This window comes from Mycobacterium sp. URHB0044, from assembly GCF_000620625.1.
Classification (GTDB): domain Bacteria; phylum Actinomycetota; class Actinomycetes; order Mycobacteriales; family Mycobacteriaceae; genus Mycobacterium.
Window position 1 is genome coordinate 113851 of record NZ_JIAW01000003.1, and the last position, 229781, is coordinate 343631.

Below are 229781 nucleotides of genomic sequence, written 5' to 3' on the forward strand. Positions count from 1 at the left end.
GCAGGCCCTTTTGGCCATAACTCAGGGGCGTGAGCTGCTGATCTTCGTCCATGTGGTGGTCACTCCTACTTTCAGTCATTATTCGTCGGGCCTCGCATCGGCGGCAGCTCGGGTGGGTTCTCCGGGTCGATGCCCAATGATTCGTTGACGCTGGCGCGGCTTCGCGTGGCGCTCGCGATGATGGCTCGGTAGATCTCGTCGCCGACCCTTCCCTTGGCCCGTTGCCGCGCGACGAGGTCTTCGAAGGTCGGATTGGGTTCGTTGGCAGTGAGGTAGTCCGCGGTCTCACGGTCGGCCATCAGTGCCCGCGTCCAGGTTCGGATGGAGGCGCGCAGTTCGTAGAGTGTCCTCGCTTGTTCTTCTAGGCCGACGTCGTCTCGGACGAGTTGCTCGCTGACCTCCCGCATCCGCAGCTCGAATGTCGTGTAGACCGTGCGGGTTTCGGCGTTCGATAGCGTCCCCGTCGCGTAGTGGCTGTGGGTGGCCGCGTCGATGATGGCTTCGTAGACCGCGTCACCGGTCAATCCCTTCGTCTGGTACCTGGCGACCAGGTCCTCGAAGCTGGGGTTGCTTTCGTTGGCAGCAAGCCAATCCGCGGCGGCCCTGTTGCTCATCAGCTCGCGCGTCCAGCCGCGAAGGGAACTCCGCAGGTCCGACAGTAGCCGCGCTCGTTCGTCGACGGGCATGCCGTCACGCACCAGCTGCTCATTCAACTCGCGCAACCGAAGTTCGAAATCGGAGTACACCAGGGTGGTTTCGACGTCGGACAGGCTTCCCGGCGCAAATCGACCATGCGTTGCGGTATCGATGATCGCGTCGAATACCGCGTCGCCGCTTAGGCCCTTCGCCTCGTTTCTGGCGACGAGCTCGTCGAAGGTGAGAGTGCTTTCGTTGGCGGCGAGAACTTCGGCGGCCGTGCGGTTGCTCATCAGGTCGCGCGTCCAGGCTCGAAGCGAGTTCTTTTGTTCGAAAAGGATTCTCGCGCGCTCTTCGGCGCCCATGCCCTCGCGCTGGAGTTGTTCGTCGAGCTCGCGCATCCGCTGCTCGCCGTGGCTGTACACCGTCGTGGCCTCGACATCCGACAGGGTGCCCGGGGCGTAGTCCGGCAGGCCTAGCGGGCCAACGGGCTCGTGCGGCGCTCCCTGCACGTCGCCGATGGCGTCTGCGGCGACCAACTCGTCGGCGTTGTCTCCAAGGGCTCGCACCGGTTGGCCGCTCGCATCCAGGAATCCTGCCGCCGTCTGTGCCACGGCGCGCTCACCCCAGTGCGGCGGCCACCCCGAACGCCCTCCGGTGCGAGCATCCACGAGATAGAGCTCGCCACCGTCATTGACCGCGAGATAGGCATGCCCCCCATGACGTGTGCCGGCCCAGCGCGACGCCAGCACCGCCGACGAACCCGAGCCCAGCTGTACCAGCCTGTCAGCCACCTCGGCGTAGGGAGCGAACTCCGCGCGGGACCCAACGGCTTCGAAGAGCCCCCGTGCCGCCACCCCGGTCGGTGAGGTTCGCGCTTCGATTCGAACGTCATGCCCGTATCTCGTCGACAACGTCTCGGCGACGGCGTGGGCGCAGTTCTCGGCCGGCTCGACAACGGGCGGTCGATGATCCTCGACGGCCGGGCGCACGGAGGCAGGATCGTAGATTTGCGTCTGGTCGGGCAGTTTGGCGGCGCGCTGTTCCTCGAGTGCGACGCGCTCGACATGCCCAGACGCGATGCGACCGAAGTTCGCGAGCGATTCCGTTCGTAGACCGGTGCTCTTGTCGTCGAACTTGTAGTAGAAGTTGTGCATGTCGTAGTCGCCGGCCGCGGCCATCCGAAGCAGCGGGAACTCGGCCGTGATCCTCTGCGCGCCAAAGAAATCCATCGCCGGGTCGACCCCGAAACCGTCCAGGAATGTTCCTCTCGAGCCCGGCGTGTGACCCGCCTCCCAGGTGAAGGAATCAGTCGACGAGGCGGCGACGTAGACGTCGACGCCTTGACCGAACTCGCGCGCGTGGTTGATCGGGCCGGCGCCCGGCGAGCCGAACAGAATTACCGTACGGACGGTTCGGTCAAGGCGTCCGCCCGCGCCGGCATGGCCGACGACGGTCGATCCCTGGCAATGCCCGTACACGTGGTTGTTGCCGAAGTGGCTGCCGTCGGTCACCCACGCGTCGCGGCCGGTGTTGAACGCACGGATGTCGGCATACAGGGTTTCGCCGCCGATTCTTGCCGCATCGTTGGCCACCGTGTCGTAGCCAATCCAGGTGACCGAGGCCGCTGACGCCGTCGGGTCCTCGTGCAGGACGGAGGACAGGTGGTTGAGCGCGGAGCCCATGCCTGCACCGAGCTGTTCGATCGTCATACCCCGGCCCGGAATGTGCCAGGACACCGAGTCCGCCAGGTATGGATCAACGCCGAAGCCGACAACGGCAATTCCATTGCCATCAAACGCAGACGGGTCGAACTTGAGCAGACGTGGGCCATCCACGCCCGCCGTCCGCGCGGCGTCGGCACCCCTGCGCAACGCATCGTCGACGCTGTTGAGGAAGTCGAGCTCCTTCTGCTTGTCGAATCCCAAGCGGAACCCGCTATCGCGCCTGAACTGCAGCTGGTCGCGGTGGCGCAGCCAGTCCGCAAGCGCGCGGGCGTTGGCGTCGTGACGGTAAGAGGGCGGGATGCCCTCGGCGTTGCCGATCTGCACGGGATGGTTCTCGACCATGGCCTGCCGCAGGTCCTCACTCAACCCCTGCCACCACGTGGCGTTCGCTTGCGCGCGCTCTACGGCCAGCTCGGCATCGCCATTCGGATGCACCAATTCCGTGACCCCCGCCGGCGGAATCCGCTGCGCCAATGCATCATTGGCTAGTTGCGCCGAGGATGGCGAAACGTCGCCATGCAGATGCTTGACGGCGAACCACCTGGTGCCGTCCATGAGCCGACGGCCGAGGTCCGGGACGTCGCGCGTGGCGATCTCCGTTAGTTGCCTGGGCTCTGGCAGATCGGACCGCTGCGGGTCCAACCGCGCGACGATGTCATCCAGTACGGCGCGAGCTCCGTCCGTCACCTCGTCTCGTAGTCGCAGTGCCGATGACTTGACGCTGTCGAGTGACAGTTGCAGCCGCTGCGGGTCCCGATCCCAGGTAAAGCCGAGCCGCGCCCACACGACGCCGCCGTTGTCCTGCGTCGCCAGGCTCATCCGATCGACACCGGATCTCTGGCAGTACTGCTCCAGTTCACCGATGAGCGACTGTGTGAAACCCTTTCGCTGCAGTGTGTCGTCCGAGATGGCGATCCATCCGATGCTGGCGATGAGATCGCCCGTGTGGTCGCGGAAGAAGTCCAGCTCGACTGTACCGATTGCCCTGTCTCCCCGCATGATCACACCGGCGAGGAAGACGTCTCCGTCGCCTTCACCCCGGAAGTTCACGCGATACGGCCCATACCCGCCGGACAGATCCGTTGCGAGTCGATCGATGTTCGTTCCGTCCCCGGCGTTGTCCAACACGTCGGGCAGCGGTTCGGCGAAACGGGTGTCGACGTTGCGCGTGGTTCGATCCTGGGCGCGATAGTCGCGTTGTTCCCGGAGAAAGACGGGGTTTTCGGCCGGTGCCGGTTGGCGAGGGCGCGGAATGTCGTCGATAGGAGTCTCGGGCGCACGTCTGGGGTCGCCGAAGTCCTTGCGCCCGAACATCCGCGCCTCGGCGGTTTGCACGACGCCTTCGGCATCGCGGGATGTCGTGATGTCCGCATACCCGAAGCGCAGGTGGACCCCGCGCCGTTCAGCGTTTGACGGATTCGCGATGTCCGACAAGCCTTCGCGTCGGGTGTACATGCCGATCTCTTCGTGGATCGCGGTGATCGCGGCGTCCACGGTGGCCGCCTCGATCCTGCCGACCACGACGGCGTCGAATCGGTCGCCGCTGGTACGCATCGGAACGACCGTCGCCCCCGTCGCCTCGATCTCGGTGCGGAAGATCTCTGTGACGGCACGGTAATGAGCGTTGGCGACTTCGGCGCGGTTCTGGACGTGCTGATTGAGTCCGGACAGATTGACCAGCTGGGCCGACACGAAGAATCCGGATCCGCCGGTTTCGGTGGTCCACCGGCGGGCCCGGTCCACTTCGCCGGTCTTGAATGCCGCACCACGCCCGTCGTAGAAGTCGGAGACCTCGTCCCTGCGAAGCGGTTCGTGCAAGGCCAGGACCGCCCCCGGATCCGCATCACGGATTCGGGCCGCCTGATCGATGAACGCGGCGCGCCTTACGTCCTCGGGCTGCGGATACCGGACGCGGTGGCTCAGCGCGTGTCCGGGTTCGCCTTCCGTACTCGCGCGGCCCGCAACTTCGCCTTCGCTGCCCGTTGTTTCTCGGCCAGTTCGCGTTCCAGCTGCTCGATACGCCGTTGCCGCTCCTCCGGGTTCAACCCCGTCAGCCCTAGTCGCTCGTCCCTGTCCTCCTGCGACATCTGTGCTCCTTGTCTTACTTTGGTCCACGCCGAGGTCCGCGAGGTTGAAGATGTCGCGGACGTCGAGGTCGGGCAGAACCTCGGCGTAGCCCAAATGTAGTCCGACACCGTTGTATTCCGGTTGCCCTGGATGTTTCGGATGGGGGATGTCGGCCAGGTTGTGCTCTTGAGCGTATTCCTTGACCCGAGTGCGGATCGTCGCCAGTGCCGAGTCGATGACCTCGTCGTCGATGTCCCCGACGACAACCGCGCCCAATTCGTCTCCGCCGACGCGCATCGGCACCACGTCGGCCCCCGATTCCGTCAATCCCGCACGGAAGATATCCGCCATGGCGGAGAAGTGGGCGTTGGATTCGGTTCTATCGGCCGACGCCTGATTGAGGCCACGGAGGTTGGCAATGTCGGCCGATACGAAGAAGGCGTTGTCCATGGTTTCGGCAAGATGCTGCTGCGCGCGAACCACCTCACCCGTCTTGAATCCCGAGACCCGGCCCTCATAGAGATTGGTGACGTCGTCCAGCGGCACCGGCTGATAGACGGCTTCGGCGATCGCCTCGGGCGTCGAAGCCGTCAGATCCAACTGTCCGATCCGGTCCCAGAACCCGGCGAGCTCCACGTCGTCCGGAGACGGATACCCACCCCCCAACGTGTCGGTACTCGCCTCCAGCTGCGCACGTGAGCCGTCCAACGGACCATCACCGTCATCCGGGTGCCCCTTGACGTCGCCGACGGTCTCGGCGGCGTACAGGTGGAGCGGACGATCAACGCCAAGCGGATGAACGGCATCGCCGTTGGCGTCGAGATATCCGACGGCAGTGCGGTACACCGCATGCTGGCCCCACGCTGGCGGCCAGCCCGTCCGCTCCCCCGTGAACGGGTCAACCAGATGGATCAAGCCGCCATCGTTGACCGCCAGGTAGGCATGTCCGCCGTACCGCCCGCCCCCATGCGCCCATCCCGACGCCAGCACCGCAGCCGAGCGCTCGCCAAGTTCGCGCAGATTCTGCGCAACGTCGTCATAGGTGGCGAACCGGGAACTCGACCCGACCGCCTCGAACAACGCCCGCGCCGGCACCCCACTGCGTGAGGGCGCGATGCCGAGACGGACGTCGCGGCCGTACCGTGCCGACAGTTCGTCGGTGACCATCTGGGCGCAGTTGTGGCTGCTCGTTTCCGCAGCGGGATCGCCACGCAGATACTTGACGGCGTTCCACTGGGCGCCGTCCATCAGTCGACGGCCCAGGTCGGGTTCGTCTGGTGTGGCGAGTGCGGCCAGATCAATGGGATCCGGTAGATCGGACCGCTCAGGATGCAAGCGCGCCATGACGTCGTCGAGCACCCTGGCCGCCTCGGCGCTGACCGTGCGGCGCAGGTGGTAGGCCGATGCCCTGATGTTGCGGAGCGAGGGCTCCAACCGCGCTGGATCGGGATTCCAGGTGAAGCCGCGGCGGGCCCATGCGTAGCCGCCATTCTGCGACGTCGCCAACTGGATCCGATCGAATCCCGAGCGCTGGTAGTAGCGTTCGAACTCCGACGTGAGCGCCTTGGAGAAGCCGTTGCCGCGGAAATGCTCGTCGTCTATTGAGACCAGGATGTGGTGAGCGACGAGATTGCCATCGCCGTCACGCGCGAACCTCCGCATCATGGTGCCGATTTCCTGCGTTCCGCTGAAGATCACACCGTCGAAGAAGACCGCATCAGCGGAGTTCTGGGGGTAGAACTCCACCCGGTACGGCCCGTACATCCCGGAAAGATCCTCGGCGAGCTGCTGCACTCTGGCTCGGTCCCAACAGTCGTCGACCACGTCGCCCAACGGCTCGGCGTAGCGGGTGTCGACCTGCCGGCTGGTTGGGTCTTGAGCGCGGTAATCCTCCTGTGCCCGTTGAAACTCCAAGCCTTCGCGCGGTCCCGCGACATCGCCGATCTCGTCTGCGGCACTCAGCTGCAGGACGCGGTCGTGCAACGGGTGCGTCGGATTCCCGTCCGGATCGAGGTAGCCGACGGCGGTGCGCGCGACGGCGCCCTCGCCCCAGTAGGGCGGCCAGCCCTGTTGCCGTCCGCTGTGGGACTCGACGAGAAAGATCTCGTCGTCCACGTTGATCGCGAGGTAGGCGTGACCGCCCTGGCGCCCGCCCGCCCACCGGGACGCGAGTACGGCCGACGAGCCGGGGCCGAGCCGTCTCAGCTCGTCGGCAACCTCGTCGTAGGTGGCGAACCGCGCATGGGACCCGATGGCTTCGAACAGGGCGCGGGCTGGCACTCCGCTCGAGGTAATGGGTTCTTCGATGCGGATTTCGCGTCCGTACATCTCCCATACTTCGTTCGCGACGAGGTGCGCGCAGTTGAGGCCGCGGAAGTGATCGGTCAGCCCACGTGCGGGCGAGGCGGCGAAGTCGCTGGGCGTCAACGCAGTCGATGCAACGGTCGGCTCGCCTAGGAGATGCTTGACCCCGAACCACTTCGTGCCGTACATCAGTTGTCGGCCCAAGTCGGGTTCGTCCGGCGTCGCCAGACTTGCCAACTCGATGGGCTCGGGCAGCCTAGGGTGGTCGGATTCCAATCGCTGCACGGTGTCCAGAAGAACCGCTTGGGCGTCCTCGCTCACCCAGTTCATCAGCCGTTGGGCTGCATCCCGCACGCTCTGCAAGGAGTGTTCGAGCTTGTCCGTGTCGGCATTCCAGGTGAAACCGCGCCGGGCCCATACGTAGCCGCCGTCTTGCTCCGTGCTCAACTCGATGCGATCGACGCCAGAGCGCGCGTAATACGGCTCGAGTTGAGAAGACAGCGAGCGGGAGAACCCCTTGAACTTGAATCGCTCTTGGTCGATCTCCACCGAATCGTGGCGGGCGACGAGGTTGCCGTCGGCGCCACGGACGAAGGTCCGCTGCATGAAGCCGATTCCCTCATCACCGCTGAAGATGTAGCCGGCGACGATGACCTCACCTGCCCGCGATATTTCTGCCCGCCACATCTCGACGCGATAGGGGCCGTAGATGCCCGACAGGTCGTCGGCAAGTTGACGGACTTGCTGCTGATCGAGGTTGCGGACGACGTCGGCCAGCGGCTCGGCGTAACGGGTATTGACCTCGCGGGTGGATACGTCCTGGGCGCGGTATTCCGCTTGTGCCCGTTGGAAATCAGGGTCTTTCGCGTGGCCCTTGACGTCGCCGACGAGGTCTGCGGCATCGAGCTGCAGCTGAAGCGGAACGTCGTTGACCGGTTGGACGGGGTTGCCATCCGCGTCGAGGTAGCCGACCGCCGTGTGGGCGACTGCACCCTGACCCCAGTGCGGGGGCCAACCGGAGCGCTGGCGGGTATGGGGGTCATAGAGCCGTATCTCGCCATCCTCATTGACCGCGAGATAGGCATGCCCGCCACGGTGCCCGCCGGCCCAACGCGACGCGAGGACCGCCGATGCGCCGTCGCCCAGTCGATGGAGCCTGCCGGCCACGTCGTCGTACGTCGCGAACTCGGCCCTGGTGCCGACGGCTTCGAACAAGGCCCAGGCCGGCGTCCCCATCGGTGTGCGGGCGGTCGCGACACGGATGTCTCGCCCTTCGTACATCGCCGACAACTCATCGGCCACGGTGCGCGCGCAATCCTGATCGGATCGCGACCCTCCGCCAATGCCGAACAGGCGTTTCAGCCGAGCCCCGAAACCGTTGTGTGCCTGTGGAGTCGAGGTAGTCACGTCACTCGGCAGGTACCTGACGAAGTTCACCTTGACGCCGTCGACCAGCCGCTCACCCAGATTAGGTACGCCGGGTGCGGCGAGGTCCACGATGTCGATCAGTTCGGGCAGCCGGGGGTGATCGGGGTGCAGCCGCTGCACCAACTCGTCGAGTACGGTCCTGGCCTCGGCGCTGAGCTGTGGCGACAGGTGGAGTGCGGCGTCCCTGATCCGGTCCAGCGACTGTTGCAGTCGCGCCGGATCCGGATCCCAGGTGAATCCTCGACGGGCCCACGCGCGGGTGCCCTTGTCGTGGGATTGCAACTCGATGCGGTCAACGCCCGAGTGCACGTAGAAGCGTTCCATTTCGGCGGTGAGCGCCTTGGAGAACCCCTGTCCACGCTGGTGGGTGAACTCGTCCTTGATCACCAAGCCGTTGTGGTAGGCGACGAGGTTGCCCTGGGAATCGCGTGCGAAACCCCGTTGTACCGTGCCGATTTCCGTGTCGCCGTGCAGGATCTTCCCGGTGAGCAGGACCTCGTTCCCGAATCGATCTACTTCATCGAATCGAATCCGGTGCGGCCCATACATCCCGGACAAGTCGTCGGCGAGCTGATTGACGCTGGCCTGTGACGGGTCATCGATGACGTCGGCCAGGGACTGCGCATAGCGGGTATCCACGTGGCGGGTGGCGGGATCCTGCGCTCGGTATTCCTCTTGCCGCCGAACGAAGTCCGGGTCGGCGGGAAGGCCTCGTACGTGTCCGACGGCGTCCGCCGCACCCAACTGCAGTGCAGTGTCGACGGTGAGAGGACTTACCGGATTGCCGTGCGCACCGAGGTACCCGACCGCGGTGCGCGACACCGCATTCTCACCCCAGTGCGGTGGCCAGGCGGATCGCTGCCGGGTATGTGGGTCGTAGAGCTGGATCTCGCCACCGTCGTTGATCGCGAGGTAGGCGTGACCGCCGTTGCGCCCGCCCGCCCAGCGTGACGCCAGCACCGCGCTCGATCCGTCACCGAGCTGGATCAGCCGGTGCGCCACGTCGTCGTACGTGGCGAACTCGGCTCTGGTTCCCGCGGCTTCGAAGAGTGAACGGGCAGGTGTACCAGAGCGACTGGGCGTGCCCGCGATGCGGATGTCACGCCCGTACATCGAGGACAGTTCATCGGCGACGACGTGCGCGCAGTCGCGGTCCGAACGCCACGGCGGATTCCAGATCCGGTGATCGGACCGGTTGGCGGCGGGTTCGAGGGTGCGCCGGCCGTCGACCGTGCGGTGGGCTTCGGTGGTGACTTGATCGTGGCGGCCTGCTGCGATGCGACCGAGGTTCGCCAGCGATTCGGTGCGGACGTGTGTGCCGGTGCCGGTATCGAGGTAGTAGGCGTGATGGGTGCCGCCGGTCAGGAGTTGGTTTCTTCCCCCGGTGAATTCAGCGGCGATGCGTTGGGCGCCAAAGTAATCCATCGCCGGGTCGACTCCGAGGCCGATCCCGAGGATGCGACCAGACGAGCCTGGGGTTCGCCCGCCCAGCGCGGTGACCAGGTCCCGCGACGACGATGCGACGAAGACGTGGTCGGCGCCGATGCCGAAATCCCCGGCGTGCCGCATCGGTCCGACACCCGGTGAGCCGACCAACGACACCGTGCTGATCTGGCCGGCCAGCCGACCCCCCTGCCCGGCATAGCCGGTGGTGGTCGAGCCGTACGAGTAGCCGAAGACGTGATTGCCGGTGAAATGGCTGCCGTCGCCTGCCAGGGTGTCGCGCGCGGCGTTGAATGCGGTGATGTCGCTGTAGAGGAGGTCGCCACCGGTGCGCGCCAGCTGGTGACCGGCCGCGCGGAAGATGCCCATGCCACTCGGCGTGTCATAGCCAATCCAGGCGATCGATGCGGCCGACGTCGTCGGGTTCTCACTCCGCGTGGACTGCAGATGATTGAGTGCGGATTCCGTGTAGAACCCGAACAGTGAGTGGACCGTGGTCGCGACGCCGGGCACATGCCAGGACACCGAGTCCGCCGTGTAGGGATCGTCTCCAAAGCTGAGGACGGCACGTCCGTCTCCGCCGAACTCCGCTGGATCGAAGGCCAGCAAGACCGGCCCGTCCACGCCGACTCGGGCCGCATCGGCACCCGCCTTGCGCAATGCGAGGTCGAGTCGGTTCACCTGCTGCAGGAACTTGCGGTCGGCTCGGCTCGGCCGCGCACCGTCGTCGATCCTGGCTTGCACCTGATCGGCTCGGTCTCGAAGCTGCTGCAGCACGCGATGATTGGCCGTGTGCCGATCGGCGGCTGGTATGCCCTCGGCGTTGCCGATGTGCTGCGGATGGGTCTCGATCAGGGCTGTGCGCTGCTCGGACGTCAGCGCGTTCCACCAGGTGGCGTTGTTGCGCGCCCGCGCACGCGCCTCCTCCATCGGCCCCAGCGGATTGCGCAACTCGTCGGGCCGCACGGGCGGTATCCGCTGCGCCAAGGCGGATTCCGCCACCTGTGCGGTATCGGCAGCGGTAACCTCGACCGGTACATCAGTAGTGGGCGCGGTCTTTTCACGAGCGGGCACATGCTCGCCGTGCACCATGTCGCCGGTTCGGCCCGGATGATCGGTGGCGATCCAACCCACTCCGAGATCACGGGCGAATTGGACGTCGCTCTCGTCGTTGACGGTCCAGCAGTAGGTGGTAAGTCCTTGGCGCGCTGCGATGTCGACGAGTTCGGGTTGCGCGCGCAAGGTCTTGATCGACGGGCCGATGGCGGTGGCGCCGACGGTGGCGGCGAGGTGGTGGGCCGTCGACCCCAGCAGCACGGTCGGCAGGTCCGGCGCAGCGCGGTGCACCCGCCAGATGGCATCCGGGTAGAACGAGATCACCGCCACCCGAGATTGGTCCGGTGTCGTCGGAGTGGCGAGACCGTGGCGGTCCAGCAGCGCCACCAATTCGCGTTCCAGTCGGCCGCCGTGCTCCTTGGCCTCGATGAACAGGGTGACCGGCCTGTCGTGTTCGGTGACCAGTTGCAGCAGTTGATCGAGCGTCAGTATCCCGGTGTCGCCCTCGGCATCTCCGAGCTCGTGGCTGGGGTGCTGGCTGCCGAAGTCGTACTGCTGCAGCTCCGCCAGTGTCATGTCGCCGACACGTCCGGTGCCGTTCGACGTCCGATCGATCCGCTTGTCGTGGATGCAGACCAGGTGGCCGTCCTTGGTGAGCCGGATGTCGGTCTCTAGACCGTCGGCGCCCTGCCGCAGTGCTTCCCGGTATGCGGCCAATGTCTGCTCGGGGAATTCGTGCGAGGCGCCGCGGTGTGCCACCACCATGCTGCCCGCTTCGCGGGGCACCCAGAGAGGACGACTGGTTTCTGCGGTGGACGAGGACGCATCGGTGTGTACCCGGTTGCCGGTGAAGGGTCTGCCGTCAGTGGCGGGACTGAGGGCGTCACGGGCGGCATGGAAGGCCGCGAGATCGCTGTGCAGGGCGAGCCGGGGCTTCGACGTTTCGTCGCCAACCCAGACGACTGCGGATGCGGACGACGTGTGCTGCAGCGTGGACTGGAGTTGGTCGAGCGCGGGACGGACGACGGTCCCCAATCGGTCGACCGACTGGCGTGCCGTGTGCCATGACACGTTGTCCGCGTGGTATGGGTCGGCTCCGAAGCTGAGAACGGCGCGGCCGTTGCCGCCGAACTCGGATGGATCGAGGGCCAACAACAGCGGCGGGTCGAGTCCTGCCCTGGCGGCGTCTGCTTCTGCCATGCGGACCGCCAGGTCGACGTCGTTCACGCGGGCCAGGAGCTTGCGTTCGGTACCGTTCGCGTGCCCGAATTCGTCGATCTTGGTCTGCACCTTGTCGGCACGGTCCCGGAGTTCCTGTAGGAAGGCACGATTCGCGGTGTCGCGATCGACGGCCGGAATACCCTCGGCGTTGCCAATCCGGTAGGCGTGGACCTCGATGAGGGCCTGCCGTTGCTCGGCTGACAACCCGGCCCACCACGTCGCGTTGGCCCGTGCTCGCTCCGCTGCGAGCTCGGAGGAACCTATGGGATTGACCAACCCCTCGGCCGGTATTCCCCTGTGCCCCAACGCCGCATCGGCGACCACGCCGGATTCCGGAAGGCCCTGCACGTGGCCGATTCGACTGGCGGCGGCGAACCGGCGACCACCGCCATCATGGGGGACGACGGGGTCACCGGTGGCATCGAGGTAGCCGACGGCGGTGCGGGTGACGGCGTCCTGGCCCCAATGCGGAGGCCACCCCGACCGCAGGCCGCTGTGGGCATCGATGAGGTAAATCTCGCCACCGTCGTTGACCGCAAGGTAGGCGTGGCCGCCCGAACGCCACCCGCGCCATTGCGACGCAAGCAGGGCCGACGACCCGGGACCGAGTTCCCGAAGCCTCTCTTCGATCTGCGCGTAGGTCGAGAATTCAGAGCTCGACCGGACCGCCGCGAAGAGCCGGAAGGCCTGCACACCGTTGGGCGACGGGACGGCCACCAGACGGAACTCGTGCCCGGGATACCTCGCCGACAACTCGTCGATGACTGCCGGCCCACAGCCGTTGGTCCGTTCGAAGTTCGGATTCCAGTAGTTGCGGCCGTGGACGGAATGGTGGGCCGTGGGGTCGTCGGGCAGTCGTAGGTGGCGACCGATCGCGGGTTCGACGGTGACGTCGCGGGACCCGGACCCCAACCAGCGGGGGCGTTGGTCGAGTCTGCGGTGACCTTCGGTGTCGACGTCGGTGCTCTGCCCGGCAGCGATACGGCCGAAATTGGTCAACGATTCGCTGCGCACACGAGGGCTGGCCCCCGGGTCCATGTACGCCCAGTAGAGACTGTGGGTCATCCGCGAGCCCGGGCCGAGATGGTCCACGGCGGCGGGGAATTCGGCGGTAACGCGTCGCGCGCCGAAGGAATCCATGGCCGGGTCGATGCCTTGGCCGACGCGTGCAGGCGTGAGGTTCCGGCCGCGGTGGTTGGGGCGATCGCCACCGAGACCGGTGGTCCTGTCGCGAGAGGAAGACGCGACGAAGACGTTGTCTGCTCCGATGCCGAAATCACTGGCATGACGTAGGGGGCCCGCGCCCGGCGAACCGATCAACGTGACGGTCTGCATCTCGCCGGCCAACCGGCCGCCCTGCCCGGCATGGCTGACTGTGCTCGACCCGTACGAATGGGCGAAGACGTGGTTGCCGCGGAAGTGGCTGCCGTCGCCTGCGAACACGTCGCGGCCGGCGTTGAACGACGAGATGTCGCTGGCGAAGATGTTGCCGCCCTGGCGCGCCAACCGTTGGAAGACGACGTTCGGGTCCCAGCTGCCCGGCGCCCGGTAGCCGATGTACGTGATCGACGCCGCCGACAGGTCGGGGTTCTGCTGCAGAGTGGACTGCAGCTGATTGAACGCCCGCATCATCATCGGGTGCATCTTGTCGATCGTCGTGGTCATGCCGGGCACGTACCAGGACACCGACTTCGCGGTGTAGGGATCCTCGCCGAAGCTGACGATGGCGCGCCCAGCACCACCGAACGCCCACGGGTCCAACGCGAGCAGATACGGGCCGCCCACACCCGCACGGTGCGCGTTCGCAACCCCCTTGCGCATCGCGTCCTCGATCTCCTCCATCAAGTCGACGAACTGCGCTTGCTTGTTGTTGAGGGCCACACCGTTACTGCGTCGCGACACCAGAACATCGCGATGCGCCAAGTACCGCTGCAGCATCCGGGAATTGGCCTCGTGACGATCCATCGGCGGGATGCCCTCGGCATTGCCGACCTCGTGCGGATACGCTTCGATCAGGGCCCGCCGCTGGTTGTCGGTCAACCCCTTCCACCACTTGCCGTTGGCCTCCGCGCGTGCCACGGCGCGGTTCGTCGGAACCCGATGATCGACCGGACTCATCAAGTCGCGAGCCCGTATCCCCCTGTCCTGCAATGCCGCATCCGCCACCACCTTGACCGGTGCTGGGACCTGCTGCACTTCGCCGACCTCGGCCGCCGTCAACTCGGCCACCGGGCTGGGCTGCCCGACGGGACTGGTCGCCACCGAATCGAGCGGAACGTTGCGGAAAGGCGGGTTCCACAGATGGCGTCGCCTGACGGAATGGTCGGCCGCTGGATCGTCGGCGAGTCGCAGCGGCCGTCCGATCGCGGGTTCGACTGTGTGCTCGGTCGTTCCACCACGCAGCCGCCGGGGATGCTCGCCGACCCTGCGGTGACCTTCGCTGTCGATGTCGCCGGCCCGCCCCGCGGCGATGCGCCCGAAGTTGGTCAGCGACTCGCTGCGGACGTGGGGGTTTGCCCCGGGGTCCAGGTATGCCCAGTAGAGGCTGTGGGTCATCCGCGAGCCCCCGCCCGCACGGTCGATCGCGGCGGGGAATTCGGCGGTGATCCGCCTCGCGCCAAAGGTATCCATCGACGGATCCACACCCTGGCCCAATCGTTCGGGCGAGTGGTTGCGTCCGAAGCGCCCGGGCCGGTCGCCTCCCAGCGCGGTGGTCAGATCACGCGACGACGACGCAACGAACACGTTGTCGCCGATACCGAACTCGCTGGCGTGCCGGAGATTCCCGGCGCCCGGTGACCCGATCAGCGTGATGGTCCTAACCTCGTCCGCCAACCGTCCGTCCTGTCCGGCGTGACTGACGGTGGACGAGCCGTATGAATGGGCGAAGACGTGGTTGCCGCTGAAGTGGCTGCCGTCGCCCGCGAAGATGTCGCGGCCGGCGTTGAACGACAGGATGTCGCTTGCGAAGATCTGGCCGCCGTCGATCGCCATCTGCCGACTGAGAACGTTCCTGTCCCAGCTGCCAGGCGGCTTGTAGCCGAGATAGGTGATGGAGGCCGCCGACAGTTCGGGATTCTCCCGCAGGGTGGACTGCAGCTGGTGGAACCCCCGCTGCATCATCGTGTTCAATTTCTCGATCGTGGTCGACATTCCGGGCACGTACCAGGACACCGACTCCGCGGTGTAGGGGTCGTGACCCACGCTGACGATGGCCCGACCGACGCCGTCGAAGGCAAACGGGTCGAGCGCCAACAGATACGGGCCGCCGACTCCCGCCCGTTGAGTGTTCCTCTCCCCCGTGCGTATCGCACGCTCGATCTGGTCCATCAGATCGACGAACTGCTGCTCCTTCTTGTTGATCGCGACGCCGTTCTGCCGCCGCGACACCAATACGTCACGATCCGCCAGATGCTGCTGCAACATAAGGGAATTCGCCTCATGCCGAGCCATCGGCGGAATACCCTCGGCGTTGCCGACCTGATGGGGATAGGTCTCGATCAACGCCCTCCGTTGAGCCTCGGTCAACCCTCTCCACCAATGACCATTGGCCTCCGCGCGCGCCACGGCACTTCGAACCGGCACCCGGTGATCGGCGGGGCTCATCAGATCGCCGGCGGATATTCCCCTGTCCGCCAATGCCAGATCCGCCCGCTCTTGGGACGACATCGGCGGCTCGAGCTGCGAGACGGCGCCGTCAACGGCGTGGCTCGGCTCGATCTCGGCAGGATGCGCACGCCACCGTGGATTCCAGAGCCGCCGGCTTTCGCGGTCGACCGACTGCTCGGTGTCGCCGTCGAGGCGGAGCGGCCTGTCGGCCGCGGGTTCAACGGTGCCGTCGCGGGTTCCCCCGAACAGTCGCCGCGGGCGCTCGCCGACGGTGCGATGGCCTTCGGTGTCCACCCGGCCGGCGTGCCCGGAGGCGATCCTCCCGAAGTTGGCCAGCGACTCGCTGCGCAGCGGAGGGTCGGCGCCCCTGTCGGCGAATCGGTAGTACGCGTTGTGGGTACCGCGGTTTCCCCGCTGATCCATGGCCGAGGAGAACTCCGCCGTGATGCGCTGGGCGCCAAAGGATTGCATCGCGGGATCGACGCCGAGACCGAAGCCGAAGAGGCGACCCGTCGCGCCGGGTATTCGACCGCCGAGCGCGGTGAACGGATCCCTCGACGACGAGGCGACGTAGACGTTGTCTGCGCCGATGCCGAAGTCGCCGGCGTGCCGAAGTGGTCCCGCTCCCGACGAACCCGCCAGCGTGACCGTGCGAATATCGTTGGCGAGCCGACCGTCCCGGCCGGCGTAACTAGTGGTCGTGGCTCCGTAGGAGTGCGCGAAGACGTTGTTGGCGCTGAAGTGACTGCCGTCATCGGCCAACGTGTCGCGCGCCGCGTTGAACGCCCGGATGTCGCTGTAGAGCATCTTGGCGCCCTCGCGGGCGTAGGTGTGGCCCGCGGCGCGCCAGCTGTGCCGACCGCTTGGCGTGTCGTAACCGATCCACGCGATCGATGACGCCGACACCGACGAGTCCTCGGCGAGCGTGGATTGCAGGTGGTTGAGCGCATCACCCATGCAGTAGCCGAGCTGATCGATCGTCATGCCCTGGCCCGGCACGTGCCAGGCCACCATGTCCGCCTTGTACGGGTCTTCGCCGAAGCTGACCACCGCGCGCCCGCCACCGTTGAACGCCCCTGAATCGAACGCCAGCAACAGCGGCCCGCCCACACTTGCCTCGGTCGCCAGATCACCTGCCCTGTCCAGCGCCTCCTGAATCCGATCGAGGCGTGCCAGCTCCTTGCGCTGGAAGCGGGTGAGCCGCTCGCCGCGATCACGCCACGCCTGAAGTTCCCTGCGCTGCTGATCCAGTGCGTGGGTGTTGGCGGCGTGACGCGCGCCGGCGGGGATGCCTTCCGCATTGCCGATGTGGTGCGGATAGGCGTCGATCAGTGCGCGTTGCTCGTCGCCCGTGAGCCCGTGCCACCACGTGGCGTTGTCCCGGGCCCGTTCACTTGCAGCCTCCATCAGGCCCAGGGGGTTGCGCAGCCCGTCCGCGTTCTGCACACCGCGCCTGCTCAACGCGTCGTCGGCCAACTGGTCCTGCGGCGTGACGTCACGCCACCGCTCCCCCGGATCGCCGTCCGGGTGCCCCTTCACGTCACCAACCGCGTCCGCGGCGGCCAGCTCGTTGCGGCTCCCGTCCATCGGGTGCACGGCCATGCCGCGGCTGTCGAGGTAACCAACGGCTGTGCGCGACACCGCATGCTGGCCCCAATGAGGTGGCCAACCCGTCCGTTCCCCGGTTCGCGAGTCGATGACGTGGATCTCGCCGCCGTCATTCACCGCCAGGTAGGCGTGCCCGCCCTGGCGATGGCCGTCACCGGCCCACGCGGACGTCAGGATCGCCGACGAGCCGGGGCCCAGCTGTCGTAGCCTGTCCGCCACGTCGGCATAGGACGCGAAGTCGGGACGCGACCCGGCGCCCTCGAACAGCGCCCGGGCGGGGACGCCGGTGGCCGTCGACGCGGCCTGCACGCGGAAGTCTCGGCCGTACCTGGTCGACAACGCGTCGGCGACGTGGTTCGCGCAGTTGTCGTGCGGGTCGGCCCGCCGGTCGGCGGTGGGCCCGGTTGCCTCTGTCGTGGTGGTCGGCTCGGCACCTTGCACAGCGGTGTCGGCGACCCGGGCAGCCGGCGCGCCAGTCGTTTCGGAAGCGGACGCGGTCTTGGTCGGAGACGCCGAAACATTCTCTTGCACAGGCCGTGTCGGTGTCGGCGCGGGACTTGCGGTCGCGGGCTGGGTGGTGGGTGTCGCAGCAGCTGGATGGGAGGCCGGGGGTTGCGGTGCCGTCGTCGGTGGAACGGCGGCATTGGCAGCGGGAGCGACGGGCGCGACGGACGCCGCGGATGGCTCCGGGGCGCTGACGGTCGCCTGGGTGGCGGGTGCCGGGTCGGTTGGCCCTACGCTGGCCTGGTCGGCGGTCGGCTGGACGCTGGATTCGGGACCGGTTTGCGGGACGGAGAGTGAGCCGTCCTGCGTGGGCGCCGGATGTGGCTGGTCCACAACGGAATTAGCCGGTGCATCGTTGTGAGCCGGGAGGTCGGCGGTGTGCGCGTCGGGGGTATGAGCGTTGGCAGTGTGGGTGTCCGCGGTGTGGCTGTCGTCGGTGTGAACGTCGGCAGCGGGCGCGTCGGCGGCTGCTCTTTCCTCCGGTGCATGCGTGGTCGGATCGTCTGCGTCCGCGGGACGTGTCGAAGGTGCCTCCTCGTCCACTGCGACGCCGGCCTTGGCGGGCCGGCTGTTGGGAGTATCAGTCGACGATCGTGCCGCCGGATCACTGCGCGCGGCAGCGGTATTGAGCTGCCCGTTGCCCGATTCGCCGGCGACGCGTGCACCACCGGCCTTGGGCGGCGCCTGACCGTTGACGGATGGTTCGTCGGTCTTCGGCTCGGTGTCCGGCTCGGCGTTCGTCGCATCGTCGTCGTCGAACAGCGGGCCGCCGGGGAGCGGCTCACGCAACGGAGGTTCCCCTGTGCGATCCGGGAGACCCGTCCGCGCCTCGGTGTCCGGGTGGCCCGCGTGCCCGCCGAGACCCTTCACACCGCCGATGCTGGATCCGGCCGAACTGCCGATCACCGCCAACGTGTCGAATTCGCCTCCGACGGCTGCGGTGCCTGCCACGTTGCCCGCGATCCCTGCGGTGAACATCGTCGTCATGCCCTTGGCCGCGCGCCCCAGCTTGCTCGCGCCGGGACCAAGTCCGTGGCTCACGGGCAGGGCCGTGCCACCGCCGGCTGCGCCGCCGATGAAGGAGGCGACCGCGTTCTGCCGAATGAGGTCCGGCCGCCACGTCGAGTTTCCCTGACCTACCTGGATGCCCTGGACGATGCCCTCTTGGGCCAGCCCTTGGCCCAGCTCCTGGAAGGCTTCCCTCACCCCGTGGTGGACAAGGTCTTTGATCGTCGTTTGTTCGAGCATTTGACCGAGCTTGGTGGAGATTCGCTCGAATACCGTTGCCATGAGCCGGCGAATCGACGTCATCGTCGCCCACTCGATGGTGGGAATCCACGCCGTGGATGCGCCGAAAGTCTCGACCGAGTTGGCCAGGCACCAACTGATCTCCACCGCTGCCAGTGCCAGGCCGACGATGATCGAGAGCTTGCTGTACTCGATCTCGACGCCGAGACTGTGCGCCCCATCGCCAAGCGCCGAAGCCCCCTGCGCGAGCTTGTCGACTGAGTAGTCGCCGCCGAACAGCATCTCGAACTGATCGTCTGCCGCCATCGCGGTGTCGCCGAACAACACCGACAGCGTCTCGCTGCGGACCCGGTTCAGATCCGGGATGAGGTCCTGCAGTTCAGCAGCGGCACTGGCGAAGTGCTCGTTGATGCTCCACATGCGGGTTTCGCTGCCCTGCGGCCACGCCCCGCCAGCCAGATACGACACCCACTGCAGTTCCGGCGGAAATGTGATGTCCATGGGAAACCGGTGCGGCGACGCGCCGCACCAAGGCGTCGAGCCTAGGCCTGGTCGTTACGCTCGAAGGAGTCCGCGGCGCCCTTCAGCGCGCGCGAATAGTAGTCGAGCAGCTCGGTTTTGGCGGCGACCGACCCATCCACCCAGTTGAGCTGAGCCAGATAGCCGCCCGATCCGTTGGCGAACTGATCGCCCATCTCGTCGTCCCCCCACGCAACGCCTTCGGCACTCAGCCGGTTCTGCAGCGTCGCCAGAACCTCCTTCATCCTACTGCTGACGTCATGGAGGTGTTCGGACGTTCCACGCAGTTCGGGCGGCGTCACTCCAAGGTAGTCGGCCATCGATTCATCTCCTCACCGTGGGAAACGTGTTCTCTTCCCTGCCATCGCCATCAACATGATCGGGCCGCGGACCGGGCTCGTTGACGGGTCCGAACCCGGGTGGCACCAGATCCCGCAGATCGGGCGCGCCGTCGATGAACTCGGACAGCGACGGAAACCGTTTCCTGCGTTCACTGATCGGCACCATCAACTCGGCGATCCGTCGGGACACCTCCCGGACCGCCGCCTGCGCTGCTTCGGTGACGTGATCGGCGAGTTCTTCGAACTCGTGCTCGTCGAGGTACGACTCGTCGATGATCGTCTCGACGAGATGGCCGTGGGCGTCCACGGTCACCTCGACCATGCCGTCCGCCACCGTCGCCTTCGCCGTGATCTCCGCCTGTCGCTTCTGCATGGCCGCGATGTCCGCCATCTGTTCCTGGACGAGAGCCAGCACCTCGGTCATCTCGTGACGAAGCCCGTCATTGCTCACTTCGACTCATCCTTCATCAGATCACTGCCCCGGCACCTGCATCGGCCGATCGGGACGGGGCGAGCTACCAGGAATCCGCCGCGTGTTGGGGCTCGTGCGGTCGGTTTGTTCGGCGCGCTCGGATTGATCGACGTGCACTCCTTCGGACTGGCCCTGGTTCTCGGCAGCACCGACGACGGCGACCACCGCTTCGGCATCGCCGATGACATCTTTCCCATTCTTCTTGCGCCGCAGCGCTTTATTGACCTGGTGACCCTTGCCGTTCTGCTCACCGCCGCGCTGACCTGCAGCCGGAGCGCCCGCACCGGGGGTGCCCGCGCCGTTGCCCAAACCGGCCCCGGTTGCAGGTGCGGGCACCTTCGCCGCGGCCGCCGCGGGTGTGTCCACTGCCTTGCCGCTCGCGAGGCCGCGCGGCATCGCTGCTCCGCCACCGACTCCCGCGGCGCCCTTGCCGGCGCCGGCGCCGGCGCCGCCAAGACCTTGCGGGCCGAGGCCAAGGACGCCCTCGGGCGGTCCCTGCATTCCCGCCGGGTTCATGCCTTGCGCACCTTGCGCGGCGTTCTTCACGGCATCGGCAATCTGGCCTGCCGCATCCTTCGCGGCTCCCGTGGCGGTATCCATGGCGGACTTGACGGGATCGGTCAACCCGCTGGTTCCCGGGGGCGTGGTGGGAACGATGGGTTTGGAATCCGGCAGTTTCGTGTCAGTGAGCTCCGGCGGACCGATGGGCTTGATTCCCTTGGTGTCCAACGGCTTTATGCCATTGGTGTCAAACGGCTTCACACCGTTGGTGTTGAACGGTTTCGTCCCGCCACCACCGCCGCCGCCACCACCGCCGCCCAGCCCCGGGCCCGACGGACCCGGGCCGGGGCCTTGCTGCCCGAACTTCATGTCGGGCGCAGGGGGCAGATTCGGGAAATTGGTTGCCACGGCTTGTATGGCGGGCTGGTAGGTGTCGCGGAACAGCTGAACGGCGAGCTGAAAGTCCGCGATGGACCGGTTGATCCGGTTCATCTCGTCGATCGCATCCTGTGCGGATACGTAGCCGTCGCTGTTGTTTCGAAGGTGACCGCTGCCGTCGAGGTGATACTTGTTGTTGAAATCGTTTATTGCCGCGTTGAGTCCGCCCTTGTCGAAGACGCTGTTGTCGATCAAGTCGCCGAGCGCGTGGTTGGGGAATCTCGCCTGGACGCTCTCAAATGCCGTCGCCAGTACCGTCAACCGGTCCGAGAGCTCGTCGGACGACGCGGTGAAGTCGTAGATCGATGTCTTGGTGACCTGCTGGGACGCAGCGTCGGCGGCACTTGCGCTCGCACCGGACCACTTCCCGCTGATCGCCTTGGAAACGGCGTCCTTGAAGGTTTCGGATACCTTCTTGAGCGTTTCACCGTGCTTCTTCCAGGCACCGGCCAGGGTACGGATGTCGGCTGGCTTCAGCGCGTCCTTTTCGTCGCGCAGAGCCTTGAAGTTCCACGCTTCCCAGTTCTCTGCGTGGGACCCGGAGAGCGCGTCGTCGACCTGTTGCCGAACCGATTGGTCGGATGCCAGGTTGTCGATCTCGCCGAGACTGCTGGTGTTCAGCGGGAGCTTGTTCGGGGAGTCGTCCTCGCCCGGTGTCTGGTAGTGGAGATCCTTGAGTTCGTCGCCGTCGAGCAGGGCTTGACGCTCGGGATAGTACGTATTGGTCACGAAGGATTCGTCGTACGACCCACCCATGGTGGCGCCGACGTAGTTTCCGAAACTTCCCATGTTCTACGGCTTTCCGTTCACCTCGGCCGACTAGTCGCCCTCGGCGGCCAGCTGAGCATTGGCGGCGTCGCGGGCCGTCTTCACGAAGGCACTCGCCTGGGACTGCTGCTGCTTGAGATAGTCGGTCAACATCTTGCCTCGCGCGTTGAAGGCCTTCCCCATGGCGTCGGCCAGCGAGTTCGTCCCGAAGTACCCCGCGGTGTCGTCGAGCCCATCGTCGATGAGGTCTTGCAGGGCCGCCTCGTACGGCCCGTAGACGCGGTTCACCTCCGAAACCACCGTCGGATCAAGGTAGAGCTTCTTGGCGCCGGTAGCGGCGTCGAGTGCATTCCACGGATTCGTCATGATTCTCCACTTCGATGATGGGTACTACGTCGATCGGTACTACGTCTTCGATCGGTACTACGTCACGGTCGCGTTGAATGGCAGCGTCACCTCTTTCTCGATGCGAATCAGCACGGCTGCCGAATTGACGAAGTTTCCTGCCGCGAACAACATGACCAAATCGCCTACCTTCGCAATCTTCTCGTTCATCAGGTAGACGAGGTTCACGCAGAAGTCCGAGACCGTCAGGTGCCCGAATCGTGCCGCGAACGAGTGCAGGCCGGGAGTCGGCCGGAGACCGGCGTGCTTGGCCAGCATGTTCGTGACCTGGCTCGGCTCGATGAATGACGGCGCAAACCAATCGATGTCGTCCGGGGTGAGCCCGACGCGTTGATAGCACTCCGTCACTGCGGTGACGGCGCTCTGGAAGCTTGCCATCGCGTTGTGTTCGGTCGACCCCGGATGGCGTCGGGCATAGTCTTCGAACCTGGCCACCCAATCGGGCAACGCCGGAAACGACGGATCGTCGAGACCGCGATCTGCCCTGGCGCGCATCATGTCTGCCGAAGGGTTGTGTGATCGGGCCGCGACGGACAGTACGCGGGCGAAGCCTTCGTGGCGGTTCAACACTGCGCAGAAGGCGCTGTCCCCCATCAGCGAGCCCTCGGTCGCGGGGCTGGCCGCATACTCGTATCGATCGAAGAAGAAGTTGCTGTCGCCGCCCGTCACCATCGCGTAGTCACCGGCCCAGCCCGCATCGAGCAACGCATCGGCCAGCATGACGCCGTACAGACCACCGGAGCAGAACTGTCGGATTTCGGTGGCGCCGCCGGCCGACCCCCTGCCGAGGATCGCCTGTTGCAGCGAATTCTGGATGGGCCAGAAGTGTTCGCCTTGATACAGCGAACCGCAGTGGAATGAAGCCGCCATGCTCTCCGCAGCCTCCGCCAACGTCGTGGGGTCGATCTGTCGTGCGGCGAGCTCCACCATTTCGTGAACGGACAGCATTTCCGACGGCGCGCTCGAAAGGTGCTTCGGGCGTCCTTCCGTATCCGTACCGTCCGGCACGTAGGCCGACACCGCCCTAAGGTAGGCCATCGAGATCCCGGTCCGATGAGGCCGCCGAAATGCGTTCCGCCGTCTTGAGTTGCAGCTCTTCGACCTTGCGGAAGACGCCCATGAGGTTGGGGACGGTGGCGGGGATGATCTGAAACTCGTCTGCGCCCTCGTTGACCAGGTATGCGCCATCGTCCGCAACGTTGAACAACGTGACGTAACTGGCGTTCCGCAGTTCGTAGTCGAGCGTGAAGTCGGCGGAGCCGCCCAGGAGGATCGACCCGGTGATCGTCGAGTCGCGAAAGAACTCCGCCGGCGTCTCGTCCTCGAGCCGCGCTTCCTTGCGCGGTTTCGTGCCAGGCTTGTAGTCCGGTAGCGCTTCCAGAACGACTTGCGGGAAGTCGACGTTCACGCATCCGATGATCTGGATGTCTTCGCCAAATATGGTCTGCTGTCCGGGATCCTGCGTGATGACGGCACAGTATCCGCCCGTGCCGATAATGCCGAACAGCCGATAGAGCTGTTCGCTGGCACCGTACCCGATCCGGCCGAATCCCAACACGACGAACGCGGGCGAACGGAACGCCTCGAGGATGCGGACGCGATCATCCGTGAGTTCCGCGCGCTGACGAGCGAGGGCAGTCCGCCTGTCGGCCTCGACCTCCGACATGTACTTCTGCCGGTTGCGATAGGCGAGCGGGAACGGGAGGTTGTCGAGGCCCTGCGCTTCCCATATGCATCGGAAGTCGAAGCCGCTCATGAACCACGGCTCGACGCCATAGCGCAGCGGCGCTACGTCATCCGTGATCATGTGTCGCGTAGGAGCGCGCGACCGTTGCAAGACTTCGTGATCAGCGCCAAGTAGTCCGTCCTTCCCATCAGATCCGCCGAGGGAACTTGCAACACCAAACGTCGCAATTCGTTCACGCTTCCGCTCTTGCGGAGGCGATTGATTGCACGTCCTAGTGTCAACCATCGCACGGGGCTTGGCGCAGGTCAACGGCAATTGTCCGCAACCGCTGCGCGGTCTATTTCGTTGGGCCACAAGCACTCCGGCGACCAGAGCACCAGCTTTGCCCGCAAACCGATCGGCAAATTGACTGTCGCGAGCGTCAGTACACCCGCGCCGCGTCAGCGTTGCCGGCGACCGCCATTCAACCGGGGGAATTTCTCAGCGACCGCACCGGCCAGTTCGAGATAGGCCTGCGAGGTCTGCGGATTCAGCAAACTGAAGTCGACGTCGGCTCCCTCGGCCAGATGCGGATCGAACGGAATCAGGTGTATCGAGCGGCACCGTGCTTCGAAGTGTTCGAAGACCTTGTCCAGTTTCAAGGCCGCCGATCCAGGGCGGGACGCACTGATCACGACGTGCGCCTCGCGGACCAGCGCCGAATAGCCGTGCTGCATCAACCAGTCCAGCGTCGCCGATGCGCTGCGCGCGGCGTCGATCGCCGGTGAGCTGACCAGGACGATCGCATGCGCGAGGTCGAGGACGCCTGCCATCGCCGAATGCATGATGCCGGTGCCACAGTCGGTCAGGATGACGTTGTAGTAGTGCCCGAGGATGTCGACGGTGCGCCGGTAGTCCGGCTCGCCGAACACCTCCGACACCGCCGGCTCCTGCTCGCTGGCCAGAACCTCGAGGCGACTGGTCGCCATTCGGGTGTGGCTGCGGACGTCAGCGTAGCGATTGACGTGGGGGTCGGACAGAAGGTCACGAACGGTGGAGTGTGTCGACGTGTCGCCGACGCGCTCGGCGAGCGTGCCACGGTCCGGGTTGGCGTCGACGGCGATGACGCGGTCGCTGCGCACCAGCGCCAGGGTGGATCCCAAACCCAGCGTCGTAGTGGTCTTTCCGACGCCGCCCTTGATCGAGAGCACCGCGATCCGGAAGTCGCCGACGATGGGCTGGCGGATCTGGGCGATCAGATCCTCCTTCTCCCGCTCCTTGCGTGATTCGCCGGGGTTGATGCGTCCGCCGCTGGCGCGATGCAGGGCGCGGCGCCAGCCCGATTGCGGTGCGTTGCGAAAGCCTCCGACCGACGTCGCCTCGTCGAGGGATGGCGGAGGCACGCGGAAACCCTCCGCCGGCGGCCCGGGCACCGGTGGCGGCGGCAGCCAACCCGGTGGTGGCGGCGGTAACCAGCCAGGTGGTGGCGGCCAGCCCTGCGCCGGGGGCGGCGGGGGCACCGGGGGTGGCGGGGCCTGCCAATCCTCTTGCGGCAATGCCGTTTCGGCGGGCTCGACGGGGGGCGGCGGTGGGGTTTCCGGCTCGAACCGCTGGCCGATGTCCCTCGACACCGCCCCGTTGGGCAGCTGCCACGGGGGCAGCGGCAGGCGGCGCGGTGCGGCGCCTTCGACGCGTTGATCGGCGTCATCGGTCACGGACGACTCGGACGTGTCAGCGGCTGAGGCGCGCAGCGCAGCGATCTGCTCCTGCAGAGCCGCGGCCCTCGCCTCGATGTCGTCGATGCCGTTCGAAGGTGTGTCCTGCGGCATCGTTCTCCCTCGCGATCGTGCGCTGAGTTCCGTGTCCGATCGTACGTAGTCGCTCATCGGACGCGTCGCCGTGCCGCCGCGATGGCAGCGACCGCCGCCATCAGCGCAAGGCTGGCGCCGGTGACGGCGAGGACGATCTTGCGGGCGCGCACGTTGCCGGGATCCGGGCGGGGTGGTCCGCTGATCGGAGTCCCCGCATCGACGGGTTGGCCACTCTCGACCGGCGCCAATTGGTAGGTCAGCGCCGCGACCGGATCCACCACCCCGTATCCCGTGGCCTGATTGGGTCCCGCCCCCGGGGTCCGTGCGGTTCGCTTGATCAGATCGATGACCTGCCCTGCGGTCAGCGCGGGGAAGCGCGATCTGACGAGGGCGGCGACGCCGGAGACGAGTGGTGCCGCGAAGCTGGTCCCGTTGAGCGGAGCCAGACCCTGCTGGGTGAGTTGACCGTTGATCAGACCGGGGCCGTTGGCGTCCAGCGACGTGACCCGCTCGCCTGGGGCCGCGACGCCGACCCACGGCCCGTGCAGGCTGAATTCGGCGGGCGCCGCCGACGTGGTCACCGCGCCGACGGTCAGCACGTAGTCGTCGAACCATGCCGGGCTGGCGATGGTGCGCACGGTGCTCCAGCCGGCGTCGAGCGGCTGGTTGGGGTCGGTCATCGCGTTCTGGGTGTTGCACATGTTCTGCTTGTTGAAGTTGCCGGCCGCCGCGACCACGACGACGTTGCGGTCGAACGCATATCGCACGGCGCGCCCCAGCGCCGCGTCGTCCATCCCGGCTGCCACCGGAGCGCAGGCAACCTCCGACAGGTTGATCACGGTCGCCCCGAGATCGACTGCCCTGGTGATCGCGAGTGCCAGGGTTTCGGTGCTGCCGTAACCGGGCGAGGTCGCGTTGGGATCGTCGTCCTGGCCGCCACCGGCGCCACGGATCCCGAAGACCCCGCTGTTCTGCCGAATCGACAAGATCGTCGCGTCAGGAGCCACCCCGGCGAAGCCGTCCGCGTCCGACGGCGCGCCCGCGATCAGCCCGGCCACCAGCGTGCCGTGCGCGTCGCAGTCCGCCAATCCGTCGGTGTCCGAGACGTAGTCGCCACCGCCCTCCAACGCGCGCAACCGGGGATGCCGGTTGACGCCCGTATCGATCACCGCGACCTTCTGTCCCCCGCCGCGCGAGAACCGCCACGCCGAGCGGTACTCGAGCATCGCGTCGGCGCTGGTCTGTTTCGCGAAGTCGGTTGCGGGCAGCACTCCGGTCGGTATTCCGCAGATCGCCTTCAGTTCAGTCGGTTCCGGCGGGCCGACGGCACCGCTGGGTGGCGGGCCAGGGTCGACCACCGGTTTCGTGATCGCAGCGGCGGGCGGCGGCGCTCCGACGGTGACGGCGGCCAACAGCACCGTGCCCGCCAGCGCTGCAAGACGCCGCGCACCGATCATCAGAAGCCCAACCGGTCGTAGAGCCCGAGTGGCCAGAATGCCAAGGGCAGCAGCGCCGCTACCGTCACGTAGTCCAGATACGCCGCGGCGATCGACACCCACCGGAGCTGACGGCCACCGGTGACGATGAGCCCGGCCGCCGAGGCAGCCACGGCGATCGCCGCCAGCACACCGACTCCTGCCAGCGGCAACGGCGCGGCGCCGGATTGCACTCGTAGACAGGCGATCACCGCCAGCGCCGTCGCCGGTGCTGCGAGGGCGGCACGCTCGGCCACGGTGGGGGCCCGGCGGCTGCGCAGGGCCAGGATCCCCGCGCACAGCAGGGCGAACGTCAGCGCAGGCCACCCAGGGCTGGTGTGCACGAGCATCACCGCACCAACCACGACCACTGCAGCCAACCCCGTCAGCATGCCTGCCCGGACCAGTGCGGCCGAACGCACCCGGGCCCAGACCTGTTCGGCGCTCGGCATTGCGGCACCGGGCATGGTCTCGGCCCCCGCGGCGGTGAACGGGTCCTCGAGAGCGCGGTCTCGCAGCACGGCGCCGGACTCGGCGGTCGGCGTCGGAGATCGGCCCAGCCGTGCGGTCAGAGTGGGAACGGCCAAGCAGCCCAGTGCCGCAACGGTGGCCGCGGACGTGGCCAGGACCCCGACGTCCTGGCCAAGTGCACGGCCAAGGAACGCGAGACCACCGAACGCGAACGCGACGGCGGCAGCGGCGGATACCCACTGCGCGGAGCCGATCATCCGGTGGTACGTCACGGCCAGCACGAGCAAAATCGCGCAAGCGACGGTGACACCGTAGGCGCCGTATGGGGCCGCCAGCACCCAACCGAGCCCCGCGCTCAGCACGATCGTCGGGAGACCGATCGCGGTGCCGATTCCGGGTATCTCGCGCTCTACGGTCGGGCGAACGAACCGGTGCACGAGCACCGCGCCACCGAACAACGCAACCGCCGTGAATGCCGCACCGGCGACGACCGCAAACCGGTGTTCGGACAACGCGTCGGCCAGGAGGACGAACACCCACGCCGCCGCACACAGCCACAACCCGGCGATGGCCATCACGCCGGCCGCGGTCGCGTTCCAGGCCGCATACGCCGCCCTGTTGAGCCGAGCGGTGGCGTCGACCACGTCGTCGTAGAGCGGTGGTGGTGACAACGCGCGTCGCGGCGACAGGCGCAGCACGTCGCCGTCGACGATGCCCGCGGCGCGCAGTGTCTCGTCGGGCGCCAGCTCGGCATCGCCGTCGACCCGGCCGAGCACCCAGAAGGAGCGGCGTTCATCGCGGTCGGTCGCGTTGCCGTCGGGTTGCCTTTCGCGCGAATCGATCAACCGCGCGAGCTCCGGCACGAAGGCGGCGACCGGGACGTCGGCGGGCAGCGCGACGTCGAGCTGGGTGCGTCCGCCGAGCACCGACACCCGTATCCGATCGGGTGCGGCCGACACCACCCGAACCTGTCGGAGCTCCTCCACACCGGTCACAGGTCGGGCATCCTCGACAGCTGGATGACGCCGCTCTTCACGGTGCGCGAGATCAGCATCCCGCGTCCCGGCGGCATCGCGCTGGCCTTGTAGCCACCGAAGAGGCCGCCTTCCTCCTTGCTGCCGCTCATCACCAAACCGTTGCAGGACAAGTCCTTCAGGCGGCCGATGATCGGATCCATCATCGCTCTACCCGCGCCACCGCTGCGCCGGGTGACGATGACGCGCAGGCCGATGTCGCGCGCCTGAGGCAGATACTCGACGAGCGGGCCCAGCGGATGGTTGAGGGAGCCGCCGCCGATGAGGTCGTAGTCGTCGATCATGACGAACAACTCCGGACCCGACCACCACGACCGCTCCTTGAGTTGCTGCTGGGTGATGTCGTTGGACGGCAGCCGCTCCTTGAGCGCCCCTGCCAATGCCGACATCAGGTCGCCGCACGACTGGGGCGTGGTGGCGTAACCGCCGAGGTATTCGTCGTCGACGACGCCCAACATCGACCGGCGGAAGTCGACCAGGATGATCTTGGCTTCTGCGGGCGTGGCGGTCTCCATCACGCCCGCGGCGATGTTGCGCAGCAGTCCGGTCTTGCCACATTCACCGTCGGCGAACGCGACGAGGTGCGGTTGAGCGTCGAAATCCAGTACGACGGGCGCCAATTCGTCCTCGTTGATGCCGATCGCGATGCGCGACTTGGTCAGCATCCCGGCGTCCCGTGCCGCACTGACCACCGCGGCACGGTCCACCTCGTGCGGCAGCATCCGCACCCGCGGCGCCTCCCGTTCGCCGTAGTGGGCCCGCACCGCCTCGACCGCGTTCGCCACCCCGGCCGGTAGGTCCTCGACGGCGGAGCTGGAGTCCAGCCGCGGCAACGCGATGAGGATGTGCAGCTTCTCGGAGTTGATGCCCCGACCTGGCCGGCCGATGGGGACCATCTCCGCGGACCGACGACCCACCTCGCTGTCGATCGGATCGCCGAGCCGCAGCTCGATCCGGGTGCCGAGCATGTCCTTGACGGCCGGACGGATCTCCATCCACCGAGAAGCCGAGATCGCCAGGTGTATCCCGTAGGACAGGCCCTGAATCGCCAGCGACTGCAGCACCGGGTCGAGGATCTCGAAGTCGCTCCTGATCGAGGCCCACCCGTCGACGACGAGAACGACGTCGCCAAAGTTGTCCCGGCTCAACGGATCCTGCGCGGCCACCTCGGGGGCAAGCGTGGCCAGATGTGCCTTGCGCTGCCTGAAGTCGCGCATCGATTCGATACCGAGGTCACGGAAGCGCTGCTCGCGGGCGCGCAGCACCCCCGCCACTTCGGCAACGGTGCGCCGGATGGCGTCGGAATCCATCCGACCGGCCACGCCACCCACGTGCGGCAGCTTCGCGAGACTGGCCAAGGTGCCGCCGCCGAAGTCCAGGCAGTAGAACTGCAGCTGCTCCGGCGTGTGAGTGGCGGCAGCCGCCAGGATCAGTGAGCGCAACGTCGTCGACTTGCCCGATTGCGGTCCACCGACGACCGCCACATTGCCTTGCGCGCCAGCCAGATCCACCACCAGCATGTCGCGGCGCTGGTCGTAGGGCCGGTCCACCACGCCCATCGGCATCCACAACTGGCCGTTGACGTTCTGCGGCGCCGCCCAATCCGGGTCTGGCAACAGGTCGTTGATGGCGGGACTCTCGTCCAACGGCGGCAGCCACACCTCGTGTGCGGGCCGCCCGTGCCCACGCAAGCGGCTCAGCACGACGTCGAGCAACGTGGTCTTGGTGGACTTGGGCGCTGCGGGAGCCGCCTCCGGCTCACTTACCGGCAGGGCGGCGGGAGATGCCGGTGCGACGTCCTTCTTGACCGGCGTGGCGGTGAAGAGCTTGGGCGCCAGCGCACCCAGCGCCGTGGACCGCCCGGCCCGCACCGCCGCCCTCGGTTTGACGTACTCGCCGGAGACGTAGCTGGTATTGAACCGAATCGGTTCCGAGGCATCGCATTTCAAGAATGCGGAGCCGGGAACGCTGGGCAGGTGGTAGGCGTCGGGCACACCGAGCACGCTGCGCGACTCGCCCGCCGAGAACGTCTTGAGACCGATCCGGTAGGACAGGTGCGAATCCAGGCCGCGCAGCTTGCCTTCCTCGAGCCGCTGCGAGGCCAGCAGCAAGTGGATGTGCAGGGATCGGCCAAGACGACCGATCATCACGAACAGCTCCGCGAAATCCGGCTTCTGCGAGAGCAACTCGGAAAACTCGTCGACGACGATGAACAGCGCAGGCAGTGGATCGAGGTCGGCACCCCCGGCGCGGGCGCGCTCGTACTCGGTGACGTTCGGGAAGTTGCCCGCGGAGCGCAGCAGTTCCTGGCGCCGGTTCATCTCGCCGGCGAGCGCGTCGCGCATCCGGTCGACCATGGTGAGTTCGTCTTCGAGATTGGTGATGATGGCCGCGATGTGCGCGGCACCGTCGAGCCCGAGAAACGTCGCACCGCCCTTGAAGTCCACCAGCACCAGGTTGAGCGCCTCCGGCGAATGGGAGGTGATCATCGACAGGACCAACGTGCGGAGGAATTCCGACTTCCCCGATCCCGTTGCGCCGATGCACAATCCGTGCGGACCCATGCCGCCCTCAGCGGACTCCTTGATGTCGAGTTCGAGCGGCTGACCGTTGGGTGTGGTGCCGATCGGCACCCTGAGCCGTTCGCGCGGTGTCCGCGGCCGCCACACCCGCGCCGGGTCGATTTCCGCGGCGTCGGGAATCTTCAGCAGCGCCATCAAGCCGGGGTCGACGGGTCGCGAGTCGGCTTCCAGGCTGACGATGTGGGCGGCATTGGCGGGCCGGAACCGTCCGATGCGGCGCGCGGTGGCGCTCGCCTCCGCGATCGTGATCGCGTCGGGGGTGGCGAACCGTTCGACGCCCGCAGCGGTGCGGGCGGCGACGTCGTCGCGGTCCACCACCAGTTGCAGACTCCGCCGTGCCGTCGCGCCGTCGCGCGGGCCGTTGAGGTCGAGCAGCGTCACGCCGTCCAGGCCGGCGTCGGTCACCAGGCGCTCGTCACCGGTGACGTGCCCGTCGTCGAGCACCACGACCAGTTGCTTCTGGCCCTGATTCGGCTGGGCGTTGCGGCTGAAGCGGCCCCGCTCGGCGAGCTCGGGACCCAGCGACGTCTCCATCAGTTCCAGCGTCGGGAACAGCAGCCGCATCGACCCCATCCCGTCGCGGACCGCGGCGTGCTGGGCATGCGGCAGCCACTTGACCCAACTCCAGTTCTCACCATCGGGGTTGGCCGTCACGACCGCGACCTGCACGTGGTCGGGTCCGTGGAAGGTGCACAGCTCCAGCACCATCGATCGGACCAACTGCTGCACCAGCTTTCGCTCGCCATCGAACGTGATGGTCGGAAACGCCCGCAGCGATACGCCGGTGGGCAGCGCGTGCACCACCGAGTGGGTGTTGACGAACCGGCGCAGCGCAACCGTCGACACCGGTTCCAGGTCCTCGGGTGGACCGGTCTCGGGGGCGAGCAGCCGTGTCGCGAGCCGATGGGTGCCGATGCCGACGCGGACGTGGCAGTAGTCGGCGTCCGTCGGCCGTCGTTCCCACATGCGGCGGGTGCCCACCACGTCGGCCAGCGCCCGCGGGTCGGGGTGACTCCACTCCAGGGCGGTGCGCTGCTGCGCGCCCGTCTCGTCGGCCTCGTCGCGCAGGTTCGCCAGGTAACTGAAGTAGTCCTTGCGTTCCTCGTTGAGTTCGGCGGCGGCCTTGCCGGTCCGCCCGGCGCCGCCGGCGAACATGCCGGCCATCGACATGACCATCATCATCGGGAAGATCAGGAACATCGGATTCTTCGCCATGTCCCGGCCACCGACGGTGACCATCAGCGCGATCATGCCGACGACCGCGACGATCATGACGAACGGCATCAGCCGCATCAGCATGTTGCCGGGGATGGCCCGCGGAACCTCGGGCGGCGCTTGGAGGTTGACTTCGCCACCAGGCATCCGCGGCGGCACTATTCGCAGGCGGCGCACGAATCCCTGAGTGCTCACCGGTTAGCTCCTCGACGCCGTGAACCAACGCCTCGGCCGCACTGGGTATTGACTAGGTATGGTCAATGCCGGGCAATCCCTTTGCGCAGGAGGCTGACTCGGTTTGACTGTACCGCGGTCGGTTCCGGACCTCGATCCCGATGCCGAGTCCGAACACGAGCTGAGCCGTCTGACCCTGGTGGTCGGCGGTCTCAGCATCGACGTCGGTCTGCCCGCGAACGTTGGCATCGAAGAGTTCGTCGACGACGTCATCGACATCGCGAACGAGCAGATCGCTGCGCGGGGCCTCGCCACCGATGAGCAGTTCGACGACACCGTCGGCAAGTGGACCCTGGCCCGATTGGGGGGCGACCCGATCGACCCGCACCGCTCGCTGAGCGAAGCGGGTATCTACGACGGCGACCTGTTGATGATCCAGGAGGCCGCCAGGCCAGTCAGCCCGCTGCTGTTCGACGACGTCGACGACGCCAGCGCAGGCAGGCGCCCCACCCGCGATGCAGCCGAACTGACGTGTTTCGGTGTCGGGTTGGCCGCCACGATCACCCTGGCCGGGCTGCTGCCGCGCTGGGCAGGCGATCCGTTGGTGCCCGCCGCGGTGCTCGCCCTTGGGGTTCTCGGCGTGGCGTTCGCCTGCGTCGTGGCCTACCGGCCCACCACCGCGGCGCGGTCGGCGTGGGTCGCCGCCGTGGCCACGCCCCTGCTGTTCGCCGGTGCTCTCTACGTGGTGCCCGACGGGTTCGGCGCGACGTCACTGCCGATGGCATTCGCGCTCACCGCGCTGAGCTCCCTGCTGGTGCTGCTCATTTCGGGGGCTGGCCGGGCGCTGCACACCGGGGTGATCGCGGTGTGCACGCTCGGCGGCACCGCCGCATTGGCGACTTTGCTGTGGCAACTTCCGCCGCGGACGGTGGGGGCGGTCCTGGCCACGGTGTCGATCATCGTCGTCTACCTGGCGCCGCGCGTGACGATCCTGTTGTCGAAGCTCCCGATCCCGCGGGTGCCCACCGCGGGCGAGCCGCTCGACGACATCGAAACGCAGGGCGGGACCACCGTCGAGGGCGTCAACGCGGTCGGCAAGCAGATCATCCCGACCGAGGAAGGCCTGACCAGACGGGTCCGGCGCGCCAATGAGTACCTCACCGGGATACTCGTCGCGGCTGCCTTGTCCGCCGTCGTCGGCAGTTATCTGGCCGTCGACGTCGACAACGGATTCTTCTGGCAAGGCACGGTTTTCGCGGTCGCTGTGGCGACCGTGTTGTGCCTGCGCGGGCGCGGCCATCACGACCTGGTGCAGTCGGCGACCCTCATCGGCAGTGGGTTGGTGATCGCCGTTGCCGTCATCGTGAAGACCGCGGTCCACGTCGACGATTGGCAGATCCGCTCCGTGGTGGCGCTGGTCCTGCTGATGGCGCTCGTCGTCGCTTGCGGACTGGTCGCCCCGCGGCGGGAGTTCTCTCCGGTCATGCGGCGCCGGGTCGAGATCCTCGAGTACATCGCGGTCGCGTCACTGTTCCCGCTGTGCTTCTGGATCATTCGGCTCTTCGCGTTCTTCCGCGAACTGCGAATCTAACGCTGCGGAACGACACTCGTGCAGAACTCGAGAGGATTGCGCCGACTTCTGCGTCAGCGTCGCGTAACGGCCCGCCGGCACGACGGGTGTGCAGATATCGGCGCAATCCTGCCGAGATCTCTAACGCTGCGGCGGCTGCACGCCGACGCTGTCGGGGTCCGCGGCCACACCGTCGTGCGCGACCAGCGCCGCCTCCTGCGACAGCTCCGGCCCGGCGGGTAGCAACGACAGCACCGGCCACGGCGCCCGCTGCGGAGCGCTCGTCGGCCCGTCGGACGTCTTCACCCCCGTCACGCCGAGCGCGTCGGCGGTCGGGTAATCCTTGACGTGATAACGCAATCCGGTATCGGAGACATAGAACAGCTGGCCCGTCGACTGGCTGTCGGGTTCGACACCGGTGGCTTCGACGTACTCCCCGCTGCCCGGCGTCAGATACACCGAGTCCAACCTGGGGCCGCTGCCGTCGGCGTTCGCGAGCGGCACCGACTGGGATCCGTCGGGCACGGGCAACCGGTGCCCGACGAGCAACCGGACACCCGCCTGCGCCGCGGTGTTGGGGCGCTGCCAGCCCATGCACGCCACCCGGTCCGGATTGGTGGGCACGATCTGCGGCGAAACCGTCGGATAGTGATCGACCGACAGCCGGTGCACGATCGGCGTTCCCGCCACGACAGCGGGGGCGATGTCACGTGCCGACATGCGGAGGGCGTCCGATGCGCCGTACATGATGATGTCGGCGGTGGCCGGCGAGATGGGTTGCAAGCCGTCACGCAGGACGACGTAGAGCTGCTCCCCTCGGGAGTCGGTAGTCTTGACGATCGATCCGGTCGGGTAGTCCGCCCCGACCACCGGGCTGGGCTCCCCCACCCCGTCGATGACCACCGGCGTGATCGGGTTGACAAGCGGCAACGCATTGAGGAACCCCAGCGAGACGGGCCGCAGCGGCGCACCCTGGAGGTGAAGTCCGTTGACCACCACGACATCTGACAGATCGATGGGCGCGCGGACGCCGTCGTAGATGAGATAGGTGGTGCCGCTGACCTCGGCGAGGATCGCTTGCGCCGGGTCGGCGGCCCGGATGTCGCCGGACAGCACGGGGTCGTTGGCGAGCACCGTGGTTTGCAGACTGGTCCCGCCGGTGGTCTGCGTGGCATCGGGTATTTCGAGGGTGTCGCAGACCGTCCACGACGACGTCGCGATGTCGTCTGGACCCTGGATGCTGGTCGGCGCGCCGACGATGCCCACCATCGGGCCACGCGGTAGCGCGTTGAGGAACTTCTCGTCGACTGCCTTGGGGCTGTCGTTCTTGCCGACGATGAGCCGCGCCGAGGCGAGGTTGAGCACGGGGTGCACGCGATCGCCGATGCGGACGAACGGCGCGCCACTGGACTTGCTCAGCACGATTTGCGCGTCGCCGAGGTTGGGTGCGGGTTTGAAGAACGCGAGCACACCGCACGCGCCGGTGATGAGAACCGCGATCACCAGGCCAACCATCAACGCCCGCATCTGCCCGCGCATGGGGTCGTGGATCATCCGCGAGTCACCGCGGATGAGCGCGTGCTCGAGGCGCCGGATCAGAAACCGGTAGCCGTTGACCTGCGCGCGCGTGGTGACTTGCGCCGGCATGGCCGCTCCCATCGACGTCGGGCAGAGGCGGTGCACCGTAGGGTATAGCACGTCAAGTGAATCACGCTGTGCCAGTGTTCTTCCCAGCAAATACTATGTCGACTCCTTCTCGCAGCAGACGTCGCCCGTCACGGGCATTGCGAAGCGTGCCTCGAGAGTCCGGCCAGCTACGTACGACCACGGCCATCGGCCCGCAGCGGTTCCTGCCGTTGACCGATTTGCTGGTGCTCGAAGTCGTGGTGGCAGTAGGCGTGGGCCTGGCGCTCTACCTCGGCGCGCCTGGCTGGCATGGCGGCGTCGCCGGCCTTGCCGCGGCCCTGCTTCTCGTCACACGGGCGCGCGGCACGACGCTGCCGGGGCTGGTCGGCCTGCGGGTGGGCTATCTGTGGGACAGGCGCCGACGGGGCGGTACGCCCGCGCCTGCCGATCCGTTCGACGCAGCGGCGTCCGACGGAGAGCAGATCGGATTCCGCTGGGACGGCACCACACTGCTGTCGCTGATCCAGATCGATGAGAACCCGCAGGCGATGACGGTCATGGAACCGGGCACGACGGTGTCGGGCGACATGGTGCCCGTGGCGGCGCTGATCGAGTGCCTTCGGCAGTTCGACATCACGCTCGACTCCATCGACATCATCAGCCAGGGCGCCCGATCACACGGCCGGACCGACGTCGCCGCCGTGTACGACGCCGTCCTCGGACCGCTGCCTGCCATCGCGCAGCGCACCGTGTGGATCGCGGTGCGTTTCGATCCCTCGCAGTGCGCCGAGGCGGTTCGGCGGCGCGGCGGCGGACGCGAGGGCATCCTGCGCGCCGCCACCACCGCCACCCGGCGGGTCGCCAACCGGCTGACCGAGGCGGGCCTTCGGCCGCGGATTCTCACCGCGAGCGGCATCGCCCATGCCACCAACCAGCTCAGCGACGGTGTCGCCCTCGGTGCCGTCGAGGAGACGTGGGAAACGTGCCGGGAGGGTCACTTCCGGCTGTGCAGCTTCGCAATTGAGCCCGAGATGCTCACCACGGCGGGACTCGGCGTGCTGTGGACCATTCCCAGTTATTCGACGACGGTGTGCCTGTCGCTGCGCGAAGATGGTCGAGACGACCTGATCAAGATCCGCGGCCTCGCCCGTTTCGACAGCGATGTCAATGTTCCGGTTCGTCTGCCCGGCCTCATCCACTTGCGGGGACTTCAGTTCTCGGCGCTGGCGTGCACGTTGCCCATTCCGCGGCCCACTCGCCCCGTCGGGTTCTGGGCCTACCGTGGGCGCGAGTCCGATCGGCACGAGCTGGCCGTGCCCGCATCGGGGTGCGGGCAGGTGGTCGGCGCCGACGACGAGGGCCGGGCGGTCGCGGTGCCGCTGTTCGGCCCGCACGTCGGACGCGTCGAGATCTGCGGCACACTGCATCTGGCTCAGCAGGCGGTGTTGCGCTCGCTGGCGCTCGGGGCGCGGGTGCTGGTGCACACCCGGCGTCCGGCGGTGTGGCGCGACATGGTCGAACAGGTCGGCCGCCAGGATCTGCTGTGGGTGGCGGAGTTCAATCGCGGCGCCATCCAGGCGAGCGCGGACCGCGACTATTCGGTGGAGGTGTTCGACGGCGTGGTCGAGTCAACGGTCCGCGCGGGAGTCACCAGCATCGTGGTTTCGCCGCCGAATACCGCGGTGACGCCGAACGCCGACGTCGCCCTCGAATTGATCTCGCTGGAGAACGCCATCGTCAACGTCAGCACGCGGGCGGGGTCGGCGACCGTCACCATGGTCGCCACCGACGAGGAGATGCGCTACATCAGAGCCTCTGCCCGCAGCACCGACTGATGGGCGCCGGCGGTGCGCTAGCGTGGACCGTCGTGCCCCCTCGGGGGATCTGCGAAGCGCAGGAGTGATCGTGGTCTACACACCGGGAAATCACGTCTACCGCTCGACGCCGACCGAGCGCTCGGCACGGTCGGACGCCGAGAATCGGTTGCCCCGACGCCTATTCATCGCGGTCGCCGTGCTGGGTCTGGCCGCGTACGGGGCCAGCTTCGGTCCGGTCGCCGACGGCGGCGGCACCGGATGGAGCGTCCGCTTCGCCGCGCTGGCCGCGCTGTGCGCCGCGTTCAGCCTGCTGCCCAGACAGCATCCCCAGACCCTCGTGACTGCGGCGTTGGCCGCGATGGGCTTCCTGGACGCCTTGTCGGACGTCGTCCTGACGGCGCAAGCGGAGTGGCCGCTGACGGTGATCGCGGCGCTCAACGCCGTGCAAGCCGCGGCGGCGATCGCGGCGCTGGTGTTCTGGCGGCAAGCGGCCGCGGGAAACCCCGAGATGTCCGGCTACGACGCCTACGTCGACTACTACAACCAGGCCGTCCGGCAGTACTACGGCCAGCAGGCGCAGGCGTCGACGCCGCAGGCAACTGCGGAGCACGGCTACGGGCACGCGTCCCGCGGGGCGCAAGCAGCGGCGACGGGGAGCCACGCGCCGCGCGCATCCCAGTCCGGCGACTACGCCGATTTCCTTGCCCAGCAAGGCCAATACGACCAGTCCGCCGCGGCGCAGAACTCCCCCACTCAGCCCGTGCCGCCACCCGGTCTGCCCGAATTCCGGCCGGGCCAGACCCACGCCGGTCAGCGGGAGGAACGCACCGAGCGGACCGAGCGTCGGTCCTGGCCGCAGTGAGTCCCCCTCGTCGCGTTTCTCACATCCGGTGTTCGGCCGGCGTCTACGAAGTGTGACGACGACATCCAACGACACAGCGGGCGTCCTGCGCTCGATGTATGCCGCCGAGCGTGACTACCTCGCAGCCGGAGGTCCTGGCACTGCCAGCTTCGCGACTCTCGCGCCATACTTCGCGCCCGACGTCGTGCTGCATCAGGCCGTCGGGTTGCCCTACGGCGGAACCTGGCGGGGCCACGACGGAATGGAACGGTTCTTCATCGCGATGAGCCGGACGTGGGCGGAGTTCGAGATGGTCGAACAAGAATTTCTGTCGACGACGGACACCGCCGTGGTTCGGACCCAGGTCCACGCGCGTGCCCGCGCCACCGGGAAGGAACTCGACTTCCCGATCCTGCAGACGATTCGGGTCGTGGACGACCGTATCGTCGACGTCCGCCCGTTCTACTGGGACACGGCGGCAATCAGCGCCGCGTGCGGTTAGACCGTCGCGCCGGGGATGTAGGTCTCCAACAGTCCGGTAGGCAACCCGTTCGCCGTCGTGATCGCGCTGATGGCCGCGATGCTCGCCGGCTTGGGCGTGCGCTCCAGTTCCGGCGTCGTCGGGTCGGACCCGTAGAGGCCGAATCGAAGGTGGTAGCCGTCGGCCCATTCCAGGTTGTCGACGAACGACCAGTAGGTGTAGCCGCGGATGTCCATGTTGTCGTGCCTGATCAGGTCTTGCACGACCGCAATGTGGTTGACGATGTACGACGGCCGCTTGGAATCATCGGCATCGGCGATGCCATTCTCGGTGACCCACAACGGCTTTCCGTACGACGCTGCGACTTCGAGGACCTCGCGGAAGCCGCCGGGGTCGGTGGGCTGGTTGAAGTCGCTACACGTGGGCGACGGCGTGCACCGGCCGGGCAGGCCTTGAAACCACGGGAACCCCGGAATCGGCGCGACGCCGAGACCCTGCATCTCTGCTGACCCGTAGTACTGCACGCCGAGGAAGTCGGCCTTGTCGACGAAGTCCAGGTGGATCTCGTCGGCCGTCTTGACGCCGTCCAGGTTGGCGTCCACCCAGCCGTCGATCACCGCGTTCGGGAACCAGCGGTTGTAGAAGTCGTTCCACGCGTCGGCCGCCTGAACGTCCAGCGGGTTGACCGGGTTGGCGGGGCGTGCCGGAATCATGTTGTTGGCGAATCCGACGAACGCGGCGGGTTGGCCTGGCGTGGCGATCTTGTTGTCCCACAGGTGAATTGCGTCGTAGGCGGCAACGTAGCCCTTGGCCTCGTTGACCAGGAACGTCGAGGCGAGGTCGGGCCGGATGAGGCCGGGTGGCCAGTTCGGGACGAGGGTGGGCACGGCCAAGAACTGGGTGAGGACCGGCGGGACGGGCTCGTTGAGCACCGTCCAGTTGTCCACCTGGTCGCCGTACGTGTGGGCCAGATAGGCGGCGTACTTCTCGAATTCGACGGGGGTGTTCGGCGACAGCCATCCCGCGGCGGGGGCGGGCAACCCGAGCTGAGCCAGCACCCGCGTCGTGGTCGGGTCGTTCACCCACGCGGGCAGGGTGAAGTGGTTCACCGTGACCAGCGGTTCCAGGTGATGATCTCGCAGGGACTGGAACACGGCTCGGTAGTGCGCCACCTCGTCCTGGTCGGCCAGCGCGTTCAGCGCATCCAGATCGGCCTGGCTGACGACACCGCCCTCATCCGTAGTGTCCACCGAAGCGGTCGAATTGGGGAAGATGCGGCTCCACTCGATGCTCATCCGGAACGTGTTCATGCCGAGCTCGGTTTCCGCGAGCGCCGCATCACCGTCATACGAGACGTACGTGCCCGGACCGTTCTCCGGCACGCCGTGGGTCAGTCCGAGGAGCTGGTTGATCGGGTCGTGGACCCACTTGTACCAATCGGAGTTGGGATCCACGGGCGAACCGGGACCACCCTCGGCCTGGAAGCCGGCATGCGCCACGCCCCAGTGGAAGCTGCTCGGGAAGGACAGGTCGACGCCGGCCACCGGGTCGACGTTGACGATGACCGTCTGCGCCACCGCGTCACCGGCGCCCGGGTTGATGAAGTTGCCGAGGATCGGGACGAACTTCAGCAGTCCGAGCGGGCCGTGGACGTGCAGGCCGGCGCTCTCGTCGCTGACCACGACCGTGAACTGGTCGACGCCACCCACCGCGGCCATCGCGTTCGTGGGCCGGTAGGTGAAGTTGCCGTCATCGTCGATCTCGACGGTTCCACCGTTGTGCGGTCTGCCGATGACGGTGTAGGTCAGCGGGTCGCCGTCCGGGTCGACCGCGCCGATGTTGCCCGTGATCAGCCCGTTCAGCTGTTGGTTGACCACCGGGGTGATGGTGGGTGACTCGTTGAACAGCTCGCGACGCACCCACGCCAGGAGCGCCCATGGCGACGGATCGGTGGGCAGTGCGGGCAGGCCCGCGGCGAACGGGCTCAGCACGGCGTTGACGAAGCTCGACACGAGGCCGGTCACATAGGTCACCACGGTGAGCGGGTCGAACGCCGTCGGCCATGGCCGCAACGACGGGACCGTGGGTGTTGAAGTGAGAGCAGACACCGCTGCGGTCGATGACATTGTCTGTGCGGCAAGGGAACTGACGCGTACCACTTCCGGCGCCGACGTGGCGGCGGTCGTCGGATCCGTCTCGACCTTGACCTCGGCGGCGTCGACCTTGGCGGTGAGAGTCGGAGCGTCGTCCGCCTCGACCGTCTTGTTCTTGTTGACGGTGTCGGACTTCGGGACGGGCTTGGCGGGCACCTCGGCGCTTGCGGTCGGCGCCTGGGTCCCCTCGGGCTCTGCGGGCTCTTCGGGCTCTGGCTCTTTGTTCGGTTCCGCTTCTTTGGGCGCTTCGGAGTGGGCGCCGCCCGTACTGACCACGACTCCGGGTGCGGCCGCGGTGGTCGTTCCGCCGGTGGACGTCGATACGGTGCTCGACGGGCTGGCGGCGGTAGTCGGATTGTTCTGCGGCGCAACGCCATCCGTGGTGACGGAGGGTGTGGTGTCCGTTTCCGGCGGGGTCGCATTCGAAGGGACTGATCCCGCGTCGGACTCCGTGGACGTCCCCGACGATGGCGTGTCCGCTATCGCCAGGCCCGCCCCGTTGACGACGGCCACGCCGATCCCCAACGCGACCGCCAACGTGCCGACCCGACCCACGTACGCCGCAGCTCCCATCAGACCTGCATACGCGAGCAGCAGGGCGAGCCGCGTCGATTTCACGAAAGTGGTGCCTGAGGACGAGCCCCAGGGCGCAGCCGTCTAGCGGAACAACCCCGCGAGCAGGCGGCGCCCCAATGCAGGCGTGGGTGCGGTGGCCGCGACGGCGAGCATGTCGTCGACCGCGGTGAACTTGTTGCGCGGCCGGTCGTCGCCCCCGCGCGAGATCTCCGCCTCGTCGATCGCCTTCCACCCCGCGGCGTCGACCACCTCGGGCCGACGGTCGCGGACCAGCCGGTCCAGCGCGGCCGGCTTCTCGGCCGGGTCCGGCAACCGGCCGTCGTTGTAGTCGGCCACCAGCTCGTGCACGGTCTGCGCGGCGCACGACTTGTTGGTGCCGATGAAACCGGTCGGCCCGCGCTTGATCCAGCCCGCGACGTAGGCGCCGCGCACGGGGCTGCCCGACACTGGGTCGACGACGCGGCCGCCGTCGTTGGGCACCACGCAGGCGTCGTCGTCGAACGGCAGATCTTGAATCGGCTTGCCGCGGTAGCCGATCGACGTCAGCAACAGCCCAGCCTCCAGGTGCAGCGTCGCGTCGGTGCCGGTCACCGTAAACGCGACGCCCTCAACGTGACCCGCACCGAGCACGCGCTGCGGAGTCAGGTTGTACGCCAGCCGAATTCGCGGCCGGCCGGTCTGGGCGGACGCGTCGTCGAGTTTGGCGAGGATCTCGAGTTTGTTGCGGGTCAACGGATCCGACTCGACGGCGAGGTCGCGTCGGACGAGTTCGTGATCGTCAGCGCCGAGCACCACGTCGCGGTTCGCGGTCAGGCCGATCAACTCCGGCAGCGTGAACGCCGAATGGGCCGGGCCACGGCGCGCCGCGATCACGACCTCCCGCACGCGCGATCCGCGCAGTGCGGCCAGCGCGTGGTCGGCGATGTCGGTGCGGGCCAGATCATCTGGGTCGCTGGTGAGGACGCGCGCCACGTCGAGGGCGACGTTCCCGTTGCCGATTATGACTACCCGGTCGTGGCTCAGGTCGACGGGAAGGTCGGTGAAGTCGGGATGGCCGTTGATCCATGCCACCAGCTCGGTGGCCGTGCCGCTGCCGGGCAGGCCGATGCCTTCGAGGTCGAGCCTGCGGTCGTTCGGTGCGCCGACGGCATAGAGCACCGCGTGGTGATGCGCCAGCAGTTCGGCGTGGCTGACGTCCCGACCGACGTCGACGTTGAGGTAGAACGTAAAGCCGGGTAGCCGCGTCACCTTGTCGAACAGCCGGGTGACGCGCTTGGTGCTCTGGTGGTCGGGCGCGACGCCCGCGCGCACCAGGCCGTAGGGCGTCGGCAACTTCTCGAAGACATTCACTCTTACGCCCCGCTGCGTCAGCAGCTCGTCGGCCGCGTACATGGCGGCCGGTCCGGATCCCACGATGGCCACGGTCAGGGGACCCGAGCGCGGCCGGATCATCGGCGCGTCGCTCACCGCTGCCAGCTTCGAGATCGGCGGCACCTTCTCGTCGGCCCGCCGCTCCGGATAGAAGGATGCGTTGAGTTCGATGAACGGCAGTTGCTTGGCATCCAGCTTCGAGACGGTCGTGATGGCGCCGACCGGGCAGGCCGACACACAGGCGCCGCAATCCACGCAGGCGGCCGGATCGATGTAGAGCATCTCCGCCGTCGCGAAGCCGGGCTCGTCCGGCGTGGGGTGGATGCAGTTCACCGGGCAGGCGAAGACGCAGGACCCGTCGCTACAGCACGACTGGGTGATCACGTGCGGCATGAAGTCGGCCGATCCCCGTTACGCGGCGGCGACGACGTGTTGACGCTGCGGTTCGCTGCGGAACCGGCTGGGCTTGCCGTCGATCTTGCAGATCCGCCAGATCAGCTTGGCGACCGGATTCATCAAACCCGTGTCGTGGCACAGCATCCGGACGTCGCCGAACATGTCGCGCAGCATCTGCCGTGACTCTGGCGAGCGGAAGAACACTTCCTTGCGCACCGAGCGGGGGATGTCGAATTCCTTCCAGAACGCGCGTGGCGGAACGATGATCGCCGAACACAGGATCCGCATCGTCAGCGGAACGTAGAGCGACAACCAGAACCGCTTGCGTCGCGGCAGGTGCGGAATCCGCTTGCGCAGGTACTCGTGCGCGAACGAGATGTGGCGAGCCTCCTCGGCGACGTGGATGGCCATCACCCGTTCCATGATCGGATGCAGCGACTTGCCCTCGCGCAGCACGTTCTTCTGCGTGTGGTCGATCGGTTCCTCGCCCGCGAGGATGCCGAACCAGAACGGGATCGGCAGCGGACCGGCGACCAGCGGGATCAACGGCTGCACCCACTTCAGCAGCCGCGGCATGCCCGGCACGTCGACGCCGATGCGGTTCACCATCTCCTGGAACATCATGGTGTGGTTGCACTCTTCGACCGCCTCGTGCAGGCAGTACCGATACTCCGGCGAGCCGTTCGGCGTCCAGAAGGAGTACTCCATCAGGCCGCGGATCAGGATCGACTCGAAGTGCAAACCGACCTTGGCGACGTTGGCTTGGCGCCACATGCCGATCTCGATCTGACGATCGACCGGCTGCGACTGATACCACGGATGACGACCCAGCGGATCGGTCGCGGGCAGGATCCACCGCTCGTCTCCGTCGGTCACGGCGAACTCCGGCGAATCCCAGTCGATGTCGGTGTACGGATTGAAGTTGCGCCGCACAGACCCCTCGGACAGTGTGGTCAGCGTGTCCACGTACCCGGCATCGTCCAGCACGTCCATGTTGCGACGCCAACGCCTAATCATCTTCGTGCGAGCCATTCGAACCCTCCCATGAGGTTTACATTGACCGGCTTGATGTACAACGGTACCGCAGGTATCGCATAAATGCCAGGCTGGATTTCTCCGTTTGCCAGAAGGGCTTCCGAATGGTCGAGTTGAAGAGCGAATCCGAGATCGAAGCCATGGCTGCCGCTGGCGCTGTAGTGGCCGAAGCCCTGCGCGCCATCATCGAGCACGCCCAGCCGGGGCGCACCACAGCCGAGCTCGACGAGGTTGCTGCGGCCGTGCTCGCCAAGCACGGCGCCACGTCACCCTTCCTCAACTACCACCCGGACTGGGCGCCGTCGCCCTTCCCCGCGGTGCTCTGCACGAGCGTCAACGACGCCGTCGTCCACGGCGTCCCGACGGGCGAAATCCTGGCCGACGGCGACCTGGTCTCGGTGGACTTCGGCGCCGTCCTGCGCGGCTGGTGTGGTGACGCCGCCCGCAGCTTCATCGTCGGCACGCCGCGCCCCGAGGACGCCGCGCTGATCGCGGCGACCGACGCGGCGCTCGCTGCCGGCATCGCCGCGGTCCGTGTCGGCAACACCCTCGGCGACGTCGGCCATGCCATCGAGAAGGTGGCGAGGGGCGCGGGCTACGGCATGCTCTCCCACCACGGCGGTCACGGCATCGGGCGCACCATGCACGAGGATCCGCACGTGCCCAACGAAGGCGCGCCGGGCAAGGGCATGAAGCTGCGGCCCGGTCTGGTCATCGCGATCGAGCCGATGCTGATCGCCGACGGGACCGACGACTACAAGCACGACAGGGACGGCTGGACGCTGCGGACGGCCACCGGCGCGCGCGCCGCCCACAGCGAGCACACCGTCGCGCTCACCCGCGACGGCGCCCGCATCCTGACCAACTGATCTGCACGATTTCGCGGGTCATTACGCTGGGCGGCATGTCGCTCACGATTCCCGCCGACCTCAAGCCGAAGGACGGCCGCTTCGGCTCCGGCCCGTCGAAGGTGCGACCCGAGCAGCTGCAGGCCCTGGCCGCCGCAGGCCACCTGTTCGGCACGTCGCACCGGCAGGCGCCGATCAAGGACCTCGTCGGCCGCGTGCGTGACGGCGTCCGGCAGCTGTTCTCCCCACCCGACGGCTACGAGGTCATCCTCGGCAACGGCGGCTCGACCGCGTTCTGGGACGCCGCCGCATTCGGGCTGATCGACAAGCGCTCGCTGCACCTGACCTTCGGCGAGTTCAGCGCCAAGTTCGCCTCGGCGGTGGCGGCCAACCCGTTCGTCGGCGATCCGATCATCGTGAAGGCCGATCCCGGTAGCGCGCCGCAGCCGCAATCCGATCCGTCCGTCGACGTGGTCGCCTGGGCGCACAACGAGACGTCGACCGGCGTCGCGGTGCCCGTGCAACGGCCGGACGGCGACGCACTGGTGGTCATCGATGCCACGTCGGCAGCGGGTGGGCTGCCGGTCGACGTCGCCGACACCGACGTCTACTACTTCGCGCCGCAGAAGAACTTCGCCGCCGACGGCGGGCTGTGGTTGGCGCTCATGAGCCCGGCAGCGCTGGCGCGGGTCGACGCGATCGCCGCGTCCGGCCGCTGGGTGCCCGACTTCCTGTCGCTGCCCATCGCGATCGACAACAGCCTGAAGAATCAGACGTACAACACACCGGCCATCGGGACCCTGGTGCTGCTCGCCGAGCAGCTCGACTGGTTGCTCGGCAACGGCGGGCTGGACTGGGCCGTCAAGCGGACCGCCGACTCGTCGCAGCGGCTGTATTCGTGGGCCGAGGCGACGTCGTACACCACGCCGTTCGTCACCGATCCCGCGCTGCGGTCGCAGGTGGTCGGCACCATCGACTTCGCCGACTCCGTCGATGCGGCCGCGGTGGCCAAGGAACTGCGGGCCAACGGCATCGTCGACACCGAGCCGTACCGCAAACTCGGCCGCAACCAACTCCGGGTCGCCATGTTCCCCGCGGTCGACCCGGACGACGTCAGCGCCCTGACCGCGTGCGTCGATTGGGTGGTCGAGCACCTCGAGGGATAGCCCGCGTGTCAGCCGGGTTACGGGTCGATAACGCAGTAGGGTGACGCGTTGAGCCGTGCTACGTCCGGCGGCCGGGAGGAGGTCGTAATGCGGGAACTCAAGGTCGTCGGCTTGGACGTCGACGGCAAACGCATCATCTGCGAAACGGCCGACTCCGGTGACAAGTTCGTTCTGCGTCCCGACGAACGATTGCACGCTGCGTTGCGCGGTGACAGTGCAGGACCCAGCAAAATCCAGATCGAGGACGAGGTTCCAACTGTGCTGCGCCCCAAGGACATTCAAGCCCGTATCCGCGCGGGTGCTTCCGTCGAGCAGGTAGCCTCTGCGGCCGGGGTCGACCTGGCCCGCGTCGAACGCTTTGCCCACCCCGTGCTGTTGGAGCGGTCGCGTGCCGCAGAGCTCGCGACCGCCGCACATCCCGTGCTGGCCGACGGTCCGTCGGTTCTGACGCTCCTTGAGACCGTGACCACCGCGCTGGTGTCGCGCGGCCTCGATCCCGAGGCCACCGGGTGGGATGCCTGGCGCAACGAGGACGGCCGCTGGACCGTACAGCTGACGTGGAAGGCCGGCCGGTCCGAGAACGTCGCGCACTTCCGCTTCACCCCTGGTGCGCACGGCGGCACCGCAACGCCGTTCGACGACTCCGCAGCCGAGCTCATCGACCCGAACTTCGGACGGCCGGCTCTGCGATCCGTCGCGCCGGTGCCCGAGCTCGACTTCGCCGAGCCGCTGCCACCGATCGTCACCCCCGAGCCGGCCCCGGCGCCGGAGCCGCCACCCGCGCCGACCAAGCCGGCACGGGCCCGCAAGCGCAAGCCCGAGGTGCCCGGTTGGGAGGACGTCCTGCTGGGCGTCCGTTCCGCCACTCAGCCGTAACCGCGAAACGCGTTACGCCCCAAGGGCCATCCCGAGCAGCGTCAACCATCCCGCGGCCACGCCGACTCCGCTGCCCAGCACGAACCATCGCCACACCGGCCGCGACCGCCAGCCCCAGACCGTCGGCGCCAATCCACCGACCGCCACCAGGTTGAGTCCGACCGCCAACAACGGATGCACGCGAGTCAGGCCCAGGCTCAACACGATGATCGCCGCCGCCGTCACCGCGGCGACGAAGCCTGCCACCGTCAGTCCCGTCCCCCATGGCGTCGCCTCGTCAGTCACGTGGCCAATCTAGCGCGCAACCCATCTCCCCTTGTCGCTACGCTCCTGCCCGCCGTGCCCGCTCGTAGAACGCCAAGGCCGCGGCCGTCGCGACGTTCAGCGAGTCGGTGTCCCGTGACATCGGAATCCGCACCCGGACATCGCTGGCCCGCATCGCCCGCTCGGTCAGACCGGGCCCCTCGGCGCCGACGAGGACAGCCACCCGCTCATCGGCCAACGTGGGCATCGCCTCGGCCAACGCACTGGCCGCCGGATCGGGCGTCATGGCCAAAAGCCGGAAACCCTTGTCACGCAACAATTCCAGATCGCCGGGCCAACTCGACGACCAGGCGTACGGCACCAACAACGCGTGCCCCATCGACACCCGCACCGCTCGCCGATACAGCGGATCGGCGCATCCGCTGCCGAAGACCACCGCGTCGACGTCGAGTCCGGCGGCGTTGCGGAAGATCGAGCCGAGGTTCTCGTGGTCGTTCACGCCCTCGAGGACGGCGACGGTGCGCGCCGTCTCGAGCACCTCGGGCACCGACAACTCCCCCGGCCGCGGTGCCGCCGCCAGCACGCCACGGTTGAGGTGAAAGCCGACGACGTTCGCCATCAACTCGGGGCTCGCCACGTAGAACGGGGCGTCGGTGTGCACCAGATCGGCCTTGAGCTCCGCGAGGCGACGCTCGGTCCCCAGGAACGCGCGCGCCTTGAACCGTGAAGCCAGCATGCGTTGCACGACGAGGACGCCCTCGGCGATCACCAGGCCCTTGCCCGTGGGCAGATCGGGTCTGCGATCGATGCTGTTGAGGTCGCGGAAGTCATCGAGTCGCGAATCGGCGACATCCTCGACGCGGACGACGACGGTCATTCGTCGACTATGGCCAACATCAGATCAGCCGCGCGCAGCAGCGTGCTTCGGTCGTCGGGCGGCAATTGGGCAAGGCGCTGCTGCAGCCATTCCCGGCTGGCGCGGCGTTCCGCCTCGATGAGCTCGCCGCCCTTCGCCGATACCGACACCAACACCTGTCTGCCGTCGTCGGGGTGCGGACAGCGGTCGACGAAGCCGATTTCGCCCAACGAGGCGATGACCCGCGTCATCGACGGCGGACGCACGCGTTCCCGCACCGCCAGCGCGCCCGGCGTCATGGGGCCCTCCTTGGCGAGTGTGGCCAGCGCGGACAACTGACACAACGACACCGGCGAGTCGGGTCGGCGGAAGCGCAATTGCCGTGCGAGCCGCACCACGGCCAACGACAAGTCGCTGGCCAGACGTGCGTCGGCGTCGGCGTCGTTCACGAGCAAAGAGTACCGATACGCCTACCGGATGCGGCACGGACGAACAACATTCCGGGGCCGTGCCAGGGTGCGGGTCGGTCGAGTACGTTTGTCCGCGATGGCCGAGACCACGCCCGAGCCCGGCCACGACGCGCCGGAGCCACCGCCGCTGCCGCAGGCACTGCTGCGCCCCGTGCCGGTGATCATCGCCATCGCCACGGCCTGGCTGATCGCCTTCATCCTCGCCTTCACGGTCCCCGGCTTGCACGACTGGCGGCCGGTCGCGGTGGCGGGTCTCGGCGTGGGAGTACTTGGCACGTTCATCTTCCTGTGGCAGCGTCGCGCGGTGCGGCGCGGCTCCCGTGGCGCGCAGACCGGACTCAACTGACCGACGGAGGCGTAGTGGCGGAACCGTTGTTGCAAGCGCAGATCGACATCGACGCGCCACCGGCGAAGGTGTGGGCGCTGATCTCCGACCTACGCCTCATGCCGCGCTGGAGCCCGCAGTGCCGACTGATGAAGGCGTTCGGTCCATTGCGGCAGGGCACCAAGACCGTCAACCTCAACCGGCGCAATCACATGGTCTGGCCGACCACGTCCCAGATCACCGAGGTCATCCCGGAACGGAAGCTGGCCTTCCGCGTGAACGAGAACAACACCGTGTGGGCTTACGAACTCGAACCCACCGACACCGGCACCCGCGTCGTCGAGAGCCGGCATGCCGAGAACGGTGTGAAGCCGACGTCGAACTTCGTGGTGAGCACCCTGTTCGGTGGCGTGCCCAGCTTCGAGCGGGAACTGGTCGACGGGATGAATGACTCGCTGGCACGCATCAAGGCGGCCGCCGAAGCCGATTAGTCGTCCGACCCCGCGGGTTCTGGCTCGAAGGGCTCCTGTGCGACGGTCTCCGGCTCGATGGGCTCGGGGTCCGGTGCGGCCGTCTCTGGCTCGACGGGATCTGGCTCGACGGGCTCGGTGAGTTCCGCCGACTCCGTCGGCTCCACGGGCTCGAGGGCTTCGATGGCTTCTGCCGGGCTCTCCGCCTCGGGGGCCGCGGCCGCCACGGGCTCGGCTTCCGCCTCGGATTCGTCGGGCTCGGCTGCCGCCTCGACGGCATCCGCGGATTCGACGGGCTCGGCCGTCGGCGCCACGTCGACGACGTCGAGGACGCCGTCGTCGAAGGGGTCGAACTCTGGCGACCCGATACCCGCGGGCGCGGGCGTGTCCGAATGGGCACCGCAGCCGTACTCGTCGGCCACCACGCGGCCATCCGCCGACATCTCGTTGGCGCACACCCCGAAGGCGCGGCCAAGCGATCCCCTCAACGGCAGATAGAAGGCGCAGTCCCGGCACACCCGCTTGGTGGCGCGGGCCATCGCCGACCCTGGCCCGAAGTCGCCGTCGAACCAGCGCTGCGCGGCCTCGACTCGACCCCACAGGCTGAGCACCTGGCGGCGGCCGAAGCCGACCTCGCCGGCGACCTCGTCGAGCTCGGGATCGCCCGAGGACAAGAAACCCGGCACCAGCCGCGGGTCGTTGGAGGGTGGGGACAGCAGATCGCCTGGGCTCAGGTCACCCGGCTGGACGCGGTCTTCCCAGGGCACCCACTGCGGCGCTAGCAGCGCCGTCGGCCCTGGCACCAGGACCACTTCGCTGATCGTGGCGTGGTCGGCGCCGGGATAGGCCGCCACGACCACTGCCCACTGCCAGCCCTGATATCCGGGCATGGTCGCCAGGAATCGGTGGGTCGCGGCGGTGGGGTCGTCGAAGCCGGCACCCAGGTACTCGCCGACCACGTCGGGCCCGCTGTGCTCGACGATCGCGGCGCGAGCCAGCTCCACGGCACCCTTCAGCACCGTCGCGAGATCTGCCCGCCCATCCGGCGGGGAGACCGCGGCGTCGTGCTCGGCGGCTTCGATAGTGCTGTCCATCGGCACCAATACTGCCTGACAACTCCTGGGCAAAGCCACACCGGTCGCCCTACGGGCAGCTGTCGTGGCGATGGGGAAGAATCGGGAGCGTGAGCGGATCGCGTCGTAACCCCGGCAACGCCGGGGACCCGAGGGACCCTCGCTACTATCCGCCGCGACCGCCGGCCGACTCCGGCGAGCATCCCGGCATGGCCAACTACCCGAGCGACCCCGCCGGATATCCGCGCCGGACGCCGCGCAATCCGCAGGGGCCGAGCGCCAACCGCTGGCTGCCCCCGCTGGACGAGACGCAGGCCACCCAGGGCCGGGGCGACCGATACGCGCCGCCGCCCGGCGCCGGTGCGGCGGCAGGCGAAAAGGTGACCGTCACCCGCGCCGCGGCGCAACGTAGCCGCGAGATGGGCTCGAAGATGTACGGCCTCGTCCACCGGGCGGCTACCGCCGACGGCGCCGACAAGTCCGGGCTGACGGCGCTGACCTGGCCGGTGATGGCCAACTTCGCCGTCGACGCGGCGATGGCCGTTGCGCTGGCCAACACGCTGTTCTTCGCGGCCGCCTCCGGCGAGAGCAAGAGCAAGGTGGCGTTGTACCTGCTGATCACGATCGCGCCGTTCGCCGTGATCGCCCCATTGATCGGTCCGGCGCTGGACCGGTTGCAGCATGGCCGCCGGGTGGCACTGGCGACGTCGTTCGTGGCACGCACCGTGCTCGCCGTCGTGTTGATCGCCAACTACGACGGCGACAACGGCAGCTTCCCGCCATGGGTGCTCTACCCGTGCGCGCTGGGCATGATGGTGCTCTCGAAGTCGTTCAGCGTGCTGCGCAGCGCGATGACGCCCCGCGTGCTGCCGCCGACCATCGACCTGGTCCGGGTCAACTCCCGGCTCACCGTGTTCGGCCTCCTCGGCGGCACCATGCTCGGCGGCGCCATCGCGGCGGGGGTGGAGTACCTGTTCAACATGCTCCACATTCCCGGCGCCCTGTACGTCGTCGTCGCCGTCACCGTGGGCGGTGCGGTGCTCTCGATGCGCATCCCGAAGTGGGTTGAGGTCACCGAGGGTGAGGTGCCCACCACCCTCACCTATCACGGCCCGACCGAGCAGTTCGGCCGGTTGCCCAACCCGAAGTCCGAGAAGCCGGCCCGACAACCGTTGGGGCGCAACATCATTACCTCGCTGTGGGGCAACTGCACCATCAAGGTCATGATCGGCTTCCTGTTCCTCTATCCGGCGTTCGTCGCCAAGTCGCACGACGCGAGCGGCTGGGAACAATTGCGCATCCTCGGGTTGATCGGCGCCGCGGCGGCGATCGGCAACTTCGCAGGCAACTTCGCCAGCGCCCGGCTGAAACTCGGGCATCCCGCACAGTTGGTGGTGCGAGCCACCATCGCGGTGACCGCCGTTGCGGTGGCCACCGCAGTCACCGGCAACCTTCTGGTGGCGGCGTTCGCGACCCTGGTGGCATCGGGGTCGAGCGCGGTCGCGAAGGCATCACTCGACGCCTCGCTGCAGGACGACCTACCCGAGGAGTCGCGGGCGTCGGCGTTCGGCCGATCGGAGTCACTGCTGCAACTGGGCTGGGTGGCGGGCGGCGCAACGGGCGTCCTGGTCTACACCGATCTGTGGATCGGGTTCACGGCCATCAGCGCCGTGCTGATCCTCGGCCTGGCGCAGACGTTGGTGAGCTACAACGGCGACTCGCTGATCCCGGGCTTCGGCGGCAACCGGCCGGTCTTCGCGGAGCAGGAGGGCGCCGTGCACGACTCGGCGGCGGTGGCGCGCGAGTGAAGAAGCTGCTGGCGGTGCTGGTGACCGTCGCGGTGGTGGCGTCGGCCGCCACGGCGCTGCTGATCTGGCGACTGACCCGTGACCCCGTGCCCGAGCATCCGGAGATCAGCGCGTACACGCATGGTCAGTTGGTGCGGGTGGGGCCGTACCGGTACTGCGACGTCTTTCAGATCACGCAGTGCGACGTCCCGGAAACCATCGGCGAACTCGTCGTCACGTCCCGCGACCCGGTGCAGTTGTCCGTGCCGCCGTCGATCTCGCGGGCGCCCTGGATCTTGTTGCGCGCGTACGAGGATTCGGGCGACAGCGTGGTCGAGGAGTTCCGGCCCGACAGCAAGCTGGCGGTGACCATCCCCACCGTCGACCCGCGCCGCGGCAGACTGACCGGCATCGCAGTGCAACTACCGACGTTGGTCCGCGACGAGCAGAACAACGAGTTCCCATGGCCGCACGCCGAGTGGTCGGTGCGAACGGTCTGGTCCTAGGCTCCGTGCCCGGCGGGCACACGCTCGCCTTCGCGAGGCGGCCCGGGCGGTGAGCCGTCGCCAAAGGGCCTGCCGCCCAACGCTTCCCGGCCGTGCGGTGTCAGCCAGCCGGACAGGTCGGGACCCTTCGGCACGATCCGCGTCGGATTGATGTCGATGTGCACGATGTAGTAGTGCTGCTTGATCTGCACGAAGTCGACGGTGTCGCCGAACCCCGGCGTCTGGAACAGGTCCCGCGCGTACGCCCACAACACCGGCATCTCGTCGAGCTTGGACCGGTTGCACTTGAAGTGCCCGTGATAGACGGGATCGAAGCGCGCCAGCGTGGTGAACAGGCGGACGTCGGCTTCGGTGATGGTGTCGCCCACCAGATATCGTTGCCCGCTCAGCCGCTCGGTCAGCCAGTCCAGTGCGGTGAACAGCCGGTCGTAGGCCGCGTCGTAGGCGTCCTGGGAGCCTGCGAACCCGCAGCGGTACACGCCGTTGTTGACCTCGGTGTAGATGCGCTTGGCCACCTCGTCGATCTCGGCGCGCAGGGCTTCCGGGTAGAGCTGCGGCGCGCCGTCCCGGTGATGCGCCGTCCACTCGGTCGAAAGGTCCAGCGTGATCTGGGCGAAGTCGTTCGTCACGACCTCGCCCGTCGGCACGTCGACGATCGCCGGGACGGTGATGCCCTTCGGATAGTCGGGGAACCGCTTGAAGTAGGCGTCCTGCAGCCGCGGAATCTTCAGCACGGGGTCGACGCCGCCCGGGTCGAGATCGAAGGTCCAGCTGCGCTGGTCATGCGTCGGGCCGCAAAAGCCTATGGACAGAACGTCTTCCAGGCCCAGCAGCCGACGCACGATGATCGCCCGGTTGGCCCACGGGCACGCCCGCGCAACGACGAGGCGGTAGCGCCCGGGCTCGACCGGGTAACCGTCGCGACCGTCGGCCGTGATGCGGGTGGTGATGTAGTCGGTGTCGCGGTTGAAGTCGCCCTTGGGGTTCACGTAGGAAGCCACACCTAGATTCTTCCCCGCCGAGCGCGAAGATGTGCGCGAGATCCCAAACGATCTTCGAGCACAACTGCACTCTCGGCGATGGAACCAACCGGCGACCTGCGCCGTCCTATGGGGATGCTGCCATTCCTCGGCACCGAAGCCGTCGCGGCCGGGACGGTCAACCGGTACCAACTGTCGACCCGATACACCGCGGTTCACCGCAACGTCTACGTTCCGCGTGGTGCCCAACTGACGGCGAAGGACAAGGCGCTGGCGGCATGGCTGTGGTCGGGTCGGCAGGCGACGGCGGCAGGATTGTCCGCCGCGGCGCTGCACGGTTCGAAGTGGATCAACGAGAAACTGCCCGCTGAGTTGATCCACACCAGCCGGCACCCGACCGAAGGCATTGTCCTGCACGGTGACAGGTTGGCCGACGACGAGTCATGCCTCGTCAACGGCGTGCCGGCCACCACGCCGGCACGGACGGCATTCGACCTGGGCCGGCGCCGAGGGACGACCGCCGCCGTCATCCGGCTGGACGCGCTCATGCAGGCCACCCGCCTCAGGAAGCCCGCCATCGAGCAGCTCGCAGCGTGTCACGCCGGCGCCCGCGGAATCGTTCAACTGCGCACCGCGATCGACTTGGCCGATGCGGGCGCGGAATCTCCGCAGGAGACCCGGACCCGCCTGCTCCTCACCTCCGCCGGTCTGCGCCCGAAGCAAACGCAGATCGAGGTCTACAACCAGTACGCAGACCTGATCGGGCGAATCGACATGGGATGGATCGAGTGGCTGGTCGGCGTCGAGTATGACGGCATTCAGCACTGGGACGACCCCGTTCAGCGCAGGCGCGACATCGACCGGATCGCCGAGTTCGAGGAACTGGGCTGGCGGATCATCCGCGTCAGCTCGGACATGCTCCGATATCGCCGGACGACGATCGTGGCCCGCACCCGAGCTGCGCTACTGGCGGCCGGCTACGAACCGCCGAATGTGAAGTAGTGCGCGAAGTTTCAGCGATCCGTCGAGCACAACTGCACTCTCGGCGATGGAACCCAAACGAGTTAGGCGTCGAGTTCCCGCGCGACGGCCTTGACCACCTCGGACACCCGGCGGGCGGTCTTGCGGTCCGGGTACTTGCCCTTGCGCAGCTCGGGCTGCACGGCGCCCTCCAGCAGGGTGATCATGTCCTCGACCATGCCGTGGAGCTCGTCGGGCGTGTGCTTGTGCTCGACGGTGGTGGCTTCGCGACGCGTCTTGGCCAGGCTCGGCGGTGGTTCGATCACCTTGAGGCTCAACGCCTGCGGACCCCGTCGTCCCGCAGCGATGCCGAACTCGACCTTCTGACCGGCCTTGAGCTCCTCCACCCCTGAGGGCAACGCCGAGGACCCGACGTAGACGTCCTCGCCCTCCTCTTGGGAGAGAAAGCCATAGCCCTTGTCGGCGTTGTACCACTTAACCCTGCCGGTCGGCACTGTCCTCACCCGCTCGTCTCGCAAATAACCCGGTTACATAATGAAAGCGTCCCGCCTGCGCAGGACGCGAATGCCATGATCCTACTCGGCCCCCTCCCGACCGAGCACTTCAATACTCCCGCACGCCCGGTGCGGGCGGCACTCGGTAGTCTGGAAGAACCGCTGGAGGGGAAATGCGCCTGATACTGAACATCATCTGGTTGATCTTCGGCGGTCTATGGCTGGCGTTGGGCTACTTCATCGCCGGGATCATCTGCTTCATTCTCATCGTCACCATTCCGTTTGGCTTCGCCGCGTTCCGCATTGGCCTGTACGCGCTGTGGCCGTTCGGCTACACCGTCGTCGACAAGCCGGGCGCCCGTCCCGGCGCGCTGATCGGCAACGTCATCTGGCTGATCTTGTTCGGCATCTGGCTGGCGATCGGGCACGTGATCACCGCCATCGCGATGGCGATCACGATCATCGGCATCCCGCTGGCGCTGGCGAACCTCAAGCTGATCCCCGTCTCGCTACTACCGCTGGGCAAGGAGATCGTGCCCAACGACATGGCCGATGGCCGGGTGGGAGTACCGGGATGACGGCCACCGATCTCGGCCTGCCGTCGATGCGGCGGGCGGTGGTGTCGGCCGCGCCGAGCACCGGTCCCCTCGTCGACACCTTCGGCCGCGCCGCGACGGACCTGCGGGTGTCGCTGACCGATCGGTGCAATCTGCGCTGCACCTACTGCATGCCCGCCGAGGGACTGAACTGGCTGCCGGGCGACGACCTGCTCAGCGCGTCCGAACTCGCGCGGTTGTTGGGCATCGCCGTCACCAGACTCGGCATCACCAGCGTCCGCTTCACCGGTGGAGAACCGCTGGTGTCACGGCACCTCGACGAGGTGGTGGCAGCGGCAGCCGCACTAAGGCCACGACCCGAAATCGCGATGACCACCAACGGAATTGGCCTCGCGCGCCGCGCAGCGGGACTGAAGGCGGCCGGGCTGGACCGCGTGAACGTGTCGCTGGACACCGTCGACGCCGCACGCTTCGCCCACATCACCCGGCGCGACCGGCTTCCCGACGTGCTCGCCGGTCTGGCCGCCGCCGCCGAGGCGGGCCTCACGCCCGTGAAGGTGAACGCGGTGCTGGATCCTGTCACGGGCCTGGACGACGCCGTGCCGCTGCTGCGTTTCTGCCTGGAGCACGGATACCAGCTGCGCATCATCGAACAGATGCCGCTGGACGCCGGCCATCACTGGCAGCGCGACCAGACCGTCGGAGCCGACGCCATCCTGACCACGCTGCGCCGGAACTTCGACCTACAGCCAGATTCCGAGCCGCGCGGATCGGCGCCCGCGCAACTGTGGCGGGTCGATGGCACCGCGGCCACCGTCGGCGTCATCGCGTCCGTGTCCGACGCGTTCTGCGGCGCCTGCGACCGGACCCGGCTGACCGCCGACGGTCAGATCCGCAGTTGCCTGTTCTCCCGCGAGGAGAGCGACCTGAGGCAGCTGCTGCGCACTGGCGCGAGCGACGACGCGCTCGAGGGCGCCTGGCGGGCGGCGATGTGGGCCAAGCCGGCCGGGCACGGCATCAACGACCCCGACTTCATCCAGCCGGACCGACCGATGAGCGCGATCGGCGGCTGACGTGACCGAAGTACAGCTGCACGTCCGTTACTTCGCGGCCGCGCGGGCGGCGGCGGGCACGGAGGCGGAGACGCTCGGCGTCGCCGAGGGCACGTCGGTTAAGGATCTCGTCGAACAGCTGGGTGCGCGCAGTCCGGCGCTGGCTTCGGTGCTGGATCGGTGTTCGTTTTTGCGTGACGGCGTCGCGGTGCGCAACCGTGCCGAGCGGCTACGAACAAACGAAACCATCGATGTCTTACCGCCCTTCGCCGGCGGATGATCGTGATTTGCGTCACATAACGAAACGGTCACAAACTGTCCCAACCGTTGTTCACCTTCGCAAACACCTAGGTAAACCCGGCGGCGTCCTGCCCTTTTAACGTTCTCTCAAGATTTGCCGGCCGCCGAAACGCTGACCTCGGCAAAAGGTGACGAGAAACGGTGTACCCGTTACGGTCAGGACCCAAGCCACACGACCTTAATCGGGTGGCCCGCTGTGCCCGATAACGCCGAATTCCATCCATTGGGCGCCAGCAGAAACCGACAAGTCGGATGGAGGCGGGGGACCCAACCGGTCCACCGAGATAGCAGGACCAGGAGCTTCGGCTCCTTGGGGTGAAGCCGAATTCGCCGTCACAAGCGGTTTCGGCCGGGTGGCCTCTCCAACCCGAACCCGACAGCTGACCTCGCAGGCGTAAACGAGAGGACTTTTTGCACCTATGAGTGGACGGCATCGCAAGCCCACTACATCGGCAGTAAACGTCGCGAAGATCGCCTTCACGGGCGCCGTGATCGGTGGCGGAAGCCTTGCCCTCGCCGGGCAGGCCGGGGCCGCCACGGACGGCGAATGGGATCAGGTCGCCCGCTGCGAATCAGGCAACAACTGGGCCATCAACACCGGCAACGGATATCAGGGTGGCCTGCAGTTCTCGCAGAGCACGTGGTCGTCGCACGGTGGCGGTGAATACGCACCCGCCGCGCACCTGGCCACCAAGGACGAGCAGATCGCGGTCGCGGAGCGCGTGCTGGCCTCCCAGGGCCGCGGCGCATGGCCGGTGTGCGGACGGGGCCTGTCGGCCTCCACGCCGCGCAACGTGCTCGCCGACGCCCCCCAGCCCCAGCCGCTCGACAATCCCGACGTGAACGGTGAGCTGCCGCCTCCGCCGCCGTTCGACGTCTTCGCCGCACCCCCGGTCGACCCGATCGCCCCGCCGGCTCCGCCGGAGAACGTCGTGCCACTGGACGCACCTCTTCCCGAGGCACCGCCTCCCCCGCCCGCGCCCGACATGCCTCCGCCTCCGCCGGAGCAGATCGTGCCCGTCGATGCCACGCTCCCGATCGACGCACCCCCGCCAGTCGATGCCCCGCTGCCGATCGACGCGCCCGCCCCCGATGCACCGCCGCCGCCCGTGGTCGAGGCCGCGAACTGGGACGTCGTCGATGGTGGTCCGGCTCCGGTCGACCAGCCGCAGGCCTGGGCGCTGCACGCAGGCGACCTTGCGCTCGATCCGGTGCTTCCGCCCATGCCCCCGGACCCCGCAGCGCCGGTACCTCCGCCCGCACCCGCGCCCGATCCGCTGGCACCGCTGAACGCCGTCAACGTCCCGGCCCCCGCCTACGACGCCGCCAACCAGGCGATCTCGGGTCAGCTGCCGACGCCGCCCGACGGCATCCCGCACCTCGCCAGCCCGGAGGCCCTGCCCCCCGGCTCGACGTTGGACCCGAACGCCGCTGGCGTCGAGAGCCCCAACGTGAGCTACCTGAAGGACCTGTTCCACGCCGTGCAGAACCAGGACATCAGCGGCAAGGAAGCCTTGCTGCTGGGCCTGGCCCAGCGCGGGATGAACACGCCGTACCCGGATCAGGCTCCAGGCCCGAACGTTCCGATCAGCCCGGGCGATCCGGCGGCCCCGCCGCCTCCTGCTGCGCCGTTGCCGCCCGCACCCGCGCCGCTGCTTCCTCCGCCTCCCGGCGCGTAGTCAGCGCCGGGTCATGCGGATCCGACCCACTCCTCGGATCCGTCGCCGAAGAATTGGTGCTTCCACACAGGTAGCCGCGCCTTGACCGTGTCCACGAGCAGTGCACACGTCTCGAACGCGGCCTGCCTGTGGTCGGCGGCGACCGCGGCGACCAGTGCGGCGTCACCGATGTGCAGCGTGCCGATGCGGTGGCTGACTGCGATCGCACGCACACCCGAACAGCCGCGGGCGATTTCGTCGGCCACGTCGATGAGGGTCTGCTCGGCCGTCGGATGGGCCGAGTACTCGAGCCGCGTGACGTGCCGTCCACCGTCGTGATCGCGGACCACACCGGCGAACCCGACCACCGCGCCGGCGGCCCGGTGTCCGACCAACGCCTCGTGCTCGACGAGCTCGATCACGTCCTCGCTGAGTGCGACGCGCACCACGTCTGCCGTCATCGCGTGTGATCCCTTCCGCTGAGTTGGTCCAGGGCATGCTCGAGCACGCCGTCGAGCACGCCCAGACCGTCCTTGACGCCTCCGGGTGACCCGGGGAGGTTGACGATCAACGTGCCGTCCCGCACGCCGCACACGCCGCGCGACAGCACGGACGTGGGCACGTGCGGCAGCCCGGACCGCCGGATCGCGTCGGCCAGGCCCGGGATCTGATAGTCGACGATGTTGGCGGTTGCGTCGGCGGTGCCGTCGGTCGGTGATATGCCGGTGCCGCCCGACGTGAGGATGATGTCGACCTTATCGCCGACCGCAGCGAACAGTGCCCGGCTCACCGCGAGACCGTCGGGCACGACGACCGGGGGCGTCACGTCGTAGCCGCGCTGCGTCAGCCAGTCGACGATGACGGGGCCGGTGCGGTCCTCGTAGACGCCTGCCGACGCGCGGGTGGAGGCGATGATCACGCGTGCCGAGCGGGTCATCGCGTTTGGTTCTTCGCGCAGGCGGTCATCACGAGCGCGACCAGGCGCCCGTCTTGCCGCCCTCCTTGCGCATCACCTGGATGCCCTCGATGGTGGCGGCGGGGTCGACGGCCTTGAGCATGTCGTAGAGCGTCAGCGCCGCCACGCTGACCGCCGTCAGCGCCTCCATCTCCACGCCGGTGCGGTCCGTGGTGCGCACGGTCGCGGTGATGCCGACATCCGTTGTACCCACGTCGAATTCGACGTCGACGCCGGTGAGCGCCAGCTGGTGACACAGCGGGATGAGGTCGCTGGTCCGCTTGGCCGCGAGGATGCCGGCCACCCGCGCGGTGGCCAGAGCGTCACCCTTGGGCAACCCGCCGGTGGCGATCAACTCGATCACGTCGGCGCGGGTCTTCAACGTGCCCACGGCCACCGCGGTGCGTTTGGTGGCGTCCTTGCCGGTGACGTCGACCATGTGCGCCGCGCCTGCATCGTCCAGGTGCGACAGCCGATCTGGTCGTGCCGTCACGGCTACTTGTTGATGACCGTGACCGGGTGGGTGTACGGCAGTTCGTCGGCCGGCAGCGGGAACGTCACTTCGCCGAACGGCGACAGTGCGCCGGTGCGGTCAGTAGCCAGCTCGCTGACCGCGTGGTCGTCGTCGCCGTTGACGGAGGGCCAGCCATTGTCGACGTAACGGTTCTTCTGCGGTTTCTTGTCAGCCACGTCCACATTGTGGCAGGCAACGCGAGCGCTGGCGAGACCGGTCGGCATGAGCGCAACGACCGGGCGATATCCCACCGCGGCTGCCTTACGCTGGTCGGTAATGACCGATGTGACTCCTCCGGCGGGCAGGAGCGGCGCGACCCGGGACTTGGCCGTCATCCCGCTGGGTGCCTGGCTGGCCGAGCTGCCCGACGACCGGCTCGTCCAATTGTTGGAGTCGCGGCCCGACCTCACCCAGCCCCCACCGGGGTCCATCGCCGCACTGGCTGCCCGGGCGCAGTCCCGGCAGTCGGTGAAGGCCGCCACCGATGACCTGGACTTCCTTCGCCTGGCGGTGCTCGACGCCCTGCTGCTGCTGCACGCCGAGACCGCCCCGGTTCCGCTGACCAAGTTGTTCGCCATGATCGGCGATCGGGCCACCGAGGAGCAGCTGACCGAGGCGCTGGACGACCTGCGCGCCAGGGCGCTGGTGTGGGGCGACGCCGCCGTGCGGGTCACCGCCGAGGCCGCCGCCGGGCTGCCCTGGTATCCGGGCCAGGTCACGCTCGAAGCCACCGACCTGGATGCGGCGCGGGTGAGCGAGCTGCTGGACGGCATCGACCTGCCTCAACGCGAACTGCTGGAACGCCTCGTCGACGGATCACCGGTCGGCCGCACCCGCGACGCGGCACCCGGCACGCCTGCGGACCGGCCGGTGCAGCGGCTGCTTGCGGCCGGCCTGCTGCGCCAGGTGGACGCCGACACCGTGATCCTGCCGCGTCTGGTCGGGCAGGTGATGCGCGGCGAGTCAGCCGGCCCGATCGATCTCACCCCGCCGAACCCGGTGGTGTCGACGACGAAGCCGGCCGAGGTCGACGCGGTCGCCGCCGGAGCCGCAATCGATCTGCTCCGCGAGGTCGAGGTCGTGCTCGAGACGCTCTCCAATGCGCCGATCCCCGAACTGCGCAGCGGCGGGCTCGGGGTGCGCGAGGTCAAGCGGCTGGTCAAGCTCACCGGCATCGACGACCAGCGGCTCGGGCTCATCCTGGAGGTCGCCGCCGCGGCCGGGCTCATCGCGTCGGGCATGCCGGACCCGGACCCCCTCGACGGCACCGGACCGTACTGGGCGCCGACGGTGTCCGCCGACCGGTTCATCGAGTCACCTACGGCGAACCGTTGGCATCTGTTGGCATCGACCTGGCTGGATCTGCCCTCCAGGCCCGGACTGGTCGGCGAGCGCGGCCCCGACGCGAAACCCTATGCAGCACTCTCGGATTCGCTCTACTCGACGGCGGCACCGCTGGACCGTCGCCTGCTGCTGTCGGCGCTGGCCGACCTGGCGCCCGGCGACGGGGTGGACGCGACGTCGGCGTCGCGGGCCCTGGTCTGGCGGCGGCCCCGCTGGGCGGCGCGCCTGCAACCGAAACCGGTCGCCGCGCTCCTGACCGAGGCGCACGCCCTCGGCGTGGTCGGGCGGGGTGCCCTGGCGAACCCGATCCGGAAGCTGCTGGCCGGCGACCCGGAGAACGACGTCATCGCGGCGATGGCCAAGGCGCTGCCCAAGCCCATTGACCACTTCCTGCTGCAGGCCGACCTCACCGTCGTGGTGCCCGGCCCGCTGGAGCGGGAGCTGGCCGAGCAGTTGTCGGCTGTGGCCACCGTCGAATCGGCCGGCGCCGCGATGGTCTACCGCATCAGCGAGCAGTCCATCCGGCACGCGTTGGACACCGGTCGCACGGCAAGCGAAGTCCACGCGTTCTTCGCGCGGCACTCCAAGACACCGGTGCCCCAAGGCTTGACGTATCTCATCGACGACGTCGCCCGTCGGCACGGCCAGCTGCGGGTCGGCATGGCCTCTGCATTCGTTCGGTGTGAGGACCCTGCCCTGCTGGCTCAGGCCGTCGCCGCGCCCGCATTGGAGGCACTGGAGGTGCGCGTCCTGGCGCCGACGGTCGCCGTGTGTCAGGGGTCGATCGCCGAGATGCTGGCCGCGCTGCGCAGCGCGGGTTTCGTTCCCGCGGCGGAGGATTCGTCGGGCGCGATCGTCGACATCCGTCCCCGCGGTTCGCGGGTCCCCGCGCCCGGTCGGCGCCGCAGTTACCGGCCGGCGCCCACCCCCAATGCGCAGACTCTCGGCGCCATCGTCGCGGTGTTGCGCAAGGTGTCGGCCGCCCCCTTCGGCGCGGGCAGGCTGGATCCGGCCGAGGCGATGGCCGAACTGCAGAACGCCGCACAGCAGCAGACGTCGGTGGTGATCGGCTACGTCGACGCGGCAGGGGTGGCCACGCAACGCGTCGTGGCGCCGGTCAACGTGCGGGGCGGGCAGCTGACCGCCTACGACCCCGCCTCCGGGCGGGTGCGGGAGTTCGCCATTCACCGCGTGACGTCCGTGGTGTCGGCCGACGACCGCTGAGCTCAGGCGATGATGCCGAGTTCCCGGCCGCGACGGACCGCCTCCCGCCGGTTGGCGACGGCCAACTTGCCGAGAATCGCCGACACGTGGTGGTCGACCGTCTTCGCGGAGAGATACAGCTGTGCGGCGAGTTCGGCGTTGGTGAGCCCGTCGTCGAGGCGCCGCAGCACTTCGACCTGGCGCCTCGTCAGGCCCGCAGGATTGCTCAGCGTCGTCGTCCGGCGGCGGGCAGGCACCCCCTTCATCCCGCCGGCGCGCAGGTCGAGCCGTATCTTGTCGGCGACCGCGGTCGCGCCGATGCGGTCGAGCATGTCCAGCCCGCGGCGGGCGTTGATGTCGCCGCCGGCCTCGGTGAGCGCGATGGCTGCTTCGTACACCGAGCCGATGCGCTCGAATTCCGCTGCTGCTGAGGCGATGTCGCCGTCGAGGTAGAGCCGGTACGGCGTCGCGAGACCGTCGGCGTCCACGCTTCCGTCGAGCCGTCTCAGCCACATGGCCAACTCACCGCGCGCCCATTCCAGACCGGGTCCCGACGCCTCGGCGAGGAGCCCTTCGTACTCCGCGAGACCGGCGTCGCCGGTGTTGGCGAGCCAGGCGCGTTCGACGAGTGCAGCCGCAACGGGCAGCACCCGGACCGGTTCGCCGTAGCGGCGCGCCAGGGTCCATGCCTGCGTCAACTCGCCGGCATCATCCCCGTTGCGGCGCAACATGATCAAGCCGCGGATCGCGTGCGGCCAGGTGCGCGCCAGTGGCGCGGTAGGCGTTTCGAGCACCGACACCGCGTCGGCGAGTGCGTCGTCCCAGTCGCCACTGAGCAGGCTCAACCGACCGCGAGCACCGAGTTGCCACACTCGGCAGATCGGCAGATCCCGCTCCCACGTCATCGGGATCGTGATGTTCAACAGCTCGGCCGCGTCGGCCAGGCGGCGCTGCTCGACGTCGAGATAGGTCAGGTTGCTGTAGCCGCTGGAGTAGATCTCGTCGAGATGCTTGGGGGCCGACCGCATGAGTTCGAGCACCGTCGCCCGGCCCCGCTCCTCGCCGGCGATCACCGAGCAGATGCCTTCGATGATCTCGACGCGAACGCTCAACGCCGGGTCGCCTGCCGCCGCGGCGATCTCTCTGGCATGTGCCAGCATCGACTGCGCGCGCTGCAGATCGTTGGATTGCATTGCGAGGTAAGCCTGCATCGCAAACGCATGACCCAGTGAAGCCAATGCAGAAGGGTGCACCGAGTCGCCGTCGACCACGGTGACGGCATGACGAGCATGTTCCTCGGCGCCTCGGCGATCCGCGTTGTACCAGTCGTAGACGGCCAGCGAGTGGTGATCGGCACTCAGCTCGGCCACCGCACCGGTCAGCTTGCGAATGGCGAGCGCCCGCCGGCACGCGTCGATGGCGTTGTCGAGCTGGTCAGTCAGGTAGTACTCCGCCGCGACGAGCTCGAGAAGTTCGGCTTCGGCGTCCGGAGACAGGTCACCGCCGGATTCCATTGCGATTCGGTAGAACTCGGCCGCCTGTCGGTGCGCGCCCGACCGCGCGGAGGCGCGACCCGCCTCGATGGCCGCGTGCCGGAGCCGCCGTTGATCACCGGCTCCGAGCGCGTGGTGGGTCATGACCGCGGGGTCTGTGCGGCCGGCCTCGTCGTAGGCGGCCATCATGCGCAGGTGCAGTGCCGGCTCCGCGCCGGGAGGCAGCACACTGGCGACGGCCAACCGGCACAGGTCGTGACGAAACGCGACGCCGCGAGAGGTCCTCCCGATCAGATGAGCATCGCGAAGACGGTGCAACGGCGCCAGCGGCACACCCAGATGGGTGAGCAGATAGTCGGGTATCGCCTCGGGCGAGCAGCTCAGCAGGTTGAGCACGTCCCATTCGGCCTCCCCGAGCCCGACCGTCCGGCCGAGCACCGCATCGCGCACGGTGGTGGGCAGATCGCCGCCGGAGTGGTCGAGCATCTCGGTGACGAAGAATGCGTTGCCCCCGGTGATTCGGTGCAGCCACTCCGCGTCGATCGCGCGATCGGCGGCGAGTTCTTTGATGCCCTCCACGCTCAGCGGTTGCAGCCCCACTAGCCGGGCGTTTCCCGATCGGGCGACGTCGGCGAGCAGCATCCGAAGTGGGTGGGCCACGCCCACCTCCTCGCCGCGCGCCATCCCGACGACCAGCAGCGGCCTGCGGTGGATCCGGCGCAGGACGAAGCGCAAAAGATCGATCGTGCCCTGATCGGCCCAGTGCAGATCGTCGATGACGAGGATCGTCGGTGCTACGGCCAGGTCGGCGAGCACTGCGTCGTAGATGTCGTAGGGGTGTTCGGCCTCGCGCATGGCCCGGCGCGCGTCCTCGGTCAACGCGCCGGCGATGTCGTAGACGGGTCCGAGCGGTCGTGGCGTGTCCAGCGGATCGCACATCGCCGACAGCACACGGGCACTTCCAGCCCGGTCGGCGAGGAACTGCTCGATGAAGGCGGTCTTGCCCGCACCGGACTCGCCGGACACGACGACGAGCTGGCCGCGGCCTGCGAGCGCGTCGTCGGCGCATGCGGACAGCGTCTGGAACTCCTGTCCCCGCTCCACCAGCTGCACGCCGGAATGATATCGAGCGGGAGCACTCTGAGCAGGGCAAACGCAACGGTCGACGCAAGATGGGGAAGTTCTCCCGATGTGACGGGCGGTGCTGCCCGGCGACTCTTGAGCGGTGTCAATCAACCGCACATACGAGAAAGAGAGAGTCATGAAGCGATTCATCATCGAGCGCGAGATCCCCGGCGCGAGCGAACTGCCCGAGCAGCAGCTGGCCGAGATCGCCCGCACGTCCAACAACGCGGCGGCCTCGCTCGGCGTCCCGTACACCTGGGTGACCAGTTACGTCGCAGGCGACAAGGTCTACTGCGTCCACGAGGCCGAGGACGAGGAGGTCATCCGTGAGCATTCGCGCCGCGGCGGCTTCCCCGCCAACGCCGTCACCCAGGTGGCCGCCGAGTTCGGCCCCCACACAGCGAACTGATTACGAGAAAGGAGGAAAACCATGTCTATCTACGTAAAACGGGCAGCCGCTACTGCGGCGATGCTGGCGGCGCTCGTCATCCCGGGAGTCGCCGGGCTGACGGCGGCCACGGCCAACGCCATGCCGATCAGCAATCTCGCCAGCGAATGCCGCCAGGCCAACAGCGGATCGTGGGTCATCGACTACAACGGCGCTCATCAGGTCGTCGGCTACAAGTGCTGGTACCGCGACATCGACGGCAACCAGTACGTCGACTTCTACGACCGCCGGGGCAATTACTACGGCTCGGGGTAGAGGGAGACGCGATGGATGGGAGCGGCGGCCGAGCCCGAGGGGTGGCCGCCGCTTCACAGTTTTCGCTCCCTGTCGTTGCGACCTGGATAATGGACAAAATGACCGACCGAAGACGATCGCGAGTGAGGATCGTAGCGAGGCACGAGCGAGGCCCGGAGCGAGCGCGAGTCGAGACATGACGGACGGCCCCCTGATCGTGCAGTCCGACAAGACGGTGCTGCTCGAAGTCGACCACGAGCTCGCGGGGTCGGCGCGCGCCGCGATCGCGCCGTTCGCCGAGCTGGAACGTGCCCCCGAGCACATCCACACCTACCGCATCACGCCGCTGGCACTCTGGAACGCGCGCGCCGCCGGGCACGACGCCGAGCAGGTCGTCGACGCGCTGGTGTCGTTCTCGCGCTACCCCGTCCCGCAGCCGTTGCTCGTCGACATCGTCGACACCATGGCCCGCTATGGGCGGCTGCAGTTGGTGAAGAGCCCCGTCCACGGCCTGATCCTGGTGAGCCTGGACCGCGCGGTGCTCGCGGAGGTGTTGCGCCACAAGAAGATCGCCCCGATGCTCGGTGCCCGCATCGACGACGACACCGTGATCGTGCATGCCAGCGAGCGCGGTCACATCAAGCAGATGCTGCTCAAGATCGGGTGGCCCGCCGAAGACCTGGCCGGCTACGTCGACGGTGAGGCGCATCCCATCTCGCTCGAGCAGGACGGCTGGGAGCTTCGCGACTATCAGGAGATGGCCGCCGACTCGTTCTGGGCGGGCGGCTCGGGCGTCGTGGTGCTGCCATGCGGTGCCGGTAAGACGCTGGTCGGCGCCGCTGCGATGGCCAAGGCCGGTGCCACCACTCTCATCCTGGTGACCAACACCGTGGCCGGCAGGCAGTGGAAGCGCGAGCTGATCGCACGCACCTCGCTCACCGAGGAAGAGATCGGCGAGTACTCCGGGGAGCGCAAGGAGATCCGGCCGGTCACGATCGCGACGTACCAGGTGATCACCCGCCGCACCAAGGGTGAGTACCGCCACCTCGAGCTGTTCGACAGCCGCGACTGGGGCCTGATCATCTACGACGAGGTGCACCTGCTGCCCGCGCCGGTGTTCCGGATGACCGCCGACCTGCAGTCGCGGCGCCGGCTCGGCCTCACCGCCACGCTGATCCGCGAGGACGGCCGCGAAGGTGACGTGTTCTCCCTGATCGGGCCGAAGCGGTACGACGCGCCGTGGAAGGACATCGAGGCGCAGGGCTGGATCGCCCCGGCGGAGTGCATCGAAGTGCGCGTGACGATGACCGAGAACGAGCGGATGATCTATGCCACCGCCGAACCCGAGGAGCGCTACAAGCTGTGCTCGACGGCGCACACCAAGATCGCGGTCGTGAAGTCCATCCTGGAGCGTCACCCGAAGGAGCCGACGCTGGTGATCGGCGCGTACCTCGACCAGCTGGACGAGTTGGGCCGCGAACTGGACGCGCCGGTGATTCAGGGCTCGACGAAGACCGCGGAGCGCGAGGTGCTGTTCGACGCGTTCCGCCGCGGTGAGATCCAGACGCTGGTGGTGTCGAAGGTGGCCAACTTCTCGATCGACCTGCCGGAAGCCAGTGTTGCCGTGCAGGTTTCGGGCACGTTTGGATCGCGACAGGAGGAGGCGCAACGGCTGGGCCGCCTGCTGCGCCCCAAGCACGATGGCGGCGGCGCGATCTTCTACTCGGTGGTGTCGCGTGACAGCCTGGACGCCGAATACGCCGCGCACAGGCAGCGCTTCCTCGCCGAACAGGGCTACGGCTACGTCATCAAGGACGCCGACGACCTTCTGGGGCCGGCGATATGACGGTCAAACGGGTGATGCCCGTCCTGACGGTGTCGGACGTGGCGGCGTCCCGCGACGCGTACGTGGCGGTGTTCGGCCTGTCCGAGGTGATGAACCACGGGTGGATCGTCACGTTGGCCAGCCCGGACGATTCAGGTGCGTTGCACCACCAGGTCAGCCTCATGACCAAGGATGCGACGGCTCCGGTCAACCCGAACGTGTCGATCGAGGTCGACGACGTCGACGCTGCGCATGAGGCCGCAGTGGCCGCGGGTCTGACGATCGTCCATCCGCTCAGTGACGAGGATTGGGGCGTGCGGCGGTTCTTCTTCGCCGACCCGTCAGGCAACGTCGTCAACGTGCTGACGCACCGGGGAGATCGCTGACGGTCGTGACCCGGCTGCACGGCGGTCACGGTCGCGACTGTGCACTTTCGTACGCCCAAGCGGCGTGTCGCGTACGAATCCGCACACTCGCCGTACGACTAGGTATGCGGTCCAACGGTTTTGGCCACCGTCAGTAACACCACCGAATCCTCGATGGCGTGCAGCCCGTGGCGGGTGCGCGGCAATACGATGAGGTCGCCGGGAGAGCCGTCCCAGCCGGACGTGGAGTTCGTCACCCGCACCCTGCCCTGCAGTACCTCGAGCGTCGCCTCGCCAGGACTTTCGTGGTCGTCCATGGTGCTGCCGGCCGTCAACGCCATCAGCGTCTGACGCAGTGAATGCTCGTGCCCGCCGTAGACGGTGTGTGCGCTGCGGCCGCTGCCGCTAGCGCGCGCCGTTTCCAGGTGCTCGCGCGCCAGCGCGGTGAGTGAGATCTTTTCCATCGACAGTCCCCTTCCAGACGATCACACATGCCATCAAGCGTTTCGACCATGGATCGTCTCGTCATCAAACCGTTGAATTCAAGCCATGACCAACACCAACACCATTCTCGTCATCGGAAGCACCGGCAAGACCGGAGGGCGCGTCGCAGAGCAACTCGAAGCACGCGGCATCCCCGTCCGGCACGGCTCACGCACCGCCGACATCCCGTTCGATTGGGATGACCCGCATACCTGGACACCGGCGCTGACGGACGTCGACAAGGTCTACGTCACCTACTACCCGGATCTCGCGGTCCCCGGCTCGGTCGAGGCGATCCGCGGACTCACCGAACGCGCCAAGCAGGCCGGCGTCAGGCGGGTGGTGCTGCTGTCCGGCCGCAACGAAGCCGAGGCCGAACGCGCCGAGGACGTCGTCAAGGCGTGCGGACTCGAGTGGACGATCGTTCAGTGCGCGTTCTTCTCGCAGAACTTCAGCGAGGGTGCCTGGCTCGACGAGGTTCTCGCGGGCAGCGTCGCGCTGCCGGTTCGCGACGTGCAGGAGCCCTTCGTCGACGCCGACGACATCGCCGACGTCGTGGTGGCCGCGCTGACCGAGGACCACCACGTGGGCGAACTCTATGAGCTCACGGGGCCGAGGCTGCTGACCTTTGGTGACGCGGTGGCGGAGGTCGCGGCAGCCGCCGGACGTCACGTCGGGTTCGTGTCGGTGTCGATCGACGACTACGTCGCGATGCTGACCGAATACGGATTGCCGGATGACTTCATCTGGCTGCTGAACCACTTGTTCACCGAGGTGCTCGGCAGCAAGGCGCAGCTGGGTGATGGCGTGCAGCGTGCGCTGGGGCGAAAGCCCAAGGACTTCGCCGACTACGCACGAGATGCGGCGGCAGCCGGGGTCTGGGCGGCCCAGGCCGAAGCCTGAGCCGCCCACCCCCCGCTTGTGGCGCTCGCTACAACACCGTGAGGAGCAAGGGCAACGAAACACTTTGGGTCCCTTGGAAGTCAGTGACGACGACCGACACCGTCCTAGTGAGGGAGCCGAGAAGCGTGAACGGTGAGAAGAAGGTGACGGACCGCAGCGCTTGCTGATACTGCGTGGCCGTGCCCGAACCCGTCATGGTCAATATTCCGGTCGTGGCGTTGTAGCTGCCGGTGATGGAACTGTTGGCCGGTGGGGTGAACGCCAGCACATCGTTCGCATTCCTGCCCAACGTGATCGCCACCGTTGCTCCCGACAACGACGCGGAGTCGAGGTCGGTCACGGTCATGAGCGAATCCACGACCACTGCGGGACTGCCGTCCGTGTACAGCAGCGCACCGAGGAGCGAAGTGGTCACCACCGGAGGAAGATTCGCCGCGACAGTCGCCAGCACGGGCACCGAGATGCTCGGCAGGCCTTGCTGATCGGTTACCACGAACGACACCGTGCGCACCCCCACCAAGGTTGCCGCCGTGGTTGCGAACGTGACCGACCGCAGCGCTGCCTGGTACTGCTCCACCGTTCCGGAGCCGGTGAGGGCCAACACCCCGGTCGTGCTGTCGTAGCTGCCCGTGATCGAGCTGAGTGGTGGCGGGGTGAAAGCCAGTGCATCGCCTGTGGACTTGCCCGCCCCGATCGTCACGGTGGCCCCCGACAACGACGTCGCGTCATCGAGGATCGTGACCGCGCCGTCCAGTGTCGCCGGGGGATTGCCAGCCGTATAAGGCACGGCATTGACCAAGGAGGACAGCACGATCGGCGCGACGTTCAGTGGCAACGCCACCACGGTCACCGCCACCAGCCCTGGGAGGCTGGCCGCTCCCTGGGCGTCGGTGACGACGATCGAGACGGTTTTGATCGATGCCAGCGCCGTGGAGCTGGTGGAGAACGTCACCGCCCGCAGGGCAGCCTGGTACTGCGCGACGGTGCCGGTGCCGGAAAGGGTCATCACACCCGTCGTCGGGTTGTAGCTGCCGGCGATCGGGCTGCCGCCCTGGACGTAGCCCAATGTGTCTGTAGCCGAGGCAAATCCAGTGCCGATGGCGACCACCGCCCCGAACAAGTTCGTCGAGTCCAGGTCGACGACCGTTACGGCCGGGTCCAGCACGGCAGCGCTTCCGCCAGCGGTGTAGCTCACGTTCGCGAGTGATGTCGCCACCAACGGTGCGACATTGACTGGTGCCGCCAGTACCGTCACGGCCACCGACCCGGGCAGACTCTCCACGTTCTGCGCATCGGTGACGACGATCGAGACCATCTTGATCGTGGCCAACGCACCGGTCGTGCTCGCGAACGTCACCGACCGCAACGCCGCCTGATACTCCGCGACGGTGCCAGTGCCCGACAAGGTCAGCACACCGGTGGTCGGGTTGTAGCTGCCGGCGACCGGGCTGCCGCCCTGGACGTACCCCAAAGTGTCTGTGGTTGAAGAGAACCCGGAACCGATCGACACCGTCGCGCCGAACAGGTTCGGCGAGTCCACGTCGACGACTGTCACCAAGGGGTTGAGTGTCACCGCCGGACTGCCGGCGCTGTACACCGGGCCGACCGGGATCGTCGTCACCAACGGCGGCACCGCGCTGATCGGCAACGCCAACACCGTCACCGCCACCAGACCCGGCAGACTCTCCACGTTCTGCGCATCGGTCACCACGATCGACACCATCTTGATCGTCGCCAACGCCGACGAACTACTGGCAAACGAGACCGACTGCAACGCTTCCTGATACTGCGCGACGGTCCCTGCACCGGTGAGGGTGAGTACGCCGCCGGTGTAGGTGCCGGTGATCGCGCTGCCGGACGGCTGGGTGAACGTCAGCACATCCCCCGCCGTCAGACCACTGATGATCGACACCGTCGCCCCCCACAGGTTGGGCGAGTCCACGTCGACGACTGTCACCAACGGATTCACCGCCACGGGTGCACTGCCAGCGGTGTAGACCGGGCCCACCGGATCGGTCGTCACCAACGGCGGCACCGCGCTGATCGGCAACGCCAACACCGTCACCGCCACCAACCCCGGCAGACTCTCCACGTTCTGCGCATCGGTCACCACGATCGACACCATCTTGATCGTCGCCAACGCCGATGACGTCGACGCGAACGTCACCGACCGCAGCGCCGCCTGATACTGCGCGACGGTCCCTGCACCGGTGAGGGTCAGTACGCCGCCGGTGTAGGTGCCGGTGATCGCGCTGCCGGACGGTTGGGTGAACGTCAACACATCACCCGCCGTCAGGCCACTGATGATCGAGACCGTCGCCCCCAACAGGTTCGGCGAATCGACGTCGATCACCGTCACCAACGGATTCACCGCCACGGGTGCACTGCCAGCGGTGTAGACCGGCCCGACCGGGATGGTCGTCACCAACGGCGGCACGGCAGAGACCGGCAACGCCAACACCGTCACCGCCACCAACCCCGGCAGGCTCGACACCGCATCCGCGTCGGTCACCACGATCGACACCATCTTGATCGTCGCCAGGGCCGATGACGTCGAGGCGAACGTCACCGACCGCAGCGCCGCCTGATACTGCGCGACGGTTCCAGTGCCGGACAGTGTCAAGACACCGGTCGTCGAGTTGTAGCTGCCACCGATCGGACTGCCACCCTGGACGTACCCCAAAGTGTCTGTGGTTGGGGAAAGCCCGGTACCGATCGACACCGTCGCCCCCAACAGGTTCGGCGAGTCCACATCGATCACGGTCACCAACGGATTCAGCGCCACAGCCGGACTACCGGCGGTATAAACCGGACCCACCGGGATCGTCGTCACCAACGGCGGCACCGCAGAGATCGGCAACTTCAACACCGTCACCGCCACCAACCCCGGCAGGCTCGACACCGCATCCGCGTCGGTCACCACGATCGACACCATCTTGATCGTCGCCAGGGCCGATGACGTCGAGGCGAACGTCACCGACCGCAGCGCCGCCTGATACTGCGCGACGGTTCCAGTGCCGGACAGTGTCAAGACACCGGTCGTCGAGTTGTAGCTGCCACCGATCGGACTGCCACCCTGGACGTACCCCAAAGTGTCCGTCCCCGAGGTGAACCCGGTCCCGATCGACACCGTCGCTCCCGAAAGATTCGCCGAATCCACGTCGACGACCGTCACCAACGGATTCAGCAGCACCGCCGGACTACCAGCCGTATAGACCGGGCCGACCGGAACGGTTACCACGACCGGTGGCACATTCACGGGGAACGCGACCACCGTCAACACCACCACGCCTGGCGCACTTGCCGCCGCCGCGGCGTCCTTCACCACGATCGACACCGTCTTCACCGACGCCAACGCGTCCGCGGTCGTCGCAAACGTCACCGATCGCAACGCCGCTTGATACTGCGCCACCGTCGCCGTGCCCGACAGCGTCAACACACCGGTGGCGGCGTTGTAACTCCCGGCGACGGGACTCGTGCCCTGGACGTAGCCCAACGAGTCCGTCTTCGATCCGAACCCCACCCCGATCGACACCGTCGCCCCCGACAGAGTCGTGGAGTCCAGGTCGACCACCGTCACCGCCGGGTCGAGCGTGATCGGGGCGCCCCCGACCGTGTAACCGCGCACCCCCGAGGTCACCACGACGGGCGGAACATTGACCACGCTGCCCGTCACCGTGACGGGAACCACCTTCGTGATCCTGTCTGCTCCTGCGAGACCGATGAATTGGAAGAATCCGTGAACGGCGTCCTGGACCACCCCGAAGAGCCCGGGCAGGCGGACACCCACCGAATCATCGATGACCACGGTGAAGCTGTCGGTCAGTCCCGCGGGGGGAACGGTCGAAGTCGGTGTGTAGACGTAGCTTCCGTTCGGCGCGACCACGACGGTGCCGAATGCGCCTTGGTGCGTCACGGTGAAAGCCAATGGGTCGCCGTTTGGATCGACCGCGTTGAGGTTGCCGGTCACCTGGCCGCCCAGGCTCTGGCTGATCTGCACCGGATGCGCGATGGGCGTCCGGTTGAAGAAGGTGTGCGTGATTTCTCTTCGCACCCAAGCCAACACGGCCCACAACACGGGAATCTGCGGAGGCGAACCCGTCCCGGCCCCGAGGAACGGCGTGAGGACGAAGGAGACGAACTCCGAGGCGAGATTGACGACGGTGCCCGGAATGGCCAGGACCGCACCGATGGGGTCGAACGGCACGGCCGACGGAGCAACGGGCACGCTGAACGTAGTCAGCTGCGAGGCAACGGCAGGGTCGGCCGGCTCGTCGGCGGCGATGGTGGACACGTGTCGTGCACTGCTACCCGTGGCCGCGGATGCGGTGTCGGATCCGCGCGTCTCTTGCAGTCCGTCCACGATCGCGTCGTGTTGGCCGTCCGATCCGGCTGCAGGCACCTCGGCGTGGCGCGGCGAATCGTTCCGAGGGGCAACCTCATTCGCTGGCGGGAAGGCCGGCACCAGTACCGGGGTCTCCACGGCAGGCGCCGTCTCAGCGGGAGGATCGGATTCGTCGGCGTCTTCGTCACCGAGTCCCGGCTCCGGTTCCTCGGCTGCCGGTGGTTCCGATGCGCTTTGAGCTCCACTCGGCTCGGAGGCCGCGGCGCTCGCGGCGGGCACGCCCGAGGTGCCATGCGTCGAGGTGTGGGCACCGCCGGAGCTGTCGACGTTCATGGCGGGAACGCCACCGTTGTCCGGACTCGGGTCAGCCGACGGCGACCCGCCTGACGTCGACGTGGAGGCCGACGTCGAGGCCGACGTGGACGCCGACGGGACTTCCACGCGAGCCGGCGGTGCCGGCGCTGCATCCGATTCGGAGTCCGGTGACGACGCGGCGGGTGTGTCGGAATCGGGGTCCGGGTTGGCCCATGCCACCCCGGGGGTGGTGGCCACGGCCACCCCTACTCCCAGCGAGACAGCCAGCGCCCCAATGCGACCGACGTACTTCGCATAGGCCGTATCGACCTTGCGGGCGTGCCGCGGTCCGACGTCGGAAGCGAGGCTGCGGATCAGGTCAAGGTTCGACAGAGCTTGCGGAGGCGATGCAAATCCGTGCGTGCGTCGTTCTACACGATGCCGTGGCGGATTTGCGCACATTGAATCGCCTCCAAAGGCCAAAGGAGAACTTCGCTGATTGGTGCTTGACTTCGGTGCCCGAACAGTGCAATGCGCGTGAAGCGACGCCGTCGTGCTGGCGTGTCTGCGCGGTCATGCAGCTCCGAAAGTCCTTGTCGCCGCTGGCTCCTGACGCCCGACTGCCACTGGGCGTTGCCAGCGAGCGCCCAGATTTCGGAGCTTAAGGTGCCGGACGCGTCGGCAATGTATTTTCGCGCGAGTCAATAACTCGATTGTTGCAAGCGCAAATACTCGCTCGTCCAGCTCCCCGAAGCGCCACGAAAAAAGTCGAGGTCAGAAGGGATGCACAGCACGCAACGACGCCGAGCTGCGTCGAGGAATTGCTTAGCTCAGCGCCGGAATGACCTCACGCTCGAAGAGCTCGATGCCCGACCGGTCATAGGCCGCTTCGGGGAAGTAGAGGATGGCGTACTCACAGCCGAGGTCGCGCATCCGGCTGAGCCGTTCGACGATCTGTTCTGGTGTGCCACTGGCAGAGTCGGGCGAGGTGACGGTCGACAGCATGCCGTCCACCGCCTCCGGATTCGCCTTGGCGATCTGCCGGGAACGGATCCGCTCGACGCGGTCCTTCACGTCAGCCTCCGACGTGCCGACGACGGCATTGAAGTTCGCCGACCGTACGATCGCGCCGTAGTCGGTGCCGACGTCGCGGCAATGCGCCTCGAGCACTTCGGACTTGTGCCGGAACCCGTCGAGCGCGGAGGTGAAGTTCGTGTACTGCGCGTACTTGGCGGCGATGCGCAGCGTCACCTTCTCCCCGCCGCCGGCGATCCACAGCGGAAGGCCACCGTCCTGCAACGGCTTTGGCGCGACGATCGCACCGTCGACCTGATAGTGCTTGCCCTCGAGGCTGACTCGCCCATCGCGCCAGGCGTCGCGCATGATCCGGACGCCCTCGTCGAGCATGCCCAGTCGAACGCCCGCCGACGGGAAGCCGTAACCGTAGGCCTCCCACTCGTGCTGATACCAGCCGCCACCGATGCCCATCTGAACCCGGCCGCCGGAGATGATGTCGGCGGTGGCCGCCACCTTGGCGAGGTACACCGGGTTTCGATAGCCCATCGCCGTACACATCTGGCCGAGCTTGATCCGCGACGTCGTCGCGGCGTAGGCCGACATCAACGACCATGCCTCGTGGGTGGCCTCGTCGGTGGGCACCGGCACGGTATGGAAGTGGTCGTACACCCACAGCGAGTCCCACGCCCCGCCGTCCGCGTAGGCGGCGAGATCGCGCATCACCCCCCACTGACTTGCGGTGGGGATGTCCACCAGATCCAGTCGCCAACCTTGCGGAATGAACAGTCCGAAGCGCACGGAATCCAACTCTAAGGCGTGACGGATCGTCGCGGTCGGATCTGGCGTGACGACACTTCAGTACACCAGGGGAACCCCAGGCTGACACTTCTGTACGGCCGCGTGGACGAGTGCGTCGTGAACCGCGACGGCCGACAGCACGTGCTCGGAACCCTTCCATCCGCAGCTGCATTTGCCGTGCGCTCGCACCAACCCCCTCGAGACGGTCGCCACGCCACCAGTCCCCGCATCGAGCCGACCCATGGGCTGGCCCATCTCGCGACCGACTGGGCCGTCGGCACTGGCGTCGTAAACCAGATTGAGCCGACGAGCGATGGGATGCCCAAAGTTCAGGGGAACCGACATAAATGCCGAAACTAGCAGGTTTCCCACAATTGGGAACGTCTGATTTTTGGCGCAAAGACGCTGGTTGAGCGCTGGCGCGAGTGGGATGGCATTCCGCTTTAATTGCCGAATCCGGACGAAGCCTGAGTTTCCGCATGTAATCGCCTAAATCGCGCCTCCCTAGCGAATTTGCTAAATCGTCGGCGCCACGGCATAAGCGCACGTGAGATCATGCAGGATTTACCATATCGATGATTAATCAAGCACATATTACACAATTCGGTCGCCACGAATTCGTGAGTTAAATGGAAATTCACCGATGCGCGGTCGTGACCACCAGTTTCAATATTCGCGGCAAACGCACCATGCATTGCAGGAGGGTGTCCGTCGCCGGCGCGGTGGCCTGACGCCTACGGCGGAGGTAGCGTGCCCTGCTGTGCCGCGCTCATTCGTTCTGTCGGCCGAATCCGCGCACACGGTCGATCGGGTCCACTCGGCTTTCGCCGACGAGAGCTATTGGCAAGCACGGCTTGCCGCCTTCGATACCGGCAGGCCTTCGCTGGACTCGCTGACGACCGACCAGGACGGCACCACGACCGCGGCGATGACGCTGACCTTCGGCGGTGATCAATTGCCGCCGCTGCTCAAGCGTCTCCACAGCGGCACGTTGCGCGTGGCTCACCGGGAGCGCTGGCATGCACCCGAAGGCGGCAGCGTCCGAGGCGAGATCGTCGTCGACGCCTCGGGCCTGCCGGTGTCGGGCCACGGCGATGTGTCGGTTACACCGATCCCGGATGGGTCGCGGTTCGCCTGCACCGGGACCGTCACGGTCAACGTGCCCTTGATCGGCGGGACGATCGCGAAGCTCATTGCCGACCCGCTCACCGGCGGGATTCGCGACATCCACGATTTCACCGCCGCCTGGATTTCCGAGAACGGCTGAGGGGTCAACGGAGACACCGGAACCCGAGCCGGCGCCTGCCACGAGTCGACCTCCTTGTCACCGGCCGGGACTAGCCTGGCTGGCATGCCCCTTTCACAGGAAGAACGCGAACAGTTTCTGGCCGAGCCGCACATCGGAGCACTGTCGGTGTATGCGGGCGATACGCGCGGACCCCTGACGGTCCCCATCTGGTATCAGTACACGCCAGGGGGTGAGCCGTGGATCCTGACCGAACCCGGTTCGCGCAAGGCCAGACTCATCGAGGCGACGGGGTTCTTCACCCTGATGGCGGAGCGGCTCGAGCCGAGCGTGCGCTACGTCGCGGTCGACGGCGCCGTCAGCCGGATCGAGCCGGCCACCGACGCGCAACTGGAGGAGATGACCCGGCGCTACCTCAGCGGGGACGCCGCGGAGAAGTACCTCCAGTTCGCGCACGACAACCTCGGCGAGAACGTGGCGATCTACATGCAGCCGCAGCACTGGCTGTCGGCCGACATGGGTTCGTTCTGAGCCCATGTCGTCGCGACGACGCCTGTTTCGGGCCCTCTACCGGCTGGGCTTCACGCCATGGGACGGGCATCCGCTGTCCCCTACCTTGCGAAACCTCGTCGAGGGCGAAGACGCCCTGCCTGCGGGCGCGGCGCTCGACATCGGGTGCGGAACGGGCGACAGCTCGATCTACCTCGCCAAGAACGGCTGGCGGGTCACCGGCGTGGATTACGTGGCCAAACCACTGGAAGCCGCGCGGGCCAAGGCCAAGAAAGCCGGTGTCACCGTCGACTTCCGCGAGGCGGACGCTACCCGACTGGAGTCAGCCGGCATTGGTACCGGTTTCGGGCTGATCGTCGACAACGGCTGCCTGCACGGCATGTCGGCCGAGGATCGTGCCGCCTACGTCCGCGGCGTCAGTGCCGTCATCGCGCCCGGCGGTCGACTGTTCATCGTCGCCTTCACGCCGGGTGGCTCGTTCGGCGTGCCCGGCATCGCGCCGGACGAGGTGACGCGCCGCTTCGCCGACGGCTGGACGGTGCTCTCGTCCGGGCCCGAGCCGGATGTCGGCTCGCGTAACGCAGATGCCGTGCAGCACTACCTGTTCCAGCGCGCCGGCTAACGCAAAACCCCCCCCAAGACGCCACTGTCTTGGGGGGGTTCCGCGTCGGTTTAGGACGTGAGCGAGGCCGGCGGCGTGAAGCGGTCGCCGTACTTGGCGGCCAGCTCGTTGGCCCGTGCCACGAAACCTGCCTTGCCGCCCGGGTATCCGACGATGTACTGCGCCGACCCACCGGTCCACGGCGGGAAGCCGATGCCCATGATCGAGCCGATGTTGGCGTCGGCCGTCGTCATCAACACGCCCTCGTCGAGGCACTTCTGCGTTTCCAAAGCCTCGGCGAACAGCATCCGGTCGATCATGTCCTGCAGCGGCGGGGTCGAGCTACCCGACTTGAACGTCTCGCGCAGGCCCGGCCACAGCTGGGTGCGCTTGCCGTCCACGTACTCGTAGAAGCCTGCGCCCTTCAGGCGCGACGGGCGTCCGAGCCCGATCATCTTCTCGACGACGCCTTCGGCCGGGTGTGGCTCGTAGGTGCCACCGGCGTCCTCGACGCCCTTGCGGGAGGCAACGGCGATCTTGTGCATCAGCTCGAGGTTGAGCTCGTCGGACAGCTGCAGCGGCGGCGCGGGGTATCCGGCCATGCTGCCTGCCCGCTCGATGCTGGCGGGCTCCACGCCCTCGCCCAGCATCGCCAGCGCCTCGTTGACGAACGTGCCGATGACACGGCTGGTGAAGAACCCGCGGCTGTCGTTGACCACGATCGGCGTCTTGCCGATGGCCAGCGTGTAGTCGAACACCCGGGCCAACGCCTCGTCGGATGTCTTCTCACCCCTGATGATCTCCACCAGCGGCATCTTGTCGACGGGCGAGAAGAAGTGGATGCCGATGAAGTCCTCTTGGCGCTTCACCCCGGTCGCCAGACCGGTGATCGGCAGCGTCGAGGTGTTCGACCCCAGCAGCGCGTTGGGCTCGACGACGTCCTCGATCTCCTGGAACACCTTGTGCTTGAGGTCCTGGCTCTCGAAGACCGCCTCGATCACGAAGTCGACGCCCTTGAAGTCGGCGGGGTCGGCGGACGGGGTGATGCGGGCCAGCAGTGCGTCGGAGCGCTCCTGGGTGGTCTTGCCCCGCTCCAACGCCTTGGCTTCGAGCTTCTCCGAGTAGTTCTTGCCCTTCTCGGCGGCTTCGATGCTGACGTCCTTGAGCACGACGTAGAAGCCGGCCTTCGCCGAGACGTAGGCGATGCCTGCGCCCATCATGCCCGCGCCCAGCACGCCGATCTTGGTGATCGGAACCTTGCCGATGCCGTCGGGCCGCGAACCGCCCGAGCTGATGTACTGCATGTCCAGGAAGAACGCCTGAATCATGTTCTTGGCGACCTGGCCGGTGACCAGCTGGGTGAAGTAGCGGCTCTCGATGCGGCTGGCGGTGTCGAAGTCCACCTGCGCGCCCTCGACCGCGGCATCCAGGATGGCGCGCGGTGCGGGCATCGGCGCACCCTTCAGCTGCTTCTTCAGCAGCGCAGGGAACGACGGCAGGATGCTCGCCAGGCCCGGCGACGACGGGGTGCCGCCGGGCATCTTGTAGCCCTTCTTGTCCCAAGGCTGTTCGTGCGCATCGGGATTGGCCTTGATCCACGCCTTCGCGGCGGGGACCAGTTCCTCGACGGTCGGCAGTACCTCGTCGACGAGGCCGATTTCGAGGGCCTTGGCCGGCTTGAACCGGGTGCCCTGACTGAGCACCTCCATGAACGCCTTCTGGATGCCGAACATCCGCACCGTTCGGGTGACGCCACCGCCGCCGGGCAACAGGCCCAGCGTGACCTCGGGCAGGCCGAGCACGCCGCCCTTCACGTCGGCCGCGATGCGGTGATGACACGCCAGCGCGATCTCCAGGCCACCGCCGAGCGCGGCGCCGTTGATGGCCGCGACCACCGGCTTGCCCAGGGTCTCCAGGGTGCGGAGCTGCTTCTTGACGGTCTCGACCATGTCGAACGCCTGACCGGCGTCGTCCGGCCCTAGGGTGATCATGCCCTTCAGGTCACCACCGGCGAAGAAGGTCTTCTTGGCGCTGGTGATGACCACACCGGTGATCGAATCCTTCTCGGCGACAAGGCGTTCGACGGCCTTGCCCATCGAGTCGGTGTAGTGCTCGTTCATCACGTTGGCCGAACCGGTCGGGTCGTCCAAGGTCAGGGTGACGATGCCGTCGGCATCCTTGTCCCACTGAATCGTGTTCTCTGCCATGGTCTTTAAACCCTCTCGATGATGGTGGCCACGCCCATGCCGCCGCCGACGCACAGCGTGATCAGCGCGCGCTTGGCGCCGCGCCGCTCGAGCTCGTCGACCATGGTGCCGGTGATCATGGCGCCGGTGGCGCCCAACGGGTGGCCCATCGCGATGGCGCCGCCGTTGACGTTGAGCTTCTCGTCCGGGATGTTGAGGTCCTTCTGGAACTTCAGCACCACCGACGCGAACGCCTCGTTCAGCTCGAACAGGTCGATGTCGTCGACGGTCAGGCCGGCGCGGTCGAGCACCTTCCGGGTGGCCGGGGTGGGGCCGGTGAGCATGATCACGGGGTCGGCGCCGCTGGTGGCGGTGGCCACGATGCGGGCGCGCGGGGTCAGACCCTGTGAGGCGCCGGCACTCTCGGAGCCGACGAGCACCAGCGCGGCGCCGTCGACGATGCCGGAGCTGTTGCCGCCGGTGTGGACGTGGTTGATCGCCTCGACCCAGTGGTACTTCTGCAGCGCGACGTCGTCGAAGCCACCCATGGCTCCGATGCCGTCGAACGCCGTCTTCAGCTTGCCGAGGCTCTCGACCGTGGAGCCGGGCCGCATGTGCTCGTCGTGGTCGAGGATCACCAGACCGTTCTGGTCCCGCACCGGGACGACGGACTTCGCGAAGTAGCCGCCCGACCATGCGGCGGCGGCGCGCTCCTGCGACCGCGCCGCGTAGGCGTCGACGTCCTCGCGGGAGAAGCCTTCCAGCGTGGCGATCAGGTCGGCGCCGATGCCCTGCGGGACGAATCCGATGGTGTAGTTGGTCTCGGGGTCGGTGGCCCAGGCGCCGCCGTCCGAACCCATTGGCACGCGCGACATGGATTCCACGCCGCCGGCGAGCACCAGGTCGTCCCAGCCGGAGCGGACCTTCTGGGCTGCGGTGTTGACGGCCTCGAGGCCGGAGGCGCAGAAGCGGTTGAGCTGCACGCCGCCGACGGTGTCGGGCAGGCCCGCGGCCAGCACGACCGTGCGGGCGATGTCGCCGCCCTGGTCGCCGACCGGTGAGACGACACCGAGGATGACGTCGCTGATCAGGTTCTCGTCCAGGTCGGGGAACCGGGTGCGAAGCTCGTCGACCAGGCCGACGACAAGGTTGATCGGCTTGACCTCGTTGAGTGCGCCGTTGCGCTGCTTGCCGCGAGGCGTGCGAATTGCCTCGTAGATGAAGGCTTCTTCAGCCATGGTGATTTCCTGTTCGTTGACTCGTCCGACGGTAGAACGCCGTGACCGCAGCGTAACAGCCTCGGCCAACCTGTTGGTTGGGTGGTCAGGGCCACATTCGGCCCGCCACGAGACGGCGCCGACACGCCGCCGCGAGCGCGACGACGACGTCACGCCCGCGGCTTCGGGAACTGAACTGAACTACTTAGTCGGGTGAGCCCTCGGAGTCGTCGAAGAACGACCACTGCCCGTCGTGCTCGACTTCCATGCGCCAGCCGAGCTCGTTGTAGTCGGCCTTCTGGTCGACGAACCAGGCGTGCGCGTCCTCGGCGCTGGCGATCTCCTTGGTATCGACGACGTCACCTTGCGGGTTGAGTACTCGATAGTTGGCCATGCCTGAGGTGTTTCCCGCTCAGAGCCAATCGAATCGTCAGGCCGACTTCAACGCGTCGAGTTCGTCCAGCGTCGGGTAGTCGACGTAGCCGACGGGTCCCGGTGCGTAGAAGGTCGCGACGTCGGGCTCGTTGAGTTCGGCGCCGACAATCAGGCGGTCGATGAGATCGGGGTTGGCCAGGAAGGCGCGTCCGACGGCGGCGGCACTGATGAGGCCCCATTCGGCGAAGCTCTCCAGCTGGCAGAAGTCGGTGTCGATCTCGCGGCCGGTGTTGAGCACGAACGGCCCCGACCACAGCGCGCGGATCACGCCGAACACCGACGTCGTCGGATCGATCAGGACGTGGAGGTAGGCGATCTCCAGCGGTGCGATCCGGTTCAGCAACGCCTCGTAGACGCCGACGACGTCGACCTCGCGCATGCCGCCTGCCGCGTTCCCTGGCGAGATGCGCAGGCCGACGCGGTCGGCACCGATCTCGGCGACGACGGCCTCGACGACCTCGGCGGTCAAGCGCGCGCGGTCGGCAGGTGATCCGCCGTAGGCGTCGGTCCGCTCATTGACGACGTCGGACTGGAACTGGTGCAGCAGGTATCCGTTCGCGGCGTGGATCTCGACGCCGTCCATTCCGGAGTCCACCGCGCGACGGGCGGCGGCACGGAACTGCGCGACGATGCCGGGGATCTCCTCGGTCTCCAGCGCGCGTGGCACGGGCAGCGGCTGCTTGCCCGACGGGGTGTGGGTGGTGACGTCGGCGGCGATCGCCGACGGCGCGACCGATTCGGCGCCGTTGATGTCTGGGTGGGCCATCCGTCCGACGTGCCACAGCTGCACGAACATCGAACCGCCCGCGGCGTGCACCGCGTCCGCCACTTCGGCCCACTTGTCCTGGTGGCGGTCGGTGTAGATGCCCGGCGTGTTCAGGTAGGCGCCGTTGGCCACCTGCGATATCGCGGTGGCCTCGCTGATGATGAGGCCCGCGGCGGCGCGCTGGGCGTAGTACTGCGCGGCCAGATCCGACGGCGTCCCGTCGGCGTCGGCACGCGAACGCGTCAGCGGCGCCATGAAGATGCGGTTGGCGGTCTGCGTTGCGCCCACCGTCACGGGGTTGAGCAAGCTGGCGTCGGCGTCGAATCTGAAGGTCACGCCGCAGTCAGCGTTTCGCGCCGAGCGTTCATTCCCCGCGGCTGTCGACGGCGGCTTCGCACTAGGCTCGACGGCCATGACGGTTTCGCGGCTGCGGCCCTACGCCATCACGGTGTTCGCCGAGATGTCGGCGCTGGCCGCGCGGGTCGGCGCCGTGAACCTCGGGCAGGGCTTCCCCGACGAGGACGGCCCGCCCGCGATGTTGAAGACCGCCGAGAACGCCATCGCCGAAGGGGTCAACCAGTACCCGCCCGGCCTCGGCATCGCGCCGCTACGCCAGGCGATCGCCGCTCAGCGCCGACGCCACTTCGGCATCGAGTACGACCCGGACACCGAGGTGCTCGTCACGGTGGGCGCCACCGAGGCGATCGCGGCGGCGGTGATCGGGCTTGTGGAGCCGGGTTCCGAGGTGCTGATGATCGAACCCTTCTACGACTCCTACTCCCCCGTCGTCGCGATGGCCGGCTGCCACCGCGTGACGGTCCCCCTGGTGCCCGACGGCCGGGGCTTCGTCATCGACGTCGACGCGCTGCGTCGCGCGATCACGCCGCGGACCAAGGCGCTGATCGTCAACTCGCCGCACAACCCGACCGGCATGGTGGCGACCGACGCGGAGCTCACCGCGATCGCCGAGCTGGCGGTGGCGCACGACCTGCTGGTGATCACCGACGAGGTGTACGAGCAGCTGGTGTTCGACGGGCGCCGCCACCTGCCGTTGGCCGGCTATCCGGGAATGGCCGAGCGTACCGTCACCATCTCCAGCGCCGCGAAGATGTTCAATGCCACCGGCTGGAAGATCGGATGGGCGTGCGGGCCAAGCGAACTCATCGCCGGGGTGCGGGCAGCCAAGCAGTACCTGACCTACGTCGGCGGGGCGCCGTTCCAGCCCGCGGTGGCCCACGCGCTCGACACCGAGGACGCGTGGGTCACCTCCCTGCGGGAGTCGTTCCAGGCCAAGCGGGATCGACTGGCGTCTGCCCTCACCGATATCGGATTCGGCGTACACGACACCTTCGGCACGTACTTCCTGTGTGCCGACCCCCGCCCGCTGGGCTACGCAGACAGCACCATGTTCTGCGCAGAGCTACCAGAGCGGGCGGGGGTGGCGGCCATTCCGATGTCGGCGTTCTGCGATCCCGACGCGCCGCACATCGGTGAATGGAATCACCTGGTGCGCTTCGCCTTCTGCAAACGCGACGACACCATGGAAGAGGCGATCAGGCGCCTGGAGACGCTGAAGACCCCCTAGCCTGTCGGCTGCTTCTGCCCGGGGATGCCCTCGTAGGCGATGTCCCCGGTCTTGAGGTTCTGCTGCGTCAGCTCGACCAGCCCGTCGAGGAACTTCTGCCGGTCGGTCACCACGTGTTGGATCGCGACGTCGACGTTGTCCTTGGTGATCGCCGGCATGACGTAGACCGCGTCGGTCTTGACCTGCTCGCCCTTGATCAGTGCGTCGGCGACGGCCAAGCCCGCGGACAGTTCGACGGTGCCGTTCTGCAGTGAGGTACCGATGAATTCACCGCTCTTGACTGCGTTGAGGCCGTCCTCGATGCCGTCGATGCCGACGATCGGGACGTCGGTGCGGCCGGCTTCCTTGAGCGCCTGCAGAGCGCCGAGACCCATGTCGTCGTTCTGGGCCACGACGCCGTTGATTTGCGGTCCGAAGCTGGAGATCCAGTTCTTCATCTTGTTGACGGCTTCGTCGCGCTTCCAGTTCGCGGTGTCCTTGGCCAGCACCTTGATGTCGGGGTACTTGGCCAGGACCTGGTCGATTCCCTTGCCACGGTTGATCTCTCCGGATCCACCGAGCGGGCCCTGCAGGACGACGATGTTGCCCTTGCCGCCCAGCCGGTCGGCCATCATCTGCATTTCCTGCGCACCGGCCGCCACGTCATCGGGCTGCACGTTGCCAGACAGCTCCTTGCTCTCCAGGGCCGCGTTGACCGCCAGGATGGGAATGTTCTTGGCCTTGGCGGCCGCCACCTGGGGAGCCAGCGAATCCGCCTGGGCGGGAACGACGATGATGGCGTCCACGCCCTGGTTGATCAGCGAGTCGACCTGGCTGGCCTGCGTCGACACGTCGTTGTTCGCCGAATTCCACAGCAGCTCGATGTTGTTCGCCTTGGCATAGGTGTCCATGCCTTCCTTGCCGGCGGTGATGAACGAACTCATGTCGTACACGGTGACGCCGATGCGCTTGGTGTCCTTGTTCGCTTCGGTGTCGCCCGCGCCGCACGCCGTCAGGCCGAATCCCAGCGCACCCGCCGAGGCGATCGCCAGGACCTTGGTCGTGAACCTCATCGTTCCTACTTTCCATCTGTTGTTGTTTGACGAAAGGGTTGGTTCTTGGTGGGAAATCACGTTCTTCGTCGGTTGGACCACACGTCGACCGCGACGGCCGCGACGATCAGCACGCCCTTGATGACGTCCTGCCAGTAGGCGGGCACCACGAGGATGTCCAGGCCGTTGTTGAGGGTCTGAATCATGAACAGGCCCAACACGGTTCCCCAGATGGTGCCGCGACCGCCCATCAGGCTGGCGCCGCCGATCACCACCGCGGCGATGGCGTCGAGTTCGTAGCCCTGCCCCAGGTTGGGCGGTCCCGAGATCACGCGCGACGCGAGCATGACGCCCGAGATGCCGGCCAGCAGGCCGGAGAACGCGTACACACTGAACAGGACGTTCTTGGCGTTGATGCCCGCGATCTCCGCCGCGCTGCGGTTGCCGCCGACGGCGTAGACCCGCATGCCGTAGGTGGTCCGCTTCATCACGATGGCCAGCACGACGATGCCGATGATCATGACGAGCACGGGGATCTGCAGCCCCAGCACCTTGGTGTTGGCGATCGAGCCGAACTCGGCAGGTAGGCCATTGATCGGTGCGCCTCCGCCAATGACGTACGCCAGACCGGAGCCGGCCGTCAACGTGCCGAGTGTCGCGATGAAGGGCGGAACGTTGATGCGCGACACCAGGAATCCGTTGACGCACCCCACCGCGAGGCCCACCACCATCGCGACCAGGACCGTCAGCCAGACCTGGCCGGGATTCGCCTTGGCCGTCGCAGCGGACGCCATCGCCGACACCGCGATCACGCTGCCCACCGACAGGTCGATGCCGCCGGTGAGGACGACGAGGGTCTGGCCCAGTGCGATGAGCGCGAACGGCGCCGCGGCGACCAGGATCGTGACGAGGTTCTCCGGCGTGCTGAAACGTGCACTGCGGTAACTGAAGTAGGCGATCACCAGCAGCATCACGATCACCATCGAGTAGCGCAGCGCCACTCCGCCGAGCCATTCCCTGGAGAACAGCTTCACCGGCTCGCCGGTGGTCGGCGACGCGACCACGGCCTTGGCACCGTCGGGCGGCGAGTGTTCGGCGGTCGGGGTGGTCACGATGCTGCCTCCTTGTCGGGCGCTGTTGTGTCGGGCGCTGTGGTGTCGAGCGCTGTTGCCATCCGGAAGACGGATTCCTGCACCGCGGGATGGTCGAGGGCGTCGCGGTCCAGTTCGCCGACCAGCGCGCCGTTGCGCATGACGAACGCCCGGTGCGACAGTCCGACGATCTCGGGCATGTCCGAGGACGCCATCACCACGGCCATCCCGGCTGCGGCGAAATCGGTGATGATGCGGTAGATCTCGCTGCGCGCCCCCACGTCGACACCGCGCGTGGGTTCGTCGAGCAGCAACACGTTGACGTCGCCGGTCAGCCAGCGGGCCAGCACCACCTTCTGCTGGTTGCCGCCCGACAGCGTGCCGACGAGTTGCTTGAGCCCGCTGCTGCGCAGCCGCACCGACGACATCACGTCCGAGACGGCCTTGGTGCGCGCCTTGCCGCGCAGCCACCCCGCGACCGAGAACGACGACAGCCGGGGCAACGAGCCGTTGTCGAGCACGCTCATCGACAGCACCACGCCGGACAGCTTGCGGTCCTCGGGGACCATCGCCATGCCCTCGGTGATGGCGGCGGCCGGGTTGTTGCGCTTGATCCGCTTGCCGCGCACGGTGACTTCGCCCGCGGTGGTGTGGCGGGCGCCGAAGATCGCCTCGAGCAGTTCGGTACGGCCCGCGCCGACCAGGCCGGCCAGCCCCACGATCTCACCGGCCCGCACCGAGAACGACACCGGCTCGGAGGCGCCGTCTACCTGCAGCCCGCGCACCTCGAGCACCGAATCCGGCTTCGGCTCATCGCGTTCGGGGAACAAGGTGTCGAGTTCGCGGCCGATCATCGCGGTGACGATGTCGTCGTCGGAGACCTCGTCGATGGTTTCGTCGAGTATCAGGCCGCCGTCGCGCAGCACCACGACCCGGTCGGCGATGGCGCGGATCTCGGCCATCTTGTGGGTGGTGTAGACCATCGCCACACCGTGGTCGCGCAACCGACGCACGATCTTGTAGAGGCCTTCGACCTCGCGCTCGGAGATCGCCGAGGTCGGTTCGTCGAGCATGACCACCTGCGCGCCGGTGCGTGCGGCCTTCACGATCTCGACGATCTGCCGCATGCCGACGGGCAGGCTGCCCATCCGCGCGGTAGGGGAGATCGTGACGTCGAAGACCGCCAGGGTCTCGGCCGCCTCGCCGATCATGGCCCGCCGGTTCAGGAACGGGCCGACGCGCAATTCCCTTCCGACGAAGAGGTTCTCGTAGACCGTCATGTCGTCGATGGACGCCAGTTCCTGCGGCACGATCGCGACGCCGTGCTTGACCGCGTCACGGGTGTTACCGGGAGCCAGGTGGTCGCCCTGGACGGATACGGTGCCGTGGTCGGCGCTGTACTGGCCGCTGACGATCTTCATCAGCGTCGACTTGCCGGCTCCGTTCTCGCCGGCCAGCGCGGTCACCGTTCCCGGCTGCAGGTCCAGCGTGATGCCCTTGAGCACGGGAACGCCACCGAAGCTCTTGTGGATGTCCGCGCATTCAAGCAGCGCCTGGGTCATCGAGACCTCCCTGAATCGTCTCCGACTGTGACGAGCACCTTCACGTTCTCGGCGTCGGCGGATGCGGCGAACGCCTCGGCTGAATGCTCGAAATCGAATTCCGCGCTGATGATCTCGTCGACCGGCACCGTGCCGGAGGAAAGCAGGTCCAGCGCTGCGGTGAAGTCCTCTCGGACGTACATCAGGCTGCCGATCAGCGCGATCTCGCGGTCCTGGATCAGGCCGAGCGGCACCGGGGTGGCGCCGTCGGCGACGCCGACGATCATGATCGCGCCGCCCTTGTCGACCAGGTCGACGGCCTGAGCCACCGAGCTTTCCAGCGACACGCAGTCGATGACGACGGCGGCCGGGCCACCGAGCTGCCGGCGTGCGCTCTCGATCGCGTCCGGAGCGGCCGGGTCGAAAGTGCCGATGGCGCCGAGCCGTTCGGCTCTTGCCCGCTTCGACTCCAGCAGGTCGGCGACCACGACGCGGGCGCCGGCATGCCGCGCCGCCAGCAGTGCGAACAGTCCGATCGGTCCGGCGCCGATCACGACGACGGGCCGATCCCGCAGGTCGCCAACCACTTCCGCGGCGCGCCGCACGGTGTGTACCGGGGTGGCGAGCGGCTCGATCAGGATCGCGTGCCGGTCGTCGAGATCCCCGGGCAGCGCGACCAGTCGGTCGACGCCGATGGTGAACGTATCCGCAAGCGCTCCCGGCGTTTGGCAGCCGAACACCAGTAGCTCGCGACAGATGTTGTAGCGACCCGACCGGCACTGGGTGCAGTTGCCGCAGGCGAGGTTTGGTTCGATCGTGACGCGGCGGCCGACCCAGGACTCGTCGACGCCGCTACCGACCGCCTCGACCACGCCGACTGCCTCGTGCCCGGGTCGGTACGGCAGGTCGATGAAGGGATGGCGTCCACAGGCGGCGTGCAGGTCGGATCCGCAGATTCCGACGACGGTGGTTCGCACCAGGACCTCGTTGGCCTCCGGTACGGATTCCGGCACCGTCTCGGTGACCACGTCGTCGAGACCGTTTACCACGATGCGGCGGTTCATGGCCGCGCCCGTCACCACGTCGTGTATCCCCCGTCCGCGACGAGCACCGATCCGGTGATGAACGAGGCTGCATCGCTGGCCAGGAACACCACGCTGGGCGCGATCTCCTCGGGCATGGCGTAGCGCTGCTGCGGGGTGTCGTCGATCCAGTGCCGCTTGAACTCCGGCCGGTCGACGGGCGCCATCTCCGTCTTCACGTAACCGGGCGCCAGCGCGTTGACCCGGATGCCGAGCGGGGCCCATTCGGCGGCAAGAGATTTCGTGAGGTGATGCACCGCGGCCTTCGAGGCGTTGTACGCGGGTTGCATCTGCGGCCGGTTGACGATGAGCGCGGAGATCGATCCGATGTTGACGATCGAACCACTACCCCGCTCCCGCATGTGGGCGCCGACGGCGAGCGAGCATGCCCACAGCGCCTTCACGTTGAGGTCGAATACCGCGTCCCATTCACCTTCGGTGACCGTCCAGGACTCGCCGTGGTAGCAGGTACCTGCGTTGTTCACCAGGATGTCGAGGTGTCCCAGTTCCTGGATGGCCTCGCCGGTCATCCGGTCGACGTCCGCGGAGTTCGTGATGTCGGCGGTGATCGGATGGAAGCGGTGTCCCGCGGCGGCCGCTTCTGCGACGACCTCGGCGTTGCGTTCGGCGCTGCGTCCGGCGATCGCTACCTGCGCGCCCGCCTCGGCGAGGCCGAAGGCGAATGCTCTGCCCAGGCCCTGGTTGCCGCCCGTCACCAGGGCGGTGCGTCCGGTCAGGTCGAACGGTGAGCGTCCCGTCATGCCGGATTCACGATCGACTTCAGGCTGGTGGGTTCGGTGTCGCTCTCGAGGGCGTCGGCGACGTGCTCCAGGTCGTAACGGCCGGTCACCAGAGCGTCGAGATCGATCGCGCCCGAACTGACGAGATGTATTGCCGCGGGCCAGGTATCGGTGTAGCGGAATACCCCGGTGACGGTGATCTCCATGACCTGGATGTAGCCGACCGGCAATGCGTAGTCGTCTGGGCCCATGCCGACGAGCACCACCCGACCCGCCGGACCGACGGCCTTGATGCCGCTGACGATGGCCGGTGGCGCTCCGCTGGCATCGATGAAGGCGTCGACCTGCGGGTCGAGCGCTGCGACGTCGTCGACGGTGGGGTCGAGGACTTCGGTGGCGCCGAAGTGCAGCGCCCGTTCCCGCCGGGACGGCACAAGATCGGTGACCACGATCCGGGCGGCGCCGAAGGCTCGGGCGGCCTGGGCACAGATCACGCCGATCGGCCCTGCGCCCGCGATGAGCACGGAGGAGCCGGGGACGATCCCCGCCTTGCGCATGGTGGCGATCGCCACCGACAGCGGTTCGAGGAGCGCTGCTGCGTCATCGGAGATGGAATCCGGTACGGGATGGGCCATTTCGGCGTCGATGGTGACGTAGCGGCAGAACGCGCCGTCGACCGGCGGCGTCGCGTAGAACTTCATGTCGGGGCACAGGTTGTAGCGGCCCGCGGTGCATTGCTTGCAGCGGCGGCAGGGGTGCTGCGGTTCGACCGCGACGCGCTGGCCCACCCGGTCTGCGTCGACGCCGTCGCCGACCGCGACGATGCGGCCCGACATTTCGTGGCCGAGGATCATCGGGTCTTCGACGACGAAGTCACCGATCCTGCCGTGCCGATAGTAGTGGACGTCGGAGCCGCACACGCCAACGGCGGCGACCTCGATGAGGACTTCGTGCGGACCGGGCGACGGGGTTGGACGGTCCTCGATGGCGAGGGTGCCGACCCCCGTCATCACGCTTGCGCGCATGATGCGCGGTACGGCGGTGGTGCTCATGATGTCCCTTCGTTCGAGATGGCAAGGGTGCCAGAGGTTTCGGTATACGGGGCGGGTTCGCCAAGCAGTGCTCGCCCGACGACGACGGCGCTGGCGCCCGCGGCCACGCACAGCTCGGCAACCGGTTCGGTGACGCCGCCGTCGACGGCGACCGGTAGCTTGCCTGCGCAGGCGGTGACGACGGCCAGTTGACCGATCCGTGCCTGGTCGCGGCTGCCCGGCTCGATCAGCATGACCAGGACGCCGTCCGGGCGTGCCGGCCATCGCGGAGCGGACGAGTGGTCGAGCCCGTCCCACTCCTGCCACAGCGCGATCCAGGCCGAGCTGCCGACGGCGTGCAGGGCGTCGGCCCGCCGCTCGGTGAAGGCGTCCCATGGCAGGAACACCTTGGCTGGTCGCAATTGCAGGACGCGGAGCAGCTTGGAGTCGACGAACTCGGCCGAACCGATCAGGTGCACCTCGACCCTGGACGGTCCGACGGCGGAAACGATGTCGGCAAGCTCTGCCATGGTCACACCGGCGGGAAATCCCTCCGTTTCGGCCATCACGTCGACGTGCACGGTCATCCCCGCCGCTGAGAGTGCTTCGGCGGCAGCGATTCTCGCTTCGGACGGTACGGCGTACACGGAGCCTGCGAGCTGGCCGCGGAATCGCTCGTGCCACGAGGCGATGGGCTGCACGGCGATCACGAACCCATCCCGCCGTCGATCAGCGGTGACTCCGCTACCGCTGCCCACCGCGCCCGCAGCGCGGCCACGTCGCGACCGGTCTCCCTCGGCACCGAAACGGCGCACACCGCGGGCTGCCAGCGTTTGGCGAGGTCGACGAGTCCGCCGGTGTCGGCACCGGAGGCGACGGCGGCGGCCTGGATGCAGGCACCGCGGGCGGTCGCCTCGTCGGCATCCAGCGTGACGACTTCCTCGCCGGAGAGGTCGGCCAGCATTTGTCGCGTGGCCGGCGAACGCGCGCCGCCGCCCGCCGTAGTGATCGCGCCGGTGAGTTCGACACCGCAGGCGCGCAAGCTGTCGCGCCCGCTCAGCAGTGACAGCAACGGCCCTTCGACGAACGCGCGCGCCAACTCGTCGCGGGTGGTGTGCGACGTGATGTCGACGAAGGTTCCGCGGGCGTGCGGGCGGTCGGGCTTGCGCTCCCCGTCGAGGAAGGGCACCAGCACCGGCCCCTGCGCATCACCTGCGGCGAGCGCCAACTCGGTGAGCCCGTCGAGGTCCGTGCCGAGCAGCCGGGCAGCCACGTCACCGACGCGTGCCGCGTTGAGCGTGCTGACCAGAGGGAGGTAGCCGCCCGTCAGGTCGGAGACGCCGTCGACCACTCCGCTGGGATCGAACACCGGAATTCGCGACGAGGTGGCCACCACACCGGACGTGCCGATGCCGAAGTATTGGTCACCGTCGGTGAGGCCGAGCCCGAGATAGCCGGCGTGCTGGTCACCGCCGCCGGGGCCCACCACGACACCGGCAGGCAGTCCGAGCTCGTCGGCCGCGGCGGCGCGCAGCGTTCCTGCCGGATCGGTCGGACCAAGCACGGTCGGCAGCTTCGGCCGCCAGTCACCCACGCCGGCAGCGAGATTCAGATATTCGGGAACCCAATCGTGGGCAGTGGAGTCGAAGTAGCCGGTCCCCGAGGCATCGGAGCGATCGGTTACGCGGGCACCGGTCAGCCAGTAGGTCAGGTAGTCGTGCGGCAACAGGATCGTGGCAACCCGGTCGAGCAGGCGGGGTTCGTGCTCGGCGACCCAGGCCAGCTTGGCGATGGTGAACGCCGCCGTCGGCAGGGACCCGACGCGCACGACCCAGCGACGCGCACCGATCCGGTCGACGAGGCGGGCCAGGTGGGCCGCTCCGGTGGTGTCGTTCCACAGCTTCGCGGCACGCATCGGCTGCCCGACGGAGTCGAGCAGGACCAGCCCGTGGCATTGCGCGGCCACGGACATCGCCTCGACGGTGACGGGCTGCGCGCACGAGGCGAGCGCCGAGCGCGTCGCCGAGATCAACGCCGCCACCCAGTCGCACGGGTGTTGCTCGCTGCTGGGCGGGAAGGCCGGCGGGTGCGGAGCGGCACCGCTGCCGAGCAGTCGCCCGGTGTCGGCGTCACGCACCTCGACCTTGCAGGACTGCGTCGACGAGTCGACGCCGAGCACGGCGTTCATCGCCGGACCACCGGCACTGCGTCGTCGCCGGGTTGCAGGCCGCGGGCGCCGACCCCGCCCGCGGGGTGGCTGTCGACGACGTCCTGCACGGTGTGGCCGCGCATGGCCATGGTGACCACGGCCAGCGCGTCACCCCATGCTCCGACTGCCAGGGTGCTCGCCATCGCGATCATGTCGCCGGGGTCGGCGTCGGGCGGTGTCGGTGGGAGGGCGACGATCTCGGTGGCGGCCAGCGCAAACGACGAGCCGGGGTTCTCGGTCAGGGCGACCACGTCGACGCCGCGCCGGACGAAGCGCTCGACGAGGCTGGTCAGTTCCGCGGAGCGGCCGGTCTTCGAGATCGCGAGCACCAGGTCGGACGCGGTGACGGCACCCATGCCGCCGTGCAGTGCATCCATCGTCGGCAGGTAGACCGCGGGCGTCCCGCATACCGAGAGCAGGTGGGCCAGACGCTCGGCCATGATCCCGGACGTGCCCGAACCTGTGGTGACGACCTTGCCGGACGTCGCCAGGACGCGGCGCGCGACGTCGACGATCCCTGATTCCACGTTGGCGACCAGGGCGGCCAGCGCGTTCGATTCCCTCGACAACACCGAGCTGGCGAGTTCTGCCAGCTCCGCGTCGCCCGTGCTCATCTGATATCTCCATTACTCACATGTGGTTGTGATCCAGATCATGCAATCCCTATGCTCATGTGTCAACACGCCTGCACATATGAGCAGGCATGCCAGAATGACGACCAATCTCGAAGGGAGGTGGGGCGAATGGGTCCGGACGAACTGTTCCAGCGCGCCGTCATCGCGCGCCGCTACTACCTCGAAGGCCGCACCCGGGTCCAGATCGCCGAGGAGTTCGGCATCTCCCGGTTCAAGGTGGCCCGTGAACTCGACGAGGCGTTGTCCACCGGGATGGTCGAGATCACGATCCACAACCCCGGCTCGACCGACCTCGAGTTGTCCACCGAGCTGCAGCGCCGGTTCAACCTCGAACACGCCTACGTCGTGACCACCGACGACCACAGCCCCGACCACCGCGCCGATGCCGTCGCCAAGGCGACGGCCGAGCTGCTCCAGTCCATCCTGCGCGAGGAGGACGTCGTCGGCGTCGACTGCGGCCGCACTCTCACCAAGGTGGCCAACCACCTGACATCACTGCCGCGCAGCGACGTCGTCCAATTGACCGGTATGGCAGGCACTCTCACCTCGAACGGCGCAGATCTGGTTCGCCGGCTCACCGAGATCGGCGGCGGCCGGTCATGGCCGCTCTACGCGCCGCTCGTCGTGGCGGATGCGCGGACCGCGGCGAGCCTGTCCAGCGACCACCAGATCCAGGAGACCGTCGCCAGGCATGCCAAGGTCACCTGCGCAATCGTGTCCATCGGCGCATGGACGCCCGGCGCGTCCCAGGTGTACGCGTCTCTGACCTCCGAAGAGGTCGACGAGTTGGAGCGTGCGGGCGTGTGCGGTGAAACCTGCGCGCTGCTGCTCGACGCCGACGGAGTGCGGATGCCTGGGCTGGACGAGCGGCGGATCGGCGTCGACGAGGCGACGCTGCGGGCCATCCCGACGGTGATCGCGGTGTCCACCGGTCCGAAGAAGATCGCCGCGACACGGGCGGTGCTGCGCTCAGGACTCGTTTCGTCCATCGTCACCGACGCCGAGATCGCGGCAGCGGTCCTGGCCTGAACCCAGATTGGTGCGCAAATGTCCCAACCCGCAGTAGATCTCGACTTCCGACTGGACCGCAGGGTCGCCCTCGTCACCGGCGGCGCGTCGGGAATCGGCGCAGCGATCGGAGCGGCGTTCGCCACCAAGGGTGCGACCGTCGCCGTGGCCGATCTCGCCAAGGACTGCGAATTCCCTTGCAACGTCGCCGAACCCGACTCCGTTGGACGCACGGTCGACGCGGTGATGGCACGGCACGGGCGGATCGACATCCTGGTCAACAGCGCAGGCATCGCGCGGCTCGCCCCCGCCGAGGAGCTTCCGCTCGAATACTGGGATGCGACCATCGCCGTCAACCTCAAGGGCACGTTCCTGATGAGCCAGGCCGTCGGCACGCGGATGCTCGCCGCCGGCCGCGGCGTCATCATCAACATGGCGTCGCAAGCGGCCAGCGTGGCGATCGACGAGCACGTCGCCTACTGTGCGTCGAAGTTCGGCGTGCTCGGTATCTCGAAGGTCCTCGCCGCCGAGTGGGCCGGGCGCGGCGTGCGGGTCAACACCATCTCGCCGACCGTGGTGCTCACCGACCTCGGCATCAAGGCCTGGGACAACCCGAAGGGCGACGCGCTCAAGAAGCTCATCCCGTCGGGCCGGTTCGCCTACCCCGACGAGATCGCCGCTGCCGCCGTGTATCTCGCGTCGGACGCGGCGGGCATGGTCAACGGCGCCGACCTCGTCATCGATGGCGGCTACACCATCAAATAACGCAGCGTGAGCAGAAGGGAATGTCGCCGTCGCCGGCGCGTGTTGTGCCCCGCATGCCCACTGGAATAGTGCTCATCCCCGATCTGCAGGCCGACAACCACGTCGACAACGTCATCGCGCAAGCCCGCGAAATCTACGACGCTGGCGTCCGCCAGATCTGGCTGGCCCAGCAGTTCGATCACGACGCCATCTCCCTGGCCGGACTCGTCGGTGCCGCGGTGCCCGGCCTCGGCGTCGGCACGTCCGTCGTGCCGATCAACCCGAGGCATCCGCTGGTGGTGGCGTCGCAGGCGCAGACGGCTCAGGCCGCGACGCACGGAAACTTCAGCCTCGGCCTGGGTCTCGGGGCGCACGCTCCCGAGGAGCAGGCCTTCGGCACGGCGTGGCCGAATCCGGTCGCCAGACTGCGCGAGCATCTTGCCGTGCTGCGGTCGATCTTCGACACCGGTGCCGTCGACTTCCACGGCGACGAGTTCACGGCGAGCCCCGAGTGGCCCGTCTCCGTCGCCGGCGGAAGGTCCGTCCCGGTCTACGTTGCGGCCATGGGGCCCAAGGCGTTACGCGTCACCGGAGAACTGGCCGACGGCACGCTGCCGCTGCTCGCCGGGCCACGCACCATCGGCGAGTTCATCGTGCCCACCATCGCCAAGGCCGCCGCCGAAGCGGGACGGCCCGATCCGAAGGTCATCGCCGGAGTGCCCGTGCTCGTCACCGACGACGTCGACGCGGGACGCGCCATCGCAGCCGAACACCTTGCCTTCTACGCGGGGATTCCGTCGTATCAGAAGGTGATCGCCAGGGAGGGCCTGGAATCCATCGCCGACCTCGCAGCGGTGGGCTCGGCCGAGTCGGTGCGCAGTCAAGTGCACCGCTATCTGGACGCCGGCGCGACGGACGTCGTGTTGAACCCGATCGACCGGTCGGACCGCGCTGCGGCGCGACTGATGTGGGAAGTGGCCGCGACGATCTGACGCGCGAAACGTCAGCCGTAGAAGCGTGTCACCCGGCTGCGCAGCCGGTCGATCGCGGCCTCGAGCACGATCCTCTTGGCGCGCTTCATCAGGAAGCCCGGGATCGGCGCGGACACGTCGATGGTGATGTCGAATCGCACGTTGGTCTTGTCGCCCAACCGGGTCAGGTTGTACTCACCGTGCTGCCCGCGCTGCTGGAAGGTGTCCTTCGCGTCCCACACCATCCAGTCGCGGCCCCAGTGATACTCCAGGATCTCCTTGTCGGTGATGCCCATGATCTTCAGCGTCGCCTTGACGTGGTGTGGGCGACCGTCGGGGTGCCGGTCGAGCACCTCGGCGTGCCGGTGCACCGTCGACCACGACGGCACTTCCTCGATGTCGGCGAGGGCATCGAGGATCGCCTCGGGCGAGGCGTCGAACACGACTTCCCGAGTCGCGTGCACGGCCATGGAGCAAATCGTAACGCATACTCCGGCCTCGCGCAGTAGTTCGGCCAGCTAATTCCACTTACCAGTCAATATCATCGATTGCGGTGGTGGTTCGAGGCGGTGTTCCGACTGGTCCTGGCGGTGTGCGGGAGAAGCGGGGCGCCGCCGCGGCCTGTCGAACACCGTCCACCGTGATGACCGTCGACCGTGCCTCGAGGTGCTCGTTCACGGCAGCCTCCGCCCACGACAGCACCGGCGTGACGCAGGCATCGGACCCGTCGAACACCGCCGTCCACTCGGCGCGCGTCCGGCTCGCGAACCGCTCGGTGAAGATCGCCTTCATCTCGTCGTAGCGGGCCAGGTCGAACTGGTTGGGCACGTCGTCCGGTGCGAGACCGAGCCCGCTGATCAACTGCGCGAAGAACTGCGGTTCGATGGCGCCGACGGCCATGTATCCACCGTCGGACGTTTCATAGGTGCGGTAGAACGGCGCGCCGCCGTCGAGCAGAAACGACTCACGCTCGTCCTTCAGGGAGCCGGTCGCCTTCATGGTCCACATCATCTGCGCCAGGATGCTCACGCCGTCCACCATGGCGGCGTCGATGACCTGACCCTGGCCGGAACGTTCTCGCTCGTAGAGCGCGGCGACGATGCCGAGCAGCACGAGCATGGACCCGCCACCGAAGTCGGCGACCAGGTTCAGCGGCGCGACGGGTGGCCGGTCGCGATAGCCGATCGCGCTGAGCGCGCCGGTCTGCGACAGGTAGTTGATGTCGTGGCCCGCGGTCGTCGCCAGCGGGCCGTCCTGGCCCCAACCGGTGATGCGCGCGAAGATCAAGCGCTGATTGACGGCCGCACAGTCGTCGGGGCCGATGCCGAGCCGTTCACAGGTGCCGGGCCGGAAGCAGTCGAGCAGGACGTCGGCCTTGGCGGCCAACGCCAGCAGCGCCTCGGGGTTGCTCTTGACGTCGAGGTCGACGACACGCTTGCCGCGGTGCAACAGGTCGACGTCCTCTGCAGGCATCGTCAAGCCGCCTGGCCTGCGCACCCGCACCACGTCGGCGCCCAAATCGGCGAGGATCATCGCCGCGTGTGGTCCCGGTCCGATGCCGCCCAGCTCGATCACCCGCACCCCCGCCAGGGGTCCTGTATTCGTCACGGCCGCAAGGCTATCGGGTGCCGTCAGCCCTTCTTCACCTTGAGCACCTGCTTGCGCAGCCCGTCCGTGGCGGTCTCCATCCCGCCCTTCATCGTCCGCTTCAGGATGAAACTGGGCAGCGGCACCGACAGGTCGATGGCCATGTCGAACTTCACCTTTGTTTTTTCGGGGTCCGTGTCCCCCATGGGCGTCAGCGTGTAGCTCGCGTCCTGCGCCTTCAGCTGGCCTGCCGACACCAGCGTCCAGCTCACCTTGTTGTCGGTCCAGGTGTACTCGATGACCTGCTCGTCGGTCAGGCCCGCTGCCTTCACGACCATCTTGACCTGCTTGGGCCGCCCGTCGGGGTAGCTCTCGAGGATCTCGGCGCTTTGGTACTGCGGAGACCAGGTCGGGGTCGCCTCGACGTCCGCTATGACGTCGAGGATCTCCTCGGGCGTTGCTTCGATCACTACTTCGCGGGAGTCGCTGGTTGCCATGCCGCGACAGTAGCCAGCGGCCGGTGGGTCGTGCGCGGTTTCGACACCCGAACGTCATTCGGCGGTCTGCTGCGCCGTTCACCTGACAGTGGGAACATCACCGACGTGGCCACCGAGAATCCGCAGACCATCGCCTACCCCGCGCCAGGCGCCCGCCCCCTCCGACGCGAAGACGCAGCCCTGGCACCGCATGTCATCGTCCTGTTCGGAGCCACCGGCGACCTTGCGAAACGCAAGCTCCTGCCGGGTATGGCGTACCTGGTGCAATCCGCTCTGGCGCCGAAGATCCGGGTGGTCGGCACGTCGTTGGAGGACCTCACCGACGAGGAGTTCCGCGCGTTGACCAAGGAGGCCGTCAACGCGTTCGGCAACCACGAGCTGACCGACGAGCAGTGGACCGCGTTCGCCAGCCGGATCTCCTACGTGCCGCAAAGCGCGGGTCCCGAGGCGTTGGCCGAAGCCGTGGCCGACGCCGAGGCCGAGCTCGGTCAGGATGTCCAACGACTGCACTACCTTTCGGTTCCGCCGAAGGCCGCCAGGGCCGTCATCACCATGCTCAAGGAGGCCAAGCTGGTGGAGCGCTCCCGGGTGGTGATGGAGAAGCCGTTCGGCACCGACCTGGCCAGCGCCATCGAGCTCAACGACTTCGTGCACCAGACCTTCCGCGAGCGGCAGATCTTCCGCATCGACCACTTCCTCGGCAAGGAGGCGGCGCAGAACATCCTGGCGTTCAGGTTCGCCAACGGGCTCTTCGAGCCGATCTGGAACCGCAACTTCATCGACCACATCCAGATCGACATCCCCGAGACGCTCGGCCTGGACCAACGGGCCAACTTCTACGAGAGCACCGGCGCCTTCAAGGACATGGTGGTCACCCACCTGTTCCAGGTCATGGCGTTCGTCGTGATGGAACCGCCGACCGCCCTGGAACCGCGCGCCATCAGCGAGGAGAAGAACAAGGTCTTCCGCTCGATGCTGCCGGTCCACTCCAATGACGTCGTGCGCGGCCAGTACGCCGGGTATCGGGACGAGGAAGGGGTGGCACGGGACTCCGACACCGAGACGTTCATCGCACTCAAGGTCGGCATCGACAACTGGCGGTGGGCGGGCGTCCCGATCTACCTACGCACCGGCAAGAAGATGGCCGAAGGCATGCGGATCATCTCGATCGCCTTCAGGGAGGCGCCGCGCACGATGTTCCCCGCCGGCTCGGGCGTCGGCTCCCAGGGACCGGACCACCTGACGTTCGACCTGGCCGACGCGTCCAAGGTGTCGCTGTCCTTCTACGGCAAGCGGCCCGGCCCTGGCATGAAGCTCGACAAGATGTCCATGCAGTTCTCCACGCAGGAGACCGCCCAATTGGGTGACGTGCTGGAGGCCTACGAACGGCTGATCCTCGACGCAATGCGCGGTGACCACACGTTGTTCACCACCGCCGAGGGCATCGAATCATTGTGGGAGCGTTCGGTACAGCTGCTCGACGACCCTCCGCCGGTGAAGCTGTATCCGCAAGGAACGTGGGGCCCCAACGCGATTCATCAGCTGATCGCGCCGAACGCGTGGCGGTTGCCGTTCGAGCGGGCGTGGCGGGAGAAGAAGTAGCTCAGCCCGGCGTCAGCATCGACTGCCACGTCTGGTTGCCCGGGTGTGCCAAATCGCCCTGGGTGTAACGCCTGCCGTCGGGGCCGATGTAGTCGCCGGTGGCCGGATCGTAGGGCACGAAGGCCACCGGCGTGGGCGCCGCGGCAGCGGGAGGAGGCGGACCGGCTGACGCGGCCGGGCCGGGCCACGCCACCCCAGGCGGGAACTGCGGAACGCCCTGGCCGGAGAGCGTCGCGTTGGGGTCGCCCTTCCAGTTGTTGCCGTCGTTGAGCGGGACGTACTGCTCACCGCTTTCGCAGAGTTCGACGGTCGGCGCCCGCTTCGCGGGATCGCTTTCACACGGAATGTTGCGTACCCCACGAACATTCAGTGATGAGTCCTGCGGAACCCGGCAGTACAACTCACCGGTGGTCCGGTCAGGCGCATCGGTGTCCGACGGCGAGCGCTGCTGCTGTACGGGCAGGAACCCGGTGTTGCACGGTGGCGGCAGGTTGAGGTTGAGATTGAAGTCGAGGTAGATGCCCTTGTACGCCTGCTTGGTGTCCGCGTTCGGGAGCGCGATCGCCGACATGACGGCCGTTCCCTGCGGGAAGAGCACCAGCAGTTGCTCGATGTCGGAGCGGTAGGTCACCGCGATCTCGCCGAGGCTCACCATGTTGGCCAGCAAGACCGGCAGGGCGGGAGCCACCCGGTCGAACGCCGCCTTGCCCTCGTCGAGCGCGGGGCCGGCCTGGTTGAGCAGATCGCCGACGGCGGCGTCCTGCGCCGCGAACTGGCCGGTGATCGACGCCATGTGCTGCGCCCACGTTGCAATCGAATCCGCAGTCTGCGCTTGGGAGTTCAGCACCGGCGGGGACTGGTCGATCAGCCGAACGAGCGGATCCTTCGCCTTGGCCGCCTCGATCGCCAGCGCCGTGGATCCGTCGACGATGTGCGCCAACTGCGGCCCCAGCCCGGCGACGGCCTTGCTCGCTTCGTCGACGACCGTCTTCAGATCGTCCTGCGGGATCGCTTTCAGCGCGGTGTTGGTCGTGTCGAGCAGGGTGCCGATGTCGGCCGGGATCTGGACCTTGCCCACGGGTATCACGTCGCCGTCGCGCAGCGGCGCGGCACCGGCGGCCGTCGTCGGCGTCAACTCCAGGAACTGTTCGCCTACCGCGGAGCGGCTGTGCACGGCCGCGGTGACGTCCGACGGAATCTCGGTGTCCGAGTTCAGCGTCAGCACGGCACGGACGCCGTCGTGCGTCACGTCGACCGACTTGACCCTGCCGATCTCGGTCCCCCGGTAGGTCACCACGGACGTCGGGTAGAGCCCGCCGGTGGCGGGCAGGTCGACGGTCACCGTGTACCGGCCGACGCCGAGCAATGCAGGGACGTTGACGAAGCCGAATGCCATTACCCCGCAGGCGCTGACCGTGATCGCGCCGAGGATCGCCAACTGCGTCCACACCGCACGGGAAAGCCGCAGCACGTCAGTACGCTCCCCAGTGGTATGGCGCGATGAGCGGGTTGCCCGCGGTATACGGGCTGGGCATCTGGCCGATCGTGCGGCCCCACTGCATTTCGAGTTCGGTGAGATCGCCCTCCCAACGCGTGCCCGTGAACAGGCCGCTGTCCAGCCGGCTCAAGGTCAAGTCGATGACGAGCGTGATGTTGGCGAAGTCACCGCGGAACCAGTTGGCGACGGTGCTCTTCACCCAGGGATACGTCGACAGGAAGTCCAGGCCCCTCGTCAGTGCCGGGCCGGCATTGGCAAGCTCGCGGAATACCGGTGCAATGCTGCGCAGATTGTCGATCAGCGATTCCTTGGTCTGGATGACCGTGGAGTTGGCGATGGCGCTGAACTTGCCGAGCGCATCGATGGCGTCGGCCAGCTTGGTGCGTGAATCCGCCAGCACGCCAAGCGCTTGCGGGATCGTGGTGAGCGCCCTGTCCACCGTTTCGTCGTTCGCGGCCACCTGGCCTGCCAGCGAGTCCAGCCGCTCGGTGGCGGTGATGATGTCGTCGGTCTGATCGTTGAGCTGGGCGGTGAACGTGTCGAGTTGGGTGAGGAGACTGCGCATGTCGTTCTCGCGACCGGCCAGCGCGCTTGCGAACGCCTGGTTGATCTCCTGCAGCTGAGCCAGCCCGCCGCCGTTGAGCAGGATCGACACCGAGGCCAGTGTCTGTTCGGTGGTCGGATACGTGCTTGCGGACGACAACCCGATCACCGAACCGTCGTGCAGCGCGCCCTGGGGTGGCTGGTCGGTGGGCGGCGCAAGTTCAATGTGCATGGACCCCAGCAGGCTGGTCTGCCCGACCTTCGCGGTGCTGTTCGCCGGAAGGTGCACGTTGCCATCGATCTTCATCGTCACCAACGCATGCCAGTCCTGCACTTCGATGTTCGTGACGTTGCCGACGTTCACGTCGGCGACCCGCACCCGGGTGTTCTGCTGGATGACGACGACGTCGGGCAGTTGCGCCTGGATCGTGTAGGAACCGTCGCCGCCGCCCGCGGTCCCCGGCAGACTCAGCGAGTTCAGCCCCCGCCACTGGCAGCCCGCAACGGTCAACGCACACGCGACGACGAGGACCGCCGCCAGCCGCCGCCTCACGGTGGACCTCCGGGCACCATGATCCCGCTCAGACCCTGCTCCGGGTCGGTAGGGGTGCCGATGGCGGGCGCTTCGGCGGGCAGTGGTGCGGCGTCCACCGCCGGCGCTGGGTGGGGGTTGAGCCGGTCCTCGCTGTAGGTGATCTCGTTGGGCCGTGCCGCGGCACCCACGAACGGGTTGACGCCGAGCGGGAGGTAGTTGTACTGCCGGTTCTTGATGATCGGCGCGAGATACTGGACACACAACTTCGACGAGTCCTGGTAACCCTCGCGGGAGGCGGCCTGGATTGCGCTGCAGATGAATTGGACGGTGTTGGCGAAGTTGACGGGCGCGAGTATGCCCGTGACCGCGCTCTGGGCGGGCTGATAGATGTTCATGAAGTTCTGGAACACCGTCGGCGTGATGTGCAATACCTGTTTGACGTCGCCTCGGCTGTCGTTGAGCGCCGTGGTGATCGCGTTGAGCCGGTCGACGGTGACGCCGATGCCCTCGCGGTTGTCGGCGAGGAACCCGCGCAGGTCGGTCACCGCGCCGTCCAGACCCTGTGTCGCGTCGGCGACTTCGTTGGGCGTGTTGGACAGCACCGTGGTGACGTCGGCGAGGTTGACGTTGAACGCGGCGAGCAGATCGCTGCTCGACGTCAACGCCGACACCAGCAACTGGAGGTTGCGGACCGTGCTGAAGATGTCGGCGCTGTGGTCGCCAAGCACCGAAACCGCCTGGGACAGCTTGACGACCGTGTCGTGCGCCGTGTCACCCTGTCCGCGCAGGTTGGCCGCAGCGGTGCCGATGAACTCGCCGACGGCACTCGGACCGCCCGGCGTCGCGGGTTGCAACGAGTCGGTCAGCTTCTCGAGCTGCTGTCGGAAGTCGTCCCACTCGACGGGGACTGCCGTGCGGTCCTGCGGAATAGTCGCGCCCGCTGCGAGTTTCGGGCCTCCCGCGTACGCGGGAACGAGTTGGATGGCGCGTGCGCTGACCAGGGACGGCGACAATATTGCGGCCTTGACGTCGGACGGCACGGGGTACTGCGAGTCGACCGAGAAGGTCACCTTGCTGGTATTCGGCTGCGGCTCGATCTTGTCCACCGTGCCGACGGCGACGCCGAGGATGCGGACCTCGTCGCCGGTGTACAGACCGTTGGTGTTGGCGAAGTAGGCGACGAAGGTGTTCTGGGTGACTCCCTTCCACCAGGGCGTGGCCACCACCGTGAGGGCGACGGCCAGGATGACCACCAGTGCCGTGCCGGTCGCGGCGCGGACCACGCGGGTGTTGATCGACACGGTCACTGACCCCCTTCCCCTGGCGGTGTGACGGGGAACGGCACGTAGACCGGAGGTTCCTTCTGCTCGGGTTTCACGTCGGCGGGCGGTCCGGGCGGCGGACCTCCCGCCGGCGGCGCGGGCAGCGGCTCGCGGTGGGGGTAGCGACCGGGGAACTGCTCCGGCAGGTTGGGATCGGCATTGCCCGTAATCGCCTCGGGCAGTGTCAGATTTGGGTCACCGCCCTGACCCGTGCGGGGAAACGGGACCGGCAGCGCAGGGGTTCCGGCCTGGCCGACGGGCGGATCGACCAGCTGTGAGGGCAACAGCACGTTGGGATCGAGGCCCAGATCCGAGAAGGCGGCGTCGATGAACGGTTGACTGAACTGACCCGGCACGAGGTTGACCACCGAAGCCTTGAAGAACGGTCCCGCGCCGAGCACTTCGCCGAACGACATCGCGTACCGCCGCAGCAGCCCCAATGTCTTCTGCAGTTCCCGTTTGCGGTTATCGAGGATGCCGAGCACGCCGTTGAGCTTGTCGAGTGCGGGCCTGAGTTGCGTCCGGTTGTCGGCGACCAATCCGGACAACTGGTGCGACACCGCGGTCAGGTCGTTCATCAACGCGTCGACGGAACTACGTTGCGCGAGTAGTTCCCTCAGCAGGGCGTTCGCGTTGACCACCAGGGCGGCGATCTGATCGCTGCGCTTCGCGAGCACGCCCGTCACCTTGTTGGCGTTCGCCAGTAGATTGCGCAGCTGCGCGTCGCGGGTGTTCAGGGTGTCGGAGAATCGGGCGACGCCCTCGAGTGCGACCTTCACGTCCGGCGGCGTGTTCTCGAAGGTCTGCGCCAACGTCGTCAGCGACGCGGACAGTTGGGTCGTGTCGAGCCCGCTGATGGTCGTGGTCAGATCGCCGAGGGCGCTGGGCAAGTCGTAGGGAGACGTGGTCCGCTCGATCGGGATGGGGCCGGTGAGCCGTCCGTCTCCGCGTGGAGTCAGCTCGAGCATCTTGGTCCCGAGCACGGTCTCGGTCTTGATCGCGGCTTCGGTGCGGTCGCCGAGGTCGACGCCGTCGCGCACCGTGAAGTCCACCCGCACCTGGGTGCCCTCGAGATGGATCGCCGAGACTCTACCGACGGACATGCCGGACACCCGCACGTCGCTGTCGGTCTTGATGCCACCGGCCTCCGCGAAGTAGGCGGCGTAGTCTCCGGTGCCCTTGATGAACGGAATCCGGTCGTAGGAGAAGGAGGCGATGACCACGCCGACGAGGAGTGCGATGCCGACCAGCCCGACGGCGAGCCGGTTGCGCTCGGCCAGCGGTTTGATCTTCGGCCGCTTGAACTCGATTGATGGTCTTGTCATTTGGGTGTGCACCGCCCCGTGTCTTGTCCGGCGACCTTGACGAACACGGGCTGACCACCCTTGCCGTTGAGCTTGAGGATGGCGTCGCAGAGGTAGAAGCCGAAGTAGTCGCCGTACAGGCCCTGCCGGGCCAGCACCTGGTAGGCGTCGGGAAGGGTCTTGACCAGATCGTCGACGTAGTCGTGGTCCGCCTCGATCTGCCCGGCGACCCGGTCGGTCTGCACCACCGCCTCCTTGATGGGTTGCCGGGCGTCGGTCAAGAGGTCGGCGACGGTGGCTGCCGCGCCGTTGATGTGCGCCACGCCGGTGGCGATGTCGGTTCTGCGATCGGAGAGCCCCTGAACGAGGTCGGAGAGCTTGTCCAAGCCTTCGGCGAACTGATCGTCACGCGCCGCGAAGGTGCCGAGCACGGTGTTGAGGTTGGTGATCACCTGCCCGATGAGTTGATCGCGACCGGCCAGCGTCGTCGTCAGCGCCGAGGTTTGGGCCAGTACCGAGGAGATCGTGCCGCCCTGTCCCTGGAACACCTGCAGCAGTTCCCCGCTCAGCGCGTTCACCTGGTCGGGATCCAGTGCCCGGAACAACGGCCTGAACCCGCCGATGAGAGCGTCGACGTCGAGCGCCGGAGACGTGCGCGCCAGCGGGATCGTCTGCCCCGGTTGAAGTTTCCGCACCGATCCCGGCCCGTCTTCGAGTGCCAGATATCGGTCGCCGATGATGTTCTCGTATCGCACGGCAGCCCTGGTGCCGTCCGTCAGCGGTAGACCCTCGTCGATGTCGAACACCACCGTCACGGTGCCGTCCTTGTTCAGGGTCATGTCCTCGACCTTGCCGACCTCGACGCCGGCGATCCGGACGAAGTTTCCGCCCTTGAGCCCGGAGACGTTGGTGAACACCGCGCTGTAGGTGATGCGCGAGTCGAATCGGAACTGCCCGAAGACGGTCACCAGCGCGAAGACGAAGACGAGGCACACCGCGGTGAACAACGCCACCCGCGTGACGGTGCCTCTGCCGCCGGTTCTCATGGCGGTCCCTCGTTCGGCGGGGGCGGCAACGGGCCGGGCGCCGGGCCGCCCGGATAGCGGATCTTCGGCGGCTCCGGGATTCCCTTGGTGGCGGGGAAGTAGTTGGCGAAGCCAGGGAAGCCGATGCCAGGGTTGGGTCGGACGTCCAGACCGGTGCCGAATCCGGTGTCGGTGACGAGATACTTCACCGGGAAGTTCTTGCTCACGTCGGGCAGCGAGCCGCAACTCGGTTTGCCGCCGGGTCCGCCGGTGGCGTTGACCAGGGGCAGGTTGTCGGGGTATCGGTACGGATCATCGCCTACCAGCAGCGCCGCGTCCATGATCACCGATTTACCGTTGCCGCCCAGCGCGTCTCGCCCGCCGTGTTCCAGGAACCACTGCGCACCCTGGAACAGGCAGGTGTAGGTCGGCGAGTACTTCATCAACAACGCGGTCGTCGGGTCCAGGAGGTTCATGGCGCGCACCAAGTTCGGCTGGTTGCCGCCGAGCACGTCGATGCCCGACTGGGCGAAGCCGGCCGCGGACAACAGCGCGTGGTCGAGGGCGTCGGCATGGCTGGTGATCGTTGTGCTGGTCGTGGAAAACGAATCGAGGACCGAGACGATGTTCTGCGCCGCATCCGAATACGCCTGCGCCGTCTGTCCGAACAGCTGCCAGTCCTGTCGCACCGTCGGCATCCGCGGATTGACGGCCAGCAACACTTCGTTCGCGTCGGTGATGGCGTGGCCGATGACGTCTCCCTTGCCGCGCACCGCTTCCGCGACGGCCGACAGCACCGAGTTGAGCTTCGCCGGGTCGACGGCCTGTACGACCGACTGCAGGTTCTGGAACACGGTGTTGACTTCGACGGTGACGTTGCGCGACTGCAGCACCGCGCCCGGTTTCAGCGGCTGGGAAGTTCCCCCGCCTGCGGGCACCACCAGGTTGACGTACTTGGCGCCGAATGCGGTGCTGGACTTGATCTCCGCTTCGACGTCGCTCGGCAAGTACTGGAAGTCGCCCGGATAGATCTTCAGCGTGAGCTTCGCGTCATCGGCGTCCACGGCACTGGCGTCGGCGGTGATGGATTGCACCTCGCCGATCTGGACACCGCGCAACTTCACCTTGGCGCCGTTCTCCATCACCAGGCCGGCCCGGTCGGACACCAAGGTGAGCGTCTCGAATGACCTTGCGGCGCCGGAGAACAGCACTGCGGTCAGCGCGCTCAGCGCGATGACCACGAGGAACAGGACAGGCGCGAACCAGATTGGGTCGATCCCACCGCGCCGACGTAAGACGGTACTCATCAGCCCGACAGATGGAAGTTGCCGGACTGCCCGTAGACGGACAGCGTGATGGTCAACAGGATGAAGACGCCCGCGGTGATCGACGTGCGCACCGCACGCCCGACCGCTTCGCCGACGCCGGCCGGGCCGCCGGTTGCGGTGAATCCGTAGTAGGTGTGGACCGCCATCACCGCGGCGGCCATCGCCAATGCCTCCGCGAAGGACCAGAGCAGGTCCGTCGGTTGCAGGAACGTGGAGAAGTAGTGGTCGTAGACGCCTCGCGACTGCCCGTAGACGACCGTCGTGCCGAAGCGCGTCGCGAGGAACGACATCAGCACGGCGACGGTGTAGATCGGGACGACGGCCAGGATTCCCGCCACGATGCGGGTGGACGCCAGATAGGTGACGGCCCGGATGCCCATCACCTCCAGCGCGTCGATCTCCTCGTTGATGCGCATGGCGCCGAGCTGCGCGGTGGCGCCCGCGCCGATGGTCGCGGCAAGCGCAACGCCCGCCGTCGCGGGTGCGATGAAGCGGACGTTGAGGAAGGCGCCGAGGAATCCGGTGAGCGCTTCGATCCCGACGTTGGACAGGGTGTTGTAGCCCTGCACGGCGATCAGCGCGCCGGTGGACAGGGTGAGGAAGCCGACGATGACGACCGTGCCACCGATGACGGCCAACGCGCCGGTGCCGAGGCCCATGGTCGCGAGGAGTCGCAGCACCTCGCCCGGGTAGCGGCGCACCGCGTCACCGGTGGACGCCAGCGCCTGCCCGTAGAACGCGGTCTGCTCCCCTAGTTTGCGGGTGCGGTCGACGACGCTCGCACGCTCGCTCAGTGCCCGTGGTTCGCTCGCACGCTCGCTCACGGCGCCACCTTCACACCGAACGCCGTCGCCAGGATGTTGATGAGGAACAGCGCCATGAACGCGAACACGACGGTTTCGTTCACCGCGTTGCCCACCGCCGTCGGACCGCCGCCAACGGAAAGTCCTTTGTAGCAGGCGATCAGGCCCGCCGAAAGACCGAAAAGCAGCGCCTTGACGAGGGAGACGATGACCTGTGGCAACCCCGTCAACAACGTCAGACCCGCGGCGAATGCTCCCGGCGTGACGTCCTGAACGTAGACGACGAAGAAGTAGCTTCCCGTCAGTCCGACGACGGCCACCACCGAATACAGCATCAGCGCGACGAACGTCGCCGCGATCACCCGTGGGACGACGAGCGCCTGGATGGGGTTGACGCCGATGACCCTCATGGCGTCGATCTCCTCGCGAATGGTCCGCGCGCCCAGATCGGCGCACATCGCGGTGGCACCCGCGCCGGAGACGACGATGGCGGTGACCACGGGGCCCACCTGGGTGACGGACGCGAGCGCTGCGCCGGCACCCGACAGATCACCCGCACCGACTTCGATCAGCACGATGTTCAAGGTGAAGACGATGAGGACGGTGTAGGGGATGGACAACACCAGGGTCGGGACGATCGACACTCTTGCCACGAACCAGATCTGGTCGAGTAGCTCACGCCACGCGAAGGGACGACGAAACGATGCGGTGAAGGTCTCGCCGACGAGGACCACGAAGTCGCCCATCGCCAAAGCTGGTTTGGCCCAAGCGGTCCCGGTCACGGGCGACCGCCGAATGATTGCCGCATCCGGGTCAGCTACTTCGTCGGATTGCGTGCACGTGGGACTCAGGGAGCTGCCGCGGCAACGGCGTCACTGCCGCGCCGAGTGCATGCTCCAGTGCCGATCCCACGTGCAGTCCCATCGTCGTCGCGTTGCGCCGGACGCTAAGAGAACGCAGGTTGCCCGTCAAAGGCAGATAGCAGCAAAAGCGCACGTCAATTAACGAAATCGCTGGTTGCCGCGTCATGATCACTTTTGCTCACCCTGATCGGATTTCGCCGAGTCAAAGGGTCGCGAACGCGTGCACGGCCGCGCCGATAGGCTGGGCCGCATGAGCGATGCAGTGGACCCGGCGGTCCCGCCGAGCGGTACGGGTTGCGTCGAGTGCGATGCGGTCGACGGGTGGTGGGTGCACCTGCGGCGATGCGCGGCGTGCGGACACGTCGGCTGTTGCGACGACTCACTGGCCCGGCACGCCGCGGCGCACTGGCGCGAGACGGGTCATCCGATCATCCGGTCATTCGAGCCCGGGGAGGACTGGTTCTGGAACTACGAGTCCAACCAGTACTACGACGGCCCGGAACTGGCTGCGCCGCAGAATCATCCGGTCGATCAGACCGTTCCTGGCCCGCGTGAGCGGGTGCCTGGTGACTGGATGGAGCAGCTACAGCACCGGGATGGTTGAGCCGCCGTGGTGAAGGCCGGCGGTGAAAGCACGCTCACGGTACTGGTTGCCTTCGGCGCGAATCTCGCGATCGCCGTGGCGAAGACGGCCGCCGCCGTAGTGTCCGGTTCGGCGTCGATGAGCGCGGAAGCGGCGCACTCCTGGGCGGATGCCGGCAACGAGGTCTTTCTCCTGATCGCCAATCGGCGGGGAGATCGGGCCGCCGACGAGCGACGTCCCCTGGGCTACGGCCGCGAGGTCTACGTGTGGTCACTGCTTGCCGCCGTCGGCCTGTTCGTCGTCGGTGCCGCCGTCTCGATTTGGCGGGGTGTCACCGAATTGCTGCACGGCGCCGAGGGCGGTGAGGACTACCGGCTGGCGTACGTCGTGCTGGCGATCGCCTTCGTCCTCGAGGGCATGTCGCTGCTGCAAGCCGTCCGCCAACTCCGCGGTGACGCACGCAAATTCGAGAGCGACGTGCTCGACTACGCCCTTCAGACGTCGGACCCGACGGTTCGCGCCGTGTTCGCCGAGGACAGCGCGGCGCTGGTCGGCATCGTCATCGCCTTTCTCGGCATCCTGCTGCACGAGCTCACCGGTGACGTGCAATGGGACGCTGCCGGTTCCATTCTGGTCGGGGTCCTGCTCGGCGTGGTGGCGGTCGTCCTCATCGACCGCAACCGGCTTTTCCTCACCGGCGAGCCGGGCTCCCCACGAATCCACGATGCGCTCGTCGCGCGCCTGAGTGAGTTCCCCGAGGTTGCCGCGGTGCGCTTTCTTCGTCCCGAATTCATCGGGTCCAAGCGGCTTTTCGTCATCGCGAGCGTCGACCTGGTGGGTGACAGCGTGGAGTCGTCCGTGGCGCGGACGCTGCGAACCTTGGAGCATCGGCTCGAAGAGGATCCGTACGTCGCCGAGGCCGTCCTGACGGTTTCCGAACCCGACGAACCGGGTATAACTCCGCCCGTGAGCGGTAAACGACCACCCGAGACCACCGAGTCGGACTCCGGGCCCGACGAGGGCAACGACGTGCAGAGCGATCCGGCCAAGGGCACCGAGGACAGGTCGGACTGGACCGACGAGGGCGGCGCGACCGCGGAAGGCCCTGCCGACGAGGGCGACCAGACGCAGTAGCGCCCCGGTCGCCGCTTCCCTCCCCGCCGACAGTGGGCGAGGGATTTAGCGCGCGTCGGCCAGCGCCTGTTGCGCCGCGTTGTAACCCGGCACGAAGGTGATGCCCGGCCCGCCGTGACAGCCGGCGCTGCCGAGATACAGACCCTCGATCGGAATCGGTTGGTCGACATACCCCTTCGGTCCGGGTCGATTGATGCCGATCTGGTCGGGATGGATCAGTCCGTGGCAGTAGTCGCCGCCGGGAGCGCCGAACATGGTGCCCATGTGCTTCGGGGTGAACGTCGTGTGGCGGATGATCAGCTCTTCGAAGTTCGGGGCGAGTCGGGTGATCTTCTCGATGACGCGGCGGCCCATCTCGACCTTCATCTCGCCGTAGCTCGATTGGGACTCCTCCACCGGAAACCACAGCGAGAACGCCGAAGCCGCATGCTTGCCCGGGGGCGCAAGGCCGGGATCGTTGACCGACGGGATCTGCAACGCGATCGCCGGATCGGCCGGCACGATGCCACGCCGGCAGTCCTCCCATTGCCGTTGCAGCTCTTCGGGAGTGCTGAAGATTCCGATGTTCGATTGCATGCCTGGGTCGTTGAGGATTTCGTAGGGCGCCGCGAACTCGGGGATGCCGTCGAGTGCGAAGTGCATCTGCAGATAGCTGCCCCGATGGTCGATGCGGGAGAACCGCTCGCGGACGTCGTTCGGCACCGCGGCCGGAGCCAGCAGCTGGGTGAGCGTGAAGTCCGGTGCCACCGCGGAGACGACGATGGGCGCGGTGATGGTCGAACCGTCCTCGAGCCGGACACCGCTCACCCGGCCGTCGGAGACGAGGATCTCCTCCACCTTGGCCCGCAGCCGCAGCTCTCCCCCCTTCGACGTGAACTCCTCACAGAGGTGGGATGTCAAGGCGCCGATGCCACCTCGTAGTTTCTTGACCAGCAGCGCGTTCTCGTCAGGGACGGCGAATCCGTAGGCCAATGCCGCCGCGGTGCCAGGGGTCGCAGGCCCGCGGTACGTCGTGTTGACCGCCAGCAGCGAGAGCATCCCCCGCAGGGCTCCGTGCTTCTCCTTGTCGGGTAGATAGCGGTCAAGCACGTCGGTGACCGACCCGAACAGCATGTCGGTAATCGTTGACCGCTCGAATTCGTTTGTCGCACAGGCATACATCTCGTCGATCGACTTCGGTGGTTGGCCCGCGTCGAACCGTCCGAGCGCCCGGGTGGGCGCCTGACACCACGCCATGAGTCCGGCCATCCCGTTGACCGCCTCGGCGCCGTGCACCTCGTTGATGTGCATCATGAGCTTCATCGGATCGGTGTAGTAGACGAGGGGTTCATCGCCCACGCCGCGCAGCGATACCGACATCACGTCGAGATCGACGGTGGGCAGCTCGTCCAGCCCGAGCTCGCGGCTCACCACGGCCGCCGTCGGAATCTGGACCGAACCGGCGATCTCGAATTGGAAGCCGTCGAACAGTTCGACGGTCGACGCCATCCCACCCGCGTACAGCTTCGAGTCCAGACACGCCGTGCGCAGCCCGGCACGTTGCAGAAGCGTGGCAGCGGTCAATCCGTTGTGCCCGGCACCAATCACGATCGCGTCATAGTCCGCCATCAATCGAGGCTGGCACGCCACCCAAGTTTTGTCAATATTGACGAAACTCAGGCCTTGTCGCCGATCCCCGATGCCAGCGAGTCCAACGCGGTTCGGCACAGCCGCGCCAACTCGGGCAGCGATCGGTCGTCGGACAACATCCACACCTCCATCGCACCGAACACCGCCGCGGCGATGCAGCGGGCGGTCACCGTGATCCGCAACCGCGCGTCGGTGCCCGGCGCGGGCGGCTCGTCGCGGGTGAGGTATTCCTCGACCGCCTCGGCGAAGTCGGCCTCCACCTGCCGGATGTGCCGGACGATCCGGCCCGGCTCGAGCTCGCGGGCCCGCAGTTCGGCGATCTTCGGCACGGCCTCGGCGTCGTACGGGGCGGACATCACGGCCGCGTGCACCGCCTCGATCAGCGGTTCGTCACCCGTGTGGTCGGCCAGTGCGGTCCGGAACCACTGCAGGCCCGCGTCGTAGTCGGAGAACAGTAGGTCGTGTTTCGACGTGAAGTGCCGGTAGAAGGTGCGCAGCGAGACTCCGGCGTCGGCAGCGATCTGCTCGGCCGACGTCTCCTCGACGCCCTGCGCCAGGAAGCGGACCAACGCCGCTTGACGCAGCGCCTCCCGGGTTCGCTCGCTGCGCGCGGTCTGCGCAGGTCGCACCATGTGGGTAACCTACTCCGCACGTCGATGCCGGGGGCAAAACTAGCCGATGCCAATACCGCCTTCGAAGCCGAACCGGTCACCGTCGTCGTGATTCGGGCACGAAACATCGACATAGACCGTCGTGAAGGTCGTCGGTGGACCGCCGGAGTGGTCCGGATTGTGGATGCCATTGACCGCGCACTGCGAGAGCGGGACGCTGCTGACACCGCTGACCCAGTTGATCTCGACGTTGTAGCCCTGTTCGGTCAGGTCGTCGATGACCGCACGTGCTGATTCACCACCCGGCTCCGCGGCTGCGACCGGCGCCGACGCGACCGCCGCCGCGGCGGCGGCGGCGGCGAGCAGCATTCGCGCGAACCATTTCCGCATGTCTCCGATGATGCTCCGAACGCGCAGGAGAATCCGTCATCTCGGCAGTTTCGACTCGATTTCCTCGGCAATGGCAGTGGCCTGGGTGACGGCCGTCGGCTCTGGCGGCTTACATGCCTGGATGTCCAGGATCACGTTGGCGGCGATCGCGAGGGCGCGCTGGCACGACCTCGTCTGGTCGCCGCTGCCCCGGGTGAAGGGAATCGACAGCTCGGTGTCCGACTTGGTCAGATCACCGCTGAACCACGCCGGCAGCGGCTGGTCGTTGAGCCTGATGTTGACGTGGTGGTTGGTGCACTTCGACCACCTGTCCGCCGACTGGTCGAAGAACTCGCGTGCCGCGTCCGCCGTCCGGTACGAGACGACGGATTGCACGGCGAGGCTGTCCCACTGGTCGGTGTCGGGTGATCGAAACAATTGTTGGCGCAACGACTTCCAGTGACTGGGGTCGTAGATCGGAGCCTCGTTGACCTGCCAGACGCCCAGGCAGTTGAGGTTGGGGAGCAGATTGCGGTGATCGCCCATCTGCGTGGCCACCGGATGCGCCGCCATCGTGGTCGTTCCCATGATGCCGTTGACGTCGCCGGCGCTGAGCAGCAGACCGTCGAGCGCGGTGTCGGGGACCGCCTTCGGCGGCTGTGATGCGCCCGCGGCAGCCCCTCCAGCGCACCCGGAGAGCACGAAGCTCAGCGCGAGCACACCGACGAAGGGCTTCTTCACGCTAGGCGTGCGTTCCCGCGCCGGCGCATGCCTCCTGGGCGAGGGTGGCGTCGTTGTTCATCTCGTTCGCCGTGGTGTTGAGGCTGTCACCTGGGATGCGCAGCCCCATCTTGACCAGCAGCTTGGTCGCGTCGAGGGACCAACTCCGCATCGGGTTTGCGATCTCCGGCTGCAAGCCCGGTGTGTTCGCCGCTTCCATCGCCAGCGCGGCGCCCTGCCGCAACGCGGTTCGACCGGTCACATTGCTGGTGTCGACGGCGGGGTCCGAATAGCTGGAACCCTCGAACGCGTCGGCGAAGTCACCGTAGTACGTGGAGGCGCCGTCCAACACCTCGCCGAACTGGCCGCACGCCGCAACCGCTGCGGGTGTGGCGTCGTCGGACGTCGGTGCCGCGGCTACCTGAACCTGCACGGGCGATCCGGGATTGGCCGCCACGTCGTCATCGGCGGATGCCATTGGAATGCACGACATTCCGATCCCCACGCCGATGAACGACGCGAGCACGGCTCGCTGGCACACACGTGCTGGCCTCAACGGTTCCTCCAAGTCAGTCGGTTTCCCAAGCGCGCTTTGCTGTACCGGCGACCTGCCGGTCATCGGAACGATTTCGCGCAATATCACCGGCAGGTCCAGAAGGCACTCGGCACGTCAACCGTCAGCCCACCACATGTCTGAAGGGTGAACGGATCACGAACTCCCGGTTTCCATCGGCCGTCGAGTGGACGTCTTACTTCCCGCAAGCGCCGTGACCTCGAGATCCCTTGGCGCCGAGGCATGCCCGCATCGGCATTTCTGTGAGACCCCTGTCACTACCATCGCGGCAGACGCCCACTCGATGGGAACGAGGCGTGAATCGTTCGCCGTCCGTTCACCGTTTCGCAACCCAGCCAATACATGCTCCGACGCGACAGATTCGTTGGATCCGCTTGGATTCCGACCACGAGAGGCGCCATTACAACCATGTTGAACCGTTTTGCCATGCTGGCAGCTGTCTGCATCGCGATCCCGGTCGGGACCGCGCCCCTCGCGTTGGCCGACCCACCGCCTCCCGACCCCGCAGTGCAGCCGGTCGGCGACACCAACCCGCTGCCGCCCGAAGGTGCCGTTCCGTCGGCTCCTCCCGGCGTGCTGGACACCCCTGACGGCTGGCACCTTTCGGTCGTCGGTAGCAACGAGACACAGCTGCCCGTCGCACCGTTGACCACGGCCATCTCGTCGCGCGAATACCTGGTGGCCGGAACCTTCACCGGGACCGTCACCGGCGGCGGCAAGACCAAGCTGACCGGCGGAACGATGGAGGCCGGCGAGCAGATCGGCTGCGGCATCATCTCCGACGAGACGGAGATCAACCCGGGCGCCAGCTTCACGCCCGGCATCGGAATTCCGTTCACCGGCAACGCAACCGGCGCATTCGGCATCAGCCTGCAGGGCAAGGTCTACCTGAAGCCCGGCACCGTCACGACCGTCGCCATCGACAAGAAGAAGTTCAAGGGCACCTCGACGCGGATCACGATCACCGGCGTCCGCATCAAGACCGACCAGTGCGCCGGTCAGTCGTTCATCCGCTCGTACGCCACGCTGACGAGCTCGACCGACAACACCGACGACGTCATCACGTACCTCGGCGTCACCAAAGCCGTCTGACCACGTCGACCTCGAACGAGAGAATGAGATGTTGAATCGTTTTGCCACACTGGCTGCAGTCTGCATGCTGATCCCGGTCGGGACCGCGCCCGTCGCGCTGGCGGATCCTCCGCCGGATCCCGCGGTGGCGCCCGCCGCGGACGCCGGTCCCCCGCCGGACAACGGAGTCGTCGCGTCGGCCGAGCCGGGCGTCGTCACCACCCCGGACGGCTGGACGCTGACCGTCGTCGCCGCCAACGAGACCCAGCTGCCCGTTGCGCCGCTGACGACCGCGGTGTCGTCGCGCGAGTATCTGGTGGGCGGCACGTTCACCGGGACCGTCTCCGGCAAGGGCAAGACGTCCCTGGCCGGCGGCACGCTCGAGGCCGGTTACCAGATCGGCTGCGGCATCGAACTCGGCCAGGTCAGGTTGATCGGCTCCGTCGGCATCGGCACCTCGGGCTCCTCGCTCACCGGTGGCCTCGTCCCCACGGGCGTCACCTTCCCGATCTCGGGCACCATCGAGATCCACGCCAAGCCGGGCACCGTGTCGACCGTGACGGTGGACAAGAAGGACTTCAAGGCGGCGCCGGTGCGCGTCACGCTGAAGGACACCCACATCAAGGTCGACGGCTGCGTCGGACAGTCCTTCCTGCGGTCCTACGCGACGCTGACCAGCTCGACGACCGACACCGATGACGTCGTCGCGTACTACGGCGTGACGAAGGCCGTCTGACGCATGGCGGTTGCCAGGAAAGCGCACGTCGCGGCGTTCGGCATGCTCGCCCTCGCGGCGGCGGTCGCCTTCCCGGCGACCGCCGTTGCGGATCCTCCTGCGCCGGAACCCATTCCGCTGCCTGCGGATCCCGCGCTGCCACCGCCGCCTCCAGTCGGGCCGACGGTGCCGGTAATCGGCACGAATCTCGGGCCCGGCGGGCTCGGGGTGCTGGCGCAAAGCGGACAGGACCCCGTCCCGGGCGCGCTCGGCGCGCCCGCGGTCACGGGCCTGGATGCGGCGTCCGTGTTGGGGCAGGCCCCGGTTCCCTCGGCCCCGGGTGCGGGTCCGGGGGCACCACCGAACCTGAACGTGTTCAACAACGCCTACGGCGCCGGCGCCCTGAACGACGTGCCTGCGGCGCCCGGCCAGGGCACTCAGTTCGACGTGGCACCCGGCCAGGAAAACGCGGACGTCTCCCGCAGGGAATGGCTGGGGCGCTACATCGACCTGTACCGCGCAGGCGACCTGAAGGGCGGCCTGCTCGGCCAGATGCCGCAGGAGCAACTCGGCGAGCCACTGCCGGGTACCGCGCCCCCGCCCGGGACCAACGTCCCGCCGGGACTGGTGCAGTTCCTGCCGGATCCGGCGGCACCCGTGCCGCCTCCGCCCGGCTGATCGACTGAACCATTCGCGCCCATCGGCATCGCCGGTGGGCGCGAATTTCGTCGTCGGCCAGTCGCTTAGCTGCTCAGCCCGGCCAATTCCCTGCGTGCGACGCGTTCGACGAACAGGGGTACGTAGTCCCGAATGGGGCTGCCCTCGAACCGGGCATGACAGGAATGCACGACGGCGACCACCTCGTCAGTGGGGACCGCAGGATACTTCTCGGCGAGTCGCTCGACCAGCTGGTCGATGATCGTCTGTTCACTCAACTCGATCACAACCATTACGTTCCTCCGCCGTTCACCCACGCGTCAACTCAATCGGCGAACTTCACAGCGGCTTGACATTGGGGTGCCGGTAGTGACCTCAGTGTTGCCGGTTGCCGTCTCGCAGGTGTGGTGGATGCACGGCGGCGTCTTCGCTCTGGCGCAACCGGTGTCACACCGGGGCCGTGGCGCTGAAGTATGCCAGGGCGCCGGAGCTTTGCAGGCGATCGACTGCCAGTCCTGCGTCGGTGAGCCAGTGTCGTAGGTCGTCGACGGTTCCGCCGGCGCCAAAGACTCCTGCCCGCCGAAACGCGCGAATCACCAGATCCTGACGCCACCCGGCTCCACGCACTACCGAGTCACCGATCAGCCGGCCGCCCGGCTTGAGGCAGCGGGCGATCTCGCGGACCGCGGCAGCCGGGTCGGGCAGACAGTGCAGACCGTTGAAGGTCACGCACAAGTCGAACTCGTTGTCGCCGAACGGCATCCGTGTGATGTCGGCCTCGGTGAACTCAATGTCGTGGCGGCCGAGATCCTCTGCTCGACGCCGCGCGCGGGCCAGCATGTCCGTAGAGATATCGGCGGCAACGTATCGCACGCGCTGGCCTGATCGCAGGCCCCGCAGTGCCAGCCCGCCGCCGCACGGAACGTCGAGAACCGACGAGCCGTCGGGCAGGTGGGCGAGCATGCGGATGTTGTCGTAGAGAACGCGTGTATCAGTGGCCCACAGCGCTAGCCCGGCCGGCCTGGCCAACCATTCACGTTCCGCTGCGAAGTCGTAGGCGCCGCCGCCGATCCGGTCCACGAAGGTCCGCCCACCCCAGATCGATCGCTGCTCTGCCATGTCCACACTCTCGCTCCGCACCGAAAGGCTGTCAACGAGCCACCAGTCCTCCAGCGCGGGTGGCTATCTCGCGTGCGCCTCGAAGAATTGCCAGGACGCGAACGACGCGTTGGTCGTATGCGTGGTGGATCCGACGTCGGCGAGGACGTCCGGAGCGCTGGGCCAGGTATGGCCGCCGCCGTCGACGCTGAGGAGCACGACCGCAGTGCCCGCCGCGCACGGCGCGGACGTCGAGCGGCGCGTGACCGTGCCGTCGCCGGTGCTGGGCAGCACGTCCTGCGCCGGACCGTCCTGGCACCCATCGGCTTGGCGCCAGCGCTCGGACATCGCGGTCGCAGACAGGACGTCGCTGGCCCCGCCGCGTCCCGTCATCGGGCCACCGTTGAACGGGACGATCGGATCGGCGGTCCCGTGGAACTGCAGAACCGACACCGGCCTGGACGGATTGCACGGCACGTTCACGCCGAGCGTTCCCCCGACCGGGGCGATGGCCGCGACGAGATCGGCGCGATCACACGCCAGCCGGTTGGCCATGAACGCGCCGGCCGACAAGCCGGTGGCGAAGACGCGACCCGGATCGATGCCGAACTCCGCGACGAGTTTTCCGATCAGTGCCGAGAGGAAGCCGACGTCGTCGACTCCACGCCGGTCGGCAGGCGACGCACCGCGGCCGTCGGCCCAACTCAGGTCGATGCCGTCCGGGTAGACCGCAACGAAGCCGTACGTGTCGGCGACGGCGTCATAGTTCGTGAGCGCGGCCTGCGCAGCGCCCGTGGCGCCGGCGGCGTGCAGGTTCACCACGAGACCCGACGGATGCTCGACACCGGCCGGCACGTGCACGGAGTAGGTCCGGGCCAACCCCCCGAAGTCGAACTTGGCCGACGGCACGGGACTGGCCGACGCCACCGATCCTGGGGCGAGACACGCGATTGCACAGATCACGCCCGCCAGCGTCAGCCGGCCGAAACGTCCAATGACAGGGAGCATTCGCGGATGCTAAGCAGCGCGAGCAAACATCACACGAACGGGAAGCATCCGTTGCGCGCGGTCACGCGTGTGCGGTCACCGCGCCGGCCAGGTCGAGTTCGTCGGCCAGCGCACGCGCCGTATCCAACAGGGTCGGTAGCGCCGCACTCACCAGCAACTCCGTCATGCGTGTCGAGGGGCCGGACACCGAGATCGCTGCGCGGGCCGGCTCACCGGGAATGGTGACGGCGACGCAGCGGACGCCGACTTCCTGCTCCTCTTCGTCGAGGGCGTAGCCGTTCTCGCGAATGCGGCTGAGCTCATCCTGCATGGCCTCGAGCGTCGTGATCGTGTGCGTCGTCCTGGCGACGAGCCCGGAGCGGCGCAGGATCTCGGTGGCCCGGTCGGGCGGCATCGCGGCGAGCATCGCCTTGCCGACTGCGGTGCAGTGCATTCCCGCACGGCGGCCGACCTCGGTGAACATCCGCATCGCGTGCAGCCCGGGAACCTGTGCGGCATAGACGATTTCGTCACCATCGAGCAGGGCGAGGTTCGCACTCTCGCCCACCGCGTCGACGAGCCGCCGCAGGTGCGGCGTCGCCCACGTCCCGATCAACCGGCCTGCACCTTCGCCCAGCCGGACCAGCCGCGGGCCGAGGGCATATGCGCGCGACGGTTCCTGGCGCACGTACCCGAGGTCGACGAGCGTGCGGACCAGTCGGTGAATGGTGGGCACCGGCAAGCCGGACCGTTGGGCTAGTTCGGAGAGCGTCACGATGCCGCCCAGATCGGCCATCGTCTCCAGCAGCTCGAAGACGCGCGCGATCGACTGCACGCCGCCGGTCGAGCGTTCGGCGCCCCGTTCCGGCTTCTCCATCGGACCCCTATCCCATTGACTGCATACAGAATACCGCCTACTGTAGTCCACATCGCAAGAACGAAACTCCACGATACGAAAGAAGGCCAGCGTGACCCACGGTCTCCGCTACCTGGCGAATTGCTCGATCCTGTTCACCGAGATGCCGCTGCTACAGCGACCGGCCGCGGCGAAGGCCGCCGGATTCGACGCGGTGGAATTCTGGTGGCCCTTCGCCACCGCGGTGCCCGCGACCAGCGAGGTCGACGCGTTCACACGGGCGATCCGCGACGCGGGCCTCGACCTCATCGGCCTGAACTTCTTCGCAGGTGACCTGGCCGGGCCCGACTGCGGTGTGCTGTCCATCCCCGCACGCTCGACGGAGTTCCGGGACAACATCGACGTCGCCCTTGGCATCGGCACCGAGTTGGGCGTGCAGGCCTTCAACGCGCTATACGGCAACCGCGTCGACGGCGTGCCGCCGCAAGAGCAGGACGAGCTGGCCGCCGAAAACCTCGGTTACGCGGCGAAGGCTGCGGCCGGCATCGGCGCAACCGTGTTGATCGAACCGATCAGCGGGCCCAAGCCGTACCCGTTGCGCACCGCCGCGGACGTCGCCGCCGTGATCGGGCGGGTCAAGGCCGCAGGCCACGACAACGTCGGATTCCTTTGCGACCTCTACCATCTCGCATCGAACGGCGAATCCCTCGACGCGGTCATCGATCAATACGCGGCGGGCATCGCCCACGTACAGATCGCGGATGCACCCGGACGCGGCGAGCCGGGCACCGGCGAACTCGACATCGACGGATACCTCACCCGCATCGAGGCCGCCGGTTACCGCGGCTGGGTCGGTCTCGAGTACAAGCCGACCACCCCCACCACCGAAAGCCTCGCGTGGCTACCGCGCGAGCGCCGCAGCGCGACCACCGCACAGCACTAACGAACAGCACGGACGAAAAGGACCCCAAACACATGACCACCATTGCCTTCATCGGCCTCGGCATCATGGGCAAGCCCATGGCGATCAACCTCGTCGATGCCGGATTCGACGTCGTCGGATTCAACCTCGTCCAGCCTCCGATCGACGCGCTCGTCGCGGCGGGCGGTCGCGGCGCGTCCAGCATCGCCGAAGCCGTCAAGGACGCCGACGTGATCGCGACGATGGTGCCCGACTCCCCCGACGTCGAGGAAGTCCTCTCCGGAGCCGACGGCGTGTTCGCCAACGCCAGGGAGAACGCCCTGATCATCGACTTCTCGTCGATCCGACCGGACGTGTCGGCGCGGCTGGCGACCGAAGCCGAGCAGCGTGGCCTGCGCATCCTGGACGCCCCGGTGTCGGGCGGCGAGCAGGGCGCGATCGACGGCATCCTCTCGATCATGGTCGGCGGCACCCCCGAGAACTTCGCCGCCGCCGAGCCGATCCTGAACGCCGTCGGCAAGACGGTGGCCCTGGTCGGTCCTGCCGGGTCCGGGCAGACGGTCAAGGCGGCCAACCAGCTCATCGTGGCAGGCACCATCGAGCTCGTCGCCGAGGCCATCGTGTTCCTCGAGGCGTACGGGGTCGACACCGAAGCGGCGATCAAGGTGCTGGCGGGCGGGCTCGCGGGCAACGCCATCCTGCAGCGCAAGGCGGCAGGAATGCTGGCGCGCGACTTCACCCCCGGTTTCCGAATTGCGCTGCACGACAAGGACATGGGCATCGTCACCGCGGCCGCCCGGCAGGCCGGTGTCGTCATCCCGCTCGGTGCGGTGGTCGCGCAGTTGATCGCCTCGCTGAAGGCGCAGGGCGACGGAGGCCTCGACCACAGCGCGCTGCTCAAGGTCGTCGAGCAGCTTTCCGGCCGTAGCAAGTAATACAGGAACAGGAGATAGAGCCATGCCCCGTATGCGTGCAGTCGACGCGGCCGTCGCGATCCTGCAGGCCGAGGGCGTCGCCGACGTCTTCGGGCTGCCCGGCGCAGCCATCAATCCCTTCTACTCGGCGCTGCAGCGCAACGGCAGCATCCGCCACACGCTGGCCAGGCACGTCGAGGGCGCCTCGCACATGGCCGAGGGCTACACCCGGGCCAAGGCCGGCAACATCGGGGTGTGCATCGGCACGTCCGGTCCCGCGGGCACGGACATGATCACGGGCCTGTATTCCGCTGCCGCCGACTCCATCCCGATACTGTGCATCACCGGGCAGGCCCCGGTGGCCCGGCTGCACAAGGAGGACTTCCAGGCCGTCGACATCGCCTCCATCGCAAAGCCCTTGACGAAGATGGCCGTGACGGTCATGGAGCCGGCGCAGGTGCCGGGGACCTTCCAGCAGGCGTTTCACCTGATGCGGTCGGGGCGGCCGGGTCCCGTGCTCATCGACCTGCCCGTCGACGTGCAGGTGGCCGAGATCGAGTTCGACATCGACACGTATCAGCCTCTGCCGGTGTACAAACCGACCGCCAGCCGGGCCCAGGCCGAGAAGGCCATCGACATGCTGATCGCGGCGCAGCGGCCGCTGATCGTCGCCGGTGGCGGCATCGTCAACGCCGACGCGGCCGAACTGCTGGTCGAGTTCGCCGAAATCACCGGCGTGCCCGTCGTTCCCACGCTGATGGGCTGGGGCACCATCCCCGACGACCACCCGCTCATGGCCGGCATGGCCGGGCTGCAGACCGCGCACCGCTACGGCAACGCGACCATGCTGGCGTCGGACTTCGTGTTCGGCATCGGCAACCGGTGGGCCAACCGGCACACCGGTGGCCTCGAAACCTACCGTGCGGGACGCACATTCGTGCACGTCGACATCGAGCCGACGCAGATCGGCAGGGTCTTTCCCGCCGACTACGGCATCGTGTCCGACGCCGGTGCCGCACTCGACTTGTTCGTCGACGTGGCCCGTCAGCGCAAGGCGGCTGGCACGCTGCCCGACCGCAGCGCCTGGGCGGAGGAGTGCGCCGAGCGGAAGCGCACGCTGCACCGCAAGACGCATTTCGACAACGTCCCGGTGAAGCCGCAGCGGGTGTACGAGGAGATGAACCGCACGTTCGGCCCGGAAACCCGGTACGTCACGACGATCGGGCTGTCGCAGATCGCAGCCGCGCAATTCCTGCACGTGTACAAGCCTCGGCACTGGATCAACGCAGGCCAGGCGGGCCCACTCGGCTGGACCCTGCCCGCGGCACTCGGCGTGTGCGTCGCCGATCCGGACGCCACCGTCGTGGCACTCTCCGGTGACTACGACTTCCAGTTCCTCATCGAGGAATTGGCCGTCGGCGCGCAGTTCAACCTGCCCTACATCCACGTGCTGGTGAACAACGCCTACCTCGGTCTGATCAGGCAGGCACAACGCGCCTTCGACATGGACTACTGCGTGCAGCTGGCGTTCGACAACGTCAACGCCCCCGACATGAACGGCTACGGCGTCGACCACGTCGCGGTCGCGGAAGGCCTGGGCTGCAAGGCATTGCGCGTCACCGAGCCGGACGAGATCCTTCCCGCATTCGAACTCGCCAAGAAGTTGATGGCGGAGTTCCGCGTGCCGGTCATCGTCGAGATCATGCTCGAGCGCGTCACCAACATCGCGATGGGCACCGAGATCGACAACATCATCGAGTTCGAGGACCTCGCGTTGCTTCCCGAGGACGCCCCCACCGCCATGGCACTGCTGGACTGAAGGCATTCGGACGTGCACGTACTCGTCGCGCCCGACAAGTTCAAGGGATCGCTGAGCGCAGCCCAGGTCGCCACACACGTGGCAGCCGGGTTGCGTTCGGCGCTACCAGATCTCGCGGTCCGCGAGTTGCCGGTGGCCGACGGCGGCGACGGCACCGTCGACGCTGCGGTCCAGGCCGGCTTCACCCGCGTGCGCGTGCGGGCATCGGGACCCACGGCAGATCCGGTCGAGACCAGCTACGCCCGACGCGGCGACCTCGCGGTCGTCGAGATGGCGACGGTGTGCGGCCTGCTCAGGTTGCCAGGGGGTCGCCCTGCGCCACTGCGTGCCAGCAGCTACGGGCTCGGTGAGGTGGTGCGCGCTGCGGTGGACGCCGGCTGCCGACGAATCGTGCTCGGCATCGGCGGAAGCGCAAGCACCGACGGCGGCGCCGGGATGTTGCAGGCGCTCGGTGCACGTCTGCTCGACGAACGCGGCCGTCCGCTCCCACCGCGAGGACTGCCACTGGACGGCACGCCGTACACGTTGGACCTGACCGGAATCGCCCTGGCGCAAGGCAATGTCGAGATCGTCGTCGGTTGCGACGTCGACAACCCGCTCGTCGGGGTCCGTGGTGCGGCGGCGGTGTACGGGCCACAGAAGGGTGCGTCGCCACGGGACGTCTGCCTGCTCGACGCAGCGCTGCGTCGCTGGGCCGAGGCCGTCGCCAACGCAACCGGCAGCGACTGTGCCGCCGAAGCGGGCGCGGGGGCCGCGGGCGGCGTGGGCTTTGCGGCCATCGCGGTGCTCGGCGGCGTGCTGCGGCCTGGCATTCGCATCGTGCTGGACCTGGTGGAGTTCGCCGAACACCTCGTCGACTGCCGCCTGGTGATCACCGGCGAGGGTGCGCTCGACGAGCAGACACTCGCAGGAAAGGCGCCTGCAGGGGTGAGCGTCGCGGCGCGGAACGCCGGAGTTCCCGTCGTGGCAGTCGCGGGCCGATCCGCGCTGACGCCGGCCGATCTCGCCGGGGCGGGCATCGACGCGGTCTATCCACTCACCGAACTGGAGCCCGACTTGGTGCGCTCGATCGCCTATGCGGGGCCCTTGCTGGAAAGACTCGGCGCGCGGATCGCGCGGGAACTGCTCACGACACCGGCCACGCCGTAAAGGAAGCTGTCCGGACCGGCCCCATTGGATCTTGAAGACTGTATGCTAAATCCGCGACTAGGCTTCCGCCTGGCCGCACTAGCGCCATTACCACCGGGAGTCGGCCCATGATTCAGCGCCTTGCACCAGGCCAGGCCGCCGAAAAGGCGGCAAGTTCACCGCCGGCACGGCCCGCACGGCCGCCTCTTGAGCGCCCGGCACCGCTGCGCGCGGCGGTCTACGACGCGCTCACCGAGATGATCATCACCCGTGAACTGCAACCCGGCGAGCATCTGGTCGAGAACGAGCTCGCGGCCGCGCTGGGTGTGAGCAGGCAGCCGGTTCGAGAAGCGCTGCAGCGCTTGCAGAGCGAAGGCTGGGTGGACCTGCGCCCCGCCCTCGGTGCGTTCGTCCACGTACCCACCGACGCGGAGGCCGATCAGCTTCTCGCCGTGCGGACCCTGCTCGAGGCGGAGTCCGCCAGGCTGGCCGCCCAGCACGGGACACCGGAGCAGGTCGAACGACTTCGGGAGTTGCAGCGCACTGGGGAGAAGGCCCTTGCCGACGACGACCAGGAGGGTCTCGTCTCCGCCAACGCGGCCCTGCACGCCCATGTGGTCCTCATGTCCGGCAACGTCGTGCTGGCCGATCTCATCGGCTCCGTGGACCGCCGGGTGCGGTGGTACTACCTGCCCATCGCGCGTAGCCGCGGCAGGGCCGCGTGGGAGGAACACGCGGAGCTGATCGACGCGATCGGCCGCCAGGACTCCACGCGGGCAGGCGATCTCATGCACCGGCACACCGAGCGCACCAGGGAGATGTACCACGAGCGACGCCAGGAGACGGCCGAGGGAGTGGCCTGACCGGCACTCCTCCCTCGGCCGCCAACCCGTCAGTCGGCCAGCGTCGGCGCGAGCTTCATCCCGACCGCCGCATCGGCCTCCGCAGACGTGGCGCGGGCGCGCCCCGGCTGCCGTAGGAAGAGCGCGATCAGCGCCGAGACCAAGGCACTGGCCGCAGCGATCCAATAGGCGCCCGAATAGCCCCAGCTGTCAATCACGCTGGCGCCCACGCCAATTCCGACGACCGAGCCCAGCAGCTTCGAGCTGTAAATGAGGCCATAGTTGCTCGCATTGTTGTTCTCGCCGAAGTAGTCAGGGGTGAGCGAGGCGAACATCGGGTAGAACGCGCCGCCACCGAAGCCCACCAAGAAGGCGAAGAACAGGAACGCCAACTCGTTCCTCGCCTGGCCCGAGTAGAGCAGGCCGACCAGTGCCACCGCCGATACCAGCAGCACCACGAGCAGGGTCTGCTTGCGGCCGAACCGGTCGGAAACGTAGCCGGTCAGCGTGCGGCCGGTGCCGTTGACGATCGAGAGCACGCCTGCCGACGACGCCGCGATCAGCGGTCCGAAGCCGAGCTCCTTCGCGAACGGCACCATGTAGCTGATGCCGAAGAGTGAGACACCGGCGCTGATTCCGAGTGACAGCCACATCAGCGGCAGCATGCCGGTCTTGATCGCCGCCAGTGGGGTGTACTGCCGGACCGCGGGGGGATTCTTGCGGAGGCTCGCTGCGCCCTTCTTGGTGCTCGCCCACTGCAGCGGATCGACGTCGGCAGGCCACCAGTTCTTCGGCGGATCCCGGAACAGCAGTCCGCACACGGCGACGACGATCAGCATGTACACGCCGACCAGGTCGAGGACCCAGACGTAGGTGTTCGGATGCAGCGCATAGCTGAAGATGAAGATGAATGGCACGGCGCCGTAGGCGAATCCGCCGTTGACGAAGCCCGTCTTGCCACCTCGACGCTCCGGGTACCACTTGCCGACCATGTTGATGCACGTCGCATAGACCAGGCCGGCACCGATGCCACCGCATACCGAGAAGCCGAGGAAGCCGAGGACCAGACTGTCGAAGTTCGCGATGCTGATGAACCCGACCGCGGAAAGGACGGCGCCGACCAGCATGGCGGTCTTGGCCGAGACGATGCCGTTTTCGCGGAGCTTGCCTGCGGGGAAGGCGACGCCCGCCTGGAAGAACGCCCAGATGGACAGCAGCCAGAACGTCTCCGACATGCTCCAGCCGTGCGCCTCTCGCAGCGCCTCCTCGGCGGCGCCGTAGCCGTATTCGTAGACGCTGATTGCCACCATGGCGGCCCACGGCAACCAGACCATCCAGGCCCGGGACTTGCCGAGGAGTTCGCGATCGGTTTCACCGACGCGGTAGACGCGGTTGTTCGCGTCGGTGACTTCCCGATAACTTGCAATAGTTGACGACATCCTTGATTCTCTTTTTCTAGGGATCGTTGAAGGGTCCTGCATCTCCTGCCTCTCGCGTGGGGTTTTCGCGACCGGCACTAGGGCAGGCTTCGGCTCTACCCGGGGGTACGACCTCGGGTAGGCGTTGGGTGGTGTGGCCAGCGTTTTGGACTGTGCTGGTTGTGTTTTCGGCTCGACTGCCGCGCGGTCTACGTCATGACGGATTCACTCCTTCGTACCCAGGACCGGGCCACGTCGCTCAGATGACCCCGGCCGTCCTGAACAGCTCGAGCTGTTCACGCGTGTAGCCGAGTTCGGTGCAGATGTCCTCGGTGTGTTCGCCAAGCATCGGTGAGCGGACGATTTCCACGGGAGAGTCCGACAGCCGCAGCGGAGACCCGACGGTCTTGAACGTGCCTCGCTCGGGGTGATCGACGGTGACGATCGCGCCGAGATCGGCCAGTGTCTCGTCCTCGATCAGTTCCCGCGCGCCAAGCACCGGACCACAGGGCACGTTGAGGGCGTTCAACGCGTCCAGCGCCTCCCACTTGGTGTGCAGCTCGGTCCAGTCCTCGATGAGCGCAAAGACCTTGTCCAGCTTGGGAAGCCGGTCCTCGGGGCGCGCCCAGTCGGGGTGCTCGGCGAGGTCGGGACGGCCGATCAGTTCGGCCAGTGGTGCCCACACCTGGGGCTGGACGATCACGTAGATGTAGTCGTTGGGCCCGCCGCCCTTGGTGCGGACCGCCCACCCGGGTTGGCCGCCACCGGACGCGTTGCCCGAGCGGGGCACTTCGTCGCTGACGTGCTGATTCGGATATTCGCGCAACGGTCCGTGCTCCAGCCGTTGCTGGTCGCGCAGCTTCACCCGGCAGAGATTCAGCACGGCCTCCTGCATGGCGACCTCGACGCGTTGCCCGCGGCCGGTCTCGGTGCGCTGGTAGAGCGCTGCCAGGATTCCGGCCACCAGGTGGATGCCGGTTCCCGAGTCTCCGATCTGCGCACCGGTCGCCGTGGGCGGCCCGTCCTCGAACCCGGTGGTGGCCATGGAGCCGCCCATCGCTTGGGCGATGACTTCATATGCCTTGAAGTTGAAGTACTTTCCGCGGCCGAAGCCCTTGATGGAGGCATAGATCAGCCGGGGGTTCATCTCGTGCAGGCGCTCCCAGGTGAAGCCGAAGCGGTCGACGACGCCTGGTCCGAAGTTCTCCACCAGGATGTCGACGCGCGAGACCAGGTCACAGAAGACCTGCTTGCCCTCGGCGCTCTTCATGTTGAGCGTGATGCTGCGCTTGTTGCAGTTCAGCATCGTGAAGTAGAGGCTGTCCACGCCCGGCACGTCGCGCAGCTGACTGCGGGTGACGTCTCCGGTTCCCGGCGCCTCGAGCTTGATGACGTCCGCGCCGAGCCAGGCCAGCAGTTGCGTCGCCGAAGGACCGGACTGCACGTGCGTCATGTCGAGCACACGGACGCCGTCCAGGGCCTTACTCATCGGAGACCACCCCGGTCAAATGCTGAAAACATGATCTCGACTCCCTTGACTCGCTGATATCACCCGCTCCGCGACGCCGTGGTGAAGATCAACACAACATTGCATACCGTATGCGGTAGGCAATAGTGTGTCCCACGTAACAACTCTTGTCTAGGGGATACCGGCGACTTCTCACCAAGAGCTCACCCCTGGCCTCGAGACCCACATCGCAGAGGAGGTACCAGCCCACATGGTTGAAGTCATTTCCGCGGGGACCGATGCGCTGTTGGCCAACGCCCGGCGCTACCACAGCCAGTTCCAGCCCGGCGCGCCGAAACAACCACGCACCGGTGTGGTGGTGCTGACCTGCATGGATGCTCGGATCAACGTGTACGGCCTGCTCGGCCTGCGGGAGGGCGACGCCCACATCCTGCGCAACGCAGGCGCCGTGGTGACCGAGGACGTCATCCGTTCTCTCACCATCAGCCAACGCCTGCTCCACACGACCGACGTCATGGTGATCATGCACGCGTCGTGCGGCCTGCGGGACACCACCGACGAGCAGCTCACCGCCGCGATCCACGCCGACGTCGGGCACTGCCCCACCTGGCGCGCAGGCGCCTTCCGCGACGTGACGACGGAGTCTCGCCGTGGCGTCGCGCGGCTGCGCAACACCCCGTTCCTGCGCAACACTGACGCCATTCGCGGGTTCTGGTTCGACGAGGAAACCGGCGAACTGCACGAAGTCAGTTGACGCCGAGGCGAATTCGCCTCCGCCACCGGAGCCAAGTACGAGGAGAGATGGCATGGGACGTGTGACCAGCAGATTCCGAGTCGTGCGGATGGCCGATGGGGTAGCGACTTCCCGACCCGACACCCTGGCCGCCGAGGAGCCGCTGGAGATCCGCGTGGCCGGTCGTCCCCTTACGGTGACGATGCGCACCCCGGGCGACGACTTCGACCTGGCCCGCGGCTTCCTGGTCAGCGAGGGGATCTTGGGCGGCAAGGACGACATCGCGGCGATCCGGTACTGCGCCGGGGCGGTCGCCGACGGCACCAACACCTACAACTTGCTCGACGTGCTTCTCGCCGAAGGCGTTCCGCTCCCCGACCCCTCGTTGGAGCGCAACTTCTATACGACGTCCTCCTGCGGACTGTGCGGCAAGGCGAGCCTCGAGGCGGTGCGGACGAGCAGCCGGTGGCGCGTCGATCGAGATTCATTGCGCCTGACCGCGTCGACCATTTCCTCCCTGCCGGACAAGCTCAGGGCGGCGCAACGCGTCTTCGACCGCACAGGCGGACTCCATGCCGCGGCATTGTTCGACGCCGACGGCGACTTGTGGTGTGTCCGAGAAGATGTCGGCAGGCATAACGCGGTGGACAAGGTCATCGGCTGGGCGCTGGATGCCGGCCGTCTGCCGCTGAGCGGCACGATCCTGATGGTCAGCGGCAGAGCGTCGTTCGAGCTGGTGCAGAAGGCGGTGATGGCCGGGATCCCCGCCCTGGCCGCGGTATCCGCGCCGTCCTCACTCGCAGTCGACCTGGCCCGGGAGATGGGTTTGACGCTGATCGGCTTCCTGCGCGGATCGTCGATGAACATCTATTCCGGCGACGAACGAGTCGTAGGCGAAGCCGCCGTGCGGTGCTGACAGGTCGCTACGAGCCCGACTTCGCAAGCCGCTGTTCGTGATAGACCTGCCGAGTGCGATCCGTGTGCTGATTCATGATCTTGCTCGCCCACTCGGCGTCGCCCGCCCCGATGGCCTTGATCAGCTCGGCGTGCTCCGACCAGGCGTCCTGCCCGCGGGGCTGTGCGATCAGGTGGTAGTACCAACGCCACCGACGTTCGACCAGGCCGATGTGCTCGGCGAGCACGGCGTTACCCGCAAGCGTGGTGATGCCCGCATGCAGAGCCGCGTTGGCCACCACCAGCCCGTCGACGTCGTTGGCTGCCAGCGCATTCAGACCGTCCTGCTGCAGCTCCCATAGCCGGTTGACGTCCTCTGGCGTCGCGCGTTCGGCGGCAAGACGGGCGGAATAGGTCTCCAGTACCGAGCGGACGCCGAGCAGCTGGTCGGCCTCCGCTTCGGTGGGGCTGTGCACGAAGGCACCGAGCGCAGGACGAAGGTCTACCCAACCATCGGTCTGCAAGCGCTGCAACGCTTCCCGTACCGGCTGGCGGCTGACGCCCAGGTACTCGGCCAGCTCACTCTCGACCAGGTGCTGGCCCTGCTGCAGGGTGTCGTTCACGATCAGTTCCACGATGGCGTCGTAGACCGCCTGGCGCAGCGGCGCAGGACGCTGCACCCGACGCGCGGCGGCGTCGGACTGCGCTTTGCGAGAAGCCTGACCTGGCTCGCGCCGGGTCGGTAGGGAACGTGAAATCGCTGGCTCCTTCACTACGTTTGCTGGCAGTTTACAGGTTTTCGTATGCAATGAACCGCTGGCGCGCTAGTAGTAACCGTTCCCACATGGCTTAAACGGAGAACCCCGAGTGCGGGGACGTCCCTTCAGGACGTGTCCCGCACCCGGGGCGCTGGCTGGTAGCCGGCGAGCCGGCGCGACGCTAGTCGAGGACGAGTGCCGCGGACTCGTTCTCCTTGGTCTTGTCCGGCGTCCGCTCCCCCTTCGGCAGTTTGGGCTGCTTGAGGAGGATGGAGATGAAGGCGCAGCAGACGCCGACCGTGCCGGCGATCATGAATGCGGCGTCATAGCCCCAGTTGTCGACTACGACTGAACCCATACCGGCACCGACGAGACCGGAGATCACCTTCGAGCTGTAGACCAGGCCGTAGTTGGTCGCGTTGTTGTTTTCGCCGAAGTAGTCGGCGGTCATCGCGGCGAACAGCGGGAAGATCGCACCGCCTCCGAACCCGGAGACCATCGAGGCCAGCAGGAACAGGGGCATGCTGCCGATGGAGCCGGACAGGTACACCGCGTACTGGGAAAGCCCGAGCACCACGCAGACGATGATGAGCGTGTTCCGTCGTCCGTAGATGTCGGAGATCCAGCCGATCACGCCGCGCCCGGTGCCGTTGATGATCGCCTTGAGGCTCATCGCGAGAGCCACGATGCCGCCGGCGAATCCCATCTCCTTGCCGAAGGGGACCTGCATGGCGATGCCGAAGATGTTGATCCCTGCGGTGCAGAGCAGGACGAACCACATCATCGGCAGAATGCCGGTCTTGATGGCTTCCATCGGGGTGAACTGCTTGACGGCGGGCGGATTCTTGAGCAGGGCCCGCCGGATGCGGGGGTCATTGCTGGCGATCAGCGGGTCGACGTGCGCGGGCCACCAGTTCTTCGGCGGGTCCTTGAAGAAGAAGCCGCTGATTGCGACCAATGCGGCGAGGAAGACGCCGACCGCGAACAGGAGTCCCTCGTAGTTGCTGACGTCCAGGTACGAGGTGAACAGGAAGATGAAGGGGACCGAACCGTAGGCGAAGCCGCCGTTGACGAAGCCGGTCTTGCCGCCCTTGCGTTCGGGATACCACTTGCCGACCATGTTGACGCAGGTGGCGTAGACGAAACCGGCTGCGGCCCCGCCGAATACGCCGAATCCCAGGTACGCGAAGAATACGTGCGGGGAGAAGGCCAGCGATATGTAACCGATCAGCGCCCCGACGGAACCGAGCATCATGGCGGCCCTGGCCGACAACTTGCCGCTCTCCCGCAGCTTGCCCGCGGGGAACGCTACGGCGGCCTGGAAGAAGACCCATACGCCGAGCAGCCAGAAGATGTGGCCGTGTCCCCAGTGGTGTGCTTCTACGAGAGTGTCCTCGGCCGAGGTGAATGCGTACTCGGACGAACTGATCGCCATCATGGCGATCCACGGGAGCCAGACCATCCAGGCCCGTGACCGTCCGAGGATGTCGCGATCGGTTTCACCGATCCGGTACACCCTTCCGTTGCCGTCGATTACCTCTCGGTACGCCGGCTGCGCTTCTGACTTCATGCTGTGCGATCTCCTTATGGTCGCCTGCAACCGGCTCCAGACGGGTTCGAGCCGCAGGTCAACGACTGAGGCGTGCCCGACTGGACGGCAGCCAGCTTCGAATACTGCATACGGTATCTCTGTGTGACTTGCACCTCTAGGGAATGATCAAAGTGGCGCTTGTCACATCGGAATGTATACGGCATACAGTCTACGGCGCAAGGGTTTCTGTGACTTTCCCTTCGGTTCCCTGAAAAGGCCCTGACGTTGCTGGTGGCCGCGCTCGTCAGCCGAGGAAGGCAGGCACCTTCAACCTTGCCGACAGCGCAGCCACGATCGCTGCGGCGCAATATGGAAATCCGCTGACGCTAAAGGAGGCGCTAGAACGTGGGTGCCACGCCGACTTGCGCGCCAAGGTCCTCGAGCTCGGCGCGGGTCTTGTCGGCGAGCCGTATCCCGCCCGCCGAATGGTTTTCGTTCTCCGTGCGCTCTTCGAGTTCCCCTGGATAGAAGATTTCGTCGAAGCCGGCTGCCAGCGGCGCACTCTTGACCTCGTTGATGAGTTCGCCGACGGAGGCAAGGTAGTCGTCGGTATCGGCTATCGCAGCGACGTCAATGGCTATGAAGAGATGTCCTGCGCCGCTGGGCCTTTCGGCATCGTAGGGTCCGCCGACGCGGCTTGCGGTGTTACTTCCGGTGAGGGCGCCGGACAGCACGTCCATCATGAAGGTAATTGCATAACCCTTGTGGCCGGCCATTGGCAAGATGACGCCCTTGATTGCGTCGTTGGGATCGGTGGTGATGCGTCCCTCGCTGTCCATCGCCCAGCCGTCGGGGATCTGCTCACCGCGGTTTCGGGCAAGGTAGATCTTCCCGCGTGCGACGGCGGTGTTGGCGATGTCGACGGCGACCACCCCCGATGAGGTGGGCGACGGCGCAGCAATCGACCATGGGTTGGTTCCCAGGACCTTTTTGCGGCCACCCCATGGCGCCATGGCTGGACTGGCATTCGTCGTCAGGATGGCCACGCAACCGTCTTGGGCGGCGCGACGCGTGTAGTACATGGCGGTGCCGAAGTGATTCGAATTGCGAACGCCCACAACCCCAACGCCGTGTTCGCGCGCACGGGCGACGGCTTCGCGGCGGGCGATCCCGGCGAGGACCTGGCCCACGCCCGAGCGACCATCGAGGAGCAGCAAAGCGCCACCATCGATCAAGGTTTCCGGTTCGGTAGCCGCGCTCATGACTCCGCTGCGCAGTCTCGCCGCGTACCACGGTAGGCGCAGCACACCGTGGGACTGATGCCCCCACAGGTCGGCTTGCACGAGAGTGTCGATAACGAGTTCGGCGTCGTCAGCGGGCATGCCGAGCACGGTTAGAACGTCGCGACCGAAGTCGACGAGGGCTGCGGGCTTGACACGCTGCTGCGTCATCGTCCACCTGTCCGGGTTTTCCATTGGTACTTTATGGAATACACTATGGCATACCATGAGGCATGCGCACAACCTTGAAGGATCGAAATTCGTGTACACCCTGATCGTGTCATTGCAGGTCCGCCCCGTTGAGCGGGAACGCTTCCTGGCCGCCATCGCGGCCAATGCCGCCGCCTCGGTGCGCGATGAGCCCGGCTGTTTGCGTTTCGACGTGATGGAGGACGCACACCAGCCCAACCGCTTCTACTTCTACGAGATCTACCGAGATGCCGCCGCGTTCGATGACCACAGGGCCGCGCCCCACTTCGCGACCTGGCGCCAAGCCGCCGACGAGTGCGTCGTGCCGGGCAGCCAAGTCAACTCGTTCTCCGACCTGTTCGTCACGCATGCGGCCGTGGTGCCGGCGTGACGCTCCCCACCGCTCCCCAGCCCGCTCCGAAGGACGAAGGACCCTCCATGTCGTCACCGATCGTGACCATCAACCCTGCGACCGGCGTGCAACTGGCGAGCTATGCCGCGATGACACCAGCTCAGATCGAGGCCGCGTTGAACACCGCAGACTTGGCCCAACAGGCCTGGGCCGAAGAGGATTTCAAGGTTCGAGGCGAAGTCCTGCGCACCGCGGCGGGGTTGCTGCGCGACCGCGACGCCGAGCTGGCACTGCTGATCACCCGCGAGATGGGCAAGCCGCTGCCCGAAGCCCGCGCCGAGGTGCACAAGTGCGCCGCCGGCCTCGAGTTCTACGCGGACAATGCCCAGACCTTCTTGGCCAACGAGCCTTTTGAGACCTCGGCGGATCGCAGCTGGGTGTCCTATGAGCCGGTCGGTGTGGTGCTCGCGGTGATGCCGTGGAACTTCCCGCTGTGGCAAGTCTTCCGATTCGCCGCCCCTGCCCTGATGGCGGGCAACGCCACACTGCTGAAGCACTCCCCCAACACCACCGGCGCCGCCCTGGCCTGCCAGGACATTCTGTCGTCCGCGGGTCTGCCCGACGGCTTGTTCACCGCACTACTGATAAGCGAGCCGGACGTTCCCGCCACCACCGAGCGGCTGATCGCCGACTCCCGGGTGGGCGCGGTGACCATCACCGGCAGCGAGCGCGCCGGCAGGGCGGTCGGCTCGATCGCCGGCCGAGAAATCAAGAAGTCGGTGTTGGAACTCGGCGGCTCCGACCCTTTCATCGTGCTCGCCGACGCCGACCTGTCCCACGTCGCCGCTCTCGCAGTCAAAGGCCGCTTCCTCAACGCGGGCCAGAGCTGTATCTCTCCAAAGCGGTTCATCGTCGAAGAGGTGGTAGCCGAGGAGTTCACCCGCCTGGTGGTCGAACACACCCGCGCGTTGACGGTCGGCGACCCCGAGTCGCCCGGCACCGATGTTGGACCCATGGCCCGCCGCGATCTACGGGACGGCGTCGCCGCCCAGGTCAGCGCAGCGGTGGAGGCAGGCGCGACACTCCTGTGCGGCGGACACAGCCGCGACGATCTCGGTGGGTTCTACTACCAGCCAACGGTATTGGCCGCCGTCTCCGCAGGCATGTCGGTGTACGCCGAGGAGGTGTTCGGTCCGGTCGCCACGATCATCGGCGTCGCCGACGTCGAGGAGGCCATCGCAGTCGCCAACGACACTCCGTTCGGGCTGGGAGCCAGCGTGTGGAGCGGCGACGTCGACGCCGCCGTGGCCGTCGGACGCCGCGTCACATCCGGTGCCTGCTTCATCAACTCGATCGTCGCGTCGGACCCACGCATGCCGTTCGGCGGCACCAAACGTAGCGGCTATGGGCGCGAACTCGCCGCAGCAGGCATCCGCGAATTCGTCAACATCCGCACCTGGTGGGCGATGAACAAGCCGCAAACCCACGCGCCTGCCTCCGAATAGGCTCCAACTCAACCCATTACGCACCACTCCGAGATCAAGGAGTCCTGAGCATGCCTGAAACTCGTGCCACCGAGCGGTCGACCAAACTGCGCGACGGTCGTACCGCGGCTATCTTGCGGCCCGCCGACATCACGCCCCGGCAGCGCGGGGGTGGCGCGCGCACCATCCCGATGGTGTCCCAACAGGTCGGCGCCAAGGACTTCCTCAACGGCGTCACCATGTTCGGCCCCGCAGCGGCCATTCCCGAGCACTTCCACAACTGTGACGAGTCGGTCTTGGTCCTGCAGGGCTCTGCCGTCGCCCATATCGACGGTCAGACGTATCCCGTTGGCGCCGGCGACACTTCGTTCATCCCCGCCGGCATCCCGCACTTCTTCCAGAATGCCTCCGAGACGGCAGAACTGCACATCTTCTGGACCTACGCCTCAGTCGACGCCGACCGCACGATCGTCGCGACCGGCGTCACTACGCGCATCGACGAAGAGCACGGCACCAATATCACGTGAGTTGACCGGCAATGATCCCGCCGGCATAGTGGGAACGCTTGGCGCACCGTGGCGGACCGCGACCGGCGGACAACAACAACGATTCATGATCTGGGATTCCGCGGGCCGCATCCTCTACGCGGCGAATCAGAAGACCACACCATCGTCCCGCTCGCCCAAGACCGGTCAACCGGGGCCCTCACACCCGTCGGCGCCCCCGTGCCCACCGGTACGCCGTCGGCACTCGCATTCGTCGAAAGCTGACCCCCATCACGCCAACGGCGGTGACACCATCGAGGTGTCACCGCTGTCGACGAGCAGGCGGCTGACCGCTACTCCTTTACCGAGACGACCGGACAGGGCGCATCGACGAGGATGTCGCGAGTGTGACTCCCCATGAACAACTTCAGTGTCGGCGAGCGCTTCTGCATGCCGATCACAACGAGGTCGGCATTTACGTCCTCGGCCAACTCGATGACGCCGTGCGCGGGATCGGCTGATCTGGAATGGATTTCGTGACTTACTGCGGTACCACGCAGCTGTGCAGTGATCTCATCGACCAGTGTTGGTGACACGTAGCGCGGCCCGCCTGGAATATCGGTGGACGGACCCAATACGACATGGAGAGTGAGCTCGCCGGAACCACCGCCCGTCATGCGCAGTGCCGTGCTGGCATTCAATGCCCATTGCAGAGCGGCGCGGCTCTCCGGCCGTTCGTTGACCAATACGACGATATTTCTCATCCGTGGCTCCTAGAACGGGTAGGCGGCGGTTAGGAGACCGACGGTGAGCATGACCAGACCGACGACGCTCGCCCGCCAGATGGCCTTGCGCATGTGGTCGCCGAGTTCGACCTTGGCCAGACCGACGAGCAACAGGAACGAGGCGACCAGCGGGCTGGAGGTGTGCAGCGGCTGGCCGGTGATCGCCGCTCGAGCCATCTCGTCGGCCGTGATGCCGTAGTGCGATGCGGCTTCGGTGAGCACCGGGAGCACGCCGAAGAAGAAGGCATCGTTGCTCATGAAGAAGGTCAACGGCAGGCTGAGCACACCGGCGATGAGCGCCAAATGAGGTCCGAAACTGGTCGGGATGGTGTCGACCAGCCAGCCGGCCATGGCCTCGACCATGCCGGTGCCGTTGAGCACGCCAGTCAGCACGGACGCGGCGAAGACGAGGGCGACCACCGACACCACGCTTGCGGCATGTGCCTTGAGTTGGTCGGCCTGTTCGGCCACGCGCGGGAAGTTCAGCACCAGGGCCAGTCCGACACCGATCATCAGGATCACCGGGGGCTCGACAAGGCCCCAGACCAGCATCACCATGACGGCGGCAGTAAGGGCGAAGTTGACCCACACCAGTTTCGGTCGTGCCTTGGGGCGGTGTAGATGGCCGGCCGCGTCGGCCGGCAGCGCGGCGAAATCGGAAGGGGTCCAATGCGGTTCGTTGCTGCCGTGGCGTGGTTCCCCCAGCGCGGCCGGTGGAACCACGGAATGCGAACCACCGGCAACCGCCGCGAGTTCTTCCGACTTGACCGTAACCGACTCCAGCTCAACGTCTTCAGCCTTCTCGTCGACCAGCGACAGGTGCCCAATACGCTTGCGTTCTCGCCGTCCGAGGAAGTACGAAAGCAGTAGCACGACGACGATGCCGGCGAGAATCGACGGGATCATGGGGACGAAGATGTCGATCGGCGAGACGTTGAGCGCTGCGGCCGCCCGCGCGGTGGACCCACCCCACGGCACCGTGTTGAGCACGCCGTTGGCAGTCGCGGCCACGACCGTCAGTACCACCGGACTCATCCGCAATTTTAGATAGATCGGCAAGAACGCCGAGGTGACGATGATGAACGTCGTCGAGCCGTCACCGTCGAGGGAGACGATCGAGGTCAACAGCGCGGTGCCGACGACCAGGCGCATCGGGTCGTTCTTGACGAACCGCAAGATCAGTCGGATCAGCGGATCGAATAGTCCGACGTCGATCATGATTCCGAAGAACGTAATCGCGAAGAACAGCAACGCCGCGGTCGGCGCCAGCTTGAGCAGCGCCTCCATGATCATCTCCGACAGGCCCAGTCCTGCGCCGGCGAAGAGCCCAAAGATGGTCGGCACCAAGATCAGTGCCGCCACCGGGGTTATGCGCTTCGTCATGATCAGGTACATGAAGGCCGTGATCATGGAAAAGCCAAGTATGACGAGCATCGCTTCCCCTTCGGTATGTGGTGTGCATCATGGCATACCATAAGGCATACACTGTCGTACGCCAATAGGCGTGTTATGCTGCATACGTGGTTCGCGACAGCAAGGGCGATCAGGTCTACACCGCGCTGCGAGACGAGATCCTCAACGGAGCGCTGCGCCCGGGCGAATCGCTAAGTGTCCTGGGCGTCGCCGAGCGTTTCAGCGCATCGCGCACACCCATCCGCGACGCCTTCATGCGCTTGGAATCCGACGGACTGGTGTCGCTGATCGACCGCCAAGGCGCCCGCGTGTCACCAATCTCCATCCGCGGAGTTCGCGATCTGTTCGAACTCCGAGCCCTTCTGGAAGGCACCGCAACTCGGCAAGTCGCCGAGGCCGCCGCACACGACGACAAGATTCGCGGGGTATTCGCCGACCTCGTCGAGCAGTTCACAACAGTGGCTGCCGAGCCGCCGTCCCCCCGCCGGCGCGACCAGTTCTACGAACTCGCCGAAGCCTACGATCAGGAGATCATCGCGCACACCCGCAATGATCAACTGGCCCGGACGATCGCCGACCTCCGCCCGCACAGCGCGCGGTTGCGGATCATCGCCCATTCGCCGCCCGACCGTCTCGACGTTTCGCTCCAAGAGCATCTCGCGATGTGCAACGCAATTGTCGAGCAGGACGCGGCGGCCGCGTCCGCCGCGTGCACCGAACATCTGGCGAACACACAGAAGACGATCCTCGAAGCCGTCATGAACGCGGACCACCAAGCAGGCCCGGTCAGCCTCGTCACGCCGTAGCCGGCCGAGGTCATTCAGCTGTCGCTGACCACTAATGCACGCTCACGGCGCCCGCCTTCGCCGGGTCTCGGATCTCGACTTGCCAAAGGCACTGCGCTGCAATCTATTTGATCGCTGTGGCGTTGGCTGATGATCCTACTCCCCCTGTGATGTTCAAGGGTTTCACGATGAGCAGGCATTTGTACGTTCGTTCACCGCTTGCATGGCACCACGTCCGGAATCGTTGTGCGGGCCATCGATTTACGACTTCATCGTCGGCCTGAGGTGGCGGACGACACCAGAGTCGTTCCGCTGTGCAGAACAGGCGACGGCCGAGTTCGCGCAAAGGTCGCGCCTCTGCTAGTTTCCATACCAGGCGTTACGATAACGTTCATTATGGAAAATGGACGGGAGTTCATGACGAACGAGTTGAAGGGCAAGGTCGCGCTGGTCACCGGAGGCTCCCGAGGTCTCGGAGCCGCGACGGCCCTGGCACTGGCCGAGAAGGACGCCGACGTGGCAATCAGTTACGTGGCGTCGGCGGAAAAGGCGGAGGCGGTGGTTCGCGAGCTCGAAACGACGGGTGTGTGCGCCATCGCGATCAAGAGCGACCAGGCCGACCCCTCGGTGGCCGCAGCCCTGGTCGACGCCGTGGTCGCCCACTTCGGTGCGCTCGACATCCTGGTGAACAACGCGGCCATCACCGTGCAGGGCCAGCTAGTGGACGATCCGGACATCGACACCGCGGCCCTGGATCGTCAGTGGCAGACGAACGTTCTCGGCGTCTTGGCCACGACGCGAGCCGCGGCGCGGAAACTCTCCGACGGCGGCCGCATCGTCTTCATCGGCTCCGCCATCGCCAGTCGCGTCGCCTTCCCCGGCGTCGCGGACTACGCGGGCACCAAGGCCGCCATCGCTGGATACGCCAAGGGCGTCGCGCGTGATCTGGGGCAGCGCAACATCACCGTCAACGTGGTGCAGCCCGGCATCATGCCGACCGACATGGCAGCCGACGCCGCCCACAACGTTCCCGACAACATGATGGAGCTCCACGCGATCAGTCGGATCGCCACGCTGGAAGAGGTCGCGGCGACCGTCTGCTTCCTCGCAAGCTCACACGCCGACTACATCAGCGGCAGCGTCCTCGACGTGGCAGGCGGATTCCACATCTAGGACACCTGACCCCAATCAACGCTCACACGAACACCATTCACGCGTACACACCGAAGGAGAATTCATGACCGAGAAGTTTGGCGCCAAGTCCACGGCCGACGAAGTGCTTGCAGGCGTCGACCTCACCGGGAAGCGATTCCTCGTCACCGGAGCATCGTCGGGCATCGGCCTCGAGACCGTCCGCTCACTGGTCGCCAAGGGCGCCCACGTCGTCGGCACCGCAAGGGATCTCGCGAAGGCGGAATCTGCCACCGCCCCAGTGCGGGAAGCCACAACCCATGGCGGCCATCTGGACCTGATCGAGCTTGACCTCGCTTCCTTGCACAGCGTGCGCGTATGCGCGGACAAGCTGCTGGCAGAGGGTCAACGGTTCGACGCCATCATCGCCAACGCCGGTGTCATGGCCACCCCGCCTGCATGGACCGTCGACGGCTTCGAGCTCCAATTCGGAACCAACCACCTGGGCCACTTCGCGTTGATCACGGCCATCGAGCAATTGCTCGTCGACGGCGGCCGCCTCGTCGTGCTGTCGTCGCAGGCTCATCGCGCCTCCGACGTCGACCTGGACGACCCGAACTTTCGGAATCAGGATTACGACCCGTTCGTCGCCTACGGTCGGTCGAAGACGGCAAACATCCTGTTCGCCACGGAATTCGACCGGCGGCACCGCGATCGCGGCATCCGGGCTGCGGCGGTCATGCCAGGCAACAGCCTCACCGACCTGCCAAGGCACTTCGCTCCCGAAGAGTTGCAGAGCCTCTTCGAGACGGTCGGCAAGGCTCGCGACGAGGCCGGCCTTCCGCCAGCGGAACTGAAGGAGATCCCGCAGGCCGCGGCCACCTCGGTGTGGGCTGCGGTCGTCGCCGACGCTGACGTGATCGGCGGGCACTACCTCGAAGATTGCGCGGTCGCGCCGGTGGAGGACACGCCCAACGCGTTCGCCGACGGCGTCCGGTCCTACGCGCTCGACCCAGACACGGCCAAGCAGCTCTGGGTCCGCAGCGAGGAATTGATCGACGCTGCAGCAGAACGACGAGCCGCCACGGGCCGAGATGAAGCAGCGTCGTAGTCATGTCCAACACCGACCTTCGCGACTTCTACAGGCTGTACATCGAGACGCTCAACGCTCACGAGTTCGACCTCATGGACGAGTTCATCGACGACCAGACCATGCACCACGGTGAGCCAGGTACCCGTGACGCCGTCGTCGCGGACCTCAAGGGGATCGTCGATGCGGTACCCGACTTTCGTTGGGAAGTGACGGAACTGCTCGTCAACGGCGACCGTCTGGCCGTGCGGCTGATCAACAGGGGTACCTCCGTGAAGGAGTGGCTCGGCGTCGCTCCCACCGGTGGCTCGTTCGAGATCGTCGAGTACGCCCTTTACCAGGTTCGCAACGGACGCTTCGTGCAGATGTCGAACTTTCACGACGTGGAGGGCTTGAAGCGTCAGCTGGTCGGACGGCAATCATGACGACCGGCAGTACCGGCTCGCGGTTGGTGGCGTGCGGTCCTACCCGCTCGACCCAGACACGGCCAATTGGCGCTGCTACCATTTAGTAATGGCCATTATGGAAAGTGGACAGGTCCGCTGATGGGGCGCCATCGTGAATTCGACGTAGACGAAGCACTCGACGCAGCGCTTCGCGTCTTCTGGTCGAAGGGCTACGAGGGCGCCTCATACGCGGACCTGACCAAGGCCGCCGGCGTCGAACGACCGGCGCTGTATTCCGCCTTCGGCAACAAGGAAGCGCTGTTCCGAAAAGCCTTGGATCGCTACTACGAGCACTACCTGCACTACCTGCCCGAGGCCATGCAGTTGCCGACGGCGCGAGAAGTGGCTGCGCACATCCTGTTCAACGCCGTGGAACTCAATACCCGCTACCCGGAGCACACGGGATGCCTCGGGATCAACGGCGTCCTCGCGGCTTCGGATGACGCAGAACCCGTGCGGCAGGCGATGATCGACGCGCGCGCCGTCGCCGAGGGGAAGCTACGCGACCGTTTCCAGCGCGCCAAAACCGACGGCGACCTTCCCGAGACGGCCGATCCGGAGGTTCTGGCCGCGTTCGTCATCGCCGTCACTCACGGCATGGCAGTCCAGGCCAAGGCTGGCTTCAGCCGCGACAAGTTGATGGCCATTGCGGAGCAGGCACTCTCGACGTGGCCTACCAGCCAGTGACAATCCGGCGACGTGTTCCTTGCCTCGGACGAGTCGGCATACATCACGGGCAGCGACTTCCAAGTCGACGGCGGAATCATGCTGTAACGCTTGCCAACCATCGACACAAACAGACACAAATAGGATACGAATCATGTTGCGAAACATCAGGATCGGCGTACAGCTGAATCCCGCGGGGATCACCGACTACCCGACGTGGCGCGCAGCGGTGCGGCACGCCGAGCAGCTGGGCACCGACGTGATCTTCGGGTACGACCACTTCCTCTCACCGAAGGCCGAGATCCCCGGTGCCGAACCGATCCCGGAGGGCACCCCCGAGCTGACGAACTTCGAGGGCTGGACGGCGCTGGCCGGGTGGGGCGAGATCACCACGCGGGCCGAGATCGGGTTGCTCGTCACCGGGATCGGCTTCCGCAATCCAGACCTGCTGGCCGACATGGCCCGCACCGTCGACCACATCAGCGGCGGCCGCCTCATCCTCGGCGTTGGTGCGGGATGGTTCGAAAGGGAGTACAAGACATACGGTTACGACTTCGGGACCGTCAAGTCGCGAATGGACTTGTTCGACGACGGTCTGCTGAGGATCAAGAATCGCTTACACCAGCTCACTCCCCCGCCGGTGCGCAAGATTCCCGTCCTCATCGGCGGTTCCGGTGCGAAGCGCACACTGCCCGCAGTCGCGCGCCACGCCGACATCTGGCACTCCAAGCTGCCGATCGACGCCTACCGCGACGCAACCGCCCGCGTCGGGGAGCTCGCCGAGGGATTTGGGCGGGCGAGCGGGGACATCGAGCGCTCAGTCAGCTGGGACGACGAGCGCAGCTCCGAACAGTACGCCGATGCCGGGGCGACGCTGTTCATCATCGAACTTTGGCCTGCCTCAGACGGATACGACTTCTCCACGCTCGAGGAGATGATCAAGTGGCGCGACGCACAGTCCGCCGTCGCATGACTTGAGCTTCGGAACCCAGCGGCAACTCACCACGAAAAAGCGGCGGCCTTTTTCTCATTTTCATGGCGAATCCTATGACCGTACCTGCCGCAGATCCTTCACACAGCGCTGACGGAGAGCAACACAGCGAGTGACACCGCCGCCGAACGAGCGGTTCTGCAACCGGTGGCTACATCCGGAAACGGCTGTGTGGGCACGGCTGATCCACAGCGGCGAACATCGGGCAGTTCTCCATCGGCATAGGCATATTCATGTTGCCGTTGCAGCACCACATCAGATGCGTGCCGTTGCCATCGGCGTAGACCACAGCCATCGGGTCTGCGCCTAGGGCATCGAAATAGACTTCGCCGCTTGCATTTTGCCCTTGCGCAAGCGTTGCGGCGGGAAGGCCTTGCGGAATGGCGATCTGCCACAACACGGGATAGTGCTGACCGTCGGCGGAAACGGCCTGCAGGTTGGGAATGATAGGTGTGACTGTGCCCGTGACGGCGCGTACTGTCGCCGAGGCTTCCCAGAGCACTCCGCGAGGGGTGTAGCCCGGAAGGACCGCCGTGGACTTCTGTAGGTCGGTGATGACCCATTCCTGCACCACCGCACCGCCTGCGTCGACGATTTGTTGAGCCGAGCCGAATTCGTGGTGGCGATGCTCAGTGGCGAAGGCTGGCGCGGCGAAGGCGGTTGCCGCGGCGATGAGTGAAGTGGTGATCGTCGTGGTGAGTGCGGTGCGTAGTCGCATGGTTATGTGCCCTTTCGGAATTAGGTAAGTAGTCACACGGCGAAGCCGGGCGGGGGCCGACGGGCGGGCAGCCGGCCCAGGAACCGTTGCGTCCTGGGTGGCCGCCCGACCGTCATTCGGGTCGATGTGCTCCGCCGCTGGTCAGGCGTGGCACTGGCATGACGACTTTTCATTCGAGATGGTTTCCGACTGGCCCGTGTCGCCTTCGGGCCGCCAATCGAAGGGAAAGTGCTTACTGGAGCCGCCGCGGTACTCGTGCGACCACTCAAAGCCGACAGCGTGATCACGCTCGACGACACCCCACGTGGCGACCTGCCCGGGCCCGACCTCCGCGCCTGGGGCGTTGACGGTGGTGACGCGCTGGTTGGGATCAGATGTGGGACCGGTCAGCGCCGCAACCCGCACGTCCACCTTGGCCGGGATTTCGGCGCGCCAGTAGGCCAGATCGTCCGCGGCCTCGAAGGTTATTGGCGCGTATTCGATGCCACGCAAATCCGCTATCAAGCTTGCGAATTCGGCCGGCCAGCCGCCTACCTTCCCGGTGAAGATGTGCTCCAACGCCTCACGCTGGGCGGGATCGGCCTTTGCGTCGATGTAGAACATCAGCTTCATCATGGCGTTGGTATCACCGACCCACATGTTGCCGGTGAACTCGCCGAGCGAGACGACGTTCAGTCCCGCCAGATCCACCTCGCCGAAGTGGCCCTCGCGGACATGCCAGACGAGGGTGAACAAGCAGTCGCCGTGGGTGGGCGCTTGAGCGAAGCTGCACGGGCAGGGCAGTTTGCAACTGCACACGTCGAACCAGTCACCGCGCAGATGCCAGTCGGTTGCCGCCGAGGTCCTAGTCATCACTTCATCCTCTCGTTTATACCCCTGGGGGGTATCCAGACATGGTGACGCTAGCGCACATGGCCGTGGTGCGCAAGTACCCCCTGGGGGTATATCGGTGTCGCGGGTAAACCGGATCGCCGTAGTCGCGGTGCAGTGCCGCGATCGCGACATGCACACCGATTAGCGCCAAGGTCGGCACGGGCGATATCGCCGGCACGGATCTGCCGATTCCGTTCGACCAGATCAGCGCGCAGGCCGGTCGACTCCCCGCCCATCGCGGTACGGGGTTGGCGCTCCCATAGACAAGTGACCCACGTCACGTTATAGTTATCGCATACTGTATGCAAAGGAGTGAACATGACGGACACCGGTGCCTCAGTCACAGTCGTCGAAGTCCGCGACCACCGCGGACGTTCCTACCGCGTCGGTGAGCAGCCACACGACCTCACCGGACACTCCAGGCGTTGGATGCTGTGGCTGTCGTGGGTCGCGATGGCAGGAATCGGCGTGCTGCAGTACGGCTACGGCGTCGCCGTCGCCGCCCTGGACATGACCAACGGGTCGACGGCCGCCGGCGCCCTCTGGGTGCTCGCCCTCTGGGTGGTCTTTCAGGCAGGCGCGGCCGCGCCCACTGCCGCACTGAGCCACCGCTTCGCGCTGTCCCCCGGACGTGCAGTCCTCATCGGTGCCGTCTTGTGCGCCGCCGGGCCACTCACCCTCGCCCACACCGACAGCCTCGTCCTCGCCGTGCTCGGATACTCCGTGCTGTCCGGCACCGGAGCGGGCATGGTCTACGCCACGTGCACGGCCACCGTCGCGAAGTGGTATCCGGAGGAACGCGCCGTCCGGGTGGGTTTCGTCACCGGGGCCTTCGGCTTCGGCGCCGTTCCGTTCATTGCGCTCTTCGCCGCCTTCCTCGTGCCGGGAAACCGCGCCGAGCTCTTCACCGGGATCGGCGTGTGCGTCCTGCTCATCGTCGCCGGTTGTGGCGCGCTCCTGCGGGACCCACCGGCCGGCTGGTGGCCACGCGACATCGATCCAAAACGGTGGGCCTTCGACAAGCGGTTGAACCGCAGCCTGCGCAACAACGTCCCCGCAGCGCGGCAGTACTCGCCCGGTCAAGCGGTCCGGACGCCCGCGTTCGTCGTCATGTACCTCATCCTCGTCATCGCCGCCGCGGCGTCGCTGCTGGCGATCGTGTACGTCCCGATCGTGGCCATCCAGCAAGGCTTTTCGCTGGGCATCGGCGCTGCCGCGGTTGGGCTGCTTGCCGTGGTCAACGGCGCGGGCCGCAGCGTGGCCGGTCGCCTCTCCGACCGGTTCGGCCGACGCCAAACGCTGAGCGTCGCGCTTCTGCTCGAAGGCTGCGCCCAGCTGGGCCTCGTCTATTCGGCCTCCAGCGGACTACCGGCGGCGTTCGTCGCATCCGCCGCGCTGAGCGGGATGGCCGGCGGCGCGTTCTACCCACTCTTCGCCAGCCTGGTTGCCGACTACTTCGGCGAGCCCAACGCCGTGCGCAACTTCGGCCTCGTCTACAGCGCCAAGCTGTTCGGCGGGTTCATCGGAGTCGGGATACCTGCCCTGCTGGTGTCCGCGCACGGACTCACGGCCGTGTTCGTCACCGCCGGCCTGCTCAGCCTGTGCGCCGCCGCCATGACGCGCCTGTTGCACCGCCCCGGGCTGCCGATCGTGTGCCTGCCGCGGTGACGAACACCGCACCGAATAGTCCTGTGCCGACCAACATTCAAGGAGACATGATGGCCACCACGAAGGAAGTCGCCGAGCTGCACCAACTGATCGGTGCCCTAGGTCGGTGCGTGAAGACGTTGGCGTCGACGCAGGGTGACACCCCAGCGATGCGTCGCGTCATCAATGACGTCGAACGAATCCTCAATGGCATCGACCGCCTGGACATCGACGCCGAGGAGCTGGAGCTGGCATGTGGGCTCGCCCTGGCCAAGGGGCGCGGCGCGATGATCCAGATACCCGACACCGATTACGACCACGGCTTCTGGCGGGACGTCGATCACGAGGGCGTCGGCGGTCAGCGGGCAAGCTGAAGCCGCGGCTCCAGATAGTCGTGGTGGCTACGGCAGCAGTTGCGCCGCAGCCACCACGACGGGATCGATATCACTGGATCCGGCGGCGACCAGGTCGACCAGCCGGCGCTTCATGCGCGGGTCCCAGAACCTCTTGACGTGATCGGCTACCGCCGTGACCACCTGGTCGGCCGGCAGATAGTTCAAGTTCAGGGCGATGTCGTTGACCATCCTGAGCTCCGCGGATTCATTGTGCGACACGTCAGTCCACCAATCCCGATTCCAAGATGCGATCTGCCGGGGCCTCGTCGTGCTGCCGGGACGTCGGATGGGTGAGGACTACCTGGACGGCCGTCACCTTGTACTCGGGGCAGTTCGTCGCCCAGTCCGAGTTCTCGGTGGTGAGCACGTTGGTGCCCGAGATCGGGTGATGGAACGTGGTGTACACCACGCCCGTCGGCATCCGGTCCGATAGCTGCGCGTGCAGCGTCGTTTCACCGACCCGGCTGGCCAGCGTGACCTGGTCGCCGTCGGTGATGCCCCGCACCTCGGCGTCATGCGGGTGGATCTCCAAGACGTCTTCCGGGTGCCAGGCGACGTTGGCCGTGCGGCGAGTCTGCGCACCGACGTTGTACTGGCTCAGGATTCGGCCCGTGGTGAGGATCAATGGGAAGCGTCGCGTGCTGCGCTCGTCCGTCGGCACGAACATCGTCGGCACGAATCTGCCCTTGCCGCGCGTGAAGGACTCGGTGTGCATGATCGGCGTGCCGTCCGGCGACTCCTCGTTGCACGGCCATTGGATGCTGCCCACCTCGTCCAACTTCTTGAACGACACGCCGGTGAACGTCGGTGTGAGCGAGGCGATCTCGTCCATGATCTGGCTCGGATGGTCGTAGCCCATGGGATAGCCCATCGCCGTGGCGATCTCGCAGACGATCTCCCATTCGTGCTTGGCACTCTTTGGCTTCATCACCGCACGGACCCGGTTGATCCGGCGTTCGGCGTTGGTGAAGGTGCCGTCCTTCTCCAGGAACGACGCGCCTGGCAGGAACACGTGCGCAAACTTCGCGGTCTCGTTGAGGAACAGGTCCTGCACCACCACCAGCTCCATCGAGCTCAGCGCCGCCGAGACGTGGTGGAAGTTGGGGTCGGACTGTGCGATGTCCTCACCGTGCACGAACAGTCCACGGAAGGTGCCCTCGATCGCGGCGTCGAACATGTTCGGGATCCGTAGGCCGGGGTCGGGCAGAAGAACCGTCCCCCAGAGGTTTTCAAAGGTCTGGCGCACCGCGTCGTCCGACACGTGCCGGTAACCGGGGAGCTCGTGCGGGAAGGACCCCATGTCGCAGGAGCCCTGGACGTTGTTCTGGCCGCGCAGCGGGTTCACGCCGACACCCTCGTGGCCGATGTTGCCGCACGCCATGGCCAGGTTGGCCATGCCCATCACCATGGTCGAGCCCTGGCTGTGTTCGGTGACCCCGAGGCCGTAGTAGATGGCCCCGTTGCCGCCCGTTGCGTACAACCGCGCAGCGGCGCGCACGTCCTCCGCCGGCACGCCCGTGATCGGCTCGACGGCCTCCGGGCTGTTCTCGGGGCGCGAGATGAAGTCCGCCCATTCGTCGAATCCCTCACACCTGGCGGCGACGAAGTCCTGGTCCGCCAGGCCCTCGGTAACCACCACGTGGGCCATCGCGTTGACGATCGCCACGTTGGTGCCCGGCTTCAACTGCAGGTGGTAGTCGGCTTCGATGTGGGGTGAGCGCACCAAGTCGATGCGACGCGGGTCGGCCACGATGAGCTTTGCGCCCTCGCGCAGCCGCTGCTTCATCCGCGACGCGAAGACCGGGTGGCCGTCGGTGGGGTTGGCCCCGATCACCATGATGACGTCGGCTTGCGCGACCGAACGGAAGTCCTGCGTTCCCGCCGATTCACCGAAGGTCTGCTTGAGCCCATATCCCGTGGGAGAGTGGCACACCCGCGCGCACGTGTCCACGTTGTTGTTGCCGAACGCGGCACGCACCATCTTCTGGACGACGTAGACCTCTTCGTTCGTACACCGCGACGAGGTGATCGCGCCGATCGCGCCCGACCCGTGCTGCTGCTTGATCTCCAGCATCCGGCGGGCGACGGTGCCGATCGCCTCGTCCCACTCGACCTCCCGCCACGGGTCGGTGATCTTGTCGCGGACCATCGGGCGCAGCGCCCGGTCCGGGTGGGTCGCGTAGCCGAAGGCGAAGCGGCCCTTCACACACGAATGACCTTCGTTGGCGCCGCCGTCCTTCAGCGGCACCATGCGCACCACCTCGTCGCCGCGCAACTCGGCCTTGAACGAGCAGCCCACGCCGCAGTACGCGCACGTGGTGATCACCGACCGGGTGGGCACCCCCAGCTCGACGACGGAACGCTCCTGCAGCGTCGACGTCGGGCACGCCTGCACACAGGCACCGCAGGAGACGCACTCCGAGTCCATGAACGACTCGCCCGCACCCGGCGACACCTTCGACGCGAAGCCACGGCCTTCGATGGTCAGCGCGAACGTGCCCTGAACCTCGCCGCATGCGCGCACGCAGCGTGAGCAGGCGATGCACTTGGATGGGTCGAAGTCGAAGTACGGGTTGCTGGTGTCCTTGACCGCGTCGAGGTGGTTGGCACCCTCGTAGCCGTACCTGACCTGACGCAGCCCGACGACGCCCGCCATGTCCTGCAGCTCGCAGTCGCCGTTGGCGGGACAGGTGAGGCAGTCCAGCGGATGGTCGGAGATGTAGAGCTCCATGACGCTCTCGCGCAGCTTGGCGACCTTCGGCGTCTGGGTTCGCACGACCATCCCGTCGGCCACCGGCGTCGTGCACGACGCGGGAGTGCCACGGCGGCCGTCGATCTCGACCAGGCACAGCCGGCAGGAGCCGAACGCCTCGAGCGTGTCGGTGGCGCAGAGCTTCGGGACGTCGACGCCGGCGAGTGCCGCGGCCCGCATCACGGACGTGCCATCCGGAACGGAAACGCGCATCCCGTCCACCTCGAGCGAGACCGTCGCCGGACCGTCCTTGGCGGGGGTGCCGTAGTCGGGTTCCTTGAGCAGGCTCATGGTCTACCTTCCGTCTTCACGCTGATGGGCAGCTGCATGCGTGGCGAAATCGGTTCCCTGGCGAGGAAGTCGTCGGGGAAGTGTGTGATAGCGCTGCGCACCGGCATCGGCGTGAGACCGCCCATGGCGCACAGTGATCCCTCGGTCATGACGTCGCAGAGATCCTCGAGGAGGGCCAGGTTCTCGTCGCGGTGCTCGCCCGCCGTGATGCGGTCGATCACCTCGACCCCGCGCGTCGAGCCGACCCGGCACGGCGTGCACTTGCCGCACGACTCCGCGGCGCAGAACTCCATCGCGAACCTCGCCTGAGCCGCCATGTCGACGGTGTCGTCGAACACGACGATGCCGCCGTGGCCGACCATCGCCCCGGCCGCCACGAAGGCCTCGTAGTCCATCGGCAGGCCGAACTGCGACGTGGGCAGGTACGCACCGAGGGGACCGCCGACCTGGGCCGCGCGCACGGGTCGGCCCGAAAGGGTGCCTCCGCCATAGTCGTTCACCAGCTCGTCCAGCGTCACCCCGAACGCCTTCTCCACGAGGCCGCCGCGTTTGATGTTGCCGCCGAGCTGGAACAGTTGGGTGCCGCGGGATCGCTCGACGCCGAACCGTTGATAGGCCTGCGCGCCGTTGGCGAGGACGATCGGCACGCTGGTCAGCGTCAGCACGTTGTTCACCACGGTCGGCTTGCCGAAGAGCCCCTCGATGGCGGGGATCGGCGGCTTGGCCCTGACCTCGCCGCGCTTGCCCTCCAGGCTTTCCAGCATGGAGGTTTCCTCGCCGCAGATGTAGGCCCCTCCGCCCACCCGCACGTGCAGCTCGAAGTTCAGCGGCGAACCGAGCACGCTGGGGCCGAGCCAGCCTTGGGCGCGGGCGATCTCGATGGCCGAGCGCATGGTGGCCACGGCATCCGGGTATTCCGACCGGATGTAGACGTAGCCCTCCGTGGCGCCGACGGCGTGCGCGGCGATCGTCATGCCCTCGATGAGCAGGAACGGGTCGCCTTCCATGACCATCCGGTCGGCGAACGTCCCGCTGTCGCCTTCATCGGCGTTGCAGCAGACGAACTTCAGCGCGTCGGTGCAGCCGAGCACCGTCTTCCACTTGATGCCTGCGGGGAAGCCGGCGCCGCCGCGGCCGCGCAGCCCGGAGTCGGTGACCTCGGTGACCACGTCCTCCGGTGACATGTCCAATGCCCGGCGTAACCCGGCCAGGCCACCGTGGTTCAGATAGTCGTCGGGCGAGAGGGGGTCGGTGACGCCCACCCGTGCGAACGTGACGCGATCCTGCGTCGCCATCCAGGGCAGCTCCTCGACCACGCCGACGCGCGACGGGTGATCTTCGCCGTCGAAGAGCCCTGCGGCGACCAGGGCTTCGACGTCCGCCGGAGCGACGGGCCCGTAGCCGACCCGGCCGCTCGGCGTCTCCACCTCGACCAGCGGTTCGAGCCAGAGCATGCCGCGTGTGCCGTTGCGGACCAACCTGATCTGCAGGCCGACGCGTTCCGCCGCGAGCAGCAGCTCGTCGGCCACCTCGTCGGCGCCGACGGACTTCGCCGCGGAATCCCGTGAGACGTAGACGGTGATGGGTGCGTTCATCGGGAGATCGCCTCATCCATGATCGCCGATAGCCGGTCTTCGTCAACCCGGCCGAGCAGCTTGTCGTCGACCTGAACGGCGGGGCCCAGCGCGCAGTTGCCGAGGCAGAAGACCTGTTCCACGGTCACCGAATCGTCGTAGCGGGTGTCCCCCATCGACAGGCCGTACCGGTCGCGCAGGTGCTCAACGAGCCGTCCCGCCCCGACCGCCTGGCATGCCTCCGCGCGACAGACCCGAACCGTCGTGCGGCCGGCGGGTTCCGAGCGGAAGTCGTGGTAGAAGGTCACCACGCCGTGGACGTCGGCGCGGGAGAGGTTGAGTTCGTCGGCCAGGACCGGAATCGCCTGGGGTGGAACCCAACCCAGCGCTCCCTGCACCGCGTGCAGGATCGGCAGCAGTGCGCCGCGGTGTGTTCGGTGTTCGGCTGCGATCTGTCGGACCACCGCCTCGATGGTCGCGCTCGTCTCCCCCGTCGCGGTGGGATTCATGGGGTTTCCTCCTGAGGTCAGCGGACGGGAGAATGGGGGCGAAACCGGCCCCAGGGAATGTCTCCTGGGGCCGGTTTCCACCGGTTTAGACGACGATCTTCTTCTGGTGGAACTCTTCGATCGTGTCCGCGTCGTAACCGAGTTGGGCAAGGACCTCGTCGGTGTGCTCACCGAGCAGCGGTGCGCCCTTGATCTCGGGCTTGAACGACGAGAACTTGATCGGGCTCCCGACCGTCAGGAAGGTGCCGCGGCCCTTCTGGTCCACCTCGACGATGCTTCCGGCGGCACGCAGCGTCTGGTCGTTGGCGAGGTCCTTCATGGACATCACCGGTGCACACGGCACCTCCCACTTGCGCAGGATGTCGACTGCCTCCCACTTGGTCTTGTCCGCCAGCCACTTCTCAATCTCGCCGAAGATCTCGAAGATCTTGTCCTGGCGGGCGCGGGCGGTGCTGTAGCCCTCGTCCTCGACCCATTCCGGGTGCCCGATGGCCTCTGCGGTGCGCTTCCAGTTCTGCTCCTGGATGGTGAAGTAGATGTAGGCGTTGGGGTCGGTCTCCCAGCCCTTGCACTTGACCACCCAGCCCGGCTGGCCACCGCCGCCGGCGTTGCCACCACGGGGCACGGCCTCGCCGAACTCGCCGTTCGGGTACTGCGGGTACTCCTCGAGGTAGCCGACCGCTTCGAGACGCTGCTGGTCGCGAAGCTTGACGCGGCACAGGTTGAGCACCGAATCCTGCATGGACGCCGAAACCTTCTGGCCCCTACCGGTTTTGTCACGCTGGATGATCGCGGTCAGGATGCCGATCAGCAGGTGCATGCCGGTGTTGCTGTCGCCGAGGGCGGCGCCGCTGACGGTCGGCGGGCCGTCCCAGAAGCCGGTGGTCGAAGCAGCACCGCCGGCACACTGGGCGACGTTCTCGTAGACCTTGAGGTCGGTGTACGACGAGTCATCGTTGAAGCCCTTGACCGAGCCGAAGATCAGGCGGGGGTTCCACTCCTGCAGCTTGTCCCAGGACAGGCCCATCCGGTCCATCGCACCGGGGGCGAAGTTCTCGACCAGCACGTCGGCGCCGCGAACCAGCTTCTCCATCACCCCGAGGCCCTCTGGTGACTTCGTGTCGATCGCCAGCGAACGCTTGTTGCTGTTCAGCATGGTGAAGTACAGCGCGTCCACATCGGGGATGTCGCGCAACTGGTTTCGTGTGACGTCACCGCCCTTCGGGCGCTCTACCTTGAGGACGTCGGCGCCGAACCAGGCCAGCATCTGGGTGCAGGCCGGGCCCGCCTGGACGCCGGTGAAGTCGATCACCTTGATCCCGGAGAGCGGCAGTTCAGTCATGACACGTTCCTTTCGTTGATGTTGCGTCGGTTGGTATTCGGTGGTTTGGGCCGTGGTCAGTGCTTCGCAGTGATGCCCTTGGGATTGAGGTGCGCGATGTTTCCGCTCTCGGTGCCGTCGGACGGATCGATGACGCAGTCGATGAGCGCGGGCCTGCCCGATGCCAGCGCCTCCCGAAGGGCGGCAGCGACCTCCTCGGGCGTGGTCGCCTGATATCCCTTGCCGCCGAAGGCCTTGATCATGTATTCGTGGCGGGCCCGCAGCGCAGTCGGCGCCGGGTCGCCCGTGGTGGACGGGTCGTCACCGCGGTACACCCCGCCGTTGTTGAGGATGACGGTGACGATCGGCAGGTCATAGCGGCAGACCGCCTCGAGTTCCATTCCGCTGAACCCGAAGGCGCTGTCGCCCTCGATCGCCACGACGGGTTTGCCCGTCTCGATGGCCGCGGCGATGGCGTAGCCCATGCCGATGCCCATCACGCCCCAGGTGCCGCTGTCCAGCCGGTGCCGCGGTACCTGCATGGGAATCGTGTTGCGCGCCAGGTCAAGCGCGTTCGCACCTTCGTTGACGACGTAGGCCTGAGGGTTGTCGGCCAGGACGTCGCGGATCGCCTGCAGCGCACCGAGGAACTTCATCGGATAAGCGGTCAGCGCTGCCTGGAGGCGGACCTCCATCTTGGCGACGTTCTGCGCCGACTTGGCCGCGAGCTCCTCGCGCCACTCGGTCTGGACCGTGATCTGACCAGGCTTGGCCCGCTCGAGGAGGGATTCCATCACCGAGCCGATGTCGCCGACCAGTGGGGCGGCGATGGGCTGGTTGCTGTCCATCTCGGCGGCCGCGATGTCGACCTGGATGAACTTCGCGTCCGGATTCCATTGCGGCGCATCGCCGTGGCCGAGCAGCCAGTTCAGGCGCGCACCGACGAGCATCACGACGTCGGCCTTCTTCAGCGCCAGCGACCTGGCGGTGGCCGCCGACTGCGGATGATCGTCGGGCAGCAGGCCCTTGGCCATCGACATCGGCACGTACGGTGCGCCGGTGGTCTCGACGAATTCGCGGATCTGCTCGTCGGACTGGGCGTAGGCGGCGCCCTTGCCGAGCACGATCAACGGTCGCTTGGCGTTGGCGAGCAAGTCGATGGCGGAGTCCACCGCTTCGATTTCCGGCAGTTGGCGCGGGGCGGGGTTGACCAGCCGCCACAGCGTCGACTGAGCCTCCTCGGCATCGAGGACCTCACCGAGCACGGCGGCAGGGATGTCGAGGTAGACGCCTCCTGGACGGCCGGACACCGCGGTGCGGATTGCCCGCGCGATGCCGCGGCCGATGTCCTCGGCCCGCGATACTCGGTAGGCGGCCTTGGCGAACATCTTGGCCGCAGGCAGCTGGTCCATCTCCTCGTAGTCGCCGCGTTGCAGGTCGACGAGGTGGCGTTCGCTGGATCCGGAGATCTGAACCATCGGGAAGCAGTTCGTAGTGGCGTTGGCAAGCGCGACAAGCCCGTTGAGGAAGCCGGGGGCGGACACCGTCAGGCAGATGCCGGGCTTCTGCGTGAGGAAGCCGGCCGCCGCAGCCGCGTGGCCGGCGTCGCTCTCGTGCCGGAAGCCGATGTAGCGGATGCCGGAAGCCTGTGCGAGCCGGGCCAGATCCGTGATCGGGATGCCGACCACCCCGTAGATGGTCTCTACGCCGTTGAGCTTCAGCGCGTCGACGACCAGGTGGATCCCATCGGTGAGCGCTGCCGGCTCGTCGGAACTCCCGGCCTCCGTGTCTCTCGTGGGAGCGACGGTCATGATGTGGGCCCTTCCTGGCTGTTGGCTACTTCCCTTACGTATTAAGACTTTTCACGTTGCGGATCGGCGCGTCCAAGACCTGTCGTCAACCGGTCGATAACTGTCGGTTATCAAGCCGTGCGGCGCCGTGCCGCGTCGTTGCTCGTGCATTTAGTGCCTGCTGAGATCGGAGACGAAGTCGCGCCGCTCGAGGTCGAACACGTCGTCGAGCTGCGCGCCCGCCGCGACGTTCAGAAGCGCCCGCGCGGCAACCGATCCGGAGCCGGCGTGGATGGCCATCGAGATCTGTGCCGTCGTCTCCGGCTCGACGAGGCGGACGGCTCTTGCGCCGCCCATCGCGGGGATCGCCCGCAGCCACGTGTGTGGCACCACGCTTGCCCATGCGCCGGTGGCGACGTGCGCATAGAGCGATGCGACCGAATCCGTCTCGACCTGGGGCATGGCCACCACACCGTTGGCCGCGAAGGCCTTGTCGATGAACTGACGAAACCGCATGTGCGGCATCAAGAGTGCGAGCGGGAGCTCGGCCGCTTCGGACCAGGTGATGGAGCGGGCCCCGGATACGAGGTGCTCACCGGAGACGAGCAACACGTACCTCTCCTTGTAGAGCGGCACCACTTCCAGGCCCACCTGATCTTCCGGGCCGAAGTGCGCGATGGCGGCGTCCAACTCGAAGTCACGCAGTTGGCGGAGCAACTCCGTCGAGGACAGCCGCGAGCAGATGGTCACCTTGGCCAGCGGGTGCAACCCGCAGAACGCGGCCACCGGAAGCGCCGTCGTCGTCGAGACCGTGGGCCCCGTGCCAAGCCGCAGCGTCCCGGAGATCCCGGCGCGCATGGCGGCCGCCTCGGCCTTGAGACCGTCGTGCTCGGCGAGGATCCGCTTGGCCCAGACGACGAGCCGTTCGCCCTCCACCGTCAGACCCTCGAAGTTCTGGCCGCGATAGATCAGGGTGACGTTGAGCTCGCGCTCCAACTTGGCGATGGCCGTGGACAGTGCGGGCTGTGAGACGTAGCAGGCCTCGGCGGCACGGGCGAAGTGCCGTTCCCTGGCCACTGCCACGAAGTACTCCAGCTGACGCAGCAGCACGGCATCCTCCTTGGCACACTCGGTTGTTGTATGCAGTATTCGTTATCCCGTATGCTACGGCCACCACCAGGTAAATGTCCACCCCAGGTGGGCAAGGAACGACGAAGGGATGGCGAGATGGCTGACAGCAGCGATACCGTGACCGAAATCGACGCGTGGCTTGCCCGAGCGGTCGTGGCGGAGTCGGCCGAGGCCATCGTGGTGGCCGATCCGGACGGCATCATCCGGCTGTGGAACGACGGCGCGGCCCGCATGTTCGGGTACTCGGCGGCCGAGGCCACCGGCAAGGACCTGGACCTCATCATCCCGGAGAAACTGCGGGCGCGGCACAACAAGGGCTACCGCGAAACGATGGCCACCGGCATCACCCGGTACGCCGACAGCCTGTTGAGCGTGCCCGCAACCCACAAGGACGGGCATCGGCTGTCGATCGAGTTCAGCGTGGCCCTGCTGCGCGACGACGCAGGCGAGATCGTCGGAATTTCCGCCATCATGCGCGAGGTCAGCGAACGGCGCGCCGCCGAAATGGCGCTGCGCACCAAGATTGCCGAACTGGAGAAGCGCGCAGGCAGCTCGGACTGACCGAACTGCCTGCGCGCCAGCCTCATTCGATGCGCAGCACCCGCACCGAGTCGGTGTAGCCGGCGACGCCACTTCGGCTGCCCGACACCACCACGACGACGTCGCCCGGATGGCACGCGCCCATCTCGACCAAGGCCCTGCTCACCTCGGTGGGCATGGTCTCGGCCGCGGTGGCGGGTGCCAGCACGGCGGACTCAATGCCCCAGGAGAACGCGAGGCGAGCCCGCACGGCTTCGTCATGCGCGAAGACCAGCAGGGGCAGCGGTGAGCGCTGCCGCGCCAGGCGCAGCGCAGTGTCACCGGTGCGGGTGAAGCAGCACAGTGCCGCCGCGCCGAGCCGTCGGCCGACTTCACAGGCAGCAGCGGCGATCGCGTCACCGAAGACCGCATCGGAAGCGTCGTCGGCGCAGTCGAGGTCCCCCAGCGTGGAGCCACCCTCGGCCGCCTCGACGATGCGTCCCATCGTGGCGACCGTATGTGCGGGATACGCACCGACACTCGTCTCCGCGGACAACATCACCGCGTCCGCCCCGTCGAAGACCGCGTTGGCCACGTCCGAGACCTCGGCCCTGGTGGGACGACGGTCGGAGATCATCGAGTCGAGCATCTGGGTCGCCACGATGACCGGCTTCGCGGCTTGCCGGCACAGCCGGATGGCCTGCTTCTGCACCATCGGGAGCTGCTCCAGCGGCATCTCCACGCCGAGGTCACCGCGGGCCACCATCAATCCGTCGAACGCCTCGACGATGCCCGCCAAATCGGCAACCGCCTCCGGCTTCTCGAGTTTGGCAATGACGGGCACCCGCCTGCCGACCTCATCCATGACGGCGTGGGCGAGCTTCACCTCCTCGGGCGCGCGAACGAAGGACATCGCGACCATGTCCGCACCGAGCTCGAGGGCGAACTTCAGATCCTCGATGTCCTTGTCGGACAACGGCGGAACGCTGACGGCGACCCCGGGCAGTGAGATGCCCTTGTGGTCGCTGACCGGGCCGCCGTCCACCACCTCGCAGGTGATGTCGTCGCCGTGGACGTCGAGCACCCGCAAGTCGACCTTGCCGTCGTCGATGAGCAGCCGATCGCCCGATCGCACGTCGGACGCCAGTCCCTCGTACGTCGTGGAGACCCGGTCGTGGTCGCCAGGACACGACGCCGTCGTGATCACGATCCGTTCCCCGGTGGCCCAGACCACTGGACCGTCCGCGAAGCATCCCAGCCGGATCTTCGGCCCCTGAAGATCCGCGAGTACGCCGACGACGCGACCGCGTTGTGCGGCGATGTCACGAACCATGCCGTAGAGAGCCGAATGCTCCGCACGGGTGCTGTGGCTGAAATTGAGCCGGGCGACATCCATTCCGGCGTCGATGAGTTCGGCCAGGCGCGGGGCGGTGCCGGTGGCGGGCCCCAACGTGCAGACGATCTTTGCGCGGCGGTTCACCATTCTTCTCTCCTCATTGCAGAGCGGGCTGAGTTGCCCTCTCCGGGTTGCTCTCAACCAGCGGCACTCCAGGCGCGCAGGTGCGCGCCAGGAGGTCGGTGGCGGCGTGGATGGTGCGCAGCGTGGGGGCGGCGGCACCGGTGAGGTCGGCCATCTCCACCACCGCGGTCACGATGGCGTCGAGTTCCAACTGCTTGCCGGCTTCCAGGTCCTGGAGCATCGACGTCTTGTGATGCCCGACGTTCTCGGCGCCACGCAGCCGCTTCTCGATGGAGATGTCCGGCGTGCAGCCCACCCTGGCCGCGATGTCGAGCGTCTCCTCCATCAGCTGCATCACCAGCTGCCGGGTGTGCGGGTTCTGACAGATCTCGACCATCGTCGCCCTGGTCAGCGCACTGAGCGGGTTGAACGCGACATTGCCCATGAGCTTGATCCAGATGTCCCTGCGTAGGTCGGCCTCGACGGGAGCCTTCAAGCCACCGGCAATCATGGCTTCGCTCAACGCCTTACAGCGTTCCGAGATCTCCCCCGACGGCTCACCGATGGAGAATCTGGTGCCCTCGAGGTGCCTGATCACGCCGGGCGCCTCGATGGTCGTCGCGGGATACACCACGCAGCCGATGGCCCGCTCAGGGGAGAACACGGCGCTCGTCGCGCCGCCGGGGTCGACGGCCTCGATCCGACGACCGCGGTAGGGCCCACGGAGTTCGTGGAAGTACCACCACGGAATGCCGTTCTGCGCGGCCAAGACTGCGGTGTGCTCACCCAGCAGTGGTTCCACGAGGGGGCGACTGGACGGGTAACTATGCGCCTTCAGCCCGAGGAAGACGTAGTCGACGGGCCCGATTTCGTTCGGGTCGTCCGTGGCATTCGGATACGCCACGAAGTCGCCCCGCTCGCTGAGCACGCGTACACCGTTCTCCCGCATGGCATGTAGGTGTGCATTGCGCGCGATGAGGTGGACATCAGCCCCTCCCCGCTGCATGGCGGCACCCCAATAGGCCCCAATTGCTCCGGCACCGACGACTGCGATTTTCACGGCGACTCCCTTCGTTGAATACTGTATGCAGGAATCCACGGCGATGTCTAGGGTTGCCGTTCGCGCCATCGTCGACCCGGGCCGCACGGCACTGTCGCCCCGCAAGCCAACGAACCCAAGTCATCCTAGCCTGTTGCATACAGTATGCAGATAACCTAGCCTGAGCATGCCCCCGGCTCAGCACGGCCGCCGGACGGCATGCGACCGCAACCGCCTGGGGTGTTCCCGGCCGGCCACCGCCAGGAGGAGAAGCATGAGTTTGATCGGAGTGCCCCGCGAAAGCGTTGTGGGAGAACGCCGTGTCGCGCTGGTTCCGAAGGTCGTCGAGCGGCTCCGTGCCGGGGGCCTCGAGGTGGTCGTCGAAACCGGCGCCGGCTCCGGTGCACTGATCGGCGACGAACACTATCGGGACGCCGGCGCCACCATCGGTGATCCCTGGTCGGCCGACGTCGTGGTCAAGGTGAACCCGCCGACGCCCGACGAAACCGACCTCCTGAAGCCCGGCTCCATCGTCATCGGATTCCTGGCACCACGCACCCAACCGGACGTCGCGGATCGGCTGCGCCTGGCGGGTGTCACTGCCTTCGCCATGGAGGCCGTGCCGCGAATCTCCCGGGCGCAGACCATGGATGCGCTCTCCTCCCAGGCCAATGTCGCAGGCTACAAGGCGGTGCTGCGTGCAGCCGAATGCTCGACGCGGTTCTTCCCGATGCTGACCACGGCCGCGGGAACGGTGAAACCGGCAACCGCCCTGGTGCTGGGCGTCGGCGTGGCCGGGCTTCAGGCGCTGGCGACGGCCAGGCGGCTCGGCGCGCGCACGACGGGCTTCGACGTACGACCCGAAGTGGCAGAGCAGGTGAAGTCGCTTGGCGCGCAATGGCTCGAGCTCGGCATCCAGGCAGCCGGGGACGGCGGCTACGCCCGCGCGTTGACCGACGACGAGCAGGCCGAACAGCAGCGGCAGTTGGCCGAGGCGATCTCCCGCTTCGACGTGGTGATCACCACCGCGCTGGTCCCCGGCCGGCCGGCACCGAAACTGGTGACCGCCGAGGCCGTGCGCACCATGAAACCGGGCAGCGTGGTCGTCGACCTCGCCGGTGAGGCGGGCGGAAACTGCGAGCTGACCGTGCCAGGGGAAACCGTTGTGCGACACGACGTCACGATCACCTCGCCGCTGAACCTCCCGGCGACCATGCCCGAGCACGCCAGCGAACTATATGCCCGCAACGTGGCTGCCCTGCTCGAACACATGCTGACCGACGGCCAGATCGCGCCCGACCTCTCGGACGAGATCCTCGCCGCGTGCTGCGTGACATCAACCAGTGACCAATTGACGGAGGCACGATGACACTCCTGGCCAATGTGGCGATCCTGGTGCTGGCCGGCTTCGTCGGCTTCACCGTGATCTCCAAGGTGCCCAACACCCTGCACACCCCACTCATGTCCGGCACCAACGCAATTCACGGCATCGTGCTGCTCGCCGGCTTGGTGCTGCTCGGCCGGTCCGCGGCGGATCCGTTCGACAGGGTGCTGCTCGTGATCGCCATCGCCTTCGGCGCGATCAACGTGGTTGGCGGGTTTCTGGTGACCGACCGGATGCTCGGCATGTTCAAGAAGAAGCCGAACGCGGCAGCAGAAAAGGTGGCGACAGCCCATGAGTGAAGTCATCGCGATCCTCTACATCGTCGCGTTCGCGATGTTCATCTACGGCCTCATGGGGCTGACCGGGCCGCGGACCGCCGCGCGCGGCAATCTCGTTGCGGCCGCGGGCATGGCGATCGCCATCGTGGCGACCCTCCTGACCCCAGGCACCAGCAACTGGCTGCTGATCGCGCTCGGCATGGCCCTCGGCACGCTCGTCGGCGTGCCCTCTGCGCGACGGGTGAAGATGACGGCGATGCCCCAGATGGTGGCATTGTTCAACGGCGTGGGCGGTGGCGCCGTCGCCCTGGTGGCCTGGGTGGAGTTCCGCGACAGTCACGGCTACGCGACCGTGGCCGGATACGTCAGCGTCACTTCGCTTTTCGCGGCCATCATCGGGTCGGTGTCGTTCTGGGGATCGCTGATCGCGTTCGGCAAACTACAGGAAGTGTTGCCGGGCAAGCCGATCACCCTGGGCCGGGCGCAGCAGCCACTCAACGCGCTGCTTCTGCTGCTCTCCGTCGGGTGTGCGGTGGCCATCGGCCTTGGCCAGCGATCCGAACTGCTGATCATCGGCGTCCTGGTCTCGGCGGCGGTGCTCGGCGTGATGGTCGTGCTGCCGATCGGCGGTGCGGACATGCCAGTGGTGATCTCACTGCTGAACGCGCTCACGGGACTCTCCGCCGCCGCAACGGGACTCGCGCTGGACAATACCGCGTTGATCGTCGCGGGCATGATCGTCGGCGCCTCCGGCACGATCCTGACCAACCTGATGGCCAAGGCGATGAACCGGTCGATCCCGGCGATCGTCGCCGGTGGGTTCGGCGGGACGAGCTCGGCCGCGGGCCCCGCCGGTGGTTCGGCGGATCAGACCGTCCGGCAGACCAGTGCGTCCGACGCGGCGCTGCAGATGGGCTATGCCAGCCAGGTCGTGATCGTCCCCGGCTACGGCATGGCCGTGTCGCAGGCGCAGCATGCCGTGCGCGAGATGGCCAGCCTGCTCGAGGGGCGCGGAGTCGAGGTCAGACATGCCATCCATCCCGTCGCGGGGCGGATGCCCGGGCACATGAACGTGCTGCTCGCGGAGGCCGACGTGCCCTACGACCAGCTCAAGGAGATGGACGAGATCAACGGCGAGTTCAGCCGCGTCGACGTGGCCCTGGTGATCGGCGCCAACGACGTGACGAACCCTGCGGCGCGGTCGAATCCGGCGTCCCCGATCTTCGGGATGCCGATCCTCAACGTCGATCAGGCGAAGTCGGTCATCGTGCTCAAGCGCTCGATGGGCGCCGGTTTCGCCGGCATCGACAACGAGCTCTACTTCGACACGAAGACGACGATGCTCTTCGGCGACGCGAAGGCCTCCGTCGCCGAGATCACTGCCGAATTGAAGGTGCTCTGAGCGCGGGGGAGTTCAGGGATCGGGATATCTCGTTCCGGTGAGCTGTTCGGAGATCTCCCACAGCCGGCGGGCATCGGCCTCGTTTTTCGCACGGGCCGGGATCCTCGCTTCCCGTACGCCGCCGCCGGCCGCCTCCAGGAATCCGTGCGGGCCGTAGAAGGCACCGCCGGCGGCCTGCGGGGAGGTCGCTGCATAGAGGGCGGGCTTGACGCCGTCGTCGAGGTCCTGCCACATGAAGGGCAGGAACCGCTGGCTCAACTCGAGGAACCGCTCGGTGCCACCCGTTTCGCCGAACTGCGGATCGGGCTTCGACATACCGGGATGCGCGGCAACGGACGTCAGGCCCCACCCTGATTCGCGGCTGCGCCGGTCCAACTCGCGGGCGAAGATCAGATTCGCGAGCTTGGATTGGCTGTAGGCGCGCATCGGCGAATACCCACGCGCACATTGCAAGTCGTCGAATCGGATGCGCCCGTTTCGGGCGGCCATGGCGCTGAGGGTGACGACCCGTGGCGCAGGCGCCGCCCGCAGCAGCGGCAGCAGGTGTCCGGTGAGCGCGAAGTGTCCCAAATGATTTGTGCCAAACTGCAATTCGAATCCGTCCGCGGTGGTGTCGCGTTGGCGGTGTGCGATGACGGCGGCATTGTTGACCAGGACGTCGATCGGCCTGCCCTCGGCGTTGAGCTCCTTCCCCAAGGCGGCGACGCTGGCCAGCGACGCCAGGTCGAGTCGTTTGATGGTCAGTTTCGCCTCGGGCACCGTCGCGCGGATGTGCGCGACCGCACGTACGCCCTTGCCCTCGTTGCGGATTGCCATGACGACTTCCGCACCGGCCGCGGCCAGCCGGCTCGCCAGGCAGAGTCCGATGCCAGAGGTGGCGCCGGTTACGACGGTCAGCTTTCCGGAAAGGTCGGTCATCAGCGCACTGCGATGATCCGCGCGGCGGCTTCGACCGCAGCGGCGCGGCGACGCGCCACCACGGTGGGGTCGTCCGTCGAAGCATCGGGGTGCGGCGACGTCGCCCACGCCATGCCGACCGCGATCAGCAAGGCGATCAGGTCCGTGGGATCCCACGACCGGTCGACGTGCCCCGCCGCCTGGGCCGCTTCGATCGCGGTAATGCTGTCGGCGAAGATCGGTTCACCATCCTCGAGCGGTTCGTCGAGAGCGAAGCCTTCCAGACGTGCCCACGTGACCATGCGCAGGTGCTCGGGGTGGTTGCGGGCCACGTCGTAGACGTCGCCGACGAAGTCGGGAACGGTCCCGCGGCGCAGGCTGATTGCCCGGAAGAATTCGGTGCTATCAGCGGCCAGCACTTCGCGAAACAGGGTTTCCTTGTCGCCGAAGTGCGCATAGATGCGCTCCTTGCTGGCCTGAGCGGTGCGTGCGATCCGGTCGATGCGCGCCCCGGCCAAGCCGTACTGGGCGAACTCCGCCCGGGCCGCCGCCAGGATCACGTCGCGTAGCTCGGTTGTATTTCTCACAGGAGAATCATATGCCAGACGAACTCGTTCGTTCGGTAGGGTGGAGCCGTGGCGTCTACGAGAAGGAGCGGGCATGGCTGATGCAGTGGAGGTGAATTCGGCCATCGGGCGGATGCCGCGCGGTGGTCCGACCGCCTCGTGGCTGGACAGGCGGTTGCAGACCGATCTGCTCGAGTACACCGACCGCTACGACATCCCCGACGAGGTCAAGCAGACGGTGATCTCGGCACTCGACCGTGTCGGCGAACGCGGCGGCCAGCACGAGAAGCACGCCCGCACGGCACTCGACGTGGTGGCAGACGTTCCCCACCCGCGCATCCTCGAACTCGGCGCCGGACACGGCAAGCTGTCGGCCCAGATTCTGCGATTGCATCCCACCGCGACGGTGACGGTCAGTGACCTGGACCCGACGTCCGTCGCGAACATCGCCAACGGCGAACTCGGCACGCATCCTCGGGTGCGGACGCAGGTGGTCGACGCCACCGCGATCGCCGCCGACGACGGCGCATACGACCTGGTGGTCTTCGCCCAGGCGTTTCATCACCTACCGCCGGAAACCGCCGTCCGAGCGATCGCCGAAGCCACCCGGGTGGGTCGGCGCTTCCTGGTGATCGACATCAAGCGTCCGCCTTCACTCGCGCTGCTCCTCACCCCACTGGTCGCGGCACCGGTCGCGGCGCTCGCCGTGCTGGTACGACCGTCGATCCGACGCATCATGCACGACGGGTTCATCAGCGCGCTGCGCGCCTACAGTCCTTCGGCGTTCGTCGCATTGGGCAAGGCGGCCGACTCGCAGATGAACATCGAATTCCTGCCGCCGACGAAACGGTTCGGCCTCACCCCGACCACGCTGGTGTTCTCCCGACCCACCGCGACATCGGTGAATGCACTGCAGCCCAAGGAGTCTGAACAGTCATGACCACCACGAACATCGACGGGATCATGAACCAGCCGCAGCGGGTCCAGACCCTGCGCGGCATGGTGGAAACCGTCGCCGACCGAGTCGCGCCGCTCGTCGATCTCTACCGCCCCTACGTCGACGGCCTGCAGGGCTTGCCCGCCGATGGCCGATTCCTGTTGGTGGGCAACCACACCCAGGCCGGCGCCGAGGGCCTGCTGATCCCCCTGCTCGTCCGTCGCGCGATCGGCATGCGGGTGCGGCCCCTTGCCGACCGGAACTTCGGCCGCATGGGCGGCCTGCCCGGCGATCTCCTCGCTGCGGCCGGCGCCGTGGTCGGCGCGCCGGAGACCGCCCGCGAATTGATGCGCCACGACGAACCCATTCTCGTGTTCCCCGGTGGGGGCCGCGAAATCTCCAAGTTCAAGGGCGAGGAGAACACCCTGCGCTGGCAAGGCCGCAGCGGATTCGCCCGCCTGGCAGCCGAATACGGCTACCCGATCGTGCCGGTGGGGCTCATCGGCGGCGACGACGTCTACCGCAGCTTCACGACGCGTGACGGCGCATGGGGACGACTCAGTCAACGCCTGACCGAGCGACTGTCCGGCCGCACGGACATGGCCATGCCGCTCATGCGTGGGATCGGCCCTACCCTCATCCCCCGCCCGCAACGGATGTATCTGCGCTTCGGCTCCCCCATCGACACGACACCGCCCACGTCGACGGCCGACGAGGACTGGGCGGGCACCGTCAGGCAGAACACGCAGGACGCACTGGAGCAGATCCTCGCCGACCTGCTCGAGGTCCGCAGCCACGACCCCTACCGCGAACTCAATCCCCTCGCTTGGCGCACGGCCACGATGCCCGTCGGCTGACGCCCACTCCGAGGGCGGCATAGCAGCGGCAACTGCGCCCCTGAAGACTTTGCTGGCGCGCTGCACGAGTTAACCTGTCGTCCGCGGCGCGGTGCCGCGTTTGCTAGGAGGACTACCCATGCGCTCGTTTAGCGTGGCCGTGCTCGTCGCGGTTGCCGGCATCTTCGGTTCGTCTGGCGTGGCGGTGGCCGCGCCGAAGGATTACTGCGCCGACCTCAAGGGCGGCAACACCGGCAGCACGTGCGAGATCCAGCTCACCGACCCCGGGTACAGCGTCGACATCAGCATTCCGCTGGACTACCCCGATCAGAAGTCGGTTGCCGAGTACATGTCCCAGACGCGCGACACCTTCCTCAACGCGGCCAAGTCCGGCGCCCCGCGCACTGCGCCGTACGAGTTGAAGATCACGCCGACGGAATACACCTCGGCGGTTCCCCCGCGCGGCACGCAGGCCGTGGTGTTCAAGGTGGAGCAGAACCTCGGTGCCGCAAAGCCGCAGACGACGTACAAGTCGTTCAACTGGGACCAGAGCTACCGCAAGGCGATCAACTACACGGCCGCACCGGACGACAAGACGAGTACGCCGTTGTGGCGGGTGGACGATCCGCTGAAGGTCGTCGCGCCGATCGTCCAGGCTCAACTGCAGCAGCAGCTGGCACCGCCACCGCCGGTTGCGCCCCCCACGACGCCCGCGCCGGGACAGCCAGCAGCGGCCACGCCGACCACCACCACGCCGCCGCCACCGCCACCGCCGTTGCCGATCGCGCCAACCGCGCTATACAACCCCGACAACTATCAGAACTTCGCGATCGTCAACGACGGGGTGATCTTCTTCTTCAACCAGGGCGTGTTGCTGCCCGACTCGGTCGGGCCGTTGCAGGTGCTGGTGCCGCGGGCGTCGATCGACCCGATGATCGCGTAACGCCGTCGAACTCTGGCTTCGCAGCAGGCAGCTTCATCAGAAGCCTCTGCGTTGATGGCGAATGCCCATGCGCTCGGGTATCACCGAATCTGTCATTCCGAAGCGTCAGGGGCTATCCAACCCGCGGCCGCTGTGATCGTCCGTAGGTTACGGAACAATCAGCGACGGCCGCCTCCGCCGCCGGCGTTGAACCCTGGCTCAGCCACCTCCGCTGGGGTGAGCTCGTAGGGGGCCGGCGCGGCGACCTCCGGGGCGCCCGGTGCACTCGCTACGTCACCACCGCCGTCGGTTGGGGCACCGCTGATGATCTCGCTGGTATCTCCAGGCGCTTCCGCGCCAATTCCCTGGTTTGCACCGCTCGTTGAGATCCACACCATCAAGTCCTGGACACCGTCGTTGTAGACGACGCTGTTGGGAGTGTCGCCAACGACGTCGAAGTAGATCTTGCCCGGGATTCCGCCGCCAATGATCCGATAGTTCTGGCCGCTCTGAGCGCGGGCGTTGAACAGCGCAGCGATGGGTACGCCCCCGTCGTTGGTCACGGTTGCTTCGTACAACCGGCCGTTGTGAAACACGGCGTCCGAACTCGGTCTCAGCCCTTGCACTGTGTAAGTGATCGTTGGGTTGCCGTAGACATCGTTGAGTGACTCCGGCACGCCGAATGGCTTGATGTCGTTGGCCGCTGAAGCCGGGACCGCCGTACCAGCGGCCATGACGACCGCGATCGCAGCGATGCCGACAGGTGCCACAAGTTTCCGAATCTTCATTCTTACCCCTCTGTGTCAGATGCTTTGGGGCGGAACGTTACCTCGCAGTTTCCGTGTGCAAGGAGTATTTGACGCAGGCAAGGCACTCACGGTCGATAGCGGTACGGAAAGTTCTCACTAAGCCACCCGCGGCCTGTCGGGCTTGGACGTGCAGGGTGCGGGGCCGGTCGTCGTGGGCGGCGATGCCGAGAAGGTGGTGCGCTGCTGAATATTTGGTGCCGCGCCGCAGTTGATGGACTTCTCCATCGGTGACGGGGTGGCGGTGGGCGTGGTCGGATTCGGCGTCGTAGTGGGTGTAGAGGTAGGCGTGGTTGGTGTCGCGGCCGCGAGACACGCGTCGATCACGGTGACCGCCCACGTGTATGCCGATCTCTACGACGATGAACTCGACGTTGTTGCGTCGGCGCTCGATGCGCTGGACGACCGTCCGTCTGAGTAGCCCGAAAGTTTAGCCATATAGACCTCGTTTCGAAGTGCCCAGCTGGACGAGATTAGCTCTCAAAAACAACGCTGACCGCAACGAGATTGAGTGGCCAGGGCCGGGATCGAACCGGCGACCTTCCGCTTTTCAGGCGGACGCTCGTACCAACTGAGCTACCTGGCCCGGAAGGCACAACCGTGCCTCGCCGAAATGGCGACCCTGACGGGACTCGAACCCGCGACCTCCGCCGTGACAGGGCGGCGCGCTAACCAACTGCGCCACAGGGCCTTGCTTTGCGACACCATCGTAACGGTGCTGCGTGTACCCCCTACGGGATTCGAACCCGCGCTACCGCCTTGAAAGGGCGGCGTCCTAGGCCGCTAGACGAAGGGGGCCAGATCCGAATCTCTCCGGGGTACTCGCAACAAACTCACGTTGGGAGCGTCGATAGCTTAGGGCACCGACACCCGAATCCTCAAACGAGGTCCCCAACCGTCGATGGCCGCTCCGCTCCGAACCCCGGTGACGCCAGCCAGTATCCTGATTCACCGCGCCCCTATAGCTCAGTTGGTAGAGCTACGGACTTTTAATCCGCAGGTCCCAGGTTCGAGCCCTGGTGGGGGCACCGCGTGTCGCCTCACTCCTTGATGAACGAGTACATCCGCCAGGAGAACTCACCCGATTCCAGGTCGCGATAGAACCGCGAGCCCTTCACGTGGTACGCCTCGCGCCCGATGCCCTGCAACGGACCGGGCAGCTGACGGCTGAGCGCCTCCAGCGAGCCCTCTGATCGCTCGTCCAGGGCGCGCAGCACCTCGGCGTTGATGTCGCGTTCCGACAGCATGCATAGCGGGACCTCGGCGAGCGCCTTCTCCCAGTCCGCGATGCCGAGCCGCGGCCGCAGATCGGCGTACAGGAAGTGCCCTCCCGGTCGCAGCACGCGGGCCACCTCGGCGAGGAATCGGCTGAAGTGCGGGTAGCAGTGGGACGACTCGACGTTGACCACCGCGTCGAACGATTCCGCGGCGAACGGCAGGTCCTCCGCGTTGCCCTCGACGAAGTCCAGGCCCGCGACGTCGTGGTGCCGCTTGCGGCACGACGCGATGGCAGCCGGGTTCAGATCCAGTCCCGTGTAGGAGGCCGGCTCGAACGTGCGGGTGAGATACGAGGCGCCGCCTCCATGACCGGAGCCGACCTCCAACACCTTCTTCCCCTTGATGTCCCCCTGGGCGGCAGTGCGGTGATAGAGCTGGCTCGGGTACCTGTGTGGCTCGTCGGATTCCCCCATCGGGACGGCCATCGGCGGGTCTTCTTCGTAGCCGTCATTCAGGAACAGACCCTCGCCGCCGATCATGCGGGTGAAGATCGGGTAGAAGACCTTGGCGAAGGCCTTCATGACGTACGGGTTGAATCCCAAGCGGTAGACGCGGGCAGTGACCCGGCTGGATACGGTTCCTTCGTTGATGGACATTGCGGGAGTATGCAGGAAAATTGACGTTCACTCATGGCGAAACGATCAGGCTTTACTCGCGACCGATCCGCCTGAAGGCCATGAGCAAACCCCTTGGCATCCAAGGCAATCCAGACAGCTCGGCCAACGCGTGAAACCCGATCGCGGGGCTACCCACAAACTCCCAACAAAATAGCTCGGCTAAGCACTTAAGCGGTTCGCTCAAACATCCGACGGCGAATGCCGACCGTCAGCGGCCGGGCACCGCAGGCACCGTCGGCACGACCTGCCAGCCCGGCCAGCAGCCCAGCGGGCTGATCGCCGCCTCGCGGGCGGAGTCCAGACACTTGCTCACCAGCACGTTGGGATCGTTGGACACCGACGCGGCCAGGATGCCGTTGGCGCGGGCCTCCGCCTCGGCGGTCTTGGCACGCTGCTCGGCCACGCGGGTGTTGGCCTTCTCGACGTTCAGCGCGTTGATCCGGTCCTAGGTGGCACTGTCGTAGTTGACCAGCGGCACGATGACGTTGATGATCTCGATCTGCCCGCCCACCTTGGCGCGCAGTTCCCGGGTCACCAGGTTGTCGCGCACGTTTTCGAAGTCGCGATAGTCGAGGTACAACTCGTCGGCCGCGGCGGGCTGAATGCGCCACCGGACGCTGTTGTCGACGTTGGCCGTCGAGTTGTTGCCCAGCCGCACCGTGCTGGCCATCCCCATCTGTCGGCACCGCCGAGCAGTTCACCGCACGGCATTCAGCCGAATGGTATTGGGCTTTCGCCCCGTAGACCTAGACCTTCGGGCAGTAGTGCATCGGGTTGTCGCGCTCCTCGAGCGGCGGCAGGTTGCGCGCAGGTGTCTGCGGAAGTGGTGTGTCGGGCGCGATGCGTCCGGTGACCCGGTCCCAGCCTGCGCGGGCGCGGGGATGCATGCGGGCCCGTTTTGGCAAGAGCGAGAAGACGATTCGCACGGCGGAGCCGAACCGGCGGTGCAGCCACTCGTCGCGCGCCGACCACGTGTACCCCATCAGCTCGCGCACCGCCGGGTGGTAGAGGCCGACGGTGACCCACACGAAGAACGGCGCCACGATCCTGCGCTGCATTCGCCACATCCAGTCCGGAATCCATTCCGCGAACGGCGGCTTGGGTAGATCGGTCAGGTCGAGCACCGCGCGAGCGGCGTAGTTGTTCTCAAGTACGTTGCGGCACATGTGTTCCCAGTACTCCTGGAATTCCTCCCAGGTCTTCGGCACCGGCCGGGTGCTCATGCCGTACATCGAGTACCACTGCAGGTGCTCGTCGAACAACTGACGCTTCTCGGCTTCGGTGATGCCTCCGCAGAACCGCTCGGCGACGATCAACGTGCCGACGAAGAACGTTGCGTGCGCCCAGTAGAAGACGTCGGGATTCAGCGCGTGGTAGCGGCGGCCCTGAGCATCCACACCCTTGATGTCGACGTGATAGTCACGCACCTCTGCGCCGGTCTGGGGCGCACGGTCGGTGTCGAAGACGACGCCGCCGATCGGATACAGCGAGCGCAACAGCCGCGGCCACCGTTCCCGGAAGAACGTCGAATGTTCCTCGACCGCCGCACCGAGTTGCGGATGCATGTTCTGCATCGATCCGGCCCACGGGCCCTGCAGCATGCCGCGCCAGTCACCGAAGTACTTCCATGTCAGCGAGTCCGGTCCGAGCGGCGTCGGCGGTGCCTCGTAGCCTCCCGGCGCGACGGGACAGCCACTGCTGGTTATCGGACCTGCCTCGGACGTATCTTGACTCACTGGTGGAATTCTCCTGGTGGCCAGGCGGGATATTCTGACTACGAGCGTTGTCAATTACAGCTTAGGAGCAATGTGCCTTCCGGTCAACGACAGGGCAGATGGTCCGGCGTGCCGCTGCAGGACCGGCAGGCGTTGCGCCGCGACGAACTCGTCGCGGCTGGCGTCGCACTCCTGGGTGGGGAAGGTGGCCCCGCGCTGACCGTCCGCGCCGTCTGCCGCGAGGCGAGCCTGACCGAGCGCTACTTCTACGAAAGCTTTGCCGACCGGGACGAATTCGTCCGCGCGGTCTACGACCACGTCTGCAGCACGGCGATGGCGGCGCTGGCGTCGGCCGACACCCCGCGTGACGCGGTCGAACGGTTCGTCGCGCTCATGGTCGACGACCCGATCCGCGGCAGGGTTCTGCTGATCGCGCCCGAACGCGAGCCGGTGCTGGCGAAGTCGGGCGCCGAGTGGATGCCCAGTTTCATCGACCTGCTGCAGCGCAAACTGACCCGCATCACGGATCCCGCCGTGCAGGCCATGGTGGCGACGGGCCTAGTCGGCGCGCTGTCGGCGTTGTTCACGGCCTACTTGAACGGCCGATTGGCGACCACCCGGGAGCAGTTCATCGACTACTGCGTCGACATGCTGCTCAGCCGGGCGTCAAGCCACTAGTTAGTGGTCGGGCGTGGAGACGTCGGCGAGCGCCTGCTCTTCCTCGGCTGCCGCCTCGGCGGCGGCCTGCTCCTCGGCTGCCTTCGCCGCGCGACCGGCCTCGCTGGCCAACGAATTGCCAGGCATGGTCGCGGAGGCGACGCCGCCGTTGCAGTTCAAGTAGAACTGCACGGTGTTGGAGACGTGGGCGCCGTCGTTGGCGCTGGCGAAGGGAGCCGTCTGCGACCGAGTCACCAAGCAGTCACCCTGGTCGACCTTGTCGCCGACGCGGGCCGCCACGACGACCGTCTGACCGGCATCGCTGGCCGCCGATGATGCATCTGAGTACGTCTGCCCGGCATAGTCGTCCGCCGAGGCCACACCGGTGCCGAGCGCGGTGGAGAGAGCCAGCGCACCAATCGCGCCGGAACCAATAACCATGAACTTCTTCACGTAACGCCCTATCTGCCAGTCGAAACAGTCATACCCGCGGGGATAGTACCGCTGACGAGACGCCTGCGCAGCCCTCGTGTGACTACGTCAGATGGGACGTGGATTGCTCAGCTACCAGGGAGTTATTCGCCGGCTTGCCCCGCGTCGACGGCAGCAAGCTGATCCTGCTCGGCCTGCTCGGCCGCAGCCTTTGCTTCGGCCTCGCGCTGCTCTTTTGCTGCCATGTCCGCTTCCCACATCTTGCGGCCCTCGGGGCTCTGCAGCGAGAAGCCCGGCCAGAGCGCCGTTCCGTACTTTGCGTAGCAGTTCAGGTTCACCAACATCTGGTTCGTGATCCGGTTGCCGGACCCGTCCATGCGGGATGCCCTGTTTGCGCTAGTGACGATGCAGTTGTCCCAGTCCTTGCGGTCGCCAACAGTCGTGGCAACGATCGGCACCAGGCCCATTTGGTTGATGGCCGCCTTGGCGTCCTTGTAGTACTGCCCCACTACCTGATCATCGGCGTTCGCCACGCCGCTGCCGACTAAGGTGAACGCAACCGCGGCCGCTCCACATGCACCGGCGGTGAGAACCAGGAGTTTCTTCACGTGTTGCGGCCTTTCGTCATCGCCAGGGCGGATTAGTTTGCCGGAAGCCCGGGCACCCATGGGAATCGTACAGCCAGTGAGCGGATCTAAGTGATAGCTAGGCAACACCAGTCACATTCGAAACCTCATAGACTTGAATGTCACCGGGGTACACAGATATATTGAGTGCAACCAATAGGTACAGATAACTGGAGGGTCTATGTCGACCGAGTTGACCGACCTGCAGCTTCTGCGTGAGCTGGAACCGGTGGTCGAACAGAACATCAACCGGCACATGCGGATGCGCAAGGACTGGAACCCACACGACTACATTCCGTGGTCCGACGGCAAGAACTATTACGCCCTCGGTGGTCAGGATTGGGAGCCCGGACAATCCAAGCTCTCCGAGGTCGCCCAGGTCTCGATGCTGCAGAACCTGTTGACCGAGGACAACCTGCCCTCCTATCACCGCGAGATCGCGATGAACTTCGGCATGGACGGCCCATGGGGCTTCTGGGTCAACCGCTGGACGGCCGAGGAGAACCGGCACGGCATCGCGCTGCGCGACTACCTCGTCGTCACCCGCGCCATCGACCCCGTGGAACTCGAGGAACTGCGCGTCGAGCAGGTCACCCGTGGCTTCAGCCCCGGCCAGAACGGCCAAGGCGACATGTTCGCGGAGAGCCTGTTCGACTCCGTCATCTACGTGACGTTCCAGGAGCTGGCCACCCGGGTGTCGCACCGCAACACCGGCAAGGCGTGCAACGAAACCATCGCCGACCAGCTGCTGCAGCGCGTCTCCGCCGACGAGAACCTGCACATGATCTTCTATCGCGACGTGAGCGAGGCCGGCATCGACATGGCCCCCAACCAGGCGATGAAGTCCCTGCACCGCGTGCTGCGCAACTTCAAGATGCCCGGATACACGGTCCCCGAGTTCCGCCGCAAGGCCGTCGTGATCGCCGTCGGCGGCGTCTACGACCCGCGCATCCACCTCGACGACGTCGTGATGCCCGTACTGAAGAAGTGGCGCATCTTCGAGCGTGAGGACTTCACCGGCGAGGCCGCCGAGATGCGCGACGATCTCGGCAAGCTGGTCGAGGAACTCGAGGAGACCTGCGTGAAGTTCGAGGTCGCCAAGGAGCGCCGCCTCGAGCGCGAGAAGAAGATGGCCGAGAAGAAGGCCATGAAGAACCTCCTGGTGACGTCATCGGCAGCCTCCTAGCGCCGGCTCAGCCCCGGGCCCTGCACATCGGGCCGATCGCGTTGCGCAGCCCCGTCGTGCTGGCCCCCATGGCCGGAGTGACGAACGTCGCGTTCCGCACGCTGTGCCGAGAGTTGGAACTGGCCAGGGCGGGCACCGTCAGCGGTCTCTACGTGTGCGAGATGGTCACGGCCCGCGCGCTGGTCGAGCGGCATCCCGTCACGCTGCACATGACCACGTTCGCGCCCGACGAGTCACCGCGGTCGTTGCAGCTCTACACCGTCGACCCGGACACCACGTTCGCTGCGGCCAAGATGATCGCCGACGAAGGCATGGCCGACCACATCGACATGAACTTCGGCTGCCCGGTGCCCAAGGTCACCCGGCGCGGCGGCGGCGCGGCCCTGCCGTACAAGCGGAAGTTGTTCGGCCAGATCGTCGCCGCTGCCGTGCGCGCAACCGAGGGCTCCGGCATACCCGTCACCGTGAAGTTCCGGGTCGGCATCGACGACGCCCACCACACGCACCTCGACGCCGGCCGGATCGCCGCCGAGGAAGGTGCGGCCGCGGTAGCGCTGCACGCCCGCACCGCCGCGCAGCGCTACTCGGGTAGCGCGGACTGGGAGCAGATCGCGCTGCTCAAGCAACACGTCACCAGCGTGCCCGTGCTGGGCAACGGCGACATCTTCGACGCCGACGACGCGCGGGCCATGATGGCGACGACGGGGTGTGACGGAGTCGTCATCGGACGCGGTTGCCTGGGCCGCCCGTGGCTGTTCGCCGAATTGTCCGCCGGGTTCTCCGGGCGCGAGGTGGCCACTCCGCCGACGCTGGGCGAGGTCGCGTCGATCATCCGTAGGCACGGAGAGCTCTTGGTCGAACACTTCGGCGAGGACAAGGGCATGCGCGACATCCGCAAGCACGTCGCCTGGTATCTGCACGGATTTCCCGCTGGATCCGATCTGCGACGCGCGATGGCGCTGGTCAAGACCCTCGCGGAGCTCGACGAGCTGTTGTCCCGCCTCGACCCCGACGTGCCGTTCCCCTCGGCCGCCGAGGGCCCGCGCGGACGCCAGGGCTCACCGGGGTCGGTGGCGCTGCCGGAGAACTGGCTGAGCGATCCAGAGGACTGCACGGTTCCCGCGGGCGCCGACGTCATGCACTCGGGAGGCTGATTCGTCCACGCCGGAGGCTGAATCGTCCACGCCGGAGGCGGAATCGTCCACGCCGGAGGCGGAATCGTCTCAGTGCCGAGACGTCATCGAGACGGCACTGACACTTCCTCCGACTGGCCCTCTCTCAGGATGTCTCAGTACGATGAGTGCCTTATCGCGACGGCTCCGAGTGGCGGAGCCGACGACGTACTGCTAAAGAAATCAGGAAGCACGCAGAGAATCTGCGCCCTGAGGTTCATGAAGCCGGGCTACACACGCCTGGGAGTCGGAGGCCGGTAGGACATGAGTGACGGCGACAACGCCACTCCTGGCCGTCCCGGTTCTTCCGGCCGCGGCGAATCCGGCGACGACAACCAATGGCTTACCCGATCTGCACGGCCGATGCCAGGCGCCGCGCCGTGGGAACGCAGCCCGAGGGCGTTCGGCCCCAGTCCGGTGGACGATGAGCCCTCCGACCAGCATCTCGACGAGCCGTCCCCGTCCCAGCACACCGACGGCGTCACCGTCGCGGACCTGATCGCCAAGCTGTCGGGCACCCGCGCCGAACCCCTGGACGAACCACCGCGCCATCGCGCCGACCCAGACCCAGAACCCGAACCCGAAGCCGCATACGAGCCGGAGCCGCAACCCCCGCTCCGCGTTGCCCCACCAACGCTGCCCGCGTACTCGAGCGAGCGGGACGGCGATCCGATCACCGAGGTCTTCCCTCGGCTCTCCGACACCGATTCCGAATTGCCGATCCTGTCGGATGCGCGTCGCCCGCCGAAGCGCATCGGTGGTGCGGCGCTCACCGAGAAACCCGAATCGCACCGCGGCCGACGTACCGCGATGGTCGTCGGGCGAGTCGCCGTCGCGCTGATCGCGGTCCTCGCGCTCGCGCTCACCGGCGCCGCATGGCAGTGGCAATCGACCAAGAACCGCAGTTTGAACAAGGTCTCCGCGCTCGACCTCAATTCGCGCGACATCCTCGACCCCAACGCGCAGTTCGGCGACGAGAACTTCCTGATCGTCGGCGTCGACAGCCGGTTCGGGCAGAACGCCGACATGGGCGCGGGCGACACCGCCGACGCCGGCGGCGCCCGGTCGGACACCGTGATGTTGGTGAACATCCCGGCCAACCGCAAACGCGTCGTCGCCGTCTCCTTCCCACGCGATCTCGCGATCACGCCGATCAAGTGCGAACCATGGAACGCCGAGACGGGCGCATACGGCCCGCTCTACGACGAGGACACCGAGACCTACGGTCCCGACGAGGTCTACACCGAGACCAAGCTCAACTCGGCCTATTCCTTCGGTGGGCCAAAGTGCCTGGTCAAACTGATCCAGAAGTTGTCCGGCCTGTCCATCAACCGGTTCATGGCCGTCGACTTCGCCGGTTTCGCGACGATGGTCGACGCTCTCGGTGGCGTCGAGGTATGCAGCACCACACCGCTGGAGGACTACGAACTCGGCACCGTCCTCGCGAACGCAGGCCGCCAAGTCGTCGACGGTCACACCGCCCTGCAGTACGTGCGCGCCCGTCAGGTCACGACCGAGACGAACGGTGACTACGGCCGCATCAAACGCCAGCAGCTGTTCCTGTCGTCGCTGCTGCGGTCGCTCATCTCGAAGGACACGTTCTTCAGCCTCAGCAAGCTCAACAACGTCGTCAACATGTTCATCAACGACAGCTACGTCGACAACATCCAGACCAAGGACCTCGTCGACCTCGGCCAATCCATTCAAGGCGTGAACGCCGGCCGCATCACCTTTGTGACGGTGCCGACCGGCGAAACGGACTCCGAGGGCAACGAGCCGCCGCGCGAGGAGGACATGCGCGCGCTGTTCGACGCGATCATCAACGACGATCCGCTGCCCGAGGAGAAGAACGCCGACAACACCCCGGTACCGGGAACCCCGACCAGCGAGCCCGCTCCTGGCCCCAATGGCGAGTTGGTCGACGCCGTCACCACCAGCCCCGGCGAGATCACCGTGCGGGTCTCCAACTCGACCGGCGAGGACGGTCTGGCGTCCGTCGCGGCCAGTGAGCTGCAACAACACGGCTTCAACGTCACCGACCCCGACGACTATCCCGGGCCGCTGGACTCGACCACGGTGTTCTTCTCCGCAGGCAACGAGCAGGCCGCGGCGACGGTCGCGTCGTCCTTCGCCAATCCGACCATCGAACGGGTGTCGGGCATGGGCAACGTGGTCAGGGTGGTCCTGGGGTCCGACTTCAATGCGGTCGCCCCGCCGACGCCGAGCGGTTCCCCGATCCAGGTGCACGTGGTCAAGGACAGCAGCAGCCAACCCACCCACCTGCCGGAGGACCTGACGGTCACCAACGCGGCGGACACCAGCTGCGAGTGACGGCGCCAGTGCCATCGTGGCAGGTGGCATTCATCTTTCGTTCACCCTCGACGTCATGACCTTTCCGCGTGCCAGACCGTAGGCTTGGCGCATGCGTACCGCTTACCACGAGCAACTGGCCGCCCTGACGGACCAGCTCGGCGAGATGTGCGGGCTTGCGGGCGGAGCGATGGAACGCGCCACCCAGGCCCTACTTCAGGCCGACCTGGTGCTCGCCGAGCAGGTCATCACCGACCACGAACAGATCGCCGCGATGAGCGCGCGCGCCGAAGAGGCCGCGTTCGTACTCCTTGCGCTGCAGGCGCCGGTTGCGGGTGATCTGCGGGCCATCGTCAGCTCGATTCAGATCGTCGCCGACGTCGACAGGATGGGTGCGCTCGCGCTGCACGTCGCCAAGATCGCCCGGCGACGTCACCCACAGCACGCGCTGCCCGAGGAAGTCAACGGCTACTTTGCCGAAATGGGCCGTGTCGCAGTCGAATTGGGCAACAGTGCCCAAGAGGTGCTGCTCACCCGTGACCCCGAGAAGGCCGCCCGCATCCGCGAAGAAGACGACGCGATGGACGACCTGCACCGCCACCTGTTCAACGTGCTGATGGACCGCGAGTGGAAGCACGGCGTGACGGCGGCCGTCGACGTGACGCTGTTGAGCCGCTTCTACGAGCGGTTCGCCGACCACGCCGTCGAGGTCGCCCGGCGGGTCATCTTCCAGGTCACCGGCCACTTCCCCCAGGAAGAGGACGTTCCCGCGCCGCACTGACGCGACTACTCGCCGATCACCAGGCGGACGCCCACCTTTCTGGCGTGGGCCAGGTCCGCAAGCACCTTCGTGAGCACCTGTAATTCGGCACTGCTGTAGCGCTTCAAGAAGTCGTGCAGGCCTTGGGTCATCTCGTCGTGCATGCGGCGGTGGACGTCCGTCACCAGCTCACCGTCCGGGGTCGGGCTGAGCTGGACTTCCTTGCGATTGCCGGGGACGGGCGTGCGGGCCACCAGCCCGGCATCCACCAGCCGCTGGACGTGCTTGGACACGGTGCCCTTCAGCTGACCCGACCGCGCGGCGAGTCCGACGACGCTCACGGGGCCCTCGGCGATCGCCGCGAGCAGGTGCATCGACAGCCTGGGTAGCGCCCGGACGGTGGGCGCCAACCGGGCCGGACAGCGTTCCGCCATGAAGTCGCGCTCGGCGTCGCCGTCCTCATCGGTGTCGAACTTGCCCCCCACGACGCCGAGCAGGTCGTCGATGTCCGCGATGAGCGCCGACTTGGTTTTCACGGAAACCATATTGCCAGCTTCGCCATCCGTCGGTACATTGTTTCCAGAGAAACCATTTACCGAAGGGTGGCACCATGAAAGCCGCAGTCGTCGATGCTTGGGGCCACGCACCGGTCTACACCGACCATCCCGAGCCATCCGCCCGCGATGGCGCGGTGGTGGCCACCGTGGAGGCGTCCGCGCTGACCAACCTCACCCGCGGCATCGTGTCGGGAAAACACTACGCCAGCAAGGCGATTGCGCTTCCCGCCATTCCGGGCGTCGACGGAGTCGCCCGGCTGGACGACGGCCGTCGCGTCTACGTAGGCGCGCTGCCGCCGTACGGGATGATGGCCGAACGCACGCTGGTCGACCCGCAGACCGCGCTGGAACTACCGGACGGCATCGATTCCGTGACCGCTGCCGCCATCCCCAATCCCGGCGTGTCCGCGTGGATGTCGCTGGAGCACGCGGCGGCGATCCGACCCGGCGACCACGTACTGGTGCTCGGCGCCACCGGCGTCACCGGCTCCATCGCCGTCCAATTGGCGAAGTCGGCATTCGGGGCTGGACGGGTGGTGGTGGCGGGCCGCGACACCGCCCGCCTGGCATGGTTGCGCGACGTGGGTGCCGACGAGGCCATCACACTCGGCGCCGAAGACGTGGGCGCCCGCGTCGCCGCCCTGCATGCCGAGCATCCGTTCGACGCGGTGCTCGACTACTTGTGGGGCGAGCCTGCCGAACACGTGCTCGAGGCCCTGGCGAGCAACTCATTGGCCGCCGGCTACCACGCCATCCGGTTCGTCCAGATCGGCTCCATGGCCGGGCCAACGTTGAACCTGCCCGCCGGCATCCTGCGCAGTACGGGCATCACGCTGTCGGGCATCGGGATCGGGAGCATGCCGCCCGAGGTGATGGCACGGATGCGCACCGAGGCTCTGCCACGGCTGTTCGCGATGGTTGCGAGCGGTGAACTGCAGCTGCGCACGCGGCAGCGGCCACTCTCCGACGTCGAGCAGGTCTGGACGGCGACCGAGCCGTCGGGCACCCGAGTGGTGCTGACCCCGTGACGGCCTAGCCGAAGCGGCCCGAGATGTAGTCCTCGGTGGCCTTCTGGGTGGGATTGGAGAAGATCTTCTCGGTGTCGTCGATCTCGATGAGCTTGCCGGGTTTGCCGGTCGCCTCGAGGTTGAAGAAACCGGTCTGATCACTGACCCGTGCCGCCTGCTGCATGTTGTGGGTGACGATGACGATCGTGTAGTCCTGCTTCAGCTCGGAGATCAAGTCTTCGATCGCCAGCGTCGAGATCGGATCCAGCGCCGAACACGGCTCGTCCATCAGCAGCACGTCGGGCTGTACCGCGATCGCGCGTGCGATGCACAACCGCTGCTGCTGACCACCGGACAGACCGCCACCCGGCTTGTCCAGCCGGTCCTTGACCTCGTTCCACAGGTTCGCACCCCTGAGCGACCGCTCCGCGACCTCGTGGAGCGTCGCCTTCTTGCGCATTCCCTGCAGCCTCAACCCGGCCACCACGTTGTCGCGAATCGACATGGTGGGGAACGGATTCGGCCGCTGGAACACCATGCCAATGGTCTTGCGCACGCTCACCGGGTCGACGCCTGCACCGTAGATGTCCTCACCGTCGAGCAAGACCGAACCCGTGACGCGCGCGCCGGAGACGACCTCGTGCATGCGGTTGATGGTGCGCAGCAACGTGGACTTGCCGCAGCCCGACGGCCCGATGAACGCCATCACGCTGCGCGGCTGCACCGCCAGCGCGACGTCGGCCACGGCATGGAACGACCCGTAGTAGCAGTTGACATTCTCGAGATCCAGCCGCTTGGCCACCGTGTGCTCCTCAACGTTCTCGGGGAGACTACCCGCGTGAGGACGTCAGGCGCAGATCGATGGGGCGAGCCGGTATCCGGCGCCGCGGATGGTGCGAATGTACTCGCCGTGCTCGGGGTCGGCCCCGAGCTTGGCGCGGAGCCGTTTGACGTGCACGGCAACGGTATTGGTGTGCGAGGGGTGGCCCCACACGGCCGTGCTGATCTCCTCGCTGCTGGCAACGCTGCCGCGGCGCTCGATCAGGAAGACGAGCAGCTCGAGTTCGCGTTGCGTCAGCTGCACGTCGCGCCCGCGCACGCGCGTTTCGTATCCACGCCGGTCGACGTGGATGGGACCGGCGGTGAAGACGGCGGGTTCCAGCGCCGAGTGACCGTTGGTGTCGAGGGCGAACGGGGCGATGGCGGCGATGTCGTAGGGCCGCAGGATGACCGCGGAAGCCCCCGCTGCCAGCGCACGGCGGGCGGGTTCTTCCTCACCGGGGGCTGCGCCGACCAGGATGGGCAGCGTGGATCGGCTGCGGACGGCTGCGGAGATCCGCGCCGCATCGACGGCCTCGGTGTGCGCAGCGATCACCAGGGCGTTGGGCAACTCGGCACCGACGACGAGGAGCGCTTCTGCACCGTCGCGACACCAGGTCGTCTCGATGCCGATCTGTGCTGCCGCTTCGACGAGCTCGGCCGCCATCGCCTGATCGGCTTCGGCGAGGACCAGGCTGCCCCGCGTCGCCGGGCCGTGTCCGTTCACCGTCACCAACGGTACGCACTTCCCCTGTGAGCCAACTGAACTCACACCGTCAGCCGAAGCGCCCGGAGATGTAGTCCTCGGTGGCCTTCTGGGTGGGATTGGAGAAGATCTTCTCGGTGTCGTCGATCTCGATGAGCCGGCCAGGCTTGCCGGTCGCCTCGAGGTTGAAGAAGCCGGTCTGATCGCTGACGCGAGCGGCCTGCTGCATGTTGTGGGTGACGATCACGATGGTGTAGTCCTGCTTGAGCTCACCGATCAGGTCCTCGATCGCCAGCGTCGAGATCGGATCCAGCGCCGAACACGGCTCGTCCATCAGCAACACGTCCGGCTGCACCGCGATCGCGCGGGCGATGCACAGGCGCTGCTGCTGCCCACCGGACAGGCCACCGCCCGGCTTGTCCAGCCGGTCCTTGACCTCGTTCCACAGGTTCGCGCCCTTCAGCGACCGCTCGACGACCTCCTCGAGCGTCTTCTTGTTGCGCACACCCTGCAGCTTCAAACCGGCCACCACGTTGTCGCCAATGGACATGGTGGGGAACGGATTCGGCCGCTGGAACACCATGCCGATGGTCTTGCGCACGCTCACCGGGTCGATGCCGGCGCCGTAGATGTCCTCACCGTCCATCAGCACCGAACCCTCGACGCGCGCACCGGGAAGCACCTCGTGCATCCGGTTCAGCGTGCGGAGCACGGTCGACTTGCCGCAACCGGACGGGCCGATGAACGCCGTCACGCTGCGCGGCGGTACGGACAGTCCGACGTCGGCGACCGCGTGGAAGGAGCCGTAGTAGATGTTCAGATCTTTGAGATCCAAGCGCTTGGCCATAGTTACTCCTCAAGAACTCTCGTTAGCGATTTCGCGCGAGGTACCGGTTGGCGAGCGCGGCCAACAGGTACAGCAGTGCGATCAGCAAGATCAGGGTCAGCGCGGCGCCCCACACGCGCAGTGCGCCGGCTGCCTCAGGGTTGGTCAGTTCGGTGTAGATCAGCAGCGGCAACGACGCCATGTTTCCGTCGAGCACGTCGAAGTTGATCGACCGGCTGTAACCGACGAGCACCAGAACCGGTGCGGTCTCGCCCATCACCCGGGCCAGGGCAAGCAGGATGCCGCTGATGATCCCGGGAAGAGCGGTGGGGATGACGACCCGCAGGATGGTCTTCCACTTCGGAATGCCCAACGCGTAGGAGGCCTCGCGCAGTTCGTCGGGAACGAGCTTGAGCATTTCCTCGGTGTTGCGGACCACGACAGGAAGCATCAGCAGCACCAGTGCAAGCGACACCGCGAAGGCGCTCTGCGGAAACCCGAGTGTCGTCACCCACAACGCAAAGATGAAGAGCGCGGCGACGATTGACGGAACCCCGGCGAGGATGTCGACCATGAACGTCGTCACCTTCGCCAACCGACCCTTGCCGTACTCCACCAGGTAGACGGCGGCCATCACGCCCAAGGGCACGGACAGCACCGCTGCGATGAAGGCCTGGATGATCGTGCCGTACATCGCGTGGTAGACGCCGCCTGCCACCTGTTCGGGCAGCACCCCGGCCAGCGAACGGGTCCACCACGTCGAGGACAGGATCGCCTTGAAACCCTTGGCGACGACGGTGTACAGCAGCCATACCAACGGGATCAACGCGATCAGGAACGACGCGGTGAACAGCGTGCTGGCGAGGTTGTTCTTTAGCTTGCGCTTGACGCTGATCGCATGAAACGTCGGCGCCTTGACGGGCGTGTCGAGCGTGGTTTGTGTCATCCGGCGCTAACCCTTCCTCCGGCTGCGAGACGAGCGAGGGCGTTGACGACGAATGTCAGTGCGAAGAGCACGAAACCGGCCGCAATGTAGGCGCCGGTGGGCAGCGGTGAGCTGAATTCCGCTGCGGCCGAGGCGATCTTGGACGCGAAGGTGTAGCCACCGTCGAACAGAGACCAATGTCCGGCCTGTGCGGCCGTCCGAAGGATGATCAGGATCGCGATGGTCTCACCGAGCGCACGGCCCAGCCCCAGCATGGACGCGGCGATCATTCCGCTGCGGCCGTACGGAAACACGGTCATCCGCACCACTTCCCACTTCGTGGCGCCCAGGGCCTGCGCGGCCTCGACGTGCCCCTTGGGGGTGAGGCTGAAGACTTCCCGGGTCACCGAGGTGATGATCGGCAGGATCATCACCGCCAGCACGATGCCCGCGGTGAAGATCGTTCCGCCACCGGCGAGCGAGACGTTGCCCTTGGAGAAGAGGAAGAACCAGCCCAGGTTGTCGTTGAGGAAGCGCGCCACCGGCGACAGCCACGGCGCAAGCACGAAGATGCCCCACAGGCCGTAGACGATCGACGGCACCGCGGCCAGCAGGTCGACCATCGATCCGAACGGCTTCGCCACCCGTCGCGGGGCGTAGTTCGTCAGGAACGTCGCGATGCCGATGGCGATCGGGACGGCGATCACGAGGGCGAAGACGGAACTCAGCACCGTCACCATGAAGAGGTCCCGGATGCCGAACCGGAGGTTGGCCGCGTCGGTGGTGTTGAACTCAGTGCTGGTGATGAAGTTGACCTGGTCGGCACCCAGTGACGGAATGGCCCTGATGATCAGGAAGAGCGCCATCAACGCGATCGCCGCGATGATCGTCCCGCCCGCGGCGATGGCGATCGAGTGGAAGATCGTGTCGCCGCGCCGACTGTTCCCACTCTTGAGGGTCGACGCCTTGGCTGGTTTGGTCGGCATGGAGCGATTTTCTCCGATCTGACGTGGGCCCGTCGAAATTGACGAGCCCACGTCAGTCGCGTCTGGTGTCAAGGCCATTGCGAGGTAGTGCTCAGGAAATCGCGGCGACGGCGGTCGTCAGCCGGGACTTGAACGCATCCGGGATCGGGATGTATCCGTTGTCCTCGAGGCCCTTTTGGCCGTTGCCGAGTGCCGACGTCAGGAACGCCTTGACGGCCTTGGCGACCTCGGGGTCCGAGTACTTCGAGCACACGATTTCATACGTACCCAGCATGATCGGGTACGAACCCGCCTCGGTGGGCTGGTAGAACGACGCGGTGTCGAGCACGAGGTCGTTGCCCTCGCCCTTGATCTTCACGCCGTTGATCGCCTTGCCTGCGGTCTCGGCGTTGAGCTCGACGGGATCCGGGCCGGCAGACGTGATGATCTTGGCGACCGACAGGCCCTGCGACTTGGCGAACGACCACTCGTTGTAGGTGATGGAGCCCGGCGTGTTCTTGATGGCCGCCGACGTTCCCTCGTTGCCCTTGGCGCCTTCTCCGACACCGCCTGCGAAGGACTTGCCTGCGCCCTTGCCCCAGGCGCCGCCCGACGCTGCGTCGAGGTACTTCTGGAAGTTGTCCGTCGTACCCGACTCGTCGCTGCGGAAGACGACGTTGATCGGCTCGGCCGGAAGGGTTGCGCTCCCGTTGAGCGCCTTGATCTCCGGGGCGTCCCAGGTCTTGACCGCGCCGTTGAAGATCTTGGCCACGGTCGCGCCGTCCAGGACGAGGCCGTCGACGCCTGCCACGTTGTAGGTGACCGCGATCGGGCCGAAGACCGTCGGCAGGTTCAACGCGGGACTGCCGCAGCGCTCGGCCGCCTTGGCGATCTCGCCCTTCGACTCGTTCAGCGGTGAATCGGAGCCGCCGAAGTCGGTCTGGCCGCCGAGGAACTCGGACACGCCGGCGCCGGATCCGCTCGAGGTGTAGTTGAGAGTCTGTCCGGGGCAGTCGGTTTCGTAGGCGGTGACGAACCTGGTCATCGCGTTCGCCTGGGCCGAAGAGCCGCTCGACTTCAGCGCCTTCTTGCCGCCGCAGTCCGCGGCGGCCGCAACGTCACCCTTGGTGCCACCGCTGGTGGTCTCCGTCGAGGCATTGTTGTCACTCCCACATGCCGACAGCAGCAAGGCACCGGCAGCCAGCAGGCTGAGCGCGGCACCCGTCCGATTGGGCTTCACGTAGCTCCTTCAAAGATTCAGGGTGAACGGTCACCGCCGCCACCGGTAGAACGCGCGGATGATGTCCGTCCGCGGGCAGGCCCCATGGCCATCCGCGACAAAACCTAGGCGGCCGTGGTGAATGCCCGACCTTGCTTGGATGAACGCAAGATGAACCGGCGCCCGTCGGCGGGATGACGCCGGCCACCCGGCGGGCTAACGGCGGGTGTACGCCACGTCGGCGCTGAAGACGTCGAATCCCAGCCGCTGATACGTCTTGACGGCCGCCGCGTTGTCGGCCTCGACGTAGAGCATCACGGTGTCGGCCCCGCGCTTCGCGAGATGGTGCAACCCGACGAGAGTCAGGGTGGCGCCGAGCCCGCGGCCCTGCGCCTGCGGGTCCACGCCCACGACGTAGACCTCGCCCAACTCGTGTTCATGCATCTTCGTCCAGTGGAATCCCAGCAACGGCCCACCGCTGGCATCGAAGGCCAGGAACAGTCCCTCGGCGTCGAACCACGGCTCGCCGCGACGCTCGGCGATCTCGGCCTCGGTCCACCCGCCCTGTTCGGGGTGCCAGGAGAACGCCGCGTTGTTGACCCGCAACAGCTCATCGTCGTCGTCAGGACCCGAGTAGGTGGTCAGCCGCACGTCGTGCGCCACGGTCACGGCAGGCAGGTCGGCCAGCGGGCGGCGCATCTGCAGGAGCTCCCTCGCGACGTCGAGACCCATGGCGGTGGCGGTTGCCCGCGCCGGCTCGAGATTGCCGTGTGCCCACACCCGCGCACCGGCGCCGCCCTCGCTGAGGCCCGCTTCGATCAGCGCCGACCCGATGCCGCGCCGACGGGCGGTCGGGTGCACAACGGCCTCCGCCATGGCGGGTGAATCCGGCGTCGCCGCAACGAGATTGAGGTAGCCGACGATGCCGTCGCGCACGCGGGCCACCAAGTGCCGGGTGCGGTCGTGGGGCAGCTCCCGCAGCACCTGATCGCCAACGGGGGCTACGCCGTCATGCCCCGTGGCCGCATCGATCAGGTCCCGGATCCGGTCCTGGTCGACGTTGGACAGCGCCGTCACCCTGCCGATGCTCACGGCCTCGCTGGTGCTCATTAATTGCGCAGGGGGTCGCTGAACGACTCCGGAATCGCGTCGGGCGCCTGGTCGTACCCGTCGGGGTCATCGAGGTCGTCCTGCAGCTCGGCACCAGGGGCAGGCGGCCGGCCACGCGCGGGCCGCACCGCCTTGTAGCCGACGTTGCGCACCGTGCCGATCAGCGACTCGTACTCGGGCCCGAGTTTGGCGCGCAGCCGCCGCACGTGGACGTCGACGGTGCGGGTACCGCCGAAGAAGTCGTAGCCCCACACCTCCTGGAGGAGTTGCGCGCGGGTGAAGACGCGGCCCGCGTGCTGCGCCAGGTACTTCAGCAGCTCGAATTCCTTGTACGTGAGGTCGAGGGGCCGGCCGCGCAGCCGCGCGGTGTAGGTGCCCTCGTCGATGACGAGTTCGCCAAGATTGACCTTGCCGAGGTTTTCCTGGTCGGCGACGCCGCCGCGGCGTCCCACCAACAGCCGCAGCCGGGCGTCGATCTCCGCGGGCCCGGTGCTCGGCAGCAGGATCTCGTCCAAGCCCCACTCGACGTTCACGGCGACGAGTCCGCCCTCGTTCACGACGGCGACAACGGGCACCGACGTCCCGGTCGTACCGAGAAGCCGACACAGCCCGCGCGCGGCGGCCAGATCAGTGCGCGCGTCGACAATCGCCACGTCGGCGGTGCCCGCCTCCAATAGCGATGACACCTCCGTCGGTGCAGACCGCACGTTGTGCGCCAGCAGCGCCAACGACGGCAACACCGATTCGGGGTGTGGGTCGACGGTCAGTAGTAATAGGTCCAACGGGTCCTCCAGCACGCCCGGGAAGATTGCCCGGCTCCATCAACGACGACGGAGTTCCGGTCACCGCCCAGTTTCATGGCTGACACGCGGCCGTTACCGACCAACGATCGTCTAACGATAGCGTGCCACCTGCGAATTAGCCGTGCTGAGCATCAGGGACGGAATCCGGTGGGCAAGAATGTGCAGGTGCGCAAGCTGCTGATCGGCCTTCTAGCGGCGCTGACATCGCTGATCATGGTCGCCGTCGGCGCCGACTTCGGTGCGGCGATCTACGCCGAGTACCGCTGGGCACGCAGCGTACGCACGGCCAACTCCCTCGGGTTCGACCCGTGGGTGGGCATCCTGGGATTCCCCTTCGCCACGCAGCCAGCCGGGCGCGAGTACCGGGAGGTGGAGATCCGCGCCAACGGCGTCGACCACCCCGTCGTGGGCAAGGCGTCGCTCGAGGCGACGTTCCACGACCTCGACCTGACCGGCACGTCCTGGCTGATCGGCCCGGACGCCAAACTTCCGGCCGGCAAGCTGGAGAGCCGGATCATCGTCGACTCGACGCACCTCGGGCGCTTCATGGGCATCAAGGACCTGCTGGTCGAAGCGCCGCCGAAGGAGACCAACGACGCCACGGGCGGCACCACCGAGTCCGGCATCTCCAACAACAAGGGGCTGGTCTTCACCGGAACGCCGACGGCCGCACAGTACGACGAGAAGGTCAGCGTGTCGGTCGACCTGTCCATCGGCGGCGCCGACGCCACCACCTTGGTGTTCACCGCCACCGGGGTGCTGACCGGCGCTGGGACGGCCGATCAGGAGGTGCCCGAGGAGAAGCAGGCCGCCGTACTGAAGGCGTTCAGCGGCAGCATGCCCGGAATGAAGCTGCCCTTCGGGATCGGGCCCACCAGCGAGGGGGCCAGGGGCTCGGACGTCATCATCGAGGGGATCACCACGGGAGTAACCGTGCCGCTCGGGGGGTTCAGACAGTCATGAGTACGTCACTGGCCATCGTGATCACGGTGCTCATCGCGGCACTGGGCCTGGCATACGTGATCGGCCGGCTGATGACGCTGCGAGCCGGGATGATGCGCGAGACGGCCCACGACGCCGCCGACGTCGACACCACCGACCTGGGGTTGTCAGGCACCGGACCGACGGTAGTGCACTTCAGCGCGGTGTGGTGTGGCCCGTGTGCGGGGGTCCGCCGGGTGGTCAACCAGGTGTGCACCGAACTGCCGGCGGTGGCTCACGTCGAGATCGACATGGACGCCAATCCCGCGGCGGCGCGGCGGCTTTCGGTGCTGTCGTTGCCGACTACCTTCATCTTCGACGCCGGCGGTCGCCAGCGATACCGCACCAGCGGCGTTCCCACGGCCGCTGACCTGCGCTCCGCGCTCGAACCGCTATTGGCTTGACGGCTTCGTTTTTTACCGTGGACTTGGGTAAGCTGACGGGCGTGCCAACCCGCCTCGAGCTCCGGCTCACCAAGCGCCGCGCAGTTGATCTGTGCCGCGTCGCGGGTTGCTGCTGTTGTTGTTGTAGCTGCTGAGTAGCCGCGCCCCCACTTCGCGCCGCGCTCGGAGCAGCCTTGGTGGCCTGCTCGCAACCCGACATTGACAACATCAGGAGCATTCATTCTCGTGTCGAACATCACAACCGGACCACAACAGGTCGACGTCCGGGGTCCCCGCTTTGCGGCCTGGGTGACCACGTTCGTCATCGCGGCCACGCTCATCGTCTCGGCGTTCAGCACCGCCGCCGCGGCCGTCATCCTCGGCCTCCAGGCCGTGGTGTTCGCCATCGGTGCGGCGGCAGGCCCGCGCCAGCATCCCTACGGCCGGCTCTTCGCCACCTTCGTCGCTCCGCGGCTGGGCCCGGTCACCGATCGCGAGCCCGTCGCACCGCTGAAGTTCGCCCAGTTCGTCGGCCTCCTGTTCGCGGTCGTCGGCGCGGCCGGCTTCGCGGCGGGGGTGACGGCGCTGGGTCTCACGGCGACCGCCTTCGCGTTGGTCGCCGCGTTTCTCAACGCCGCCTTCGGCATCTGCCTTGGCTGCCAGCTGTACCCGCTCGTCACCCGTCTGCGACGCACACCCACATCCGTCTGAACTTCAAAAGCAAGGCAATCGAAAGGATTCCGTACATGGCTCGCTCCGACGTCCTGGTCACGACTGACTGGGCCGAGAGCAATCTCGACGCACCGAACATCGTCTTCGTCGAGGTCGACGAGGACACGTCGGCCTACGAAGGCGGCCACATCAAGGGCGCCGTCCGGCTGGACTGGAAGACAGAGCTGCAGGACCAGGTCAAGCGTGACTTCGTCGACCAGCAGCAGTTCTCGAAGTTGTTGTCCGACAAGGGCATCAGCAACGACGACACGGTGATCCTCTACGGCGGCAACAACAACTGGTTCGCCGCCTACGCCTACTGGTACTTCAAGCTGTACGGCCACCAGGACGTGAAGCTGCTCGACGGCGGCCGCAAGAAGTGGGAGCTCGACGGCCGCCCGCTCGTCACCGAGGTGCCCTCCCGGCCCTCCACGTCGTACTCCGCACAGGCGCCGGACAACAGCATCCGCGCGTTCCGCGACGAGGTCATCGCCGCGATCAACAACAAGAACCTGGTCGACGTGCGGTCCCCCGACGAGTTCTCGGGCAAGATCCTCGCTCCCGCGCATCTGCCGCAGGAGCAGAGCCAGCGGCCCGGGCATATCCCCGGCGCCATCAACGTTCCGTGGAGCAAGGCGGCCAACGAGGACGGCACGTTCAAGTCCGATGAGGACCTGGCGAAGTTGTACGCCGAGGCCGGCTTGGACGGCCAGAAGGAAACCATCGCCTACTGCCGGATCGGTGAGCGCTCGTCGCACACCTGGTTCGTGCTGCAGGAACTGTTGGGACACGAAAACGTCAAGAACTACGACGGCAGTTGGACGGAATACGGCTCCCTCGTTGGGGCCCCGATCGAGTTGGGAAGTTGATATGTGCTCTGCACCGAAGCAAGGACTGACGTTGCCCTCCAGCGTTGACCTCGAGAAGGAAACGGTGATCACCGGCCGCGTCGTCGATGGCTCCGGCCAGACCGTGGGCGGCGCGTTCGTGCGCCTGCTCGACGCCAGCGACGAGTTCACCGCCGAGGTCGTCGCGTCGGCCACCGGTGACTTCCGGTTCTTCGCCGCGCCGGGCACCTGGACGCTGCGCGCCCTGTCGCCTGCGGGCAACGGCGACGCCAGCGTGGCGCCGTCCGGAGCGGGAATCCACGAGGTCGACGTCAAGGTCGCCTGACCTCACCGTCGCCTGGGACTGGCGGGGATGGGCGCGGCCCCGGTCGCGCCGCTCCGCCCCGCCGGAACTAGACTCGTCATCGTGGTGCTCTTCTTCGAGATCCTGCTCGTCGCGGCGGTTGTCGTCATCACCTGGTTCGCGCTCTACGCGCTGTACCGCCTGGTCACTGACGACTAGTGACCCCCGAGGACAAGCAGGCGGGCGCAGTTCCGCCGCGCTCCGGGGACCGCGCCGTCGCGGCCGCCGCCGAGCGGGCGAAGACCACGGCCGCCCGCAACGTTCCGGCCTTCGGCGACCTTCCGCTGCCCGCCGACACGGCCAATCTCCGCAAGGGCGTCGGACTCAACGACGCACTTCTCGCTCTGCTGCCCCTCGTCGGAGTGTGGCGCGGCGAGGGCGAGGGCCGCGACGCCCACGGCGACTACCGATTCGGCCAGCAGATCATCGTGTCCCACGACGGCGGCGACTATCTCAATTGGGAGGCGCGCTCCTGGCGACTCTCCGAAACCGGCGAATACGAGGCACCGGACCTGCGTGAGACCGGCTACTGGCGGTTCGTCGACGACCCGACCGATCCCGGCGAATCGCAGGCCATCGAACTCCTGCTGGCCCATTCCGCCGGTTACGTCGAACTGTTCTACGGCAGCCCGATCACCCAGTCGTCCTGGGAGTTGGTGACCGACGCGTTGGCCCGCAGCAAGTCCGGTGTCCTGGTCGGCGGCGCCAAGCGTCTCTACGGCATCGTCGAGGGCGGCGATCTGGCGTACGTCGAGGAGCGGGTGGACGCCGACGGCGGCCTGGTGCCGCACCTGTCCGCCCGGCTGGCGCGGTTCGTCGGCTAGTGCGGCTCACTCCCCTGGCTGCGGCCGTCCTCGCCGCGTGCGCGCTCAGCACGGCGTCGTGCGCCTCGTCGACCGACCCGCAGCCCGCACCGACGACGAATGCACCCGCCGCCGGTCACGGCTCCTACGCGTCATGCCTCGCCGACCACGGCGTGCAGGCACCGCCGCTCGGTCCGGGGGCGCCCGCCGGCGTCGACCCGCAGACCTGGGCGCAGGCCCAGCAGGCCTGCGCGGACAAGGCGCCGGGCCCCGTCTCCTAGCGGGCGCGGGCGACCCCAGACATGGAGCGGCCCCCGAGCCTTGGTTCCTGGTATGGACGGACCGAGGGGCTCGGGGGCCGGGTGGCTGCGGGGAATTCGCCAGCGCGCGCAGGTAATTCACTTGCACGTTGAGCAACGAATACGCCCGGCGCTGCTAGCTGGCAGCCACCTCACATGTCCATGAGTCAATCGAAATCTCGGACCACCTCCTCTCCTGTGTACGAGCGACCGTACTCCCGAAGCGGGAGACCGACAACCGATTTTCGCCCTCCGCTCAATCGGCACGCAGGATGGCGGCGTCGACCAGGTCGGTCACCTCCGCCGCCCTCGGCGCCTGGCGCAGCGGCGCCCCGTCCAGGGTGTGCACGCGGGCGGCCAACGTCACACTCGACAGCAACCAGACACCTTGAGCGGCAACGAGATCCGCGACGCCGAACTGCTGCTCCTGGCAGGCCAGCCCGCGGCCACGTGCCTCGACGAACAGTGCCCCGACGGTGGTGCCCGGCAGGATCGGCAGCGACGCGGGCGGGGTGAGGAGTTCGCCGTCTTCGGTGGCGATGAGGACCGCCGAGCGCGGCCCCTCGAGCACGGTGCCGTCGGCGGCGACGAACACCACGTCGTCGGCTCCGATGCGCTGGGCGTGCCGCAACGCCGCCGCGTTGGCGGCGTACGACAGCGACTTCACGCCGGCCAACGACCAGGGGGCGCTGGCGGAAGGTCCACGCTCGAGGGTCACGGCTGCGATGCCGTCCCGCCGCGCGGTCACGGCCCGCTCGGGAACGGCCGACACCGTGACGAAGGCCAGCGTTCGGGCCCGGCCGAGCAGCAACCGCAGCACCGCATCCCCGGGATGCGCCCAGTTCCCCACCGCGGCAGCGACGGCGTGCCGCCACCGCGCCGGCTCCGGTGCGGGCAACCCAGTGATCGCGGCCGAGGTGGCCAGCCGCGCCAGGTGCGCGCCAAGCAGGCAGGGTCGCCCGTCGCGGACCAACACCGTCTCGAACACCCCGTCGCCGCGCAGCAGCATGGGATCGTCGGCACACACCGACGCGGCCCGTGGGTCGATCACCAGCCCGTCGAGCGTGACGACGACTGTTCCGATCACCACGAGCACCGAGGGTAAACGCTCAACCGAACTCCGTAGAGTTGAGTCATGTCCGCCGTACCCACACCCGACGCCAGCCCCGACTCAGGCGCCGTGTGGCATTACGGCGACCCGCTCGGGGAACAACGCTCCGCTGCAAAGGCCGCCGTGATCGTGGATCGCTCGCACCGCGCGACGCTTCGACTGACCGGAAACGATCGGCGCACCTGGCTGCACAGCATCTCCAGCCAGCACGTCAGCGAACTCCCCGACGGGGCCGTCGTCGAGAATTTGAGCCTCGACGGCCAGGGCCGTGTCGAAGATCACTGGGTACAGACCGAAGTCGACGGCGCCACGATCATCGACACCGAGCCGTGGCGTGCCGAGCCGTTGCTGGCCTACCTCCGCAAGATGGTGTTCTGGGCCGACGTCGTCGTCGAACCGGCCGATCTCGCGGTGTTCTCGCTGCTCGGGCCCGGCCTGCGGGACCAGGCGGTCCTCACGGCCCTCGGGGTCGACGAACTGCCCGCACCGGCCACCGCCACCCCGCTGGCCGGCGGCGGCTTCATTCGGAGCGTGCACGACGGCGAGGTGGACGTGGTCGTCCCCCGCGACGCGGCAGCCGACTGGCAGGCCAAGCTGGTCGCCGCGGGTGTCCGGCCAGCAGGCGTCTGGGCGTACGAGGCGCATCGGGTGGCAGCGGTGCGCCCCCGCCTTGGCGTCGACACCGACGAGCGGACCATCCCGCACGAGGTCGGGTGGATCGGCGGGCCCGGCGAGGGCGCCGTCCACCTGGACAAGGGCTGCTACCGCGGCCAGGAAACCGTCGCGCGGGTCCACAATCTGGGCAAACCGCCGCGCATGCTGGTCCTTCTGCACCTGGACGGCGAGTCCGACCGCCCCGTCACCGGGGATCCGGTGCTGGCCGCCGGGCGCGCCGTCGGGCGGCTCGGCACCGTCGTCGACCACGTCGACCTCGGTCCGATCGCGCTGGCCTTGGTCAAGCGGGGCCTGCCCGCCGACCTCGAACTGACCACCGGCGGCGAGTCTGCGGTGGCCGCCGCGATCGACCCGGATTCGTTGCCGGTGGACGACGGAGTGGGCGCCGGACGGCTCGCGGTGGAACGACTTCGCGGCCGTTCGCGTTGAACCGGGAGCTTCGGTAGGCGCCGCTGGGCCGGGGCTGCCAGCACGGAACCGGAGGGCACGGTAAAGTGTTGTCAGGACGATAAAACACACTCAGATCGGAGCCGCCTGATAATCGGGCCGCTCCGTTATTGCGCGAGGGGGTCCCTCATGGGCCGCGGCCGGGCAAAGGCAAAGCAGACCAAGGTCGCACGTGAGCTCAAGTACAGCTCACCGCAGACCGACTTGAGGCAGTTACAGCGGGAGCTGTCGCACGCTCCCGATGACCCCATCGGCGGCACGAGTGACGTACCCGATGACTTCATCGAAGAGGATGACTGGCGCCGCTAGTCGGCTTCTGGTCATGCCTCACGGCGTGACCAGAAGCGCAGCTTGATCAGAAGCGCGGGTGCTGTCCGACCAAGTGCGCGCGCGACTCACCCTTGGCGCCCTTGTTGACGGTGCCGAGGATCCAGCAATCGAGGTGGCGGGCGGTCAAGATCGCCAGCGCACGGTCGGTGTCCTCCGGTGCGACGATTGCGACCATCCCGACGCCCATGTTGAACGTCCGGTCCATCTCGGCGCGGTCGATCCGTCCACGCTGGGCGATCATCCCGAACACCGGCGCGGGCGTCCACGTGCCGCGGTCCAGTTCGGCCGTCAGGCCGTTGGGGATCACCCGCTCGAGGTTGCCTGCCAAACCGCCGCCCGTGACGTGGCAGAAGGTGCGGACCTGCGTCTCGGCGGCCAGCGCCAGGCAGTCCTTGGCGTAGATGCGGGTGGGCTCGAGAAGTTCCTCGCCGAGTGAACGGCCGAACTCCTCGACGTGCCCGGCCAGGTTCATCCTGTCGATTTCGAGCAGCACCTTGCGGGCCAGCGAGTAACCGTTGGAGTGCAAGCCGGTGGACGCCATGGCGATCAGCACGTCGCCCGGTTTGACCCGCTCGGGGCCCAACACGTCGTCGGCCTCCACGACGCCGACGCCGGTGGCCGACACGTCGTAGTGGTCGGGCGCCATCAGGCCGGGATGTTCGGCGGTCTCGCCGCCCAGCAGGGCGCATCCGGCGATCACGCAGCCGTTGGCGATGCCCGACACGATCTCGGCGACCCGTTCCGGGACGGTTTGCCCGACGGCGATGTAGTCCTGCAGGAAGAGCGGCTCGGCACCGCAGACCACCAGGTCGTCGACGACCATGGCGACCAGGTCGAGCCCGACGGTGTCGTGCTTGTCCATGGCCTGCGCGACGGCCAGCTTGGTGCCGACTCCGTCGGTCGAGGAGGCCAGGAGGGGCTCGCGGTAGTCGCCCCGTAGGGCGAACAGCCCGGCGAACCCGCCGAGGCCACCGCGGACCTCTGGCCGCGTGGCCTTCTTGGCCAGTGGTTTGAACAGTTCGACGGCACGGTCGCCCGCTTCGATGTCCACCCCGGCCGATGCGTAGGAGGCGCCGTGCGGTTCGGCTTGCCCGTCCTTGACCGTCATCGCTGATTCGCCCGCTGACCCTCGCTCATCGCGCCCAAGGTTACCGGTCCAAACGATCGGGGTGTACACGTAGCCGTCTGGCAACTTCGGCAAGTCGGCCCACGTGCACCGGTCCCATGTGACACCCTGACCGGTCATGAGCAAACTTCGCTGGTGGGCACCCGTCGCGGCTGTGGCATTCCTGGTCCCGACGGGGCTCGCCGCCCCGGCGTCGGCAACGCCCGGTTCACTCGTCGAGGTGGAGACATTGTCGCAGGCCACCGTCAAGGGTGAGGACTACGTCACCAAGCAGATCACGATCGCGCCGGGCGGCAGCACGGGGTGGCACTGGCACCCGGGACGGGTATTCGGCGTGATCCGCGAGGGCACGTTGACCCACGACGCGGCCAACTGCGAGGAGGACGGCGTCTATCCCGCCGGCTCCCCCGTCACCGAGGGCACCGGCCCCGACAACGTGCACCTGGGCCGCAACCTGGGTCCGGATCCCCTGGTGATGTGGGTGACCTACATCGTTCCGGCCGGTAGCCCGCTCACCACGGACGTGCCGAACCCGGGCTGCCCGTTCGAGTAAGGGGTGCGCCGGCCATCGGCGGTATGCCCCACCGATGCCGGACGAAGCGATGCGCCGCTGCCTGGTGACCGGGGCGACCGGCTACATCGGTGGGCGGCTGGTCCCGAAGCTGCTGGAGCGCGGCCACACCGTGCGGGCCCTGGCCCGCAATCCCGACAAGCTCGACGCTGCCCCGTGGCGCGACCGGGTCGAGGTGGCGCGCGGCGATCTCGGCGACGTCGACACGCTGACCGCGGCGTTCGACGGCATCGAGGTGGTGTACTACCTCGTCCACTCGATGGGGACGTCGTCGGACTTCGTCCGGGAGGAGGCCCGGTCGGCCCACAACGTGGTGACCGCCGCCGAGCGGACCGGGGTGCGGCGCATCGTCTACCTCTCGGGACTGCACCCGGACGGTGAACTGTCCGCCCATCTTCGGTCGCGCACCGCGGTGGGCGACATCCTGATTGGATCCGGCATCGAGACGGTGGTGCTGCAGGCGGGCATCGTCGTCGGGTCGGGTTCGGCGTCGTTCGAGATGATCCGCCACCTCACCGACCGGCTACCGGTGATGACCGCTCCGAAGTGGGTGCACAACGAGATTCAGCCGATCTCGATCGACGACGTCCTCCATTACCTGGCGGAGGCGGCCGACGTGCCCGTGCCGGAATCGCGGACGTGGGACGTCGGCGGACCCGACGTGCTCGAGTACGGCGATGCGATGCAGGGCTACGCCGACGTGGCCCGGCTGCGCAGGCGGATCATCGTGGCGCTGCCGCTGCTGACGCCGTGGCTGGCGAGCTGGTGGGTTGGGCTCGTCACGCCGATTCCGTCGGGACTCGCGCGGCCGCTCGTCGAATCCCTGCACTGCGACGCGGTGTGCAGGGAGCACGACATCGATACCGTCATTCCGCCGCCGCCGGGAGGGCCGACGGGTTATCGCGAGGCCGTCACGCAGGCGCTGGAGCAGGACGGGACCACGGCCACCGACGAACGCCGCCGCCTACTGCGGTTCAGTTCGACTGTGCCGCAATGACTTTCGATGGAGTTCAGGGCCGCCGGAGCGCCGAGGCGTTGTCGTTGTCGGACTGGACCGGCTGAATCGGGATGCCGGTCCGCGCCGCGGTGGCCAGCATCTGTTCGACCACGTTCTTGCCGAGCGCGCTCTCTCCGGGCAGTTCGATCGGGTAGTTGCCGTCGAAGCACGCCGAGCACAGCCGCGTCGCGGGCTGCTCGGTGGCGGCGATCATGCCCTGGCGGCTGATGTAGCCGAGCGAGTCGGCGCCGATGGCCCGCCGCACTCCGTCGACCATCTCGTCCTCGTCGGCCTCGAAGCTGGAGGCGTTGGCGATCAACTCGGCAGGGGTGGCGAAGTCGATGCCGTAGAAGCAGGGCCACTTCACCGGCGGCGACGCGATCCGCACGTGCACCTCGACGGCGCCCGCCTCGCGCAGCATCCGGATCAGCGCGCGCTGCGTGTTGCCGCGCACGATCGAATCGTCGACGACGATGAGCCGCTTGCCGCGGATGACTTCCTTGAGCGGGTTGAGCTTGAGCCGGATGCCGAGTTGGCGGATGGTCTGCGAGGGCTGGATGAAGGTGCGCCCGACGTAGGCGTTCTTCATCAGGCCCTGGCCGTAGGGGATTCCCGAGCCCTGGGCGTAGCCAACCGCGGCCGGCGTGCCCGACTCGGGGACGCCGATCACGAGGTCTGCCTCGACGGGCATCTCGCTGGCCAGCCTCCTGCCGATGTCCACGCGGGTGGCATGGACGGACCGGCCGCCGATCACGCTGTCCGGCCTGGCCAGATACACGTACTCGAATACGCAGGCCTTGGGCGTCGGGTTGGCGAATCTCGTCGAACGCACGCCGTCGGCGTCGATGGCCAGCAGCTCACCGGGTTCGATGTCGCGGACGAACGAGGCGCCGACGATGTCGAGGGCGGCCGTCTCCGACGCGACCACCCAGCCACGATCGAGGCGACCCAGCGACAGCGGCCGCACGCCGTAGGGGTCGCGCGCCGCGTAGAGGGTGTTCTCGTCCATGAAGGTGAGGCAGAACGCACCCCGGACGGTCGGCAGCAGTTCCAGCGCGGCCTGCTCCAGCGTCGCGTCCGCGGCACCGTGGGCCAGCAGCGCCCCGAGGATGTCGGAGTCGGTGGTGGCCGCTGCGGCCCCGCGGGTGTTGATCAGTCCGGCGTCACGGGCGCGTGCCGCGAGTTCGGTGGTGTTGACCAGGTTGCCGTTGTGCCCGAGGGCGACGCCGGTGCCTGCCGACGTGTTGCGGAACACCGGCTGGGCGTTCTCCCACGTCGTCGAACCCGTGGTGGAGTAGCGGCAGTGCCCGATGGCGACGTGGCCCTCCATCGCGGCCAGCGTCGGCTCGTCGAACACCTGACTCACCAGGCCGAGATCCTTGAAGACGAGCACCTGCGAGCCGTCGGCGACGGCGATGCCTGCCGCCTCCTGGCCACGGTGTTGTAGCGCATAGAGACCGAAGTACGTGAGCTTGGCCACTTGTTCGCCAGGTGCCCAGACGCCGAAGACGCCGCACTCTTCTCGGGGTTCGTTCTCCGGCGGTGCGATCTGCTCGGCGGTCACGATCAGGCTGCTCCCTGGGGGCTGTGGGTGACAGTGGTGAGTCTACGGTGCACACCGGCCGAAGGTGGAATCGAACCGCGGTGTCGCGTCTTTCAACAACTCTGCCCGTCGGATCATTTCGTCGTGCCAGCACCACTGGTTTGGTCGCCGCCCGTCGGTAGCGTCTGGCGGTGTGAATTCGGCGAGGTGGATGTGACGACGGCGGATGTGTTGAGCGATGAGAAGAACGACGACGTGGGCCTCTCGCCGACGCCCTGGCATCCCCTCACCCGGATCGCCTTCCGGTTCTGCGTCGCGTACTTCGGATTGTTCTGCCTGACGTTCGCCCAGGTCACGTTCGTCTACACCGGCGTGCTCGGCAGACGGTTCCCCGACCGCGCCGTGTTGTGGCAGATGGTGCAGCTGGATCCCGTCACCCGCTGGGTGGGCCGGGCCGTCTTCGGCGTCGACGCCGCGCTGAACCCCGATTCCGGCAGCGGTGACCAGGCCTCGATCTGGGTGCTGATCTTCACCCTGCTGGTCGTCGCGGTGGCCGCCACTGTCGTCTGGTCGATCGTCGACCGGCGCCGCACCTCCTATCCCCGGTTGATGGCGTGGTTCCTGGTGTTTCTGCGCCTGTGTCTTGGCGGGCAGATGTTGTTCTACGGCTTCGCGAAGGTGATCCCCACCCAGATGCCTGCCCCGCCGCTACCCGCGCTGCTGCAGCCGTTCGGCGACCTCAGCCCGATGGCGGTGCTGTGGTTGCAGGTCGGCAGTTCGCATCCCTACGAGATCGCCCTCGGCACCATCGAGGTCGTCGCCGGGCTGCTGCTCTTCCTGCCGCGCACGGCGACGCTGGGCGCCGTGCTCAGCCTGGCCAGCATGGCGCAGGTTTTCCTGCTGAACATGACCTACGACGTGCCGGTGAAGCTGCTCTCGTTCCACCTCCTGCTGATCAGCGCCGTGCTGGTCGCGCCGCAGGCTCGGCGCCTCGCCAACGTCCTGGTGCTCGAGCGACCCGCGGAGCCCGCCACCCAGCCGGCCTTGTTCTCGACCGACCGGCGCAATCGGATCGCGGCGGCAGTGCAGGTCGCACTGGGCGTGTGGGTGACCGTTGGCTGCCTCGTGCTCAACGTGCAGGTCTGGAACGAGGTCGGCGGCGGTAGTCCCAAGCCCGAGTTCTACGGCATCTGGGAGGTCACCGACTTCACCGTCGACGGCTCGGCGCTCCCGCCGCTGACGACCGACGAAACCCGTTGGCAGCGGCTGGTATTCGACACACCGGGTGCGGTCACCTATCAGCGGATGGACGGCGAACTGGTCGACGTGGTCGCCGCGGCGGGACCCAACACCCTGACCCTGACTTCTGGGACCGGTGCCACGCCGATGGCCACGTTCACCGTCGACCGACCGGCACCGGACCGGTTGCACCTCGACGGGCGACTCGACGGCCGGCCGGTCACCATGTCGCTTCGGCGCCAGCCGTTGGACGACTTCCTCCTGCGCAACCGCGGGTTCCACTGGGTGCAGGAGCAGCCGTTCTTCAAGTAGGGGCTCAGTCCGGCAGCCTGACCACCGGCAGCAGGTCGGCGATCTCCCCGGCCCGCGATCCGGACGACTGCAGCGTGCCGCTGGCGAGCGCATCGTCCAACGTCTGAAGACCGGTGGCCAGCAACAGCCAGGTGCGCGCATCGGTTTCGACCACGTTGGGCGGGTTGCCGCGGGTATGCCGGGGACCCGAGATGCATTGCACCGCAACGAACGGCGGAATCCGCACCTCGACGCTCGCCCCTGGCGCCTGCGCTGCGAGCGTGCGCGCGGTCAGACGGACGGCCTCGGCGATGCTGGTCCGCTCGGGTGCGGGAGCTGCCTCGTCGCGCAGCCAGTCGGCCAGCTCGAGGACGGCTTCGCGGGTCTTCATCGGATCCGCGGTACGGCGAGTCGCCATACCTTAGTGTCGCAAAGTGTCCGTCGACCGCCACCATCCGCCGTACAAGCTGGCGGGCGCGGTGTTGCTGGTCCTCGTCGCATTGTTCGGGCTGCTGGTGTCCGTGCAGTTCCGTGGCGGGTTCGGCGCGCCCGCCCATCTGACCGTTGTCTCGCCCCGCGCCGGCTTGGTGGTAGATCCGGGTTCCAAGGTCACGCTCAACGGGGTGGAGATCGGCCGCGTGGTGGGCATTTCCGCGGCCGACGGGGACGGCGCCCCGCAGGCCGAACTCGCGCTCGACGTCGAACCGCGGTACCTGCACCTCATTCCCGCCAACGTGATTGCCGACATCCGCGCCAGCACGGTGTTCGGCAACAAGTACGTCGCCCTCAGCTCGCCGGAACACCCGTCCGGGCAACGGATTTCGAGCGGCGACGTCATTCCCGCGGGATCGGTGACCACCGAGTTCAACACGCTGTTCGAGACGGTCACGTCGATCTCGGAGAAGGTCGATCCGATCAAGCTGAACCAGACGCTGACGGCGGCGGCCCAGGCGTTGAGCGGTCTCGGGTCGAGATTCGGGGTGTCGCTGGAGCACGCCAACGTCATTCTCGACGACCTCAACCCCCGAATGCCGCAGCTGCGCCGCGACGTCACCGGGGCTGCGGACCTCATCGACGTCTACGCCGCAGCGTCGCCGGACCTGTGGAACGGACTGCACGCCGCGACGACGACGGCACGCACGTTCAACGCGCAAAGCGCAGACGTCGATGCGGCGTTGATGGCCGCGCTCGGATTCGCGAACACCGCCACCGGGCCGCTCGAGGAGGCCGCACCGTACTTCGTCCGCACTGCCGCCGACCTGGTGCCGACGGCCAAACTGCTCGACGACTACCGCGCCATGATCTTCTGCACCATCCGCAACTACCACGACGTCGAACCCCGGGTGAAGAGGGCGCTCGGCGGCGACAACGGCTACTCGTTGGTCGCGTTCGGCACGGTGCTCGGCGCGGGCAACCCGTTCATCTACCCCGACAACCTGCCGCGGACCAACGCGCACGGCGGACCCGAGGGCAGGCCGGGTTGTTGGCAGAAGCTGACGCGCGACCTGTGGCCGCATCCGTATCTGGTGATGGACACCGGCTATAACCTCGCGCCGTACAACCACATTTCGCTCGGCGCGCCGATGTTCATCGACTACGTCTGGGGCCGTCAGTTCGGCGAGTTGACGATCAATCCCTGACGCTTGACGTCAACCATCGTTGAGGTTCTACGTTGGGCGCATGACCTTCAAACCACACGAGATCGAATACCTGCGCGGCGCAGTCCTCGGCCGGCTGGCGACCGTTCAACCCGACGGCACGGTGCAGAACAGCCCGGTCGGATTCACGTTCAACGAGTCCCTCGGCACCATCGACGTCCGCGGCTACCGCATGTCGAAGAGCCAGAAGTACCGCAACATCGCCGCCAATCCCAGAGTCGCCCTCGTCGTCGACGACATCGCCTCGACCGATCCGTGGCGGGTGCGTTGCCTGGAGATCCGCGGCACCGCCGAGCAGGCCGAGGCGCCGCCTGCACGGGCAGCGGCCGGCGACGAACTCGACACCGCGATCATCCGGATCACACCACGCCGAATCATCGGCTTCGGCATCGACGACACCGACACCGAGCCGCACCTGCTCAAGATGGACGCGCGCGACGTGTAAAGCGCCCCTGCACGGCCAATGCGGCCACGGCACCGGCTTCGTTGATCGCCAGGTGCGCGAGCATCGACGCGGCCAGGCTGCCCGACCGCGCGTATAGCCAGTCCAGTGCCCAGCCTGCGGCGCCGGTCACCAGCACGGTGCCCAGTACGGGCTCGCCCGTTCGGCGGGCGTCGGCGACGTGCGAAAGGCCGAACGCGGCGGACTGAACGACGCGGCCGGCCCGCGGCCCGAACGCGTCGGCGGCCATGGTGCCCAACGCCGCCCGGAACGCCGCCTCCTCACTCCACACGGTGCCGACCGGGATGCGCACCAACAGCCATGCGGCAGGATCAGGTAGCTCGCGGGCGAGCATCCCGCCGCGCACCCGAGGCACGGCCGTCGTCGTGGCCACTCCCGCCGACACGGCTGCGGCGACCGCCAGGCCCAGCCGCAGGCCACGGCCAAGCTCGGGCTGCCGCAGTCCCAGCGGCGCCCTGGTGAGGCGAACCAGCGCGGCAGCCAACAGAGTGTGTATCGGCACCTGCCACCGTGGCGACAGTCGAGGCCCGACGAACGCGCTCCACCCGACCAGCCCGGCGGCGAGCGTCAGAGCTCCGGCCGGGCGGAAGGGCTTGCGCCGCATCAATACTCGGGGCCGTTCGCGGCTTCGGAGTCCTGCAGCGACACCCGCACCCGCTCCGTGTCGTCGGCGGTCCAGCCGTCCGGCGGCGCGACCGCCGCCCAGCCGTCGAGTACCGACTCGCCATAGTTGTGGCCGTGCCCGCCGGGGACGCTCGACGCGTTGGTCATGTCGGCACTCACCTGCCAGAACGTGACGATCGGGTACCAGCGCATCGACGCGGTGCGGTCTGCGCCCGGCGGCTCGATGAGCCAATCCGGCCGGGAGAACAGCAGATTCGGCGACCACCAGATGATCGGGTCGGAGGCGTGCTGCAGGAACAGCACGCGGGTGCCGTCCCATGGTGGCTCGCCGGTCGTGGCGATGTCCGCTGCGTCGGTGGCCTGGCTGAACCGGACCGTGCGGCCGTTGTCGTACCGCGGTTCGACCTCGCGGGTGCCCGGGTCGCGGCGTTGCACCAACCCGCTCCACAGGGAGCTCTCGTGCGGTGGGCCCACCCACAGCACCGCCGAGAAGTCCATCCGGGCGATGTCGGGCAGCCACGGGAATGCGCCCTGTCCCGCAAGGGAACCCAGGCTCTCGCCGTAGAGCACCAGCTTGGGTCGCCGGTCCGGTGGACGCTGGCGCCAGCGGTCGTGGATCGTGTCGATGAGCAGCCGCCCCGACTCGACCGACTTCTGCCGGTCTCCGAGGAACGAGATCCAGCTCGGCAGATACGAATACTGCACGGCGACGAGTGCGGTGTCACCGTTGTACATCGTCTCGATGGCCCTGGCCGCGACCGGATTGACCCACCCCGTGCCGGTCGTGGGGACGATGACGAGCAGCTTGCGGTCGAAGGCGCCCGTGCGGTCCAGTTCGCGGACGATGACGTCCATCCGGGCGGCATCGGTGTCGGCCGTCTGCAGCCCGGCGTACACCCGGATGGGCTCCTTGGCTGGCCGCCCGTTCACCCGCGCCAGCGCGTCGACGTCGGGACCCGTCGCGACGAAGTTCCTGCCCTGGTAGCCGAGCGTGTCCCACGGCGCGAAAGACGTTGGGCTACCCGAGCGTTCGGGCTCCTTGGGCTGCGAGATGCCGTCGCGGGTGGTGGAGTTCTGCGGCTGGAACACCCGGCTGGCTCCGGCCAGGAACCCGCGGTACAGCACGCCGTTGATCAGCGTGATGAGCAGCACCACCACGATGGCCGTTCCGATGAAGAGCGCGACTTCCTGGTGCAGGTGCCAGCGGCGGATGATGACGAACGCCAGCAGCTTGATCGCGTCGAGCACGATGCGTGACACCCCGACGCATGCGCCACCGACGACGAGCGCGAGACCGAGGGTGCGGAGGTAGCCCAGCGTCGCCGGGCCCTCGATGCCCATCAGCGCCGACACCTGACGTTGCCACGCAGCGGCCGGGATCAGCACCAGCACGCTGGCGATGATCGACAGCGTGACAGTCGCGGTCTTCAGCCGATAGAGCACCGGCTTGCTGGGTGGCCACCACCTCCTGCGCCGTAACACGAAGTGGCGGAATGCCTTCCCGATGACGACGCCGATCGCATAGCCGATCGCGGCGTTGATGCCGCCGATCAGGCCGGCGAACAGCCAGTCACGTGGGAGCAGAGACGGCGTCAGCGACAGGCAGAAGAACAGGGCGCCGAAGGCCACGCCGACGAAGTCGAGTCGGACCAGGCCCCACGCCCATACCAGGAGGGGATGTCGAGTGTCGGCAGGCGCCCTCACCCGAACAGTCCGGGCAGCACGCCCTCCGACGTGGCCCGCAGTTCGCTGAGACTGACGGTGAACTGGCCTTGCACCTCGACGTCGGCGCTGCCCTCGTCGACCACGCCGATCCGGGTGGCCGGCAAGCCGCGCGCTTCACACATGGCGCGGAATCGGCTCTCCTCGGTGCGCGGCACCGCGACCAGCACCCGGCCTGCCGACTCGGAGAACAGCGCCACGAACGGGTCAGCGTCCTCGGGAAGCACGATGCGGCAACCGGTTTCACCGGCCAGCGCGGCTTCCACCACCGTCTGGATCAGCCCGCCCTCGGACAGGTCGTGCGCTGCCGAGACGAGCCCGTCGCGCGACGCGGCCGCCAGCACCTCGCCGAGCAGGCGTTCGCGCTCCAGGTCCACCTTGGGCGGCACGCCACCGAGGTGGTCGCCCGTGACCTGGGCCCAGATCGAGCCGTCGAACTCGTCGTGCGTGTCGCCGAGCAGGATCAGCGTTTCGCCCGGTTCGGTGCCGAGCCCGGTGGGGATGCGCCGCTTGACGTCGTCGATCACGCCGAGCACCCCGACCACCGGCGTCGGCAGAATCGCCGTGCTACCGGTCTGGTTGTAGAAGCTGACGTTGCCGCCGGTGACCGGAATGCCCAGCGTCGCACAGCCATCCGCGAGACCGCGGACTGCTTGGGAGAACTGCCACATCACGCCCGGATCCTCGGGCGAGCCGAAGTTCAGGCAGTTGGTCACGGCGACGGGGGTGGCGCCCGTGACGGCGACGTTGCGGTAGGCCTCGGCAAGCGCCAACTGGGCTCCGGCGTACGGATCGAGTTGCGTGTAGCGCCCCGACGCGTCGGTGGACACCGCGATCCCCCGTCCGGTGGCTTCGTCGATGCGCAAGACGCCGCCGTCGGCATGCTCGGCCAACACGGTGTTGCCGCGGACGTAGCGGTCGTACTGCTCGGTGATGAATCCGCGGCTACAGAGGTGGGGACTGCCCACCAGCGCAAGCAACGTCGCGCGCAGTTCGTCGCCGGTCGTGGGGCGCGGCAGCTTGGCGGACGTGTCTGCGATCAGCGCGTCCTGGGTGTCGGGCCGGGCGACGGGGCGCTGGTAGACGGGACCCTCGTGCGCCACCGTGCGCGGTGGCACGTCGACCACGGTCTCGCCGTTCCACGTGATCTGTAGGCGGTCGCCGTCGGTGACCTCGCCGATGACCGTGGCCAGTACCTCCCACTTGCGGCACACCGCCATGAAGGCGTCGACGTTCTCGGGCGACACGACCGCACACATGCGTTCCTGCGACTCGCTGGAGAGCACCTCGGCCGGCGTCATGTACTTGGCGCGCAGCGGCACCTTCTCCAGCTCGATCGACATGCCGCCGTCGCCGGCCGATGCCAGTTCCGATGTGGCGCAGGACAATCCGGCCCCGCCGAGGTCCTGTATGCCGATCACCAAGCCCGCCGCGTACAGCTCGAGGCAGCACTCGATGAGCACCTTCTCCATGAATGGGTCGCCGACCTGGACCGCGGGCAGCTTCTTGCGGCCGGGGCCCGCTCCCTCGTCGCCACCGAACGTCTCCGACGCCAGCACCGACACGCCGCCGATGCCGTCCAGCCCGGTACGGGCGCCGAACAGGATGATCTTGTTGCCGGTGCCCGACGCGAAGGCCAGGTGCAGATCCTCCTTGCGCAGCACGCCGACGCACAGCGCGTTCACCAGCGGGTTGCCCGCATACGAAGGGTCGAAGACGGTCTCGCCGCCGATGTTGGGCAATCCCAACGAGTTTCCGTAGCCGCCGATGCCACGCACCACGCCGTCGAGCACGCGCCGCGTATCGGGTGCATCGGCCGCACCAAACCGCAGTTGGTCCATCACCGCGACGGGCCGAGCGCCCATCGCCATGATGTCGCGGACGATGCCGCCGACGCCGGTGGCCGCGCCCTGGTATGGCTCCACGTACGAGGGGTGGTTGTGCGACTCGACCTTGAACGTCACCGCCCAGTCGTCGCCGATGTCGACCACGCCGGCGTTCTCCCCGATGCCCGCGAGCATGGCCGTGCGCATATCGTCGGTGGTGGTCTCACCGAAGTAGCGCAGATGCACCTTCGACGACTTGTAGGAGCAGTGTTCGCTCCACATCACCGAGTACATCGCCAGTTCGGCGTCGGTGGGACGACGACCGAGAATCTCGCGGATTCGCTCGTACTCGTCGTCCTTGAGGCCAAGCTCCCGGAAGGGCTGTGGTTGCTCGGGGGTGGTAGCGGCATGCTCAACGGTGTCCAGCGCGGGGACAAGCTCCGACGTCACTCAGACAGTTTAGGTGGCCAGCGCCATCAACCGCGTACGAGGACGTGCGCGAGGCGGGCATCCACCCCCGTTTGCGGCTCAAAACCGGCGGGTAGGCGATCTGTGTCACATCAATCACGAAGAAGGAAGGAGAAGGTTTCGCATGACCACGATGAGCGAAACCGGCCACGTGACCGGCACGAAGGACAAGGACTACAACCTCATCTGGTTCACGGAGCAGTGCCTCGAGAACGCCCTGCGGCTGGAGACCTACATCCAGGATGCCGAGCGCGACGGCGACAAGGAAGTCGTCGATCTGTTCCGCAAGGCGCAGTCCGATAGCCGCAAGGGCGCCGAGATGGCCAAGCAATTGCTGGCCAACCGGATTAGGTAGCGCGGTCGCCCACCGGCAGCCGCACCCGGGCGAACCGGTGCGCCGCTGCCGGTGCACCGACGCCGTGCAGCAGCACGCTGCCGAGCACCACGAGGACCATGACCTGCAGGACGGCGTGTTCGGCGCCGCCCTCGAGGACGTTGAACGCCAAGAGGCCGAAGACGATGGACGGGGTGCCCCTCGGCCCGAGCCAACCCAACAGCAGCCGTTCCGACCAGGAGAACTTCGACCGCAGCATGGCCACCGCGACCGGCAGCATCCGCACCAGCGTCAACGCCAGCAGGCTGAATACCACCACCCCGACGGTGACGCCGGACGCCCAGTAGGCGATCAACGTCACGCCGCCGAACACGAACCACATCGCCGCCGTCAGCAGGAAGCCGATGTCGTCGATCAGCTCCAACTCACGCGTCGCGTCCGGCGAGCGACGGAAGTAGTGAAAGCCGATACCGCAGACGAATGCGGCGACGAAGCCGTTGCCCTGTACCCCGAGACTCAGCGTGTAGGCGAGCGCGGGCGCGGCGACCATGATGAGGCGCTTCGACTGCTCGGTCATCAGGCCGTACCGCTCGGCGACGTTCGCTGCCAGCGCAAGGGCGGAGCCGATGCACAGTCCCAGAACGATGGCCTTGAGGGCATGGGGCAGCGCGGAGCTCAGCGCTTCCATCGGCGACTCGGCGTGCGTGTGGTCGCCGGCGAGAACGAGGGCGAACAACAGGATCGGCGAGACGATGCCGTCGTTGTAGCCGGCTTCGACGTGCAGCAGGTCTCGAACGCGGCTGGGGATCCGCTCATCGCGCAGGATCGATGGTGCCGACGCGAAGTCGATGGGCGCCACGACGCAGGCGATGATGAGGACCGTCGACCACGCGGCGCCGGGCAGCAGCCACAGACCGAGCAGCAGCGCGAGTCCCACGCTCAGCGGCAGGGCAAGGAACAGCAACCGCATGGCCGGGCGCGGGTACGCCCCGAGCAGGCCGCCCCGGACGTCGGCGGCGTCGACGAAGAGCAGCACCGCGAGGATGATCTCGGCGATGTGTTGGGCGAGAGTGGTATTGAGCGTGTCGGCCAGCGAGCCATGCGTCGTGTATTCGACGATCGCCCCCGCGAGGACGAGGAACAGCGGCGACGTGATGCGCCATCGCTCCATTCGCCGGGCCGATAGAGCCCATCCGGCCAGGACGACCGAGACGGCGATGAGTGACAACAGCACTCGCGTGATCTTGCCAGCGACCAGCCTGCGCTGTCAGGACGTCGGATCAGGGAGCGGGCGCCACGCAAAACGCGTTGCCCGCCGGGTCGGCGAGCACGACCCAGCGGAAGGCGTCACCGAAGCTGTGCCTGGCGGTCTCGCTGGCACCGAGGTCCAGTAGCCGCTGAACCTCCGCCTCCATGTCGGCGGCGCTGAAGTCGACGTGTACCCGGTTCTTGCCGGGCGTCGGGTCGTCTACTCTCTGGAACCCCAGCTTGAAGCCCTCGGGCTGGCTGACGAGAACGAATTCGCCTGGCACGACGGCGTTGACTTCCCCGTCCACCGCGCGTGCCCACCACTGGGCCAGCGTGTCGGGATCGGCGCAATCGAAGGTGATGGTTTCCACGGCAATCGGCATGCCCGGGACACTAACTCAGGCCGGTGATAGGAATGCCTGTAACGCAGCGGAATACGCGTGTACATCCTGCGCGCCCATCAGTTCGCGCGCCGAGTGCATGGCCAGCTGCGCCGCGCCCACGTCGACGGTCGGGATGCCGGTGCGCGCCGCGGTCATCGGGCCGATCGTCGAGCCGCACGGCAGGTCCGCTCGGTGCTCGTAACGCTGCAGCGGCACTCCCGCCTGTGCGCACGCCAACGCGAACGCCGCCGCGGTGCGCCCGTCGGTGGCGTAGCGCAGGTTGGGCTGCACCTTGAGCACCGGCCCGGCGTTCACCTCGATGAGATGGCCGGGCTCGTGCCGCTCGGGATAGTTGGGATGGGTGGCGTGGGCCATGTCGCCGGACGCGACCATCGACCCGGGCAGGCGGCGCAGGAAGTCCTCGCGGCTGCCGCCCGCGGCCAGGGTGATCCGTTCCAGGACCGTCAGCAGCAGTTCGGACTGCGCGCCGTGGTCGGACGTCGAGCCGACCTCCTCGTGGTCGAACAGGGCCAGCACCGGCAGCTGGGCCCCGGCGTCCGCGGCAAGCAACGCCTCCAGCCCGGCGTAGCAGGTGCCCTGGTTGTCCAGTCGGGGCGCGCTGATCAGGTCCTGGTTGGCGCCGATGACCGCCGACGGCGTGAGGTCGTGGGTCATCAGGTCGACGGCCAGGACGTCCGAAGGGTCGACGTCGGCGCGCTCGGCCACGAAGTCGACGAAGGACCGGGCGCCGGTGCCCACACCCCACACGGCGTTGACGTGGCGCTGCGGATTCAGTTCGACGGCCTTGCGGTCCTCGGCCAGGTGAATGGCCAGCTGAGGCACCCGCAGGATCGGGTCGTCGATGCGAACCAGTACGTCCCGGACTTGACTGCCGGCACGCAGGGACAGCCTGCCGCTGATGCCGAGGTCGCGGTCCAACCAGGAGTTCAGCCACGCCCCGCCGTACGGCTGCAACGCCACCACCTGCCAGCCCGACACGAGCCGGTCCGGATGCTGCTTGACCCGCAGGTTCGGGCTGTCGGTGTGCCCGCCGACGATGCGGAACGGGGCGCCGGCTTCGGCCGTCGACCGCCAGGCCACCAGCGATCCGGCGCGCACCGTGAAGTAGTCACCGGCGTCCGACGGCCAGGCCTGCTCCTCGGTGAGTTCGGTGAAGCCCGCGGCCGTCAACCGTTGCGCGACGGTGGCACACACGTGGAACGGCGATGGTGAGGCGTCGATGAACTCGCAGAGACTTTGGGGGCTAGCTGGCATCTTTCCATCTTGACGGGCGTTTTCGGCGGCCGTGGCGCTAGGGTCCTGATGTGCCCGATCCGATGCCGCAGCCGGTACTGGCTCCGCTGACTCCAGCGGCCATCTTCCTGGTCGCCACCATTGACTCCGGTGGCGAGGAGAAGGTGCACGACGCACTCCCCGACATCTCGGGTCTGGTGCGCGCCATCGGATTCCGGGATCCGACGAAACGGCTGTCGGTGGTGGCGTCGATCGGCTCCGATGCGTACGACCGGTTGTTCTCCGGTCCCCGGCCGGCAGAACTCCATCCGTTCATCGAGCTGACCGGCCCGCGCCACCACGCCCCGTCCACGCCGGGTGATCTCCTGTTTCACATCCGGGCCGAGTTCCTCGACGTCTGCTTCGAGCTGGCGGGACGGCTCGTCGAGGCGATGGCCGGGGCCATCACGGTGGTCGACGAGGTGCACGGCTTCAAGTTCTTCGACAACCGGGACCTGATGGGCTTCGTCGACGGGACCGAGAACCCGGACGGGCCGCTGGCCACCAGCGCCACCCAGATCGGCGACGAGGATCCCGACTTCGCCGGCGGTTGCTACGTCCACGTACAGAAGTACCTGCACGACATGTCGTCGTGGAACTCGCTTTCCGTCGAGGAGCAGGAACGGGTGATCGGCCGCACCAAGCTCGACGACATCGAGCTGGACGACGACGTCAAGCCCGCCAATTCCCATCTGGCGCTGAACGTGATCGAGGACGACGAGGGCAACGAGCTGAAGATCCTGCGGCACAACATGCCGTTCGGAGAGGTCGGCAAGGCCGAATTCGGTACGTACTACATCGGCTATTCGCGCACCGCCGCCGTGACCGAGCGCATGCTGCGCAACATGTTCATCGGCGACCCGCCGGGTAACACCGACCGAATCCTGGACTTCTCCACGGCGGTTACCGGGAACATGTTCTTCACTCCCACCGCCGACTTCCTCGACGACCCGCCGCCCATGCCAGGCGCCGAGACCGTCGCAGCTCCGCCCGCACCCACACCCGCCGACGACGGCTCGCTGTCGATCGGCAGCCTGAAAGGACTACCCCAGTGAACAATCTCTACCGCGACCTCGCTCCGATCACCGAAGTCGCCTGGGCGGAAATCGAATTGGAGGCCACCCGCACGTTCAAGCGGAACATCGCCGGGCGCAGGGTCGTCGACGTCAGCGAGCCCGGCGGGGCGGCCACCGCAGCGATCAGCACCGGCCATCTGCTCGACGTCTCCCCGCCCGGCGACGGCGTCGTCGCGCACCTGCGGGAGAGCAGGCCGCTGGTGCGGCTGCGCGTGCCGTTCACCCTGTCTAGGACCGACATCGACGACGTCGAGCGCGGCTCGCAAGACTCCGACTGGGATCCCGTCAAGGACGCCGCGAAGAAGCTGGCGTTCGCCGAGGACCGGGCGATCTTCGAGGGCTACGAGGCGGCATCGATCGGCGGCATCCGCAAGAGCAGCTCCAACCCCGCGCTGGCGCTGCCGTCCGATCCGCGGGAGATCCCGGACGTGATCGCGCAGGCATTGTCGGAGCTGCGGCTCGCGGGCGTCGACGGCCCGTACTGCGTACTGCTGTCGGCCGACGTCTACACCCAGGTCAGCGAGACCACCGAGCACGGCTATCCGATCCGCGAACACCTCAACCGGCTGATCGACGGCGAGATCATCTGGGCGCCCGCGATCGACGGCGCGTTCGTGCTGTCCACCCGTGGCGGTGACTTCGACCTGCAGCTCGGCACCGACGTGTCGATCGGCTACCTGTCACACGACGCCGACACCGTGCAGCTGTACCTGCAGGAGACGATGACGTTCCTCTGCTACACCGCCGAGGCGTCGGTCGCCCTGACGCGGTAGCGGTCTCCAGTTCCCCCTGCGATTTGGGCGTGATTACGTTTGCTGAGCGAGCGTTTTCACGCCCAAGTCGCGATGGCGGCTATTGACGACACTCTCATTGGTGATGATATCGTCAGTTAATGGGGGTGACCGCACCGCTGCGACCACGGCGACGCAACGCGCCGTCCGGCGTGCCCGTCTATGAACCGGACATCTTCGCTCCGGAGGCCATCGCCGATCCGTATCCGCACTACGCAGCCCTGCGCGAACTGGGACCGGTGGTCTGGCTGCGGGCGCAGCGGGTCTTCGCCGTCGGGCGTCATGCCGAGGTCAAGCACGTCCTCCTGCAACCGGACGTCTTCGTGTCTGGCCGCGGCGTGGCGCTCAACGCCCCGATCAACAAGCTGAGCAAGGGCACCACGCTCAACAGCGACGGGCAGGTGCACGACGATCGGCGCAAGATGCTCGCGCACCGGTTGACGCCCAAGGCGCTTCGCTCGATCAAGGACGACGTACAGCAGGCCGCTCGACGAGTCGTCGACCGCGCGTTGACCCTGTCTCGCGTGGATGGCGTCGGCGACCTCGCGTTGGGGTTGCCGCTGACGGTGGTACCCGACTTGATCGGATGGCCTGAAGACGCCAGGGAGAACCTGGTCACGTGGGCCGGCGCCACCTTCGACGTCCTGGGACCCCTGAATAGACAAGCGATTTCGGCGATGCCCACGGCCTTGGGCATGATGCGGTTCACCGCCAAGGTGGTGCGCCGCAGCGACCTTGCGGAGGGCAGCATGGCACACGACCTGCAGGCCGCCCACGAAGCCGGGAAGATCGACGAGGCCCAGTTGCGGGCATTCATGATCGACTACCTCGCGCCATCGATCGACACGACGGCCGGGGCGATCTCGGCGGCATTGTGGCTGTTCGCCATTCATCACGACCAATGGGAATTGCTGCGATCCGATCGGTCGCTGTTGCCCAACGCCGTGAACGAAGTCGTGCGGATCGAATCCCCGCTGCGCTCGTTCAGCAGGCGGGTCGCCGAGGAGACCGAACTAGCCGGCGTCCAGCTGCCCGAGGGTTCACGTGTCAACGTCTTCTACGCCTCGGCCAACCGCGACGCCGCCGTGTTCCCCAACCCGGACGACTTCGACATCACGCGAAACACCTCCGCGCAACTCGGTTTCGGCCTCGGCGTGCACGGTTGCGGTGGCCAGGGGCTCGCACGCCTGGAGACCGAATCGATCCTCACCGCGCTGCTGGACCGGGTCGAGCGCATCGAGCTCGACGGAGTACCGAAACTCGCGCGCAACAACATCATCCACCGATTCGATCGGCTGCCACTTCGACTGGTTCCCACGCCGGCGTCCATCAACGAGGAGGAGGCACAGTGAAGGTGATCGCCGACTACGACAGGTGCGAGGGGCATGGTCTCTGCACGCACCAGGCACCGGAGATCTTCGAACTCGACGATGGGGGGGACCTGGTCCATCGCTTCGAGGCTGCTGACCTACCGGCAAATCAACGCGACGCTGCATCGTCCGCGGTGGCGGCGTGCCCGGTGGCGGCACTTCGCCTCGAAGCCTGATTGGCCTCGAATTTCGCTGTCAGGCGGCCGAATTCGGGTTCATCAGCTCGTCGAGGTCCGGCAATGGCCGTTGACAAATTTCACGGGCTTCGTCGGCCGTCATGCCGAACAGCCGCAACACGTCTTCGGTCACCTTGTCCGCAGTCTCACCGTCGTCGCGTTCGGGGTCGTCGGCCAGCAGCTTGCCAAGGCCCAAGAGAGCGCCGCCGGCCACGGCAAGCCCCAGTTCGGCATCCTGGACGTCGAACCGTCCGGAGCGCGAAGCCGCCACGATGTCGCGAAGCGCGCGCGGCGCCAGGCCACGATCCGAGGACAAGAGCGACAATCCGTTGGCGAGCAGAATCTTGCTTTCCTGCGGGCGGCGACGAAACAGCCTTCCGGTGAGCCGGAAGCTGCACGCGAAGGTTTCTGCGGGGTCGTCGAGGGCCTCGGTGAGCTTGTCCAGCAGCGCGCCGTGCGTGTCGAGTGCGTCGGCGACCGCGGCCTCGAACAGTTGATCCTTGCTGTCGAAGTGGTTGTAGAAGGACCCCATTCCGACGTCGGCGGCCTGAGTGATCTCCAAGACGGGGACGTTGAGCTTGCCTGCGGCGATGAACGTCTGTGCCGCGCTGATCAGTGCACCGCGAGTGCGCTGCTTGCGACGCTCCAAGCGATTGGCGGGTTGTTCCGCTCGATCGGCCATGGTCACCCCCCTTCGGGAACCACTGTAGCGGACGATTCCATTACTGATGATTTCGTCAGAAAGTGTTGACTGATCACGACGTCGTATGTGACGATTTCGTCAGCATGGAAGGAACGGGACATGGATGAGATGGTCGGCGCCCACAATGACCTGCACAGCGAGCGCGGCGCCCGCCGGGGCGAGCACCCCGGACGGTCTCGCAACCCCGTGATCAAGGTCGAGGACATCGCGTGGCTCGAGTTCGAGAAACCCGACCTGACGCGTGCCGAGACGTTCGCCAGGGCGTTCGGCTTCGCCACGGGGTCCCGCACACCCGAGCAGGTCTGGTTGCGCGGCGCCGACCCAGGCGCGCAGTGCGTCATCCTGCGCCGTGGCGCGGTGTCACGGTTCACCGGTGTGGCGTTCAAGGCGGCCGACGAGGTTGACGTCCTGCGGCTCGCAGAAGCCTCCGGAGTGCCCGTCCGACCGCTCCCGGAAGCCATCGGCGGCGTGTCGGCAGATCTGGTGGATCCCAGCGGCATTCCGGTCCACGTTGTCGCGGGAATGCACGAATTATCCACGCTCCCAACGCAACAACCCCTCACCTTCAACGTCGGCGAAGAGCTTCACCGCTTCAACCGCACCCAGCGCCCACCCCGCCAGCCGGCCACCGTCCAGCGGCTTGGCCACGTCGTACTGCAGACGACGAGATTCACCGAAGCCGTGAACTGGTACCTCGATAACCTGGGGATGATCGTCAGTGACTTCCAATACTTCCCGGGTCAGCGCGACCGCGGGCCGGTGATGAGCTTCATCCGATGCGACCGCGGCAGCACACCCGCAGATCACCACACGCTGGCCATGGCGCTCGGCCCCACCAACCGCTACCTGCACTCGGCATACCAAGTGAGCGACCTCGACGCGCTGGCTGCCGGCGGCGAGTATCTGCGCGATCGGGGCTATCACCGGTCGTGGGGTATCGGCCGCCACATCGAGGGCAGCCAGCTGTTCGACTACTGGCGCGACCCGGACGGCTTCCTCGTCGAGCACTTCACCGATGGTGACATGTTCGACGACACGCTCGAACCCGGCTGGGCGCCGTTCACCGCGTCCGGCCTGTCGCAGTGGGGTCCACCCGTCACCAAGGACTTCCTCGGCACCACCCCCAGATCCCTTCCGTCCGAGGCGCGTTCGATCGTGGCTGCCCTTCGCGGCGACAACGAGTTCACCCTCACCCGCCTACGCGGTCTACTGAAAGCAGCCACGTCGTGACCATTTCGATCCTGCGGACCAACGACGCGTGGTGGGTTCAAACGTCCACCGGCGCAGCCAGAATCGCTACCACCGCGACGACGACTGGCGAGCTCCTTGCCGACCGCGCCGCCATCGACGAGGCCACCCACAGCGCCGACACCGTGCCGGTCGACAGCCTTGCCCTCCTCTCCCCCGTTACCGCCCCGTGCCGCGTCGTCGCGCAGATGACGAACTTCGTCTCGCACGTCAAGGATGCCGGCATGGACCCAAAGACGGTCCCGCTCACCTTCTTCCGCAAGACGTCCGGCTCGATTTGTGGCCCGTTCGACGACATCGTCAAGCCGGCGCACGTCAAGTTCCTCGACTACGAGGTCGAGATCGGCCTGGTCATCGGCCGCGACATTCCCGTCGGCACCGAGATCACCGAGGCGAACCTCCCGGACTTCATCGCCGGCCTGGTCGTCACCAACGACGTCTCGGCGCGCGACGTTCAGCTCCCCCAAACGCAGTTCTACGAGGCCAAGTCCTACCCGACGTTCACCCCCGTCGGCCCCGCCCTGGTGCTGCTCGACGCCGACGAACTGAAGCGCTTCGGAGACTTGCGACTACAAACGCGGGTCAGCGGCGAGGTGCGGCAGAACATGCTCGTCGACGGCGACATGCTGTACGGGCCGCTGCAAGCGCTGCAGTCCTTGGCGCGCTTCCAGGACCTCACCGCAGGCGATCTGGTGCTGACCGGCACGCCCGCAGGCACTGCCCTGAGTGCGCCGCCGAAACCGATCGAGATCATCGGTTCCCTGCTGCCGCCGGCGGTGAAGTGGAAAGCCTTCTTCAAGCGCCAGGCAGACAACCCGAAGTACCTGCAGCACGGCGACGTCGTCGAGCTCTCGGTGGCGACCGACGACGGCAGCATCGATCTCGGCACCCAACGCACCGCGGTGAAATACGCGTGACTCCGGATGTCGTACCCGTCGTCATCGTCGGCGCCGGGCCGACTGGCGTCACAGCGGCTACTTTGCTTGCCGATTACGGCATTTCAAGTCTCGTCCTCGACCGGTGGGACGGGGTGTACCCGCAACCCCGCGCGGTGCATCTCGACGACGAGATCTACCGCCTCCTCGCGCGCATCGGCGTGGCCGAGGAGTTCGCCGCAATCTCCCGGCCCGCGCTCGGCCTGCGATTGCTCGACCGCGAGCTACGTGTACTAGCCGAATTTCACCGTGCCCCAGGCGAAAGTGTGCACGGCTTTCCCCAGGCGAACATGTTCGACCAACCCGAACTGGAAGCGCTGCTACGCAACAACGTGAAGACACGGTCCAACGTGCAGGTTCGGGGCAATTCGGAAGTCACCGGCATCACCCAGCACGAACCAGGTCGCGTCCGGGTGACGTTCGCCGATCGGCTGACGGGCGAGCAGCACGTCGTCGACGCCGGCTATGTTCTCGGTTGCGACGGGGCCAACAGCATCGTGCGTTCGTCCATCGGGGTGGGGATGGAGGATCTGCGGTTCGAGCAGCGGTGGCTGGTGGCCGACGTGGTCACCGAGGCCGAGTTGGACCAGTGGGACGGCGTGCACCAGGTGTGCAATCCGGACCGCGCCGCGACGTACATGCGGATCGGACCGAGTCGATACCGCTGGGAGTTCCGGCTGTTACCAAACGAAACCGCCGACGTTTACGGCACGCACGGAGCCCTTCACGGGCTGATTGCGCCTTGGGTCAAGGACATACCCGACAACGACCTCGAGGTGGTGCGGATCACCGAGTACACGTTTCGCGCGCAGATCGCCGAGCGATGGCGGGATCGGAACGTCTTTCTGCTTGGCGATGCCGCCCATCTCACACCGCCGTTCATCGGGCAGGGCATGGGGGCGGGACTTCGCGATGCAATGAACCTCGCCTGGAAACTGGCAGGTGTGATCACGGGTGACTTCCCCGCGAGTGTGCTGGATACCTACGAGCAGGAGCGAAAGCCGCACGCTCGCACGATGATCCGCCTTGCTCTCGGAATCGGATGGGCGATGACCGCGGGCGGCCGGTTCGGCAGCGCCGTCAGGCGCACCGTTGCTCCGCGTTTGCATCTCATTCCCGGCCTGCGGGCGAAGATCGTCACCGGCAGGACACCTGCGCTGCGCCGATCGGCGTCGGTGCTCAAACGTCGCATGCCGGGGCAGTTGGCGGGCACGCTGTGCCCGAATCCCGTATTGGGCGACGGTGCCCGGCTGGACACGTTGCTGGGCAACGGGTTCGGCGTCGTGACCACCGTCCGGCCGACACCGTCCGAGCGCGCCCTGCTCACCGAACGCGGCGTCGTCGTGCACGTCACCGAACGGGGCAGCGAACTGGAGAGGTGGTTGCGCCGCAGTCGTGCCACCGTCGCCGTCGTCCGACCCGACCGCACCGTCATGTGTGCGGGCCGAAGCGTGGGTGTTCTGTGCGGGCTCGTCCCCCGGTTTCGCGGCGCTACTCAGGCGGCGAGCACGGCGTCCAGCGCCGAGTAGAACAGCCCCAGCCCGTCGTCGGACGGCCCGGTGAGCGCCTCGGTGGCGTGCTCGGGGTGCGGCATCAAGCCGACCACGCGGCCATTGGCCGAGCTGATGCCCGCGATGTTGCGCATCGAGCCGTTGGGGTTGTCGCGGTAGCGGAACACCACGCGGCCGTCGCCCTCGAGTTCGTCGAGCACGTCTTCGGTTGCGACATAGCGACCCTCACCCGACTTCAGCGGCACCAGCAGGTCGGCGCCGACCTCGTAGCGCGTCGTCCACGCCGACGAATTCGACACGACCTCGAGCCACAGGTCCTTGCAGACGAAGTGCAGCCCGGCGTTGCGGGTCAGCGCCCCGGGCAGCAGGCCCGCCTCGCACAACACCTGAAAACCGTTGCAAATCCCCAAGACCGGCAATCCGCGGCCGGCGGCGTCGATGACCTCGCCCATCACCGGCGCGAACTTCGCGATGGCGCCGCAGCGCAGGTAGTCGCCGTAGGAGAAGCCGCCGGGGACGACGACCGCGTCGACGCCCTTCAGATCGGCGTCGGCGTGCCACAGGTTGACCGGTTCGGCGCCTGCGAGCCGCACCGCACGCGCCGCATCCACGTCGTCGAGCGTGCCGGGGAAGGTGATGACGCCGACGCGCGCACTCACTGCGGATCTCCCGCAGGTTCGCGGGTGACCGTCCAGTCCTCGATCACGGTGTTGGCGAGCAGGGACTCGGCGATCTCGGCGACGGTGTCGTCGGCGACGTCGTCGGCCACCTCGAGCTCGAAGCGCTTGCCCTGCCTGACATCGGAGATGCCTGCCACGCCGAGGCGGCCGAGCGCCCCAACGATCGCCTGGCCCTGCGGATCGAGGATTTCGGCCTTCGGCATCACGTGCACTACGACACGGGCCACGCGCGCTCCTTAAGTCTGACGAATCAACCGGCGCCCACTCTACCGGCGGTGACGACTGCCGCGAGTCACCGGCACGAGCGGGCGTACGCCGCGCACAGCGGGGCGGCCAGCGCGTCGAAGATCACCGGATCGGGCGTCGAGCGCCACGGCACCGCCTGCGGCAACGCCGTCCACATCGCCAACTCGACGAGCGTGCCGCTGCGGGCGTCGACCAGCAGGTATTCGCGCAACACCTCCTGGCCCGGGCTGCTGATGACCGCGGCCACCGTGCCGGGCTGCTCGGTGGTGATCGACGGCGACGTCCGCGGCGACGTCACTCCGCAGTCCCTCAGCCGACCGAGCGCGGTCTGCAGCACCGCGTCGGCCGTCTGCCCCGACTGCCAGGCGTCGCCGCGCCAGTGCAGCACCTGCACCTGAAGTTGCCACTGCCCAATGGGCTGAGTCACCTGGGCCATGGCGGCGACGGCGTAGGTGCGCGGATCCGCCCCGACCGGCGGTGACGCGCACGTCTGCTCGAAGCGGAACGTCGGCGCTGGCGCGCTCGTCGCCAGCCCGGCCAGACCCGGCCACCGGTAGACGTCGGCGAGCGGCACGTCACCCGGCGCGATCCAGGCCGAATCGGGGATGCCGTCGCAGAACGGCGGGCAGTTGCCCGGCCCGGCGAGGGCGGGCGCCGTCGCGCAGAGCACCCCGCTGATGGTCCCGCAGACCACCAACGCCGACGCGAAGATCATTCGCACGTCGCACCCCCCGCCACGCCCAATGCGCGCCACAATATAGGTATGCAGCTCACGCACTTCGGACATTCATGCCTGCTCGCGCGTTTTCCTGACGAATCGGGCACCGATACGACGGTGTTGTTCGATCCCGGCAATTTTTCGCACGGATTCGAGGGCATTACCGGGTTGTCCGCGATCCTCGTCACGCATCAGCATCCCGACCATGCGGACACCGCACGCCTGCCCGCGCTGATCGAGGCCAATCCGCAGGCCGCGCTGTACGCCGATCCGCAGACGGCCGCCCAGCTCGGCGACCCATGGACGGCAGTTCGGGTCGGCGACGAGTTCAGCATCGGGCACCTGTCCGTCCGCGGGGTCGGCGGACGCCACGCGGTGATCCACCCCGAGATTCCGGTGATCGACAACATCTCCTACCTCGTCGGCGACGGCGTGCACGCAGCCCGGCTGATGCATCCCGGCGATGCGCTGTTCGCGCCGGGCGAGCCGGTCGACGTGCTGGCCGTGCCTGCCGCCGCCCCGTGGATGAAGATCTCCGAGGCGGTGGACTACCTGCGCGCGGTGGCGCCGACCCGCGCGGTGCCCATCCACCAGGGGATCATCGATCCCGGCGCCCGCGGCATCTACTACGGACGCCTGTCCGAGATGACCGACACCGACTTCCAGGTGCTCGACCCCGAGAACGGTACGGAGTTCTAGTGCGCGGCTAGGCGGTGTCGCGTGCGGCGGCGCGCCCAGCGGCGCGGCCCGAGAACACGCAGCCGCCGAGGAAGGTGCCCTCCAGCGAGCGGTAACCGTGCACCCCGCCGCCGCCGAAGCCGGCAGCCTCGCCCGCGGCGTACAGGCCGTCGAACACCGTGGCATCCGGCTTCAGCACCCGCGCGTCGAGGTCGGTTTCTAGTCCGCCCAACGACTTTCGCGTCAGGATGTGCAGTTTGACCGCGATCAGCGGGCCGGCCTTCGGGTCGGTGATTCGGTGCGGAGCGACGACGCGCGTGAAGCGTTCGGCGAGGTAGTTGCGCGCCCCGCGGATGGCGGTCACCTGGCTGTCCTTGGTGAACTTGTTGGCCACTTCGCGGTCGCGGGCGGTCACCTCGGCCTCGACCGTGGCGTAGTCCAGCGGCTCCACGTCGGGCACGTCGTTCATCTTGGACACCAAGTCCCGCAAGGAGTTTGCGGTGACGAAGTCGACCCCGCGGTCCACGAAGCGCTGCACGGGGGCCGGCGCGCCCGGCCTGACCCTGGCCAGCACCTCCCGCACGCTGCGGCCGGTCAGGTCCGGATTCTGCTCCTGACCCGACAGCCCGAACTCCTTCTCGATGATCCTGGCGTTGAGCACGAACCAGGTGTAGTCGTGGCCCGTCTGCGCGATGTACTCCAGCGTGCCGAGGGTGTCGAACCCGGGGTAAAGCGGTGCGGGCAGGCGCTTTCCGGTCGCATCGAGCCACAGCGAAGACGGCCCTGGCAGGATCCGGATGCCGTGCATGGGCCAGATCGGGTCGTAGTTGGTGATGCCCTCGGTGTAGTGCCACATCCGGTCGGCGTTGATCACGCGAGCGCCCGCGGACTCACTGATCTGCATCATCCGGCCATCGACGTACGCGGGCACGCCGCTGAGCAACTGCTCCGGCACCCGTCCCATCCGGGGCGGCCAATTCTTGCGCACCAGGTCGTGGTTGCCGCCGATGCCACCGCTGGCGACGATCACGGCCGATGCACGGAAGTCGAACTCTCCCACGGCAGTTCGGGAGGACGCGACACCGCGGGCGGCCGACGTCGGCTCGAGTACCGCGCCGCGGACACCGGTCACCGCACCACCCTCGACCACCAGCTCGTCGACGCGGTGGCGGTGCGCGAAGCGGACCTTGGGGCCTGCGGCCAGCAGCCGTCGGGCGAAGATGTCGACGATGGCTGGCCCGGTGCCCCACGTGATGTGAAAGCGCGGCACCGAGTTGCCGTGCCCGCGGGCGTCGTATCCGCCCCGCTCGGCCCAGCCGACGAGCGCGAACGTCTGCAGTCCGCGCTCCCGTAACCAGCTGCGCTTCTCGCCAGCGGCGAAGTCGACGTACGCGTGCGCCCACTGGCGGGGCCAGTGGTCCTCGGGCCGGTCGAACCCGGCGGTGCCGAGCCAGTCCTGCAACGCCAGCTCGTGACTGTCGTGGATGCCGACCCTGCGCTGTTCGGGACTGTCGACGAAGAACAGCCCGCCGAACGACCAGAACGCCTGCCCGCCCAGGTTCGCCGCGTTCTCCTGGTCGACGATCAGGACCGACCGGCCGCGGTCGATTACCTCGCATGCGGCGACCAGTCCCGCGAGCCCCGCTCCCACCACGATGACGTCAGCATCAGCCATGAGATGCCACGTTAGCCGTCACGGGTCAGGCGGCGTCCGTCAATGCCGGCTTGGGTGCCCAGCGGTACACGGCGGGCGCGCACCGATGCATGAGGGCGAGGTCGATGGCGTCGAGCAGCGCCTGGCGCGGGCCCGGCTTGTGCAGCTGCTTGGCGGATACCGCGAGGCGCAGGGTGCCGGAGCGGCGGGCGGTGCGCTCGGCCGCGAGCACCAGAGTCCGACACCACCACGGCTCGGTGAGGAAGCCTTCGCCGATGCCGAGCACGCGCGACCGGACCGTCGTCTGACGCACCAAGTCGGTGACCCCGCCGATGCCGGCAACGAGACGGAAGCCGTTGCGCGGCAACGCAATCATCGCGCCCTGCGACACCGTCCAGCCGGGTGCGGCGAACAGCCGGGTGCGAAGGCCGACGTGTTCGAGGACGCGGTCGGCGCCCATCAGGCGCAGGTTGGCCTCGTGCGCGGGCAGCGTCGCGAATTCGCCGCGGCGCTTCTTGGTGGCCGCCTCGTCGTAGCCGTGCAGGACCACGGCGTCACCGGCGGCGCGGCGCTGCCGCAGCCATTCGACGGTCGCCCGATCGGCGTCGAGCCGGTAGCCGCCCTTGAGCCGCGGCGCCACCAGCAGTGACACCGGCACCCGACGGGCCTCAAGCTCGCTACGGAAGGCGTCGACGTCGTCGATCGTCGCGTCCTTGATCCCGGAGATCGAGACGATCAGTTCTCCAGCCACCCCCGCAGTATGGCAACGCCAGGTGTCTCAACGGTTTACGACACGTGCGCGGGAGTTGACGATCCGGTGTTACCCAGGCAGGACGGCCTCGATGGCGCCGATGACCTCGGGGGCGTCGGGCTCGGTGCGCGGACGGAACCGGTTGACCACCTGGCCACCGGGCGCCAGCAGGAACTTCTCGAAGTTCCACTGCACGTCGCCTGCCTCGCCGTCGGCGTCGGCGGCCTTGGTCAACTCGGCGTACAGCGGGTGCCGATCCGGGCCGTTGACGTCGGTCTTGGCCAGCAGCGGGAACGTCACGCCGTAGGTGGTCGAGCAGAACGTCTGAATCTCCTCGGCGGTGCCCGGCTCCTGGCCCATGAACTGGTTGCAGGGCACCCCGACCACCGCCAAACCGCGGTCGCCGTAGTCCTGTGCCAGCTTCTCCAGCGCGGCGTATTGCGGCGTCAGGCCGCACTTGGAGGCGACGTTGACCACCAGGACCGCGCGGTCGGCGTACTCGGCCAGCGTGGTGAGCTCGCCGGAGAGCGTGGTCAGGGCGATGTCGGTCACGGGCTGCGTCATGTGCGTGACGCTACCGGGGGTAGAAGTCGTTTGGCAGGCTAGGTAACGGGAAACCCGCGGGCCATGGTTCATCACACCGACAATCCGACGGACGTCGCGCCCGACGAGTACCCGGAGAACCTGGACGCCGGTCTGCTGAAGATCGCGGGTGTCTGCGTGCTCGCCGCGGTGATGGCGATCCTCGACACCACCGTCGTCAGCGTCGCGCAACGCACGTTCATCACCGAATTCGAGACCACCCAGGCCGTCGTGGCCTGGACCATGACGGCGTACACGCTGGCGCTGGCCACCGTCATCCCGTTGACTGGCTGGGCCGCCGACAGGTTCGGCACCAAGCGGCTGTTCATGGCGTCGGTGTTCTTCTTCACGCTGGGCTCGCTGCTGTGCGCGATGGCGCCCAACATCACGATGCTCGTCGCCTTCCGCGTGATCCAGGGCCTCGGTGGCGGCATGTTGATGCCGTTGACGTTCACGATCCTGACCCGGGAGGCGGGACCGAAACGGCTCGGCCGGCTGATGGCGGTGCTGGGCATCCCGATGCTGCTCGGTCCCATGGGAGGGCCGATCCTCGGCGGCTGGTTGATCGACTCGTTCAGCTGGCCGTGGATCTTCCTGATCAACCTGCCGATCGGCCTGCTCGCACTGGTGCTCGCATTTGTCGTCTTCCGCAGGGACGAGCCGCAGCCGTCGGAGGCGTTCGACGTCGTCGGCGTGCTGTTGCTCTCCCCCGGATTGGCGAGCTTCCTCTACGGCGTCTCGTCGATACCCGGTCGCGGCACGGCGGCCGACCCGCACGTCTACGTCCCCGCCGCGATCGGCCTGGTGCTGATCGTCGGATTCGTCTTCCACGCGCTGTTCCGCACCGACCATCCGCTGATCGACCTGCGACTGTTCAAGAACCGGGTCGTCGCGCTGGCCAACGCCACGATGGTGCTGTTCGCCATCGCGTTCTTCGGCGCCGGCCTGCTGTTCCCGAGTTATTTCCAGCAGCTCTTGGGCCAGACGCCGCTGCAGTCCGGCGTGCACCTCATCCCGCAGGGGCTCGGCGCGATGCTCACGATGCCGATCGCCGGCCGGATCATGGACAAGCGCGGGCCCGGCTGGGTGGTGCTCGTCGGCATCACGGTGATCGCGATCGGCATGGGCACGTTCGCCTACGGCGTCAGCCAGCACTACGCGTACGCGCCGGTGCTGATGATCGGCCTTGCGGTCATGGGAATGGGCATGGGCTGCACGATGATGCCGGTGTCGGGTGCCGCGGTGCAGGCGCTCGGTCCGCACCAGGTGGCCCGCGGATCCACGCTGATCAACGTCAACCAGCAGGTCGCCGGTGCGATCGGCAGCGCGCTGATGTCGGTGATCCTGACCAGCCAGTTCAACGCCAGCTCATACGTCTCGGCGGCGAATCGGGCCGCGGGCATGCGTGAGGAGGCGGCCAGAACCGGCGTACCGCCCGACCCGTCGCGCCTGCCGCCGCAGGTGCTGCAGCCGGACTTCATGTCGCGGGTGACCGACGATCTCGCGCACGCGTACACCGTGGTGTTCGCGGTGGCGGTGGGCTTCGTGCTCGCGACGCTGATTCCGGCGGCGTTCCTGCCGAAGAAGCGGGCCGAGGGCCCGACTCCGATGGTGGCGCCCTAACCGTCGAACAGGATCGTCGCCAGCCGCTCGATGGTGGCGATCGGGTCGCCCGTCCTGTCCACCGCATCGTTCAGCCACAGCAGCGAAAAGCCGTGCACCAGAGACCATGCCGCCAGTGCGGCGCCTTGCGGGTCGGTCTTGGCATGCGGGTCGCCGAGCGTTCCGACGCCCTGGTTGAGTTCGGCGCCCGCGGCCACGGCGGCAGCGACGAGGTCGGCGTCGGTGTCGTCGTAGAGGGACTTGTCGAACATCACGGCGTAGTGCCCGGGATGGTCGAGCGCGAACCGGACGTAGGCCTTGGCCGCGTCGATGAACCGGGGCCGCGCGTCGGTGAGCGCCTCGGCCAGCAGCCGGAACCCCTCGGTGGCCAACGCCGTGAACAGGCCGCGGCGGTCGGTGAAGTGATGCGCGGGCGCGGCGTGTGAGACGCCTGCCACCCGGGCCAGCTCGCGCAGCGATATCCCGTCGGCGCCGCGTTCGGCTACCAGGGTGGCGGCCTGGGCCAGGATCACGGCCTTGAGATCGCCGTGGTGATAGGAGTCCCGGCTCATGGGCCCAGCATACCGCGGAATCTTGACAGTGGATAGATTGTGGGTACCGCTCATCTTGTCACTGTCTAGATAAGGAGCGTCCATGGCCGTCTTCCTCGCCCTCGTTCTGGGCAGCCTCGCCGCGCGCACCGTGGGATGGCTCGGCGTCGAGTACGTCGACTCCTGGCCGGCGGCCATTGCCGTCGGCATGGCGCTGATGTTCACGATGACCGGGGCGGCCCACTTCGCGCCCGGGATGCGCCGCGACATGATCGCGATCGTGCCGCCGCGGCTCCCGGCGCCGGGTCTGCTGGTCACCGTGACGGGCGTGCTCGAACTGCTCGGTGCTTTGGGCCTGCTCTACCCGCCCACCCGCGTCGCCGCCGCGGTCTGCCTCTTCGTGCTGATGCTGGTGATGTTCCCTGCCAACGTCTACGCGGCGCGGATGCCCAACCCGCCGAAGTCGATGACGTCGCGGCTAGACGTTCGGACCGCCGAAGAGGTCGCCTACCTCGCCGCTGCCGTAGTTGTCGGGGTCGGCGGTGGCTAGCACCCACGCGTACTGGAACGCAGCTTCCTTCCAGCGTTCGTAGCGTCCGCTGATCCCGCCGTGCCCGGCACTCATCTCGGTCTTCAGCAACACCGGGTTGTCGGCGTTCGCATACCGCAGGGCCGCAACCCATTTCGCGGGCTCGACGTAGTACACCCTGGTGTCGTTGAGCGACGTCATCGCCAGAATGGCCGGGTACTTCTTGTCCTCGACGTTCTCGTAGGGCGAATAGGATTTCATGTAGTGGTAGACGTCCGCGTCGGCCAACGGGTTTCCCCATTCCTCCCACTCGGTGACCGTGAGCGGGAGCGACGGATCGAGGATCGTGGTGAGTGCGTCGACGAACGGCACCTGGGCCAGGATGCCCGCGAACAGGTCGGGCGCCATGTTGGCCACCGCGCCCATCAGCAGGCCGCCTGCGCTGCCGCCGAGCGCCACCAGGTTCTGCGGCCTCGTCACGTCGGTACCCACCAAATGCGCTGCGACGGCGATGAAGTCGGTGAAGGTGTTCTTCTTCTCCAACATCTTGCCGTGCTCGTACCACGGCCTGCCCAGTTCGCCGCCGCCGCGCACGTGCGCGACGACGAACGCCATGCCGCGGTCGAGCAGCGACAGCCGGGCGATCGAGAAGCGTGGGTCCTCACACGACTCGTAGGCGCCGTAGCCGTAGATCAGCGTCGGCGCGGGGAACTGCAGACCGGCACGGTGGATGATCGACACCGGGATGCGGGCGCCGTCGGGGGCCACTGCCCAGTCGCGCCGCTCGACGTATTCCTCTGGGCGGTAGTCGCCGAGCACCGGCTGCTCGCGCAGCAGTGTCCGCTCACCGGTGGCGAGGTCGATGTCGTAGACGCGCACCGGCACCACGAACGACGTGGTGGCCACCCGCAGCCGTGGCGCCGACCAGTTCGGGTTGGCCGACAAGCCCGACGACGTCAGCTCGGTGTCGAAGGTGATCTCCTCAGGTTGACCGTATTGGCCGTCGGAGTGGATGGGCCACAACTGGATTCGGGGCAATGCCTCGCTGCGGTAGCTCACGACGAGGTGGCCGTCGAAGGCGTCGACGGCGTCGAGGCGGACGTCGGCGCGATGCTCGATCAGGGTGCGGAACGCCGTCGGGTCGCTGACCGGCGCCTCGACCAGGGTGAAGTTCTCGGCGCCGTCGTTGTGCAGGATCAGGAAGCGGTCCTCGCCACCGACCACCGCGTGTTCGACGGAGTATTCGACGAGTTCGCGCCGCGGCAGGATGGAGGTGAAGGTGGCGTCGGGATCTTCCGCGTCGGCGTAGAACATCTCCGAGGTCACCGCGCTGCCCGCCGCGATGAACACGTACTTGTCGCTTCGGGCGCGACCGACGGCCAGCCAGAACCGCTCATCGGGTTCGTGGTGGACCTTCTCGTCGGGCAGCTCGGAACCGAGCCGGTGCCGCCACACCGTGTCCGGCCGCCACGCATCGTCGACCGTGACGTAGTAGACGCTGCGGTTGTCGGCCGCCCAGGTGGCGCCCGCGCCGATGCCGACGATCGTGTCGTCGTACAGCTCGCCCGACGTTAGATCCTTGAACTTCAACGTGTATCGCTCGTCGCCGACGACGTCGACCGAGAACGCCAGCGTCTTGCCGTCGACGCTGACGGTGGCCGCGCCGAGCGAGAAGAACTCGTGCCCCTCGGCCTCGACGTTCTCGTCCAACAGCACCTGCTCGCCGGGGATCTCGGTGTGCTCGTCGAGTTCGGGCGGCGTCCAGTCATCGGGATCGCCGACAGGACAACGGCATTGCACGCCGTACTGCTTACCCTCGAAGCTGCGGCCGTAGTACCACCAGTCGCCGCGGCGCGTCGGCACCGACAGGTCGGTCTCCTTGGTGCGGGCCTTGATCTCGTCGAAGATCTTCTGCCGCAGCGGCGCCAGGTGGGCCGTCTGCTGGTCGGTGTAGGCGTTCTCCGCCTCGAGGTAGGCGATGACGTCGGGGTTCGACTTGTCGCGCAGCCACTCGTAGGGGTCGACGAACACGTCGCCGTGATGCTCGCGGCGGTGCTCGCCCCGTTTCGCGATCGGCGGGTTGACCGTCATGCGACTCCTATCCAGTCGTCGAACCTGAGGCCCGAAATACGTTCGTACGCTTCGATGTAACGCGCGCGGGTTGCTGCGGCAACGTCGGGTGGCAGCGGCGGGGGCAGTTCGTCGCCGCCGCGATCCCAGCCCGACTCCGGGCCCGTCAGCCAGTTGCGCACGAACTGCTTGTCGAAGCTGGGCTGCACGACACCCTCCTGGTAGCCGTCGGCGGGCCAGTAGCGCGACGAGTCGGGGGTGAAGACCTCGTCGGCCAGCACCAGCGTGCCGCGCTCGTCGACGCCGAACTCGAACTTGGTGTCCGCGATGATGATTCCCTTGGTCAGGGCGTGCTCGGCGGCCTGCTGGTAGATCCGCAACGTGGCGTCGCGCACCTCGGCAGCGCGCTGCGCGCCCACCAGCTCGACGACGTCGTCGAAGCTGATGTTCTCGTCGTGTTGTCCGAGATCGGCTTTCGTCGCCGGGGTGAAGAGCGGCTCGGCGAACTTGCTGGCCTCGGTGAGCCCCGGCGGCAGCTCGATGCCGCATACCCGTCCGGTGTTGCGGTAGTCGATGATCCCTGAGCCGGTGAGATAGCCGCGGGCCACTGCCTCGACGGGCACCATGTCGAGTTGGCGCACCACCAGCGCACGGCCCAACACCTCGGCGGGGATGCGCTCGTCGTCGGGCGGGCCTGCGAGGTGGTTCGGTGCATCGATGAAGTCGAAGAAGAACACGCTCATCGCGGTCAGGATGCGGCCCTTGTCGGGGATCTGCGTGTCCAGCACGTAGTCG

At 67.2% G+C, this 229781-nt stretch carries 209 protein-coding genes, 4 tRNA genes, 5 pseudogenes and 1 riboswitch (2 of these 219 only partly in view); of the genes and pseudogenes, 95 read left to right on the forward strand and 123 right to left on the reverse strand.

The window, feature by feature from the left end; genetic code table 11:
* From N536_RS0107340 to N536_RS0107395, 14 genes and pseudogenes are all read right to left on the reverse strand, one after another.
* Positions 1–52 carry the start of a hypothetical protein gene (locus tag N536_RS0107340; protein WP_029113020.1) on the reverse strand. 203 nt of this gene lie to the left of the window's left edge, so only the first 52 of its 255 coding nucleotides appear in the window; its start codon is at positions 50–52; its stop codon lies beyond the left edge, outside the window.
* Positions 53–71: 19 nt separating this feature from the next.
* Positions 72–10697 (reverse strand): toxin glutamine deamidase domain-containing protein, encoded by a 10626-nt coding sequence (locus N536_RS42880; RefSeq protein ID WP_369798405.1) that lies wholly within the window; start codon positions 10695–10697, stop codon positions 72–74.
* Positions 10698–10703: 6 nt separating this feature from the next.
* Positions 10704–11426, reverse strand: a pseudogene (locus N536_RS42885) (glycerophosphodiester phosphodiesterase); the annotation flags it as partial.
* 957 nt (positions 11427–12383) lie between these two features.
* A pseudogene (locus tag N536_RS42890) lies at positions 12384–19352 on the reverse strand (alpha/beta hydrolase); the annotation flags it as partial.
* Between the two features lie 41 nt (positions 19353–19393).
* Positions 19394–19690 carry a WXG100 family type VII secretion target gene (locus N536_RS0107350; protein WP_029113021.1) on the reverse strand — a complete coding sequence of 99 codons (297 nt, stop codon included), beginning with the start codon at positions 19688–19690 and terminating at the stop codon, positions 19394–19396.
* A 4-nt stretch (positions 19691–19694) separates the two neighbouring features.
* Positions 19695–20162, reverse strand: a complete 468-nt coding sequence (locus N536_RS37690; protein WP_081809086.1) for a YbaB/EbfC family nucleoid-associated protein — start codon at positions 20160–20162, stop codon at positions 19695–19697.
* A gap of 21 nt (positions 20163–20183) precedes the next feature.
* Positions 20184–21911, reverse strand: coding sequence for a hypothetical protein (locus N536_RS0107360; protein ID WP_029113022.1), 1728 nt, complete (start codon positions 21909–21911; stop codon positions 20184–20186).
* 30 nt (positions 21912–21941) lie between these two features.
* Positions 21942–22256, reverse strand: coding sequence for a hypothetical protein (locus N536_RS0107365; protein ID WP_029113023.1), 315 nt, complete (start codon positions 22254–22256; stop codon positions 21942–21944).
* A gap of 57 nt (positions 22257–22313) precedes the next feature.
* Positions 22314–23315 (reverse strand): 3-oxoacyl-[acyl-carrier-protein] synthase III C-terminal domain-containing protein, encoded by a 1002-nt coding sequence (locus N536_RS0107370; protein WP_197040082.1) that lies wholly within the window; start codon positions 23313–23315, stop codon positions 22314–22316.
* A gap of 4 nt (positions 23316–23319) precedes the next feature.
* Positions 23320–24102 carry a hypothetical protein gene (locus tag N536_RS42540; RefSeq protein WP_029113025.1) on the reverse strand — a complete coding sequence of 261 codons (783 nt, stop codon included), beginning with the start codon at positions 24100–24102 and terminating at the stop codon, positions 23320–23322.
* Positions 24103–24422: 320 nt separating this feature from the next.
* Positions 24423–25775 (reverse strand): annotated as a pseudogene (locus tag N536_RS42895) (MinD/ParA family protein); the annotation flags it as partial.
* Between the two features lie 68 nt (positions 25776–25843).
* Entirely contained in the window at positions 25844–27229 is a 1386-nt protein-coding gene (mycP, locus tag N536_RS42900; protein ID WP_029113026.1) for a type VII secretion-associated serine protease mycosin, read from the reverse strand.
* Complete coding sequence (gene eccD / locus N536_RS0107390) at positions 27229–28713, reverse strand: type VII secretion integral membrane protein EccD (protein ID WP_036435734.1); 1485 nt, start codon at positions 28711–28713, stop codon at positions 27229–27231. Before eccD (N536_RS0107390) ends, mycP begins: the two co-directional genes overlap by 1 nt.
* Positions 28710–32744 carry a type VII secretion protein EccC gene (locus tag N536_RS0107395; RefSeq protein ID WP_029113028.1) on the reverse strand — a complete coding sequence of 1345 codons (4035 nt, stop codon included), beginning with the start codon at positions 32742–32744 and terminating at the stop codon, positions 28710–28712. The genes eccD (N536_RS0107390) and N536_RS0107395 overlap by 4 nt, the downstream gene beginning before the upstream one ends.
* Positions 32745–32847: 103 nt before the next feature.
* Here N536_RS0107395 and eccD (N536_RS0107400) point away from each other — a divergent pair, with 103 nt between their 5' ends.
* Entirely contained in the window at positions 32848–34314 is a 1467-nt protein-coding gene (gene eccD / locus N536_RS0107400) for a type VII secretion integral membrane protein EccD (protein ID WP_029113029.1), read from the forward strand.
* A 120-nt stretch (positions 34315–34434) separates the two neighbouring features.
* On the opposite strand, the gene eccB is transcribed toward eccD (N536_RS0107400), so the two are convergent.
* Positions 34435–35940 carry a type VII secretion protein EccB gene (gene eccB / locus N536_RS0107405; protein ID WP_029113030.1) on the reverse strand — a complete coding sequence of 502 codons (1506 nt, stop codon included), beginning with the start codon at positions 35938–35940 and terminating at the stop codon, positions 34435–34437.
* Positions 35941–36086: 146 nt separating this feature from the next.
* On the opposite strand from eccB, the gene eccE reads away from it, so the two are divergent.
* Genes eccE through N536_RS0107420 form a run of 3 tightly spaced genes read left to right on the forward strand, consistent with a single transcriptional unit; the run spans position 36087 to position 39079 of the window.
* Positions 36087–37754 carry a type VII secretion protein EccE gene (gene eccE / locus N536_RS0107410; RefSeq protein WP_231514447.1) on the forward strand — a complete coding sequence of 556 codons (1668 nt, stop codon included), beginning with the start codon at positions 36087–36089 and terminating at the stop codon, positions 37752–37754.
* 22 nt (positions 37755–37776) lie between these two features.
* The gene (locus N536_RS37700) at positions 37777–38598 is read left to right on the forward strand and encodes a DUF5336 domain-containing protein (RefSeq protein ID WP_155948484.1); all 822 of its coding nucleotides are present in this window, start codon (positions 37777–37779) and stop codon (positions 38596–38598) included.
* Positions 38599–38650: 52 nt separating this feature from the next.
* The gene (locus tag N536_RS0107420; protein ID WP_029113032.1) at positions 38651–39079 is read left to right on the forward strand and encodes a nuclear transport factor 2 family protein; all 429 of its coding nucleotides are present in this window, start codon (positions 38651–38653) and stop codon (positions 39077–39079) included.
* Here N536_RS0107420 and N536_RS0107425 read toward each other — a convergent pair.
* Genes N536_RS0107425 through N536_RS0107435 form a run of 3 tightly spaced genes read right to left on the reverse strand, consistent with a single transcriptional unit; the run spans position 39076 to position 44586 of the window.
* Complete coding sequence (locus N536_RS0107425; protein ID WP_231514448.1) at positions 39076–41829, reverse strand: family 1 glycosylhydrolase; 2754 nt, start codon at positions 41827–41829, stop codon at positions 39076–39078. The genes N536_RS0107420 and N536_RS0107425 overlap by 4 nt on opposite strands.
* Positions 41830–41868: 39 nt before the next feature.
* Complete coding sequence (locus N536_RS0107430) at positions 41869–43551, reverse strand: FAD-dependent oxidoreductase (RefSeq protein ID WP_029113034.1); 1683 nt, start codon at positions 43549–43551, stop codon at positions 41869–41871.
* Positions 43552–43569: 18 nt separating this feature from the next.
* On the reverse strand, positions 43570–44586 hold the full coding sequence (locus N536_RS0107435) for a diiron oxygenase (RefSeq protein WP_029113035.1): 1017 nt from the start codon (positions 44584–44586) through the stop codon (positions 43570–43572).
* 107 nt (positions 44587–44693) lie between these two features.
* On the opposite strand from N536_RS0107435, the gene map reads away from it, so the two are divergent.
* The 3 genes from map (at position 44694) to sepH (ending at position 47479) form a co-directional block, all read left to right on the forward strand.
* Positions 44694–45458 (forward strand): type I methionyl aminopeptidase, encoded by a 765-nt coding sequence (gene map, locus N536_RS0107440; RefSeq protein ID WP_029113036.1) that lies wholly within the window; start codon positions 44694–44696, stop codon positions 45456–45458.
* Positions 45459–45493: 35 nt separating this feature from the next.
* Positions 45494–46603, forward strand: coding sequence for a phosphoserine transaminase (gene serC, locus N536_RS0107445; protein ID WP_036435739.1), 1110 nt, complete (start codon positions 45494–45496; stop codon positions 46601–46603).
* Positions 46604–46690: 87 nt separating this feature from the next.
* Positions 46691–47479, forward strand: a complete 789-nt coding sequence (gene sepH, locus N536_RS0107450) for a septation protein SepH (RefSeq protein ID WP_029113038.1) — start codon at positions 46691–46693, stop codon at positions 47477–47479.
* A gap of 12 nt (positions 47480–47491) precedes the next feature.
* Here sepH and N536_RS0107455 read toward each other — a convergent pair whose 3' ends face one another.
* Genes N536_RS0107455 through N536_RS0107465 form a run of 3 tightly spaced genes read right to left on the reverse strand, consistent with a single transcriptional unit; the run spans position 47492 to position 49048 of the window.
* Positions 47492–47764, reverse strand: coding sequence for a DUF2537 domain-containing protein (locus N536_RS0107455; RefSeq protein WP_029113039.1), 273 nt, complete (start codon positions 47762–47764; stop codon positions 47492–47494).
* 37 nt (positions 47765–47801) lie between these two features.
* On the reverse strand, positions 47802–48620 hold the full coding sequence (locus tag N536_RS0107460) for an RNA methyltransferase (protein WP_029113040.1): 819 nt from the start codon (positions 48618–48620) through the stop codon (positions 47802–47804).
* Positions 48617–49048, reverse strand: coding sequence for a MarR family winged helix-turn-helix transcriptional regulator (locus tag N536_RS0107465; RefSeq protein ID WP_029113041.1), 432 nt, complete (start codon positions 49046–49048; stop codon positions 48617–48619). The genes N536_RS0107460 and N536_RS0107465 overlap by 4 nt, the downstream gene beginning before the upstream one ends.
* A 97-nt stretch (positions 49049–49145) precedes the next feature.
* On the opposite strand from N536_RS0107465, the gene N536_RS0107470 reads away from it, so the two are divergent.
* Positions 49146–49415: a DUF2530 domain-containing protein gene (locus tag N536_RS0107470; protein ID WP_029113042.1), complete on the forward strand. Its 270-nt coding sequence runs from the start codon at positions 49146–49148 to the stop codon at positions 49413–49415.
* A 14-nt stretch (positions 49416–49429) separates the two neighbouring features.
* Positions 49430–49885: an SRPBCC family protein gene (locus tag N536_RS0107475; RefSeq protein ID WP_029113043.1), complete on the forward strand. Its 456-nt coding sequence runs from the start codon at positions 49430–49432 to the stop codon at positions 49883–49885.
* On the opposite strand, the gene N536_RS37705 is transcribed toward N536_RS0107475, so the two are convergent.
* The gene (locus N536_RS37705) at positions 49882–50958 is read right to left on the reverse strand and encodes a DUF3027 domain-containing protein (protein ID WP_081809092.1); all 1077 of its coding nucleotides are present in this window, start codon (positions 50956–50958) and stop codon (positions 49882–49884) included. The two genes, N536_RS0107475 and N536_RS37705, sit on opposite strands and share 4 nt — an antisense overlap.
* Positions 50959–51146: 188 nt before the next feature.
* On the opposite strand from N536_RS37705, the gene N536_RS0107485 reads away from it, so the two are divergent.
* Entirely contained in the window at positions 51147–52745 is a 1599-nt protein-coding gene (locus tag N536_RS0107485) for an MFS transporter (RefSeq protein ID WP_155948509.1), read from the forward strand.
* On the forward strand, positions 52742–53230 hold the full coding sequence (locus N536_RS0107490; protein WP_029113045.1) for a DUF2771 domain-containing protein: 489 nt from the start codon (positions 52742–52744) through the stop codon (positions 53228–53230). The genes N536_RS0107485 and N536_RS0107490 overlap by 4 nt, the downstream gene beginning before the upstream one ends.
* Here N536_RS0107490 and N536_RS0107495 read toward each other — a convergent pair.
* Entirely contained in the window at positions 53227–54231 is a 1005-nt protein-coding gene (locus N536_RS0107495; protein WP_029113046.1) for a glutathione S-transferase family protein, read from the reverse strand. The two genes, N536_RS0107490 and N536_RS0107495, sit on opposite strands and share 4 nt — an antisense overlap.
* A gap of 114 nt (positions 54232–54345) precedes the next feature.
* Here N536_RS0107495 and N536_RS0107500 point away from each other — a divergent pair, with 114 nt between their 5' ends.
* Positions 54346–55212, forward strand: coding sequence for an endonuclease domain-containing protein (locus N536_RS0107500; RefSeq protein WP_036435847.1), 867 nt, complete (start codon positions 54346–54348; stop codon positions 55210–55212).
* Positions 55213–55274: 62 nt separating this feature from the next.
* On the opposite strand, the gene N536_RS0107505 is transcribed toward N536_RS0107500, so the two are convergent.
* Positions 55275–55685 carry a cold-shock protein gene (locus N536_RS0107505; RefSeq protein ID WP_029113048.1) on the reverse strand — a complete coding sequence of 137 codons (411 nt, stop codon included), beginning with the start codon at positions 55683–55685 and terminating at the stop codon, positions 55275–55277.
* A 173-nt stretch (positions 55686–55858) separates the two neighbouring features.
* Between N536_RS0107505 and N536_RS0107510 the strand changes: the two genes are divergently transcribed.
* The 4 genes from N536_RS0107510 to N536_RS0107525 all read left to right on the forward strand — a co-directional run bounded on the left by N536_RS0107510 (position 55859) and on the right by N536_RS0107525 (position 59273).
* Positions 55859–56263, forward strand: a complete 405-nt coding sequence (locus N536_RS0107510) for a YccF domain-containing protein (protein ID WP_029113049.1) — start codon at positions 55859–55861, stop codon at positions 56261–56263.
* A complete protein-coding gene (moaA, locus tag N536_RS0107515; RefSeq protein ID WP_029113050.1) occupies positions 56260–57315 on the forward strand; it encodes a GTP 3',8-cyclase MoaA in 1056 nt (351 codons plus the stop codon). The genes N536_RS0107510 and moaA overlap by 4 nt, the downstream gene beginning before the upstream one ends.
* A gap of 1 nt (position 57316) precedes the next feature.
* The gene (locus N536_RS0107520; protein ID WP_029113051.1) at positions 57317–57574 is read left to right on the forward strand and encodes a MoaD/ThiS family protein; all 258 of its coding nucleotides are present in this window, start codon (positions 57317–57319) and stop codon (positions 57572–57574) included.
* 217 nt (positions 57575–57791) lie between these two features.
* Positions 57792–58004: riboswitch (cyclic di-AMP (ydaO/yuaA leader) on the forward strand.
* A gap of 9 nt (positions 58005–58013) precedes the next feature.
* Positions 58014–59273 carry a transglycosylase family protein gene (locus tag N536_RS0107525; protein WP_029113052.1) on the forward strand — a complete coding sequence of 420 codons (1260 nt, stop codon included), beginning with the start codon at positions 58014–58016 and terminating at the stop codon, positions 59271–59273.
* Between the two features lie 11 nt (positions 59274–59284).
* Here the strand turns inward: N536_RS0107525 and N536_RS0107530 are convergent, their stop codons facing one another.
* Genes N536_RS0107530 through N536_RS37710 form a run of 4 tightly spaced genes read right to left on the reverse strand, consistent with a single transcriptional unit; the run spans position 59285 to position 60897 of the window.
* Positions 59285–59713, reverse strand: coding sequence for a molybdenum cofactor biosynthesis protein MoaE (locus tag N536_RS0107530; protein ID WP_029113053.1), 429 nt, complete (start codon positions 59711–59713; stop codon positions 59285–59287).
* Positions 59710–60189, reverse strand: coding sequence for a molybdenum cofactor biosynthesis protein B (locus tag N536_RS0107535; RefSeq protein WP_029113054.1), 480 nt, complete (start codon positions 60187–60189; stop codon positions 59710–59712). The genes N536_RS0107530 and N536_RS0107535 overlap by 4 nt, the downstream gene beginning before the upstream one ends.
* A 28-nt stretch (positions 60190–60217) precedes the next feature.
* Positions 60218–60700, reverse strand: a complete 483-nt coding sequence (gene moaC / locus N536_RS0107540; protein WP_029113055.1) for a cyclic pyranopterin monophosphate synthase MoaC — start codon at positions 60698–60700, stop codon at positions 60218–60220.
* A gap of 2 nt (positions 60701–60702) precedes the next feature.
* Positions 60703–60897 (reverse strand): hypothetical protein, encoded by a 195-nt coding sequence (locus tag N536_RS37710; RefSeq protein ID WP_029113056.1) that lies wholly within the window; start codon positions 60895–60897, stop codon positions 60703–60705.
* A gap of 100 nt (positions 60898–60997) precedes the next feature.
* Between N536_RS37710 and N536_RS0107550 the strand changes: the two genes are divergently transcribed.
* Complete coding sequence (locus N536_RS0107550) at positions 60998–63289, forward strand: helicase-associated domain-containing protein (RefSeq protein WP_036435742.1); 2292 nt, start codon at positions 60998–61000, stop codon at positions 63287–63289.
* A gap of 2 nt (positions 63290–63291) precedes the next feature.
* On the opposite strand, the gene N536_RS0107555 is transcribed toward N536_RS0107550, so the two are convergent.
* On the reverse strand, positions 63292–65874 hold the full coding sequence (locus N536_RS0107555) for an AAA family ATPase (protein WP_036435744.1): 2583 nt from the start codon (positions 65872–65874) through the stop codon (positions 63292–63294).
* 148 nt (positions 65875–66022) lie between these two features.
* On the opposite strand from N536_RS0107555, the gene N536_RS0107560 reads away from it, so the two are divergent.
* The 4 genes from N536_RS0107560 to N536_RS0107575 all read left to right on the forward strand — a co-directional run bounded on the left by N536_RS0107560 (position 66023) and on the right by N536_RS0107575 (position 68779).
* Positions 66023–66295 carry a DUF4242 domain-containing protein gene (locus N536_RS0107560; RefSeq protein ID WP_029113059.1) on the forward strand — a complete coding sequence of 91 codons (273 nt, stop codon included), beginning with the start codon at positions 66023–66025 and terminating at the stop codon, positions 66293–66295.
* Between the two features lie 21 nt (positions 66296–66316).
* Entirely contained in the window at positions 66317–66589 is a 273-nt protein-coding gene (locus N536_RS0107565; protein WP_155948488.1) for a hypothetical protein, read from the forward strand.
* A gap of 175 nt (positions 66590–66764) precedes the next feature.
* Complete coding sequence (locus tag N536_RS0107570) at positions 66765–68414, forward strand: DNA repair helicase XPB (protein ID WP_029113061.1); 1650 nt, start codon at positions 66765–66767, stop codon at positions 68412–68414.
* Complete coding sequence (locus tag N536_RS0107575; RefSeq protein ID WP_029113062.1) at positions 68411–68779, forward strand: VOC family protein; 369 nt, start codon at positions 68411–68413, stop codon at positions 68777–68779. Before N536_RS0107570 ends, N536_RS0107575 begins: the two co-directional genes overlap by 4 nt.
* Positions 68780–68877: 98 nt before the next feature.
* Here N536_RS0107575 and N536_RS0107580 read toward each other — a convergent pair whose 3' ends face one another.
* Entirely contained in the window at positions 68878–69222 is a 345-nt protein-coding gene (locus N536_RS0107580) for a cupin domain-containing protein (protein WP_029113063.1), read from the reverse strand.
* An 85-nt stretch (positions 69223–69307) separates the two neighbouring features.
* Between N536_RS0107580 and N536_RS0107585 the strand changes: the two genes are divergently transcribed.
* Positions 69308–70144, forward strand: a complete 837-nt coding sequence (locus N536_RS0107585) for an NAD(P)H-binding protein (protein WP_029113064.1) — start codon at positions 69308–69310, stop codon at positions 70142–70144.
* A 28-nt stretch (positions 70145–70172) separates the two neighbouring features.
* Here N536_RS0107585 and N536_RS40655 read toward each other — a convergent pair whose 3' ends face one another.
* Complete coding sequence (locus N536_RS40655; RefSeq protein WP_051574313.1) at positions 70173–74822, reverse strand: Ig-like domain-containing protein; 4650 nt, start codon at positions 74820–74822, stop codon at positions 70173–70175.
* Between N536_RS40655 and N536_RS0107595 the strand changes: the two genes are divergently transcribed.
* On the forward strand, positions 74821–75102 hold the full coding sequence (locus N536_RS0107595) for a hypothetical protein (protein WP_029113065.1): 282 nt from the start codon (positions 74821–74823) through the stop codon (positions 75100–75102). The genes N536_RS40655 and N536_RS0107595 overlap by 2 nt on opposite strands.
* Before the next feature lie 506 nt (positions 75103–75608).
* Here the strand turns inward: N536_RS0107595 and N536_RS0107600 are convergent.
* Positions 75609–76598: an LLM class F420-dependent oxidoreductase gene (locus N536_RS0107600; RefSeq protein ID WP_029113066.1), complete on the reverse strand. Its 990-nt coding sequence runs from the start codon at positions 76596–76598 to the stop codon at positions 75609–75611.
* 760 nt (positions 76599–77358) lie between these two features.
* On the opposite strand from N536_RS0107600, the gene N536_RS0107610 reads away from it, so the two are divergent.
* The 3 genes from N536_RS0107610 to N536_RS0107620 all read left to right on the forward strand — a co-directional run bounded on the left by N536_RS0107610 (position 77359) and on the right by N536_RS0107620 (position 78976).
* The gene (locus N536_RS0107610; RefSeq protein WP_029113067.1) at positions 77359–77865 is read left to right on the forward strand and encodes a DUF2505 domain-containing protein; all 507 of its coding nucleotides are present in this window, start codon (positions 77359–77361) and stop codon (positions 77863–77865) included.
* 84 nt (positions 77866–77949) lie between these two features.
* On the forward strand, positions 77950–78375 hold the full coding sequence (locus N536_RS0107615; RefSeq protein WP_029113068.1) for a pyridoxamine 5'-phosphate oxidase family protein: 426 nt from the start codon (positions 77950–77952) through the stop codon (positions 78373–78375).
* A 4-nt stretch (positions 78376–78379) separates the two neighbouring features.
* Complete coding sequence (locus tag N536_RS0107620) at positions 78380–78976, forward strand: bifunctional 2-polyprenyl-6-hydroxyphenol methylase/3-demethylubiquinol 3-O-methyltransferase UbiG (RefSeq protein WP_029113069.1); 597 nt, start codon at positions 78380–78382, stop codon at positions 78974–78976.
* 50 nt (positions 78977–79026) lie between these two features.
* On the opposite strand, the gene N536_RS0107625 is transcribed toward N536_RS0107620, so the two are convergent.
* From N536_RS0107625 to N536_RS0107640, 4 genes are all read right to left on the reverse strand, one after another.
* Positions 79027–81162, reverse strand: a complete 2136-nt coding sequence (locus N536_RS0107625) for a 3-hydroxyacyl-CoA dehydrogenase NAD-binding domain-containing protein (protein WP_029113070.1) — start codon at positions 81160–81162, stop codon at positions 79027–79029.
* Positions 81163–81167: 5 nt separating this feature from the next.
* Positions 81168–82379: an acetyl-CoA C-acetyltransferase gene (locus N536_RS0107630; RefSeq protein WP_029113071.1), complete on the reverse strand. Its 1212-nt coding sequence runs from the start codon at positions 82377–82379 to the stop codon at positions 81168–81170.
* Between the two features lie 184 nt (positions 82380–82563).
* Positions 82564–82752 (reverse strand): hypothetical protein, encoded by a 189-nt coding sequence (locus tag N536_RS0107635; RefSeq protein WP_029113072.1) that lies wholly within the window; start codon positions 82750–82752, stop codon positions 82564–82566.
* A 36-nt stretch (positions 82753–82788) separates the two neighbouring features.
* Positions 82789–83895, reverse strand: coding sequence for an alkene reductase (locus tag N536_RS0107640; RefSeq protein WP_029113073.1), 1107 nt, complete (start codon positions 83893–83895; stop codon positions 82789–82791).
* 76 nt (positions 83896–83971) lie between these two features.
* On the opposite strand from N536_RS0107640, the gene N536_RS0107645 reads away from it, so the two are divergent.
* Entirely contained in the window at positions 83972–85144 is a 1173-nt protein-coding gene (locus N536_RS0107645; RefSeq protein ID WP_029113074.1) for a pyridoxal phosphate-dependent aminotransferase, read from the forward strand.
* On the opposite strand, the gene xypA is transcribed toward N536_RS0107645, so the two are convergent.
* Genes xypA through N536_RS0107690 form a run of 9 tightly spaced genes read right to left on the reverse strand, consistent with a single transcriptional unit; the run spans position 85141 to position 94483 of the window.
* Positions 85141–86196 (reverse strand): sugar ABC transporter xylitol/L-sorbitol-binding protein XypA, encoded by a 1056-nt coding sequence (gene xypA, locus N536_RS0107650; RefSeq protein WP_029113075.1) that lies wholly within the window; start codon positions 86194–86196, stop codon positions 85141–85143. The two genes, N536_RS0107645 and xypA, sit on opposite strands and share 4 nt — an antisense overlap.
* 56 nt (positions 86197–86252) lie before the next feature.
* Positions 86253–87287 (reverse strand): ABC transporter permease, encoded by a 1035-nt coding sequence (locus N536_RS0107655; protein WP_029113076.1) that lies wholly within the window; start codon positions 87285–87287, stop codon positions 86253–86255.
* Entirely contained in the window at positions 87284–88828 is a 1545-nt protein-coding gene (locus N536_RS0107660) for a sugar ABC transporter ATP-binding protein (RefSeq protein ID WP_029113077.1), read from the reverse strand. The genes N536_RS0107655 and N536_RS0107660 overlap by 4 nt, the downstream gene beginning before the upstream one ends.
* Positions 88825–89871: an alcohol dehydrogenase catalytic domain-containing protein gene (locus tag N536_RS0107665; protein ID WP_036435852.1), complete on the reverse strand. Its 1047-nt coding sequence runs from the start codon at positions 89869–89871 to the stop codon at positions 88825–88827. The genes N536_RS0107660 and N536_RS0107665 overlap by 4 nt, the downstream gene beginning before the upstream one ends.
* 11 nt (positions 89872–89882) lie before the next feature.
* Positions 89883–90650 carry an SDR family NAD(P)-dependent oxidoreductase gene (locus N536_RS0107670; protein ID WP_029113079.1) on the reverse strand — a complete coding sequence of 256 codons (768 nt, stop codon included), beginning with the start codon at positions 90648–90650 and terminating at the stop codon, positions 89883–89885.
* A complete protein-coding gene (locus tag N536_RS0107675; RefSeq protein ID WP_029113080.1) occupies positions 90647–91681 on the reverse strand; it encodes an NAD(P)-dependent alcohol dehydrogenase in 1035 nt (344 codons plus the stop codon). Before N536_RS0107675 ends, N536_RS0107670 begins: the two co-directional genes overlap by 4 nt.
* Positions 91678–92370, reverse strand: a complete 693-nt coding sequence (locus N536_RS37725; RefSeq protein ID WP_051574314.1) for a ribulose phosphate epimerase — start codon at positions 92368–92370, stop codon at positions 91678–91680. Before N536_RS37725 ends, N536_RS0107675 begins: the two co-directional genes overlap by 4 nt.
* Entirely contained in the window at positions 92367–93848 is a 1482-nt protein-coding gene (locus tag N536_RS0107685; RefSeq protein WP_029113081.1) for an FGGY family carbohydrate kinase, read from the reverse strand. The genes N536_RS37725 and N536_RS0107685 overlap by 4 nt, the downstream gene beginning before the upstream one ends.
* Positions 93845–94483: an SIS domain-containing protein gene (locus N536_RS0107690; protein ID WP_029113082.1), complete on the reverse strand. Its 639-nt coding sequence runs from the start codon at positions 94481–94483 to the stop codon at positions 93845–93847. The genes N536_RS0107685 and N536_RS0107690 overlap by 4 nt, the downstream gene beginning before the upstream one ends.
* A 129-nt stretch (positions 94484–94612) precedes the next feature.
* On the opposite strand from N536_RS0107690, the gene N536_RS0107695 reads away from it, so the two are divergent.
* From N536_RS0107695 to N536_RS0107705, 3 genes are read left to right on the forward strand one after another with little or no spacing between them, the layout of a single operon-like run.
* The gene (locus N536_RS0107695) at positions 94613–95533 is read left to right on the forward strand and encodes a sugar-binding transcriptional regulator (RefSeq protein ID WP_029113083.1); all 921 of its coding nucleotides are present in this window, start codon (positions 94613–94615) and stop codon (positions 95531–95533) included.
* Between the two features lie 18 nt (positions 95534–95551).
* The gene (locus N536_RS0107700; protein WP_029113084.1) at positions 95552–96277 is read left to right on the forward strand and encodes a GolD/DthD family dehydrogenase; all 726 of its coding nucleotides are present in this window, start codon (positions 95552–95554) and stop codon (positions 96275–96277) included.
* 53 nt (positions 96278–96330) lie between these two features.
* Positions 96331–97248 (forward strand): LLM class F420-dependent oxidoreductase, encoded by a 918-nt coding sequence (locus N536_RS0107705; protein WP_029113085.1) that lies wholly within the window; start codon positions 96331–96333, stop codon positions 97246–97248.
* Between the two features lie 11 nt (positions 97249–97259).
* Here the strand turns inward: N536_RS0107705 and N536_RS0107710 are convergent, their stop codons facing one another.
* The 3 genes from N536_RS0107710 to N536_RS0107720 are packed head-to-tail and all read right to left on the reverse strand — an operon-like array spanning position 97260 to position 99311.
* A complete protein-coding gene (locus N536_RS0107710) occupies positions 97260–97697 on the reverse strand; it encodes an SRPBCC family protein (RefSeq protein ID WP_029113086.1) in 438 nt (145 codons plus the stop codon).
* 58 nt (positions 97698–97755) lie between these two features.
* Positions 97756–98835, reverse strand: a complete 1080-nt coding sequence (locus N536_RS0107715) for a CaiB/BaiF CoA-transferase family protein (RefSeq protein ID WP_029113087.1) — start codon at positions 98833–98835, stop codon at positions 97756–97758.
* Positions 98836–98858: 23 nt separating this feature from the next.
* Complete coding sequence (locus N536_RS0107720; RefSeq protein WP_029113088.1) at positions 98859–99311, reverse strand: SRPBCC family protein; 453 nt, start codon at positions 99309–99311, stop codon at positions 98859–98861.
* Between the two features lie 105 nt (positions 99312–99416).
* Here N536_RS0107720 and zwf point away from each other — a divergent pair, with 105 nt between their 5' ends.
* Entirely contained in the window at positions 99417–100913 is a 1497-nt protein-coding gene (zwf, locus tag N536_RS0107725) for a glucose-6-phosphate dehydrogenase (protein WP_029113089.1), read from the forward strand.
* A 1-nt stretch (position 100914) separates the two neighbouring features.
* Here the strand turns inward: zwf and N536_RS0107730 are convergent, their stop codons facing one another.
* From N536_RS0107730 to N536_RS0107765, 8 genes are read right to left on the reverse strand one after another with little or no spacing between them, the layout of a single operon-like run.
* Positions 100915–102384, reverse strand: a complete 1470-nt coding sequence (locus N536_RS0107730; protein ID WP_029113090.1) for an MCE family protein — start codon at positions 102382–102384, stop codon at positions 100915–100917.
* A gap of 1 nt (position 102385) precedes the next feature.
* On the reverse strand, positions 102386–103507 hold the full coding sequence (locus N536_RS0107735; protein WP_029113091.1) for an MCE family protein: 1122 nt from the start codon (positions 103505–103507) through the stop codon (positions 102386–102388).
* Positions 103504–104790 carry an MCE family protein gene (locus tag N536_RS0107740; protein ID WP_029113092.1) on the reverse strand — a complete coding sequence of 429 codons (1287 nt, stop codon included), beginning with the start codon at positions 104788–104790 and terminating at the stop codon, positions 103504–103506. The genes N536_RS0107735 and N536_RS0107740 overlap by 4 nt, the downstream gene beginning before the upstream one ends.
* A gap of 2 nt (positions 104791–104792) precedes the next feature.
* Complete coding sequence (locus tag N536_RS0107745) at positions 104793–106136, reverse strand: MCE family protein (protein ID WP_029113093.1); 1344 nt, start codon at positions 106134–106136, stop codon at positions 104793–104795.
* Positions 106133–107161 (reverse strand): MCE family protein, encoded by a 1029-nt coding sequence (locus tag N536_RS0107750; RefSeq protein WP_029113094.1) that lies wholly within the window; start codon positions 107159–107161, stop codon positions 106133–106135. Before N536_RS0107750 ends, N536_RS0107745 begins: the two co-directional genes overlap by 4 nt.
* The gene (locus N536_RS37730; protein ID WP_051574315.1) at positions 107158–108447 is read right to left on the reverse strand and encodes an MCE family protein; all 1290 of its coding nucleotides are present in this window, start codon (positions 108445–108447) and stop codon (positions 107158–107160) included. The genes N536_RS0107750 and N536_RS37730 overlap by 4 nt, the downstream gene beginning before the upstream one ends.
* Positions 108447–109292 (reverse strand): ABC transporter permease, encoded by an 846-nt coding sequence (locus N536_RS0107760; protein ID WP_029113095.1) that lies wholly within the window; start codon positions 109290–109292, stop codon positions 108447–108449. Before N536_RS0107760 ends, N536_RS37730 begins: the two co-directional genes overlap by 1 nt.
* A complete protein-coding gene (locus N536_RS0107765; protein ID WP_029113096.1) occupies positions 109289–110053 on the reverse strand; it encodes an ABC transporter permease in 765 nt (254 codons plus the stop codon). The genes N536_RS0107760 and N536_RS0107765 overlap by 4 nt, the downstream gene beginning before the upstream one ends.
* Positions 110054–110384: 331 nt before the next feature.
* On the opposite strand from N536_RS0107765, the gene N536_RS0107770 reads away from it, so the two are divergent.
* Both N536_RS0107770 and N536_RS37735 read left to right on the forward strand, forming a co-directional pair.
* Entirely contained in the window at positions 110385–110738 is a 354-nt protein-coding gene (locus N536_RS0107770) for a UBP-type zinc finger domain-containing protein (RefSeq protein WP_029113097.1), read from the forward strand.
* A 6-nt stretch (positions 110739–110744) separates the two neighbouring features.
* A pseudogene (locus N536_RS37735) lies at positions 110745–111674 on the forward strand (cation diffusion facilitator family transporter); the annotation flags it as partial.
* Between the two features lie 222 nt (positions 111675–111896).
* Here N536_RS37735 and N536_RS0107780 read toward each other — a convergent pair.
* The 5 genes from N536_RS0107780 to N536_RS0107800 are packed head-to-tail and all read right to left on the reverse strand — an operon-like array spanning position 111897 to position 115658.
* Entirely contained in the window at positions 111897–113459 is a 1563-nt protein-coding gene (locus tag N536_RS0107780; protein WP_029113098.1) for an NAD(P)/FAD-dependent oxidoreductase, read from the reverse strand.
* Positions 113460–113506: 47 nt separating this feature from the next.
* Positions 113507–114112, reverse strand: a complete 606-nt coding sequence (locus tag N536_RS0107785; protein ID WP_029113099.1) for a TetR/AcrR family transcriptional regulator — start codon at positions 114110–114112, stop codon at positions 113507–113509.
* A 39-nt stretch (positions 114113–114151) separates the two neighbouring features.
* Positions 114152–114481 (reverse strand): hypothetical protein, encoded by a 330-nt coding sequence (locus N536_RS0107790; RefSeq protein WP_029113100.1) that lies wholly within the window; start codon positions 114479–114481, stop codon positions 114152–114154.
* 36 nt (positions 114482–114517) lie between these two features.
* Positions 114518–115201: a sensor domain-containing protein gene (locus tag N536_RS0107795; protein ID WP_029113101.1), complete on the reverse strand. Its 684-nt coding sequence runs from the start codon at positions 115199–115201 to the stop codon at positions 114518–114520.
* Between the two features lies 1 nt (position 115202).
* Entirely contained in the window at positions 115203–115658 is a 456-nt protein-coding gene (locus tag N536_RS0107800; RefSeq protein ID WP_369798393.1) for a hypothetical protein, read from the reverse strand.
* A 504-nt stretch (positions 115659–116162) separates the two neighbouring features.
* Here N536_RS0107800 and N536_RS0107805 point away from each other — a divergent pair.
* Genes N536_RS0107805 through N536_RS37740 form a run of 3 tightly spaced genes read left to right on the forward strand, consistent with a single transcriptional unit; the run spans position 116163 to position 118218 of the window.
* Positions 116163–116846, forward strand: coding sequence for an MspA family porin (locus N536_RS0107805; RefSeq protein WP_029113103.1), 684 nt, complete (start codon positions 116163–116165; stop codon positions 116844–116846).
* Between the two features lie 28 nt (positions 116847–116874).
* On the forward strand, positions 116875–117561 hold the full coding sequence (locus tag N536_RS0107810) for an MspA family porin (RefSeq protein WP_029113104.1): 687 nt from the start codon (positions 116875–116877) through the stop codon (positions 117559–117561).
* A gap of 3 nt (positions 117562–117564) precedes the next feature.
* Positions 117565–118218, forward strand: a complete 654-nt coding sequence (locus tag N536_RS37740) for a hypothetical protein (RefSeq protein WP_231514450.1) — start codon at positions 117565–117567, stop codon at positions 118216–118218.
* A 65-nt stretch (positions 118219–118283) separates the two neighbouring features.
* Here N536_RS37740 and N536_RS0107820 read toward each other — a convergent pair whose 3' ends face one another.
* The 4 genes from N536_RS0107820 to N536_RS0107835 all read right to left on the reverse strand — a co-directional run bounded on the left by N536_RS0107820 (position 118284) and on the right by N536_RS0107835 (position 121159).
* Entirely contained in the window at positions 118284–118490 is a 207-nt protein-coding gene (locus tag N536_RS0107820; RefSeq protein ID WP_036435752.1) for a three-helix bundle dimerization domain-containing protein, read from the reverse strand.
* Between the two features lie 154 nt (positions 118491–118644).
* The gene (locus N536_RS0107825) at positions 118645–119316 is read right to left on the reverse strand and encodes a class I SAM-dependent methyltransferase (protein WP_081809119.1); all 672 of its coding nucleotides are present in this window, start codon (positions 119314–119316) and stop codon (positions 118645–118647) included.
* A gap of 63 nt (positions 119317–119379) precedes the next feature.
* On the reverse strand, positions 119380–120303 hold the full coding sequence (locus tag N536_RS0107830) for a PHB depolymerase family esterase (protein WP_029113107.1): 924 nt from the start codon (positions 120301–120303) through the stop codon (positions 119380–119382).
* Positions 120304–120364: 61 nt separating this feature from the next.
* A complete protein-coding gene (locus N536_RS0107835) occupies positions 120365–121159 on the reverse strand; it encodes an IclR family transcriptional regulator (protein ID WP_029113108.1) in 795 nt (264 codons plus the stop codon).
* Between the two features lie 142 nt (positions 121160–121301).
* Between N536_RS0107835 and N536_RS0107840 the strand changes: the two genes are divergently transcribed.
* The 5 genes from N536_RS0107840 (at position 121302) to N536_RS0107860 (ending at position 126784) form a co-directional block, all read left to right on the forward strand.
* A complete protein-coding gene (locus N536_RS0107840) occupies positions 121302–122081 on the forward strand; it encodes a hydroxypyruvate isomerase family protein (protein WP_051574352.1) in 780 nt (259 codons plus the stop codon).
* A 32-nt stretch (positions 122082–122113) separates the two neighbouring features.
* Positions 122114–122995, forward strand: a complete 882-nt coding sequence (locus N536_RS0107845) for a 2-hydroxy-3-oxopropionate reductase (protein WP_029113110.1) — start codon at positions 122114–122116, stop codon at positions 122993–122995.
* 22 nt (positions 122996–123017) lie between these two features.
* A complete protein-coding gene (gcl, locus tag N536_RS0107850; RefSeq protein WP_029113111.1) occupies positions 123018–124793 on the forward strand; it encodes a glyoxylate carboligase in 1776 nt (591 codons plus the stop codon).
* 12 nt (positions 124794–124805) lie between these two features.
* On the forward strand, positions 124806–125942 hold the full coding sequence (locus tag N536_RS0107855; RefSeq protein ID WP_029113112.1) for a glycerate kinase: 1137 nt from the start codon (positions 124806–124808) through the stop codon (positions 125940–125942).
* A gap of 107 nt (positions 125943–126049) precedes the next feature.
* The gene (locus tag N536_RS0107860) at positions 126050–126784 is read left to right on the forward strand and encodes a GntR family transcriptional regulator (protein ID WP_029113113.1); all 735 of its coding nucleotides are present in this window, start codon (positions 126050–126052) and stop codon (positions 126782–126784) included.
* Between the two features lie 29 nt (positions 126785–126813).
* Here N536_RS0107860 and N536_RS0107865 read toward each other — a convergent pair whose 3' ends face one another.
* Entirely contained in the window at positions 126814–128202 is a 1389-nt protein-coding gene (locus tag N536_RS0107865; protein WP_029113114.1) for an OFA family MFS transporter, read from the reverse strand.
* Positions 128203–128440: 238 nt separating this feature from the next.
* A complete protein-coding gene (gene frc / locus N536_RS0107870; RefSeq protein WP_029113115.1) occupies positions 128441–129670 on the reverse strand; it encodes a formyl-CoA transferase in 1230 nt (409 codons plus the stop codon).
* Positions 129671–129899: 229 nt separating this feature from the next.
* Between frc (N536_RS0107870) and N536_RS0107875 the strand changes: the two genes are divergently transcribed.
* Both N536_RS0107875 and fdhD read left to right on the forward strand, forming a co-directional pair.
* Entirely contained in the window at positions 129900–130403 is a 504-nt protein-coding gene (locus tag N536_RS0107875; RefSeq protein ID WP_029113116.1) for a carbonic anhydrase, read from the forward strand.
* Positions 130404–130455: 52 nt separating this feature from the next.
* On the forward strand, positions 130456–131298 hold the full coding sequence (fdhD, locus tag N536_RS0107880) for a formate dehydrogenase accessory sulfurtransferase FdhD (RefSeq protein WP_029113117.1): 843 nt from the start codon (positions 130456–130458) through the stop codon (positions 131296–131298).
* Between the two features lie 7 nt (positions 131299–131305).
* On the opposite strand, the gene N536_RS0107885 is transcribed toward fdhD, so the two are convergent.
* From N536_RS0107885 to N536_RS0107895, 3 genes are all read right to left on the reverse strand, one after another.
* A complete protein-coding gene (locus N536_RS0107885) occupies positions 131306–132049 on the reverse strand; it encodes a GntR family transcriptional regulator (RefSeq protein WP_029113118.1) in 744 nt (247 codons plus the stop codon).
* 166 nt (positions 132050–132215) lie between these two features.
* Positions 132216–133604, reverse strand: a complete 1389-nt coding sequence (locus N536_RS0107890) for an OFA family MFS transporter (protein ID WP_029113119.1) — start codon at positions 133602–133604, stop codon at positions 132216–132218.
* 359 nt (positions 133605–133963) lie between these two features.
* Complete coding sequence (locus tag N536_RS0107895; protein WP_231514451.1) at positions 133964–135115, reverse strand: Ldh family oxidoreductase; 1152 nt, start codon at positions 135113–135115, stop codon at positions 133964–133966.
* Here N536_RS0107895 and N536_RS0107900 point away from each other — a divergent pair.
* Genes N536_RS0107900 through N536_RS0107910 form a run of 3 tightly spaced genes read left to right on the forward strand, consistent with a single transcriptional unit; the run spans position 135108 to position 137397 of the window.
* Entirely contained in the window at positions 135108–135425 is a 318-nt protein-coding gene (locus N536_RS0107900; protein WP_029113121.1) for a putative quinol monooxygenase, read from the forward strand. The two genes, N536_RS0107895 and N536_RS0107900, sit on opposite strands and share 8 nt — an antisense overlap.
* A gap of 47 nt (positions 135426–135472) precedes the next feature.
* The gene (locus N536_RS0107905) at positions 135473–136891 is read left to right on the forward strand and encodes an NAD-dependent succinate-semialdehyde dehydrogenase (protein ID WP_029113122.1); all 1419 of its coding nucleotides are present in this window, start codon (positions 135473–135475) and stop codon (positions 136889–136891) included.
* A 50-nt stretch (positions 136892–136941) separates the two neighbouring features.
* Positions 136942–137397, forward strand: coding sequence for a cupin domain-containing protein (locus tag N536_RS0107910; RefSeq protein ID WP_036435757.1), 456 nt, complete (start codon positions 136942–136944; stop codon positions 137395–137397).
* 311 nt (positions 137398–137708) lie between these two features.
* On the opposite strand, the gene N536_RS0107915 is transcribed toward N536_RS0107910, so the two are convergent.
* Positions 137709–138119: a universal stress protein gene (locus tag N536_RS0107915; RefSeq protein WP_029113123.1), complete on the reverse strand. Its 411-nt coding sequence runs from the start codon at positions 138117–138119 to the stop codon at positions 137709–137711.
* Between the two features lie 9 nt (positions 138120–138128).
* Positions 138129–139574 (reverse strand): CitMHS family transporter, encoded by a 1446-nt coding sequence (locus N536_RS0107920; protein ID WP_029113124.1) that lies wholly within the window; start codon positions 139572–139574, stop codon positions 138129–138131.
* Positions 139575–139660: 86 nt separating this feature from the next.
* On the opposite strand from N536_RS0107920, the gene N536_RS0107925 reads away from it, so the two are divergent.
* The 6 genes from N536_RS0107925 to N536_RS0107950 all read left to right on the forward strand — a co-directional run bounded on the left by N536_RS0107925 (position 139661) and on the right by N536_RS0107950 (position 144644).
* Positions 139661–140359 (forward strand): GntR family transcriptional regulator, encoded by a 699-nt coding sequence (locus N536_RS0107925; protein ID WP_029113125.1) that lies wholly within the window; start codon positions 139661–139663, stop codon positions 140357–140359.
* 396 nt (positions 140360–140755) lie between these two features.
* Positions 140756–141511 (forward strand): SDR family NAD(P)-dependent oxidoreductase, encoded by a 756-nt coding sequence (locus N536_RS0107930; RefSeq protein WP_029113126.1) that lies wholly within the window; start codon positions 140756–140758, stop codon positions 141509–141511.
* 64 nt (positions 141512–141575) lie between these two features.
* Positions 141576–142580 carry an SDR family NAD(P)-dependent oxidoreductase gene (locus N536_RS37745; protein ID WP_051574318.1) on the forward strand — a complete coding sequence of 335 codons (1005 nt, stop codon included), beginning with the start codon at positions 141576–141578 and terminating at the stop codon, positions 142578–142580.
* A gap of 2 nt (positions 142581–142582) precedes the next feature.
* On the forward strand, positions 142583–142984 hold the full coding sequence (locus N536_RS0107940; RefSeq protein WP_029113127.1) for an ester cyclase: 402 nt from the start codon (positions 142583–142585) through the stop codon (positions 142982–142984).
* Between the two features lie 120 nt (positions 142985–143104).
* The gene (locus N536_RS0107945; protein WP_029113128.1) at positions 143105–143692 is read left to right on the forward strand and encodes a TetR/AcrR family transcriptional regulator; all 588 of its coding nucleotides are present in this window, start codon (positions 143105–143107) and stop codon (positions 143690–143692) included.
* A gap of 133 nt (positions 143693–143825) precedes the next feature.
* Positions 143826–144644 carry an LLM class F420-dependent oxidoreductase gene (locus N536_RS0107950; protein WP_029113129.1) on the forward strand — a complete coding sequence of 273 codons (819 nt, stop codon included), beginning with the start codon at positions 143826–143828 and terminating at the stop codon, positions 144642–144644.
* 169 nt (positions 144645–144813) lie between these two features.
* Here the strand turns inward: N536_RS0107950 and N536_RS37750 are convergent, their stop codons facing one another.
* Together N536_RS37750 and N536_RS0107960 are read right to left on the reverse strand one after the other, a co-directional pair.
* A complete protein-coding gene (locus N536_RS37750) occupies positions 144814–145380 on the reverse strand; it encodes an MPT63 family protein (protein ID WP_081809096.1) in 567 nt (188 codons plus the stop codon).
* 141 nt (positions 145381–145521) lie between these two features.
* Entirely contained in the window at positions 145522–146232 is a 711-nt protein-coding gene (locus N536_RS0107960; protein ID WP_029113130.1) for a DUF1326 domain-containing protein, read from the reverse strand.
* 339 nt (positions 146233–146571) lie between these two features.
* On the opposite strand from N536_RS0107960, the gene N536_RS0107965 reads away from it, so the two are divergent.
* Together N536_RS0107965 and N536_RS0107970 are read left to right on the forward strand one after the other, a co-directional pair.
* Positions 146572–147921, forward strand: a complete 1350-nt coding sequence (locus N536_RS0107965; protein WP_029113131.1) for an OFA family MFS transporter — start codon at positions 146572–146574, stop codon at positions 147919–147921.
* Between the two features lie 50 nt (positions 147922–147971).
* On the forward strand, positions 147972–148274 hold the full coding sequence (locus N536_RS0107970) for a hypothetical protein (RefSeq protein ID WP_029113132.1): 303 nt from the start codon (positions 147972–147974) through the stop codon (positions 148272–148274).
* A 27-nt stretch (positions 148275–148301) separates the two neighbouring features.
* Here the strand turns inward: N536_RS0107970 and N536_RS0107975 are convergent, their stop codons facing one another.
* The 7 genes from N536_RS0107975 to N536_RS0108005 all read right to left on the reverse strand — a co-directional run bounded on the left by N536_RS0107975 (position 148302) and on the right by N536_RS0108005 (position 157642).
* Positions 148302–148484 (reverse strand): formate dehydrogenase subunit delta, encoded by a 183-nt coding sequence (locus tag N536_RS0107975; RefSeq protein WP_051574354.1) that lies wholly within the window; start codon positions 148482–148484, stop codon positions 148302–148304.
* Between the two features lie 31 nt (positions 148485–148515).
* A complete protein-coding gene (gene fdhF, locus N536_RS0107980; protein WP_029113134.1) occupies positions 148516–151338 on the reverse strand; it encodes a formate dehydrogenase subunit alpha in 2823 nt (940 codons plus the stop codon).
* Positions 151335–152933: an NADH-quinone oxidoreductase subunit NuoF gene (locus N536_RS0107985; RefSeq protein ID WP_029113135.1), complete on the reverse strand. Its 1599-nt coding sequence runs from the start codon at positions 152931–152933 to the stop codon at positions 151335–151337. Before N536_RS0107985 ends, fdhF begins: the two co-directional genes overlap by 4 nt.
* The gene (locus N536_RS0107990; protein WP_029113136.1) at positions 152930–153421 is read right to left on the reverse strand and encodes a formate dehydrogenase subunit gamma; all 492 of its coding nucleotides are present in this window, start codon (positions 153419–153421) and stop codon (positions 152930–152932) included. The genes N536_RS0107985 and N536_RS0107990 overlap by 4 nt, the downstream gene beginning before the upstream one ends.
* An 85-nt stretch (positions 153422–153506) precedes the next feature.
* Entirely contained in the window at positions 153507–154763 is a 1257-nt protein-coding gene (gene frc / locus N536_RS0107995) for a formyl-CoA transferase (protein WP_029113137.1), read from the reverse strand.
* A gap of 56 nt (positions 154764–154819) precedes the next feature.
* Complete coding sequence (gene oxc, locus N536_RS0108000) at positions 154820–156553, reverse strand: oxalyl-CoA decarboxylase (protein WP_029113138.1); 1734 nt, start codon at positions 156551–156553, stop codon at positions 154820–154822.
* Between the two features lie 150 nt (positions 156554–156703).
* The gene (locus N536_RS0108005; RefSeq protein WP_029113139.1) at positions 156704–157642 is read right to left on the reverse strand and encodes a LysR family transcriptional regulator; all 939 of its coding nucleotides are present in this window, start codon (positions 157640–157642) and stop codon (positions 156704–156706) included.
* Between the two features lie 117 nt (positions 157643–157759).
* Between N536_RS0108005 and N536_RS0108010 the strand changes: the two genes are divergently transcribed.
* On the forward strand, positions 157760–158224 hold the full coding sequence (locus N536_RS0108010) for a PAS domain S-box protein (protein ID WP_029113140.1): 465 nt from the start codon (positions 157760–157762) through the stop codon (positions 158222–158224).
* Positions 158225–158246: 22 nt separating this feature from the next.
* Here the strand turns inward: N536_RS0108010 and pyk are convergent, their stop codons facing one another.
* Positions 158247–159665 carry a pyruvate kinase gene (pyk, locus tag N536_RS0108015; protein ID WP_081809097.1) on the reverse strand — a complete coding sequence of 473 codons (1419 nt, stop codon included), beginning with the start codon at positions 159663–159665 and terminating at the stop codon, positions 158247–158249.
* Between the two features lie 10 nt (positions 159666–159675).
* A complete protein-coding gene (locus N536_RS0108020; RefSeq protein ID WP_029113142.1) occupies positions 159676–160701 on the reverse strand; it encodes a 2-dehydropantoate 2-reductase in 1026 nt (341 codons plus the stop codon).
* A 253-nt stretch (positions 160702–160954) separates the two neighbouring features.
* Between N536_RS0108020 and N536_RS0108025 the strand changes: the two genes are divergently transcribed.
* Genes N536_RS0108025 through N536_RS0108035 form a run of 3 tightly spaced genes read left to right on the forward strand, consistent with a single transcriptional unit; the run spans position 160955 to position 163744 of the window.
* Entirely contained in the window at positions 160955–162049 is a 1095-nt protein-coding gene (locus N536_RS0108025; protein ID WP_029113143.1) for a Re/Si-specific NAD(P)(+) transhydrogenase subunit alpha, read from the forward strand.
* Positions 162046–162363, forward strand: coding sequence for an NAD(P) transhydrogenase subunit alpha (locus N536_RS0108030; RefSeq protein WP_029113144.1), 318 nt, complete (start codon positions 162046–162048; stop codon positions 162361–162363). The genes N536_RS0108025 and N536_RS0108030 overlap by 4 nt, the downstream gene beginning before the upstream one ends.
* Positions 162356–163744, forward strand: a complete 1389-nt coding sequence (locus tag N536_RS0108035) for an NAD(P)(+) transhydrogenase (Re/Si-specific) subunit beta (protein WP_029113145.1) — start codon at positions 162356–162358, stop codon at positions 163742–163744. Before N536_RS0108030 ends, N536_RS0108035 begins: the two co-directional genes overlap by 8 nt.
* A 12-nt stretch (positions 163745–163756) precedes the next feature.
* Here the strand turns inward: N536_RS0108035 and N536_RS0108040 are convergent, their stop codons facing one another.
* Positions 163757–164662, reverse strand: a complete 906-nt coding sequence (locus N536_RS0108040) for an SDR family oxidoreductase (RefSeq protein ID WP_036435760.1) — start codon at positions 164660–164662, stop codon at positions 163757–163759.
* Positions 164662–165228, reverse strand: a complete 567-nt coding sequence (locus N536_RS0108045) for a TetR family transcriptional regulator (RefSeq protein ID WP_029113147.1) — start codon at positions 165226–165228, stop codon at positions 164662–164664. Before N536_RS0108045 ends, N536_RS0108040 begins: the two co-directional genes overlap by 1 nt.
* A 73-nt stretch (positions 165229–165301) precedes the next feature.
* Here N536_RS0108045 and N536_RS37755 point away from each other — a divergent pair, with 73 nt between their 5' ends.
* The 3 genes from N536_RS37755 (at position 165302) to N536_RS0108060 (ending at position 167923) form a co-directional block, all read left to right on the forward strand.
* Positions 165302–166147 (forward strand): class I SAM-dependent methyltransferase, encoded by an 846-nt coding sequence (locus tag N536_RS37755; protein WP_051574319.1) that lies wholly within the window; start codon positions 165302–165304, stop codon positions 166145–166147.
* Positions 166144–167001, forward strand: coding sequence for a lysophospholipid acyltransferase family protein (locus N536_RS0108055; protein ID WP_036435762.1), 858 nt, complete (start codon positions 166144–166146; stop codon positions 166999–167001). The genes N536_RS37755 and N536_RS0108055 overlap by 4 nt, the downstream gene beginning before the upstream one ends.
* 118 nt (positions 167002–167119) lie before the next feature.
* Positions 167120–167923, forward strand: a complete 804-nt coding sequence (locus N536_RS0108060; protein ID WP_081809098.1) for an RsiV family protein — start codon at positions 167120–167122, stop codon at positions 167921–167923.
* Between the two features lie 158 nt (positions 167924–168081).
* Here the strand turns inward: N536_RS0108060 and N536_RS37760 are convergent, their stop codons facing one another.
* Positions 168082–168690, reverse strand: coding sequence for a DUF1942 domain-containing protein (locus N536_RS37760; protein WP_036435764.1), 609 nt, complete (start codon positions 168688–168690; stop codon positions 168082–168084).
* 232 nt (positions 168691–168922) lie between these two features.
* On the opposite strand from N536_RS37760, the gene N536_RS0108070 reads away from it, so the two are divergent.
* A complete protein-coding gene (locus tag N536_RS0108070; protein ID WP_029113150.1) occupies positions 168923–169129 on the forward strand; it encodes a hypothetical protein in 207 nt (68 codons plus the stop codon).
* A gap of 91 nt (positions 169130–169220) precedes the next feature.
* Here N536_RS0108070 and N536_RS0108075 read toward each other — a convergent pair.
* The 3 genes from N536_RS0108075 to N536_RS0108085 all read right to left on the reverse strand — a co-directional run bounded on the left by N536_RS0108075 (position 169221) and on the right by N536_RS0108085 (position 169506).
* Positions 169221–169294, reverse strand: a tRNA-Phe gene (locus N536_RS0108075).
* Positions 169295–169322: 28 nt separating this feature from the next.
* Positions 169323–169399 (reverse strand) — tRNA-Asp (locus tag N536_RS0108080).
* A gap of 34 nt (positions 169400–169433) precedes the next feature.
* Positions 169434–169506 (reverse strand) — tRNA-Glu (locus tag N536_RS0108085).
* 157 nt (positions 169507–169663) lie between these two features.
* Between N536_RS0108085 and N536_RS0108090 the strand changes: the two genes are divergently transcribed.
* Positions 169664–169736: transfer RNA gene (locus tag N536_RS0108090), tRNA-Lys, on the forward strand.
* Positions 169737–169748: 12 nt separating this feature from the next.
* Here the strand turns inward: N536_RS0108090 and N536_RS0108095 are convergent.
* From N536_RS0108095 to N536_RS0108105, 3 genes and pseudogenes are all read right to left on the reverse strand, one after another.
* Positions 169749–170507: a phthiotriol/phenolphthiotriol dimycocerosates methyltransferase gene (locus N536_RS0108095; RefSeq protein ID WP_155948514.1), complete on the reverse strand. Its 759-nt coding sequence runs from the start codon at positions 170505–170507 to the stop codon at positions 169749–169751.
* A gap of 304 nt (positions 170508–170811) precedes the next feature.
* Positions 170812–171261, reverse strand: a pseudogene (locus N536_RS43485) (SPFH domain-containing protein); the annotation flags it as partial.
* Between the two features lie 88 nt (positions 171262–171349).
* Positions 171350–172339 carry an oxygenase MpaB family protein gene (locus tag N536_RS0108105; protein WP_081809099.1) on the reverse strand — a complete coding sequence of 330 codons (990 nt, stop codon included), beginning with the start codon at positions 172337–172339 and terminating at the stop codon, positions 171350–171352.
* A gap of 72 nt (positions 172340–172411) precedes the next feature.
* Between N536_RS0108105 and N536_RS0108110 the strand changes: the two genes are divergently transcribed.
* On the forward strand, positions 172412–172996 hold the full coding sequence (locus tag N536_RS0108110) for a TetR/AcrR family transcriptional regulator (RefSeq protein WP_029113153.1): 585 nt from the start codon (positions 172412–172414) through the stop codon (positions 172994–172996).
* Here the strand turns inward: N536_RS0108110 and N536_RS0108115 are convergent, their stop codons facing one another.
* Positions 172997–173416, reverse strand: coding sequence for a hypothetical protein (locus tag N536_RS0108115; protein WP_231514452.1), 420 nt, complete (start codon positions 173414–173416; stop codon positions 172997–172999).
* 134 nt (positions 173417–173550) lie between these two features.
* Positions 173551–174015 carry a hypothetical protein gene (locus N536_RS0108120; protein WP_036435768.1) on the reverse strand — a complete coding sequence of 155 codons (465 nt, stop codon included), beginning with the start codon at positions 174013–174015 and terminating at the stop codon, positions 173551–173553.
* A gap of 199 nt (positions 174016–174214) precedes the next feature.
* On the opposite strand from N536_RS0108120, the gene N536_RS0108125 reads away from it, so the two are divergent.
* The 4 genes from N536_RS0108125 to phoU all read left to right on the forward strand — a co-directional run bounded on the left by N536_RS0108125 (position 174215) and on the right by phoU (position 179482).
* On the forward strand, positions 174215–175219 hold the full coding sequence (locus tag N536_RS0108125) for an acyl-ACP desaturase (protein WP_029113156.1): 1005 nt from the start codon (positions 174215–174217) through the stop codon (positions 175217–175219).
* Entirely contained in the window at positions 175204–176373 is a 1170-nt protein-coding gene (dusB, locus tag N536_RS0108130; protein ID WP_255358417.1) for a tRNA dihydrouridine synthase DusB, read from the forward strand. Before N536_RS0108125 ends, dusB begins: the two co-directional genes overlap by 16 nt.
* A 282-nt stretch (positions 176374–176655) precedes the next feature.
* The gene (locus N536_RS0108135) at positions 176656–178722 is read left to right on the forward strand and encodes an LCP family protein (protein ID WP_029113158.1); all 2067 of its coding nucleotides are present in this window, start codon (positions 176656–176658) and stop codon (positions 178720–178722) included.
* Positions 178723–178813: 91 nt separating this feature from the next.
* The gene (phoU, locus tag N536_RS0108140; RefSeq protein ID WP_029113159.1) at positions 178814–179482 is read left to right on the forward strand and encodes a phosphate signaling complex protein PhoU; all 669 of its coding nucleotides are present in this window, start codon (positions 178814–178816) and stop codon (positions 179480–179482) included.
* A gap of 5 nt (positions 179483–179487) precedes the next feature.
* Here phoU and N536_RS0108145 read toward each other — a convergent pair whose 3' ends face one another.
* Positions 179488–179997 (reverse strand): MarR family winged helix-turn-helix transcriptional regulator, encoded by a 510-nt coding sequence (locus N536_RS0108145; protein ID WP_029113160.1) that lies wholly within the window; start codon positions 179995–179997, stop codon positions 179488–179490.
* A gap of 74 nt (positions 179998–180071) precedes the next feature.
* On the opposite strand from N536_RS0108145, the gene N536_RS0108150 reads away from it, so the two are divergent.
* Entirely contained in the window at positions 180072–181046 is a 975-nt protein-coding gene (locus N536_RS0108150; RefSeq protein WP_029113161.1) for a zinc-binding alcohol dehydrogenase family protein, read from the forward strand.
* A gap of 4 nt (positions 181047–181050) precedes the next feature.
* Here the strand turns inward: N536_RS0108150 and pstB (N536_RS0108155) are convergent, their stop codons facing one another.
* From pstB (N536_RS0108155) to N536_RS0108190, 8 genes are all read right to left on the reverse strand, one after another.
* Positions 181051–181827, reverse strand: coding sequence for a phosphate ABC transporter ATP-binding protein PstB (gene pstB / locus N536_RS0108155; protein ID WP_029113162.1), 777 nt, complete (start codon positions 181825–181827; stop codon positions 181051–181053).
* 45 nt (positions 181828–181872) lie between these two features.
* Positions 181873–182511 (reverse strand): response regulator transcription factor, encoded by a 639-nt coding sequence (locus N536_RS0108160; protein WP_081809121.1) that lies wholly within the window; start codon positions 182509–182511, stop codon positions 181873–181875.
* A gap of 109 nt (positions 182512–182620) precedes the next feature.
* Positions 182621–183397, reverse strand: a complete 777-nt coding sequence (gene pstB / locus N536_RS0108165) for a phosphate ABC transporter ATP-binding protein PstB (RefSeq protein ID WP_029113164.1) — start codon at positions 183395–183397, stop codon at positions 182621–182623.
* Positions 183398–183419: 22 nt separating this feature from the next.
* The gene (gene pstA, locus N536_RS0108170; protein WP_029113165.1) at positions 183420–184322 is read right to left on the reverse strand and encodes a phosphate ABC transporter permease PstA; all 903 of its coding nucleotides are present in this window, start codon (positions 184320–184322) and stop codon (positions 183420–183422) included.
* Positions 184319–185287 (reverse strand): phosphate ABC transporter permease subunit PstC, encoded by a 969-nt coding sequence (gene pstC / locus N536_RS0108175; protein WP_029113166.1) that lies wholly within the window; start codon positions 185285–185287, stop codon positions 184319–184321. Before pstC ends, pstA begins: the two co-directional genes overlap by 4 nt.
* A 91-nt stretch (positions 185288–185378) precedes the next feature.
* The gene (pstS, locus tag N536_RS0108180; protein ID WP_029113167.1) at positions 185379–186506 is read right to left on the reverse strand and encodes a phosphate ABC transporter substrate-binding protein PstS; all 1128 of its coding nucleotides are present in this window, start codon (positions 186504–186506) and stop codon (positions 185379–185381) included.
* A 195-nt stretch (positions 186507–186701) separates the two neighbouring features.
* Positions 186702–187595, reverse strand: coding sequence for a mycothiol synthase (gene mshD / locus N536_RS0108185; protein WP_036435773.1), 894 nt, complete (start codon positions 187593–187595; stop codon positions 186702–186704).
* Positions 187595–188377 carry a response regulator transcription factor gene (locus N536_RS0108190; protein ID WP_029113169.1) on the reverse strand — a complete coding sequence of 261 codons (783 nt, stop codon included), beginning with the start codon at positions 188375–188377 and terminating at the stop codon, positions 187595–187597. The genes mshD and N536_RS0108190 overlap by 1 nt, the downstream gene beginning before the upstream one ends.
* 168 nt (positions 188378–188545) lie before the next feature.
* On the opposite strand from N536_RS0108190, the gene lmeA reads away from it, so the two are divergent.
* From lmeA to N536_RS0108230, 8 genes are all read left to right on the forward strand, one after another.
* Positions 188546–189361, forward strand: a complete 816-nt coding sequence (gene lmeA, locus N536_RS0108195) for a mannan chain length control protein LmeA (protein WP_029113170.1) — start codon at positions 188546–188548, stop codon at positions 189359–189361.
* Positions 189358–189783 carry a thioredoxin family protein gene (locus N536_RS0108200; RefSeq protein WP_029113171.1) on the forward strand — a complete coding sequence of 142 codons (426 nt, stop codon included), beginning with the start codon at positions 189358–189360 and terminating at the stop codon, positions 189781–189783. The genes lmeA and N536_RS0108200 overlap by 4 nt, the downstream gene beginning before the upstream one ends.
* A gap of 41 nt (positions 189784–189824) precedes the next feature.
* Positions 189825–189917, forward strand: a complete 93-nt coding sequence (locus N536_RS43490) for an Ms5788A family Cys-rich leader peptide (RefSeq protein ID WP_369798394.1) — start codon at positions 189825–189827, stop codon at positions 189915–189917.
* Positions 189918–190008: 91 nt separating this feature from the next.
* Positions 190009–190473 carry a DUF4395 domain-containing protein gene (locus tag N536_RS0108205; RefSeq protein ID WP_029113172.1) on the forward strand — a complete coding sequence of 155 codons (465 nt, stop codon included), beginning with the start codon at positions 190009–190011 and terminating at the stop codon, positions 190471–190473.
* Between the two features lie 35 nt (positions 190474–190508).
* Positions 190509–191342 carry a sulfurtransferase gene (locus tag N536_RS0108210; RefSeq protein WP_029113173.1) on the forward strand — a complete coding sequence of 278 codons (834 nt, stop codon included), beginning with the start codon at positions 190509–190511 and terminating at the stop codon, positions 191340–191342.
* Between the two features lies 1 nt (position 191343).
* Positions 191344–191646, forward strand: coding sequence for a DUF1416 domain-containing protein (locus N536_RS0108215; RefSeq protein ID WP_029113174.1), 303 nt, complete (start codon positions 191344–191346; stop codon positions 191644–191646).
* 176 nt (positions 191647–191822) lie between these two features.
* Complete coding sequence (locus N536_RS0108225) at positions 191823–192488, forward strand: FABP family protein (protein ID WP_029113176.1); 666 nt, start codon at positions 191823–191825, stop codon at positions 192486–192488.
* Complete coding sequence (locus N536_RS0108230; protein WP_029113177.1) at positions 192488–192748, forward strand: hypothetical protein; 261 nt, start codon at positions 192488–192490, stop codon at positions 192746–192748. Before N536_RS0108225 ends, N536_RS0108230 begins: the two co-directional genes overlap by 1 nt.
* A gap of 274 nt (positions 192749–193022) precedes the next feature.
* Here N536_RS0108230 and N536_RS0108235 read toward each other — a convergent pair whose 3' ends face one another.
* A complete protein-coding gene (locus N536_RS0108235) occupies positions 193023–193856 on the reverse strand; it encodes an aminodeoxychorismate lyase (protein WP_036435873.1) in 834 nt (277 codons plus the stop codon).
* A 45-nt stretch (positions 193857–193901) separates the two neighbouring features.
* Between N536_RS0108235 and N536_RS0108240 the strand changes: the two genes are divergently transcribed.
* Both N536_RS0108240 and N536_RS0108245 read left to right on the forward strand, forming a co-directional pair.
* Positions 193902–194981 (forward strand): folate-binding protein YgfZ, encoded by a 1080-nt coding sequence (locus N536_RS0108240; RefSeq protein ID WP_029113179.1) that lies wholly within the window; start codon positions 193902–193904, stop codon positions 194979–194981.
* 147 nt (positions 194982–195128) lie between these two features.
* Positions 195129–195308 (forward strand): DUF3073 domain-containing protein, encoded by a 180-nt coding sequence (locus N536_RS0108245; RefSeq protein WP_029113180.1) that lies wholly within the window; start codon positions 195129–195131, stop codon positions 195306–195308.
* 46 nt (positions 195309–195354) lie between these two features.
* On the opposite strand, the gene purM is transcribed toward N536_RS0108245, so the two are convergent.
* Positions 195355–196437: a phosphoribosylformylglycinamidine cyclo-ligase gene (purM, locus tag N536_RS0108250; RefSeq protein ID WP_029113181.1), complete on the reverse strand. Its 1083-nt coding sequence runs from the start codon at positions 196435–196437 to the stop codon at positions 195355–195357.
* 136 nt (positions 196438–196573) lie between these two features.
* On the opposite strand from purM, the gene N536_RS0108255 reads away from it, so the two are divergent.
* The gene (locus tag N536_RS0108255; protein WP_029113182.1) at positions 196574–197008 is read left to right on the forward strand and encodes a cupin domain-containing protein; all 435 of its coding nucleotides are present in this window, start codon (positions 196574–196576) and stop codon (positions 197006–197008) included.
* A gap of 34 nt (positions 197009–197042) precedes the next feature.
* The gene (locus tag N536_RS0108260; RefSeq protein WP_029113183.1) at positions 197043–198023 is read left to right on the forward strand and encodes an NAD(P)H-binding protein; all 981 of its coding nucleotides are present in this window, start codon (positions 197043–197045) and stop codon (positions 198021–198023) included.
* Positions 198024–198036: 13 nt separating this feature from the next.
* Here the strand turns inward: N536_RS0108260 and purF are convergent, their stop codons facing one another.
* Positions 198037–199587: an amidophosphoribosyltransferase gene (gene purF, locus N536_RS0108265; protein WP_029113184.1), complete on the reverse strand. Its 1551-nt coding sequence runs from the start codon at positions 199585–199587 to the stop codon at positions 198037–198039.
* A 123-nt stretch (positions 199588–199710) separates the two neighbouring features.
* Between purF and N536_RS0108270 the strand changes: the two genes are divergently transcribed.
* Positions 199711–201117, forward strand: coding sequence for a DoxX family protein (locus N536_RS0108270; RefSeq protein WP_369798395.1), 1407 nt, complete (start codon positions 199711–199713; stop codon positions 201115–201117).
* 4 nt (positions 201118–201121) lie between these two features.
* Here the strand turns inward: N536_RS0108270 and N536_RS0108275 are convergent, their stop codons facing one another.
* Positions 201122–201514, reverse strand: coding sequence for a sterol carrier family protein (locus tag N536_RS0108275; protein ID WP_029113186.1), 393 nt, complete (start codon positions 201512–201514; stop codon positions 201122–201124).
* Between the two features lie 16 nt (positions 201515–201530).
* Between N536_RS0108275 and N536_RS0108280 the strand changes: the two genes are divergently transcribed.
* Both N536_RS0108280 and N536_RS0108285 read left to right on the forward strand, forming a co-directional pair.
* Positions 201531–202736, forward strand: coding sequence for an MCE family protein (locus tag N536_RS0108280; protein WP_029113187.1), 1206 nt, complete (start codon positions 201531–201533; stop codon positions 202734–202736).
* A gap of 40 nt (positions 202737–202776) precedes the next feature.
* Positions 202777–203199, forward strand: coding sequence for a PPOX class F420-dependent oxidoreductase (locus tag N536_RS0108285; RefSeq protein ID WP_029113188.1), 423 nt, complete (start codon positions 202777–202779; stop codon positions 203197–203199).
* On the opposite strand, the gene N536_RS0108290 is transcribed toward N536_RS0108285, so the two are convergent.
* From N536_RS0108290 to purL, 3 genes are read right to left on the reverse strand one after another with little or no spacing between them, the layout of a single operon-like run.
* A complete protein-coding gene (locus N536_RS0108290) occupies positions 203174–203821 on the reverse strand; it encodes a CPBP family intramembrane glutamic endopeptidase (protein ID WP_029113189.1) in 648 nt (215 codons plus the stop codon). The two genes, N536_RS0108285 and N536_RS0108290, sit on opposite strands and share 26 nt — an antisense overlap.
* Entirely contained in the window at positions 203821–205545 is a 1725-nt protein-coding gene (locus N536_RS0108295; protein ID WP_029113190.1) for an alpha/beta-hydrolase family protein, read from the reverse strand. Before N536_RS0108295 ends, N536_RS0108290 begins: the two co-directional genes overlap by 1 nt.
* On the reverse strand, positions 205542–207839 hold the full coding sequence (gene purL, locus N536_RS0108300; protein ID WP_029113191.1) for a phosphoribosylformylglycinamidine synthase subunit PurL: 2298 nt from the start codon (positions 207837–207839) through the stop codon (positions 205542–205544). The genes N536_RS0108295 and purL overlap by 4 nt, the downstream gene beginning before the upstream one ends.
* 142 nt (positions 207840–207981) lie before the next feature.
* On the opposite strand from purL, the gene N536_RS0108305 reads away from it, so the two are divergent.
* Positions 207982–208212 (forward strand): hypothetical protein, encoded by a 231-nt coding sequence (locus N536_RS0108305; protein ID WP_029113192.1) that lies wholly within the window; start codon positions 207982–207984, stop codon positions 208210–208212.
* Here N536_RS0108305 and N536_RS0108310 read toward each other — a convergent pair.
* From N536_RS0108310 to N536_RS0108320, 3 genes are read right to left on the reverse strand one after another with little or no spacing between them, the layout of a single operon-like run.
* Positions 208205–209425: a cation:proton antiporter gene (locus tag N536_RS0108310; protein WP_029113193.1), complete on the reverse strand. Its 1221-nt coding sequence runs from the start codon at positions 209423–209425 to the stop codon at positions 208205–208207. The two genes, N536_RS0108305 and N536_RS0108310, sit on opposite strands and share 8 nt — an antisense overlap.
* A gap of 46 nt (positions 209426–209471) precedes the next feature.
* Positions 209472–209822, reverse strand: coding sequence for a VOC family protein (locus tag N536_RS0108315; RefSeq protein WP_029113194.1), 351 nt, complete (start codon positions 209820–209822; stop codon positions 209472–209474).
* Between the two features lie 15 nt (positions 209823–209837).
* Complete coding sequence (locus N536_RS0108320) at positions 209838–211097, reverse strand: M18 family aminopeptidase (protein ID WP_029113195.1); 1260 nt, start codon at positions 211095–211097, stop codon at positions 209838–209840.
* Positions 211098–211159: 62 nt separating this feature from the next.
* Here N536_RS0108320 and N536_RS0108325 point away from each other — a divergent pair, with 62 nt between their 5' ends.
* From N536_RS0108325 to N536_RS0108340, 4 genes are all read left to right on the forward strand, one after another.
* A complete protein-coding gene (locus N536_RS0108325; protein WP_197040093.1) occupies positions 211160–212170 on the forward strand; it encodes a Dyp-type peroxidase in 1011 nt (336 codons plus the stop codon).
* The gene (locus tag N536_RS0108330; protein ID WP_029113197.1) at positions 212167–212964 is read left to right on the forward strand and encodes a family 1 encapsulin nanocompartment shell protein; all 798 of its coding nucleotides are present in this window, start codon (positions 212167–212169) and stop codon (positions 212962–212964) included. Before N536_RS0108325 ends, N536_RS0108330 begins: the two co-directional genes overlap by 4 nt.
* A gap of 119 nt (positions 212965–213083) precedes the next feature.
* On the forward strand, positions 213084–214334 hold the full coding sequence (locus tag N536_RS0108335; protein ID WP_051574322.1) for a cytochrome P450: 1251 nt from the start codon (positions 213084–213086) through the stop codon (positions 214332–214334).
* Positions 214331–214528, forward strand: coding sequence for a ferredoxin (locus N536_RS0108340; RefSeq protein WP_029113199.1), 198 nt, complete (start codon positions 214331–214333; stop codon positions 214526–214528). Before N536_RS0108335 ends, N536_RS0108340 begins: the two co-directional genes overlap by 4 nt.
* 19 nt (positions 214529–214547) lie before the next feature.
* Here N536_RS0108340 and N536_RS0108345 read toward each other — a convergent pair whose 3' ends face one another.
* Positions 214548–215210: a TetR/AcrR family transcriptional regulator gene (locus tag N536_RS0108345; protein ID WP_029113200.1), complete on the reverse strand. Its 663-nt coding sequence runs from the start codon at positions 215208–215210 to the stop codon at positions 214548–214550.
* 120 nt (positions 215211–215330) lie between these two features.
* On the opposite strand from N536_RS0108345, the gene N536_RS0108350 reads away from it, so the two are divergent.
* The 3 genes from N536_RS0108350 to N536_RS0108360 are packed head-to-tail and all read left to right on the forward strand — an operon-like array spanning position 215331 to position 218943.
* Complete coding sequence (locus N536_RS0108350) at positions 215331–216461, forward strand: VOC family protein (RefSeq protein ID WP_029113201.1); 1131 nt, start codon at positions 215331–215333, stop codon at positions 216459–216461.
* Positions 216458–217396, forward strand: coding sequence for a fumarylacetoacetate hydrolase family protein (locus tag N536_RS0108355; protein ID WP_029113202.1), 939 nt, complete (start codon positions 216458–216460; stop codon positions 217394–217396). Before N536_RS0108350 ends, N536_RS0108355 begins: the two co-directional genes overlap by 4 nt.
* A complete protein-coding gene (locus N536_RS0108360; RefSeq protein ID WP_029113203.1) occupies positions 217393–218943 on the forward strand; it encodes a bifunctional 3-(3-hydroxy-phenyl)propionate/3-hydroxycinnamic acid hydroxylase in 1551 nt (516 codons plus the stop codon). Before N536_RS0108355 ends, N536_RS0108360 begins: the two co-directional genes overlap by 4 nt.
* On the opposite strand, the gene purQ is transcribed toward N536_RS0108360, so the two are convergent.
* From purQ to N536_RS0108375, 3 genes are all read right to left on the reverse strand, one after another.
* On the reverse strand, positions 218910–219584 hold the full coding sequence (gene purQ, locus N536_RS0108365; RefSeq protein WP_029113204.1) for a phosphoribosylformylglycinamidine synthase subunit PurQ: 675 nt from the start codon (positions 219582–219584) through the stop codon (positions 218910–218912). The two genes, N536_RS0108360 and purQ, sit on opposite strands and share 34 nt — an antisense overlap.
* Positions 219581–219832 (reverse strand): phosphoribosylformylglycinamidine synthase subunit PurS, encoded by a 252-nt coding sequence (purS, locus tag N536_RS0108370; protein ID WP_029113205.1) that lies wholly within the window; start codon positions 219830–219832, stop codon positions 219581–219583. The genes purQ and purS overlap by 4 nt, the downstream gene beginning before the upstream one ends.
* Before the next feature lie 65 nt (positions 219833–219897).
* Complete coding sequence (locus tag N536_RS0108375; protein ID WP_051574323.1) at positions 219898–220566, reverse strand: hypothetical protein; 669 nt, start codon at positions 220564–220566, stop codon at positions 219898–219900.
* Between the two features lie 48 nt (positions 220567–220614).
* Between N536_RS0108375 and N536_RS0108380 the strand changes: the two genes are divergently transcribed.
* A complete protein-coding gene (locus tag N536_RS0108380; RefSeq protein ID WP_029113207.1) occupies positions 220615–221268 on the forward strand; it encodes an MBL fold metallo-hydrolase in 654 nt (217 codons plus the stop codon).
* A gap of 7 nt (positions 221269–221275) precedes the next feature.
* Here N536_RS0108380 and N536_RS0108385 read toward each other — a convergent pair whose 3' ends face one another.
* The 3 genes from N536_RS0108385 to N536_RS0108395 all read right to left on the reverse strand — a co-directional run bounded on the left by N536_RS0108385 (position 221276) and on the right by N536_RS0108395 (position 224216).
* On the reverse strand, positions 221276–222922 hold the full coding sequence (locus N536_RS0108385) for an FAD-binding dehydrogenase (RefSeq protein ID WP_029113208.1): 1647 nt from the start codon (positions 222920–222922) through the stop codon (positions 221276–221278).
* A gap of 25 nt (positions 222923–222947) precedes the next feature.
* Complete coding sequence (locus N536_RS0108390; protein ID WP_029113209.1) at positions 222948–223652, reverse strand: DUF2334 domain-containing protein; 705 nt, start codon at positions 223650–223652, stop codon at positions 222948–222950.
* Positions 223653–223721: 69 nt separating this feature from the next.
* Positions 223722–224216 carry a glutathione peroxidase gene (locus tag N536_RS0108395; RefSeq protein ID WP_029113210.1) on the reverse strand — a complete coding sequence of 165 codons (495 nt, stop codon included), beginning with the start codon at positions 224214–224216 and terminating at the stop codon, positions 223722–223724.
* 63 nt (positions 224217–224279) lie between these two features.
* On the opposite strand from N536_RS0108395, the gene N536_RS37770 reads away from it, so the two are divergent.
* A complete protein-coding gene (locus N536_RS37770) occupies positions 224280–225857 on the forward strand; it encodes a DHA2 family efflux MFS transporter permease subunit (protein WP_051574324.1) in 1578 nt (525 codons plus the stop codon).
* Here the strand turns inward: N536_RS37770 and N536_RS0108405 are convergent.
* On the reverse strand, positions 225854–226408 hold the full coding sequence (locus N536_RS0108405; protein ID WP_029113211.1) for a TetR/AcrR family transcriptional regulator: 555 nt from the start codon (positions 226406–226408) through the stop codon (positions 225854–225856). The two genes, N536_RS37770 and N536_RS0108405, sit on opposite strands and share 4 nt — an antisense overlap.
* A gap of 82 nt (positions 226409–226490) precedes the next feature.
* On the opposite strand from N536_RS0108405, the gene N536_RS0108410 reads away from it, so the two are divergent.
* Positions 226491–226937: a DoxX family protein gene (locus N536_RS0108410; RefSeq protein ID WP_029113212.1), complete on the forward strand. Its 447-nt coding sequence runs from the start codon at positions 226491–226493 to the stop codon at positions 226935–226937.
* Here N536_RS0108410 and N536_RS0108415 read toward each other — a convergent pair.
* Together N536_RS0108415 and N536_RS0108420 are read right to left on the reverse strand one after the other, a co-directional pair.
* Positions 226866–229007: a S9 family peptidase gene (locus tag N536_RS0108415; RefSeq protein WP_029113213.1), complete on the reverse strand. Its 2142-nt coding sequence runs from the start codon at positions 229005–229007 to the stop codon at positions 226866–226868. The two genes, N536_RS0108410 and N536_RS0108415, sit on opposite strands and share 72 nt — an antisense overlap.
* Positions 229004–229781, reverse strand: the 3' portion of a protein-coding gene (locus N536_RS0108420; protein WP_029113214.1) for a phosphoribosylaminoimidazolesuccinocarboxamide synthase. The gene runs 113 nt beyond the window's last position; the window shows 778 of its 891 coding nt (coding positions 114–891); the start codon falls outside the window, past its right edge; the stop codon is at positions 229004–229006. Before N536_RS0108420 ends, N536_RS0108415 begins: the two co-directional genes overlap by 4 nt.

Excerpts from the sequence above, each read along its gene's own strand:
- N536_RS42540 (WP_029113025.1), bottom strand. The coding sequence starts at position 24,102 with ATGATCACGGATGACGTAGCGCCGCTGCGCTATGGCGTCGAGCCGTGG.
- N536_RS0107705 (WP_029113085.1), top strand. The coding sequence starts at position 96,331 with ATGCCCACTGGAATAGTGCTCATCCCCGATCTGCAGGCCGACAACCAC.
- N536_RS37705 (WP_081809092.1), bottom strand. The coding sequence starts at position 50,958 with ATGGACAGCACTATCGAAGCCGCCGAGCACGACGCCGCGGTCTCCCCG.
- N536_RS0108070 (WP_029113150.1), top strand. The coding sequence starts at position 168,923 with ATGGACTTCTCCATCGGTGACGGGGTGGCGGTGGGCGTGGTCGGATTC.
- N536_RS0107985 (WP_029113135.1), bottom strand. The coding sequence starts at position 152,933 with ATGAACGCACCCATCACCGTCTACGTCTCACGGGATTCCGCGGCGAAG.
- N536_RS0108095 (WP_155948514.1), bottom strand. The coding sequence starts at position 170,507 with ATGAAGGCCTTCGCCAAGGTCTTCTACCCGATCTTCACCCGCATGATC.
- N536_RS0108215 (WP_029113174.1), top strand. The coding sequence starts at position 191,344 with ATGTGCTCTGCACCGAAGCAAGGACTGACGTTGCCCTCCAGCGTTGAC.
- N536_RS0108125 (WP_029113156.1), top strand. The coding sequence starts at position 174,215 with ATGTCGACCGAGTTGACCGACCTGCAGCTTCTGCGTGAGCTGGAACCG.
- N536_RS0107575 (WP_029113062.1), top strand. The coding sequence starts at position 68,411 with ATGACGGTCAAACGGGTGATGCCCGTCCTGACGGTGTCGGACGTGGCG.
- N536_RS0108010 (WP_029113140.1), top strand. The coding sequence starts at position 157,760 with ATGGCTGACAGCAGCGATACCGTGACCGAAATCGACGCGTGGCTTGCC.
- N536_RS0107700 (WP_029113084.1), top strand. The coding sequence starts at position 95,552 with ATGTCCCAACCCGCAGTAGATCTCGACTTCCGACTGGACCGCAGGGTC.
- N536_RS37730 (WP_051574315.1), bottom strand. The coding sequence starts at position 108,447 with ATGAGTACCGTCTTACGTCGGCGCGGTGGGATCGACCCAATCTGGTTC.
- N536_RS0107580 (WP_029113063.1), bottom strand. The coding sequence starts at position 69,222 with ATGGAAAAGATCTCACTCACCGCGCTGGCGCGCGAGCACCTGGAAACG.
- N536_RS0107830 (WP_029113107.1), bottom strand. The coding sequence starts at position 120,303 with ATGCTCCCTGTCATTGGACGTTTCGGCCGGCTGACGCTGGCGGGCGTG.
- N536_RS0107945 (WP_029113128.1), top strand. The coding sequence starts at position 143,105 with ATGGGGCGCCATCGTGAATTCGACGTAGACGAAGCACTCGACGCAGCG.
- N536_RS0108060 (WP_081809098.1), top strand. The coding sequence starts at position 167,120 with ATGCGCTCGTTTAGCGTGGCCGTGCTCGTCGCGGTTGCCGGCATCTTC.
- N536_RS0108135 (WP_029113158.1), top strand. The coding sequence starts at position 176,656 with ATGAGTGACGGCGACAACGCCACTCCTGGCCGTCCCGGTTCTTCCGGC.
- mshD (WP_036435773.1), bottom strand. The coding sequence starts at position 187,595 with ATGAGCACCAGCGAGGCCGTGAGCATCGGCAGGGTGACGGCGCTGTCC.
- fdhD (WP_029113117.1), top strand. The coding sequence starts at position 130,456 with ATGGGACGTGTGACCAGCAGATTCCGAGTCGTGCGGATGGCCGATGGG.
- N536_RS0107460 (WP_029113040.1), bottom strand. The coding sequence starts at position 48,620 with ATGACCGTCGTCGTCCGCGTCGAGGATGTCGCCGATTCGCGACTCGAT.
- N536_RS0108380 (WP_029113207.1), top strand. The coding sequence starts at position 220,615 with ATGCAGCTCACGCACTTCGGACATTCATGCCTGCTCGCGCGTTTTCCT.
- N536_RS0107525 (WP_029113052.1), top strand. The coding sequence starts at position 58,014 with ATGAGTGGACGGCATCGCAAGCCCACTACATCGGCAGTAAACGTCGCG.
- serC (WP_036435739.1), top strand. The coding sequence starts at position 45,494 with ATGTCGCTCACGATTCCCGCCGACCTCAAGCCGAAGGACGGCCGCTTC.
- N536_RS0107635 (WP_029113072.1), bottom strand. The coding sequence starts at position 82,752 with ATGGCCAACTATCGAGTACTCAACCCGCAAGGTGACGTCGTCGATACC.
- N536_RS0107745 (WP_029113093.1), bottom strand. The coding sequence starts at position 106,136 with ATGACAAGACCATCAATCGAGTTCAAGCGGCCGAAGATCAAACCGCTG.
- N536_RS0108315 (WP_029113194.1), bottom strand. The coding sequence starts at position 209,822 with ATGCCGATTGCCGTGGAAACCATCACCTTCGATTGCGCCGATCCCGAC.
- N536_RS0107535 (WP_029113054.1), bottom strand. The coding sequence starts at position 60,189 with ATGACCCGCTCGGCACGCGTGATCATCGCCTCCACCCGCGCGTCGGCA.
- N536_RS0108395 (WP_029113210.1), bottom strand. The coding sequence starts at position 224,216 with ATGACGCAGCCCGTGACCGACATCGCCCTGACCACGCTCTCCGGCGAG.
- N536_RS0107965 (WP_029113131.1), top strand. The coding sequence starts at position 146,572 with ATGACGGACACCGGTGCCTCAGTCACAGTCGTCGAAGTCCGCGACCAC.
- N536_RS0107510 (WP_029113049.1), top strand. The coding sequence starts at position 55,859 with ATGCGCCTGATACTGAACATCATCTGGTTGATCTTCGGCGGTCTATGG.
- N536_RS37770 (WP_051574324.1), top strand. The coding sequence starts at position 224,280 with ATGGTTCATCACACCGACAATCCGACGGACGTCGCGCCCGACGAGTAC.
- N536_RS0107920 (WP_029113124.1), bottom strand. The coding sequence starts at position 139,574 with ATGCTCGTCATACTTGGCTTTTCCATGATCACGGCCTTCATGTACCTG.
- N536_RS0108275 (WP_029113186.1), bottom strand. The coding sequence starts at position 201,514 with ATGGCGACTCGCCGTACCGCGGATCCGATGAAGACCCGCGAAGCCGTC.
- eccB (WP_029113030.1), bottom strand. The coding sequence starts at position 35,940 with ATGCCGGCGCAAGTCACCACGCGCGCGCAGGTCAACGGCTACCGGTTT.
- N536_RS0107585 (WP_029113064.1), top strand. The coding sequence starts at position 69,308 with ATGACCAACACCAACACCATTCTCGTCATCGGAAGCACCGGCAAGACC.
- N536_RS0107630 (WP_029113071.1), bottom strand. The coding sequence starts at position 82,379 with ATGGCTGAAGAAGCCTTCATCTACGAGGCAATTCGCACGCCTCGCGGC.
- pstA (WP_029113165.1), bottom strand. The coding sequence starts at position 184,322 with ATGACACAAACCACGCTCGACACGCCCGTCAAGGCGCCGACGTTTCAT.
- N536_RS0107970 (WP_029113132.1), top strand. The coding sequence starts at position 147,972 with ATGGCCACCACGAAGGAAGTCGCCGAGCTGCACCAACTGATCGGTGCC.
- N536_RS0107805 (WP_029113103.1), top strand. The coding sequence starts at position 116,163 with ATGTTGAACCGTTTTGCCATGCTGGCAGCTGTCTGCATCGCGATCCCG.
- N536_RS0107570 (WP_029113061.1), top strand. The coding sequence starts at position 66,765 with ATGACGGACGGCCCCCTGATCGTGCAGTCCGACAAGACGGTGCTGCTC.
- N536_RS0107865 (WP_029113114.1), bottom strand. The coding sequence starts at position 128,202 with ATGTCGTCAACTATTGCAAGTTATCGGGAAGTCACCGACGCGAACAAC.
- N536_RS0107845 (WP_029113110.1), top strand. The coding sequence starts at position 122,114 with ATGACCACCATTGCCTTCATCGGCCTCGGCATCATGGGCAAGCCCATG.
- N536_RS0107930 (WP_029113126.1), top strand. The coding sequence starts at position 140,756 with ATGACGAACGAGTTGAAGGGCAAGGTCGCGCTGGTCACCGGAGGCTCC.
- N536_RS0107720 (WP_029113088.1), bottom strand. The coding sequence starts at position 99,311 with ATGGCAACCAGCGACTCCCGCGAAGTAGTGATCGAAGCAACGCCCGAG.
- N536_RS0107915 (WP_029113123.1), bottom strand. The coding sequence starts at position 138,119 with ATGAGAAATATCGTCGTATTGGTCAACGAACGGCCGGAGAGCCGCGCC.
- N536_RS0108335 (WP_051574322.1), top strand. The coding sequence starts at position 213,084 with ATGGGGGTGACCGCACCGCTGCGACCACGGCGACGCAACGCGCCGTCC.
- mycP (WP_029113026.1), bottom strand. The coding sequence starts at position 27,229 with ATGATCGGTGCGCGGCGTCTTGCAGCGCTGGCGGGCACGGTGCTGTTG.
- N536_RS0107530 (WP_029113053.1), bottom strand. The coding sequence starts at position 59,713 with ATGACGGCAGACGTGGTGCGCGTCGCACTCAGCGAGGACGTGATCGAG.
- N536_RS0108350 (WP_029113201.1), top strand. The coding sequence starts at position 215,331 with ATGGATGAGATGGTCGGCGCCCACAATGACCTGCACAGCGAGCGCGGC.
- N536_RS0108325 (WP_197040093.1), top strand. The coding sequence starts at position 211,160 with ATGCCGCAGCCGGTACTGGCTCCGCTGACTCCAGCGGCCATCTTCCTG.
- N536_RS0107990 (WP_029113136.1), bottom strand. The coding sequence starts at position 153,421 with ATGAATCCCACCGCGACGGGGGAGACGAGCGCGACCATCGAGGCGGTG.
- N536_RS0107840 (WP_051574352.1), top strand. The coding sequence starts at position 121,302 with ATGCCGCTGCTACAGCGACCGGCCGCGGCGAAGGCCGCCGGATTCGAC.
- N536_RS0108415 (WP_029113213.1), bottom strand. The coding sequence starts at position 229,007 with ATGACGGTCAACCCGCCGATCGCGAAACGGGGCGAGCACCGCCGCGAG.
- N536_RS0107675 (WP_029113080.1), bottom strand. The coding sequence starts at position 91,681 with ATGAGCACCACCGCCGTACCGCGCATCATGCGCGCAAGCGTGATGACG.
- N536_RS0107350 (WP_029113021.1), bottom strand. The coding sequence starts at position 19,690 with ATGGCCGACTACCTTGGAGTGACGCCGCCCGAACTGCGTGGAACGTCC.
- N536_RS0107365 (WP_029113023.1), bottom strand. The coding sequence starts at position 22,256 with ATGACGAATCCGTGGAATGCACTCGACGCCGCTACCGGCGCCAAGAAG.
- N536_RS37750 (WP_081809096.1), bottom strand. The coding sequence starts at position 145,380 with ATGCGACTACGCACCGCACTCACCACGACGATCACCACTTCACTCATC.
- N536_RS0107565 (WP_155948488.1), top strand. The coding sequence starts at position 66,317 with ATGTCTATCTACGTAAAACGGGCAGCCGCTACTGCGGCGATGCTGGCG.
- N536_RS0107975 (WP_051574354.1), bottom strand. The coding sequence starts at position 148,484 with ATGGTCAACGACATCGCCCTGAACTTGAACTATCTGCCGGCCGACCAG.
- N536_RS37760 (WP_036435764.1), bottom strand. The coding sequence starts at position 168,690 with ATGAAGATTCGGAAACTTGTGGCACCTGTCGGCATCGCTGCGATCGCG.
- N536_RS0108255 (WP_029113182.1), top strand. The coding sequence starts at position 196,574 with ATGAGCAAACTTCGCTGGTGGGCACCCGTCGCGGCTGTGGCATTCCTG.
- N536_RS0107500 (WP_036435847.1), top strand. The coding sequence starts at position 54,346 with ATGCTGCCATTCCTCGGCACCGAAGCCGTCGCGGCCGGGACGGTCAAC.
- N536_RS0107875 (WP_029113116.1), top strand. The coding sequence starts at position 129,900 with ATGGTTGAAGTCATTTCCGCGGGGACCGATGCGCTGTTGGCCAACGCC.
- N536_RS0108040 (WP_036435760.1), bottom strand. The coding sequence starts at position 164,662 with ATGACCGACCTTTCCGGAAAGCTGACCGTCGTAACCGGCGCCACCTCT.
- N536_RS0107670 (WP_029113079.1), bottom strand. The coding sequence starts at position 90,650 with ATGACGGGACGCTCACCGTTCGACCTGACCGGACGCACCGCCCTGGTG.
- N536_RS0107790 (WP_029113100.1), bottom strand. The coding sequence starts at position 114,481 with ATGCGGAAATGGTTCGCGCGAATGCTGCTCGCCGCCGCCGCCGCCGCG.
- N536_RS0108290 (WP_029113189.1), bottom strand. The coding sequence starts at position 203,821 with ATGCGGCGCAAGCCCTTCCGCCCGGCCGGAGCTCTGACGCTCGCCGCC.
- purM (WP_029113181.1), bottom strand. The coding sequence starts at position 196,437 with ATGACGGTCAAGGACGGGCAAGCCGAACCGCACGGCGCCTCCTACGCA.
- N536_RS42880 (WP_369798405.1), bottom strand. The coding sequence starts at position 10,697 with ATGGTGCACGGCGAGCATGTGCCCGCTCGTGAAAAGACCGCGCCCACT.
- N536_RS0108375 (WP_051574323.1), bottom strand. The coding sequence starts at position 220,566 with ATGATCTTCGCGTCGGCGTTGGTGGTCTGCGGGACCATCAGCGGGGTG.
- N536_RS0107950 (WP_029113129.1), top strand. The coding sequence starts at position 143,826 with ATGTTGCGAAACATCAGGATCGGCGTACAGCTGAATCCCGCGGGGATC.
- N536_RS0108385 (WP_029113208.1), bottom strand. The coding sequence starts at position 222,922 with ATGGCTGATGCTGACGTCATCGTGGTGGGAGCGGGGCTCGCGGGACTG.
- N536_RS0108030 (WP_029113144.1), top strand. The coding sequence starts at position 162,046 with ATGACACTCCTGGCCAATGTGGCGATCCTGGTGCTGGCCGGCTTCGTC.
- N536_RS0107595 (WP_029113065.1), top strand. The coding sequence starts at position 74,821 with ATGGCGGGAACGCCACCGTTGTCCGGACTCGGGTCAGCCGACGGCGAC.
- N536_RS0107685 (WP_029113081.1), bottom strand. The coding sequence starts at position 93,848 with ATGAACGCCGTGCTCGGCGTCGACTCGTCGACGCAGTCCTGCAAGGTC.
- N536_RS37755 (WP_051574319.1), top strand. The coding sequence starts at position 165,302 with ATGGCTGATGCAGTGGAGGTGAATTCGGCCATCGGGCGGATGCCGCGC.
- N536_RS0107695 (WP_029113083.1), top strand. The coding sequence starts at position 94,613 with ATGGGTCCGGACGAACTGTTCCAGCGCGCCGTCATCGCGCGCCGCTAC.
- N536_RS0107710 (WP_029113086.1), bottom strand. The coding sequence starts at position 97,697 with ATGGCCGTGCACGCGACTCGGGAAGTCGTGTTCGACGCCTCGCCCGAG.
- oxc (WP_029113138.1), bottom strand. The coding sequence starts at position 156,553 with ATGACCGTCGCTCCCACGAGAGACACGGAGGCCGGGAGTTCCGACGAG.
- gcl (WP_029113111.1), top strand. The coding sequence starts at position 123,018 with ATGCCCCGTATGCGTGCAGTCGACGCGGCCGTCGCGATCCTGCAGGCC.
- N536_RS37740 (WP_231514450.1), top strand. The coding sequence starts at position 117,565 with ATGGCGGTTGCCAGGAAAGCGCACGTCGCGGCGTTCGGCATGCTCGCC.
- N536_RS0107940 (WP_029113127.1), top strand. The coding sequence starts at position 142,583 with ATGTCCAACACCGACCTTCGCGACTTCTACAGGCTGTACATCGAGACG.
- N536_RS0108025 (WP_029113143.1), top strand. The coding sequence starts at position 160,955 with ATGAGTTTGATCGGAGTGCCCCGCGAAAGCGTTGTGGGAGAACGCCGT.
- N536_RS0107780 (WP_029113098.1), bottom strand. The coding sequence starts at position 113,459 with ATGGCGGACTATGACGCGATCGTGATTGGTGCCGGGCACAACGGATTG.
- N536_RS0107660 (WP_029113077.1), bottom strand. The coding sequence starts at position 88,828 with ATGACCCAGGCGCTGCTTGAATGCGCGGACATCCACAAGAGCTTCGGT.
- N536_RS0108405 (WP_029113211.1), bottom strand. The coding sequence starts at position 226,408 with ATGAGCCGGGACTCCTATCACCACGGCGATCTCAAGGCCGTGATCCTG.
- N536_RS0108035 (WP_029113145.1), top strand. The coding sequence starts at position 162,356 with ATGAGTGAAGTCATCGCGATCCTCTACATCGTCGCGTTCGCGATGTTC.
- pstC (WP_029113166.1), bottom strand. The coding sequence starts at position 185,287 with ATGCCGACCAAACCAGCCAAGGCGTCGACCCTCAAGAGTGGGAACAGT.
- N536_RS0107430 (WP_029113034.1), bottom strand. The coding sequence starts at position 43,551 with ATGCCGCACGTGATCACCCAGTCGTGCTGTAGCGACGGGTCCTGCGTC.
- N536_RS0108320 (WP_029113195.1), bottom strand. The coding sequence starts at position 211,097 with ATGCCAGCTAGCCCCCAAAGTCTCTGCGAGTTCATCGACGCCTCACCA.
- N536_RS37745 (WP_051574318.1), top strand. The coding sequence starts at position 141,576 with ATGACCGAGAAGTTTGGCGCCAAGTCCACGGCCGACGAAGTGCTTGCA.
- N536_RS0107905 (WP_029113122.1), top strand. The coding sequence starts at position 135,473 with ATGTCGTCACCGATCGTGACCATCAACCCTGCGACCGGCGTGCAACTG.
- N536_RS0107860 (WP_029113113.1), top strand. The coding sequence starts at position 126,050 with ATGATTCAGCGCCTTGCACCAGGCCAGGCCGCCGAAAAGGCGGCAAGT.
- N536_RS0107360 (WP_029113022.1), bottom strand. The coding sequence starts at position 21,911 with ATGGGAAGTTTCGGAAACTACGTCGGCGCCACCATGGGTGGGTCGTAC.
- N536_RS40655 (WP_051574313.1), bottom strand. The coding sequence starts at position 74,822 with ATGAACGTCGACAGCTCCGGCGGTGCCCACACCTCGACGCATGGCACC.
- frc (WP_029113137.1), bottom strand. The coding sequence starts at position 154,763 with ATGACTGAACTGCCGCTCTCCGGGATCAAGGTGATCGACTTCACCGGC.
- N536_RS0108305 (WP_029113192.1), top strand. The coding sequence starts at position 207,982 with ATGACCACGATGAGCGAAACCGGCCACGTGACCGGCACGAAGGACAAG.
- sepH (WP_029113038.1), top strand. The coding sequence starts at position 46,691 with ATGCGGGAACTCAAGGTCGTCGGCTTGGACGTCGACGGCAAACGCATC.
- fdhF (WP_029113134.1), bottom strand. The coding sequence starts at position 151,338 with ATGAGCCTGCTCAAGGAACCCGACTACGGCACCCCCGCCAAGGACGGT.
- N536_RS0108260 (WP_029113183.1), top strand. The coding sequence starts at position 197,043 with ATGCCGGACGAAGCGATGCGCCGCTGCCTGGTGACCGGGGCGACCGGC.
- pstB (WP_029113164.1), bottom strand. The coding sequence starts at position 183,397 with ATGGCCAAGCGCTTGGATCTCAAAGATCTGAACATCTACTACGGCTCC.
- map (WP_029113036.1), top strand. The coding sequence starts at position 44,694 with ATGGTCGAGTTGAAGAGCGAATCCGAGATCGAAGCCATGGCTGCCGCT.
- N536_RS0107645 (WP_029113074.1), top strand. The coding sequence starts at position 83,972 with ATGACGGTTTCGCGGCTGCGGCCCTACGCCATCACGGTGTTCGCCGAG.
- N536_RS0107485 (WP_155948509.1), top strand. The coding sequence starts at position 51,147 with ATGGCCAACTACCCGAGCGACCCCGCCGGATATCCGCGCCGGACGCCG.
- N536_RS0107750 (WP_029113094.1), bottom strand. The coding sequence starts at position 107,161 with ATGAGAACCGGCGGCAGAGGCACCGTCACGCGGGTGGCGTTGTTCACC.
- N536_RS0107625 (WP_029113070.1), bottom strand. The coding sequence starts at position 81,162 with ATGGCAGAGAACACGATTCAGTGGGACAAGGATGCCGACGGCATCGTC.
- pyk (WP_081809097.1), bottom strand. The coding sequence starts at position 159,665 with ATGGTGAACCGCCGCGCAAAGATCGTCTGCACGTTGGGGCCCGCCACC.
- N536_RS0108240 (WP_029113179.1), top strand. The coding sequence starts at position 193,902 with ATGTCCGCCGTACCCACACCCGACGCCAGCCCCGACTCAGGCGCCGTG.
- N536_RS0107550 (WP_036435742.1), top strand. The coding sequence starts at position 60,998 with ATGACCGATGTGACTCCTCCGGCGGGCAGGAGCGGCGCGACCCGGGAC.
- N536_RS0107770 (WP_029113097.1), top strand. The coding sequence starts at position 110,385 with ATGAGCGATGCAGTGGACCCGGCGGTCCCGCCGAGCGGTACGGGTTGC.
- N536_RS0107825 (WP_081809119.1), bottom strand. The coding sequence starts at position 119,316 with ATGGCAGAGCAGCGATCGATCTGGGGTGGGCGGACCTTCGTGGACCGG.
- N536_RS0107615 (WP_029113068.1), top strand. The coding sequence starts at position 77,950 with ATGCCCCTTTCACAGGAAGAACGCGAACAGTTTCTGGCCGAGCCGCAC.
- frc (WP_029113115.1), bottom strand. The coding sequence starts at position 129,670 with ATGAGTAAGGCCCTGGACGGCGTCCGTGTGCTCGACATGACGCACGTG.
- N536_RS0107810 (WP_029113104.1), top strand. The coding sequence starts at position 116,875 with ATGTTGAATCGTTTTGCCACACTGGCTGCAGTCTGCATGCTGATCCCG.
- N536_RS0108345 (WP_029113200.1), bottom strand. The coding sequence starts at position 215,210 with ATGGCCGATCGAGCGGAACAACCCGCCAATCGCTTGGAGCGTCGCAAG.
- N536_RS0107435 (WP_029113035.1), bottom strand. The coding sequence starts at position 44,586 with ATGGCTCGCACGAAGATGATTAGGCGTTGGCGTCGCAACATGGACGTG.
- phoU (WP_029113159.1), top strand. The coding sequence starts at position 178,814 with ATGCGTACCGCTTACCACGAGCAACTGGCCGCCCTGACGGACCAGCTC.
- N536_RS0108160 (WP_081809121.1), bottom strand. The coding sequence starts at position 182,511 with ATGGCGGCCGAGCTCGTCGAAGCGGCAGCACAGATCGGCATCGAGACG.
- N536_RS0107910 (WP_036435757.1), top strand. The coding sequence starts at position 136,942 with ATGCCTGAAACTCGTGCCACCGAGCGGTCGACCAAACTGCGCGACGGT.
- N536_RS0108210 (WP_029113173.1), top strand. The coding sequence starts at position 190,509 with ATGGCTCGCTCCGACGTCCTGGTCACGACTGACTGGGCCGAGAGCAAT.
- xypA (WP_029113075.1), bottom strand. The coding sequence starts at position 86,196 with ATGAGGTTCACGACCAAGGTCCTGGCGATCGCCTCGGCGGGTGCGCTG.
- N536_RS0108150 (WP_029113161.1), top strand. The coding sequence starts at position 180,072 with ATGAAAGCCGCAGTCGTCGATGCTTGGGGCCACGCACCGGTCTACACC.
- N536_RS0107470 (WP_029113042.1), top strand. The coding sequence starts at position 49,146 with ATGGCCGAGACCACGCCCGAGCCCGGCCACGACGCGCCGGAGCCACCG.
- N536_RS0108055 (WP_036435762.1), top strand. The coding sequence starts at position 166,144 with ATGACCACCACGAACATCGACGGGATCATGAACCAGCCGCAGCGGGTC.
- N536_RS0107800 (WP_369798393.1), bottom strand. The coding sequence starts at position 115,658 with ATGGCATCCGCCGATGACGACGTGGCGGCCAATCCCGGATCGCCCGTG.
- N536_RS0108115 (WP_231514452.1), bottom strand. The coding sequence starts at position 173,416 with ATGGTTATTGGTTCCGGCGCGATTGGTGCGCTGGCTCTCTCCACCGCG.
- N536_RS0108200 (WP_029113171.1), top strand. The coding sequence starts at position 189,358 with ATGAGTACGTCACTGGCCATCGTGATCACGGTGCTCATCGCGGCACTG.
- N536_RS0107820 (WP_036435752.1), bottom strand. The coding sequence starts at position 118,490 with ATGGTTGTGATCGAGTTGAGTGAACAGACGATCATCGACCAGCTGGTC.
- N536_RS0107690 (WP_029113082.1), bottom strand. The coding sequence starts at position 94,483 with ATGAGCACGGGCGACGCGGAGCTGGCAGAACTCGCCAGCTCGGTGTTG.
- N536_RS0108285 (WP_029113188.1), top strand. The coding sequence starts at position 202,777 with ATGACCTTCAAACCACACGAGATCGAATACCTGCGCGGCGCAGTCCTC.
- N536_RS0107785 (WP_029113099.1), bottom strand. The coding sequence starts at position 114,112 with ATGGTGCGACCTGCGCAGACCGCGCGCAGCGAGCGAACCCGGGAGGCG.
- N536_RS0107665 (WP_036435852.1), bottom strand. The coding sequence starts at position 89,871 with ATGAACCGCCGCATCGTGGTAAACGGTCTCGACGACGTGGTCACCGAG.
- N536_RS0108245 (WP_029113180.1), top strand. The coding sequence starts at position 195,129 with ATGGGCCGCGGCCGGGCAAAGGCAAAGCAGACCAAGGTCGCACGTGAG.
- N536_RS0107960 (WP_029113130.1), bottom strand. The coding sequence starts at position 146,232 with ATGACTAGGACCTCGGCGGCAACCGACTGGCATCTGCGCGGTGACTGG.
- N536_RS0108410 (WP_029113212.1), top strand. The coding sequence starts at position 226,491 with ATGGCCGTCTTCCTCGCCCTCGTTCTGGGCAGCCTCGCCGCGCGCACC.
- N536_RS0107560 (WP_029113059.1), top strand. The coding sequence starts at position 66,023 with ATGAAGCGATTCATCATCGAGCGCGAGATCCCCGGCGCGAGCGAACTG.
- N536_RS0107620 (WP_029113069.1), top strand. The coding sequence starts at position 78,380 with ATGTCGTCGCGACGACGCCTGTTTCGGGCCCTCTACCGGCTGGGCTTC.
- moaA (WP_029113050.1), top strand. The coding sequence starts at position 56,260 with ATGACGGCCACCGATCTCGGCCTGCCGTCGATGCGGCGGGCGGTGGTG.
- N536_RS0107835 (WP_029113108.1), bottom strand. The coding sequence starts at position 121,159 with ATGGAGAAGCCGGAACGGGGCGCCGAACGCTCGACCGGCGGCGTGCAG.
- N536_RS0107890 (WP_029113119.1), bottom strand. The coding sequence starts at position 133,604 with ATGAAGTCAGAAGCGCAGCCGGCGTACCGAGAGGTAATCGACGGCAAC.